150 protein-coding genes, 6 tRNA genes and 1 other annotated feature (1 of these 157 only partly in view) are annotated in these 174,317 nt (G+C 46.6%); of the genes, 59 read left to right on the forward strand and 97 right to left on the reverse strand.

Features of this window, described 5'->3' with window-relative positions; genetic code table 11:
• On the reverse strand, positions 1 to 50 hold the start of the coding sequence (locus HR45_RS06700; protein WP_037441060.1) for a S8 family serine peptidase. 1,507 nt of this gene lie to the left of the window's left edge; the window shows 50 of its 1,557 coding nt (coding positions 1-50); its start codon is at positions 48 to 50; its stop codon lies off the left edge, out of view.
• 240 nt (positions 51 to 290) lie between these two features.
• Here HR45_RS06700 and HR45_RS06705 point away from each other — a divergent pair, with 240 nt between their 5' ends.
• Positions 291 to 734: an OsmC family protein gene (locus HR45_RS06705; RefSeq protein WP_037441063.1), complete on the forward strand. Its 444-nt coding sequence runs from the start codon at positions 291 to 293 to the stop codon at positions 732 to 734.
• Positions 735 to 810: 76 nt separating this feature from the next.
• On the opposite strand, the gene HR45_RS06710 is transcribed toward HR45_RS06705, so the two are convergent.
• Positions 811 to 4,074 carry a S41 family peptidase gene (locus HR45_RS06710; RefSeq protein WP_037441065.1) on the reverse strand — a complete coding sequence of 1,088 codons (3,264 nt, stop codon included), beginning with the start codon at positions 4,072 to 4,074 and terminating at the stop codon, positions 811 to 813.
• A gap of 249 nt (positions 4,075 to 4,323) precedes the next feature.
• Between HR45_RS06710 and dauA the strand changes: the two genes are divergently transcribed.
• The 4 genes from dauA to HR45_RS06730 all read left to right on the forward strand — a co-directional run bounded on the left by dauA (position 4,324) and on the right by HR45_RS06730 (position 9,142).
• Positions 4,324 to 6,060: a C4-dicarboxylic acid transporter DauA gene (dauA, locus tag HR45_RS06715; RefSeq protein WP_037441068.1), complete on the forward strand. Its 1,737-nt coding sequence runs from the start codon at positions 4,324 to 4,326 to the stop codon at positions 6,058 to 6,060.
• A 274-nt stretch (positions 6,061 to 6,334) separates the two neighbouring features.
• A complete protein-coding gene (purE, locus tag HR45_RS06720) occupies positions 6,335 to 6,826 on the forward strand; it encodes a 5-(carboxyamino)imidazole ribonucleotide mutase (RefSeq protein ID WP_037441071.1) in 492 nt (163 codons plus the stop codon).
• Positions 6,826 to 7,905 (forward strand): 5-(carboxyamino)imidazole ribonucleotide synthase, encoded by a 1,080-nt coding sequence (purK, locus tag HR45_RS06725; RefSeq protein ID WP_052074569.1) that lies wholly within the window; start codon positions 6,826 to 6,828, stop codon positions 7,903 to 7,905. Before purE ends, purK begins: the two co-directional genes overlap by 1 nt.
• A 43-nt stretch (positions 7,906 to 7,948) precedes the next feature.
• Positions 7,949 to 9,142, forward strand: a complete 1,194-nt coding sequence (locus tag HR45_RS06730) for a sensor domain-containing diguanylate cyclase (RefSeq protein WP_052074570.1) — start codon at positions 7,949 to 7,951, stop codon at positions 9,140 to 9,142.
• Here the strand turns inward: HR45_RS06730 and HR45_RS06735 are convergent.
• The 4 genes from HR45_RS06735 to HR45_RS06750 form a co-directional block, all read right to left on the reverse strand.
• The gene (locus HR45_RS06735; RefSeq protein ID WP_037441075.1) at positions 9,128 to 9,730 is read right to left on the reverse strand and encodes a transglycosylase SLT domain-containing protein; all 603 of its coding nucleotides are present in this window, start codon (positions 9,728 to 9,730) and stop codon (positions 9,128 to 9,130) included. The two genes, HR45_RS06730 and HR45_RS06735, sit on opposite strands and share 15 nt — an antisense overlap.
• Positions 9,731 to 9,861: 131 nt before the next feature.
• Positions 9,862 to 10,284 (reverse strand): META domain-containing protein, encoded by a 423-nt coding sequence (locus HR45_RS06740; protein ID WP_037441077.1) that lies wholly within the window; start codon positions 10,282 to 10,284, stop codon positions 9,862 to 9,864.
• Positions 10,281 to 11,870 (reverse strand): glutamate--cysteine ligase, encoded by a 1,590-nt coding sequence (gene gshA / locus HR45_RS06745; protein ID WP_037441079.1) that lies wholly within the window; start codon positions 11,868 to 11,870, stop codon positions 10,281 to 10,283. The genes HR45_RS06740 and gshA overlap by 4 nt, the downstream gene beginning before the upstream one ends.
• 191 nt (positions 11,871 to 12,061) lie before the next feature.
• A complete protein-coding gene (locus HR45_RS06750; RefSeq protein ID WP_037441082.1) occupies positions 12,062 to 14,932 on the reverse strand; it encodes a M16 family metallopeptidase in 2,871 nt (956 codons plus the stop codon).
• A 428-nt stretch (positions 14,933 to 15,360) separates the two neighbouring features.
• Between HR45_RS06750 and HR45_RS06755 the strand changes: the two genes are divergently transcribed.
• Positions 15,361 to 16,617, forward strand: coding sequence for a dicarboxylate/amino acid:cation symporter (locus HR45_RS06755; RefSeq protein WP_037441085.1), 1,257 nt, complete (start codon positions 15,361 to 15,363; stop codon positions 16,615 to 16,617).
• Positions 16,618 to 16,724: 107 nt separating this feature from the next.
• Positions 16,725 to 16,892, forward strand: a complete 168-nt coding sequence (locus HR45_RS19530; protein WP_037441088.1) for a hypothetical protein — start codon at positions 16,725 to 16,727, stop codon at positions 16,890 to 16,892.
• A 205-nt stretch (positions 16,893 to 17,097) separates the two neighbouring features.
• Here HR45_RS19530 and HR45_RS06765 read toward each other — a convergent pair.
• The 10 genes from HR45_RS06765 to recA all read right to left on the reverse strand — a co-directional run bounded on the left by HR45_RS06765 (position 17,098) and on the right by recA (position 22,779).
• A tRNA-Ser gene (locus tag HR45_RS06765) sits at positions 17,098 to 17,189 on the reverse strand.
• A gap of 5 nt (positions 17,190 to 17,194) precedes the next feature.
• A tRNA-Arg gene (locus tag HR45_RS06770) sits at positions 17,195 to 17,271 on the reverse strand.
• Between the two features lie 25 nt (positions 17,272 to 17,296).
• Positions 17,297 to 17,373: transfer RNA gene (locus tag HR45_RS06775), tRNA-Arg, on the reverse strand.
• Positions 17,374 to 17,398: 25 nt separating this feature from the next.
• Positions 17,399 to 17,475 (reverse strand) — tRNA-Arg (locus HR45_RS06780).
• Between the two features lie 31 nt (positions 17,476 to 17,506).
• Positions 17,507 to 17,583: transfer RNA gene (locus HR45_RS06785), tRNA-Arg, on the reverse strand.
• A 24-nt stretch (positions 17,584 to 17,607) separates the two neighbouring features.
• Positions 17,608 to 17,699 (reverse strand) — tRNA-Ser (locus HR45_RS06790).
• 207 nt (positions 17,700 to 17,906) lie between these two features.
• On the reverse strand, positions 17,907 to 18,104 hold the full coding sequence (csrA, locus tag HR45_RS06795) for a carbon storage regulator CsrA (RefSeq protein ID WP_037441090.1): 198 nt from the start codon (positions 18,102 to 18,104) through the stop codon (positions 17,907 to 17,909).
• 357 nt (positions 18,105 to 18,461) lie between these two features.
• Positions 18,462 to 21,083: an alanine--tRNA ligase gene (alaS, locus tag HR45_RS06800; RefSeq protein ID WP_037441093.1), complete on the reverse strand. Its 2,622-nt coding sequence runs from the start codon at positions 21,081 to 21,083 to the stop codon at positions 18,462 to 18,464.
• 161 nt (positions 21,084 to 21,244) lie between these two features.
• The gene (locus HR45_RS06805; RefSeq protein WP_037441095.1) at positions 21,245 to 21,715 is read right to left on the reverse strand and encodes a regulatory protein RecX; all 471 of its coding nucleotides are present in this window, start codon (positions 21,713 to 21,715) and stop codon (positions 21,245 to 21,247) included.
• On the reverse strand, positions 21,712 to 22,779 hold the full coding sequence (gene recA / locus HR45_RS06810) for a recombinase RecA (protein WP_037441097.1): 1,068 nt from the start codon (positions 22,777 to 22,779) through the stop codon (positions 21,712 to 21,714). The genes HR45_RS06805 and recA overlap by 4 nt, the downstream gene beginning before the upstream one ends.
• A gap of 256 nt (positions 22,780 to 23,035) precedes the next feature.
• Here recA and mutS point away from each other — a divergent pair, with 256 nt between their 5' ends.
• On the forward strand, positions 23,036 to 25,636 hold the full coding sequence (gene mutS, locus HR45_RS06815; protein ID WP_037441099.1) for a DNA mismatch repair protein MutS: 2,601 nt from the start codon (positions 23,036 to 23,038) through the stop codon (positions 25,634 to 25,636).
• Between the two features lie 66 nt (positions 25,637 to 25,702).
• On the opposite strand, the gene rpoS is transcribed toward mutS, so the two are convergent.
• From rpoS to rlmD, 13 genes are all read right to left on the reverse strand, one after another.
• Entirely contained in the window at positions 25,703 to 26,653 is a 951-nt protein-coding gene (gene rpoS / locus HR45_RS06820) for an RNA polymerase sigma factor RpoS (protein ID WP_037441100.1), read from the reverse strand.
• 74 nt (positions 26,654 to 26,727) lie between these two features.
• Positions 26,728 to 27,606 carry a peptidoglycan DD-metalloendopeptidase family protein gene (locus tag HR45_RS06825; RefSeq protein WP_037441101.1) on the reverse strand — a complete coding sequence of 293 codons (879 nt, stop codon included), beginning with the start codon at positions 27,604 to 27,606 and terminating at the stop codon, positions 26,728 to 26,730.
• Positions 27,607 to 27,700: 94 nt separating this feature from the next.
• On the reverse strand, positions 27,701 to 28,339 hold the full coding sequence (locus tag HR45_RS06830) for a protein-L-isoaspartate(D-aspartate) O-methyltransferase (RefSeq protein WP_037441102.1): 639 nt from the start codon (positions 28,337 to 28,339) through the stop codon (positions 27,701 to 27,703).
• Entirely contained in the window at positions 28,336 to 29,082 is a 747-nt protein-coding gene (surE, locus tag HR45_RS06835) for a 5'/3'-nucleotidase SurE (RefSeq protein WP_037441104.1), read from the reverse strand. The genes HR45_RS06830 and surE overlap by 4 nt, the downstream gene beginning before the upstream one ends.
• 5 nt (positions 29,083 to 29,087) lie before the next feature.
• On the reverse strand, positions 29,088 to 30,152 hold the full coding sequence (gene truD, locus HR45_RS06840; protein ID WP_037441453.1) for a tRNA pseudouridine(13) synthase TruD: 1,065 nt from the start codon (positions 30,150 to 30,152) through the stop codon (positions 29,088 to 29,090).
• A gap of 10 nt (positions 30,153 to 30,162) precedes the next feature.
• Positions 30,163 to 30,642 carry a 2-C-methyl-D-erythritol 2,4-cyclodiphosphate synthase gene (gene ispF / locus HR45_RS06845; protein WP_037441106.1) on the reverse strand — a complete coding sequence of 160 codons (480 nt, stop codon included), beginning with the start codon at positions 30,640 to 30,642 and terminating at the stop codon, positions 30,163 to 30,165.
• 15 nt (positions 30,643 to 30,657) lie between these two features.
• Entirely contained in the window at positions 30,658 to 31,380 is a 723-nt protein-coding gene (ispD, locus tag HR45_RS06850; protein WP_037441108.1) for a 2-C-methyl-D-erythritol 4-phosphate cytidylyltransferase, read from the reverse strand.
• Positions 31,381 to 31,410: 30 nt separating this feature from the next.
• Entirely contained in the window at positions 31,411 to 31,710 is a 300-nt protein-coding gene (gene ftsB / locus HR45_RS06855) for a cell division protein FtsB (RefSeq protein WP_037441110.1), read from the reverse strand.
• A 93-nt stretch (positions 31,711 to 31,803) separates the two neighbouring features.
• Positions 31,804 to 33,099, reverse strand: coding sequence for a phosphopyruvate hydratase (eno, locus tag HR45_RS06860; RefSeq protein WP_037441111.1), 1,296 nt, complete (start codon positions 33,097 to 33,099; stop codon positions 31,804 to 31,806).
• Positions 33,100 to 33,286: 187 nt separating this feature from the next.
• Entirely contained in the window at positions 33,287 to 34,924 is a 1,638-nt protein-coding gene (pyrG, locus tag HR45_RS06865) for a CTP synthase (RefSeq protein ID WP_037441113.1), read from the reverse strand.
• Positions 34,925 to 35,061: 137 nt separating this feature from the next.
• The gene (mazG, locus tag HR45_RS06870; protein ID WP_037441115.1) at positions 35,062 to 35,868 is read right to left on the reverse strand and encodes a nucleoside triphosphate pyrophosphohydrolase; all 807 of its coding nucleotides are present in this window, start codon (positions 35,866 to 35,868) and stop codon (positions 35,062 to 35,064) included.
• A 13-nt stretch (positions 35,869 to 35,881) separates the two neighbouring features.
• The gene (gene relA / locus HR45_RS06875) at positions 35,882 to 38,095 is read right to left on the reverse strand and encodes a GTP diphosphokinase (RefSeq protein WP_037441118.1); all 2,214 of its coding nucleotides are present in this window, start codon (positions 38,093 to 38,095) and stop codon (positions 35,882 to 35,884) included.
• Positions 38,096 to 38,225: 130 nt separating this feature from the next.
• On the reverse strand, positions 38,226 to 39,578 hold the full coding sequence (gene rlmD / locus HR45_RS06880) for a 23S rRNA (uracil(1939)-C(5))-methyltransferase RlmD (RefSeq protein ID WP_037441120.1): 1,353 nt from the start codon (positions 39,576 to 39,578) through the stop codon (positions 38,226 to 38,228).
• A gap of 94 nt (positions 39,579 to 39,672) precedes the next feature.
• On the opposite strand from rlmD, the gene barA reads away from it, so the two are divergent.
• Positions 39,673 to 42,438, forward strand: a complete 2,766-nt coding sequence (barA, locus tag HR45_RS06885) for a two-component sensor histidine kinase BarA (protein WP_037441122.1) — start codon at positions 39,673 to 39,675, stop codon at positions 42,436 to 42,438.
• A 12-nt stretch (positions 42,439 to 42,450) separates the two neighbouring features.
• Positions 42,451 to 43,059, forward strand: a complete 609-nt coding sequence (locus HR45_RS06890) for a YjaG family protein (protein ID WP_037441124.1) — start codon at positions 42,451 to 42,453, stop codon at positions 43,057 to 43,059.
• 52 nt (positions 43,060 to 43,111) lie between these two features.
• Here HR45_RS06890 and HR45_RS06895 read toward each other — a convergent pair whose 3' ends face one another.
• A complete protein-coding gene (locus HR45_RS06895) occupies positions 43,112 to 45,910 on the reverse strand; it encodes a S9 family peptidase (RefSeq protein WP_052074572.1) in 2,799 nt (932 codons plus the stop codon).
• Positions 45,911 to 46,177: 267 nt separating this feature from the next.
• Here HR45_RS06895 and HR45_RS06900 point away from each other — a divergent pair, with 267 nt between their 5' ends.
• Together HR45_RS06900 and HR45_RS06905 are read left to right on the forward strand one after the other, a co-directional pair.
• Complete coding sequence (locus HR45_RS06900; protein ID WP_037441127.1) at positions 46,178 to 47,185, forward strand: isocitrate dehydrogenase; 1,008 nt, start codon at positions 46,178 to 46,180, stop codon at positions 47,183 to 47,185.
• A gap of 148 nt (positions 47,186 to 47,333) precedes the next feature.
• Positions 47,334 to 47,681 (forward strand): hypothetical protein, encoded by a 348-nt coding sequence (locus tag HR45_RS06905; protein WP_037441129.1) that lies wholly within the window; start codon positions 47,334 to 47,336, stop codon positions 47,679 to 47,681.
• A gap of 78 nt (positions 47,682 to 47,759) precedes the next feature.
• Here HR45_RS06905 and rlmM read toward each other — a convergent pair whose 3' ends face one another.
• The 5 genes from rlmM to thiI form a co-directional block, all read right to left on the reverse strand.
• Positions 47,760 to 48,824: a 23S rRNA (cytidine(2498)-2'-O)-methyltransferase RlmM gene (gene rlmM / locus HR45_RS06910; protein WP_037441131.1), complete on the reverse strand. Its 1,065-nt coding sequence runs from the start codon at positions 48,822 to 48,824 to the stop codon at positions 47,760 to 47,762.
• A gap of 42 nt (positions 48,825 to 48,866) precedes the next feature.
• A complete protein-coding gene (locus HR45_RS06915; protein WP_037441133.1) occupies positions 48,867 to 49,256 on the reverse strand; it encodes a DUF423 domain-containing protein in 390 nt (129 codons plus the stop codon).
• Positions 49,253 to 49,900 (reverse strand): alpha/beta fold hydrolase, encoded by a 648-nt coding sequence (locus HR45_RS06920; protein WP_052074573.1) that lies wholly within the window; start codon positions 49,898 to 49,900, stop codon positions 49,253 to 49,255. Before HR45_RS06920 ends, HR45_RS06915 begins: the two co-directional genes overlap by 4 nt.
• Positions 49,881 to 50,792 carry a transcriptional regulator GcvA gene (locus HR45_RS06925; RefSeq protein ID WP_037441134.1) on the reverse strand — a complete coding sequence of 304 codons (912 nt, stop codon included), beginning with the start codon at positions 50,790 to 50,792 and terminating at the stop codon, positions 49,881 to 49,883. The genes HR45_RS06920 and HR45_RS06925 overlap by 20 nt, the downstream gene beginning before the upstream one ends.
• Positions 50,793 to 50,968: 176 nt before the next feature.
• Entirely contained in the window at positions 50,969 to 52,423 is a 1,455-nt protein-coding gene (gene thiI / locus HR45_RS06930; RefSeq protein ID WP_037441136.1) for a tRNA uracil 4-sulfurtransferase ThiI, read from the reverse strand.
• Here thiI and HR45_RS19385 point away from each other — a divergent pair.
• Complete coding sequence (locus HR45_RS19385; RefSeq protein ID WP_156104025.1) at positions 52,422 to 52,571, forward strand: hypothetical protein; 150 nt, start codon at positions 52,422 to 52,424, stop codon at positions 52,569 to 52,571. The two genes, thiI and HR45_RS19385, sit on opposite strands and share 2 nt — an antisense overlap.
• A 25-nt stretch (positions 52,572 to 52,596) precedes the next feature.
• Here the strand turns inward: HR45_RS19385 and HR45_RS06935 are convergent, their stop codons facing one another.
• Both HR45_RS06935 and pomA read right to left on the reverse strand, forming a co-directional pair.
• Positions 52,597 to 53,541, reverse strand: coding sequence for a flagellar motor protein MotB (locus HR45_RS06935; protein ID WP_037441139.1), 945 nt, complete (start codon positions 53,539 to 53,541; stop codon positions 52,597 to 52,599).
• A 2-nt stretch (positions 53,542 to 53,543) separates the two neighbouring features.
• Positions 53,544 to 54,311: a flagellar motor protein PomA gene (gene pomA / locus HR45_RS06940; RefSeq protein ID WP_037441140.1), complete on the reverse strand. Its 768-nt coding sequence runs from the start codon at positions 54,309 to 54,311 to the stop codon at positions 53,544 to 53,546.
• 367 nt (positions 54,312 to 54,678) lie between these two features.
• Here pomA and xseB point away from each other — a divergent pair, with 367 nt between their 5' ends.
• Genes xseB through dxs form a run of 3 tightly spaced genes read left to right on the forward strand, consistent with a single transcriptional unit; the run spans position 54,679 to position 57,683 of the window.
• Entirely contained in the window at positions 54,679 to 54,918 is a 240-nt protein-coding gene (gene xseB / locus HR45_RS06945; protein ID WP_037441458.1) for an exodeoxyribonuclease VII small subunit, read from the forward strand.
• Positions 54,919 to 55,797: a (2E,6E)-farnesyl diphosphate synthase gene (ispA, locus tag HR45_RS06950; protein WP_037441141.1), complete on the forward strand. Its 879-nt coding sequence runs from the start codon at positions 54,919 to 54,921 to the stop codon at positions 55,795 to 55,797. It abuts the gene before it with no gap.
• Between the two features lie 20 nt (positions 55,798 to 55,817).
• Positions 55,818 to 57,683 (forward strand): 1-deoxy-D-xylulose-5-phosphate synthase, encoded by a 1,866-nt coding sequence (gene dxs, locus HR45_RS06955; RefSeq protein ID WP_037441142.1) that lies wholly within the window; start codon positions 55,818 to 55,820, stop codon positions 57,681 to 57,683.
• 64 nt (positions 57,684 to 57,747) lie between these two features.
• Here the strand turns inward: dxs and HR45_RS06960 are convergent, their stop codons facing one another.
• A complete protein-coding gene (locus tag HR45_RS06960; protein WP_037441143.1) occupies positions 57,748 to 59,118 on the reverse strand; it encodes a magnesium transporter in 1,371 nt (456 codons plus the stop codon).
• Between the two features lie 851 nt (positions 59,119 to 59,969).
• Here HR45_RS06960 and HR45_RS19390 point away from each other — a divergent pair.
• Positions 59,970 to 60,191, forward strand: coding sequence for a hypothetical protein (locus tag HR45_RS19390; protein ID WP_156104026.1), 222 nt, complete (start codon positions 59,970 to 59,972; stop codon positions 60,189 to 60,191).
• Between the two features lie 125 nt (positions 60,192 to 60,316).
• Here the strand turns inward: HR45_RS19390 and ubiT are convergent, their stop codons facing one another.
• Positions 60,317 to 60,844, reverse strand: a complete 528-nt coding sequence (gene ubiT, locus HR45_RS06965; RefSeq protein WP_052074574.1) for a ubiquinone anaerobic biosynthesis accessory factor UbiT — start codon at positions 60,842 to 60,844, stop codon at positions 60,317 to 60,319.
• Positions 60,845 to 60,977: 133 nt separating this feature from the next.
• On the opposite strand from ubiT, the gene ubiU reads away from it, so the two are divergent.
• Both ubiU and HR45_RS06975 read left to right on the forward strand, forming a co-directional pair.
• Positions 60,978 to 61,979, forward strand: coding sequence for a ubiquinone anaerobic biosynthesis protein UbiU (ubiU, locus tag HR45_RS06970; protein WP_037441145.1), 1,002 nt, complete (start codon positions 60,978 to 60,980; stop codon positions 61,977 to 61,979).
• Positions 61,980 to 61,991: 12 nt separating this feature from the next.
• Entirely contained in the window at positions 61,992 to 62,840 is an 849-nt protein-coding gene (locus HR45_RS06975) for a U32 family peptidase (protein WP_037441147.1), read from the forward strand.
• A 13-nt stretch (positions 62,841 to 62,853) separates the two neighbouring features.
• Here HR45_RS06975 and HR45_RS06980 read toward each other — a convergent pair whose 3' ends face one another.
• Entirely contained in the window at positions 62,854 to 63,540 is a 687-nt protein-coding gene (locus HR45_RS06980) for a DUF998 domain-containing protein (RefSeq protein WP_052074575.1), read from the reverse strand.
• 440 nt (positions 63,541 to 63,980) lie between these two features.
• Here HR45_RS06980 and HR45_RS06985 point away from each other — a divergent pair, with 440 nt between their 5' ends.
• Positions 63,981 to 65,345, forward strand: a complete 1,365-nt coding sequence (locus HR45_RS06985; protein WP_037441150.1) for a YjiH family protein — start codon at positions 63,981 to 63,983, stop codon at positions 65,343 to 65,345.
• A gap of 172 nt (positions 65,346 to 65,517) precedes the next feature.
• Complete coding sequence (olsF, locus tag HR45_RS06990; RefSeq protein ID WP_081933408.1) at positions 65,518 to 67,230, forward strand: bifunctional ornithine lipid synthase OlsF; 1,713 nt, start codon at positions 65,518 to 65,520, stop codon at positions 67,228 to 67,230.
• A 64-nt stretch (positions 67,231 to 67,294) separates the two neighbouring features.
• Here the strand turns inward: olsF and HR45_RS06995 are convergent, their stop codons facing one another.
• From HR45_RS06995 to HR45_RS07025, 7 genes are all read right to left on the reverse strand, one after another.
• The gene (locus HR45_RS06995) at positions 67,295 to 67,588 is read right to left on the reverse strand and encodes a TapY2 family type IVa secretion system protein (RefSeq protein WP_037441156.1); all 294 of its coding nucleotides are present in this window, start codon (positions 67,586 to 67,588) and stop codon (positions 67,295 to 67,297) included.
• Positions 67,585 to 67,992, reverse strand: a complete 408-nt coding sequence (locus HR45_RS07000) for a type IV pilin protein (RefSeq protein ID WP_037441158.1) — start codon at positions 67,990 to 67,992, stop codon at positions 67,585 to 67,587. Before HR45_RS07000 ends, HR45_RS06995 begins: the two co-directional genes overlap by 4 nt.
• Before the next feature lies 1 nt (position 67,993).
• Positions 67,994 to 71,641, reverse strand: a complete 3,648-nt coding sequence (locus HR45_RS07005) for a pilus assembly protein (RefSeq protein ID WP_037441161.1) — start codon at positions 71,639 to 71,641, stop codon at positions 67,994 to 67,996.
• A complete protein-coding gene (locus tag HR45_RS07010) occupies positions 71,638 to 72,084 on the reverse strand; it encodes a pilus assembly PilX family protein (protein ID WP_037441164.1) in 447 nt (148 codons plus the stop codon). The genes HR45_RS07005 and HR45_RS07010 overlap by 4 nt, the downstream gene beginning before the upstream one ends.
• 1 nt (position 72,085) lies before the next feature.
• Positions 72,086 to 73,039, reverse strand: a complete 954-nt coding sequence (locus HR45_RS07015) for a PilW family protein (RefSeq protein ID WP_037441464.1) — start codon at positions 73,037 to 73,039, stop codon at positions 72,086 to 72,088.
• 13 nt (positions 73,040 to 73,052) lie between these two features.
• Positions 73,053 to 73,676, reverse strand: coding sequence for a type IV pilus modification PilV family protein (locus tag HR45_RS07020; protein WP_052074576.1), 624 nt, complete (start codon positions 73,674 to 73,676; stop codon positions 73,053 to 73,055).
• A gap of 264 nt (positions 73,677 to 73,940) precedes the next feature.
• Positions 73,941 to 74,495, reverse strand: a complete 555-nt coding sequence (locus HR45_RS07025; RefSeq protein ID WP_037441166.1) for a hemerythrin domain-containing protein — start codon at positions 74,493 to 74,495, stop codon at positions 73,941 to 73,943.
• A 268-nt stretch (positions 74,496 to 74,763) separates the two neighbouring features.
• On the opposite strand from HR45_RS07025, the gene nfo reads away from it, so the two are divergent.
• From nfo to HR45_RS07065, 8 genes are all read left to right on the forward strand, one after another.
• Positions 74,764 to 75,615 (forward strand): deoxyribonuclease IV, encoded by an 852-nt coding sequence (nfo, locus tag HR45_RS07030; protein ID WP_037441169.1) that lies wholly within the window; start codon positions 74,764 to 74,766, stop codon positions 75,613 to 75,615.
• A gap of 147 nt (positions 75,616 to 75,762) precedes the next feature.
• A complete protein-coding gene (gmtY, locus tag HR45_RS07035) occupies positions 75,763 to 77,220 on the forward strand; it encodes a gamma-mobile-trio recombinase GmtY (protein WP_037441171.1) in 1,458 nt (485 codons plus the stop codon).
• Positions 77,220 to 79,892, forward strand: coding sequence for a gamma-mobile-trio integrase GmtZ (gene gmtZ / locus HR45_RS07040; RefSeq protein WP_037441173.1), 2,673 nt, complete (start codon positions 77,220 to 77,222; stop codon positions 79,890 to 79,892). The genes gmtY and gmtZ overlap by 1 nt, the downstream gene beginning before the upstream one ends.
• Positions 79,892 to 80,569, forward strand: coding sequence for a gamma-mobile-trio protein GmtX (gmtX, locus tag HR45_RS07045; protein ID WP_037441175.1), 678 nt, complete (start codon positions 79,892 to 79,894; stop codon positions 80,567 to 80,569). Before gmtZ ends, gmtX begins: the two co-directional genes overlap by 1 nt.
• Positions 80,569 to 81,006 (forward strand): VPA1267 family protein, encoded by a 438-nt coding sequence (locus HR45_RS07050; protein ID WP_037441177.1) that lies wholly within the window; start codon positions 80,569 to 80,571, stop codon positions 81,004 to 81,006. The genes gmtX and HR45_RS07050 overlap by 1 nt, the downstream gene beginning before the upstream one ends.
• Entirely contained in the window at positions 81,003 to 83,168 is a 2,166-nt protein-coding gene (locus HR45_RS07055; RefSeq protein ID WP_037441179.1) for an AAA family ATPase, read from the forward strand. Before HR45_RS07050 ends, HR45_RS07055 begins: the two co-directional genes overlap by 4 nt.
• A 245-nt stretch (positions 83,169 to 83,413) precedes the next feature.
• A complete protein-coding gene (locus HR45_RS07060) occupies positions 83,414 to 84,169 on the forward strand; it encodes a S1 family peptidase (RefSeq protein WP_162180646.1) in 756 nt (251 codons plus the stop codon).
• Positions 84,170 to 84,249: 80 nt separating this feature from the next.
• A complete protein-coding gene (locus HR45_RS07065; RefSeq protein WP_037441183.1) occupies positions 84,250 to 87,054 on the forward strand; it encodes an SIR2 family protein in 2,805 nt (934 codons plus the stop codon).
• A 300-nt stretch (positions 87,055 to 87,354) separates the two neighbouring features.
• Here HR45_RS07065 and HR45_RS07070 read toward each other — a convergent pair whose 3' ends face one another.
• A complete protein-coding gene (locus HR45_RS07070; RefSeq protein ID WP_037441186.1) occupies positions 87,355 to 88,770 on the reverse strand; it encodes a DEAD/DEAH box helicase in 1,416 nt (471 codons plus the stop codon).
• 5 nt (positions 88,771 to 88,775) lie between these two features.
• The gene (locus HR45_RS07075) at positions 88,776 to 89,315 is read right to left on the reverse strand and encodes a hypothetical protein (RefSeq protein ID WP_037441188.1); all 540 of its coding nucleotides are present in this window, start codon (positions 89,313 to 89,315) and stop codon (positions 88,776 to 88,778) included.
• Positions 89,316 to 89,450: 135 nt separating this feature from the next.
• Here HR45_RS07075 and HR45_RS07080 point away from each other — a divergent pair, with 135 nt between their 5' ends.
• Positions 89,451 to 89,657, forward strand: a complete 207-nt coding sequence (locus tag HR45_RS07080) for a helix-turn-helix domain-containing protein (RefSeq protein WP_037441191.1) — start codon at positions 89,451 to 89,453, stop codon at positions 89,655 to 89,657.
• A 182-nt stretch (positions 89,658 to 89,839) separates the two neighbouring features.
• Here HR45_RS07080 and HR45_RS07085 read toward each other — a convergent pair whose 3' ends face one another.
• The 4 genes from HR45_RS07085 to HR45_RS07100 form a co-directional block, all read right to left on the reverse strand.
• Positions 89,840 to 90,853: a LacI family DNA-binding transcriptional regulator gene (locus HR45_RS07085; protein ID WP_037441194.1), complete on the reverse strand. Its 1,014-nt coding sequence runs from the start codon at positions 90,851 to 90,853 to the stop codon at positions 89,840 to 89,842.
• Positions 90,854 to 90,913: 60 nt separating this feature from the next.
• The gene (lacZ, locus tag HR45_RS07090) at positions 90,914 to 95,032 is read right to left on the reverse strand and encodes a beta-galactosidase, LacZ type (protein ID WP_052074577.1); all 4,119 of its coding nucleotides are present in this window, start codon (positions 95,030 to 95,032) and stop codon (positions 90,914 to 90,916) included.
• Between the two features lie 139 nt (positions 95,033 to 95,171).
• Positions 95,172 to 96,386: a glycoside hydrolase family 5 protein gene (locus HR45_RS19020; RefSeq protein WP_052074578.1), complete on the reverse strand. Its 1,215-nt coding sequence runs from the start codon at positions 96,384 to 96,386 to the stop codon at positions 95,172 to 95,174.
• A gap of 27 nt (positions 96,387 to 96,413) precedes the next feature.
• The gene (locus tag HR45_RS07100; RefSeq protein WP_052074579.1) at positions 96,414 to 97,499 is read right to left on the reverse strand and encodes a family 43 glycosylhydrolase; all 1,086 of its coding nucleotides are present in this window, start codon (positions 97,497 to 97,499) and stop codon (positions 96,414 to 96,416) included.
• Positions 97,500 to 97,975: 476 nt separating this feature from the next.
• Here HR45_RS07100 and HR45_RS19800 point away from each other — a divergent pair, with 476 nt between their 5' ends.
• The 5 genes from HR45_RS19800 to HR45_RS07120 all read left to right on the forward strand — a co-directional run bounded on the left by HR45_RS19800 (position 97,976) and on the right by HR45_RS07120 (position 101,805).
• Positions 97,976 to 98,215 (forward strand): cyclic nucleotide-binding domain-containing protein, encoded by a 240-nt coding sequence (locus HR45_RS19800; RefSeq protein WP_052074580.1) that lies wholly within the window; start codon positions 97,976 to 97,978, stop codon positions 98,213 to 98,215.
• Entirely contained in the window at positions 98,188 to 98,382 is a 195-nt protein-coding gene (locus HR45_RS19230; RefSeq protein ID WP_206537889.1) for a hypothetical protein, read from the forward strand. Before HR45_RS19800 ends, HR45_RS19230 begins: the two co-directional genes overlap by 28 nt.
• 336 nt (positions 98,383 to 98,718) lie before the next feature.
• Positions 98,719 to 99,702: an MDR family oxidoreductase gene (locus tag HR45_RS07110; protein ID WP_037441197.1), complete on the forward strand. Its 984-nt coding sequence runs from the start codon at positions 98,719 to 98,721 to the stop codon at positions 99,700 to 99,702.
• A 193-nt stretch (positions 99,703 to 99,895) separates the two neighbouring features.
• Positions 99,896 to 101,422, forward strand: a complete 1,527-nt coding sequence (ardA, locus tag HR45_RS07115) for an acrylate reductase flavoprotein subunit ArdA (RefSeq protein ID WP_037441198.1) — start codon at positions 99,896 to 99,898, stop codon at positions 101,420 to 101,422.
• Positions 101,423 to 101,451: 29 nt separating this feature from the next.
• Positions 101,452 to 101,805, forward strand: a complete 354-nt coding sequence (locus HR45_RS07120; protein WP_037441199.1) for a cytochrome c3 family protein — start codon at positions 101,452 to 101,454, stop codon at positions 101,803 to 101,805.
• 48 nt (positions 101,806 to 101,853) lie between these two features.
• Here HR45_RS07120 and HR45_RS07125 read toward each other — a convergent pair whose 3' ends face one another.
• Positions 101,854 to 102,708, reverse strand: coding sequence for a LysR family transcriptional regulator (locus HR45_RS07125; protein ID WP_037441201.1), 855 nt, complete (start codon positions 102,706 to 102,708; stop codon positions 101,854 to 101,856).
• Positions 102,709 to 102,812: 104 nt separating this feature from the next.
• Between HR45_RS07125 and HR45_RS07130 the strand changes: the two genes are divergently transcribed.
• Positions 102,813 to 103,496: a TetR/AcrR family transcriptional regulator gene (locus HR45_RS07130; protein ID WP_052074581.1), complete on the forward strand. Its 684-nt coding sequence runs from the start codon at positions 102,813 to 102,815 to the stop codon at positions 103,494 to 103,496.
• Between the two features lie 206 nt (positions 103,497 to 103,702).
• Here the strand turns inward: HR45_RS07130 and HR45_RS07135 are convergent.
• The 4 genes from HR45_RS07135 to thrA all read right to left on the reverse strand — a co-directional run bounded on the left by HR45_RS07135 (position 103,703) and on the right by thrA (position 110,070).
• Positions 103,703 to 104,853 (reverse strand): IS3 family transposase gene (locus HR45_RS07135; protein WP_156104028.1). Its coding sequence is split into 2 segments (ribosomal slippage): positions 103,703 to 104,610 and positions 104,610 to 104,853, totalling 1,152 coding nucleotides; the frame shifts between segments, so codons are not numbered across the junction.
• Positions 104,854 to 105,340: 487 nt separating this feature from the next.
• Positions 105,341 to 106,621: a threonine synthase gene (gene thrC / locus HR45_RS07145; RefSeq protein WP_037441204.1), complete on the reverse strand. Its 1,281-nt coding sequence runs from the start codon at positions 106,619 to 106,621 to the stop codon at positions 105,341 to 105,343.
• Between the two features lie 33 nt (positions 106,622 to 106,654).
• Positions 106,655 to 107,605, reverse strand: a complete 951-nt coding sequence (gene thrB / locus HR45_RS07150; protein ID WP_037441206.1) for a homoserine kinase — start codon at positions 107,603 to 107,605, stop codon at positions 106,655 to 106,657.
• Complete coding sequence (gene thrA / locus HR45_RS07155; protein WP_037441207.1) at positions 107,602 to 110,070, reverse strand: bifunctional aspartate kinase/homoserine dehydrogenase I; 2,469 nt, start codon at positions 110,068 to 110,070, stop codon at positions 107,602 to 107,604. Before thrA ends, thrB begins: the two co-directional genes overlap by 4 nt.
• A gap of 502 nt (positions 110,071 to 110,572) precedes the next feature.
• Between thrA and slyD the strand changes: the two genes are divergently transcribed.
• Positions 110,573 to 111,172: a peptidylprolyl isomerase gene (gene slyD / locus HR45_RS07165; protein ID WP_037441475.1), complete on the forward strand. Its 600-nt coding sequence runs from the start codon at positions 110,573 to 110,575 to the stop codon at positions 111,170 to 111,172.
• Between the two features lie 61 nt (positions 111,173 to 111,233).
• Here slyD and trpR read toward each other — a convergent pair whose 3' ends face one another.
• A complete protein-coding gene (gene trpR, locus HR45_RS07170; RefSeq protein WP_037441213.1) occupies positions 111,234 to 111,509 on the reverse strand; it encodes a trp operon repressor in 276 nt (91 codons plus the stop codon).
• A 464-nt stretch (positions 111,510 to 111,973) separates the two neighbouring features.
• On the opposite strand from trpR, the gene hpf reads away from it, so the two are divergent.
• Both hpf and pheA read left to right on the forward strand, forming a co-directional pair.
• A complete protein-coding gene (gene hpf / locus HR45_RS07175) occupies positions 111,974 to 112,312 on the forward strand; it encodes a ribosome hibernation-promoting factor, HPF/YfiA family (protein ID WP_037441215.1) in 339 nt (112 codons plus the stop codon).
• Between the two features lie 93 nt (positions 112,313 to 112,405).
• Positions 112,406 to 112,525: a sequence feature (Phe leader region), on the forward strand.
• 34 nt (positions 112,526 to 112,559) lie between these two features.
• Positions 112,560 to 114,503 carry a prephenate dehydratase gene (gene pheA / locus HR45_RS07180; RefSeq protein WP_037441217.1) on the forward strand — a complete coding sequence of 648 codons (1,944 nt, stop codon included), beginning with the start codon at positions 112,560 to 112,562 and terminating at the stop codon, positions 114,501 to 114,503.
• A 76-nt stretch (positions 114,504 to 114,579) separates the two neighbouring features.
• Here the strand turns inward: pheA and HR45_RS19490 are convergent, their stop codons facing one another.
• The 10 genes from HR45_RS19490 to ffh form a co-directional block, all read right to left on the reverse strand.
• Positions 114,580 to 114,915, reverse strand: coding sequence for a hypothetical protein (locus tag HR45_RS19490; RefSeq protein WP_037441218.1), 336 nt, complete (start codon positions 114,913 to 114,915; stop codon positions 114,580 to 114,582).
• 229 nt (positions 114,916 to 115,144) lie between these two features.
• Positions 115,145 to 116,224 (reverse strand): FAD-binding oxidoreductase, encoded by a 1,080-nt coding sequence (locus tag HR45_RS07190; RefSeq protein WP_037441221.1) that lies wholly within the window; start codon positions 116,222 to 116,224, stop codon positions 115,145 to 115,147.
• A gap of 73 nt (positions 116,225 to 116,297) precedes the next feature.
• The gene (gene hcp, locus HR45_RS07195; protein ID WP_037441224.1) at positions 116,298 to 117,959 is read right to left on the reverse strand and encodes a hydroxylamine reductase; all 1,662 of its coding nucleotides are present in this window, start codon (positions 117,957 to 117,959) and stop codon (positions 116,298 to 116,300) included.
• 192 nt (positions 117,960 to 118,151) lie between these two features.
• A complete protein-coding gene (gene tyrA / locus HR45_RS07200) occupies positions 118,152 to 119,291 on the reverse strand; it encodes a bifunctional chorismate mutase/prephenate dehydrogenase (RefSeq protein ID WP_037441227.1) in 1,140 nt (379 codons plus the stop codon).
• A gap of 14 nt (positions 119,292 to 119,305) precedes the next feature.
• Positions 119,306 to 120,394: a 3-deoxy-7-phosphoheptulonate synthase gene (locus HR45_RS07205; RefSeq protein ID WP_037441230.1), complete on the reverse strand. Its 1,089-nt coding sequence runs from the start codon at positions 120,392 to 120,394 to the stop codon at positions 119,306 to 119,308.
• Positions 120,395 to 120,585: 191 nt separating this feature from the next.
• The gene (gene rplS, locus HR45_RS07210) at positions 120,586 to 120,939 is read right to left on the reverse strand and encodes a 50S ribosomal protein L19 (protein WP_037441232.1); all 354 of its coding nucleotides are present in this window, start codon (positions 120,937 to 120,939) and stop codon (positions 120,586 to 120,588) included.
• A 32-nt stretch (positions 120,940 to 120,971) separates the two neighbouring features.
• The gene (gene trmD / locus HR45_RS07215; RefSeq protein ID WP_037441234.1) at positions 120,972 to 121,715 is read right to left on the reverse strand and encodes a tRNA (guanosine(37)-N1)-methyltransferase TrmD; all 744 of its coding nucleotides are present in this window, start codon (positions 121,713 to 121,715) and stop codon (positions 120,972 to 120,974) included.
• A 16-nt stretch (positions 121,716 to 121,731) separates the two neighbouring features.
• On the reverse strand, positions 121,732 to 122,262 hold the full coding sequence (gene rimM / locus HR45_RS07220) for a ribosome maturation factor RimM (RefSeq protein ID WP_037441236.1): 531 nt from the start codon (positions 122,260 to 122,262) through the stop codon (positions 121,732 to 121,734).
• A gap of 19 nt (positions 122,263 to 122,281) precedes the next feature.
• On the reverse strand, positions 122,282 to 122,530 hold the full coding sequence (gene rpsP, locus HR45_RS07225) for a 30S ribosomal protein S16 (protein WP_037441238.1): 249 nt from the start codon (positions 122,528 to 122,530) through the stop codon (positions 122,282 to 122,284).
• A 188-nt stretch (positions 122,531 to 122,718) separates the two neighbouring features.
• Positions 122,719 to 124,092, reverse strand: coding sequence for a signal recognition particle protein (gene ffh / locus HR45_RS07230; protein WP_037441240.1), 1,374 nt, complete (start codon positions 124,090 to 124,092; stop codon positions 122,719 to 122,721).
• Positions 124,093 to 124,346: 254 nt separating this feature from the next.
• Here ffh and HR45_RS07235 point away from each other — a divergent pair, with 254 nt between their 5' ends.
• Together HR45_RS07235 and HR45_RS07240 are read left to right on the forward strand one after the other, a co-directional pair.
• A complete protein-coding gene (locus HR45_RS07235; protein ID WP_037441242.1) occupies positions 124,347 to 125,135 on the forward strand; it encodes a cytochrome C assembly family protein in 789 nt (262 codons plus the stop codon).
• 95 nt (positions 125,136 to 125,230) lie between these two features.
• Positions 125,231 to 126,505: an HlyC/CorC family transporter gene (locus HR45_RS07240; protein WP_037441245.1), complete on the forward strand. Its 1,275-nt coding sequence runs from the start codon at positions 125,231 to 125,233 to the stop codon at positions 126,503 to 126,505.
• 67 nt (positions 126,506 to 126,572) lie between these two features.
• Here HR45_RS07240 and acpS read toward each other — a convergent pair whose 3' ends face one another.
• The 11 genes from acpS to rpoE all read right to left on the reverse strand — a co-directional run bounded on the left by acpS (position 126,573) and on the right by rpoE (position 135,719).
• Entirely contained in the window at positions 126,573 to 126,947 is a 375-nt protein-coding gene (gene acpS / locus HR45_RS07245; protein WP_037441248.1) for a holo-ACP synthase, read from the reverse strand.
• 2 nt (positions 126,948 to 126,949) lie between these two features.
• Positions 126,950 to 127,687, reverse strand: a complete 738-nt coding sequence (gene pdxJ, locus HR45_RS07250) for a pyridoxine 5'-phosphate synthase (protein WP_037441250.1) — start codon at positions 127,685 to 127,687, stop codon at positions 126,950 to 126,952.
• A 68-nt stretch (positions 127,688 to 127,755) separates the two neighbouring features.
• On the reverse strand, positions 127,756 to 128,421 hold the full coding sequence (gene recO / locus HR45_RS07255; protein ID WP_037441252.1) for a DNA repair protein RecO: 666 nt from the start codon (positions 128,419 to 128,421) through the stop codon (positions 127,756 to 127,758).
• A gap of 6 nt (positions 128,422 to 128,427) precedes the next feature.
• Complete coding sequence (gene era / locus HR45_RS07260; RefSeq protein WP_037441254.1) at positions 128,428 to 129,417, reverse strand: GTPase Era; 990 nt, start codon at positions 129,415 to 129,417, stop codon at positions 128,428 to 128,430.
• The gene (gene rnc / locus HR45_RS07265; RefSeq protein ID WP_037441256.1) at positions 129,414 to 130,094 is read right to left on the reverse strand and encodes a ribonuclease III; all 681 of its coding nucleotides are present in this window, start codon (positions 130,092 to 130,094) and stop codon (positions 129,414 to 129,416) included. The genes era and rnc overlap by 4 nt, the downstream gene beginning before the upstream one ends.
• Positions 130,094 to 131,011: a signal peptidase I gene (gene lepB, locus HR45_RS07270; protein WP_037441258.1), complete on the reverse strand. Its 918-nt coding sequence runs from the start codon at positions 131,009 to 131,011 to the stop codon at positions 130,094 to 130,096. The genes rnc and lepB overlap by 1 nt, the downstream gene beginning before the upstream one ends.
• A 144-nt stretch (positions 131,012 to 131,155) precedes the next feature.
• Positions 131,156 to 132,946: a translation elongation factor 4 gene (gene lepA, locus HR45_RS07275; RefSeq protein ID WP_037441261.1), complete on the reverse strand. Its 1,791-nt coding sequence runs from the start codon at positions 132,944 to 132,946 to the stop codon at positions 131,156 to 131,158.
• Between the two features lie 115 nt (positions 132,947 to 133,061).
• Entirely contained in the window at positions 133,062 to 133,541 is a 480-nt protein-coding gene (locus HR45_RS07280; RefSeq protein WP_037441263.1) for a SoxR reducing system RseC family protein, read from the reverse strand.
• Between the two features lie 10 nt (positions 133,542 to 133,551).
• Positions 133,552 to 134,487: a MucB/RseB C-terminal domain-containing protein gene (locus tag HR45_RS07285; RefSeq protein ID WP_037441266.1), complete on the reverse strand. Its 936-nt coding sequence runs from the start codon at positions 134,485 to 134,487 to the stop codon at positions 133,552 to 133,554.
• 10 nt (positions 134,488 to 134,497) lie between these two features.
• On the reverse strand, positions 134,498 to 135,112 hold the full coding sequence (locus tag HR45_RS07290) for a sigma-E factor negative regulatory protein (RefSeq protein WP_037441268.1): 615 nt from the start codon (positions 135,110 to 135,112) through the stop codon (positions 134,498 to 134,500).
• A gap of 28 nt (positions 135,113 to 135,140) precedes the next feature.
• Positions 135,141 to 135,719, reverse strand: a complete 579-nt coding sequence (rpoE, locus tag HR45_RS07295; RefSeq protein ID WP_037441270.1) for an RNA polymerase sigma factor RpoE — start codon at positions 135,717 to 135,719, stop codon at positions 135,141 to 135,143.
• Between the two features lie 200 nt (positions 135,720 to 135,919).
• On the opposite strand from rpoE, the gene nadB reads away from it, so the two are divergent.
• A complete protein-coding gene (nadB, locus tag HR45_RS07300) occupies positions 135,920 to 137,530 on the forward strand; it encodes an L-aspartate oxidase (RefSeq protein ID WP_037441273.1) in 1,611 nt (536 codons plus the stop codon).
• A 10-nt stretch (positions 137,531 to 137,540) separates the two neighbouring features.
• On the opposite strand, the gene HR45_RS07305 is transcribed toward nadB, so the two are convergent.
• The 10 genes from HR45_RS07305 to rppH all read right to left on the reverse strand — a co-directional run bounded on the left by HR45_RS07305 (position 137,541) and on the right by rppH (position 146,166).
• Positions 137,541 to 137,954 carry a protein YgfX gene (locus tag HR45_RS07305; protein WP_037441276.1) on the reverse strand — a complete coding sequence of 138 codons (414 nt, stop codon included), beginning with the start codon at positions 137,952 to 137,954 and terminating at the stop codon, positions 137,541 to 137,543.
• Positions 137,941 to 138,192: an FAD assembly factor SdhE gene (locus HR45_RS07310; RefSeq protein ID WP_037441279.1), complete on the reverse strand. Its 252-nt coding sequence runs from the start codon at positions 138,190 to 138,192 to the stop codon at positions 137,941 to 137,943. The genes HR45_RS07305 and HR45_RS07310 overlap by 14 nt, the downstream gene beginning before the upstream one ends.
• A gap of 74 nt (positions 138,193 to 138,266) precedes the next feature.
• The gene (gene nhaR / locus HR45_RS07315; protein ID WP_037441281.1) at positions 138,267 to 139,166 is read right to left on the reverse strand and encodes a transcriptional activator NhaR; all 900 of its coding nucleotides are present in this window, start codon (positions 139,164 to 139,166) and stop codon (positions 138,267 to 138,269) included.
• A 13-nt stretch (positions 139,167 to 139,179) separates the two neighbouring features.
• On the reverse strand, positions 139,180 to 139,563 hold the full coding sequence (locus HR45_RS07320) for a hypothetical protein (RefSeq protein WP_037441283.1): 384 nt from the start codon (positions 139,561 to 139,563) through the stop codon (positions 139,180 to 139,182).
• The gene (gene nhaA, locus HR45_RS07325) at positions 139,560 to 140,735 is read right to left on the reverse strand and encodes a Na+/H+ antiporter NhaA (protein ID WP_037441284.1); all 1,176 of its coding nucleotides are present in this window, start codon (positions 140,733 to 140,735) and stop codon (positions 139,560 to 139,562) included. Before nhaA ends, HR45_RS07320 begins: the two co-directional genes overlap by 4 nt.
• A gap of 121 nt (positions 140,736 to 140,856) precedes the next feature.
• Positions 140,857 to 141,651 carry a thymidylate synthase gene (gene thyA / locus HR45_RS07330; RefSeq protein WP_037441287.1) on the reverse strand — a complete coding sequence of 265 codons (795 nt, stop codon included), beginning with the start codon at positions 141,649 to 141,651 and terminating at the stop codon, positions 140,857 to 140,859.
• Complete coding sequence (gene lgt, locus HR45_RS07335; RefSeq protein ID WP_037441289.1) at positions 141,652 to 142,488, reverse strand: prolipoprotein diacylglyceryl transferase; 837 nt, start codon at positions 142,486 to 142,488, stop codon at positions 141,652 to 141,654. It abuts the gene before it with no gap.
• A gap of 37 nt (positions 142,489 to 142,525) precedes the next feature.
• Complete coding sequence (locus HR45_RS07340) at positions 142,526 to 143,326, reverse strand: sulfite exporter TauE/SafE family protein (protein WP_037441292.1); 801 nt, start codon at positions 143,324 to 143,326, stop codon at positions 142,526 to 142,528.
• A gap of 57 nt (positions 143,327 to 143,383) precedes the next feature.
• Positions 143,384 to 145,618 (reverse strand): phosphoenolpyruvate--protein phosphotransferase, encoded by a 2,235-nt coding sequence (gene ptsP, locus HR45_RS07345; protein ID WP_037441293.1) that lies wholly within the window; start codon positions 145,616 to 145,618, stop codon positions 143,384 to 143,386.
• 26 nt (positions 145,619 to 145,644) lie between these two features.
• The gene (gene rppH, locus HR45_RS07350; RefSeq protein ID WP_037441296.1) at positions 145,645 to 146,166 is read right to left on the reverse strand and encodes an RNA pyrophosphohydrolase; all 522 of its coding nucleotides are present in this window, start codon (positions 146,164 to 146,166) and stop codon (positions 145,645 to 145,647) included.
• Between the two features lie 711 nt (positions 146,167 to 146,877).
• On the opposite strand from rppH, the gene mutH reads away from it, so the two are divergent.
• The 3 genes from mutH (at position 146,878) to HR45_RS07365 (ending at position 150,043) form a co-directional block, all read left to right on the forward strand.
• Complete coding sequence (gene mutH / locus HR45_RS07355; RefSeq protein WP_037441298.1) at positions 146,878 to 147,549, forward strand: DNA mismatch repair endonuclease MutH; 672 nt, start codon at positions 146,878 to 146,880, stop codon at positions 147,547 to 147,549.
• A gap of 119 nt (positions 147,550 to 147,668) precedes the next feature.
• Positions 147,669 to 148,742, forward strand: a complete 1,074-nt coding sequence (locus HR45_RS07360; protein ID WP_037441300.1) for an adenylate/guanylate cyclase domain-containing protein — start codon at positions 147,669 to 147,671, stop codon at positions 148,740 to 148,742.
• Between the two features lie 206 nt (positions 148,743 to 148,948).
• On the forward strand, positions 148,949 to 150,043 hold the full coding sequence (locus HR45_RS07365) for a type I restriction endonuclease (RefSeq protein ID WP_037441303.1): 1,095 nt from the start codon (positions 148,949 to 148,951) through the stop codon (positions 150,041 to 150,043).
• Between the two features lie 52 nt (positions 150,044 to 150,095).
• On the opposite strand, the gene oxyR is transcribed toward HR45_RS07365, so the two are convergent.
• From oxyR to mnmL, 3 genes are all read right to left on the reverse strand, one after another.
• Positions 150,096 to 151,004, reverse strand: coding sequence for a hydrogen peroxide-inducible genes transcriptional activator OxyR (gene oxyR, locus HR45_RS07370; protein ID WP_037441478.1), 909 nt, complete (start codon positions 151,002 to 151,004; stop codon positions 150,096 to 150,098).
• Positions 151,005 to 151,244: 240 nt separating this feature from the next.
• Positions 151,245 to 151,610: an Hpt domain-containing protein gene (locus tag HR45_RS07375; protein WP_037441305.1), complete on the reverse strand. Its 366-nt coding sequence runs from the start codon at positions 151,608 to 151,610 to the stop codon at positions 151,245 to 151,247.
• 115 nt (positions 151,611 to 151,725) lie between these two features.
• Positions 151,726 to 152,637, reverse strand: a complete 912-nt coding sequence (gene mnmL, locus HR45_RS07380; protein ID WP_037441306.1) for a tRNA modification radical SAM protein MnmL/YtqA — start codon at positions 152,635 to 152,637, stop codon at positions 151,726 to 151,728.
• A 476-nt stretch (positions 152,638 to 153,113) separates the two neighbouring features.
• On the opposite strand from mnmL, the gene gltB reads away from it, so the two are divergent.
• The 7 genes from gltB to HR45_RS07415 all read left to right on the forward strand — a co-directional run bounded on the left by gltB (position 153,114) and on the right by HR45_RS07415 (position 162,429).
• Entirely contained in the window at positions 153,114 to 157,562 is a 4,449-nt protein-coding gene (gltB, locus tag HR45_RS07385; RefSeq protein ID WP_037441308.1) for a glutamate synthase large subunit, read from the forward strand.
• 7 nt (positions 157,563 to 157,569) lie between these two features.
• Entirely contained in the window at positions 157,570 to 158,979 is a 1,410-nt protein-coding gene (locus HR45_RS07390) for an FAD-dependent oxidoreductase (protein ID WP_037441481.1), read from the forward strand.
• A 140-nt stretch (positions 158,980 to 159,119) separates the two neighbouring features.
• A complete protein-coding gene (locus HR45_RS07395; protein ID WP_037441310.1) occupies positions 159,120 to 159,812 on the forward strand; it encodes a 5'-methylthioadenosine/adenosylhomocysteine nucleosidase in 693 nt (230 codons plus the stop codon).
• 8 nt (positions 159,813 to 159,820) lie between these two features.
• The gene (locus HR45_RS07400) at positions 159,821 to 160,789 is read left to right on the forward strand and encodes a cobalamin biosynthesis protein CobD/CbiB (RefSeq protein WP_037441312.1); all 969 of its coding nucleotides are present in this window, start codon (positions 159,821 to 159,823) and stop codon (positions 160,787 to 160,789) included.
• Positions 160,790 to 160,861: 72 nt separating this feature from the next.
• On the forward strand, positions 160,862 to 161,242 hold the full coding sequence (locus tag HR45_RS07405; RefSeq protein WP_037441483.1) for a DUF2721 domain-containing protein: 381 nt from the start codon (positions 160,862 to 160,864) through the stop codon (positions 161,240 to 161,242).
• 180 nt (positions 161,243 to 161,422) lie between these two features.
• Positions 161,423 to 161,890 carry a nuclear transport factor 2 family protein gene (locus HR45_RS07410; protein WP_037441485.1) on the forward strand — a complete coding sequence of 156 codons (468 nt, stop codon included), beginning with the start codon at positions 161,423 to 161,425 and terminating at the stop codon, positions 161,888 to 161,890.
• A 95-nt stretch (positions 161,891 to 161,985) separates the two neighbouring features.
• Positions 161,986 to 162,429, forward strand: coding sequence for a hypothetical protein (locus tag HR45_RS07415; protein WP_156104031.1), 444 nt, complete (start codon positions 161,986 to 161,988; stop codon positions 162,427 to 162,429).
• A 67-nt stretch (positions 162,430 to 162,496) separates the two neighbouring features.
• On the opposite strand, the gene tyrS is transcribed toward HR45_RS07415, so the two are convergent.
• Positions 162,497 to 163,696: a tyrosine--tRNA ligase gene (tyrS, locus tag HR45_RS07420; RefSeq protein WP_037441318.1), complete on the reverse strand. Its 1,200-nt coding sequence runs from the start codon at positions 163,694 to 163,696 to the stop codon at positions 162,497 to 162,499.
• 125 nt (positions 163,697 to 163,821) lie between these two features.
• Between tyrS and HR45_RS07425 the strand changes: the two genes are divergently transcribed.
• The 4 genes from HR45_RS07425 to HR45_RS07440 all read left to right on the forward strand — a co-directional run bounded on the left by HR45_RS07425 (position 163,822) and on the right by HR45_RS07440 (position 167,229).
• Positions 163,822 to 165,228, forward strand: a complete 1,407-nt coding sequence (locus HR45_RS07425; RefSeq protein WP_037441321.1) for a peptidoglycan DD-metalloendopeptidase family protein — start codon at positions 163,822 to 163,824, stop codon at positions 165,226 to 165,228.
• Positions 165,229 to 165,235: 7 nt separating this feature from the next.
• The gene (locus HR45_RS07430) at positions 165,236 to 166,351 is read left to right on the forward strand and encodes an anhydro-N-acetylmuramic acid kinase (RefSeq protein ID WP_037441323.1); all 1,116 of its coding nucleotides are present in this window, start codon (positions 165,236 to 165,238) and stop codon (positions 166,349 to 166,351) included.
• Between the two features lie 74 nt (positions 166,352 to 166,425).
• Complete coding sequence (locus tag HR45_RS07435; protein ID WP_037441325.1) at positions 166,426 to 166,803, forward strand: DUF2750 domain-containing protein; 378 nt, start codon at positions 166,426 to 166,428, stop codon at positions 166,801 to 166,803.
• 24 nt (positions 166,804 to 166,827) lie between these two features.
• A complete protein-coding gene (locus HR45_RS07440) occupies positions 166,828 to 167,229 on the forward strand; it encodes a hypothetical protein (RefSeq protein ID WP_156104032.1) in 402 nt (133 codons plus the stop codon).
• A gap of 49 nt (positions 167,230 to 167,278) precedes the next feature.
• On the opposite strand, the gene erpA is transcribed toward HR45_RS07440, so the two are convergent.
• From erpA to clcA, 3 genes are all read right to left on the reverse strand, one after another.
• Positions 167,279 to 167,629 (reverse strand): iron-sulfur cluster insertion protein ErpA, encoded by a 351-nt coding sequence (gene erpA / locus HR45_RS07445; protein ID WP_037441330.1) that lies wholly within the window; start codon positions 167,627 to 167,629, stop codon positions 167,279 to 167,281.
• Between the two features lie 2 nt (positions 167,630 to 167,631).
• Positions 167,632 to 168,429, reverse strand: coding sequence for a DUF6776 family protein (locus tag HR45_RS07450; RefSeq protein ID WP_037441332.1), 798 nt, complete (start codon positions 168,427 to 168,429; stop codon positions 167,632 to 167,634).
• Positions 168,430 to 168,578: 149 nt separating this feature from the next.
• A complete protein-coding gene (gene clcA, locus HR45_RS07455; RefSeq protein ID WP_081933413.1) occupies positions 168,579 to 170,054 on the reverse strand; it encodes a H(+)/Cl(-) exchange transporter ClcA in 1,476 nt (491 codons plus the stop codon).
• Positions 170,055 to 170,426: 372 nt separating this feature from the next.
• Between clcA and HR45_RS07460 the strand changes: the two genes are divergently transcribed.
• The 3 genes from HR45_RS07460 (at position 170,427) to nhaD (ending at position 174,288) form a co-directional block, all read left to right on the forward strand.
• On the forward strand, positions 170,427 to 171,446 hold the full coding sequence (locus HR45_RS07460; RefSeq protein WP_037441335.1) for an aspartate carbamoyltransferase: 1,020 nt from the start codon (positions 170,427 to 170,429) through the stop codon (positions 171,444 to 171,446).
• Between the two features lie 27 nt (positions 171,447 to 171,473).
• Positions 171,474 to 172,760 carry a glutamate-1-semialdehyde 2,1-aminomutase gene (hemL, locus tag HR45_RS07465; RefSeq protein WP_037441338.1) on the forward strand — a complete coding sequence of 429 codons (1,287 nt, stop codon included), beginning with the start codon at positions 171,474 to 171,476 and terminating at the stop codon, positions 172,758 to 172,760.
• Positions 172,761 to 173,043: 283 nt separating this feature from the next.
• Positions 173,044 to 174,288, forward strand: coding sequence for a sodium:proton antiporter NhaD (gene nhaD / locus HR45_RS07470; protein ID WP_037441341.1), 1,245 nt, complete (start codon positions 173,044 to 173,046; stop codon positions 174,286 to 174,288).
• The last annotated feature ends 29 nt before the right edge of the window (positions 174,289 to 174,317 follow it).

A 174,317-nucleotide genomic window follows, 5' to 3' on the forward strand; every position in this document is an offset into this window, starting at 1 on the left:
CAACTTAACAACAACGCTAGAGCCGCGACAGGCTTAAGAGAAATTCTCATCGCCAGAACTCCTAAAGGTTAAGATGAATTGAATTTTTACAATTCATTTACACAAGTAAATTTAAGTCGCAACTAATACAAACGCAAACTTGAATTTGCCGTGGTTAGCGCACATATCTGGAGTAATCGAGCTGGATAAAAATTAAGCGACATTAAAAAGTAAATTAAAACAATGCGATTATTTGTATTGAATTGGTCTATAGTCGCTTTATTAGCAATTCCGAGAACCGGAGCAATACTATGAGTTTTCATGTCACAGTCTCGTGGCAAAGTTCCCCCGCCCCAGAAGGGGAGTTTAACCGCGATCATCAAATTCACTTTGGAAGCGGTCAACAAGTTGGTGCTTCCTCAGCACCGGAATACAAGGGAAACTCGACGTTAGTCAATCCTGAAGAAAGTTTGCTGGCGGCGATCTCCTCTTGCCATATGCTGACGTTCCTGACGATTGCCCATTTAAAGCGACTACCAGTTGCCAGCTACCAAGACGATCCAGTCGCTGAAATCGGTAAAAAGGAATCGGGCAAAGTGGCCATCACCCATATCAAACTCAAGCCTAAGGTGGTTTTTGCTGACGGCGCCGAAGTGGATGCAGAACTCATAGAAAAGATCCACGAAAAGGCCCATGCCAACTGCTTTATCGCCAACTCGTTAGCAGAAGATACCGTGGTCGAAATCGACTTTTAACGCCTAGTGAACCGTATTCAGCCAATAAAAAAGCTCCAACACAGTTGGAGCTTTTTTTGTTTTCACTCATTGAAAATTAAGGGCGAACGTCCTGCGCTTCACCACGCTTCGGCATCGGCTGCGCTTGTAGCGGTGCAACCGGGGCTTTAGCGAGTTGCTGTTGAAGATAGCTGATTGCTTTTTGCAACTGCGCATCCTTGCCTTCAAACGTCGCCACCGGCAGGTTATCCACCTCAATGTTCGGGCTAATGCCCTGCCCTTCAACAATCCAACGACCGTCCATCGCGTATTGCGGATATTCAGCTACACGCGACATACCGCCGTCGGTCAAGCGGTTACGCCCAGACAGCCATACGCCAGCACCGGCTGTACGCTTGCCAATCAAGGGCGCAATTCCCAACGCTTTAATACCAGCAGAGAAAGTTTCGCCATCCGAGTAGGTTAATTCATCGGTTAACACCACCAGATGTCCGCGAAATGCCTGCTGCATGTTTGGATACGGCGTGCCATGGGTTGGCTGCCAGAACATCCAGGCTTTGCGCAGTAACTTCTCGATAATCCAGCTGTCAATATTGCCGCCACGATTGCGGCGTACATCGATGATCAAGCCATCTTTGTCATAGTTGGCATAAAACTCACGGGCGAAGTTCGCGATATCTGACGCACCCATGGCGTACAGATGCAAGTAACCTATCTTACCGTCACTGGCTTTACTGACTTTATTGGCGTTGCTGTTCACCCAATCGAGATAACGCAATTGACCATCGGCCCACAGCGGCACTGGCACTACTACCGTTTTCAGCGTTTTATCGTTGCGTTGCAGTTGCAACAACACCTGTTTATCGGCTTGATTACGCAGCAAAGAGGTCACTTCGGCGATGCTGTTAACGCTGCGGCCATTCACGCCGATAATAATGTCGCCTTCTTTAGCATCAACGCCCGGCGTCGCCAGAGGTGAGGCACGTTGCGGCAGTTCAGGATCATTACGATAGATATGGCTGATCGCTACGCCATCTGCGGTTTGGGTTAACTTAGCCCCCAAAGCAGCAGGCGTAGGCATTGCCTCATCTTTCGCAAAATCACCACCACGCACTTGCGAATGCAAAGCGTCTAGTTCGCCCATCATCTGGGTAAAAATATCGGCAAGCTCATGGCGGTCGGTGACGCGAGCGAGCAATGGCAAATACTTCTGTTTGGTCGCCGCCCAGTCGACACCGCGCATATGCTTATCAAAGAAGGATTCGCGGTGCATCAGCCAAGCATCTTCAAACATCTGCTGCCACTCTTGCTGCGGTTGAATCGCAAGCTTCCAACCATCAAAGCGTACCTTGGCATCATCCAGATCTGATGGCAGTTTGTCGCCAGCATCGACAATTAACATCTGCCCTGGCTTCGTCCCTTTATAGATGAAGATTTTTTCGCCGTCATTCGATAGCTGATAACCGCGTACATCTTTAGCGAAGGTTTCCACTTTCGCTTTATCGTGGTCGTACTTAATAAACTTGACACTGCGGTCGGTGTCAGAGGCTACATATAAGCCCTTCGCATTGATTTGCAGACGATTAAAATTATCGGCAGTTACCGGCACTTGCCATAGACGCGCTGTTATGCCTTGCCAATCAACCTGCACTTTTACTGACGCATTCTCATCATCATCGTTACTGGTTGATTTTTGGAAATCGGTCAGTTCATTCGGGTGAGCGAACGGGAACTGCGCATGCTTGTCCAACGCCAGCGCATAAATATCGGTACGCTTATCGAATACCGGCCCTAAGTTACGGTCGCCCCATGGCGAACTTGGGGTACTGTTAAAGGTACGATTGGAGAGGAAATAGAGCCACTTACCATCGGTGCTAAAAGCAGGAGAAAACGACTCATATTTATCTGACGTGAGCACCGCCGTCTTCCCATCATCGAGCGACAGCAACACAATTTGTGGCCGCGGTGTACCAATTTCCGTTTTGGTTAATGCCAAATAACGACTATCAGGTGACCAGACAATATCTTGGTATGGAGCTAAGCCCTCATTGTTGCTGGCAATCTTACGCTGCGTGCCTTTTTTCAGATCCAAAAGCCACAGATTGCCTTCGTAGTCATCACTGGCCAAGTAACGCCCATTTGGCGACAACACGAGACTCATGCGCATGCTTTTGCCGTCTTTGGTGAGTTGCTTGGCTGTTTCACTGCCATCTGCGGCATATTGCCAGATCTCTTGCTCACCCGACTTATCGGAAATGGCGTAAACATGCTTACCATCTTGCGACATCACCGCATTACGCATGCGGAAACTGCCATCAGAAGGTAACTCGACTAAACGGGTTCGGTCAGTGCCAGCGATTGCCACATGACTACGCGCCGTGAGCACCACTTTGTTACCACTAGGTGAGAGGTTAAAATCGTTCGCATATTCTAAAGGGTTATTCACCCAACGCTCATGGCGTTCAGGAAAATCGGATTGCAGATCGATAGCTTCAACAACATCTTTGCCACTGGCGATATCCAGCAGATGAATATCTGCGCCGAGTTGGAACACAATACGACCGTTATCCAGTGATGGACTACGAACTTCGTAATCTTGGTAATGGGTTAACTGCTTGGCATCTTTACCGTCTAGGCTCATCGACCAGATGTTGGCATTGCCGCTCTCATCGGACACAAAGTAGATGCGGTTTTGCCACAACATTGGCGCGCGAATTGAGCCGTCATGGGCATTACTTAAACATTGTGCCTCTTGCTTGCTGCCCAGTTTATATCGCCACAACTCGCCTTTAGCACCGCCGCGATACACGCGAGCATTATCACCGGTCACTTGCAGGCCAAAGCGCACAAAGTAAACATATTCGCCAGCAGCATCCACTGCACCCTGAACCGCATCAGCCAGTGGAATATCTTGGGTTACCAGCGAGCTAGGATTCACCGTTCTTAACACCCAAAAATTGGAAGGACCATCGGCATTGTCGGTGGAATACAGAATCTCGCCCTTGGCAGTCCAGCCTTGCACGCGCACGCGGCTATTTTCAAAAGTGACCCGTTTTGCGCTGCCGCCAGCCAACGGAATGGTATAGACCTCATCTACACCATCGTAGTTAGCAACAAAGGCTAAGCTTTTGCCATCGGGTGAGATTTTGCCGTGCAGTTCCTCAGCGGGCAGACTCGTTAAGCGCGATGCGTGGGCTTGCCCCAGCTGCTGTGTCCATAAATCACCCTCAGCGGTAAACACTAGCGTATTGCCATGTAAATCAGGGGCTCGATAATAGCCTTGTGCGGCATTGGCCACGCCAGTGATGGCACTCACCCCCAAAGCTAACAAACAACAGGCAACAGAATGACGAAGTTTCATGAAGGATTCTTCCTGTTTATGCATTATGGTTAATCAAGATAGTGGCAACAAACTAGCAAAGTCAGCCGCAAGAATCAGCTGCATCGGGGTTGAATAAGTTTTAGCAAATGTGTCGTTGCATAGCATTGACGCCAGTGCGCGCTGCAAGCGCCATCACAGCAATCGAATTTTCGCGAGTTGCATCACAACGAGTACGGGGTGGCAGTCTTAAAATATGCGCCCTTTATGCAAGGTAGATAGGAGCCCAAGGTGCCCAACAGTTCTGGATTTCGTCAGCAGTTATTTTCGCTAAGACTAGGCTACGCCATGCGCGATGTATTATTTCGCCAAGGCTACCATGGTCGCCAACTGCTCAATGATGTTATCGCGGGGATTACTGTTGGTATCATCGCCATTCCCTTGGCGATGGCACTGGCTATCGCGAGCGGCGTAGCGCCGCAATACGGTTTGTATACCGCCATTATCGGCGGGTTTATTATTGCGTTGTGCGGCGGTTCGCGTTACTCCATTTCAGGGCCTACCGCGGCATTTGTGGTGTTGCTTTTTCCCATCGCGCAGCAATATGGTTTAGCGGGCTTATTAATGGCGTCGCTGATGTCTGGCATTATTCTGATCGCCATGGCGCTGCTGCGATTAGGGCGACTGATCCAATACATTCCGCAGTCAGTCACCCTCGGATTTACCGGCGGCATCGGCATTGTTATCGCGGTGCTGCAAGTAAAAGACTTCTTTGGGTTGACGATTGCGAGCATGCCAGAGCATTTTATCGACAAGCTGAGCTTACTGGCGCAGCAGCTACCCAATTTTGATCTGCCAAGCACTGTTGTGGCGGTTGCCACCTTGGTCACTATGCTGCTGTGGCCAAAATTAAAATTGCCGATTCCGGCACATCTGCCAGCCATCATTATCGGTACTCTGCTGGCCATTTTACTGGCAGATGCCGGACATCCAGTGGATACCATCGGCAGCCGCTTTCATTACCTTCTACCCGATGGCAGTACAGGCTTCGGCATTCCAGCAGTATTACCGGAATTTGCCTGGCCATGGTTACGCGAAGGGGCCGATGGAACGGCGCTGGGGTTAAGCTGGCAAACCATTCAGACATTAGCTCCAGCGGCATTTGCTATCGCAATGCTTGGCGCAATTGAGTCACTGCTATGTGCTGTGGTGTTAGACGGCATGACCAACACTCGCCACAGCGCCAACAGTGAACTGCTAGGGCAAGGCATCGGCAATATTATCGCGCCGTTATTTGGCGGAATTACCGCCACCGCGGCTATCGCCCGTAGTGCTGCTAATGTGCGTTCCGGCGCCCAAAGTCCAATATCGGCCATGGTACATGCGCTGGTTGTGTTACTGGCGTTGGTAGCGCTGGCTGGCATATTGTCGTATTTGCCCATGCCCGCCATGGCGGCCTTGTTGCTGGTAGTGGCGTGGAATATGAGCGAAGCGCCAAAAGCAGTTGAGCTCATCAAAAAAGCGCCTCGCAGCGATATCTGGGTCTTTGCCAGTTGCTTACTGCTCACGGTGGTGTTTGATATGGTGGTTGCCATCTCTTTTGGCATCATGTTGGCGGCGTTGCTGTTTGTCAAAGAGATCGCCGATATGACCCGGCTGTACGATATCAGCAACAACCGCCGCTATGTTGACCGCGAGATTCCTGCCAATTGGGCCATCTTGAAAATTAACGGTCCATTGTTTTTCGCCGCAGCTGAGCAAGTCTTTGCCGACATTGCCACCCTGACACAAAATAAACAGGTGATAGTGCTGGACCTTGATGGCGTGTCGATTCTCGACGCCGGCGGACTGTCAGCGCTGGATAAACTGGTCAAACGCTGCCAGCAAAATGCAACTCAACTTTATATTGCTGAGCTACAGTTTCAACCTATTCGGACACTGGCGAAGGCGGGCGTACAACCAATTGACGGCGTTTTAAAATTCTATCCGACATTGAAAGAGCTGTTTAATGAGCAACTGCCATCTTAGCAAACCACAGTACAATGCTTGAGGTTAATCACCAAGCAGACGTAAGTTAGCGTCGCTGTAGAATCCAGCTCAATAGCAGCGGCAAGTGTCGACTAATGAACAAGCAAAACACAGCGTTTGCTCAAGCGCTGTTGTTCGCGCCGCTAAAAGGCAGCACATCTTTAGGGTTCATGTTATGATCCGCGCAAATTTTTTGAGTGGCATAAAATAATGCTGCTCGAACACCGATAATTACCCTACATCATATTAAAAACACCCGTGTTAAGGAGTGATCATGCAAGCCCTCGTTGCTGTCGTTATGGGGTCAAAAAGTGATTGGCCAACTATGGAAGCAGCCGCTGAGATCATGGATAGCCTGAAGGTTCCATACCATGTAGAAGTGGTCAGTGCGCACCGTACTCCCGATAAACTCATCGATTTTGCCGCAACCGCTGCCGACAAAGGCTTTAAAGTTATCATTGGTGGCGCTGGCGGTGCGGCACATCTGCCCGGTATGTTAGCGTCTAAGACCCGTTTGCCGGTACTCGGTGTACCAGTACAAAGCAAAGCACTGAATGGCATGGACAGTCTGTTGTCGATAGTACAGATGCCTAAAGGTATTGCTGTCGGCACGCTGGCCATCGGCACTGCAGGTGCCTTCAATGCAGGCTTGTTGGCTTGCCAAATTTTGGCAACACAAGATGACGAGCTGGCAGCGCGTCTGGAAGCCTTCCGCGAGTCACAAACTCGTGCGGTGCTGGATAATCCAGATCCTCGGGAGGCATGATGTCAAACAAAGTTTGGGTACTAGGTAACGGCCAATTAGGCGCGATGCTGGCACATGCTGGCCAACCTTTGGCGTTAGATGTCAGGCCCATCGACATCATGGTACCGACCGCTGAACAGCTTGCGATGCAAAGCAACGACATTGTGACGGCCGAGCGTGAGCAATGGCCAGAGTCAGCACTGAGCCTGCAACTTTCTGAGCACCCAAAGTTTATTAACGGTCCAGTGTTTGGGCGTTTAGCCGACCGTTTTACACAAAAAAGCCTGCTGGATGAGCTCAATGTCGCCACTGCACCGTGGGAGTTAGTGGACGATAATAGTGACGCTGCCGAGCTATACCGCAAATATGGTGAGCGGGTGTTACTGAAACGCCGCACTGGTGGTTACGATGGCCGTGGTCAGTTTTGGCTCAAGCAAGCCGAACAAACTCAGTTGCCAGACGACTGGCGTAATGAAGCGATTGCCGAACAAGCGATTAACTTTGATGAAGAAGTATCGCTGGTTGGTGCCCGCACCCACGATGGCCGTTGTGTGTTTTACCCTTTGACACTTAACCTACATCAAGATGGCATTTTGATGGCGTCTATTTCGCCGCTACCGCGTTTGCAAGCGCTGCAAGCTGAAGCCGAAGCTATGTTGACCACCATTATGGATGGCCTTGACTACGTTGGCGTGATGGCAATGGAATGTTTCCGAGTCGGTGAACACCTGCTGGTGAACGAGTTAGCACCACGCGTGCATAATTCAGGTCACTGGACCCAAGCCGGCTGCCATATTGACCAGTTCCAGCTGCACCTGCGGGCGCTGTGCGATCTAGCCGTGATGACACCACAAGTGAACTTTCAATGTGTGATGGTCAACTTGATCGGTATCGATAAAGATGATCGCTGGTTATCACTCCCCAACGCTGAGCTTTATTGGTATAACAAAGAGGTTCGTCCTGGTCGTAAGGTTGGCCACTTAAACCTGTCGGTCAAGGATAACGAGACACTTGCCAGCAGTATTGCGCAACTACAGCAATGGATGCCGGCACAATATCAAGCACCACTCGCTTGGATTTTGCTGCACTACCAAGCCTGACGTTGTTGTCAGGCCGCTAAGCTTGCAAGGGAAAGGAGTAGCATTGGACTTTAACCACAGTAGCGACCTAAACGACGCTCGCGTATCCACCAGCCAACATATTCTGTTGTTGCTGGTGCCTATGCTGTTGTTTGGCCTACTGTGTTGGATGTTCAGCGGTCCGGGGCAATACCCTTGGTTATTGCTGAGCGGTGTCGGCATTATCTATTACCTCGCCTACAGCCTCGGCTTCTTTCTTTATTTCAGTGTGCTGAGTCACCAACGTGATAAGTTACAACGACTGACGCAAATCAATGACGCCGCTATGGAACTGATGCACCTGCATCAGTACTGCAGCAGTGAACATGATTTTCTCAGCGCATTGTTATCAAAAACCATGAATCTGATCGGTGGTGCCGAATTTGGTTCGGTGATCAAAGTTGACCCTTCCAGCAAGAAACTCAATTTTGAAGCGGCGGTCGGACTCGACATCAAGAAGTTGCAGCAGCTTAGTATGCAACTACACCAAACCTTTCAATACAAGATGACCGGTGGCCGCTGTGATCGGGCGGTATTACTAAATGACACCGATGGTGGCATTGCCGCCGATGCCCATGGCGCAGAGCAAATAGCGGATAATCGCATACGTTCAACACTCTCATGTCCTATCCATGTCGATGGCAAGCTATATGCGCTATTAAATCTCGATAGCGAACAACCAGGCTGTTTTAGTGACTATGATGTCTCAATTGCCACTATTTTGAGTAACGCCGCCGCCAACGCGCTGGCGCTCTACCATCAGGCACAGTTAATTGAACAGTTGCGTAATTATGATACGCTGACCGGGCTCGCCAATCGTAACTACTTCGAGGAACAAGCCATTCAATGGCCCATGCATAGCGAAGTAGAAAGTGAATTGATATTGATTGATGTCGACAACCTGAAACAAATCAACAAACAACACGGACTTGAAGCGGGCGACGAGGCATTACGCCAGTTGGGAATAACCCTAAAAGAATGTTGGCCAGCCAAAGCCTTATTAAGCCGGCTACGTGGTGATAAATTTGCAGTGTTAACCTATGGTGATCCCAGCCAAATTAATGCTTGGTTAGCCGATGTGAGCGTTGCGCTGGCAAGAAAAATGCCGGGGCTACGCTTTACCGTTGGCACGTCAGTATTCAACGGCAATCTGGCAGAAACCCTCGATATTGCCGAGAAAGCGATTGTTTCCCGGCAACAGTTATTAGCCAAAAAATAGCCGCCAAAGCCAAGAAGAATCGAGCTCTTCCTTACAAGAATGATACTGCGCTGCATACTTACGCGAACGCGCATCCACTTTTTTCGCCACTCGCACTAACCACTTTTTCTTCCAATAAGTTCCGCGTTTAAAGCCGCCCCACCCTTCGTGATAATTCAGATATTGGTTTTTGGCATCCCATTTTGAGACACCATTGATCTTATGAGTTTTCCAGATAAACCAGCCCATAAAATCCATCGCATCATCGAAGTCACTGCGACTCGCCCAGCCATTGCCAGTTTCACGCACATAGTCATCCCATGTCATGGTTTTCGCTTGTGCATAACCGTAGGCATCGCTGGCGCGGCCAATAGGAATAAAACCAAGGAAATACTCCATCGGTGGTGCGGCATCATGCTTGAATGAACTTTCCTGATACATCATGGCAATCGGCACATGCACTGGCACGCCCCATTTCTCCTGAGCATCTATTGCCGCATCATACCAATCACGGTTCTCACGAAAAATTTCACAGATGTTGTCGGGATTTTCAGGTGGAGGAGTCGCACACCCGGCTAAACTAACGGCGGCTAAGGCGCCAATAACCATAGGTTTTAGCCTTTGAGATGTAAAGCACTGAGCAGAGAATCGAAATTTAACCAAACCAGAATACCGCAGCCGGGACGTAAATTTGTCCCATTGAGCACGATAATCGTCAGAATTTCAACCCTTTACCGAGTTTATTCTTGAGTGAGTTGGCACTCATGATATTCGTCTGAGCGGATCACGGGTTGCCAGTAGCTTTGATCATTACCGCGATACTGTTTATCCACATTAAACTGCGCCATCAATTGATAACGGGTATTGGCGGCAACGTCGACGGTAATTACTTTGGGAACGCGCGCAGCTAAGCGCACTTGTAAAGTTTGATCATCGATAAGTTCGGAGACGGTAAAGGTATGCTGACCAACAGCTAAAGGATAGTTTGGCTTTGAAATGACGGGCTTGCCGTCAACATCGGTAACAACAAGCGGAAAATAGTGATTTTCTAGCTCAGCCGTCAGATAAGTACTAACGACGCCGCAAGCATTGCTATCTTCCGGCGCCGAAGCACATGATGACAGCAATGCTGCGCTAGCAATGAAGATTAAGACACGTTTCAATGGACTGGCTCATCAACCTTGGTATCTGCTCGGAAATATTCCGCCAGAAATTGCTCAAAGTCCAGTTTGTCGTCCTGCTCCATCTGATTTTGCTGCGCTATCGACGCCGCAGCTTCTGCTTCAAATGAAGCCACAGAGGCACTCGACAACGGATAATCCACCAACTGACGATGATATTTTTCGGCCAGTTGTCTTACCCAAGTACCATGATCGAGCCCGGAATTTTCCAGTGTCTGCCAGATACGTCCTGAAAGCGTCATCTCAGGATTTTCAACCGCCTGATACCAGTCATCTAACGTGTGCTGATACAACTTGTCTTCACCGTCAATCAAGGCTGCAATACGGCTTAGATCGGCAAACAGCTCTTTGAGCCATTGTTGCAGTGATATCGCCTTGTCTGAACGCGTCAACATTAAGCCCGGTTTACGCCCTTCTAAGACGACAGCCTTAAGATTGGCGGCAATCTCTTTCTCTCCCAAGGCATCAACTTTGGCAGATGGCTGCATCAGACAATACAGCAGGAACAAGTCCAAAAAGCGCACCTGCGCCGCATCAATCCCGACAGGACTAAATGGGTTTACGTCCAGTGCGCGCACCTCAATATACTGCACACCGGCACGGCTCAACGCTTCCGAAGGCTTTTCACCACGGCGCGTTACACGCTTGGCACGAATGGGCGCGTAGAATTCGTTTTCAATCTGCAGAATATTGGCATTCAACTGACGATATTCACCATCAACCTTCACCCCAATATCGGCAAACTTCTTCGATGGCATCTTGATAGCCGCTTTTATCCCTTCGAGATACTCTTGCAGCGAGTTATAGCTAATGGATAGCTTCTCTTGCTCTTTGTTGGTGTAGCCCAAATCACTCATGCGCAACGAGGTTGACCATGGCAGATACAGGGTTCCGCTGCTATGCGTCAAAAACTGCAGCTCAGTTTGCTGATCTTTGATAAATGAGCGACATATCGCGGGTGAAGCACCAAACAGATAAGGCAATACCCATACCAAACGACGATAATTGCGGATAAGGCCAAAATAGTGCTCAGAAATAAAGTCACACAGACTGGTTTGCTTATCGCTATGCTGATACAGAGTTTGCCACAATGAGTCCGACACGGAGAAATTGAAATGCACGCCAGCAATAATCTGCATCAAGGCACCGTAACGATAGGTTAAGCCCTTGCGGTACAGACGTTTCATGATGCCGTTATTCGACGTACCATACCAAGAAATCGGGATCTGCTGTTCATCACCTACATAGCACGGCATGCTCACTGGCCATAGTTTCTCACCGTCAAGATGTTGCACTGCATAGGCATGAGTTTCTGTCAGCCCAGTCAGCATCTGCTCCACATCGGTATAAACCGGCGTGATAAATTCCATCAGCGATTCGCTGTAATCGGTGGTGATACGAGAATGGGTCAACGCTGCGCCTAAAATGGCTGGATGTGGTGTTAATGCCAGCTCATTGTCGGCATTAATCCGTAACGCCTCTCTTTCAATCCCTCGCTGCATCGTGCGCAACGCCTCACGGCTTTCCTCGTCAGCGAAGATTGCCAGAGTCTCATCAAATGACTTCAAATTATTGATCTCTGTTGTAGGACTGACTGTCGCTACCTTAACTTATGTCTGAGTATTTTTGTCAACTACTGCGTTAAGTCAAGCGGTTTTGTCAGTGTGTGAAAACGACAAGGTGACAGCATAATAACTGTCACCTTTTACACATCAGATCCTATGGGTCCTTTTCCCCATTATGGGGACGATTTTGGCTATTACAAGTTCATGTCGACGACTTTATAACCAAGAACTTCCAGACCCGGTTTAATCTTAGCTTTATCCCCGACGATCAGTACATCCATAGAATGAGGATCTAAGTATTTGGCTGCAATAGCATTTAACTCTGTAGCAGACACATTGTTGACTAACTCATCCTGCTTCTCGATATAGTCGTACGGCAGACGGTATTTTTGGATTTCTCGAATAAAACCTGCTTTTTTATACGGGGTTTCATAATCCATCGCCTTGCCTTGGCTAATAGATGAACGCATAAAGGCAAGTTCGTCGGCGGTCATGCCCGACTTGTGGAACTGGGTAATTTCCTTCATAAATTCAGCCAAGGCTTTATCTGTCACATCGGCTCGGACATTGCCCATCGCCGCAAAATAGCCGTACTCAGTGCCGCCAACAAAGGCAGAACGGGCGCCATAGGTATAACCTTTATCTTCGCGCAGATTCAGATTAATACGGCTATTAAAGGCACCGCCTAAGGGATAATTCGCCAAGTTAGCTTTAAAATAGTCGCCAGTGGCATCAAATGGCATCGTGCGTTTACCAATCAAAATGACCGACTGCGCTGCGTCAGGTTTATCAATGAGGTAGACGGTGTCACCTTTAATGGTCGGCAGTTGATTCTGAGTTGGCAATGGCGTGGCCGCGCCAGTCAATCTAGCTAACGGCGCGAGCTTAGTTAACAACTGCTGCTGTGGCAAATCGGATACCGCGACCACCTGTGCATTACCCGCAGTGTATTGCTGCAGATAAAACTGCTTAACATCATCTAAGGTCAATTTAGATAAAGTATCTAAGGTGCCATCGCTACTAACGCCGATGCTTACCTTGTCACCAAACAGCAACTTAGCAAAGCCTTTACGCGACATGTATTCTGGATCTGAACTCAGATGCTGCAGCGTTTGTAACGATTGCTGTTTATTGCGATTGAAGTCAGCGGCGACAAAACCGGGCTCAAGTAATTTCTCTTGTACCAACGCCATGGTTTTATCTAGGTTTTCGGTCAGAGTAGAAATACGTAAGCTGCTCTGATATTTGTCAGCACTAAACTCTATCGTCGCCCCCAGCAGCTCTAAAGCTTGGGTTAGCGCTTCTGCTGAGTGGCGTTGTGTCGATTCATTCAGAACATCTGCGGTTAACTCTGCCAAGCCAGACTTGGCAATGGGTTCTATCCGGTGGCCGCCATTAAAGTACACCATAATATCAGTGGTCGGCGTTTCGGTACTTTGAGTTCCCATCACCTCAATATTGTTAGCCAGTTTGCTATTCCACAAGCTTGGCACATGCAGAGATACCGCCCCGGCTACTGGAGGCATCACAGTGCGGTCAAACTGACTCTTAGGCGCCGCGGTCGTGTTAGCCGTTAATCCTTCAACAGCGCGATCAGCCACTTTAGGCGATGTCGGCGCGTAATTATCAGGTGCCGCAATCAATGCATTACCGCCTTTAGGTACAACACTCATCACCACACTTGGCTTATTTTTGAGGTATTTTTCGTACACGCGCATCACATCGGCTTTGGTGACAGCGTTATAACGCGCCAAATCGGCAGAGATACCATTCGGATCGCCATTAAACGTCTCGTATGATGCCAAGCGACTCACTTTGCCAAACACGCTTTGCAGTGAAAAAATATTATCGGAACGAAATTGTGCCTTGGCTTTTTGCAGATCTTCATCAGTAACACCACGAGTTTCAAATTCCGCTATCGATTCGCGGATTTTCGCTTCAAGTGGCGCAAGCGCAGCACCTTTGGCGGGATTAGCGAGTGCGTACACCGTTAGCTTACAGGCCAGTTCAGAACATGGGTGGTTCATAGCTGCCTGCACGGCATAGCCATTTTTCACTAAGTTTTTATAAATAATCGAGGTTTTACCCCCACCTAAGATACTGGCCAGCAGATCGAGGGCGGGTTCATCAGCATGATTGGCATAAACCGTTGGGAAACCAATCTGCAGCAAGGGTAAGTGGACATTATCTTCCATTGAGATATAACGTGTTTTGTCCAAACTGACTAACGGCTTTGCCAACGGTTTTACTTCGGGGCCGCGCGGAATATCTGCAAAATATTTGCTCACCCATGCCAGTGTTTGGGCTTCATCGATGTCGCCACCAATCGTCAAAGTGGCGTTATTCGGTCCATACCAGCGGCGAAAGAAATCTTTTACATCTTGGGTGGTGGCACGATCTAAATCTGCTGGCCAACCAATCACCGGCCAAGAGTACGGATGACCTTCAGGATAAAATGCTTGGTTAAATAGCTCGTCTAAGCGGCCATAAGGGCGATTGTCTACGCGCTGAGCGCGTTCGTTTTTCACCGTTTCCCTTTGCACCTCAAACTTCTTGTCAGTTAATGCGGGCAACAAGAATCCCATACGATCAGACTCCAGCCACAACATTTTTTCGAGCTGGTTGCTGGGCACAGACTCATAGTAGTTAGTACGGTCGGTATTGGTCGTCCCGTTCATACTGCCACCAGCCTCAGTAACCACTTTAATATGTTGTTCATCGGCAACATGCTGCGAGCCTTGGAACATCATATGTTCAAACAGGTGGGCAAAGCCGGTGCGACCATAATGTTCGCGATCAGAACCAACATGGTAAGTCACGTTAACCGTCACCAAAGGATCGGAATGGTCCTGATGCAGTACTACGGTTAAGCCATTCGCCAATTGGTATTTCTTGAATGGAATACCGATTTCACCCGCTTTGGGCGCGTACGACTCAACTAAGCTCACCCCCGCAGGTAACTTAGTTGCGGCAACCTTAGTTGCTTGAGCCTGCACAGCAGTGGTGTCGGCGGAACATCCGGCCAGTGCTGATGCAACGGCTACCGCCAATAACCATTTTTTCATTCGTTACTCCTTCAACTATATCGATGAGGCAAATAGGAAAACTTTAAGAGTACCAGAATATCGCCGAAGGCATATGCTGCGTTCAGGTTAAACCTTGTTAATCATGAAAATAGCGATGTGTTAGCGCGACTTGTTGTTGCAACAGTCTGATGCTTACATTGGCAATTACATCACGAGGATCGCAATCGCAGCCTAAGTGTTTAGAAATAAAATACCTAACAAAGCTTCACAAACCGTTTTGTGGCGCAATTCACACCACATTGCGCTTTAAAAACATGAAAACGATCTCTAATATTGCAATAAGCTATAAGAAAACGATTTATCCGATTAAAACAGTCAGGATTAAAATTGTCCCCCTAGCATCACTCAACCCGTCATTCGGGTTATAACGATAACAATGCAGAGCTGTATTCTGCTTGGGAAAAAACATGATTTGGCAAACAATCAATAAAATCCCCTTTTGGCAAAAAGTTGTCACCGGCTTTGTGCTCGGTGTGTTGGTCGGCGTTATTTTTGGCCAGCAAGCCACTGTAGTAAAACCGCTTGGCGATCTGTTTATTTATGCAATCAAAATGTTGGTTGCGCCTTTGGTGTTTTGCGCCATTGTCACCAGCGTTACCGCAATGTCAGGTGACGGCGTCAATCTCAAACGTCTGAGCGTCAAAACCCTTGGCATGTTCATGCTCACCGGTTTTCTTGCGTCATTGATCGGCTTAGCAGTGGGTTCCGCCATCGATATGGGCGGCAATATGCAACTCGCTGCGACCGAAGTACGAGATCGTAATATCCCCGGCTTTGCACAAGTATTGCTAGATATGATCCCAGTAAATCCATTTGCCTCGCTGGCCAATGGTAACGTACTACAAATTATCGTATTTGCAGCGCTGGTTGGTATTGCAATCAACAGCGTAGGCGAAAAAGCCGAGCCGCTAAAAAAAGTTATTAACGCAGGTGCAGAGGTAATGTTTCAATTGACACGCATCGTGCTGAAACTCACCCCTATTGGAGTATTCGGCTTAATGGCATGTGTGGTCGGTGAATACGGTATTGAAAGCCTCAAACACCTCGCATGGTTTATTTTGGCCATCTATATTGGCGTGATCATTCATGTGCTGTTTGTATATGGCGGCATGCTCAAGTTTGTTGCTAAGGTCAATCTGGGACAATTTTTCCGTAAAGCAATGCCAGCGCAAATCGTGGCATTCACCACATCATCCTCTTATGGCACGCTGCCGGTTACTACTCGTTGTGCGCAGGATATGGGTGTTTCTGAACGTTACTCAGCCTTCGTGTTGCCGTTAGGCGCCACAATGAATATGGATGGCTGTGGCGGCATTTATCCAGCTATCGCATCTATTTTTATTGCTCAGATCTATGGCATTCCACTCGACTTAACCGATTATGTGATGATTGCACTTACCGCAACTGTCGCCTCTGTTGGTACTGCAGGCGTGCCGGGCAGTGCCATGGTGATGCTTACCGTCACCCTGAGCGCTATTGGCCTGCCGCTAGAAGGAATTGGCTTTATTGCGGCGATTGACCGAGTAATCGATATGGCACGGACCTGTACCAATATTACCGGTGACATGATGACGGCCGTTGTGGTGGGTAAATCAGAAGGTGAATTTGACGAACAGCAATTTTATGCTGACACCTCAGAAACACAGAGCAATGCGACCGCATAAGCCCTAGCCCCCCTGTTAAAGTAAAAAAGGCCGCTATAGCGGCCTTTTTTGTTGTTTAGCTAAATAATCACTATGATATCAAACAGGTTTATTTAACGACGACGATTATGGGCCGCCTACTATTTGTTCCCATCATTTTATCATTGCTGTGGATTGCCTTTTTGCGCTTTTACGGTATTCCACTTGAGAAAGGTAAACAGGGTTTTATCTGGATCATCGGCGTTAGCTGCTTACTCATCGCCATGCTGTCAATCGCCCTATGGTTAACCCAATAGTCTTAATCGCCCAAATCGCAGAAGTAATAACAAATGTTCTTTCAGCTCAATTAGGGGCAATAACACGCACTGGTTAACTATGGAATAGCGCTAACAACATCAAAATACGATACGCCAACATTAACTCTCGCGGAATTAATAAGGGTAATAGACGATGAAGTTTGCTGCTTCTTTGGAAAACACTAGGGGGAAACAAGAAAATAAATGGCGGAGAAGGAGGGATTCGAACCCTCGATGGGAGATAAAGCCCATACTCCCTTAGCAGGGGAGCGCCTTCGGCCACTCGGCCACCTCTCCACTAATGGCGCGCATGGAAGGAGTCGAACCTCCGACCGCCTGGTTCGTAGCCAGGTACTCTATCCAGCTGAGCTACATGCGCATATCATCAGAAAAGTAAAATACAGTGGCGCGCATGGAAGGAGTCGAACCTCCGACCGCCTGGTTCGTAGCCAGGTACTCTATCCAGCTGAGCTACATGCGCATCTCTGTACTTGAATATTTGAAAGTGGCGCGCATGGAAGGAGTCGAACCTCCGACCGCCTGGTTCGTAGCCAGGTACTCTATCCAGCTGAGCTACATGCGCGTAACTGTTCAAATTATAGTGTTATTTTATATGGCGCGCATGGAAGGAGTCGAACCTCCGACCGCCTGGTTCGTAGCCAGGTACTCTATCCAGCTGAGCTACATGCGCGTCGTATATAAAACACTAAGAAAATGGCGGAGAAGGAGGGATTCGAACCCTCGATGGGAGATAAAGCCCATACTCCCTTAGCAGGGGAGCGCCTTCGGCCACTCGGCCACCTCTCCGTCGTTTCTTGGCGCACATATTACTGTTTGAAGAAAATAAGTCAAACGCTTTTTAGGAAAGGTAAAACAGTTTGCCCTGTTTTTAATCACATGCCTTTCAAGTGGTTGCATAACTGCACAATTCGCTTGAAATAACAGCAAAAATTAAAGCGCCAGTCGAGTTGACTGGCGCTTTAATTAATAAATCAATACGGCTATTCAGTACGACTAGTAGTTGCCTTCATCTGAAGAGGAACCACTTTTCTCTGACTGAATTCGCTGATAAATCTCTTCGCGGTGTACAGACACTTCTTTTGGCGCATTAACCCCAATACGTACCTGATTTCCTTTTACTCCCAACACCGTCACTGTGACTTCGTCACCAATCATCAGTGTTTCGCCAACCCGACGAGTCAAAATCAGCATTAGATTGCTCCTCTATGTTTCCATATTCTGTATGCGGCGTTCTTTTCCGTCACCGCAGTTATTATAAAGTGAGCTTAGTACAAATTAATAGTAGTGAGTACTAAATCCCCAGTTTTTAGATCTTTTTTATAGTAAAACGATGAAATTTTTTAGCGAGAGACCGTCCTTTTCTCTCGATATTGACAGTTTTATTTCGCTGTTAAAGGCAAGCTAACATAAAAGCTAGGGTTACCCAAATTTATGGCGAATAGATCGGCGCTATATCTCGTAAAGTCCAACAGGCTTCTATACCAACAATATCTACAAAAAAGCCGACATATCATGTGTCGGCTTTTTGTTCTAACTCTTTATGAAGCGTTACAGTTTAGCTGCAAGCCAATCGGTTACCGATGCTAGCGCAGCCGCTAAGTTTTCAGGTTGAGAACCACCAGCCTGAGCCATATCTGGACGGCCACCGCCCTTACCACCAACTTGCGCCGCAACCATTGCCACCAACTCACCGGCCTTCACTTTGCCGATTAAGTCTTTGGTTACCCCGGCAATCAGGTTCACCTTCGCATCGCCCGCAATACCCAGTACCACAATACCGGAGCCTAATTTTTGCTTAATTTCATCTTGCAGACCACGCAGTGCACCAGCATCCACACCGTCAAGCTGTTTCACCAGCACTTTTACACCGGCAATGTCTTGAGCTTCAGACACCAAATCTGCACTCGCCGCTGCAGCTAACTTAGATTTTAGCTGAGCGATCTCTTTTTCCAGCAGCTTGCTGTGGTCCAATTGCGCTTTCAGTTTAGCAACCACTGTGTGGGCTTCACTCTTAAGCAATGCTGCAGCATCGTGCAGCTCTTGCTGTTGTTCAGCAATATAAGCCATTGCTGCTGCACCAGTAACCGCTTCAATGCGACGGATACCAGCAGCAATACCGCCTTCAGAGATAACTTTAAATACACCAATATCACCTGTGCGCGTTACGTGCGTACCGCCACACAGCTCAATTGAGAAGTCACCCATTGTCACTACTCGCACTGTGGTATCGTACTTTTCACCAAACAGTGCCATCGCGCCTTTCTCTTTGGCTTGTTCGATATCCATCTCTGCCACTTGCAGTTGATGATTGCGACGAATTTGAGTATTTACCAAGTCTTCAACTTGCTTCAATTCTTCAGGCTTAACCGCTTCAAAGTGAGAGAAGTCGAAACGTAAACGCTCAGGCTGAACTAAAGAACCTTTTTGCGCTACGTGTGAGCCTAACACTTGGCGCAAGGCAGCGTGTAGCAAGTGAGTCACTGAGTGGTTAAGTTCGGTACGATGACGTAACTTCTTATTCACTACTGCAGCAACAGATTGACCGACTTTCAAACTACCCGCTTTCAGAACACCTTTATGACCAATAGCGGCGGCATATTTTTGGGTATCGGCTACTTCAAACAGGCTATCCCCTGCTTTGAGCTCGCCCTTATCACCCACTTGGCCACCTGACTCAGCATAAAATGGAGTGTTATCAAGAATAACGACAGCTTCTTGATTAGGCATCAGCCCTTCCACTTCTGCACCGTCAACAAAAATCGCTACAACTTTACCTTCACCAGTCGTGTCTTGATAACCGCAGAAATGAGAGTCAGCGTCGGTCTTCAATCCGGCATTATAGTCGGCACCAAATTGTCCCGCAGCTTGTGCACGCTTGCGTTGCTCTTCCATCGCGGCATCAAAACCCACTTCGTCCACTGTGATATCGCGTTCGCGACACACATCAGCGGTCAAATCGACAGGGAAACCATAAGTGTCATAGAGTTTGAAAGCGGTTTCGCCATCAAGCACCTTGCCTTCGAGTTCAGCAAGTGCACCGTCGAGAATACCAAGGCCACGTTCTAGCGTGCGAGCAAACTGCTCTTCTTCAGCTTTTAAGGCTTTTTCAACCACATTTTGTAACGCCTTCAGTTCCTTGGCGGCATCCCCCATCACCTCAACAAGTGTCGGCACCAACTTGTAGAAGAAGGTATCGTTAGCACCTAACTTGTAGCCGTGACGCACAGCACGACGAATGATACGACGCAGTACGTAACCGCGACCTTCATTTGAAGGCATGACACCATCAGCCACCAAGAAAGCACACGAACGGATGTGGTCAGCAATCACGCGCAGCGATTTCGCTTCTAAGTCAGTCACACCGATGATTTCGGCCGTTTTTGCAATCAAGGTTTTGAAAACATCAATCTCATAGTTAGAGTGCACGCCCTGCATGATGGCAGAGATACGTTCAATCCCCATACCGGTATCAACTGAGGGTTTTGGCAGTGGCAACATTTCACCGTCTGCCTGACGGTTGAACTGCATAAATACGATGTTCCAGATCTCGATGAAACGGTCACCGTCTTCTTCCGGGGTGCCTGGGCGACCGCCCCAAATATGCTCACCGTGATCGTAGAAAATTTCAGAACATGGACCACACGGACCAGTATCACCCATTTGCCAGAAGTTATCTGACGCATATGGCGCACCTTTATTATCGCCGATGCGAATGATGTCTTCTGCTGGAATACCAATCTGCTTATTCCAGATATCAAATGCTTCATCATCGTTTTGGTAAACGGTCACACACAGTTTTTCTTTTGGCAGCTGCAGTACTTCTGTCAGAAAGCCCCAAGCAAACTTGATTGCATCTTCTTTAAAGTAGTCACCAAAACTGAAGTTACCCAGCATTTCAAAAAACGTGTGGTGACGGGCTGTGTAACCTACGTTATCCAAGTCGTTGTGCTTACCACCCGCACGCACACAACGTTGCGCGGTCGTCGCTCGGCTGTAACTGCGTTTATCCATTCCAAGGAATACGTCTTTAAACTGGTTCATACCGGCATTGGTGAACAACAGAGTTGGATCGTTACCCGGTACGAGTGAACTACTATCAACAATCTGATGACCATGCTTGCTGAAATACTCCAGGAAGGCGCTTCTAACGGCTGCGGTGGTTTTGTACATGAAATCGTCCTGAATTGCGTTGGCACTAAAAATAAAAGGCTGAAACCATGGTTTCAGCAATAAATGTGTAGATTGCCCAGCATTATAAGCGGGCAGCGAAAGAATACCAATCAGAATAAGGTGTCAATATTGAACAACAAAAAGAATAACGAATAAGCTCACTATTCATCGACCATGCAAGCTTCAAGCGCAAATCCGGCTTGTTCAAAGCTAAAGCCTTGACCTAATAGATGTCGAATAACCTTAGCTTTTTGTTTTTGCAGTAACGGATAATCATGCCGAGAAAAGGCAAGTGATGAGAATTTTTTTTGAGCTCGTTGCTCAGCGAGTGTAAACCAATCAACCTCTGCAGCGGCAATCACCTCTGTCGCCAATGATTTAGCGATCCCCTTTTGCTGCATCGTTTGCTCAATCTTTGCTGGTCCGTGTAGCCGATTGAGTTGCGAACGTAGGATAGCTTCGGCTAGACGCTTGTCATCCAAATAACCTAATGTTTGCGCCCACTCAATCGCCTCATCAACCTCAGCTTCGGCAAACTCTTTATCTAGCAGTTGTTGCCGAAGTGCACTACAACTTTTATCGCAGCGAGCCAAAAGGCTCACTACGACAGATTTTGCTGATGGTTCGCTCAGAAGATCTCTCCAGTTTCGAGATCAACATTGCCTTCATTATTGCTATTATCGTCGCTTGCAGCAGCACCACCTTTGTGGAGTAAGGCTTCACGCAAGGCAGTTTCGATTTCACTGGCGATTTCAGGATTGTCTTGCAAGAACTTGCCAGCATTGGCACGACCTTGGCCGATTTTATCGCCTTTGTAGCTATACCAAGCACCCGCCTTTTCAACCAATTTATGCGCCACGCCTAAGTCGACCAGCTCACCAACGCGGTTAATGCCTTTTCCATAAAGGATCTGGAATTCTGCTTGCTTAAATGGTGCTGCAACTTTGTTTTTCACCACTTTAACGCGGGTCTCGTTACCCACCACTTCATCGCCTTCTTTGATAGAGCCAGTACGACGAATATCCAAACGTACTGAGGCGTAGAATTTCAACGCATTACCACCAGTAGTGGTTTCTGGGTTACCAAACATCACCCCAATCTTCATACGAATTTGGTTAATGAAGATAAGCAGAGTGTTTGACTGTTTCAGGTTACCCGCCAGTTTACGCATAGCTTGGCTCATCATACGTGCAGCTAGGCCCATATGTGAGTCACCGATTTCGCCTTCAATTTCAGCTTTCGGCGTTAGCGCAGCGACAGAATCAACAATGATGACATCAACTGCACCACTGCGGGTCAGCGCATCACAGATCTCTAACGCTTGCTCGCCGGTATCCGGTTGAGAACACAGCAGATTATCGATATCAACGCCCAACTTACGCGCATAGATCGGATCCAATGCGTGCTCAGCATCGATAAAGGCACACACTTTGCCTTCACGTTGTGCTGCGGCAATCACTTCCAATGTCAGCGTTGTTTTACCAGAAGATTCTGGACCATAGATTTCAACGATACGGCCCAGTGGTAAACCGCCTGCGCCCAAAGCAACGTCAAGTGAAAGCGAACCGGTTGAGATAGTGGCCACATCCATACTGCGGTCTTCACCGAGTTTCATGATGGAACCTTTACCAAATTGCTTCTCAATCTGGCCTAATACGGCATTTAGTGCTTTCTCTTTATTTGCATCGATCTTCATATCTGTCCCTCTGTGCTCGAACCTTGATGGAGTACAACCGACTCCCGCTGGCGATGAACTTAATTGCAGCTAGTATACTGTACAATCATACAGTATCAAGTACTGGATCGGATTATTTCTTCTCCAGTTAAACAAAGTGCCTGATATTTCGCTGCAAAAAACTTTTCCTCAGCGATTCATGCCTCCGACAGACCTGTTAATATTGCAGGCTACCTTGTGATTAGCTCAATATGCGCAACGCTTAAATAAGGACGATATGAATAGCCATAGCCAAACGCCGGATTTAGAGGATTTGGAAAAACATACGCCGATGATGCGGCAGTATCTGCAGATGAAAACCGAACATAGCGATATGCTGCTGTTTTATCGTATGGGCGACTTCTATGAGCTGTTTTATAGCGATGCCAAACGCGCGTCAGAGTTACTCGGTATTTCGTTAACGGCTCGTGGCAAGAGTGGTGGCGATCCGATCCCGATGGCGGGTATTCCTTATCATGCAGTGGACAACTATCTGGCGAAATTAGTTCAGCAAGGTGAATCTGTCGCCATTTGCGAACAAATTGGTGATCCTGCTTTGGCCAAAGGACCAGTTGAACGCAAAGTGGTACGGATTGTAACGCCTGGTACGCTCACCGACGAAGCCTTACTCCAAGAGCGACGCGATAACCTTCTAGCCGCCATTTACGAAGGTAAAAAGGGTTTTGGTTTTGCAACGCTGGACGTTGCCTCTGGACGATTCGTCATATCAGAGCTTGATTCGCTCGAGGCCATCGAAGCAGAACTGCAGCGTACCCGTCCGGCTGAATTGCTTTACAGCGAAGATTTCAGCCATAAATATTTGGTCAATGATATTAAAGGCGCTCGTCGTCGCCCTGAGTGGGAATTTGATTTCGATACAGCAACCCGCTTGCTATTAGAACAATTTGGTACCAAAGATCTGCGTGGCTTTGGGGTCCAAGCTGCGCGGCTGTCACTGCAAGCAGCTGGTTGTTTGATTCAATATGTGAAAGATACGCAGCGCACTGCGCTGCCCCATATCAATAGCATTATGCAGTTCAGTCCAAGTGACAGCGTAGTGTTAGACGCCGCCACACGTCGAAATCTGGAACTGACCGTAAATCTTGGTGGTGGTTTAGAAAATACCCTAGCATCAGTACTTGATCGCACTGCAACCGCCATGGGCAGCCGTATGTTACAGCGCTGGATCCATCAACCACTGCGTAATCAAACACATGTGCGCCGACGTCATCAGGCCGTGACTGAACTCATTGCTGACGCTACCCATGAACCTCTACACGAACGGCTGAAATCTATCGGAGATGTAGAGCGAATTATTGCGCGTTTGGCAATTCGCAATGCGCGCCCTCGCGATCTTGCACGGCTACGTGATGCATTAGAGGTTCTGCCGCAGGTACGCGATAAGCTCTCAGGCAGCGCAAGCGAACATTTAGTGAGTCTGCATCAGGCATTGAATGAGTTTCCTGCAGAACTCGCTTTGTTGCAGCGCGCTATTGTCGACAACCCGCCAGTGCTTATTCGTGATGGCGGAGTGATTCGTGAGGGTTACCATAGCGAACTCGACGAATGGCGGAGTTTGAGCCAAGGAGCGACCGATTATTTACAACAACTCGAAGTTCGCGAGAAAGAACGCACTGGCATTGCCACGCTTAAAGTAGGCTTTAACAAAGTCCATGGCTATTTTATCGAAGTATCACGCGGGCAATCTGCCTTGGTACCGCTGAGCTATCAGCGTCGTCAGACGCTGAAAAATACCGAACGTTATATTATTCCTGAGCTAAAAGAGTACGAAGAAAAAGTCCTTTCCAGCCAAGGCAAAGCGCTGGCCTTGGAAAAGCAACTTTGGGAAGAACTTTTCGATCGGCTGCTGCCCAAGTTAGCCGAACTACAACAATTTGCTTTAGCCGCCGCCGAGTTAGATGTTTTGACTAACTTTGCTGAGCGAGCTGAAGCACTTAATTACCAATGTCCAACATTGGTGGATGCTGCCGGAATTGATATCAGTGAAGGGCGCCATCCGGTCGTTGAAACGGTAAGTCAATCGCCCTTTATTGCGAACCCGGTTTTGCTTAACGGCGAGCGAAGAATGCTGATCGTGACTGGCCCCAATATGGGCGGTAAATCGACCTATATGCGGCAAGTTGCCTTGATCACCTTAATGGCCTATATCGGCAGTTATGTGCCAGCAGAGTCTGCCGTAATAGGTCCTATTGATCGTATATTTACCCGTATTGGTGCTTCAGATGATCTCGCTTCAGGCCGCTCTACCTTTATGGTGGAGATGACGGAAACCGCCAATATCCTGCATAACGCGACGCAAAATAGCTTGGTGCTGATGGATGAAATTGGCCGTGGCACCTCGACCTATGATGGACTATCGCTCGCTTGGTCCGCTGCCGAATATCTGGCACAGCAGATTGGAGCATTAACCTTATTTGCCACTCACTACTTTGAACTAACGCAATTAGCAGAACAGTTACCTCAGGTCACTAACGTACATTTAGACGCCATTGAGCACGACGATGCCATTGTGTTTATGCATGCAGTACAGGAAGGTGCGGCCAGTAAAAGTTATGGTCTGCAAGTTGCGGCGTTGGCTGGAGTGCCACAAGTGGTGATCCGTGCCGCTAAAGACAAGTTACAACAACTTGAAAGCCGAGATGATGGTAAGGAGGTCAACGTGTTGTCAGTGACACCAGTACAAACCTCATTAGCATTAGAATCTGCTACTTCAGAGGTAGAAGAGCTTCTGCAGCACATAGATCCCAATGACTTAACGCCAAAGGCTGCACTCGATTTGGTATATCAACTCACAGCATTAGTCAAAGCAACACATTAAGTAGACTTATGACGAAAAAAGCGCACTTTATAGTGCGCTTTTTGTTTGTATCACCCCCCCGCAAGGCTAGATACGGAACAATGCCTCTACAGAAAGACCTTGAGAAGACAACATATCGCGTAAACGTTTCAATGCCTCAACTTGAATTTGGCGTACACGTTCACGGGTCAAGCCAATTTCTGCACCTACGTCCTCAAGTGTCGCAGGCTCATAACCTAACAAACCAAAACGGCGTGCCAGCACTTCACGTTGCTTAGAATTTAGCTCATTCAACCATTTGACGACTGATTTAGAAATATCTTCATCCTGAACCTGAGAGTCTGGTGTATTAAAGTCATCATCCGCTAACACATCTAACAATGCTTTATCGTTATCACCACCAATTGGCGTATCTACAGAGGTGATCTTCTCGTTCAGTTTCAACATGCGACTGACATCAGCACTTGGCAGATCTAGCTTTTCAGCAATCTCTTCCGCTGTTGGTTCATGATCCAATTTTTGCGCTAATTCACGTGCGGTACGCAGATAGACGTTGAGCTCTTTCACCACGTGAATTGGTAAACGGATAGTGCGAGTCTGATTCATTATGGCGCGCTCGATGGTTTGGCGAATCCACCAAGTCGCATAGGTAGAGAAGCGGAAGCCACGTTCTGGGTCGAACTTTTCCACGGCGCGTATAAGGCCTAAATTACCTTCTTCAATTAAATCGAGCAGTGCTAAGCCACGGTTATTGTAACGGCGGGCTATTTTGACCACTAAACGTAGGTTACTTTCAATCATGCGATTACGTGACTTGTCACAGCCCCGAAGCGCTTTGCGGGAGAAATAGACTTCCTCTTCTGCTGTTAGCAGTGGCGAAAAACCAATTTCGCTGAGGTATAACTGAGTTGCATCGAGGTTCTTTTGCAGATCGTCTTGAACAATTTCGGCCAACGCATCGCTTTGCACGGCCTCCACTTCATTGACAGACAAATCTTGTAATTCTTTATAAGAAGCATTGGTATTATTGCGGCTCATGATGTGCTCTCCCGAAATAGAAAAAGACAACCTACATTTTGTTTATCCTCCAATGCCAAAATGGCGCCAAACAATCATCGTTTGGGTAAATAAGAAAGTGGGTTTACAGACTTACCAAGATATCTGATTTCAAAATGTAGCATCACTTGGTTGGTGCCTGAGCTTCCCATTAGGGCAACTGTTTGCCCCGCGGACACTTGCTGTTTTTCTTTCACCAAAATCTTATCGGCGTGGGCATAAGCACTTAAGTAATCGTCGCTATGCTTGATAATGACGAGGTTCCCGTATCCTCGCAGAGCACTACCTGCATATACAACACGACCATCAGCTGCGGTTTTTATAATATCGCCACGATTGCCAGCGATTTTGATTCCTTTATTCCCTTGTTCACTATTGGAAAATGTTCCAATCAGCCGTCCGTTGGCTGGCCATATCCAGCGGCTTACTTTGCTGGGCAAAATTTGCTCGCTTTTGTGGATAACTGAGTTAACAACTTGTTTACCAGTCGTTACAGCGTACGAATTATTGTGACCGGAATCAAGCTTTTTTTGCTCACTATTCGGCGGTTTACGACTAATGGATACCTCTTTTTTATCCTCTTGTTTTTTAACAATTTTAGTCTTTTTTACTTTAGCATTATGACTGGAGTTTTTACTCGATTTTTGGGTAACTGTTCGCGTTTTAGGTTTAATAGCTACCAAACGTAATACTTGACCAGGATAAATCGTAAAGTCACTGTCGAGCTTATTGAGTCGAGCAATAACGCGGAAATCTTTGTCTGCTCCCCAGGCGATAGAATAAAGCGTGTCACCGGTTTTAACCTTATAAGTGGCACTATCAATAGAACCTTTTTCAAAGCGTGGAAAACGAGTTTGGTGCAGCGAATACACAGGGGCGGGTTTAGTGGCTTGGAAACTACAACCAATAATGCTGAACTGCGAAAGAAATAGCATGAACAGCAAGACAAGCTGGTGTCTGCTGCAAAAATGGTAAGGTAACGTCTTTATCCCTAAATTGATGAGCACTCCATTCCCCATTTAATGCCATTCAGGCTAAATCACCATTTATCAAAGGTACAAACTTTACTGCTTCAATTACTGTGGATGAATACTGTTCACCATGGCGTTGGACTTTTAGTAACTGTTGGCTGTCATCGCCGACCGGAATAATCAATACCCCGTTGTCATTTAACTGCTGTAATAAGGCGTTAGGGATCTCACTGGCCGCAGCCGTAACAATAATGGCATCAAAAGGAGCACGATTCGCCCAGCCCTTCCAACCATCGCCATATTTAAATGACACATTGTGAAGATCGAGCCTTTTTAGCCGTTGCCGAGCTTGGATCTGCAGACTTTTAATACGTTCGACGGTACATAACTGCGGCACTAACTGTGCCAAAATAGCCGCTTGATAGCCTGAACCAGTGCCGATTTCCAGTACCTGCGTTGGCCGGTGAGCCAACACTAACTCTGTCATGCGCGCAACAATATAGGGCTGAGAAATGGTTTGCCCTGAGCCGATTGGTAGCGCTGTATTTTCATAAGCCTTGTGGGTAAGCGCACCATCGAGAAACAGCTCTCGCGGTGTCTGCGCGATGACGCGCAACACATCTGGATCCGTAATACCTGATTGAGCTAAACGCTGCGATAGCTGTATCGCCGCCGAAGCAGACGCCATGCGACTCATAGAATATCAATCCATTCCTTTAGCTTAGACAACTGCTTGTAGGCAGTTAAATCAACCGTTAATGGGGTTATCGACACATAACCATTTGCAACAGCATGGAAATCTGTATCTTCACCTACATCGAGTTCGGGACCAACAGGCCCCAGCCAATATATGTCCCGTCCGTGCGGATCTTGAGTTTTGATCATATCTTCCGCTTTATGCCGCGTCCCAAGCCGGGTTACTTTTACCCCTTTGATATGATCAAGTGGCAAATCTGGCACATTGATATTCAATATCTGATCGGCATCTAAGGGGTGACGTAGCAATCCTTCCACCACTTTAACAACATATGCCGCTGCAGTTCCGTAATGAACGAGTTCACGTCCGGCCAACGACACTGCAATGGCGGGCAACCCCAAAAAGCGCCCTTCCATCGCGGCCGCAACCGTACCAGAATACAAAGTATCATCGCCAAGGTTAGCACCAGCATTGATGCCAGAGACCACTAAATCGGGCTCTTGGGTACATAACTGCCGAATAGCAAGATGTACGCAGTCAGTTGGCGTGCCGTTCACAGAGATATAACCGTTATCTAACTTATTAATCCTTAAAGGATTAGTCAAGGTTAACGAGTTACTAGCGCCGGAACAATTGCGATCAGGAGCGACGGTCAAGGTGTCGCCCATGCGGCTTAATGCTTCGGTCAACACTTTAATCCCCGGCGCATTAACTCCGTCATCATTACTGATCAAAATATTCATCGAACTTATTCCTGTTGTTCCTTGCTCGCGAGCCATTGCTGACGGCGCACTTCTGCCATATCTTGATATTGCACTAATTCACGTAAAACCGAGGTCGCAAATGCCCCAGCGGGTAAAATAAAATCGAGCACTAACGTCGTGTCATCGACTTGCTGCCAATGAAACTGCTCAGCTTGCAAGAGTAACGGTCGGCGTTCCTGCTTTAAACCAAACTTGGCCAAACCGACTAACTCACTCTCAAATGCCGCAGCGGCTCCAGTTTCAAACTGTGCTGCGGCTCCGTTAGCGCCCAGTTCGCCTTCACCCCATAGTGGCGCAGACAGTTGAATATCAGCGGTTTTTAAACGTTCGAGCAAGGTGTCATCCCAATGTTCGACTGTGAAAAAACTGCGCGAGCCTGAGAGCATCACACAATCACCGTCAAGTGGTGCCAACTGGTGCTTGTCGAGTCTTGCCGAGACCAGCTGATTAAAAACAAGCGACCGAGCCGCCGACAGGTACATCGACTTCTGGTTACTGTTTTTCACCTTTTTGCCAGCAAACATGTCGCGCGCTTTTTGTATATTGGCGCCATTATGACCAAAGCGCTGCTCGCCAAAATAGTTAGGGACCCCTACTTGTTGCACCTGTTCTAAACGCGCGAGTAATGCGTCTATTGCCGACACATTACGCAAGGTTAACTTGAAACGGTTACCAGATAACGCACCAATTCGTAACTTCTTATTATGGCGAGTCGCTTCAAGGACGGTCAGCAACTCACCATTAAGGTGTTGCCACTCGGGCGTTTCTTTCCCAGGAATACGCACACAAAACCACTGTTCGGTAATGGCGTTTTTATCTTTTTGTCCGGCGTAACTGACATCACGCGGATGCACCTTGGCAAATTTAGATAGGCGCTCCGCGACTTCAGTCGTGTTTAAACCATTTTTTTGGATATACAGTAGATGATGTTCACCTTCACCGGTCATGGTAAAAGGTAAAATTTCCTGCACGATAAAGTCAGCGTTATCACTGCGTATGTCCGCGGTAATTGTTGGCTGACCATGCAAATAAGTTAAAGACGTTAGCATATCCACAGCGTTATTTTCCTTGCATCAGCACCACAGCTTCTACTGCGATACCTTCTTTACGGCCAGTAAAGCCTAATTTTTCGGTAGTCGTGGCTTTGACATTAACAGCATCAATTTCCACTTGTAAATCTTGCGCCAGTACGGCGCGAATCGCTTCAATATGCGGCAACATTTTGGGGGCTTGTGCAATTACAGTGACATCCAGATTACCCACCTCAAAGCCTTTATTCTGTGCCAACGAAAGACAGTGGCGTAACAGCACCCGACTGTCAGCACCAGCAAACTCTTCATCGGTATCAGGGAAATGTTTACCAATATCACCGAGGGCAACGGCGCCTAAAATAGCATCAGAAATGGCATGTAACACTACATCACCGTCGGAGTGAGCGATCAAGCCACATTCATAAGGCACTTCAACACCACCTAACATCAGCGGCTTATTGCCACCAAACTTATGCACATCGAAGCCATGGCCAATACGTATTGTCATCGTATAAATTCCCGATTAGTTGATACTGCGGTGATGCGCGAGATAGAGCGCTGCCAACGGCAAATCGTCAGGATGGGTCACCTTGATATTATCTGCACGTCCGGAAACTAAGCCAGGTGCGACACCAGCCCATTCCATTGCTGATGCTTCATCAGTCACATTAACGCCCGCTTGCACCGCTTGTTCAAGCGCCGGCAATAATGTTGCAGTTGGAAAAAATTGTGGTGTGAGCGCATGCCATAACGCATCTCGCGGAACGGTAGTGTCGATACACCCATCTTTACGCGCACGCTTCATGGTATCGCGTACTGGCGCCGCTAAAATGGCGCCTTGTGGGTATTGCTCGCGACTTGCCAGCAATTTATCGATATCGGCGTGCGTCAAACACGGCCTAGCAGCATCATGTACTAACGCCCAGCTAACGGCGTCATCGATCTGCTTAAGCGCTGCGATAACAGAATCAACCCGCTCAGCGCCACCAATAACCTGATGTAACTTAGGATGCTGCGCTTGCGGTAACTGCGCAAAAAATTGATCATCGGCATTCAGCGCCACAAACACTTCGTCTATCGCGGGATGAGACAATAAGACATCCAAAGTGACAGCCAAAATACAACTGTCTGCCAAGGGTAAATATTGTTTCGGACATTCGGCTTTCATACGACTGCCGATACCTGCAGCGGGGACTACCGCTATGACCTTTGGCTGCAAAGGCTTAAATGAAGATTGATGACTCATGGTAATGAGGAGGTCGTCTCTATTATTGGCTTAATTGGTGTTGGTCATTGAGCGTTGTTCTCCACCCACAACGCGATAAAAGGTCTCGCCCTTTTTAATCAGTCCAAGTTCGTTACGGGCGCGCTCTTCAATCGCTTCGGTACCACTGCGTAGATCTGTAATTTCAGCTTTTAACGCGTTATTACGCTGCTGTAGCTCAGCATTACTATTCGTTTGAGCGGCGATCTGATGTTCGAGCTGGAAATACTCCGTTAGGCTGTTATCACCAATCCATAAGCGGTGTTGTAACACGGCTAATAAAACAATCCCCAGTAGTAGCAAACGTTTCATGATGTTAGATCCAACCGTCAGAGTGTTAGCGACCAGCGAATATTACAACAAAAAAGGCCGCCTGTTGGCGGCCTTTTTCTAAATCAGCGAAAATTACGCTTGGCCTTTAATGGCAGACAGACCACCAAAAGGCGCTTTTTCGCCCAATGCTTCTTCAATACGCAGCAGTTGGTTGTATTTTGCTACGCGGTCAGAGCGACACAGAGAACCGGTTTTGATTTGACCCGCTGCAGTGCCCACTGCCAAATCTGCGATAGTCGCATCTTCAGTCTCGCCACTGCGGTGAGAGATAACCGCTGTGTAGCCTGCTTCTTTCGCCATACGAATCGCAGCCAGCGTTTCTGTCAGAGAACCGATTTGGTTGAACTTGATCAGGATTGAGTTACCAATACCTTGTTCGATACCACGCGCCAAAATCTTTGTGTTAGTCACGAACAGATCGTCACCCACCAACTGGATTTTATCGCCCAAAATCTTAGTCAGATACGCCCAACCTTCCCAATCAGACTCATCCAAACCGTCTTCGATAGACACGATTGGGTATTGTTCAGTCAGTGATGCGAGGAAATCAGAGAAACCGTTTGAATCGAATTTTTTACCTTCGCCTGACAGGTCATACTGACCTTCTTTATAGAATTCTGATGCAGCGCAGTCCAATGCCAGCGTTACGTCTGAACCTAGTTTGTAGCCAGCAGCTTCAACCGCTTCTTTAATGACGGCCAGAGCTTCAGCGTTAGATGACAGGTTAGGCGCGAAACCACCTTCATCGCCCACAGCAGTGTTCAAGCCTTTGGCTTGCAGCACTTTCTTCAGGTTATGGAAGATTTCAGAACCCATGCGCAGTGCTTCACGGAACGTTTTAGCACCGACAGGTTGAACCATGAACTCTTGAATATCAACGTTGTTGTCAGCGTGCTCACCACCGTTGAGGATGTTCATCATTGGTACTGGCATGCTGTATTGACCAGCAGTGCCATTCAGTTCTGCGATATGTTGATACAGCGGCATACCTTTAGCGGTTGCGGCGGCTTTAGCTGCTGCCAGTGATACTGCCAGAATGGCGTTAGCGCCCAGCTTATCTTTGTTTTCAGTACCATCAAGGTCAATCATCGCAGCATCAAGTTCTGCTTGAGCAGTAGCATCTTTACCCAGCAATACGTCACGGATAGGACCGTTAACATTCGCTACAGCGGTCAAAACACCTTTACCCATGTAACGTGACTTGTCGCCATCACGCAGTTCCAGCGCTTCACGGCTACCAGTAGATGCACCTGATGGTGCTGCAGCCATACCAACGATACCACCTTCCAGATGAACTTCGGCTTCTACAGTTGGGTTACCGCGCGAATCCATAATTTCGCGACCAATGATGTTGATAATCTTAGCCATAATATCCTCGATATGAGATTAAAGTTTGAAAGAAAAACCCATACCCATGTACCGCTTTTACATGGGTATTGGCATTTCAGCCCGCCTCACTCTCAGGTGTTATTATATGATAATATCTTTCCTAGGCGGAATTACACCCCTTTTGATAAAAAAGCCGGAGCTGCTTCGCAGTCCGGCTTTCGTTATCTTAACCTAATTTCTGTTTTTGGTAACTGTTAGCAGCGCTCACAAAACCTTCAAACAGTGGGTGACCATCGCGCGGAGTCGAGGTGAACTCCGGATGGAACTGCCCAGCCACAAACCAAGGGTGGTTCGGGATTTCGATCATTTCCACCAGCTTGCGATCAGATGATAAACCACTGAACACCAGTCCGGCTTTCTCAAGGCGATCGACATAAGTGTTGTTCACTTCATAGCGGTGACGGTGACGCTCAATACAGGTTTCACTGCCGTAAGCGATCGCCGCTTTAGTACCCGCCTTCAAATGACACAGTTGTGCGCCAAGACGCATGGTGCCACCTAGGTCTGATTTTTCGGTGCGATGTTCAATTTGACCATCTTCGTCAATCCACTCAGTGATCAAACCTACCACTGGATGTGGAGTGTCCTTTTTGAATTCAGTTGAGTGCGCATCTTCAAGGCCAGCCACATGACGGGCAAATTCGATCAACGCCACTTGCATACCCAAACAGATACCGAAGTAAGGCAGGTTGTTTTCACGGGCATACTGTGCCGCCATGATTTTACCTTCCACACCGCGCTCACCGAAACCACCTGGCACCAGAATACCGTCAAGGCCTTCCAGTACTTCCACGCCTTTTGCTTCAACAGTTTGTGAATCGATATATTTGATATGCACAGAAACACGAGTCTTGATACCGGCATGTTTCAAAGCTTCGTTTACAGATTTATAGGCATCTGGCAACTCGGTGTATTTACCCACCATACCAATGGTCACTTCACCATTTGGATTAGCTTCTTGGTAAATCACGTTTTCCCATTCAGACAGATCGGCTTCATCGCATTCAATGCCGAAACGTTTTACCACTAACTCGTCCAAACCTTGTGAACGCAACAGTGCTGGGATTTTGTAGATTGAGTCAACGTCACGCAGCGAGATAACCGCTTTTTCTTCAACGTTACAGAACAGCGAAATTTTGGCACGTTCAGTCGCCGGAATCGCACGGTCACCACGACAGATCAACACATCAGGCGCAATACCGATAGAACGCAGTTCTTTCACAGAGTGCTGAGTAGGCTTAGTTTTCACTTCTTGCGCTGGGCCAATAAATGGCACCAGCGTCAGGTGCATAAACAGGCTACGATCACGGCCCAGTTCTACCGCCAACTGACGGATAGATTCTAGGAATGGCAGTGATTCGATGTCACCCACAGTACCGCCGATCTCAACAATCGCCACATCACGGCCTTCACCGCCTTCAAGCACTTTCTCTTTGATGGCGTTAGTGATGTGCGGAATAACCTGAATGGTCGCGCCTAAGTAATCACCACGACGTTCTTTACGCAGCACTTCTTCGTAGATACGACCGGTAGTGAAGTTATTACGACGGCTCATCTTGTTACGGATGAAACGTTCGTAGTGGCCGAGGTCAAGGTCTGTCTCTGCGCCGTCCTCAGTCACAAACACTTCACCATGTTGAATGGGGCTCATGGTACCTGGATCAACGTTGATGTACGGATCCAGCTTCATGATGGTCACGTTAAGACCACGAGCTTCGAGAATGGCAGCCAAGGATGCTGCTGCAATACCTTTACCAAGTGATGAAACCACACCACCTGTTACGAAAATATACCTAGTTGTCATGCTGAGCCTGAGAAAAACGAGTGAGATTTCAGCGCTGGAAAAGAGCGCCGGGACGGGGCGACAGTATAACAAAAGGAATTGGATTTACCAAACAGCAATCCGCACAAATAGCACAGATTCGACCTGTATTTATTCGGTTACTTTGACTCAGTTTGCTTAACTTGTTGCCAAAACGCTTCTAGGCTTTCGAGTGTGTGTTCTTCAAACGCTTTTCCCGAAGCCACAACACGCTGCTCAACCCCTTGAAAACGCCGTTCAAATTTACGATTTGCTGTTTGCAATGCATCTTCTGGATTAACGCCAAGATGCCGAGCGAGATTGGCTACAGCGAAGAGCAGATCACCTACTTCTTCTTTCAACGCTGCAGACGCAGGCGCATCAGGCGCAACTTCTGCCAGCACCTCCGCAATTTCTTCCTGCACTTTATCGACCACAGGAGCCAACTCATGCCAGTCAAATCCCACACGCGCTACGCGCTTTTGAATTTTGACCGCGCGCGAAAGTGACGGTAATGCTTTGGGGATATCGTCAAGGATGGAGGTTTGCGCCCTCGCTTGTCGCTCGGTCGCTTTTTGTCGTTCCCAGTTTTCTTTGAGTTGTTGCTCAGACAATTGCCGCTCGGACTGCTCACCAAACACATGAGGATGACGAGTAATCAGTTTATGGCAAATGCGATTGACCACATCATCAAAATCAAACTGATTTTGCTCACGACCAAGTTCGGCATAAAACACCACTTGAAACAGCAGGTCTCCGAGCTCTGAAGGTAACGCTTGCCAGTCTTCATTGGCGATGGCATCAGCGACTTCATACGCTTCCTCGAGCGTAAATGGCACGATTGAAGCAAAAGTCTGCTGTTGATCCCACGGACAGCCCTGCTCTGGGTGGCGTAGCTGCGTCATAATACGCAGCAGATCCACCATTTGGTATTGCTTATCAGTCATCAATACCCCGTGATTACAAGCGACGCGCTTCGACTACGCCATCCACCTGATTTAACTTGGAGATAACGCGTGACAAGCCTTCGACGTTGTACATTTCCATTTCCAGCTCTATGGTCGCCGTTTGGTTTTTCACATCAGAAGAGGTGTTCATCGCCAACACGTTAGATTTCTCCGCCGCCAGCACCGAGGTCAAATCACGTAGTAAACCGGTGCGGTCATTTGCCAGAACGCGCAAACGCACTTTATAGCCACCGGAGTAGTTTTCGCCCCAGACAACATCCACCACCCGCTCAGGGTGAGCCCGCATCAGCTCTTTGACTTGCTCGCAGTCGGCACGATGTACTGAGATACCGCGCCCTTTAGTAATAAAACCAAAGATTTCATCACCGGGAACTGGCTGGCAGCAATTGGCCAGATGACTCATCAGGTTACCGACACCATTCACTTCAATGCGATCTTTGTTGGCGTTACTTGGCTTTTGATTACCTTTTTTCACCAGCTCATCAATGGCGTCGTTTTCGTCAGGTTCAACGTGCCGTAATTTGCTTTGAACGAAGTTCACCACTTGGTTCAAACGCACGTCGCCACCGCCAATGGCGGCGAGTAGATCGTCCATTGAACCCACGTTGAATTTATCTACGGCGATGCTGGCATCTTTGATATTGAGGCCAATGCGAGACAGTTCGGCATCAAGCATCTCACGTCCGGCAATCAAGTTCTTATCGCGATCTTGCTGCTTAAGCCAGTGCTGGATCTTGCTACGAGCGCGTGAGGTTTTGATATAGCCCATATTAGGGTTGAGCCAATCGCGTTTTGGATTTGGGGTTTTGGAGGTGATGATCTCAATCCGCTCACCGGTTTGTACCTGATAAGTAAACGGCACAATGCGGCCATCCACTTTGGCACCGATACAACGGTGTCCCACTTGCGAATGAATGTAGTAGGCAAAATCCAAAACAGTGGACCCCATTGGCAAGTCGACCACTTCGCCGCTAGGGGTAAACACATAGACGCGGTCTTCAAATACCTGACTGCGGATTTCTTCCACCAAGTTGCCACTTTCGGCCACATCTTCCTGCCATTGCAGAATTTTACGCAGCCAATTGATCTTTTCTTCATAGCCCGTTTGTTTGCCGCTGGCATGTCCCTCTTTATATTTCCAGTGGGCAGCGACACCAAGCTCCGCATCTTCATGCATTTGTTGCGTACGGATCTGAATTTCAACCGTTTTCCCCTGCGGGCCAACAACGACCGTATGAATAGACTGATAGCCGTTAGGTTTAGGGTTGGCAATGTAGTCGTCAAATTCACGTGGAATATGGTGCCACATAGTGTGCACCACCCCGAGCGCGCCGTAGCAATCTTGCAAACGGTCGGTGACGATACGTACCGCACGAACATCAAACAGCTCATCAAACTTCAGCTGTTTGCCACGCATTTTGCGCCAAATTGAATAAATATGTTTGGGACGCCCGTACACCTTGGCGCGAATATGTTCATCATCCAATCGCTGTTGCAACTGGCCGACGAAATTATCGATGTAAGTTTCGCGATCAAGACGCTTGCCATCTAATTGATGGGCGATGTCTTTATAGGTGTCTGGGTGTAGATAACGGAAGGCAATATCTTCCAGTTCCCATTTTAATTGACCAATACCAAGCCGGTTAGCTAAAGGAGCGTAAACATCGGAGATTTCCCGCGCCAACAATACTCGGGTTTCTTCATCGGCATTTTTCACTGCACGCAACAAAAATACCCGTTCAGCCAGTTTGATCACCACTGCTCGTACGTCTTCCACCATCGCCAGCAACATCTTACGGATCTTGTCGATTTGCGGTTCAGCTTCGTCACGGCTTTCGTAATTGACCTTCAACGAGCCGATGGCTTCCATAGTTTTAGCGCTATGCACTAAGGTGGCCAATGACTTGCCATAATCTTCTTCAATGGAGGCTTCGTCGATAACGCCAGCATCAAGGTAGACGAAAATCAGCGCAGCTAACATGGTGTCGATATCCATATTGAGCGGCGACAGAATTTCAATCATTTCACGGGCTTTCGCTTGCAACTGAGCTTGGGTAAGTTTGCACTTACCTAAAGGGAGCGAATCCATGCGTTGAAATAGCGCCTTCAGTTTGCTTGCGTCTTCTTCCTGCGACATGTGGCGGCAAACCCACTCGTCCAGATTAAAATCAGCGTCCTGAAAGTGTGCTTCTCGAACAGATACCATGGTTTCATCCCTTAAATGAGCCAGTAATGTGGCACAGAAGACTCTATCTTCTGTATTGTGCCGAGGAAGTCAAATCCTCAAGCTGGTTTTTCTAATGACTTTTTTGTGGCGTTAACATTGCTTGTCAGCACTATTTTGCTCGAACGAACAATGCCATCGCTTCTATATGGTGCGTTTGCGGGAACATATCAAGCGCTGTCAGCCGCTGCAGTTGGTAGCCCTGTTTAAATAGCTGCTGACTGTCACGCGCCAAACTCACAGGGTTACAAGATACATAGACTACACGCTCGGGCGATAGTTTCGCTAAATGTGCTAACGCATCAAAGGCGCCAGCTCGTGATGGATCAAGCAACAACTTATCAACTTTGCCAAACCAAGGTTCGCGCTTAAGAGCGTTATTCAAGTCGCTACAGAAAAATTGCGCATTGTCGAATCCTGCCTTTGCCGCATTTGCGGTCGCTAATTCGACTAAATTGCTAACGCCCTCGACACCGGTAACCTGTGCGCCACTCTCTGCTAAGGCGAGACTAAAATTCCCCATGCCGCAGAATAAATCTAATACTTTCTCACCGGACTTAGGCGCAAGCCACTCAACAGCACGGCTTACCATCTGCTGATTCACGCCAGCATTAACCTGAATAAAGTTACCGGGATTAAAGCTTAAGGAGAGCGACTTAGTCGCGGTTAGTAATCGATATTTGGGTTGTTCACCACGCAGATACTGCCATTGCTCATCAGCATGCTCTAACACCATGGCGCAGTTTAGCCGCTCAGCCAACTCCAGTAAGCGCTCTTCATCTTTGGCTGCTAATGGCTGCGTTACGCGAATCACCACCATCGGCTGCGATTCGGTCGCAATTAACTCCACATGGCCCAATGTTGCCACCGCTTGTAAGCGTGCTAAAGCTGCCGCCACCGGCTTAATCAGCGCACTCAATTCTGGCTCAAGTACCGGGCAAGCATCAATGCCGACGACTTTGCTGCTCTCGCGCCCGCGAAATCCTAAAGTGAATTGCTTTTGCTGGCGATCATACCAACTGCTCAAGCGCGCCTTACGGCGGTATCCCCATGCAGCTGACAGCACTTCATCAATTTGTGGTAGCTGCGCTTGTTGCTGCTCAGATAAATTGGCCAATCGGCTATATAACTCACGCAAAGCACGGCGCTTGTGCTCGGCTTGCTGTTGGTGGCCGAGATGCTGCAAATTACAGCCGCCACAACGTTGGTAATGAGGACACGCTGGTGTAATGCGCTGTTCGCTTACGGTTTCGATATTTAGCAGCTTGCCCTTAGCATATTGTTTTTTGTTTTCGGTAAGTTGCAGCTGCACTTTTTCGCCCGGCAATGCGCCGGCGACAAACACCACTTTCCCTTGATGTTGTGCCACACCTTGCGCTAGATGATCCAGCGACTGGACCGTGACACTGATTTTTTGTGGTTTGGTCGCAGATCTCGTTGGTTTTTCTTTAAAAAACTGTGCCATTCAGGCCTCTATCTTGACAAATTACTGGCAATTAACCCGCCTATTCTGGCAGTCTATGCACAGATAGCTTTCACTCTCGGACCCCATAACTTCCATGACAACCAACAGCAATATGACCAAGTACAGTCTACGCTCGTGGGTGTTGATGCTGGCGCTGGCGCCGACAATCTTGGTCGGGGTGTTATTGGGGAGCTACTTTACCATAAATCGCTTTTATGAGCTTGAAGATACGCTGCGCGATCAAGGCAGTAATATTATCGAGCCGTTAGCGATTGCCAGTGCTAGCGATCTGGCCAGTAATAACCGTGAAGCGGCGAAACGTTTACTGGCGGCGGCGCAATTAAATAAATCAACACTGGTTAAATCTATTGCGATTTTCGATGACGAGAATCGACTATTTGTCACCTCGCACTATCACAAAGATTTCGAATTGATGCGCTACGCTGGTGACACAGTGAATCTGGTGCAAACCGAATACGAACCAGTCGGTGATAGCCTGGTGGTGCGAACGCCCATTTATTCGGTTACAAATCTGCTAGCGCTTGATGATGTTCCCGGTGTACACCAATCAGATAAACCTATCGGCTATGCGGCATTGCTGCTCAACAAAGAAAAAGCCTTGCTGGAGCAACACCGTGCCGCCATGGCCGCCGTCATCATTGTGCTTATCGGCGTACAACTCAACCTGCTGTTTACCTTCCGTTTGGTGAAGAACGTAACGCAACCCATCACCGATATGGTGCGGGCCGTCGCTAAAATTCGAGAAGGTAAGCTCGATACCCGCCTCAATGAAAATCTGATTGGTGAGTTGGATATCCTCAAGCGTGGTATTAATGCGATGGCCGGGTCGTTGTCGGAATACCATGATGAGATGCAGCAAAATATTGACCAAGCCACCTCAGATCTGCGCGAGACGTTAGAACAGATTGAGATCCAAAACGTCGAGTTGGACTTAGCCAAAAAACGCGCCTTAGAAGCCAGTCGCATCAAATCTGAATTTTTGGCCAACATGTCGCATGAATTGCGTACTCCACTTAACGGCGTGATTGGCTTTGCCCGCCAATTAATGAAAACTTCGCTGCAAAATAACCAGAAAGATTACATCCAAACTATTGAGAAAAGCGCCAGTAATCTGCTCAGCATCATTAATGACATTTTGGATTTTTCTAAGTTAGAAGCTGGCCGCATGACCTTTGAAAGCATGCCGTTTTCGCTCCGTGAAACCATTGACGACACGCTGAAAATACTCTCGCCTGCGGCACAAGAGAAACAGTTAGAGCTGGTAGTGGATATCGCCCCTGAAGTACCTGATAACATCAACGGCGATAGCCAACGTATTACCCAGATTTTGACCAACCTGATCGGCAACGCAATTAAGTTCACCGACCAAGGTAGCGTGATGTTACGCATGGCGGTGAATCAACTTCGCGAAGAGGAAGTCGAACTGCATTGTGAAGTGGAAGATACCGGTGTTGGCATCGAAGAATCACAGCAAGACGTACTATTCCAAGCCTTTGGTCAGGCCGACTCCAGTATTTCACGGCGTTTCGGTGGCACCGGACTCGGCTTAGTCATCACCAAACGTTTAGTTGATCAGTTAGGTGGGCAAATTGGTTTTACTTCAAGAACTGGTAAAGGCTCAACCTTCTGGTTCACCCTAACCTTGTCGCTAAGCCAATTCCACATGGATGAGCGTCAACCGGTGGAACAACTCAAGCATAAAACCGTTTTGCTCTATGAACCTCGGGTATTGTCCCGCGGCGTATTGGTCAAACGCTTACAACGTTGGCAAACGGAGTTAGTGTCAGTAATCAGCCTGCAGCAATTGCATGCAGCACTTAGCCAACAACACTATGACTATGTGTTGATTAGCTGCCAAGGTTTTGCTTCCCCTTCTCATATTGCAAGTGTGTTACATGAAGCGCGTGCTGCGACTGATGTGTTGTTTGCGCTATTTGACTGCCACAATCAGCAAGTGCTCAATACCACAATTCGCCCAGCGGTGGATCTCGTCTTGCCAACCCCGGTGAGCGAGGCATTGATGGCGAAGTATCTGTTGGAGATGCCCGTTGAGCCAACAAACGCATCCACGAGCGATAAGGAAGCTGGCCCACCGGAGAATATGAAGGTTTTGGCGGTAGATGATAACTATGCCAACCTCAAACTTATCGACACCTTATTACAAGAACAAGTGAGTGATGTGGTGAGCGCCAGTAGCGGCGAAGAAGCTATCGCCCTCTGTCAGCAGCAAAGCTTTGATCTGATTTTTATGGATATTCAGATGCCCGGCATCGATGGCATCAGCGCAACGGCTAAAATCCGTCAAAGCCAACTCAATGCCAACACACCGATTATTGCGGTGACCGCGCACACCATCCAAGAGGAACGTGAGCATATTCTCAATAGCGGTATGGACGGTTATCTTGCCAAACCGATTGATGAAAGCGCACTCAAAGGGGTCATTAGTCGTTGGAATCCGAACGCTGCCAGTGCCCAACCAATATTAGAATTGCAATCATCCAGTATCAATTGGGGCATGTGTTTGGTACAGGCCAATAACAATGAGTCATTAGCCTATGAAATGCTGCAGATGCTGCATGACTCAATTTCAGCGACGCTCGCCGATATTGCGCAAGCACAGCAGCAGGATGATGATGCACGCATGCTAAAAACCGTGCATAAATTACATGGTGCTTGCTGTTATTCTGGCGTCCCTGTACTGCAGAAACTGTGTCAGACGGTTGAAACTGCATTAAAGCAGCAGCAAAGCATCGCAGATGTCGAACCAGAAGTTCTTGAGTTGCTTGATGAGCTGGCTAAGGTAGAATCAGCCGCCAAGCAAATCCTCGCCGCCCACTAGACGGAACGTTTCATGACTAAAGTCGGTTTTTTTAAGCGCCTTAAAACTCTTAATTTTCAGCAAAAGAAGCTGTTTGCAATCGCATTGTGCCAACGCATGTTGCCCAACTATCAGTTATTTGCTGAAGTCAGCGAATTTGGCAATGCGGCGGTATTAGATACGCTGCTACAGCTATTGTGGCAGTCGTTGTACGACAACAAACTCAAAATCAATATCGAAGCGCAGCTCGTCAAGTTAGAAGAAAACACACCCGAGCCTAACGATTTCGATATGTATGGCGTTTATCCTGCATTAGATGCAGTAGTCGCACTGACGTCCTTTTTAGGTGCGTTACAAAGTAAGATTGAAGAAGACATTACCAACATTTCAAAGTTATCTTCATCTACTGTCGCAAACTATGTTGAAACGCTTATCGGCGACGAATTTGCCAGTGAAGAAGCGTTAGAAGATGCCATCTTCGCCCATCCGGTAATGCAGCAAGAACGCGAATTGCAAATGTCACTGCTGGAGATTGTGGAGGATAATCCAGAATTAGACGCTGACTTTGTTAAAGCATTGCGTAAAGAGATCGTAATGGACGGTGTATCAAATATTGGCGTTAGCATTATTGAGAACGACTAACGTGTGATGCTGCATAAAAAGCCGAAGCTCCTTGCTTCGGCTTTTTTGTTGGTTAATCCGCTTTAGAGGGCTCGCGGTAGGCTTCACCGTCAGTGATCCACTTAGCGGCAGGTTTTCCCTGCAAATAGTGATCAAAATACTGCTTCATTCTAATGGTGTAATCCAACTTGTTGGGATACTTTTTCAGATGATGCGGTTCATCTTCATATTGCAGCATAATCACATCCTTGCCCGCGCGACGCATTGCCAGATACAGCTCAATCCCTTGCTCGTAAGGCACAGCGTCATCGCGATCACCAAACATGATCAGCAGTGGCGTTTGCACGCGGTCCACATAAAACACCGGTGAGTTCTCAATATATTTTTGTGGTGCATCCATCAGGCTTTCGCCAATGCGGCTTTGACCCGTTTCATATTGGAACTGCCGAGCGAGTCCAGAACCTAAACGAATACCACTGTAAGCACTGGTCATATTGCTGACAGGCGCGCCCGCTACCGCAGCAGCAAACATATTCGTTTGGGTGACGGCAAAGGCCGTTTGATAACCACTCCATGAGTGCCCTTGCAAGCCAATACGTTTGGGATCTGCAATGCCAGAATCAATCAGTTTATTGACTGCACTGGTGAGAGCTTTGACTGAACTGATACCGGGATAGCCCACTTCAAACCGAATATCCGGCAAGAAAATCACGTAATCATCGGCGGCGTACCAGGCAAAGTTAGGCCGATGGTTAATTTTCATATCTGGAAAGGCGTGTAAACGCTGACTCATAAAGCGATAGTAATACACCATCACCGGATATTTTTTGCCCGGTTGATAGTTGGCGGGTTTAATCACCACCCCGTCCATATTACGCCCATCACCATCACGCCAATGCAGCAACTCAGCTTTACCCCAAGGTAATGCACGGCGCTGCTTATCGAGATCCGTTTGTTTTACTGCCTTTTGTGGTTGCGTCACGTTAGCGGTATAGAGGTCGGGGAACAGATCATAACGCTGCTGACTGAACAGCAGTTTGTCACTGTGACTGGCCCGCGCCAGAACGCTGAGTTTCTCATCTTTATTCAGCAGCGGTTTTACACCCGCAGTGCCGACTTTCGCTGCATAAAAGCCATCGGCTTTAGTGACTTCACTGTAGCCTTGCAGCAGCAACGGCTGTTTGTCGCTGAGCGTAGGTTCAAAGGCCTTATCCGGCTGCGCTAACGCTTCAACACGGAATCTAACTCGCTGCTTACGACCTGCTCCAGCAGTCAGCATAAAGCCTTGATGCGAACGCGTATCAAACTGCCAAATATCATATTTATCGTAAACCAGAATGCCATCATCATCCGCTAGCCATGGGCCAAAGCCATATCCTGGCGCTGGCGAAGGATAGTCATGGTCCTCATCTGCAAACGGCGTTTTTATCGTACTATTGAGCTGCGTTTTATGGTGATTGGCAATATCGTAAAGAAAGATATTGCCCTGCTGATAGTAGGCAACAAATTGCCCGTTCGGCGACAGCGTCGGCTTACTAGCTTCAGGCTGCTGTACTAACACCTGCTGGCGATTCCCAGTGTTAAGGTCAACCAAATACCAATCACGGAAAAAGCCCGCCCAAGTGATCATCTTTTGGTAAGGCACATCTGAGCTGGCTAACAGAAAACGATGTTGTTGGCTTAACGCTACATCTGGCACTTTGGTGTCAGCCAGTTGCACCACACTGCCCGATTTGACGTGTAAAACGGCTAAGTAAGTACGTTTAACTTCCTGCTTATAATGATTGATTTCGTTAGGTTTAATTAGCGGATCATCACCATGCCAAATGTGCAGTCCACGCTGCTCTGTGACCAAGGTTTCATTGTAGAGATCATCCTGCTGCTTTATTTTAGGAATGGTAAAACTATGGCTAAGTTGCGGCACGCGACCAAAGAACAAGCGTTCACCATCAGCTGAGAACGTCAGCGTTGCGTAACGGTTCAGCAACCAACCATCTTTATCAGCGCTGGCATCCTGAATACGTTGAAATTTCCCAGAAGCCAAATCGTATAGTGATAACTGGTAAGCACGCTCATTCAACTCAGTAGCGGCATTTCCGGCCGTATAGGCCAGATATTCGCCTTTGCGACTCAGGGCAAGATTACCAATTTGCTGGGTCTTAGAATTCACCAACTCAGCCTGATTAAAGCTATCAAGACGAATTAGCAACAGCTTGTGTAACGCGGCGTCGCTATTGTTTTGTGCCAATGCCAGATAGCGACTGTCATAGGACCAATGCCATGCCGTAATATCAGCAAAATTTTGCTGTTTATTATTGGCGAGGTTAACCACGGCTAATGAACTGCCTAAATCGGCTTTATCAGTTTTCTTAGCATCTATTTCTGCAGCTTCACCAGCCTCTTTTTCCTGTGGTTTTTCCGCCTTTTTAGCGTCCTCAGACTCATGCCATACCAATAGATATTGGCCACTTTCACTGAAAGCAAACTCTTTTACACGCGTAAACGTCTGTTGCTCACCAGTTTGGTTATTCACTAAGGTTAAGTTGTTCTTGAGCTTCTTACGCTCGGCTTTACTGGCTTTCTCTGTGTCGAGTAAGGAGGGCTTTACCCAAAATGCACTATAGGCACCATCGTTGGAGATAACCGGTTCGCTACCACCAGCAACCGCATATTCTTTACCACTCGAGAGAATTTTCACAACACCGCGGCTATCACCGCGATCTGGCTTGGCGCTATACGCAAGCACTTTGCCTTGGGGATCTAGACTCTGCGCAGTAATCTGCTCAAAGTGCATGATGTCTTGTAGGGTAAGGTCAGCCTTGCTGTTAGCGGCATAGCCAAAGCTCGGCAAGGTCAGCATCGCCGCCAGCATCGATGTTTTCAATAACGACGGAAGTGTGAGTGTTGTTTTGGCCTTCAATGTCTAAAATCCATACAAATGAGTGATAAGTAGTCGCCAAGGGCGCGGTTATACGACTTTTAGACTACATAAAAAGCCACGTCTTTGCCTTCGATTTCCTGTGAAAAGTGTTTAAAAGTGTTTAGAATAAAGGAGATCTATATCACATAATCTAACTCGCAATCTGTGCCCCCACACCTTGCGACTCCTGCTTAATGTTCAACCGTGGAAGGATTCTCCATGTCTAAAAGAACGATTACCGTAATCCCGGGTGATGGGATCGGTCCGAGCATTATTGATGCTGCCCTGAAAATTCTAGAAAAAGCTGGCTGTGACTTTGAATACGAATACGCCGATGCGGGTCTTGCCGCATTAGAAAAACACGGCGAGTTACTGCCACAACGTACTTTGGATCTGATTGAAAAAAATAAAATTACTCTGAAAGGTCCATTGACGACACCAGTAGGTGAAGGTTTTACCTCTATTAACGTATCGCTCCGTAAAAAATTTGGCCTGTACGCTAACGTTCGTCCAGTATTGTCGTTCAAAGGCACACAAGCACGCTACGAAGATATCGATATCATCACCATTCGTGAAAACACTGAAGGGATGTACTCAGGCCTAGGTCAGAAAGTGTCTGATGACGGTAACACTGCTGAAGCGATGAGCGTGATCACCAAGCAAGGCGCAGAGCAAATCACCACCTTTGCTTATGAGTTGGCACGTAAAGAAGGCCGTCAAAAGGTCACCATCGTTCACAAAGCCAATATCATGAAGTCTACTTCAGGTTTGTTTTTGAAAACCGCACGTGAAGTCAGCCAACGTTATCCCGATATCAAAACTGAAGAGATGATTGTTGATGCGACCTGCATGAAACTGGTGATGAACCCAGAGAACTTTGACGTGATTGTAACCACCAACCTGTTTGGTGACATTCTGTCAGACCTATGTGCTGGTTTAGTTGGTGGTTTGGGGATGGCGCCAGGCGCCAATATCGGTAAAGATGCCGCAATATTTGAAGCCGTGCACGGAAGCGCGCCGGACATTGCCGGTAAAAACTTAGCGAACCCTACCTCAGTGATTCTGGCTTCTGTGCAGATGTTGGAATACTTGGGCATGCAAGATAAAGCTGCGCAAATCCGTAAAGCAGTATCTGACGTGATTGCCGAAGGTGATCGCACCACTGCCGATTTGGGCGGTACTCACGTTACCACCGACTTTACTCAAGCAGTATTGGATCGCCTGTAAGACACCTGCAATGACTGATTGCCCAAACAATAAGTCATAACGTATTTAGTAAAAAGGACAGCAACCGCTGTCCTTTTTTATTGCACCATTGCAATTAACACGTCAGCATTGCAGGATAAAAAGCCTGACAACCCGCAGTATCCTAGTAATGAGTCATAATCCAGTCAGCCATATTCGCATTGGCAAACACAAATTGATTGAGTACGAAGTGGCTAAAGAGCAGTGTTCCGCACTGGGACGAGCTGGCCGAGAACTGCATAAACTGCTGCAGCTATTTGATGCTGACCGCCAACAAGGATTTCAACAGTTCCCCGAGCAACAACATCTGCAGCGTCTGACAGAAGCAGCAATGGCGTTAATGATGACGCGTGAGTATCTAGGCTTTCAACATGAGAATCTGGCGTGGATAGTACAAGAGTTTAATCTGCCAGAAGCCGTTGCAGCGGGTTTAGATATCGCCAAACCTGAAGGTTATCTTGGCCGAAGTGGTCGCTAGCCCTCTCACCTGTAGCCACCTTTATCTAGACAAAAAAGATGGCCTAGTGCCATCTTTTTTGAGTGAAAATGAATTGGGTTATAGCAGACTCAGATGCACCGTCACTTCATCGCGATCATGATAAAGGTGCTTGCAGCGCAGGGTAAAACGCTGGATTCCGTTTTCTTTAAGAATGGTGTCCATACGCCCGAGGATAGTACTGACCTCTTTATAACGGCTCTTCATCGGCAATTTCAGGTTAAATATGGCTTCTTTAAACCAACCTTTAATCGCCCACTGCTCCATCAGCTCCGCAACTCTTGAAGGCTTCTCCACCATGTCACAAACCAGCCAGTAGACATTTTTGCGTTTAGGCTCAAACCGAAAACCATCTTCACGTAAATGCGTCACCAACCCTGATGCCATCAACTCTTCTTGCATCGGACCATTATCAATTGCTGATACAAACATACCGCGACGAACCAGCTGATACGTCCAACCACCGGGACAAGCACCTAAGTCCACCGCATGCAAACCACCGGATAAACGCTGCTCTGCTTCATCTTCAGGAATAAAATGAATAAAGGCTTCATCTAACTTTAAAGTCGAGCGACTTGGGGCTGCTGTCGGAAACTTAAGCCGCGGGATCCCCATAAAATAGGGCGAGCTATTAAAGCTATAGGAGTAGCCAACAAACGCCTTATCTGAACCGAGAAAGCACACATGAATAATCGGACGATTGACATTCTCTTTGGCCAACAACATGCCTTTTTGCTTCAATGCTTGACGCAAAGGCACAGTAAACTTGCGACAAAAGGTCAGCAGTTCTTTAGCCTCATTGGTGTCAGGCGTTTCTACCCGCAGTTCGCCAGCTTTAGGCGCATTTTCTAGCTGCGCGACAATCGGCGAAATTCGATCTTCTACCGGTAAATCCGTCAACAAATCACTGCTGACAAACATCTGCCGCGCGAAGATCAGTCGCTCCAACGACAGCTCTTTACCCAACTTATCGGCATCTTCTGCGGTAAAACACTGGAACTGCACATAGGCATCCTTTGCCGCTTTAACAAAACCAGCGACCCCAAAAAAGTTGGCAGCATCTTGGATCTCTGCCGCACAATCTTTCTCATAGCCGGCACGGCAAAATAGAAACAGGTTATTCATGGATTCTTTCGTCTAGCCCAAAACGGCGGCAAGTATAGCAAATCAAAGCCCGGTTTCATCCATACGATGACGATAAACCGCAGCAGCTAACAGCATCCACGCAATCAGGAAGCAAACGCCTCCAAATGGCGTAATGATCCCGAGCATTTTGACGCCCAGCATGGCGTACAAATACAGCGAACCGGAAAATAGAAAAATTCCCGCAATAAAAAGCCCGGCGGCCCAGTTTAATAATCGCGAATTGATCCAATGTCCGGCCATAGCAACCGCAATCAACGCGAAGGTATGGTAAAACTGATATTCCACCCCAAGATTAAAGATTTCAATCAAATGCGGCGGCGCAACATTCTTTAACCCATGAGCACCGAAAGCGCCCAAAGCAACCGCAAAAAAGCCGCTAATGGCGGCCAACATAAATAATCCTTTTTTCATTGATGACTCCGAGTAAAAGCAAGGATATGGCTCACAGCCTGATGGTAATTCTGCATCAGTGTGACCCCAGAAAGTTTGCGCGGTTCAAAACTATGATTACCGTCCGGTACAAACTGTAACTCAACCAAGGCTGGTAATGGCCAACACGTAAGTTGCTCACGCGTACCAAAACTATCGCGTTCGCCTTGCACGATCAGCAAAGGTAATTTGCAATCATTGATAGCATCAAGTCGTGGCTCATTTTTACCTTTCGGCAAAAATGGATAACCCAAGCTGATAACACCTTTCACAACTGCGGGCAACGCTTGCCCAGCCAACATGGTGGCGATGCGACTGCCCATAGACTTGCCAAGTAAAAAGACGTTATCTGCGGGATATTGCTGCAAGACAAGCTCAAGTGTGTTGTGCCAACAGGCCAATAATGTAGCAGCGCGATCGGGCGGCCGACGCTTTCCGTCAAGTGCCGATTTTTGCATATAAGGAAAGTTAAACCGCAACACAGAGAAGCCAGCATCAACTAATAAGTCCGCCATGGTTTGCATAAAGTCATGGCTCATATCCGCTCCCGCACCATGAGCAAAAATCAGCAAAGTGTCGGCATTGGCAGCGGGTTGATAAATCCAATCATCCTGGGAGTAATTCACTACGCGACTCCTCAGCAAACATCTCTAACATCCACTCACGAAAAGCGACAATCTTGCCGAGCTCAGCATGCTTTTGCTGGCAGACCAGATAGTAAGCATCTTTGCTTACCAACACCTCTTGGAACGGGCAAACCAAGCGTCCAGCCTGAATATCTGGCTTCGCTAGCACGCTATAGCCCAAAGCGACCCCCTGACCGTGCGCTGCGGCCTGCAACACTAATGATGAGTGACTGAAGATAGGCCCTTGATTCACATTAACATCGGTTACCCCGCACTGACGAAACCACGCCTGCCAATCTTGGCGACTCATATCATGCAGCAAGGTATGAAACTTTAAATCTGATGGTTGGGTTAACGGTTTAGGCCCTTTCAGCAACATCGGCGAACAGACAGGAATGAGCACTTCATTACGCAATTTATCAGCGCGTAATCCAGTCCAACTGCCGAGGCCATAGTATATCGCCACGTCGACATCATCGGTGAGTGAGCCAGATTCACCATCAACCGCTTTAATACGCACATCAATATCGGGATTTTTCTCGCTGAATTTAGCCAACCGCGGCACCAGCCATTGAATTGCAAAGCTTGGCGACATACTGACCGTCAGCGAGCCCACCGCACTGCGAGCCAGCAAGCGGTCAGTCGCATCGGCTAATTGCGTAAAAATATCTTTAATTTCGAGAAAGTAGCTCTGCCCTTCCTCGGTCAGCAGCAGTGAGCGGTTGCGACGACGAAATAGCTTGAGCCCTAAAAAGTCTTCCAATGCTTTGATCTGATGACTCACAGCAGCTTGGGTAACAAACAACTCTTCAGCGGCACGGGTAAAGCTTAAGTGTCGGGCTGCCGCTTCAAATGCTTTGACGGCATTCAGCGGCGGAAGTCGCTTGCTCATAAATTTCCTTGAGTATTCTTATTAGATTTTCTAATCCGTATTTTGGCATTTAATCATAAATAGATGCCAGCCTTTTAAACAAGATTGCGATAAAAACCACGCGGTTGCCGAAGACCGCAGCAAGCAGATACAAAAAAGCCGCACTAAAAAGCGCGGCTTTGGAGAAGATACTCGGTTTACGGGCGATAAACCTTAACGTTTTGATGCCCCTGCTCCAGTAGGTATAGTGCCTGCAGTTTACTCATCACCCCGCGGTCACAGTAAAGCAGATAGGTTTTACTCTTATCTAAATCACCAAATGCGGTCGCTAACTTAAAGAACGGAATATGTTGCACTTCTGCATCGCTAACTTGCAACGGCTTACGTTCCTCTTCTTCCGGCGCACGAATATCGATGATGACTTGCTGTTCACCCACCGTGGTAACGGTTTCAGTTTCAGTGACTTTAGTATCCATACTGGTGGCGATCTCCCGAATATCAATCACTTCTGCCGCCGCAATCACACGATCCAACAGGTCTTCAGAAAACTTGGTTTCTTCCGCTTCAATTTTGGACAGCACTGCTTTAACGGTTGGGCGCTGTGAAATCACGCCACAGTATTCTGGCATAGATTTCGCGAAATCTTCGGTACCGATAATCCGGCTTTGGTCGATGATATCTTGCTTATCCATGGTGATAAGTGGCCGCAGGATCAATAAATCGGTACAGCGGTCAATCACATTCAGGTTCGTCAGCGTTTGGCTCGACACCTGACCGAGGCTTTCCCCCGTCACCAGTGCTTGAATACCTAAACGCTCGGCAACTCGGCTAGCAGCACGCATCATCATACGTTTAAGGACGACTCCCATCATGCCGTTATCGATGCGTTCTAGGATCTCTTCGACCACAGGCTCAAACGGTACACTGACAAATTTCACTTTGTGTGACTCGCCATAACGCTTCCACAGATGATGCGCGACCTGTTTCACACCAATTTCGTGCTGAGCGCCACCAAGATTGAAGAAACAATAATGGGTGCGGGCGCCCTTTTTGATGAACTGGAAGCTCGACACACCAGAGTCAAAACCACCGGAGATCAGCGACAATACATCTTCTTGAGTAGCGATAGGGAAACCACCAAGACCTTGAATCTTTTTCTCAACCAAATACAGCTTGTCTTGGTTAATTTCGATATTGACTGTGGTATCAGGATTTTTCAGTTTAACGCCAAGCGCTTCTGTATGTTGGTTCAAACCGCCGCCGACATATTTTTCAACATCGATAGAGTTAAACTCATGCTTGCCACTGCGCTTGACCCGTACACAAAACGTTTTTCCAGCAATCTGCTCGGCAAATGCACGCTGTGCATGTTCATAGATATCGTGCACGGTTTCAAAGCTGTATTCATTGACTTGGCTTATCACCGAAATCCCCGGAATACAGGCCAACCGTTCAGCAAAAACATCCACTAATTCAGGCTTGTCAGCCGGTACATGTACCATCAACCGATCCCACTGTCTTAGCACAGCGGCGCCTTCATCAACTTTCTTCAATACATTACGAATATTGGATTCGAGCATCTTGGTGAAACGCATTCTCACCGGCTTGCTCTTCATCATAATTTCGGGGTACAGCTTAACGATAAACTTCATGAAACGTCCGGAACAACAGCTTAAAAAACGGCAATCGGCGCAGTATAGCAAAAGCGCGGCATGTCGCCCATTAAAAGCGCTGATATTGCGCGGTGGTGTGCGGATAAATACCTTAGCGGTAAAACAGCATAAAAAATGCCGACATTAGGTCGGCATTTTTAAAGCTTGCAAGCTTACGGATTCCTCTTGGGCGTTACCTGAATTTCGTCATCAGATTCCATCGCCTTACCTTGTTCAATCGCAATTTCAACGCGACGATTTTGTGCACGATGCTCAGGCGTATCATTGGGCACCAAAGGATTGGTTGATGCTAATCCAACAACCTTCATACGATCTTGGTCAAAGCCCGGAACCGCAATTAATTCGTGAGCAACCGCCACCGCACGCTGCGCTGATAAATCCCAGTTAGACCGATAAAGTTCATTACTGATATTCGCCCCATCGGTATTGCCTGAAACAGTCACAATTCCCGGAACGTCCTTCAGTAATTCACCAATGGCGCGAATAACAGGTCTAAATTGTGGTTGCAGGAAACCAGACCCCGATGCAAAAGCGCCTTTTTCACGAATGCGGATAATAATCTGTTGCCCCAGAGACTCAATTTCGATGGCGCCATCAATAATTTCTTTATTGAGCTTCTCTGCCATGCGTTTGGCTTCATCGTTGATCTCTTTTTGCGTCGCTTCGTGCTCTTGGCTCTTTTTCGCTTCAGCTTGCTCCTGCGCTGTGGCTTGCGCTTCGCCACCACGCTGGGTGCCATTTTGCTTTTGCGTGCCACCCGCACTGTCATCTTCACCCGCCTGAAAATCCAAGGTCGGCTGCGTCATTTCGTTGGTTTGCTGGTTAATGATTTCTATCGGGGTAGGATCCGGGCGTCCCGGACGAAACTCTAACGCGATGACTGACGTTCCTTTGGGAATGTCCTTCACTTCAACTTTGTTCTGTACGCCGAAGGCATACTTCATTGAACCGGCGATCTGCTTAAATTTCAGCACATCCATCTCAGAGAATGCTAACAGCAATACAAAGAAGCACATCAGCAACGACATGAGGTCAGCAAAAGTTGCCAACCACATGGGCGCGCCGGGTGGTGGACAGTCGCACTTAGGCTTTGCCATGGCTACTCTCCGCCGGTGGTTTCAACCTTGCGCTGACTTTCCGCAAGATAGTTCTTCAAAAAGCCTTCAATCACACGCGGATTCTGACCATCCTGAATGGCTAAAACTGCATCCATAATTAAATTACGGTTAAGCATCTCTTCGCCCATACGTAACGACAACTTATCTGCAATCGGCAAACACAACATGTTGGCGATCATGGCGCCGTATAAGGTCGTTAACAAGGCCACGGCCATTGAAGGTCCGATAGATTTTGGATCGTCCATGTTAGACAACATCGCCACCAAGCCGACGAGCGTACCAATCATCCCCATCGCAGGCGCTACATCGCCCATCGCTTTAAAAATACTGATCCCCGCTTTATGGCGTTCTTCGGTGAGGGCAATATCTTTTTCAAGTGCTTCACGCACCACTTCACCATCGTGACCATCCACCAGCATATCGACTGCTTTTTGCATAAAGGAGTTGGAAATTTGCGCTTCTTCCAACGCTAAGAAACCACCTTTACGTGCAGCGTCAGCCATAGTGACAGACTGTTCGATAAGATCTTCTGGCTTATCCAACTTAAACATAAAGGCTTTGAGTGCGATTTTTACGGCGCCAAGGAACTGTTTGAGGTTAAACTTCATCATCACCACAAACATACTGCCCGCAACCACAATCAAAATTGACGCAGTATCAATAAAAATGCCAATGCCACCCGAGGTCGCCATCGCGCCAATAACAAAACCGAACCCGCCAAGAAGCCCAATTATCGTTGCTAAATCCACTATTGCTCCTCAATTACCTTATTCAGCACGCCGTCGAAATTGCCGCTGGCAGAAATAACGCTGACCTTTCCGTGTGAAGAGGTAAGTATATAATCAACTTACTCAATTTAAACGGGTTCTATATATTGTTTTATCGGTCAGAGCTTCCGCAAGTTTAGAGAGATTTTCGAATAATCGAAATAATTTTATGACACAAAGCGTGCGGCGTCCCAAATTCCAACGCTTCTGGTTTGACCGTTAGCCATCGCTGATATACCGTTTGAGCACTTTTAGTGAGAGCTGCCGCAACTGGGTTAAAAAGGATGGTCGCCGTCGGCCTATGATGGCTGGTATACTCTTGTTCCAGATTGAATTACAGGATTTTGATGTGGCGAAGAAACCCGAAAATCTCAGTTTCGAGCAGTCACTTGGTGAACTGGAACAGATAGTGACTGAACTGGAACAAGGCGATGTAGCCCTTGATGATGCCCTCAAGCAGTTTGAGCGTGGTGTGCATCTGGTTCGCGCCAGCCAAGACAAGTTAGAGCAAGCGCAACAGAAAGTTGCCATTCTTCTCAGCAATGATACTCAAGCTCCGCTATCTCCGTTTGAATCTGAGGAACAGTAATTGTTATCTGACGCTATTGCCCACTACCAACAACGTGTTAATCAACATCTCGCGTCCCTGTTAGAAAACCTCCCAGTCACCGACCCAGCGTTAAAAGCCGCAATGAGTCACGGAGTGTTATTGGGTGGTAAACGTGTAAGGCCATTTTTGGTTTATGCTGTGGGCGAAATGTTGGGCGTTGCGGCAGATAAATTGGATAACTGCGCCGCCGCCATTGAGTGTATTCATGCTTATTCGCTCATCCATGATGACTTACCTGCAATGGACGATGATGAGCTGCGCCGTGGCCAGCCTACTGTGCATATTGCCTTTGATGAGGCCACCGCAATTCTCGCTGGTGACGCACTGCAATCTTTGGCGTTTGAAATCCTCAGTAGCGATAGTCATTTCAGCGCTACCCAACAACTCGCCATGGTGAAGTCTCTGGCGCTGGCTTCGGGTTACCACGGTATGTGTGGTGGCCAAGCGCTCGATATGGCCGCGACGGATAAGCAGATTAATTTAGCGCAGTTAACCCAATTGCATCGTTTGAAAACCGGTGCGCTGATCCGTTGTGCGGTCGAACTGGCAGTGATTGCCGCTGAAAGTAATCCCCTCACCCATCAACGTCTTGGTGAATACGCTGAAGCGATTGGGTTGGCGTTTCAGGTTCAAGACGACATTCTGGATCTCACCAGCTCGACTGAAGAACTGGGTAAACCGCAAGGTTCTGATACTAAATCGAATAAGAGCACTTACCCGCGTTTGTTGGGTCTTGATGGGGCAAAATCGACGGCGCAACAACTGCTACAAGATGCACTATCAGCCTTGGATGATTTGCCCTACAATAACCGCATAATTGCAGAATTCGCCCGCTATATCATCGAGCGGCGAGTATAAATAACATAATGAATGATTTTATGAGTCTGGATATCACTCAGTTTCCAGTATTGGCACAAGCCAATACGCCGGAAGAACTCCGCGAGTTACCACAGGCTGTTTTGCCACAGCTGGCCGATGAGCTCAGAGCCTTTTTGCTGCAGTCAGTCGGACGTTCCAGTGGGCATTTCGCTTCAGGTTTAGGAACGGTTGAATTGACCGTCGCCCTACATTACGTGTTTAACACACCGTTTGATCGCCTCGTGTGGGACGTCGGCCATCAAGCGTATCCGCATAAAATTTTGACGGGGCGTCGCGAGCAAATGCACACCATTCGTCAAAAAGAAGGATTACATCCCTTCCCTTGGCGTGAAGAAAGCCCTTACGACACCTTTAGTGTTGGTCACTCTGGCACGTCAATTTCTGCCGCATTAGCGATGGCAGTCGCGGCTGACAAGGAACAAGCGGGGCGTAAAGTAGTTGCGGTTATCGGCGATGGCGCCATGACCGGTGGCATGGTGTTTGAAGCACTTAACCATGCTGGCGACTTAGATAAAGATATGCTGATTGTGCTAAACGACAACGAGATGTCGATCTCGGAGAACGTTGGCGCGCTCAACAAGCATCTTGCCCAACTGATGTCAGGTCGTTTCTACACCACCATCCGTGAAGGCGGTAAAAAGGTATTGAAAGGTATGCCGGTCATCAAAGAGATGGCGCGCCGCACCGAAGAACACCTGAAAGGCATGATGGTACCGGGCACGCTGTTTGAAGAACTCGGCTTCAACTATATCGGCCCAATCGATGGCCATGATGTTGATGCCATGGTGGAAACACTGAAAAACATGCGGGGGCTACAAGGTCCGCAACTGCTGCACATCATGACCAAGAAAGGTAAAGGTTATGAGCCAGCGGAGAAAGATCCTATTGGCTGGCATGCTGTGCCTAAATTTGATCCTAGCCAATTCCGCAAACCTGATACAAAACCAGGGTTACCCACCTTCTCTGAAGTCTTTGGCAAATGGCTATGTGACATTGCCAGCCAGGATGAAAAGGTACTGGGGATTACGCCTGCAATGCGTGAAGGTTCAGGTATGGTGGAATTTTCGCAGCGTTTTCCAGAGCAATATTTTGACGCTGCAATCGCTGAGCAACATGCGGTGACCTTAGGTGCAGGCTTTGCCTGTGAAGGTTATAAGCCAGTTGTAGCGATTTATTCGACCTTCTTGCAACGCGCCTATGATCAGGTCATCCATGATGTCGCATTGCAACGTTTACCTGTGGTGTTTGCGGTCGATAGGGGCGGTATTGTGGGCGCCGATGGTCCGACCCACCAAGGCGCATTTGATCTGACTTATCTGCGCTGTGTTCCTAACATGGTGATTATGGCGCCGTCTGATGAAAACGAATGTCGGCAGATGCTCTACACCGGCTATTGCTATCAAGATGGCCCGGTTGCCGTTCGTTACCCACGCGGCAGCGCCACTGGTGCAAAACAGGTTGAAGAGATGACGGCCTTGCCAATTGGCAAAGGGGTTATCAAACGCGAAGGTAAAAAAATTGCCATCATCAACTTTGGAACAACGCTGGCCGCAACACTCGAAGCAGCAGAAGAGCTGAATGCGACCGTGGCTGATATGCGTTTTGTTAAACCGTTAGACGAAGCGTTACTCAAACAGTTGGCAGAGAGCCACGATGTGTTGGTGACCGTGGAAGAGAACGTCGTTATGGGCGGAGCCGGTAGTGGTGTACTCGAATATCTAGCCAAACAGCAGATTTGCAAACCCGTACTGCAAATTGGTTTACCTGATGAATTTATCAAACATGGTAGCCCGGTCGAAATCATCGCAGAACTCGGCCTAGACGGCGCCGGCATTCTCAAACAAATCCAAGCATTTGTGAATTAATTTGCCGCCATAAAAAACGCTCTGCCTGTGCAGAGCGTTTTTATTTGAGCCTTAGTGAATCGCCTTAAAGATAGAACAAACTGGCAATGCCAAGAAACGCAAAAAAGCCCACCACATCAGTCACGGTTGTGAGAATAACTGAACCTGATAGTGCGGCATCTTGATTGAGTTTTTGCAGAAGCATCGGAATAAATACCCCTGCCATCGCCGCCATCAGCAAGTTGACTAATATGGCAATGCCGATAGTTATCCCCATGACACCATCAGCAAACCACCAACCGGCTATTGCACCGATCACAATTGACCATGCAACCCCATTAATGGCGCCAATAGCTAATTCATTTCGGAATAACGCAAACAGGTTACCAACCGAAATCTGCCCCATCGCCATACCGCGGATCATCAAGGTTAAGGTCTGAGAGCCTGCGATGCCGCCCATTGACGCCACAATTGGCATCAACACTGCCAAAGCGACGACTTTATCCAACACATTTTCAAATAAACCAATAGTTGCTGATGCTAAAAAAGCCGTCAGCAAATTAATGCCCAACCACAAACCACGACGCTTTGCGCCTGAAAAAACTGGGGCAAATAAGTCGGCAGTTTCATCCATACCGGCATGCGCCATCATCTGCGCTTCATAATGCTCACGCACCAGTGCCGTTGCGGTACGTAAGGTTAAACGCCCAATTAAGGTGCCATCGCTATCTGCGACAGGCAACTCGGTAACCTCGCTATGTTCAATCGCTTCAGCAGCTTCGAGCAGTGACATATCAGCCCGTAAAATACGAGCGTCTTCCTCGGCGATATCACACAATCTAGCACTCGGCTCAGCCCGAAAGACGTCATAACGCGTGACACTCGCGACAAATTTATCCTGCTCATCGACTAAAAACAGGCTGTTGCAGCAATCAAGATCGGTTCTACGGAAAAATCGCTGTGCCTGCGCCACACTGGCGGTCTCATCTAGTGCAAGCAACTGGTGCTCAATATAACGACCAATCTGATTCTCTGAATACTGGTCAAATACCTCAAATCGTTGCCGCTGACGATCGCCCATCTGCTGCAAGGCGCGATCGATATAACGATCAGGCAGAGAGTCACTCCAGTCGATCATCGCTTCGGGGGTTAACCCGGCTAAAATTTCATCGAGTTGTTCATCTGGGAGTTGTTTGAGAATACTAAAGCGAGGGTCGGCACGCATTTCACTGAGAACATCAACGCGCACATCTTCCTCAACCTGAAGCCAACGTTGATAACGTTGTTCAAGCGGCAGTGATTCGAGCAGTAATGCCACGGTACCAGCATCAAACTCTTCTAATACCTCTTCAAAGATCTCGGCTTGAGATTCACTGTCAGCCAGGGTCACACTATGAATGACTTGCCCGACATCCTGAACCACAGGATCGGTATTGGTCTCTATCGGTTGGGCCACATTTCTCTCCCAATGTCTTAAATACTACCGCGGAAGTTCCAAATGCCGACTAAAACTCATCCTATGGATGACAAAAACGAGCATAGGTCGTTCGCGTACATCATGCTATGACGCCAAAGATAACATGGTTCACCCACGAACCGGGGCACAATTCACCGCTATTTCAAACAAAAAATATGCATTTTGTTCATAAGCTTAGCGAGTCACCAAAAAATTTATTAAAAAAATCACGCCTTCATTGGAACTCAATACGGGTTTTTGTATCCAACATAGTGAACGGATTTTTTGTTCATCATTCTCCCTAGAGGGGCTTCTAGCGCAGCCCCATTGATCCCCAGATGGATCAGAAGGCAGCTTTTATTAAGCTGCCTTTTTTTATTGTCAAAATTGATATTTCGATGGAACTAACCTGTATAGAGCCTGTCTGAAAATATGAGCCGATGAGCGTCCGTAATGTTGTAGGACACCTTGTCTCACTCCTTGTAAATTCCCTAAAAGGCAACCAATATTGGTTGCCTTTTTACTTTTAAAATCATCATGATAAAAATTTTTATATTTTTTATCCCGTAGAAGGGAACCAATTCGAGTTTGCCAATGTCCTAATTACTGAGACTGCTTAATGTGTTTCATCATCTCCCTTGTGATATTTAGAGTTCTAGCGCACTCAAATATCAGCTCTGATCTACTTTATTTTATGGCAACTTTTTAAGTTGCCATTTTTTTTAAATTTTTTGCTTACATCTGAACTTTTTAATTCCGCTCCAGTCATAACATATGAAGCGAATTTGTGTTTCATCATTATCCTCCCTTGAAGATGCTGGACTAGCGCACAGGGTCTTCGAACTTCATTTATGGCAGTCATTGACTGCCATTTTTTTTGCGTTGGATATGGCGGTTATTCTTATCAGGCAAGCAGGGAGTTAGAGCGGCGGTATAGAGAACAAAGCGAAGCATTATTGAAGATTTCAGATAACTTTTTGATTTTAATCTTACTTAAATTGACAGCTGCAAATTATGCAACGGTACCCAGTAAAAAAGATCACCAACAAGAGAACTTTTTTAAAAAGCCTTAGTCTGAATATTTGAACAGTTTTTCTCGTTCATCATTAATCTCCCTTTTGTTGGTTTCTAGCGCAACCAAGATAAATTTCTCAGCGACCCTTTGGGTCGCTATTTTTTTATCAGAGATTGATGAATATCAATATGCCGAAGCAACTGGCGATGGCTGAGCCTGCTGTTGCAACCAGAGCAATAACTGCGAAGAATATTGCAGCGCATAACGAATTAACGGCGACAGTTTATCGGCATCGAGTGAAGTTAGCAGATTCTTAACCTGCAACCCCAATTCAGTATCGCCCTCTATCCAAAGCTGTCGTCTAAAAAATAGCGCATCAGGATCTTCTTTCCCGGCAGCAATCAGTAATAACTCATCGCTACGGGCACTAAAAGTCACATCAGCTTGCTGTGAGGGCCGGACAACTAAGCGAGGGTGGCGGTAACTGATCTCAAAATTGAGCTCTAGGTCAGTTATGCTAATTCCAACCCACTTGTTCTCCATAAAGGTAAGGCATTGTTGTTCAATTGCTTCCTGCAGTAAGGTCTGACTCAATTGACGTAACACTAACTGCTTAATGGGAAACGGCAAAATAGCCAAAGGCTTTGCCACTAACTGTGGCGCATTACTCAAAAAGTTCGCCACGAACTTATTTGCAAAATATCCCTGCATAACATGACCTTATCAACAACTAAAACACTTTAGTTTACCCCGTGGTTATGCAAACAAACCTGTTTCAAATCAATTCTGTGAGCAAGATTCCTCGTTAATATCGGCGGATTGATTAATTGGAAGGGAATCACTCATGGAACTCCTGTGTCCTGCCGGCAATATGGCATCTCTCAAAGCCGCAATTAATGCGGGGGCCGATGCTGTCTATCTTGGTGTGAAGGACAATACAAATGCCCGCTCTTTTGCTGGTCTTAACTTTACGCCTGACACATTGAAGCAAGCAGCAAAACTGCTGCAACATGCGGGAAAGAAAATGTACCTCGCCATCAACACCTTCGCGCAAACAGGCTTAGAACAGCGCTGGTACGATGCTATTGATGCGGCCGCAGACTACGGCGCCGATGCGTTAATCATGGCCGATATATCTCTACTCGATTATGCAACCAATAAGCATCCACAGATGCCGTTGCATCTATCGGTACAAGCGAGCGTCAGTAATGCCACGGCTTTAAATTTCTATCAGCAGCAATTCAACATTCGCCGCGCAGTATTGCCGCGCGTGCTATCTATGCGGCAAATACGTGACATTTCACAACAAACTAACGTTGAATTAGAAGTGTTTGCCTATGGTAGCTTGTGCATTATGGCAGAAGGACGCTGCCAGTTATCTTCTTATGTCACGGGAGAATCGCCCAACCGCGGCGGCTCCTGCTCTCCCGCCAAACATGTGCGCTGGCAAGAATGCCAAGGAAATCGTCAAACCCGCTTGAACAACATTTTAGTTGATAGCACAGGCGTAAATGAAACCATCGGTTATCCGGTGATCTGCAAAGGACGCTATCTTGCTGAAGACGACGAACAGCCAGAGTTTATTTTAGAGTCCCCTACCAGCTTAAGTACATTGGAGCTGCTACCTGAGTTGGCGCGTTCAGGTGTCAATTCGCTAAAAATTGAGGGACGACAACGTAGCCCCGCATATGTCACGCAAGTCACACGCGTGTGGCGCCAAGCGGTAGATCGTTATCAAGCATCGCCCGAAAAATTCCAGACCGAAGCACAGTGGCATGAAGTCCTCAGAAAGGTATCTGAGGGACAAGCGACCACTGCTGGCGCTTACGATAGAAGTTGGCAATAGGATTAAATCGTTATGAAGTTTTCACTAGGTCCGTTGCAGTATTGTTGGGATAAGGCAGCTGTTGAGGACTTTTATCGAGAAGTAGCAGTAAGCCCGATCCCCTTGGTTTACCTTGGCGAAACAGTTTGCAGCAAAAGACGGAAGTTACGTTGGCAAGACTATTTTGATCTCGCTGATATGCTACGTAGCGCAGGTAAAGAAGTCGTATTTTCAACACTCGCATTAATTCAGTCAGATGCTGAAATACAGGAATTGCGTAAGCAATTAACCAATAGCAGCGTGACCCTCGAAGTAAATGACATGGGTGCCCTTGCGCTTGCGGTTGAACAGCAATTGCCGTTTGTGTGTGGCCCCGGAATTAATAATTACAACCTGACCTCACTGCAGAAAATGGCAAATTGGGGGATGCAGCGCTTTGTCATGCCAGTCGACCTTTCCCAAAAATGGTTGGCGCCGATTATTACTAGCCAACCATCGTTTGAAATTGAAGTTTTAGGTTATGGCTATCTGCCTTTAGCGCATTCAGCTCGCTGCTTTACCGCTCGCCATCACGGCTTAAACAAAGACAACTGCGATACCATCTGCAGCCGTTACCCTAAAGGCTTACTGACTCAAACAATGGAACATCAGGAGTTGCTACGTATCAACGGTGTTCAAACGCAGTCAGCAGCCTGTTGTGACCTACGTTCGGAGATCCAGCAGATGCGAACAATGGGGGTAGATTGGTTTAGAGTGTCGCCAGATAGCATTAACAGCATAGGTTTGGTGACGGCGCTAATCAAAGGCGAAGAGTCTGATGACGTCCCTAGTATCCGTTGCAATGGCTATTGGCATGATGCTCCGGGGATGCGCTATTTGTGATATTTCGCCGCTATTACGGACGAGAGGCATTGCGCCGCAGGTAATACCACTTGTCGATAAGTAAGGTCACAATCCACAGCAGAAATACAGAAAAGCTAAACCACTCGATTACGGCAGGCCACCAGAACTCAGGTCTGCCGCCTTCCAATACCATCTCATGATAGAAGGGACGATCGCCGTCGGTGAGTCCCAATTTAAATAGTGGCAAGATTAGAAACGAAGCTTGACCTACTAGAGCTAATCCAGCAGGCAGCCATGACCAGGTTTTGAATAACGCCTGAAAACCAAGTGATAGATTTACCAGATAAAATAACGCGCTCATCGACCCCAGAATAAAGAACCACTTCACCATCATAGTATGTAAGTGATACACGTTGATCGGAAACAAGCCGATCCCCGCGAGCGTCAAGCAAGCAATCGCCATAGTGAGATAACACAAGGCTCCAGAAACGGTTTTCGTCAATGGCATCGAATACAAACAGAACAAGACTAAACAGAGACTGCCAAAGAACAGGCCGCCATTGAGCACCACGGCAAATGGAGAATGCCCATAATTGCCTAGCTCACTCAGGGTAAAGTTGAGTGGCGTAATATGTTCGGAGAGGACAGACGCAGCTCCCACAAGTGCGACAAGCACACCTATGGTAATACCGAATATCCCTAACCCGCCAAAGCCTACGGCAAGGCGGACAAGTCGCATCTGTTTTTCCATGTTCGCCGTTTCCCCAGTACAAACGCCCTAGGTTGAAGGTAGAGTACTGATCCAACACATCAAATAATTGACCAATGTCAATCATGCCAGTTGAATGAGTAAAAACTATCATACAATTGTTAACACTAGTACCTTAGCTGTATCACACTGTGCCATTTATTATGCTTTTTCAATATCATATCCTAGATAACGGCTCCCCATATCACGCTTTAGTCTTAGTAATAGCCCCATATGATGAACACCGCTTTGGATCATCATGCCGCAAACACTCGCATAGCATGAGAGATTGCATCGCCGCTCACCGCACGATTTAGTTATCCAAAATTTACAAGCTTTTATCGACAAGGTAACCTTAGTTCTTTGCCGCTAAAATGCGGCGCTTTGGCAGTAAGCCCTCCATTTTGCTTACACTCAGCATAAAACGGATAATGAATGTGACAACAATAAAAAAACATACAGTAAAACAACTTCTCACTTTTATCGTTCCTTCGCTTATCGGGGTCTTTTTATTTATGACGCCAATAAGTTACCAAGATGCAGTGACCATTCCGGTCGCGATCCTTGCCAAAGCCTTACAGGCCGCTATCGGTGATGCCATTACTGGGCTGATTACCGTCATCGTAATAGCGATGGCGCTAATATCGCTGCTTGTTGTGCTAATTAAACCTAAATTTGTCAGAACCAGCGGCTTTCTCAATAATCTCTTCAACGTCAATCCATTCTGGTTAGTCGTCAGATTATTCGGGGCTGTGTTTATTGCCATGACGTACTTTGGTTTTGGTCCTGATGCGGTAACCTCCGCCGACACTGGCGGCTTGGTGTTAGGTGATCTGCTACCAGTGTTGTTTTGTGTCTTTTTCTTTGCAGGTTTATTACTGCCGCTATTGCTTAACTTTGGCCTGCTAGAACTGTTTGGCACATTGCTCACTACCATTATGCGCCCAGTGTTTAATCTGCCTGGCCGCAGCGCCATTGATTGTGTTGCCTCTTGGCTTGGTGACGGAAGTGTAGGGATTCTACTCACCAGTAAACAATATGAAGATAAGTTTTACACACAACGAGAAGCCGCCATTATTGGTACAACCTTCTCGGCTGTATCTATCACCTTTAGCTTAGTGGTCATTGCTCAAGTTGGTTTAGAAGCTAAATTTGTGCCCTTTTATCTCACGGTATGTTTAGCGGGTTTTGTTGCGGCAATCGTCGTCCCAAGACTGCCACCGCTAAGATGGAAGAAAGATGAATACATCAACGGTACGCCGCGCCATGAAAACGATGAAGCGGTACCGGAACATCATCATGTACTGTCATGGGGCTTTCATCTAGCGATGGAGAAAGCCTGTAATGTCGGTGGCGTAAAACAGATTGTCTCTGAAGGCGGAAAGAACGTTATTGATATGATTTTTGGCATTATTCCGGTGGTGATGGCCATAGGAACAACCGCGCTGATTATCGCCGAACACACGCCAGTATTTGATTACTTAGGTATGCCATTTCGTCCGTTACTGGAGCTACTGCAGTTACCAGAAGCCACCGAAGCGTCGAAAACCATTGTGGTAGGCTTTGCCGACATGTTTATTCCGTCGATTTTGGCCAGTAACGGGATTCATGCGGAAATCACCCGTTTTGTTATCGCGGCATTATCCGTTACTCAGCTTATCTACATGAGTGAAGTCGGCGCGCTACTTATCGGCAGTAAAATTCCGGTGAATGCTGGCGAACTATTCATCATCTTTTTACTACGCACATTAGTGACCCTGCCAGTGATTGCGGGCATGGCCCATCTGTTTTTCTAACGCCATCTGAAGCCCGGCCAAGCATCTGACGCCGGGCTTGCCCCACCTTTCTGTCATAATTCTGCCATTCTGGCTTCATATCTCAGTCAAACATGCTGCTTACAGTGTACTCAACACTGCCATAAACCGTCCGTTATAGACGGCTGGCGCTTTTCAATCGTAAAGGCCAAGCATGATATTCACCGTCGATAAAGTGGTAGAAGAGAACCTCCCAACCCTCAACAACAAACCTTGGTTAGCAAAACCTACTAAAGCGATGCTGCGCTTCATGTTAAATGAGCAGCAATGCAACCAAATAGCCGAGCAGTTTAGCCATCTGCAAGGCAGTGATTTTGTCGAACAAGTGCTGCAGTATTTTAATATTTCCTACACAGTGCCAGATGTGGAATGGGAAAATCTCCCGCCGACGGGGCGTGTCGTGATATTTGCGAATCATCCAATTGGGTCACTCGATGCCTTAGTGCTGATAAAACTCATTAGTGAAGTGCGCGCTGACCTTAAGGTTGTTGCCAATGAGTTATTGATGCAGCTATCACCACTGCACAATCTACTGCTGCCAGTAAGGAATATGACGGGGGGAACACCGAAACCGCAGCTAGAAAAAATCCACCAACACCTCAACGATGAGGGCGCAGTGTTGATTTTTCCTGCCGGAGAGGTCTCTCGGTTACGTCCAAACGGAGTTCGTGATACTCACTGGCATGCCGGATTTTTGCGTATTGCTACCAGTTGTAACGCGCCACTACTGCCTATGTACGTGAGTGCCAAAAACTCTGCCGCCTTTTATGGTGCGTCGATGATTTATAAGCCGCTGGCCACGCTGATGTTGGTCAAAGAGATGTTCAAACAAAGCAATCGTACCTTTCCAGTACGGATCGGCGGACTTATCCCTGCTGATGCGGTTGCAGGCAATGATTTCACGCTCAAGACCAAAGTCAATCTACTGAAAAACCATCTGTATCGTATCGGAAAGAACCGCGCGGGAATATTTAAGACACAAAGCGCCATAGCTCATCCGGAAGACCGGCAAGCATTACAGCGAGCACTCTCGGAATGCGAACTGCTGGGTGAAACCCAAGATGAAAAACAGATTTATCTCTATCGTCATCAAGATAGCAGCCCTATCATGCGTGAGATTGGCCGCTTACGTGAAATTTCTTTCCGCGCAGTTGGCGAAGGTACGGGAAAGCGTCGCGATACCGATCAATACGATCCTCACTACTGGCATCTAGTGCTATGGGATCGTGATGAGCTGGAAATCGTTGGAGCCTATCGTTTTGCCAGTGCAAAACTACTGCATCAACAAGGTCTGCAGCTTTATAGTGAATCCTTATTTCAATACAACCCGCAATTTGAGCCATTTTTTGAACAAGGGTTAGAGCTGGGCAGAAGTTTTGTACAACCAAAATACTGGGGCAAACGCAGTCTTGATTATCTCTGGTTTGGCATTGGCGCCTTCCTAGCAAAACACTCAGAATATCGCTATCTATTTGGCCCTGTCACCATCAGTAATCAGTTGCCACCACTCGCTAAAGAGATGCTGGTACATTTTTACCAAACCCAATTCCAGGCAGCAGATACCTACGCTAACTCTTTCCACCCATTTGAAATCAGTACCGCCCGAAAGCTTGAATTGGATGCACTGTATCAAGGATTGGATTATGAGCAGTCATTCAAACTACTCAAACAAACGCTGGCAAGTATGGGGGCCGCAGTGCCAACGCTGTACAAGCAATATGGCGAGTTGTGCCAAGAACGAGGCGTCAGCTTTTTAGATTTTGGGGTAGATGCCGATTTTGGTGACTGTATTGATGGTGTGGTGTTGGTTGATATTGAAAAATTGAAGCCGAAAAAGCGTAAACGCTATATCGATGCCGAAATTTAGTACATGTTTAACGCAAAAAATAGGGAGAACGATACAGTTCTCCCTATTTTAGAGCTCAACTCTTTTAGCGTAACGTCTGCTTATCCAGCCTCTTCGCAGCTTTTGAAGCGAAATCCTCGCTTTGAGGAACACATTCTAGAGCTTCTTTAACGTAGTAGCTTTTGCCATCGGCACGATGAACTTTGGTTGCCACCAATGATGCAACTTTAGCATTCACATTAGTTGCATCCCATCGGTAAAACGCTATGGTTTTACCTTTTGAGGTGTCTAAATAGCATTTATAACTTACTCTTGCCGCGAAGGCATTTGTGGATAATATGGATGTAGTAATCAACAATGAACTAATCAATATTTTCATTTCCAACACTCCGCGCTTGGCCCCTTTTCACCAGTTTCGGTCAACGTGATAGTCCCGCATTTAGTATCTCTAGAAGCTTGAGAGCCTTGCGGGACTGCAGACAATTCAAAATTATCAACTCCAACCGAGCTTACTTTATAATAACCATGCTCTGTTTCATATGGAGAGCTAGAGAGCCCTAAATCAGTTAGTGTTTCTGCGTACTCTCTATTGTCCAGATAGTATTGCTCCTGCAAATTTGCAACCTTCATCAATGCTGCATGAGCCTCAGAACGATTACTACGAGTCACGTAATCAATATATGATGGATAGGCAATTGAGGCCAAAATACCAATAATTACCACCACAATCATGACTTCGATGAGGGTAAATCCACCAACGACATTTTTTTGATTACACAACATATCAATCCTCATTTACGTGGTAATAAATTTTATTAGTAGTCAATCCAGACTCTAATTTAACTGTTCCTGAACAATCATCTCCGACACATTCCCCGCTGCCAATAATCAAGACAGCATCGGGAGCGTCAGGATCATCTGGGTCATCTGGAGGCGTCACTATCTTAGGTGGTTGAGGTATACAATTGTCACAAATATCGCGATATTCATAACTAGTACGCCCCCCTTTATGTAGATCAAATGTGTACAAGCGTCCTTGAGACGTTATCTGGCACGTTTCCTCCGGATTTTCTAATGAAGGAGTAAATGAGGTGAAATAAACTTTACCTTTAATGATGGTCGACGGTGAAAGACTCTTTTCTCCTGTGCCAGGGAAACTATAGAACCATCCCAATTTAGTGCCAAAGGCAATATTCTCATCGTCAGAAGATGGAGCACTTGAGGTTACGTCGTATAAATTACTCAACGTGAGTGCATCAGGAATAATATCTGAGCTAAATGTTTTTGTAACAACGTGCCTATCTTGCAGCACAAAAAACATATCTTGTACTGAAGTATCTAACGGAGCAGCCCGATTTCCACTCCCCAATGTCACAGCGTCATAAGGAACATTTTGATACCCTGTAGTTGTCGTGGTATTTCCGCTAGCATCTGTATATGTCACAGTGGTGACGTTAGAAAATTCAGTTTGAGCGACGACTGGCTCGTAGAAAAAATGTCGGTTAGAAGTAAGAGCTCCGCCTAAAAAGGCAAATTTAAACGCTGACCAAGTGGATGTCGTCCCCGACGGCATATCCATTCGCCAAATATTTCCACCTAAATCTGCGGCGTAGAGGCGGTCAACAATTCCATCACCATTACTATCAAGTGTTGCGATAGAGCCAGGAATACTATCCTCAATCCCCGGAAGAGAGGTACTACCTCCTTCACCAAAGTTATAAATCAAAGTTCCATCGTCAGCGTCAACGATATAAACATTTCGCCCCACCGGTGAGCTAGGTGTACCGGTATCATATGCAGCGTCATAGCCACCGCCAAAAATAACAGCGAGTTTCTGACCTGTTTCAGTTGGTATTCTAGCTACAACCGGGGTCGACCAAGACTCCCCGAGCTCTGAAAACCCAGTATCAGAGGGAGTAAGGTGCCACTTCAATTTGGGGGAAGTTGGGGATGTAACATCTAACGCAAAATAATCATTTCCGCCTCGACGTAAACCTAAGAACAACCAAGCTGTCTTAATTGAACCATCAGAGTTTCTCTCTAAATAGGAGACAGGAGACCCATCGATTCCGTAAACACTATGTCCATTGGAGTAGCTGTTTTCTCGTAGTGTAGGGACATGTTGTAAAAATTGTTCAGGCATTAGTGCCCAACTTTCAGTTACTGAGCTTCCCTCGTCCTTGAAAGCATGAAACATCCCTTCATTGGTGCCCATAAATATATAAGTGCCAATGGAGCCGCCGTAATCTATAGCAAGCGGCTGAGAATGCATAGGGTCTCCCATAATATCGCCCCGCACACCATCAAAATCATCAGACATCAACGTAGTTCCATCAGTGTCTGTATCGACGTTATTCCCTTTGAGCCACGATAGAGCTTTAGCCAAGTCGTCTGCTGTAGTTACATTCAAATAGGTCATCACATCCGTCGCACTAGCACCGGAGAACAATGCATCCAACGTCTCAAACGAGCCCCCTGAACCAGAGTCTGTGTATATAGTCCTATCATCTGGCACCAAGGAACGTGCGGCACCACCTTGTTGCACATCGTTTCCGTCTGGTCCAGATGAGCAATCACTCCAATAACTGCAAGCGGTGTCTTTAATTCCACCGCTAGCACCAATAGCATTATCACCATTAGCGTCGACTAATGTGCCACTGGAATTCACTTTGAATTTTTTTAAGTTACCAGCCCAACGTGGTCCTGCTGATGGTTCAAACAATGCGTAATACGCGGAATCTAGGGTTCGGGTAGGATCGGCATTACTGTACGCAACACCCGGTGCTGAGAATCGTTGTCCCTCTTGGGTAATATTAGATAAAACGGCGCTAAATGCAGCGACTAAACTACTTGCACCATCGGATGCGGTACTACTCGCAGAATAATATTTTCCGCCACCACGGTTTGCTGTTTCTTGCAATAATGGTTCAGCAGCGGAACCTTCATCTAGTGAAAAGCCGATGGTGTAGGTTCTTACATGCTGAAAAGCATCCGAGCCCGGCACCTGATCATGCCAATACATATAACTTGCTAATGCTGGAAGCCAACTAGACTTAGTTGAGCCATCAATATCAGACGTAAAAGTATATGATTCATAGTTCCCACCATCCGTAGTAGAGCCCCCGTCTAAGGTGTCATTAGACCTTGAACTAATCAAAGCTTGTACATCTGCGTCTGCAGCAGAATCTTGGGTTGGTTCTCCATCAGTAATGTAGATGATATAGGCGACATCACTGCAAGAGCTAAAAGGTGTCTGATACTGTGTATTTGAGTTAATCTCAATCGAGGTGTCATAAGGGGGCTTATTCGCGGTGTACTTAATGTCCCCACTGTCATAGTTTTTATCTTGATGGCCAAATACGATACTTTGGCCACTAAAATAACGATAGGCCTCATACAAGGTTTCACATAACGGCGTATTGGTCTGAGCAGGAAGGCTATTAATTGTATTTAAAAGTGCCGTTTTTTCAGATTCCGTACGTTGTTTTATACCCGCAACTATCCTACCACCATTTCTAACCTCTTCAGTTTTATCAGTAGCATCTGGATAATTAAGGTTAAAAACTTCAAGGCCAAAATCTACCGTTTCTGTGGTATTAATGACACTTTCAATTGCGCTCTTTGCCGTAGCAAGACGTGACTGCTCTACCATTTTAGGTTGATTGGTGTAATACCATCTGAGGTAGTTAGCAGTATAAAGTGTGACCAACTCTCCCGACTTGAAGTCATCAGCCATCGCACTGTAATCGTTGTCGGTATTGCTATTCCAAATTGCTGAATCATTGACAGGAATACCTGGTTCATAACCTGTGCTAGCATCAACAGTCGTAGTTGTAGTATTCCCTGCTGAGTCCGTTGTAGTTAATGAATAAGATCGACTTTTGTTATTGTCCAAATATGTACTATCGCCACTATTTTCCCAAGCATCGACATCTTCCCAACAATCAATTGGATTATTTCGATCTTTCCCTTCATTTAATTTTATTGGTTGCCACGTCCCTTTGCCATTACCGTTAGAAACGTACTCACGGATATAGCCGGTAAAACGACCATATTGTTGCAGCTTTTCATAGGCAATAGTGCAGGCGTTGATTACAGTATTGAAACGGCGAGAGTCTGACGGGCTAAGAGGAGTAGCCAGTGCCGAATCATCAATTCCGACTCCAACAGTAAAATAGATGGAGCCATCATCATATGAATGAGCTGAATCTTCTGGAGCAACGTAATCAGGATCCCCTCCATCGTCATTATATCCAGACTTCGACTCTTCAACCGTAGACATCGATGCTGAATTATCAAAAATAATTAAGACCTTAGCTCGGCCATTATTTACAGGAGCAAGAAGATAAAGGTCGGTGTCATCTGCCCAACTTTCCCCAACTAAGCCAACGAAGGTGAACAATAAAGTACACAAAAGTTTTTTGAGTTTCATGATCCACTCCCATTAAGCACTTCCTGCTCAATACCTTGAGTAACTGTGATACTACCTAATCCTGAACGCCCATAAGTCACACTATTTGACACTTCTACTCGTCTACAGGAGATTAGATTGGTTCCGCTAGCCGCTTCTGTTCGCTGGCAAGAAACGTTTGCGGGCGTTTCCCCCTTTGGCAACGAAAAAGCACTAGAACCTAAAACAGTCTGTGCTCCTGAAGTCGTCATGGTTGCCCAAAATGAGGGGGCTGTTTCGTTGAAAACTGTCGCCAACCCGCCATCAGCAGTCGCTTTTGCTTCAATCCGTTCAGCCCCAGCTCCAGCCATCCTTAAGGATTGCCCAGCATTTACCGCCAATGCCACGCCGATGACCGTCATAACGATTAATAGTATTAGCGCAAAAAAGAGCACAACACCCGTTTGTCGATTTAAGCTCTTCATATCAATTCCTAATCAACACTGGATTTTCCAGCATTACGGTAGTGGACAGGACCTTACGACGATAATGCTCGCTGCCTTCGTAATCGGTTGGCGTTATCGTTTTATCAGCTAATTGATAAGTAACAGTGTCCGTATAGCTGCGATCTTCTTCAACAGCACGCACTAACAAAAAGATTTTTACGGCAACAATACGTTGAAAAGACTGGTTGTCCCACATCAAGTCTGTTACGTTTTCAACGGGTAAAAATCTATCAGCAGCGTCGTCGCCATCATTATCATAACCGTAGAGAATACGCATATTCTCAATCCCTTGAACTATTGCGCCCTCGGAATTATCCATAGAGCCACTATCACTTAAGCTATAACGTTTTAGACTTGGGATACCATTGTCATTGCCAATGTAATAAATGTTATGTTCATAGTTCCAAACGCGCTGATTCTTTACCGCGGTTCCAGTTGAATTACCCCTAAATATAATTTGACTCGAGGTTGTTGCGACTCGAAAACCAGTTGTTGCACCTGCTGGTCCCTTGAGACGTTTGATTTGAATAACATCCGTTCCAGCATTAGCATCGGTAACACAATCGATAGACGTTGCACTTACTCCGACCTCATACCCCCATATTCTTCGAAAATGAGAGGCAATATCTACTGGAAGTGTACGATTGTTCAACCCCCCACCAATACAATCATTTGTGATAGCCGCATCGACGGTAGTATTGGTTCCCACTATGAAGTCAGAACCTGTAACATCCCCAAAAAACGCAACCTGCTCAATATCTGGCGCCATAATCGCAAGGGCCATGCGTCCATTCTCTTGCAATTGATTATATTGTCCGGTGGTGGTGACATTGGTGGCCGACATACTAAACATAGTGAAAACGCCTAAGGTCAAAAACAAACTGATCACCATAGCCACCATTAGTTCGACTAACGAAAATCCTTTGTTTGTCATTAGCTTTACTGGATTACACACCATCAATGACACTCTCCAATACAAACAAACGTCTTCTAGCCCCCAATGAGCTCCCGCAAGTAGAATCACTAGCCGAAGTTCCCGCTGTTCCTTGAATACCTCGCCAAGCAATGGCAATACTTACATTTGCCTTGACCTTCCCTGTCTCATCAGATTTCTCATAGTCCACCGAAATGCATCCGATGCTGGAATCAAGCCCCCCAACATTCGTTCCGTCTTTTTCTTCAGCACCACCAGACATTAACCAATTCCATTGGTAAACATCCCATTCAGCCATATCTGCAGGTGAACAATTTACAGCTGCATCGCAACTATCTGCGGATGTAATATTTGGTGGCCCGATATAAGAGTCAATCACGGTTTTGTTCAACTTCATGCGATTAAGGATGTCATTTGCTAGATACGCAGCCGTTGTCTGCTGAAACGACTCGAAACTCGATCGCTTCGCCACAATATGTAAATTAAAAATACCGATCAGACCGATCACCAAAATGACCAGCGCTACCATGACCTCAATGAGAGAGAATCCAGCTCTCTTTACATTTACCAATGTCAAATCTCCGGCGACCGCCAAATCATCGGCAGAAAATATTGTTAATTTTCTGCCAGTTACCATATAAGCCAACTTTTATAATAGATAAACATCGGCACCTTGGCTAGTAACAAACGCAAGCAAAAACACACATCGGTTATGCACTTTAGCCATATCATACCTGCCGAACTTTAGGGATATTTAGCCGTTCAATTATATTAGTTACTTAAATTCAACAAGTTGAATATTTTTTAATCACAATAAAGACACTTTTGTAAAGGTGATTTCGCTATATTGGACCCGTAAAAAAACCGGATTTCTCCGGCTTTTTTATTAACTGATTGCACATTAGTTCAGTGAAGTAGGATCTACAGATTGGATATAGTGGCGTAATTCTTCAAAAACGACGTCATCGCCATCGGTAAACAGTGGGTCTTCGACTAATCGTTCAGAGCACATGTCGGCAACTTTTTGCCAATCTTCATCCGTCATTGTTTTTGCCAGCAATGGGAACACGTTTTCCTCTTCAAACTGAAGATGTTGCTCCTGCATAGTGACATAAGCTTTCAACTCTTCAACCAGCTTTTCTTTAGCCACCACAATATCGTTGAGGATCAAATTAAGCGTTGAGGCTAAAGCTGAAGACGCATCAACGAGCTTTTGATGTTCATGGCTCAAGCGCTGCGCCGAATCTTGTCTAGCAAATCGCTCCAAGTAGTACTCATAAACGATATCTTCCAGCGGATGATGACTATGCTCAGCATATCCCTGCATATACTCGACAACGTCGCGAACAAGAGCAAAATTAATTGCCTCTCCATCAGCGAGCTTTTTATATTTTCCTTTAAGCAGATTGAGCAGAACAGCAATGTGCTTATGATCGTTTTGCAATCTTGGCAGCATAGGGCTCTCCATTGTAAGGGGCCGTTAACTAGTTAAATTCTAGTTAACAAGCACAAAGTTCGCTCAATGTTAGCGACTGAAGAAAGATAAATACATGATGATGATCAAGGAAATTTATACAGCTTCTGTCAGATACAGCGAGTACAGTCACAGAAAACGCACAATTATTTCTAATTTAGCATAAATTTAATTACTCATTGTATGACATTTGCCTATTTTACAGCGACAGTGATAGCCTAAAAGCTAGCTCACTGATTTTGTATAATTTATGAATTCCAAACGATGGGTCGGCGCCCATGTTAGCGCACAAGGCGGCGTTGCCAATGCCCCAATTAATGCAGCCAAAATCGGTGCAACCGCTTTTGCTCTTTTTACCAAAAACCAACGACGTTGGCAGGCTGCGCCGCTCGATGATAAAGAGATCGAAACCTTTAAGCAGAACTGCCACCTAAACGGTTTCAGTGCCGCGCAGGTTTTACCGCATGATAGTTATCTGATTAATCTCGGGCATCCAGAGCCCGAACTCTTAGCAAAATCACGGGATGCATTTGTTGATGAAATGCGGCGCTGCCAGCAACTAGGACTGTCCTTGCTTAACTTCCATCCAGGCAGTCATCTACGAAAAATTTCGGAATCCCTTTGTTTACGTAACATCAGTGATTCCATCAACTTCGCGCTCGACAGTACCGAAGGCGTAACCGCGGTGATTGAGAATACAGCCGGCCAAGGTTCTAATCTCGGACATCAATTTGAGCATCTAGCACAGATTATTCATCATGTAGAAGACAAAAGCCGTGTCGGTATTTGCATTGATACTTGCCATATGTTCGCTGCTGGTTATGACATTCGAACCGCTGAAACGTGCGAGAGCAGCTTCAACTTATTTGATGAGATTGTCGGCTTTCAATATCTGAAAGGGATGCATCTTAACGACTGCAAGACAGCTTTTAGTAGTCGAGTTGATCGGCATGATTCACTCGGTTATGGCAGCATTGGCAAAGTAGCATTTGAGTTTATTATGCAACACCCTGCCACGACCAGTATTCCATTAATCCTCGAAACAATTCGCCCCGACATTTGGCCAGATGAAATCCGTTGGTTACAAAGTATTAGTCGTTGATGTGAAAAAGGACTCTTAAAGTTATATATAGTAACTAAAAGGGTGTATATTGTGTATTAAGGCAGAGAAATCTGCCTTTTTATTGCTCAATAAAAATATTAGGAATATAGTGCTTTATATGTTTATTGTGTATGCGGAAAACTTGATTTGTCATCAGTAAAAGTCAGAGCGACGATTGTAGAGGACAATACTGGCATCAAAAGCCAACTGCCTATCTTGCTAACTGAGCAAGGAGAGTTAAGTACGGTCACGGACTACCTACTCAAGCTGGAGTCGGACGGTGTGAGTAACTCCGTCATGAATGGATTTATTCAAGCGGTGTCCTTGTTGCTAGATTACATGGAAGCCAATAGAGGGTTGTTCGACGATCCGAAGTTGCTCTTTCAGACCTTTTCTAAGCGGTTGTATACAGGAACGATTGGTGAGGATGGACTTGACCCATCAGGTTTGTATTGGGTGCCAAGTTCAACCAGTAACGTGAATAAGCATATTCATCGACTGACGGCATTCACCGATTGGCTGGCAAATAAGCAAGGCACTGTATCAATGAACCCCTTGCGTGATGCCACCCCTCATGAGCAGCGATTGAACTACGCCGCATGGTATCGAAAAAACCAAAATGATTTCCTCGGTCATATTGAAGATAAAACCGTAAATAAAACCATCCGTAAGGCGCGAACCATTAAGGGGCGCACACCACTCACCAAAACCGAAGATGATGCTATCGCCTTTCCTGAAAAGCATTGGGAAGAGTTTTATATGAATGGCATCGGTGGCGCGAGTGACCCACGAGTGGCACTCAGGGACAAATTAATACTCCTACTCATGCACGGTGGCGGACTACGCGAAAGCGAGGCTTTAACCCTTTGGGTGACAGATGTGTTTGAAGATCCCTATAACCCTGATAGTGCTATCGTTCGAATTTACAATGAAGTCGATGGCAAAGCGCCAAGTGACCCTGAAGTTCGTTCTAAAAATCAGAATAGAGAAACGTACTTAAAAGAAAAGTATGCGCGTATCCCTCGACAGCGCATGAAAGGCACCGCGCATCTTGGTTGGAAGAACCGTGTGGTTGACCATAAAGATAACTACATACAGGTTCAATGGTTTCCAACCGACTATGGCAAAGTGTTTATGTCACTTTGGAAAAACTATCAAAAGTACCGTGCCAGCATCGACTGCCACCATCCTTATGCGTTTATTTCGTTTCATCACAGCGCGTTCGGCAATCCTTACACCATCAACGCTTTTCATGATAACTACGCCAACGGCTTGAAGCGCATAGGTTTAGAACCAAACAAGGCTGAAGGTCTAGACCCTCACGGGCATCGTCATAATTACGGCAGACGATTAGAACGTTCAGGATTGAACCCGTTGGTAATTCGACGCTGCATGCACCATAAGTCCCTAGACTCACAAACCCCCTACACAGGCAAAGGTCAGCAAGAAATCTCTGACGAACTCACCCAAGCTACGCTGCAACTTGCAAATCCTGAATCCAAAGTCAAAACACTCGACTGGAAAGCACTGGTTGAGCATGGCTTTGATGACATCGACCCACAGGGTTACTTCACAGGCAAGCACCCAAAATTGAGAGGTAAGTAATGGCGCAAAAAGGCAAAAGGCGAGATGGACGCACAACGGATTTAACCTTCTCTTGGATGCTCACCACGCTTGGTGCTGAGTGGCAGCAATGGCAGGAACTGGCGGCTGAGTGGATGGCAGAACAAACCAATGGTATTAACCATAAACAACAAGCTATGGCTCGCTTCTTCGAATCCTATCTTGCTGAATATGCACCCTATGCCATCGGCAATATTGACCTGTTTTTTAAGGGCTATAACGGTCATCGATGCTCTAGCGAAGAGCTTGAGAAAACGATAAGAAACAATATAGTCGCTTCTTCAAATATTCAAAAAGGCGTGAACTATCCTTGCGACTTCATCGACTTTGTTATCGAAAAAGTGTTCTCCGAAGAAGATGACAATGGCACACTTGTTCCCTTAGTTCAAAACCCGCTCAGTAAAATCAAAAGACAAGGCTACGCTAACGAAACCGTCCGCAACCCCTTACCATATCGCTACATTCAGGACTTGCGCCAAATCCTTTGCCCGTTGCCTGATAAAGTGGAACTGACCGTCATTGAGCAAAATCTTAAAGAGGGTGAAATCCTGCTGCCTGCCTATCACTATCGCCATTTCAAGCACTGGACTTGGGCGCAGCAGCAAACCGGGCAAGGTACCCAAAGTGGTGACTGGTTTGAAGTGGAACCTGAGCTGATTGATAAAACCGACCCTGATTGCGTGTGGCGCATCAAAGAAGTGACTCGCTATATTAAAGGTGAAGGGCACAAAAAAATCACCCTTCACCAAATATGGTCGCCTGTCAAAGCAATGGTGATTTTCATGAAGCTGCATCTGCCGCTGCGTACCTATCAGGTGCGGATGCTGGACAGTGGAGAAGCCGACACATGGCGCTATGAGCAAGGTCAATGGGGAGTGAACACTCGGCATGACTTCGCACTTGGCAGTAAACAACGTCCGTTCGGGAAAGGCATCTTCCGCCGCATTCACGACACCATGACAGGGCTATATTCCACAGGCTTGTATATCAACACCAACAAAACCGCCGACCAGAACAAAGATGAACTGGAGCGTGGTTACATCATCCCCTGGCAGAACGAAGAAGTGCTGTACTGGCTGGAAAAACTGCGCAACTGGCAAGAAAAATACAACCCGATTACAAAACCTACCGATTGCACTACACTGCTCAAAAAGCACACTGGTGATAAGAAATCGGACAAACAGCTAGAAAGCATGGGCGAGATTGCCTTTCTGTTTCGTTATGCATCAGCAAAGGGTGAGGATAAATCAAAGCCAATTATTGGTGAGTCAAATATAGCGTCTTTCTGGTATCAACTCCTATTGACGCTAGAAAACCAACTCGCAGAACGTGGTAATACCCTAGATAACGGCGAACGCTTGAAACTGGTTGTGGATTACCCTGAAGGTAATCAAGAAGGTGTTGCCACACTCTTTCCCTTACACAGCTTACGTGTCTCGCTTATTACAGCGTATACAATGGACACGCAACTGCCATTGCCTGTAATTTCTAAACTATTGGCGGGTCATACACGCCTGCTGATGACCATCTATTACAACAAAATTACCCCGTCCGTGATGGCAGAGAAAATGGATGAAGCGCATGGTGAGTTGGATGCCAAATCCAAACAATCGGTGCGCAATTTCCTCAAAGATGCCTCGATAGAGCAAATCCAATGCAAGATGGTGTATCACAGTGAGGGTAGCATTCAGGCGGCACTGGTTAATCGTAATCCGATTGGCTGGGAAGAACGCTCCTGTGGGTTGTGCTTGGTGGGTGGCAACACCGTGAAATCGGATGAAGTCAGCACCCTTGGAGGTTGCTGGAATGGTGGTGAGGCGATTAATGATGTAAAAGCGGCAGCAAAACGAATGTATGGCAGTGTGCCACACGGCCCTGAAAACTGTATCCGCTGCCGCTGGTTTATTACCGAAGCCCGTTATCTGCCTGCGCTTAATGCCCACTTCAACCAACTGAGCTACAAAGCGCATCAGGCGGCTAACCTATCGGTGGAAATCGAGGGTGAACTGGAAACGTTGAAAGACGAGCAGTTCTTTTGTGAAGAGCAAGGTAAGCCGTTCATCAAGCATGATGAACTGCAAGTCCTACAGCGCCGCTGGGAAAAACAGCAAGTCGAAGCGGATGAATACGCCAAAGACTGGGTAACGTGCTTTGAACTTATTAATAAAATCATACGTGTCGAAGAAGCCAGAAATGAGGATGACTCCAAAGATAAACTGATTGCGGTTGGCTCTGAGCAAGATGTCAGCCATGCCTTGAAGTTTATCGAAACCGACTCTGAGTTGCTGCACCTATCTCTGATTTGTGATGACGCGGAGTTTTACCCTGATTTACAGGACGAACTACGTAAAACGCCTGCGATTCAAAAGCGTTCGATGCAACTCAGCCGTGTGCTGATGAAAAAAGGCTTTGAGCCGATTTTCATGGAAATGGACGACAAACAACAGCTCATCGCCGCCAATGCCATGCTGCGTCATATGGCAAAAATCGCTGACCCTGACGACAAACTTGAAGGCTACCGCAAAGTGGCGAATTACATCGAAGCGGGTCAATACCTGGCCGATAACAAGCTGTTCTCTGAGGGTATTCATGCATTGACTGATAAAGCTGTTAACCTCAATAGCATCGCACTACCGAACTTATTGGAGGATTAATGGAACTCGATATTGATGTTATTCTGGCTGACTTAAAAGAAGGCAAAGTCCCTCGCACGCAGCAAAACCTCGATAAGCTCAACGACACGCTGAAAGCCTATGCGGGATCGGGTCAGCGTGACTTCTCCATCACGCAAATAGGGCGAGTTTCTGCCGAAAATGGCGGATTGGCATATGAGGCGTTGCGTGCGACCCGTAACACGCACTACCGAACACTCATTGAAGCTTGGGCTGCAAAATGCAATACCGGCACCAAAAAACCGCTATCCAATACCTCTCGGTCTAAATCTATCCCTGCGGATAACAAGCTGTTAGAGCGTATCCCTGACCCAGCGGTCCGCGCATTGTTTGGTCAAATTATTGCGGAGCGCAACCGCTACCGCAAAGAGGTCAATTTGCTCAAACAGCACGCCAATATCACCATCGACAAACGCCCTGTGCGTCAGTTTGATACCAGCGCAGAGCCAAGCGTCGAAGTGCTGCCATCCCTATCAGGTGTACTAATCGAATCAGAGAAGAAAGCCTTGGCGTATGCCATTTCTGATGAATGCATGGAGAAGAACTACTGGCAAACCACTCAGGCAGGTCAGGTGAAGAACATGGAAGACAACAGCGAAGTATTCCCTAGAGGCTTTGTTACAGGGCTTCGCAAACTGCTGGGTGAGGTAGATGACTAATGGCAAATGGGCAGCAGAAAGCTCAACAAAACCTTGAGGCATTTGAGGTCTGGAAAGCCACACAGACGGACGATGACTTTAAACAAATCGTGTTCAGAGGCCAGCTAAATCGAATCGAAGTGGCAAAGGGAACAGGTTGTGGCAAATCGGCGCTAAACCAAAACCCTGCCCTCAGAAAAGCACTCAAAGCACTAGAGGGGGAGTTGCGTGATAGAGGGGTGCTGCCACCTCTTACGGAAGCTGCCAGGAAGAATGAGGGCAAACCTCAAGCCTACGATAACACCGTCAATCGACAGCTTCTCGATTCAAAGCGTGTGCCTCCACTTGAGGCTGAGAACATTGAATTGAAAGCTAAGGTCAAAGAGCTAGAAAAGCGACTTGAGCGCTTCGGTGAACTGTCTGAAACCTTATCTGACATGGGGTTGATGCCACGATGAATGCCGCTTTGCATGAAGACCAAATGCGTGTCACCAGTATCCCTTATCGCACGGGTAAGCTCGTGATATTCAGCGGTGTACCGCTGGCGAAGAACTCTTATAAAACCAATAGTGGGAAGTATTACGTCACCATCAAAGCCGACCCCGATAGTATCCCCGTGCTTCCAGCGCTGGGTCAGCATTGGTCAATCAAAGGCGCTCGCCAGATAGAAAATATGGAGGTGGGTGAATATGTAATGCAGCAGCACACCTATGAATCACCTAAGCATGTTGAATGCACTTTGCCTGAAACAGGTGAGCAACTGATACGCTTTATCGCCAGAGAAAGTGACTTCAAAGGTATTGGCGAAAGCAAAGCTAGGGCGCTCTGGCAACTCTTGGGTAAAGACTTCCATGCAACACTGAGAAATGACACCCCAGAGTCCAGAAAGCGCCTGACATCGGTTCTGAGTGAAGATTCAGTGGAAGCACTCTTTAAGGGGTACGCCAAATATAAAAATCTGGCACACTGCAACTGGATGAGCGAGCACAACATCCCCGCCAGTGTGCAGCAACGGCTGCTCAAGCATCACGGTGAAGCCTCCATAGCGGTAATTAAGGATAATCCTTATGCTTTGATGGGCTTTGGTCTTTCGTTCAGTGCCATTGAAGATATTATCAAGGTAACGGATTTTAAGAGCGATGTTGTGCAGGATGACCCAAGAAGGCTCAGCGCTGCTCTGGAAATGGCGATTCGCAAGGAGATTGAAAAAGGTCACACCTATACCACTCATGCGAATGTGCGCCCTTACCTCAACAAGCTACTGAAAGACAAAACACTGGTCACTCAGGCGTTCCAATCAGGTCATGATAAAGCCCAGTACATTTTAAATCCCGACACAGGAGCCTACCATCCCACTGCGCAACTTCTGATGGAAAGTGTCGTTGCCAAGCGGTTAAATGGACTGATTAAGCGAAATGACTTGTATGATGAAAACGCCAATGCTGCGTATTGCTCTGCGGCTGCGGAGCTTCCCTACGAATTAACCCGTAAACAAATCGAAGCCGTAACAACGTGCCTGGATAATTCGGTAAGCTGTATTACGGGCGGTGCAGGAACCGGCAAGACAACGGTACTCAGAACAGCGCTCAGGGCTTACCATCAACTTGGATTTGAAATACACGCCGTTGCGCTCAGCGGTCGTGCTGCAATGAGACTTCATGAATCCATCGGTTTTGTTACTTCAACCATTGCTAAGTTGCTACGTGACGAACCTATTGAGCCTAGCGCAGAAAAGCCAAATCACTTACTGGTCATCGATGAAGCGAGCATGATTGACCTACCAACCATGTATCGCCTAGTTAATCACATTCATCCCTCGGTGCGATTGATATTCACTGGCGACCCCGACCAACTTCCACCAATCGGCTGCGGTAAGGTGTTGGCGGACATCGTTGAAGCAAAAACGGTCGCCAACACCATGCTGGATATCGTGAAGAGGCAGGAAGGGTCAACGGGTATCCCTGAATACTCAAAGCTCATTAATCAAGGTGTGGTGCCTGAACAATTAAGTACAGGTGCAATACACTTTCACGAAACCAATAAAACAGACATTGCCGAAGTCTGTTGTGAGCTTTACCAACAGTCCCCTGAAAACAGTCGCGTCATGGCTCCAACCAAGGCACTCGTATCAGAAATCAATAAACTCACCCAACAAGCCGTTAACCCAGATAGCACTAGCCTTGAGTTCGAAATCAATGGTGATAAGTTCTTTTTGCCACTTCGCATGAATGATGCGGTGTTATTTACGCAGAACCATTATGACAAAGGCATTCAGAACGGCTCACTAGGTATGCTAACCAACACCAAACCTTCTGGTGATAGTTACGGTGAAGTGACGCTAGATACAGGTGAAAAGGTCGAGATAACACAATCCATTCTCGACTGCATGGAGTTGGGTTATGCAATCACCTTGCACAAGGCTCAAGGGTCACAGTTTCCACGCATCATTATCGCGCTGCAAAACGGAAGAATGGTAGATAGAGCTTGGCTCTATACGGCAATTACGAGGGCAGAAAGTGAAATTCATATCGTTGGAAGTAGTAATGACATAAAGCAGATCACCGAAGCACCTAGTCACTCTCATAAGCGGAATAGCTATCTGAAAGAGCTGTTGGGCTAGCAGTTTTAAACTCATTTGTGCCCCATTGCGTGTTTCGAATGTACTAAGCTAACAAAGTCAACGCCCAGCCATTGACCAAATTTTAGTAATCCTACAGAGTGTCTACTTTGACGATGACGATTAAGAGTCGTATAGGCGGCTGTATTTGGAGAGTTTAGAAAGTGTCCAATTTTCTTAGGCCTTACCAGGTCTGGAAAATGCGCATATGCACGAATAAGCAGTTATATTTCATAGGGAATGGTGAATTGAATCAAAATACAGAAAAATCTGTCAAGGCACACAGCCATAATGGGGATGAAACGCACCCAAGAGAAACGATATTTCCGATTTTCAGGGTTGATGAACAGAACTGTTGCCATCTTGTTGGTACAGGCTTCTTTATTGGCGATGATGGTGTTTTTGTAACTGCAAAACACATAATTGAAGAGATTGAGTCTAAAGGCGGTCACGTTGCGATTGTCCATATCAAAGCTGGCAAATGGTTTCTTCGTAATGTCGCTTTTAGCACATTGCACCACAAGGCCGATATAGCCGTTGTACACTTAAATCGCTTATATAATCAGACCAAAGATGAGTACTTGTCCAACGACAAGCTAAAAATAGCTAAATCCCCAACTCGAAAGGGAGATAGTTTATTTACCTATGCTTATCCTAAAACAACCATTGCCTATGAAGAGTTACCAAGAATCAATATTGTCCCTAGCATTTATGATGGTGTAATTACTGAGGAGTATCCAGATGGTAGAGACCGAATGTTACCTTCAGCATGTTACCAGGTGGACATGCTGATTCATGGAGGAGCTAGTGGGGGGCCAGTGTTCAATTCAAATGGCGAGGTTGTTGCAATTAATAGCTCTAGCATGTCCTTTGATGAGCCTGATTCTGGCTGTACATTTGTTTCTTGTATTCAGGATGTTATGGATTTGGATATATATGAAAATGCACCTCAAAAAAGTAACTTTCTTCCGACGAAAGTTAGTGAGTACATCAATGATGTATAACAAACGCATCTTTCGACACCAAGCGAATACTAGGCTAACACTAAATTAACTCTACCATCATAAAGAAAATGGATTTTAAAATGCACCCACACAATATTCATATTAAAAATATAAAGCAAGCTAATGAAGACAATAGATTAGCTATATTTGTCGGTGCAGGTATATCAAAAAGCTCTGATACTGATTATATTAGCCTACCTTCGTGGAGTGATTTAATAACTGAACTAAAGGCAGATTTAGCGATAACTGAAGAACTGGATTATTTAAAACTAGCTCAACTATATTATCTGGAGTTTGGAGAGCAGACGTACAACCAAACATTGAAGAAATATTTTCCTGAAGACATCCCCCCATCTAGTCTACATCGTACAATTTTGAGGATAAGTCCTCGTGTAATAATAACTACGAACTGGGACTGCATCATTGAAAACGCAATAGAGCAGGAAGGCTATCTATACGATACGATATGCACAGACAAAGACTTAGTCAGTTCAACTAGTCCGAACAAATTTATTAAAATCCATGGTGATTTCAAAAATCACAATATAGTTTTCAAAGAAGATGACTACCTCAATTACTCAAGAAACTTCCCGCTAATAGAAAACTACATTAAGTCAATATTTTCAACACATACTGTTCTATTTTTAGGGTATTCCTATAATGACATTAACCTTAAACACATAATGAAATGGTTACAAAGTCATTCCAGTTCAGCTCCTCAAATGTATTTGGTAAATTTCAAAACAAACAAGCCTCAAGAAAGCTACTTGAGAAATTATGGGATCACCACATTAGTTATAGATAGCGAAAGCTATTCTATTGATGAAATTCAGCATTTAGAGGAACGGTCAGCGCTAACTCAATCTTTTTTAAAATCTATCATTCAAGATGATAGAGCTGTAGACCCGAACGATGACCAGGAAGTTATCAGTTTCATATACGAACGTATAAAACACTTAAAACAGCTAAGTTCAATAACTCATAATCAAATACGGCGAGCTATAACAAACTGTGGATTTCGTTACGATGACGATGGCTTAAATGTATTAGAATTATTCAAGCCTCAAGGAATTCTGACTACGGACTACAGCGAAACCACTAGATGTCTTCACGAAAAATTCTTGGAGCTTCTGTCTCGCATAGACTTGTTGAATGAAGATGAAAAAGAGAAGTTTTATCTAAGAAATTCAACGCTTACGGACATATTTTCTATCCTATCTCTAGCTTATATCAAAGGTGTCGTTTTACCTAACAATAATGATAGAGGCAAAACAATGTACTTTGTAAACGAGAAAATCGATTCCGCTCAAGACTTAGAAAAGAAAGATCGAGAACACATATCTTTTTCAGCATGTGAATGCAAAAGTAATGATCTTGTAAAATCCTTGTCTTCAGAATCTTATGAGAATTATAAAAATGGCAAGTGCGAATTAGCATTTAAGAAAAATTCTGAATTGATTCTAGTCTGTAAAATGCATCGAATATATTCGTTCCTATTGATAGCGCTATTTAACAAAAATACGATTTTACGGATGCTCAAGTATTCTTTTTCTACAGAGCAAAGAAACGAATTTGCAAAGGAAGCTGAAGTAGAACTTCAAGATGAATTTTTTAAATTTCCAAGGTCTGAGATAAAAAAGAATCAAGCCCTGTATGATTTTTTGTCCCTACACTCAGTTCATCAGAAAGCAAATGAGTGTACTAAAAAGGTACTTGATCTCACCAAAACCATTAAAAGTATAAAAGCTGGAGGAATAAGCCTTAACAACAATGCAGATGAGCCAACTTCTACACACATAAACCTATTAATGTTCGCATTGAAAAATCACATAATGATTGATCAATACGCTCCATACAAAGCTGTTATGAGAGACTTCATCAAGATCTCCATACTCCGTCAATCAGTAAAAGAAAGAGTAAAACTCAACCAATATGAGTTTTACTCTGCCATCCAATTCTACTCATCAAAAGACCTTAAATCGGAGCTTAGTATATTCTTTAAAAATGAAGATTCCACTCAGCTTCGTCTAGATGCTAGCGATGAGTGTTGCGAGTGGATTACTTCTACCATTTTGCCAAACTTAACAGATCGATTAATACAAGATAGAAGTTTATCCAACAGCTATGAAATTGAATTTATAAACAGTGTACAATTATTGTCATTTCTTAATTTAAATGTTTATCACTTCTCAAAAGTTATGAGTGAGTTTTCTCGGTTAATTATTAGTAGTTCAACAACTATCGGGACATATAAGGCAGTAAATGAATTTTTAGCACACCAGCACAATTTATTTGAACGAGAGATCAAAACTGACATTTTGATAAAGATATTAAACACGTTAATCGACAAAATCACTTCCAAAACAGCGCATGGTTACGATAACCATGCGATAACCAATGGATCTATAGATAATTTATACGATTATATCGGGTTAGAAAATGGCGAGTACACTGATAAGGAGCGAGTCAACCGACTAGTGTTTGAACTTGGGACTTACACTCTGGAAGAGCAGCGTAAGTTTTCGAGATCTCTGCTTTACAGCATTTTTAACATATCGAACGCTACTGTTCGAAATATTATTAGGAAATTCATTGAGAGCGTTATTTCTCAACCGAAAACAAAAGACATAGATGATTGGGAATTTGAACTTTGGTCAGTCGCAGTTGGTTTTAAAGATTTTGAGACAGAGGCTGCTACGAAGCTAGATGAATATTTAGAACAGTTTCGTGATGGAAAAACGTTTTCAACAAAGCTATATTCACTTAAAGGATTAACTCAATATTTAGTAGATAAAAATAAAATTAACACTCTAGAAGTTCTAAACAAAGAGTTAGGCGATCTTATAGAACAGTATGAAAACCGTCCAAATTTTTCAGTTATTTGAGTACACGAGTAGTTAAAAATTAGAGTCTCTCCGTAGTCTAGGTTAGGACAGAAGCAATTGGGTAAAATGCCATAAAACAAAGAGCTTTGTCCTGACAAATTCTCCGCTGCGATCCAAATTTTCCGTAGTTCGCGGCATTATCTCCATAGAAATTGTAATCCGAAACACATCAGGTACAGTTAAAAACGTAACTCATTTATGTCCATTAATGCCCTACAGAATTACAAAACTCTGTTTGTGAATGAGCTTTTAGCTTTGTATCGTTGAAAAAGTGGTGTCACCATACTTTATTGTGAGGGTTTAAAACGGAGAGCTAAAGGTTGAAACTACCTTTTCTCTGAAACCACCGAGAAGCTCAAATGACAGTGATGCCGCAGGGGCTGATGGTTCTAGTGACATCAACTCTGCCAAATGCGATGGCGTATGTTCATCAAGGCAGGCTTGTCCAAATTTGAGTGCGCCAATGGACGTTGGGGGAAGAGTTTTGGATAGCAAAGGAAGGGTATTGACTCGACCCTGTGAGACTTCAGGTTCTAGTGCTTCCCGGAATACTACTGGAATGTCGGGTATCTCTTCAGCTATGCGGTTTGCGAATTCAACAAGTTTTGGTGCAGCGAAGGTGTATAGCCAGGCTTCTTGGTTTTTGCTTTTATTTTTACGTAATACTCTACCTAGAACTTGCCTAAAATAGAGTTCAGTTTTGACTCTGCTTAGGTGACAACATACTTGGAGACGTGGGATGTCAGTCCCCTCACTAATCATCCCAACACTAACAATCCAGTTTGTTGTGCCGTTCCTGAATTCATCGATTTTTAATGACGGTTGTTGTTCTTTGTAAGTAACGATTTCAGCGGTTTGTGCAAACTCTTTTCTGAGAATATTCAGAATATGAGTAGCATGTTCTACTGATGAGGCAACGACTAATCCTGCTGCATTTGGATTGTGCAACCTAATGTTATTGAGCTTGTTTGTCGCCAGCTTTAACACATGTCGAACAGCTAGATCATTTTTGATGACTGATTGGTAAGAAACCGAAGAACCTTTGAATAGATCATCCAGACAATTAAACGTCTTAGTTTCATTATCTTCATCAGTAACAGAGATTTTTTCATTATCAATTAAGACGATCTTGGGATTTCTGCATACTCCGTCAGCTACAGCTTCCCTTAAACCGTATATGTAATCGCATTGAATCTGGTTGTTCGGATCTGTATAACGAGATAGAGCTATCGGTGCCTGATCTGAGCGCCATGGAGTGCCAGTTAATGCTAGGGTGTATTCTGCTTGGTTTTGAATATTCAGTAAGATCTCTTCTCCCCATGCATTCGCATCTTCTAGAGAACTGCCTGAGCAATGATGGATTTCGTCAAAAACAACGAGTACGCGATTTCGTTTTAGTAGTTGCCAAAAGTCTTCGTTGAATGACAGCATACTTTGGTAGGTATAAGAGCAACCAATAGCCCCTATTACGCCATCGAAACGACAATCCAATCGTTTTGAAAATGCGGACTTGATCCCCTGAGATATATTGATGGAAGGTGAAAAGCAAAGCACAAAGTCGATTAGGCCTTCTTCAAGTAGTTGAGCTGCCACTTCGGCCGCCATAATTGTCTTACCGGCTCCAGGCGTCGCTAAACAGAGAAAGTGTCTGTGTTGGGTATTAAAGTGCTTTAGAGTACGATTGACGCACTCTGATTGCCATTTTCTTAGCCGCATGAAGATTATTTACGCTGGTGAGAGAGGACAGATTTAATAGCCTTGATTTGCCCAAGTAGTTTTGAGCTTCTTTCCCGGGCTTGTAAGTACTGAGATTCGAGATGTGTCTTCATTTCGGGGAAGGATTGATACAATCGCATATACTCTTCTGATTCACCAATGCTAGTAAGTAGATCCACTTCAGATTCTTTCAAACGTTCTTCAAGTTGCTTAATAGCATCAATAGTGGTCGAGGGGGCTGATGTGATCTGGTTTGCCGTGGACGTCGTTGTATTTTGCTCGATGAATTTGGTCTCAAAAAACAGCTCAGACTTCTGGTACACAATCCTTTTAGAGTTTTTTGTTCCCTTCTTAAGCAGTAAGCCTTTCTTAACCAGTCTATGGATCTGTCTGTAAACATATTTGCGTGCCTCATTGGGCTCTTTGGTCACTGCACACATTGCCAAGTATGAGTCAAGTAGCTGTGTCACACTGAAGTTGTCAAAGTTCTCATCTTGGATAATGGAATTTAGTTGAGCGTTGATCTTGATGGATGGTTTTGACATTAACTTTCTCGCAAAGAAGCTCTGTATCCGCTAACTCACCGGGCTAGGAGAGCTTCATATTAATTAATGAGGATTATAATCCGTGGCTTTATAAGCCGCAACTTTGGATAGTCTTTCTCTTTAACGAGAATAAAAATGAAAGACTTAGCTATCCAGTTTGGTGCAAAATTACGCGATAAGCGCAAGGCTCTCGGGATCTCGCAAGATAAAATGGCGTTATTAGCAGAGATAGATCGTAGCTATGCAGGACGAATTGAGCGTGGTGAGGTCAACATTACGCTCGAAAAGGCCTATCAACTAGCTGAGATTTTGGAGTGTGACGTCAGAGAGTTATTACCCTAGCTTAAGAACAGCCGCCATTTCAACTCCAGAGGTGTCTCAATGTTACTTTGCAACATCAGAGTCAATACTATCTTAACTAGGAAATGCCCCATTACGATTCAGCAGTGTGATTCTGGGCTACGTCTAACACACAAAGATTGACCAAATTTTAGTAATGCTAAAAGTGACGGCTATGTTAGCGTTTATCTTTTTTGAATGGTTGAATTACGAGAGATAACGATAGGATTAAAGCAGTGATGAACAGCCGAAAAATTAGCTATTGTTGTTAATTCTGCGGATGCAAAATCCAAAGCAAGATTTGCAGCTAACTGCGCCATCTTCTGAATCGGATATTCCATACTCGTTAAAGCAGGGCGACTGTATCGCGCCATCATAGTGTTATCAAAACCAATAATGGATATATCATTCGGTACGTCGATTCCCACATCCTGTAGCTTTGCCATTGCACCACAGGCCACGGCATCGTTGTATGCCAAAATAGCGCTGAACTCAGTACCTTTACTTAATAGTTGTGTGATGGCTTGTTCACCACCATCAAAGTTTGGATTAATCGATGAAATGTGTGTTTCAGGCAATTCTACCCCAGCTTTATTAAGTGCCATCATAATCCCTTTTTGGCGATCCGTTGGATCTGAAATAGCCTGATTACTGTTTAGTAACAATATCTTATGATGATTTAATGCTAATAGATGCTCCGCCATTAACTGACCACCTAAGATGTTGTCTAACCAGACGCAGCGATCTGCAAGTACTGGAATATAGCGATTAATAAACACCATCGGCGCTTCACGACTTAATGCGACGAGTTCTTTATCAGACAGAAACTTACTATGCACTACTAATGCTTTGCATTGCTGCTCTAGTAACAACTCGATAGCTGCACGTTCAGTTTCCGCTTGCAACGCACCGGTACTCACCAACAATGATGCATTACGTTCACGCGCCACCTGTTCCACACCACAAGCAAGACTTGAAAAAAAAGGCCCATGCCAGTCAGCTATCACTAAGCCTAGTGATTGAGGCTGACGCTTGACCAAGGCTCGTGCATTTGCATTCGGCCGGTAGCCCAAATCACTAATCACTTTAAGCACACGATTGCGAGTAGTATCTGTTACTGCTCCATTGTTATTGACTACGCGAGAGACGGTAGCTATCGATACGTTAGCTGCTTTAGCGATATCTTTAATAGTGACCATTATTATTATCCAACCTAAGGACGCCGCGGGAGAATTCCGCCCTCGCATTAAGTCAATAGACTAATGTGGTGAGCATACTGGTAATGCTTCTCTTATCGGCACGCCAACTTGCGGCCAGCCATCGGCTCGCCAATGTAAGTGGTTTATTCCTAGCCGTGGTGTGCTATCTGGATAATAGTGGTAACTAAAATAATCACTTCCACACGCATCATAAATACCGATATGCCCAGGACCATGGCGTCCAGCCTTTGTTGCAAAGAACAGACGATCTCCTGTAAACGGTCCAGTAATATCCTTTGAACGTGCGACGTAAACCGTGTAATCACTGTCAGTACTAAAGCAGCAACCGCCTTCATTCCAAAACAGATAGTAATAGCCATCCCGATAATGTAGATAGGCGCCTTCTTTGATGCCTTGTTTCAGCGGATAACCTAGCTGTTTAGGCGGTTGATAACCAGCATCCGATGTCAATGGCAAGCCAGTTTGGTTCTCTAGCCGCGTAACGAAAATCTGATCACGACTTGGGTCTTTACCGTAGCCACTGCCCCACAACAACCACAGATTGCCATCGGCATCCACGATAGGTGCCGTGTCAATCGCCGAAAACTGAATAGTGGCCGAATTACGGGTATTGTTAGCCACCAGACCACGGTCTTGCCATTGATAATTATCCGCACTTGGGTCAAGCGTTTTGTTGGTGCTTAAGCCAATGGCGCAGGGGGCTCCAGCGCCTTTACCGCATAGCGAATAGTAATACAGGTACTGATCACCGTAATGGATAATATCGGGTGCCCACAAGCCCTGGTTTTCACCGTGAATCACGGTGTTGACCCACCTCGGAAATCCATCCTTTAGCGGTGCGGGCTCATTACGCCAATGAATACCATCTACGGATGATTTGGCATATTCGTAACGGGTGCTATACACATATAAACGTCCATCTGAGGCAATGAGTCGTGATGGGTCATGCGACACAGTATCGCCTTCAGTGATTGCCTGCCAATCCTCAGTTTCAGCCAAAAACATCGGGTCTACGTTGGTAATCGGCGCAGCTTGATTACGAGTCGCTGCTAGTTGTCGAGCGCTACGGTCAAATATTGGGCCAATACTAAAACTAAACTGATAATGTTTTGGTGGCAGCAAATATGGCGCATGAGCTTTAGCGCCCCAACTATCGTCACCACCAACACCACTTTGGCGATAATCGATATAGACCTCTGTTAACGGGCGTTTTTTGATATCAGTGTAATGACGCTGCGCTTTGTGTATCCCTGCATCAAAATCGGCAATGGTTTGGTGTCGTGCCGTAAAATCAAAGGTTTGATAGCCCGTAAATTTAAGCCCTTCGCCAAGTTGATCTGTTATGGCGCTCCAACGTACATCACTGCGGTTGCCATTTTCTTGTGGCCGAATATAGGCAAAACCTAAGTCATCCACCAAACCTTGGTATAAACCAACAAAGGCCGCGGACTTGCGATCCTGATAATTCTCAAATGGACCGCGTCCGTAATAACTGACTTGGTCAAACTGTGCAGGCATTTGCAAACTGGTACCGATACGCGGCAATTCACTGAGTTGCTGAGCCCGTTGGGTGAGCGGCAAATCAAGCTGCAACAACAATTCGCCTGCCGAATTAATATGGTAGGTAACGTTCACCGTGCTATTTACCGTTGCCAGTTTTATCTGCTGTGTCAGCACAATTTCATTGGCAGCTTGTTTGCTGAGTTTTATACCTAACCCTTGCTGCTCACGCGTTGCTTGTTGCCACATTTGAGCTCGTTGTTGGAAGCTGCTACCAAAGTCATTGTCAGTCGGTGCTCGCCAAAAATTTAATTTAAGCGGTTGCAGCAACATCTCTTTACCATGCACAGCGTAACGACTTAAAAAACCTTGCGCATTAAATTGTAACTCCGCTGGTCCCGCTTGAATGGTGATGCTATGACTCTCGTGTTGTTGCAACGACAGTTTGCCGTTGTTAGCGGTCAGCCACTGCGGATTCGAACCTTGCTGCAATAGAATTTGCTCTTTTGCCGATAAAGTTCCAGCCTCAAGTAATCCATCATCAGCCTTATTACTGGCGTAAAACTCGATGAAATATTCCCTTCCAGTTGTAAGTTCACCCATTTCTTTGGCTAGGCTAAACTGCACTCGCTGTTGCGGCTCGGCCTCTAGTGTTAACTCGCCTTTTTTGGTTGTCACACCATCAGCTACTAACCGCCACTGAAGTTGGTAACTACTTAAATCCCTGAAGAAATTTTCATTATAAAGTTCAAATGTCATGCCATTGATTTGACGAAAATGCAGATTTTGATACACCTTTTTGACTTCAGCTAACGCAGGATGCGGTGTTCTGTCGGGGTTCACCAAACCATTGAGGCAAAAGTTATCATCGTTATGCACACCTTGCGGCTCAAAGTCACCACCATAGGCCCAAAACGATTTTCCATCAGCATCTTGTTTCACCAATCCTTGATCGACCCAATCCCAAATAAAACCGCCTTGGAACTGCGGTTCTTTGCGTACCATTTGCCAATCTTCTACTAAGTTACCGGAGCTGTTACCCATTGCATGCGCATATTCAATCCAGATAAACGGGCGTTTGGGTTTACTGTCGAGATACTGTTGAATATCGGCCAGCGGTGCATACATCCAACTGTAAATGTCAGTATGTGGCTGATGAAAATCGGTTGGGTGACGTTCTGCGCGTTCATATTGCACTAAGCGCGAATCATCTCTTCTTTTAGTCCACTGATAACCTTTAATAAATGCAGGGCCATCACCAGCTTCATTACCCAGTGACCAGAAAATCACTGATGGATGGTTTTTATCTCGCTCGACCATACGCTCAATGCGATCGAGATGCATCGCTTCAAACTCTGGTTTGTTGGCTGGCGTTTTATCCGAATCATATCCGAAACCGTGAGTTTCGATATTGGCTTCGTCAATCACATATAAGCCGTACTTATCGGCTAACTGATATAAATACGGGTCATTAGGATAATGAGAAGTGCGTACGGCATTGATGTTGTTTTGTTTGAACAACAGAACGTCTTGCAGCATAGACGCTTTGCTGACGACATGAGCTTCATGTTGATCATGTTCGTGACGATTAACGCCCTTAAACAGTACAGGTTGGCCATTAACCAGTACTTGTCCATCTTTCAGTTCTACACGGCGAAATCCAATTTTACTGCCGACAAACTGTGGTGATGACTGCTGAGCAGATACGGTTTTGCTGGTGTCAATAATACTTAGCACCAACTGATACAGATTAGGCGTTTCAGCTGTCCATGGCTTAATATCATGCAGGGTTAACTTCTGCTGTAATTCCTTACGGCTATTGGCTTCAATAGAAAATGGCCATTGCCGTTGGTAAACCACTTGGCCGTTACTATCGAGTAACTTCGCCATGAGTGTATGATGCTGGCGGGCTTGGTTACTGTGGTTGCTCAATGTAACGGACAAATTTAAAACGCCTTGCTTATAGTCATCCGTTAAACTGGTTTTCGCAAAATAATCGGCAACATGCAGCGGTGTTTGTTGGTAAATATAGACATCTCGTTCAATCCCGCTGACACGCCAAAAATCTTGGTCCTCCAAGTAACTACCATCGCTGTAGCGCAATACTTTTACTGCCAACTGGTTATTCCCAGATGTTAACGCCTTGCTGATATCAAACTCTGCCGGTGTTTTGCTGCCTTCGCTGTAACCAAGGTAATGACCGTTGAGCCACACATAGAACGCCGAGTTCACCCCGCCGAAATGCAAAATTTGTTGCATATTCTGCTGTGGATTATCCACGTTGAAATTGGTGACATACGCACCGGTTGGATTCTGTTTTGCTGGTACATAAGGCGGGTTAATTGGAAATGGGTATTCCATATTGGTGTAAATTGGATAATCAGTACTGTGCATCTGCCAGTCGGCAGGCACTGGTATCGTTGTCCATTCACGACTGTGGCGCCAAAACTCAGCGGGCACACTTTGTGGGTTAGCAAATAACTTAAACAGCCACGGACCATTAAGTAGTTGATAATAAGGTGATTGTGTGGGCTGATTAGTGCTCAGTTGTGTCTCATTCGCATAGGGAATAAAGCTCGCCTTGGCGGGTAAGGTATTTACTCGAAACACGCTTAAATCTTGCCACTCTGGAGACGTTGACGACTGAGATAAAGCCATTGCGTGATGCTCCTTCCCACTGATCATCTCATTCTGACACCCCATAAAAAAAGCGGACGCTATAACGCTAAACACTAACGTGAGATGTTGCACTGTGCGTTTATTGATGACTGCTAACACTCGTTTTTCCCCATTAATGTTATGGAAATACTGGACCACATTGCTTGTCATTAAGCTGTTTCATTAACTTAGGTGACGCCCATGTTTGCCAATCCGGTTTGAGTAAACCGTAGGCTTCCACTTCACCTTCTGTACGTTTATAGCCGGCCATTTGAGTTCCATTGAGTGGCCAATAGGCCCAACTCACCGGTGCATCATTGCCAAGAGAACAGAGATAAGTCTTAAAGGCTTCAACAAACTGATAGCGGTCTTTTGGGCAAGGCTTACCTTCAGCCCCGAGTTGAGTACATCCGCCCCATTCACTTAAATACAGTGGTGCGGTGTATGGCTTATTTGGCTCTAAAACAAAGCCCCAACGTTTGTAAGCGGTAGCAGCAAATAATTGAGGATTAGAGAGGTTTTCTGGAGGATGATTCCAAACATAATCGTGTGCTACATAAACAAGCTTATGGGGAGTATCGAGCTTAACAGGCTTGGTTTTCACCTCTGTTAAATCAACTTGCCAACGTAATCCACCAATCATGATCAGCAAATTGGGATTCTGTTTCAGAATAAGGTTACCTGCTTTCGTTGCTGCCGCTTTCCAATCTGTTTTAGCATCGCCACTGCCCCAAGTAGGTTCAAGCCCCATGGTCGGATCGGGACGGATCTCGTTACGCAGTTCTGCTGCAACAACAAACGGGCGGTCTTGATAGCGTTTCACCATAAAAAGCCAGTGTTCGAAATAACTTTCTGGTGAATATTCCTGGGAGTACCACAAGCCATCCCCATGGTCAGCGTCGCAGCACCAATCGCCGCGGCTCCGGTGATTATCCAACACCACCATCAATCCCGCATTACCGAGCGCACCAATGATGTCATCAAATACTGCGAGTGCTTTTTTGCCCTGCAACTGCGGATTCGCTTTGAGTAATCTACGTTCAACAACAGGATTTTTGGCCACCATTTCATTCGCCCATGGTAAGCGCACCGAGTTAAAACCACTGTCTTTGATGAGTTTGATAATCTTGGCGAGCGGTTGTTTATCTAGCCCACCCGGTGTTAATGCAGCAGCCTCACCACCAAACCAGTTCACGCTTTTAAGCAAAACCTTACAGCCTGCCGCATCAACAATATATTGCTGCTGCGTGGACAGCGGATAACTCACTTGGCTGCAATCCTTGGCCCATACGGTTGAGCACGCCAATGTAACAACAGTTAGCAAGCTGCACTTCAATAAAGATTTAACAAACATAGTCATTCCCTACTTAATCGGTTCCATTTACTTGTTCAGGTGTACTGGGATTGCTGGCGCAATACCCGTGAGTGATGGTTTAACTTCTTGAAGACTGCCATCTGCGTTAAAGCGCAGCGCGTCGATACACACTTCTCGGTGATAACCCGCAGCTTTACCCATGGTGATACCGTGTGGACGACTGAAGCGGTGGTAAACTATGAACCAGTTATTGGTCCCCGGTTGTTGGATGACTGCGTTATGGCCTGTAGCAAAGATCCCCTGCGTAGCATCCTGCTCGATCACTAAGTTATTTTGTGGGACTGTTAATGGGCCAAGCGGCGATTTAGCGGTAGCGTATCGGACACGATAACTTGGATCGCGGGTGTCGTTTTCCGACCACATAAAGTAGTAAGTACCGTTGCGATAAAACACTTCGGTACCTTCGCGATATGTTGCGTCTGGGGTTAGCAATTTGGTGGTGCCAGGTTTGAGGCTAAGCATGTCGTCACTCAGCTCTGCGACAGCCATATAACCGTTACCCCAATACAAATAATGTTTACCGCTAACTGGGTCGGTGAAAACATCAGGATCAATTTGCTGACCGCCAGCGACACCTTGAGGTAGTTGGTCAATCAGCGGTTTGCCTGAGTCAACAAATGGACCTTGCGGATTATCACTGCTCGCCACCCCAATTTTTTGTCCTGCTGAGAAATAGTAATAATAGCGGTATCCTTGCGCTTGCTTTACTTCAACGGCCGTCGGTGCCCATGCGCGACTGTCCGCCCAACTGACATCTTTGCCTAACTGCAAAATTTTGCCTTCGTTATGCCAATGGACTAAGTCATTGCTGGAAAAGGTTTCAAAGTAACTACCTGACCACCCGGTGAAGCCGTCACTAGTCGGATAGAGAAAATACTTCTGCAATTTACGAGAATAGAGAATTTCGGGATCGGCATAATAACCACGAATAATAGGGTTGCGCTCTAAGACGACAGTTTCTGGATAATCTTGAGGCTCATCTTTTCCTTTACCAGCAAAATAACTGTAAGAATAACCAATATTGGCACAGCTGGTTAGCGAAAGACTTAGCAACGGTACTACAAACATAAAACACAGAGAAGTTTGTTTCATCGGTTAGCTCTTTTGAAAAATTAATGGGTGTTACAACCAATCTTCCGACTCAACGGCCTTTGACGGTGACAGAGCTGGAAAAATGACATGCTATTTGTATTACATATAATAATGTAAACGTTTACATGCAAATGTAATTCAGGTGGTTTATGAGGATATTGATTTTGGTGGTGATGAAATTTTGGCTTAAGCTTGAACCGTTTACATATGGGAAAAGGGCCATTTACAGTGATGATAGCTTAATATTGCGCCATGATGCTTAGTTATAGTGCTTGTTGTGGGGCCATTTTTATCAAAGGACACTGCATATCTATGTAAATCTCCTGCACACTGTCGCTAACACAATTCGGCAACCATTCGTTGTGCAATCCTTGTTGACAGAAGTAGATAGTATTTACCAGCTTCAACATTTACCAATTGAATGATGTGATGGTTGTATCAATGTCATACTAAGTTACCCTGAAATAGGCATATCTATGAGTTCTATCATTGCAAGATTTCCAAAATTTATACGCATTGGGCGTGTTGTTCATTTCAAAAGGCGTGAGACTTTGCTCAATGATGGAGACGTCTGCCAAAATGTTTTTATTATCGAAAAGGGCATCGTTAGGTCTTGGTTCAATGGAGATGGTGACGATGTAACGTTTCAGTTTTACTTTGCAGGCGATGTAGTAGAGATTTTGATACTGTGGGGTTTGACCTTACTGCGGGTTTGAAGGATGCATTAATTTTTGAAACCGCATTCACTTCTTGTGGCGTTAAGCCTTCTGCAATTGCAGGAGCTAAAGACAACTTAGTTGCAGCAAATGCTAATGGGCTAGGGCATAAAGACTGGAGCGCGTTAACCGAAATATCACTCGTTTTTGCTGGCTTAGCCGAATAGTTATCAGCTGAAGGTGACGGCGTTAGCTCCACTACTCTCATGTTGTCATTTCTAAAATATAATCAGTGCTTCTTGAACAAGAAGATGACCTCTATCGATTAATCTTTGCTTGCTCATAGACTTGACTGAGATATTCGAAATTTTATAGACGCTTATGAACGTTCAGTAACGCCGTTTTATCCTAAATTCGCAACGTCTGTCACAGCATCCAAGATTGGAATCAATTCCAAAATCTAATTCAGTTAACACTAATAAAACTTTCTGAGGGAGATGAAGTTTAATTCGATGCATGTCCACTGTATCGTGCCAATTCCATTCATGCAAAAGGATCTCTAAATGTTTAAAGCACTTCTATTACAGCAAACTGAAGGTAAAACGAGCGCAAGCGTCACCGATGTTGACTATGAACAATTGCCTGATGGGGAGGTAACCGTCAAAGTTGCTTATAGTTCCTTAAACTACAAAGATGGCTTGGCTATTACCGGTTGGGGCAAAATCATTCGTCAGTTTCCTATGGTGCCTGGAATCGATTTCGTGGGACAAGTGGTGAACTCCTCAGACGTTCGCTATCAAACAGGAGATTGGGTTATTTTAACGGGATGGGGTGTAGGAGAAAATCATTGGGGCGGAATGGCTGAATTTGCGAAAGTAAAAGCCGATTGGCTGGTACCCATGCCTAGGGATTGTGATGTAACTAAAGCAATGATGATCGGCACTGCCGGTTTGACCGCTATGTTATGTGTACAGGCAATCATGGAAGACGATGTAACTCCTGATTCAGGTGCGGTGTTGGTAACAGGTGCTAGCGGCGGTGTTGGTTCCGCAGCAGTCACATTATTATCAGCTTTAGGTTATCAGGTGACTGCAAGTACTGGTCGTATAGAAAGCAATGGCGAGTTATTGCGAAAGCTTGGTGCAAATGATGTCATTTCCCGTGATGAATTTACCTCACCAGGCAGACCTTTAGATAAACAACGTTGGGCTGCTGTAATCGATACCGTAGGTGAACAGACGCTGGCCACAGCTCTCGCGCAATTAAAATACGGTGGTGTAGCCGCAATTTGCGGTTTGGTTGGTGGTTATAAATTACCCACTACGGTAATGCCATTTATTTTGCGAGGAATTAGTTTAAGAGGAATCGATTCAGTATATTGCCCTACAGATAAAAGAATAAAAGCTTGGAATCAAGCCTTGGATATATTACCGGAAACTTTCTATAACCGAGCCTGCCAAATAATTTCACTTACAGAAGTTCCTAAATTTGCTTTTGATATTATAAACGGCAATGTAACAGGTCGAACAATTATTAAAATTAGTTAGATAAAATTTAGTGAATTTTTGGAAGTGGTTCCAATGTGCTCAGTTAAACAAAAATATCTGGTAAAAACCAAGATAATTCCCACTTTTTTATATTAGTAAACAATAAATATTTATCGCGATTTATAATTCGCATTTTGGAATCAATTCCGTTTTTATTATTTCGATATCAACCAAAACAAGAAGGTGATATCGAATGAGCAAAATTAGTCTGCTTGAACGTCGGCAATTCATAAAAACTTTTGGCGCGGCTGCTGGAGTGGCCGCTGGTGCAGCTGTTTCGGGACCTGTGATGGCAGTTTCTTCATCATCCGTAGGTGTAAAATGGGATGAAGAAGTTGAACTGCTAATTATTGGCTCAGGTTTCGCTGGGCTTGCTGCGTCAATTGAAGCAACAAAACGTGGATGCAAGGATGTCCATATCTTTGAAAAAATGCCATATTTTGGTGGAAACTCCGCAATCAATGGCGGTCTTTTTGCGGCACCTGGTACACCGTTGCAACAAAAAGAAGGGGTCAAGGATTCGGTTGATATTATGGTTGCAGACCAAATTAAATCAGGTCGTGGCATTGCTGACGTTGCCTTACTTCGTCATGTGGCGTCTCACGCGGCAGAAGCGCTCCAACTAACAATTGATGCCGGTGCAGAATTCCATCCTTACTTACAACAACTAGGTGGCCATTCGGTTGCTCGAACATATCAAACGGCCGTTAGCTGTGGAGCTGGCATTACCCAGCCACTGTATAACGAATGTAAGCGCATCGGTGTTAAGACTCGAAATAGATCCAAATTTGAAGGTTTTCTATTAGGGCAAGATGGCAGTGTAGAAGGCGTGAAAATGCGCGTGGGCTATTACTTTGGCAAAGATGACTCAGGAGCGGTCAAAAATATCAGAGCCAAGAAAGGCGTAATTGTGGCAACGGGGGGGTTTGCTCAAAACGTTACCCTTCGCATGGCACAAGATCCAACATTGACTTCGGAAGTAGGTTGTACAAATGCTCCTGGAGCAACTGGCGAAGGAATGTATGAAATGTTCCGCCTAGGTGCGATTCCAGTGCATTTGGCTCATATTCAGTCTGGTCCGTGGGCATCTCCTGACGAGGGTGGCTTCGGTTATGTATCCAATTATTCGATTTTTAACTTCCCTCACTCTGTAGCGATTAACTGTAAAACTGGTAAGCGATTTATGAATGAAATTGCTGACCGGAAAACTCGTGCTGACGCAGAGTTGGCATGTCGTGATAGTCAAGGGAATCCGATGCCACCAATTTTAATTAGCAGTTTCAAGGACTCAAAAAACCATCCCAATACTGCTAAGGTCATCAAGTATAACGTCGGCTGGAAATTTGAGTCGCTTGAAGACATTGCAAAACATTTCAATGTCCCTGTTGAACCATTAAAAGCACAGATTAACGAGTACAACACTTATGTGAAAAATGGGAAGGATGAACAGTTCGGTAAAGATATGACCAAAGCTACCGAAATGGCGGGGCCTTTCACTGTCGTGCGCCTATGGCCCAAAGTTCACTACTGTCAAGGTGGTGTGAAAGTTAACACCAAAGCAGAAGTTATTGATAGTTTCAGCGGCAAACCGATTACCGGCTTGTATGCTGCTGGCGAGGTATGTGGCGGTATTCATGGCGTTAGCAGATTGGGAAGTTGTTCGATTCCTGAATGTATCGTAATGGGTATGACTGCGGCTCGCAGCGCATTGTCAGCATAATCACAATTCAGTGATCGGGAGATTTACAGATGAATAAATTAAAATTATTTGTAGCATTGATGCTAACAATGCTGTTTTCAATGAACTCAAATGCCATTGAGCAAAGAGAAGCGCACAAACAAGCAATTGGGAAAGACTGTAAGGTATGCCACGACCAAGGTATGAAGCAACCGCCTTCGGATACCACATGCCTTAAATGCCACAACATTGATGACTTAGTGAAAAAATCAAAACGTAGCGACGAAGACAAATGGCAAAATCCACATAATAACTTACATTACGGCAAAGACTTACCTTGCATCGAATGCCATGGTGAACACGTCAAGAAGCAGCCATTATGTAAAAATTGCCACACCTTCAAATTTGATAAGTTCCCTGGTTAGTTGTTACAACACTTAAAATAGTGGAAAGGCCCTATTAAAGGGCCTTTTCTATTCGTAACTCGCTACATATGCTTGGATCAGCGTTATAAGTGGCTCTATGGATTCACTCTGACAGGCCGGATTAACATATAGAGACTCATTAAATACAGGCAATATAGGTAATCGGTGCACATATGGATCTAAGACTTGCATCTTATTGTTAATGCGAAACTCTGCAATAGGCGCGATAACTATATCACTCTCAACAGCCATACATAGAGCTTCGGGTGACGGAGTTGAAAGTAACAAATTGATTGGGCGCATATTTAGTTGGTGGTTTGCAAAAACTTGAGCTCTAATCGGACAATTTTCAGGATAGAGTGCAACAGGTAGGTTTTCTCCGAGGTGAGCTTTCCCGTCCTTTGCAGCAACCCAACGGAAATTTCTCTCAAATAGCAAAGTACCATCTTTAGGGGGTTGCCAATGAGTTGCGATGATGAGGTCAAACTCTCCTCGGTCCAAGCGCTTAAACAAGTTGCCACTTACGTCGGTATCAATGACTAACTCGATGAAAGTAAATTCTCTAATAAAATCCAATAGACAACTACTGATGTAGCGAGTGATATAATCGGTTGGGATACCTAATCGAATTACTTCATGTGTAGGCCCAGAACGCAATTCATTGAGTGCTTTGTAATTGAGCTGCAACATCTTATGTGCATAACTTAACAACGTCTTACCTGCTTCGGTAAGAGAAACACCTTTATTATCACGAACGAAAAGTGGTTGGCCTACGATCTCTTCCAGTTTCTTAATTTGCAGACTGAGTGCAGACTGAGTGCGACACATCTTTTCTGCTGCCTTCGACAAATTTCCAGTCTCAGCAATTGCAACAAGACTTTCTAAAAGCTCAGTTTTTAACATGTCTATTGACTCCGCTAATGATGCTATAAGTATTACTCAAAGAACAAAAAAATTAAAGTGGTAGTATAGATGTATGGGGAATTATTGAAGTAGGCAGAACTAAAATGGCTAGTTGGGATGAGAGAGAAAAATATTTAATTAAAATTGCGAAAAAATGTCTTGTAGGTCACAAAAGTTTCGACTTATGTAGGTCACACCTTGTTTCCGCCAGCCAAATATCCAAAGGGACAATTTATAATCATTTTGTGTCAGAGTTTGATTTGATGGTGGCTATTGCTGAGGATTTTTATAATGATTTTCTAGAACAAGCTTTATTAGATGATGATAAATATTTATCACCTATGGATAGGTTTATATTTCACCATTGTAAAAGGCTTTATGATTCGCTTCGTTATAAAAGATTTACGATTGAAAGGGTAATGCCAAATTCAGATATATGTGAACAAGCAAGTTTACGATTGCAGATGAAGTTTGAAGAAACATATGCTACATATCAAAAATGGAACGAAGAAACTATTCAATTGATTGGTGAGGTCCCTGGATTCGACAGGAAGGAACTGGTTAAAAATTTCATAAGAGGAACAATGATAGATAGCGGAGATAGTGAAAAAGATTTCAATGATGTAAGTATTTATCAAAAATTTAGTTTTGCTATCATTAACTTATCGGGGCATTCCGATCATAGAACACCGACCAAAACTATCTTTGAGGATTGGCTTCATATGGTAAATAGTTTAGATGCAACTGATTATATTGGCTTAAACATTGAGCATAAGTGTGCAAGTTAGTGTATATCTCAAATATTGTTAAGTTGTATGTTTTAATTAAATAGTGCTAAATAACTCCTTCCCCCCTCTGGCAGGATAGTTGTCACCCCCTAAAATTTAACCAGTTGGGGGTTAAGGCTTGAATGTGCCGAGTTACAGTGAAGAGCGTAAACAAGAGATATTAAGCAAGTTATTACTGATCTGATCCAGTAATAGTGGACACTTTGCTAAGCACTATTTTTTAATTCAAAGTTTTCTGGGCTCAAATACCCAAGAGCACTATGCCGTCTGGTCCGATTGTAATCAACCTCAATGTACTCAAATACAGCTTGTCTCATTTGATCTCGTGTCATGAGCGGCTCATCTTGCAGCGCTTCAACCTTTAATGTGTGGAAGAAGCTTTCCACGCAGGCAGTATCCCAGCAATTTCCTTTACGGCTCATGCTTTGTACTAACTGATGTTTCTGAAGCAAAGCACGGTAATCATTTGCGCAGTATTGGCTGCCTCGGTCACTATGGACAATCACGCCGATAGGAAAGCTTCGGCGGAATAATGCCATCCTCAAAGCGTCACAAACAAGCTCCGATGTCATTCTACTTGCCATCGACCAACCCACCACTGTGCGAGAGTAAAGGTCAATAATGACAGCCAGATAGAGCCATCCTTCGTTGGTGTACAGATACGTGATGTCGCCAGCCCACTTCAGGTTCGGCGCATTTGCAGTAAAGTTCTGCTCTAGCAAATTAGGTGCGACTGGATGCTTGTGGTTGCTGTCGGTAGTGACCTTAAATTTCTTTGCAGCTTTTGGCACTAAACGCTGGCGTGACATGCTGTCCATAATAGTTTTGATGTCCGCCTTACAGTCATTATCCGCTAAATCTTGCTGAATACGCCGTGCGCCATTGCGCTTCTTGGAATCGTCAAAAGACGCTTTAATCAGTACATCACGGGCCGCACGCTTAATCGCTCTTGGGCTCAGCGTCATGCCGTTCTGCCGCCAGGTGTAATACCCACTACGCGATACCTTGAGCACCTCCACCATTCGCTTGAGAGAAAAACGGTGCTGATGCTCGAGGATGAACTCAAATCTGGCTACTTTTGGTTCTTCGCGAAGTAGGTGGCCGCCTTTTTTAGTATGGCCAAATCTTCCGCTTGTTCAGCAAGTTGGCGTTTAAGCCTTGCGACCTCGGCAGCAAGTTCTGCCTCTCTAGACGTAGTATTGGATTTTTTCTCGGCACTAGAGCGCCAATTGTAGAGCTGGGATTCGTAAAGATTAAGCTCACGCGCTGCTGCGGCTACACCAATCTTCTGAGCGAGCTTCAGTGCTTCGGCTTTAAATTCTTGTGTATGGATTTTGCGGGGGGTCTTTGTTGACATACTTCACCTCAATAAGCGAGTTTACTCACTTAGCGAGATGTCCAAAAGTACCGGATCGGATCATTATCTGATATGCCATATATTTCGTAATCCGAAATGACGATAAATCGCTCGCCCTCCTAACTCAGAAATGTCCAGAAACGTGTTTCAGCGGATGGTCAAGAAATGACAGCGGATGGTCAAGAAAAATCATAAATGCCTAGCGAGTAGTGAGCTGTGCGAGCGTCAGGAGTGGCTTTATTATTTTACTTTACCATCATTCCCTTAAATACCCTTTTGGCAGGGTGATGGGTTTCACGCAGTGAGGCCATCGCCTTGCTAAGCCTTCATGGATAAAAAACGTACACACCATTATACATAGTATGTACGATTTAAATATTCACAAAAGGCATTACTAGTAAAGGGCTTTCACTCACTCACACGCAAATAGACATAGTTTTTACTGTATACTCCCAGTTGAGTCCTTTTTTTATCCATGTCAGAACGCTTAAAGTGTCGCTAACATATGAGCTTTTAACGCGGCAAAGTCTGCTGGAAGTTCCGCAGATAAGATCTCTTTATCTGCAACATCTGCCAGCGCTTTAGGCAATGGTAAGTCTGTTCCCAACTCTCGGTCGACAACATCCTTAAACTTAGCAGGATGCGCCGTGGCTAAGAAGATACCGCGCTCATCATCCTTCATCGTCATATTCAATGCTTCAGCCGCAATAGCAGCATGCGGTTCAGACTGATAACCCAAAGCTTGCAAAGACTGCAACGATTGGTGCGTTTGTGACTCAGACAAGGCCACGCCAGTCAGATCTGTCAGCGGCCATTTCATTTCAGCAAAAATCGCTTCTACACGAGGCCAGTTAGACGGTTCAGCAACATCCATCGCATTCGACATTGTTGCCACCGTATGGCGTGGCGCCCAGTCACCAAAACTTAAATAACGCGGTACCGTATCATTGCTGTTAGTGGCAGCAACAAAACGCTTCACTGGCAGTCCCATCGCTTTGGCAAACAGCCCAGCGGTGAGGTTACCGAAGTTACCGCTGGGTACACAGATAACCGGATCATCTTGATGTTGCTGACGATAGCGAGTCACCGCCTCAAAGTAATAGCAGATCTGTGCTAACAAGCGGCTGATATTGATTGAGTTGGCCGAATTCAGATGCAAACCGTCGCGTACTTCAGGATCTTCAAAAGCTTGTTTCACCAAGGTCTGGCAATCATCAAAATCTGACTGTACTGCCACTGTATGAATATTGTCGCCCAAAGTAGTAAACATCTTTTCTTGCAGCTCACTGATTTTGCCCTTTGGATACAGCACCATCACCTGCACTTTTTCCAAACCGAAAAACGCATCAGCGACGGCGGCACCAGTATCACCAGAGGTTGCTGTCAGGATGGTAATTTTGTCATCGCCACCAAGAGCATTCAGGCATTGGGCCATGAAACGTGCACCAAAATCTTTAAAGGCCAAGGTCGGCCCGTGAAACAGCTCTAAACTGCTACGCTTTTCATCAACCTCGACTAACGGCAACGCAAAGTTAAACGCATTATCGACCAGTTGATCGACTAACGGTTGACCCAGTTCATCTGCTAGCCATGCACCCAAAATCACTTTACAACGATCAACAAACGGTAGCGCAAGTAACGCTTCAACATTGTCTAAGCGCGGTATTTTTGTAGGGAAAAACAGGCCACGATCCATCCCTAGGCCAAGCTTTACCGCTTCAGCAAAGTTCACCCGTTGGGCAGGATGTTTTAAGTTATAGAGTTCCATAATGCTTCATTGCCTTCAAAAAGTTGTAATACATCAATCAACAGCCAAGACTCTTGCCCCTTGAGAGTCGAGTCGGCAAATATGTGAGAAGCCACCAGCTTCCGATAGATAATGTTGTTGTAGCCACTCATTGGCGGCAGTTGCGGTGGCTAAACTATCAGTGACACTAAACAGTGTCGGGCCACTGCCCGAAATTCCGGTGGTGAGCATTCCTAACTCAGCCAACGCTTGCTTGGCGTCATTAAATCCCGGAATCGCTGCTGCGCGATATGGCTCAGCCAGTACATCTTTTAATACGGCTAACGCCAACTGGGCATCCTGTTTGTAACTGGCGTGCACAAAAGCACTCAAATTTTTGCCAAATTCAATGGCAACCGCCTTGTCATATTGCGCAGGCATTAATGCTCGCATTTTGGCAGTCGAGAGTGAAATGCCAGGATAGGCCACCACCCAATACCACTCATCAAACGCGGGAATGCTTTCACAAATACGTTCCGGTAAATCGAGCATCAATTGCATTCCACCGAGATAACATGGTGCCACGTTATCGTAATGAACAGACCCACTGATGCGCCCTTCAAATTCCCCCATCAACGCCAGCAGTTGCTGTTGATTACATGGTCGTCCAAATTGCTCATTGAGCGCGAATAATGCTGCAACCACAGAGCTAGCACTAGAACCTAAACCTGAGCCAACTGGCAGATTTTTACTAAGACTGAGTTTAACACCACCAGCAATCGCAAATTTCTGCATAAAAAACTGCGCACATTGATAGACGATGTTTTCTTGCGGATCAGCAGGCAACTTATGTGCCCACTCCCCGACTTGCTCAAACACAATGCCAGATGCAAGCGGTTCGATAGTAACAGTATCACCTAGCAAACTGCCGTCAACCGGAGCTAATGCGGCACCCAGCAAGTCAAAACCAACACCTACGTTGCCCATCGATGCGGGTGCATAAACAGTTAACGCTCCGGAACTCATAGATCTACCTCTCTGGTCCAATTCAACGTACGTAGCAAGTCAGCAAACACCCCGGCTGCCGTCACAGCAGTGCCCGCACCATAGCCACGTAGAACAAATGGAATTGGTTGATAATACTGGCTATAAAATGCCAACGCATTTTCGCCATCTTTCACTTTAAACAGTGGGTCATCTTCGCCAACAGCGCGAATACCGACACTGCAACCAGCTTCAGATATTTCGCCAACATAGCGTAAGGTTTTCCCTTCGGCTTTCGCTTGTTTCACTTTATCAGCCATCCAGCTATCAGCTTCAGCTAAACGCGCCATAAAGTCGCTCACATCACCGCTACTATCAAACTCTGCTGGCAATACCGGCTCGACGTGAATATCGCTAAGTTCTAATGGCATGCCGGCTTCACGTGCCACAATCAACACTTTACGTGCCACATCCATGCCGCTGAGGTCATCGCGCGGATCAGGCTCAGTAAAGCATTTATCGCGTGCAATCGCAGTTGCTTCAGAAAGACTCATGCCCTCGTCCAACATACCAAAGATGTAGGACAGTGAACCCGATAAAATCCCTTTAAATGACTTGAGTTTGTCACCGGCGTACATCAGCTTTTTCAGGTTATCGATGACCGGCAGACCCGCACCAACGTTAGTTTCATAGAGGAATTGTCGGCGTTGCGATAACGCGGTCTTACGCAATTTACGATAAAACGCCAAATCGCTTGTGTTGGCCTTTTTATTCGGCGTAACCACATGGAAACCTGCATTCATAATATCAGGATAGGCTGCGGCAACGTGTTCAGACGAGGTGCAATCCACCAGCACCGGGTTCAGCAGTTGCTGTTCACGTCCCCACGCCAACATGCTCTCTAAATCGAACGCTTTCTCGCATTTAGACAAGGTCTCGCGCCAATTAGCTAGTTCAATACCCGCTGCATCAAGCAACATGGTGTTGGAGTTAGCGATACCACAAACACGAATGGTAATATTTTGCTTTTTCAGAAATTCTGTTTGCTTAGCGATCTGCTCCAGCAGGCCAGCACCGATGTTGCCTGAACCAACAAGAAACAGATCCAAATATTGCTGAACGTCGAAGAAACCTTGGTGGCAAGCGGCAATGGCATTATTGATTTTGCGCTGTTCAATAACGGCCGAGATCGAACGCTCTGATGAACCTTGGGCAATCGCCACAATATTTACGCTCGCCTGTGCCAACGCTTGGAAAAACTTAGCAGCGGCACCTTTATAGGTGCGCATACCGTCGCCGATCAGCGAAATGATTGACAGCTGGTGACGCATAACGATGGGCTCAAGCAATTCACTTTTCAGCTCCAGCTCAAACTCTTGTTCCATCGCCCACTTTGCTTTAGCCGCATCCATTGATGGCACGCAGAAGCTGATGCTGTACTCGCTGGAACTTTGGGTAATTAGCGTGACAGAAACGCCTGTGCGAGCAATAGCGCCCAATATGCGCGATGCCATGCCCACCATGCCTTTCATGCCAGGACCTGACACATCCACCATGGTTTGGTTATCTAAGTTGGAAATCGCCTTAACTTGTAATCCAGTTTGATCAGGGCTACTCGACACTAAGGTGCCCGGTGCTTGTGGGTTAAAACTGTTTTTGATGTAACAAGGAATCTGGAATTGCGCGATTGGGGCGATAGTTTTGGGATGCAACACTTTGGCGCCGAAGTAAGACAGCTCCATCGCCTCCTGGTAACTGAGTTGAGATAACAACTTAGCATCAGTCACGATGCGCGGGTCTGTGTTATAAACCCCGTCAACGTCAGTCCAGATTTCGCAACTTGAAGCATCCAGACAGGCAGCTAAGACAGCGGCTGAATAATCAGAGCCATTTCGCCCTAAAGTCACCACTTTGCCTTCGGCATTTGCTGCGGTAAAACCAGGCATCACCCACACACGTTTGTCATCTAAGTTAAGCAGTGAAAAACGCGGCTTGCTCACATTGATATCCACCACTGACTCAGCAGGGGTACCATGCGCTAAAAAGAGAGCGCGTGGGTCTAACAAACCGGAAGTCAGCCCTTTTGATTCCATCACCTTAATCATCAATGCCGATGATAAACGCTCGCCCGCTACCACGACTTCTGCTCTCACGCCATCAGGACATTCCCCTAACAGCACAATGCCATCAAGCTTAGACTTCCACTCTTTTAGCTGCGCCGCCAGTTTGCTCTCCAGCGATGCTTCAGCGGTACTGTCTTGCATATGGGTAAATGCGTCACCGTATAACTTACGAAACACCGTTTCGACTTTCCCCAAAGCCGCACCGATGTCGCCTTTTTCCAGCGCACATTCCACCATAGCTAGAAGGCCATTGGTCACCGTAGCAGGGGCAGACAGCACCACCGCAATGCTCTCTTCCTTTGCGGACTCAGCTACAATGTCGGCGGCCATTTCAAATCGCTGCCAATTGGCCAACGATGTACCACCAAACTTCATCACCTTCATCGTTTATCTCCTAAATTACCGCCGCCCAAAAACAAAAAAGCCCGCTTCTACTTGAGGCGGGCTTTCTATTATTCACTAAACTCAGGGTATATCAGCCCGCCCCCACACCGGTAATGGTTGTGGTGGTAATAATGTTGGTAATGACCACGGCTGAAATCATCATGAATAAAACCTATACAACCCTGAATTTGTTAACTATATGTGTGCATTTTTGCTGGCAACAAGAATTGCTTGTTTTGGGGTTAGTTGTCAAGGAGTTTTTTGAGGGATTTAATAACAAAAAACCACTTAATGTGAAAATGTATCAACCGACACCCAATATTATTCAATTATGTCTAAATTGAATAAATAAATGCCTATTCATCATTCCACGCTATCAGCTTCAGCTTTTTTTATGAAATCTGCATAAACACTGTGCAGTAGTTGGCATATGCAGGCGGCGATGGTCGCCACCATAATAAAAGCGCGCTATCATGCCGCGATATCTTCAACGGGAGGCGATATGCAAATCACCCAAAAAAGCGCGGTCACTATTCATTACCGTTTGACCGACACCCAAGGCAAATTAATTGAAAGCTCATTCGATAGCGAGCCTATGGTTTACCTGCATGGCATGGGCAACCTGATCCCAGGGTTGGAAAATGCGTTAGAAGGCAAAGCCCAAGGCGAAAAACTGGACGTTACTATCGATTGCGAACAAGCATACGGTCCTTACCATGATGGTTTGCGTCAAGAAGTGCCACTCGAAGCCTTTGGCGATATTCAAGATATCGTGCCAGGCATGCGCTTTATTGCAGAAACCGAAATGGGTCAACGCCCAGTGCAAGTGACCGAAGTATTAGATAATGCTGTTATCGTTGATGGTAACCACCCTCTGGCGGGTCAATCATTGGTGTTCAGTGTAGAAGTGGTGGACGTACGCGAAGCAACAGCAGAAGAATTGGCTCACGGCCACATTCACGCCCATGGACACGACCACGATCATGAAGGCGGTTGTTGTGGCGGCCATGACCACGGTGACGAAGGTTGCTGTGGTGGTCACGATCACGGTGAAAAGAAAGAAGGTTGCGATGGTAACGGCGGCTGTGGTTGCCACGGTTAATCCGCTTCAACGCAATGCAATAAAAAAGAGCCTTCTAGGCTCTTTTTTATTGCGTCAAACACTACAGCAACAATGCGCTGATCCGTTTCCTGAGTTCTGGCGACATGTTTTTTAAATAATTCGAGCAACGAGTAATCGTTGCGATACTTACTTCATACTCAGCCGCGATCTGTCGCTGACTTAACTCGCCATCCAGTAACAACTGAAACACTCTTAAGCGCCCGGCAACCGCCTGACGTTCATCTTCAGTAAGCAACAATTCAAACAGGCACACTAAGTTCTCAGCGTTATCCATCGCAACTATCTTATTGAGCACCTGCTGCCAATCTGGGCGCATAAAAACACCGTCTTCACGTAACAGTACACAAAGACAGTTTACCTTTTTTCAGAACGAAATGAAGTCTTTGGCGGATGACAAAGACAAATTGTGCAGCACCTTGATGATGTTTGCGTAAATAGATCTAAACACTCATCAACATCGAGCTGTTTAAATTCTCAGCAAATAGCATTTTCACCACGGCAAAATTGATAAAACTCATCAATACTTTAAACAAGGAAGTCGAGCAATTTGAGGAGGAAATAAGACCAAATTGAAGCAACACCTGACGAGTTATCCACTCAAATATGGCGTGTTATCTGGTAGCTTGCAAGCACTTTTACCTAGGTAAGACAAAAGGTGTTTAACAGCTCAAAATTTTGAACTAAACGTTCTTAGCAACACGCCAAAGGTGATTTACTTCACAAATATACTCAGCATAATTGGTAGTCTGGAACCGTGGAAACGAAAGAGGGTTGAACAATATGCTTAAAATTACCAGCAAAGAATTCAATGTTACCGATGCAATCCGCAGCCGTATTGAAAGCCGTTTGGAGAAGCTTAATCGCCACGATGTAGACCTCATTAATCCCCATATTATTATCATTACCGAAGGCCCGATGTTTAAGATTGAGTCGTCAATCAAACTCACCAATGGTCAGCTATTTGCGCAAGCTAAACATCAAAATTTGTATACTGCGATTAACGCATTAGGACAGAAGCTGGAAAAGCAACTCAACCGAGTGACACATAAATCAACAAAACGAGCTGTGGCTAACTTTGTTGAAGAAGAACCGGAGTATTCAGAAGAATACGCCGCTTAAGGACCACTCAGGGCGCATTTTAATGCGCCCTTTTGCTATTTGAATAAAATTTGATTGACACCTAGGGCACTTCACTTTAGTTTTATCCGCCATGAACAGCATAATTTTCTCGTTTTTTACTTTCTTTTTTACACCTCACACCCAGGGGCGGCGGTAACGTGTAAAAACGAAAGTGAAAATTACCAAGCCTCCCAACCGGGAGGCTTTTTCGTATATAGAACAGCATTCGCAGTACAAAGAGGTTGGCATGAAGAAAGCACCACAACTCAATCAGCTTAGAGAGCTCATCACCAGTCTGGACAATGAACTGTTAACGCTACTGGCGAAGCGTCGTTTATTAAGCATTGAAGTGGCGCGTAGTAAAGAGTCCGATATTCGCCCTATTCGAGATACCACTCGTGAGAAAGAGCTGCTGGCACGCTTAGTCCAACAAGGACGCGATCAAGGCCTAGATGCGCATTACGTGTTAAGCCTCTATCATACGATCATTGAAGACTCAGTGCTTAACCAACAAGCCTACCTGCAAAGCCAAGCTAATCCTGACAACCGTAAGCACCGCACTTCTGTTGCCTACCTGGGAGCCAGAGGTTCTTACTCCTACCTTGCCGCTTCGCGCTACTGCCAACGTCGCCAAGTTGAGATGCAAGATATCGGTTGTGCCAATTTTGATGAAATTGCCAACGCTGTCGAATCGGGTCACGCCGATTATGGTTTTCTGCCGATTGAAAACACTTCGTCAGGCTCCATCAATGAAGTCTTTGATTTATTGCAGCACACCAATCTGGCGATTGTGGGTGAAACCACTATCGACGTCGGCCACTGTCTACTGGCCAAGTCCGGTAGTAAGCTAGAAGACATTAAGACCTTATATGCTCACCCCCAGCCTATTAGCCAATGCAGCCGCTATTTAGCCCACAATGGTCACTATAAGCTGCAATATTGCTCATCAAGCGCTGAGGCCATGGAGAAGGTTCAACATGGTGATCATACGGTAGCCGCGATAGGTAGTGCAGAAGGTGGTGCCCTCTATGAACTGGAATCGATTGAAACTGGATTAGCCAACCAAAAAGTCAATCGTACTCGTTTTATCGTGGTTGCCCGCAAGGCCATCGACGTACCAGAACAAGTTCCTGCGAAAACCACATTGATAATGGCGACCGGACAAAAGCCTGGCGCCTTAGTCGATACGCTGTTGGTGCTCAAAGCGCATAATATCAATATGAGTAAATTGGAGTCACGTCCAATAACCGGGACACCATGGGAAGAGATGTTCTATCTCGACGTTGATGCCAATATCGCATCTGCCAACATGCAACGTGCCTTAAAAGAGCTGGAACGCATCGCTCGCTTTATTAAAGTGTTGGGTTGCTATGCCAGTGAAACGGTAAAACCTACACGTTTGGAACACGGCCAATTACTGATTGAACCGGACAGTTCTAAAGTAGCAAAACAGCAAGCGCGCAAACTTGATGCACGCCATACCCGCCAATTTAAACCAAGCGGCACTGAAGTCACCTTAGGCCAAACGGTGATTAGCGAACAACATTTTGCATCGTTGGCACAAATGCCAATTGAATGGTTTAACGATAGCTTTACTGCTCACGCTATGGCGCTGAAAGAAGCTGGTTTTCAGGGGGTTATCATCACCAACAATGACAGTAACGCAATTGACGAAGTTAAACTGAGTAAGCTATGTAAACAACTCGCCCAAGCGGGATTGGAAGCGATCCTCGCCATTGAACAGACTCAGGAACTCAGCATACTGCAAGAATACGCCAGCGCTTTGCTTATCCCTGGCAAACAGATGTTCAACAAATCCCTGCTTAGCACCTTAGGCTCTTCAAGCATTCCAGTGTTATTAGAGCGCAACACTATGGCGAGCGAAGATGAGTGGTTAGCGAGTGCAGAGCTGTTTTTACAAGCCGGCAATCAGCAACTGATTTTGTGTGAATCTGGTGTCCGCAACTTTAACCATCCAGAAGCGTTAGCGGTAGATTTGACATCTTTGGTCAATCTACGAGCGCAGAGTCATCTGCCAGTGATTGTGAACCTTAGCTATTCACGTGATAACCGCGAAGCATTAGCGCTCGCGGCCAGCAAGCTAGGCGCCAGCGGTATAGTGTTAGATGCTCTCGATGATATTGAGACCAGTCAAACCCTATTGCCTGAACTCTACAGACTGCAGCAATAACATCTCGCTATTCTGAACAAAAAGCCCCGAAGTTCGGGGCTTTTTGTTAGCGCTGTAAATCATAATCAAGACTTGGTTACACCTCGATGCCGTCAGCGAGGCTTAGCCAGCCTTTAAATACACGATAGCTGAACCAGATAACACCAAGTGCAAAAAACGTCAGACTCAACCACGCAATACTGCTCCAGTACCCTAACGCACACAACACTAATAAGCCGACAATACTACGCCGTTGCCACCGCAAATGTTTGCCCATCAGCGACATCGCAGAAAACTGCTTTTGATTTAAATTAATCGCTAGGCTTAGCAGCACAGGTACCAGAAAAAGTGGGAATGCGCACATTAGCGCATAAAGAAAATGTCCAATGGAGCGGTCTTCTGCATGAATGGCATGGGAAGGGTTTCCAGTCATATTCATTCTCCAATTAACTTCAGGACGCAAGAGAATCTTCTGCATACCTTAAACATACGTGGAGAATCACTGTTCTGCAATAATAAAACTGCAATAAAGATGCGTTTCAGTAGATATTCCTAATGGGATGAGTGCCAAATTATCGTTAGCACTGTCACCAGTAAACATCACAAAATAACACCCAACCAAAACGCAGCTGTTCTGAATGAACTGACGCCCTAGCTCAAATCTAGCTCGCTAAATCGATATCGACATCTGATTGTGCATGACTCGAACAAGCAAGCACATATCCCTGCTCGATTTCTGCCGCGGTTAAAGTTTCCGAACTGCTCGAGATAACCTCGCCTTTTACCACTTTACACTTGCAGGAACCGCATACACCGGAACGACAGGCGGCGATAATGGGCAACTGCATCTCCAGTAAGCCATCCAATAATGTTTGCTTTGCGCTCAACACCCTGCTGCTTGCGGCAACGGTGAGTTGAAAGTTACCACCACTAATAGGGTTTTCCAATGCCATCGCTTGGGCAAAATTTTCGCTGTGATAACGACTCATATCAAAGTCGCATGCTGCAAATAGCGCTTGTGCAGCATCCATGAATCGCTGCGGACCACAGACGAAAACGGTACGTTGTTGAAAGTCTGGCACCAGCAGCGTTAACAACTCAGCGTTAAGTTTGCTTGAGTGCATATTATTCGATAGTTCATCAGCGTCACTCACATGTTGAATAAGATAATTGATGTCAACGCCATCATTACGCTGCGACATCGCCTTGAGACTATCAGCAAAAATCAGGTCATTGACCGTGCTTGCGCTATGCAAAAATGCAATATCTGCCCGATGTCCGTGAGTATCGGTGAGAAAGCGGCTGATAGAATACATGGGCGTCACGCCACATCCAGCACTCAACAACAAATATCGCTCAGCAGCAATATCGACAACATTAAAATCCCCAAAGGGACCTGATGCGCGAATACTGTGTCCCGGCTGCAAATTATCAATTAGGTAGTTAGAAACACGTCCACCCTCTACCCGTTTAATGGTGACCATTAACGAGTGCGGCCGCGTGGGAGATGAAGATATCGTGTATGAGCGATGGTAAAGCTCATCGGCAATATCAACATGGAAAGTAATAAATTGCCCAGGTTTGAATAGGAATTTCAGTGGCTCAGTGGCATGAAAACGAAAACTCACCACATCATGTGTTTCTTGCCAACGCGCATCGCAGATAAGTCTCAGCTCACCTTGTTGCCATGTTGGTGCATGCAAGTGTTCACTGACCGCAGAAATATCAGGGGATAATGTCATAGAAGATGGCCTCTTCGTCAAAAACATCGAAGATTGCCACTACTCAGTATGCTGAGTAGTGGCATTTTGCACGCTAGGCTGCACCGAGAATGCTGGTTAAATCAGCTTCAACGCTGCTGACATTACGCAAGCCGAATTTGTCTTCAAGGATCTTCAGCAGATTCGGTGTTAAGAAGGCTGGAGGGGTTGGCCCCGTGCGAATGTTTTTCACGCCTAATGACAATAAGGTCAGCAAAATTACAATCGCTTTTTGCTCAAACCATGACAGCACCAGACTCAACGGCAGTTCATTGATGTCACATTCAAACACTTCAGATAAGGCAATGGCTAACTGAATGGCAGAATAGGCGTCGTTACACTGACCGATATCCAACAGACGTGGAATGCCATTAATATCGCCAAATTCCAATTTGTTGAATTTATACTTACCGCAGCCAAGCGTTAGGATCACACTGTCTTTCGGCGCAGACTTAGCAAAATCGGTGAAATAACTCCGTTCGTTCTTATCACCGTCACAACCGCCCACGAGGAAGAAATGGCGAATACTGCCATTTTTCACATTTTCAACGACTGCTGGAGCAGCATTCATCAATGCATTGCGGGCAAAGCCAATGGTGATCATGTGCGGAATTTCGTCGTATTTGAATCCCTCAAGTGATTGCGCCTTGTTAATCACGGCACTGAAATCATCTCCTTCAATATGCGTCACGCCAGGCCAGCCTACGATGCTGCGGGTAAATATACGGTCGCTATATTGGCCAACGTTAGGATCGATGATGCAGTTGGACGTCATCACTACCGCACCGGGAAAGTTAGCAAACTCTTTTTGCTGATTTTGCCAAGCACTGCCGTAGTTTCCGACCAAGTGCGGATACTTTTTGAAGGTTGGATATGCCAATGCTGGCAGCATTTCACCGTGGGTATAAACATTAATGCCCTTACCTTCAGTTTGCTGCAGAATGAGCTCAAGGTCTTTCATGTCATGACCTGACACTAAAATAGCCTTGCCGGTAACAGGCTTAGTGTTCACCTGTGTTGGCTCTGGATGACCAAACGCATCAGTTTCACCGGTATCCAGCATCGCCATCACCTGATAGTTCAGTTGGCCAATGTCCATCGCAGTAGCAAACAGTTTATCGGCGTCATTACTGTCGGTTGCCAAAAAGCCCATGATTTCGTGAAAGCGACCAGCAACTTCTTCGCTGACTTGGTTGAGCACACGCGCATGTTCCATATAAGCGGCGGCGCCTTTTAATCCATAAAGACAGAGCAACCGCAGCCCTAGAATATCTTCATTAAGGTTATCACCACGGTTCAGAGCCGCTTGCGTGGCCTGCTGCAATAACTCAGGCTTATCCGCAGCCAAGTTCAAAGTCGCTGCAGCAGGAAATGCGGCTGGCGTTTCGCCACGCTCAGCACACAAAGCTTCATATTGGCGCTGCAAGCTGTCGCGCATCTTTGCCGCTAGACGAGCATATTCAATGATCCGCTCGTCATCAAAGTTAACGTTGGTCAGGGTCGAGAAAAAGGCTTTAGGCACGAAGGTATCTACGGCGGCATCGATGACGCCAAACGCGCGCAGTTTGCTGGCATACAAGGACACGCCCTGCAGCATATAAATCAACAAGTCTTGCAAATCTGAGGTTGCGGCCAATTTGCCACACATACCCTGGGCGTAGCTACAGCCTGCACCGGCTGGTGTTCTGATTGTTTGCTCACACTGAATGCAATACACGGTAGTCTCCTTTTAATCATGCTTATTTTTTACATGTTTAAAAGGAGTGTAATCCTATTCGATGCTTTAGAAATATCTCAATTGGTAGAACGCGAGGGAGATCACTATAAAGATGCAATTTAAATAGTTGTTTACCACTAAAGAGATACAAAAAAGGAGCCATATCGGCTCCTCTTCGTCAGCAAACACTGATCAGTGTGATTTAAGATCGTTTACAGACTGCAGCATGGCGCGGCTTTCATTACGAAACTGTGGTGCCAACTCCCCAAACCATTGAGATACCTCATTAAATTGCTTAATAAATGTGTCTCGATCTTCAGCTTCAATCACTTTGAGTGCGTCAGCAAAGTTTCCGAGGTAGTTAGAGATAACATTAAAACTTTCGCGTTGGGAAAAGATGATATCAGCGTACAGCTCTGGATTTTGTGCAAACAAGCGCCCTACCATCGCCAACTCTAACCGATAAATTGGCGAGCTAAATTGCAATAAGTTCTCCATATCGACACCTTCGCGACACAAGTTGAGGCCATAGACAAAGGTACAGAAATGGCGCATTGCCTGTACGAGCTGCATGGCTTTGTCGTGACGTTCTGCTTCAGCCTCGACTATACGCGCGCCCCAGATCTTGATCTGCTCTAAAAGCCACTGATATTGGTCACTATCACGTCCGTGACATACCACCACCACTTGCTTTGCAAAGCTACCAACATCGGGACCGAACATAGGGTGCAAGCCAACTACCGGGCCGGAATGCACTTCCATCATCGCTTCAATTGGCGCTGACTTGATGGAGGTCAAATCAGCCAGAATGCAATCATTCGGCAAATTGCTTAATTTTTCGCGGATCAATTCACAGGTGATACCAATGGGAACGGTAACCAGCACTAAACCTGCACCATCAAACATTGCATCAGCTTGCTGCCAATCATCTTTATCCAGCGATACGACTTGATAGCCTGATAACGCTAGCATCTGGCCGAACAAACGCCCAAGTTGACCGTCACCACCAACGATGACCACTTTACCGAGATCTTCGCGAACTTGTTTGAAGCCAACATCTTTCTCATTGAGATAAGATTCACGCATCAAACGACGTAATACATCTTCAATTAATTGCGGCTGAATTCCGATGGCTTCCGCCTCTTCGCGACGCTTAGCTAACATCGCCGCTTCTCTTTCTGGTGCATAAATGGGCAGGCCTGCACCATGTTTGACCGCACCAACTTGGGCCACTAAGTCCAATCGTTTACGCAATAAGTGCAATAATTGTTGGTCCACACCATCAATAAGATCACGTAGCTGTTCCAGCTCTTCTGTGGTCTTCTCTGTCATCAGCCGTTCCTTCCTCATTCTGTTTTATTATTTTTTTCAAAGCGTTGGGGGATAACATCAGCTAATTTTCGGGCACCACTACGAAGCAAATCTTCAGTAGTTTCCCAATCAATACAAGCGTCCGTTACCGACACACCATAACGTAATCCGCTAACTGGCGCATTCACACTTTGATTACCTTCCAACAGATGACTTTCCAACATTATGCCAATTATTGAGGTATTCCCTAAAACAATCTGTTCGAACACATTATCGCAGACAATTGGTTGACGACGATGGTCCTTACTCGAGTTGCCATGACTGCAATCAATCACCAAGCGAGCAGTCAAACCCGCTTTGTGCAACTGCGCAGCACTTTGCGCCACACTGTCAGCATCGTAGTTAGGTTGGCTGCCGCCGCGAAGAATGACATGACCGTCTGGATTACCGCGGGTTTGCAACAACGCCACCTGTCCGGCTTGGTTAATTCCCATAAAACGATGCTGGCTCGCAGCAGATTTAAGCGCATTAATGGCAACATCGATGCTGCCATCAGTACCATTTTTAAACCCCACCGGCATAGAGAGGCCAGAAGCCATTTCGCGATGGGTTTGTGATTCAGTGGTACGTGCGCCAATAGCCGACCAACTGATCAACTCAGCAATGTATTGCGGACTGATGGGATCTAAGGCTTCGGTTGCTACAGGCAGCTCGATTTCCGCTAAGAACAACATCAGTTCACGCGCCATGCGCAAACCTTTTTCCAAATCGAACGACTCGTCCATATCGGGGTCATTGATCAGTCCTTTCCAACCAACCGTTGTGCGCGGTTTTTCAAAGTAGACCCGCATCACGATGTAGAACTGATCTTGCAATTCATCATGCAGCTTTTTCAGTTTGAGTGCGTATTCTTTGGCTGAGGCAATATCATGAATCGAACAAGGTCCGGCGATCACTAACAGCCGGTTATCACGCTTGTGCACAATATCGGAGATGGTATTACGAGCATTGAGAATAAATTGATGACCGCGCTCAGACAGCGGCAGTTGCTGCTTAAGCTCATCAGGCGTGACCAATACTTTTTCTGCATGGATACGAATATTCTCTAAATGACTTGTCTGCATAGTAGGCCCACCGATTGCCAGCAATAATATGAATTGGAACTCTGTATTGTTGTAATGCTACACCATTACATTGTCAGCAAGTTTGCACCTTGGCGGATTTAGGGTCAAGTAATAATTGACTGTTATTTAAAAAACAAAAACCCGCCATAAAGGCGGGCTTTGTGCGAACACTGCGTCTAATGGATAGTGGCTTACTTAGCAGCCAGCTTTTCACGGATACGTGCAGATTTACCTGAACGTTCGCGCAGATAGTACAGCTTAGCGCGACGAACACGACCACGACGTTTAACTTCGATGCTAGAAACCAGAGGACTATGAGTCTGGAATACACGCTCTACACCTTCGCCGTTAGAAATCTTACGAACGGTGAATGCAGAGTGCAGACCACGGTTACGTTTAGCGATAACTACGCCTTCGAAAGCCTGCAGACGTTCTTTTTCGCCTTCTTTAACACGTACTTGCACAACAACGGTGTCACCAGCGCCGAATGCAGGTACATCTTGTTTCATTTGCTCGTCGTTGAGCATTTTAATGATGTTGTTCATGAATTTCTCCAACTAGAAATAACTGAGCTTGACTACGCTTTGGTTTGTTTTGCAACAACCTGCGCTAATAACGTCTTTTGTTCGTCAGTCAGAGCTAGATTTTCAAATAATTCTGGTCGTCGCTGCAAAGTTCTCATCAAACTTTGTTGCATACGCCAGTGTTCAATGTCTTTGTGGTTGCCGCTTAGTAACACTGGTGGAACCGTTAATCCTTCAAGCGATTCAGGACGAGTATAGTGTGGACAATCAAGTAAACCATCTGAGAAAGAGTCTTGCTCAGCTGAGGCCTGTTTTCCCAGTACGCCGGGAACCAGTCTTGATACCGCATCTATCAAAGTCATCGCTGGTAACTCACCGCCCGACAGGACGTAATCACCAATAGACCATTCTTCGTCAATCTCCTTTTGAATGATGCGTTCATCAATACCCTCGTATCGACCACACACCATAATCAATTTGGAGTTTGTCGCCAGTTCAGTTACGCCTTGCTGTGTCAGCTTACGCCCCTGAGGTGACAAATAAATCACTTTTGCCCCTTCGCCTGCAGCAGCTTTCGCTGCATGAATCGCATCACAAAGTGGCTGAACCATCATCAACATACCAGGGCCACCACCGTAAGGTCGGTCATCCACTGTACTGTGTCGATCATGGGTGAAATCTCGAGGATTCCACGTATTCAGTTCCAACAGGCCATTTTTTACGGCCCGACCCGTTACCCCAAAGTCTGAAACTGCTCGAAACATCTCGGGAAACAGGGTAATTACCCCTAACCACATAAGTTGTTTCCTCGACTTAGAAGTCCGGATCCCAATCCACTAGGATCTGTTTTGCCGATACATCCACCGATTTGATGAATTGCTCGGTGACAAAGGGAATTAAACGTTCCGCTTTGCCAAAGCTATCTCTGGCATTGGCTTTCACTTGCAGAACGTCGTTAGATCCGGTTTCAAGCACCTGATCAACCACGCCCATGTGATAGCCTTTCAAATTAGTCACTTCGCAGCCAATGAGATCACGCCAATAGAATTCATTCTCTGGCAAATCTTTCATTTGCTCAGGCGCAATACCAATCTCGCAATGCGTGAGTATTTGTGCCTGTTCGCGATTTTCAACGCCATCAAGTAATGCAACAACTGCTTTACCGTGCCAGCGCCATTTAACTAACTTGATTTCTGCCCATTCTCCCTGACGGTTTAACAACCAAGGAGAATAATCAAAAATATCTTCAACAGATTCGGTATAGGAGGTGATTTTCACCCAACCGTTGACACCATAAGGAGCGCCAATTTTACCCAGCACTACGGGTTCGGGGTTACTGCTCATCGTCTATACCTATGACCAATTAAGCAGCTTTATTAGCTTCTTTGATCAAAGACGCAACGCGGTCACTGGTAGAAGCGCCAGTAGCGATCCAGTGTTGTACACGTTCCAGATCAACACGCAGTGTTTCTTCTTGACCACGAGCTTGTGGGTTGAAGAAACCTACACGTTCGATGAAACGACCGTTACGAGCGTTACGGCTGTCAGCAACAACGATGTTGTAAAATGGGCGCTTTTTAGAGCCGCCACGAGATAAACGAATGGTAACCATGCGTTCTAGTTCCTCTATTGATTTGCTTACTAGCAAAATAAAAACTGGAACTCCGTGTTCGCAAAGAGTCCCAGATAGAAAGCCGGGGAATTTTACCTAAGTTTTAGCTGAATGCAACCCGGGAACCTAGGAAATTCAATGTATTTTAAATAAGCAACAGCCCGCATCGCGGGCTGTTTTAATTTAGCTTAGCGACCGGGGAATTTCATTCCTGGCGGCATCATACCGCCAAGGCCCCGCATCATCTTGCTCATACCGCCTTTTGATGACATTTTTTTCATCATCTTTTGCATCTGCGTAAACTGCTTCAGCAAACGGTTAACATCTTGGATTTGTGTACCAGAACCTGCTGCAATACGGCGTTTGCGCGATCCCTTGATGATATCCGGATGGCGACGTTCGTTCGGGGTCATTGAGTTAATGATAGCCTCTAATTGGCCAGTCATCTTGCCACCTTGCAACTGCGCCATCGCATCTGGCGGCAATTTGCCAACACCGGGCATCTTCTCAATCATGCTCATCATGCCGCCCATGTTTTTCATCTGCTGCAGCTGATCACGAAAATCTTCTAAATCGAAGCTGCCACCAGATTTCACTTTTGAGGCTAGTTTGAGCGCTTTCTCTTGGTCAACGCCACGCTCAACTTGTTCAATCAGCGACAGCACATCACCCATGCCCAGAATACGCGATGCAATACGATCTGGATGGAAAGGCTCCAAGGCGTCAGTTTTCTCACCCACACCTAAGAATTTAATTGGCTTACCGGTAATGTGACGAATGGACAACGCAGCACCACCGCGTGCATCACCATCAACTTTGGTCAGAATCACACCCGTCAGCGGCAACGCATCGTTAAACGCTTTAGCAGTGTTTGCAGCGTCTTGCCCGGTCATGGCATCTACCACGAACAGGGTTTCAATGGGTTTAACCGCCGCGTGCAACGCTTTGATTTCGTCCATCATCGCTTCGTCGACATGCAAACGACCAGCGGTATCGACAATCACCACATCAATGAATTTGCGTTTGGCATGTGCAATAGCTGCATTGGCGATATCAACCGGCTTTTGGCTGACATCAGATGGGAAGAATTCGACTTCCACTTCCTCCGCCAATGTTTCCAACTGTTTGATGGCCGCTGGACGATAGACGTCAGCACTGACAACCAATACCGATTTTTTCTCGCGAGTGCGCAAGAACTTGGAGAGTTTGGCAACACTGGTGGTTTTACCCGCCCCTTGCAACCCCGCCATCATCAACACGGCAGGCGGCTGTGCAGCGAGATTCAAGCCTTCGTTGGCTTCACCCATCGCTTTTTCAAGTTCGCTTTGGACGATCTTGATAAAGACCTGACCTGGCGTCAGGCTCTTAGTCACTTCCTGACCGACCGCGCGCTCTTTGACACTATTAACAAACTCTCTCACCACAGGCAGAGCAACATCCGCTTCAAGCAGCGCCATGCGCACTTCCCGCAAGGTTTCTTTGACGTTGTCTTCGGTTAGACGGCCGCGACCACTGATATTTTTCAGTGTGCGCGATAAGCGGTCGGAGAGATTTTCAAACATACTGCGTTCTTCACATTGATTCAGAATTTGTTCTGGTCGCTATTATATAGAGGCGAGAGTAATATGCCACTGTCGCGGCCGTTCGATTGGTACCTGAGGAACTATTTAGTGCTTTTTACCACTAATTGAGCATGCGGCAGCCGAATTTGTTGCCTGTATCACTGCCCATATGCGGTAAGCTCATGTTATTCTAATTACTGCAACTTTTTATGCCCGCTACAGCTTTACTTACAATAAGGATAGGTTAACGTCTGATGGTCATATTTTCCGCCGTTGCTATGGTCTTCTACGGCATAGCGCTGATTTTGGTGACAAGCCGTCTATTTCACACCAATGGGCCCAATCGAAAAGCTGTGGCGATATTCGCTGCGGTGGGTGTGGTATTTCATGCGCTTGCGTTGTACAACGTCGTGTTTACTGGAAATGGACAAAACTTCAGTCTCACCAATGTCATTTCATTAGTGTGTTGGATTATCGCACTTACCTTCACCATTGTGATGCAACAGGTAAAAGTCATTATTCTGGTGCCTGTGGTATTGGCGTGTTCCATTATCTCAGTCGCCATGTTGTGGTTGGTGCCACCACAATATATTCGCCACTTTGAACATAACCCTGAAGTGCTGGTGCACGTGGTATTGGCATTAATGGCATACAGCACCCTAGTGATCGCCACTTTATATGCAATTCAATTGTGGTTTATCCAAAACAGATTAAAGACCAAACAACTCAAGGTGTCACCGGTGTTGCCACCGCTGATGACAGTAGAACGTCAGCTATATCACCTCGTGATTATCGGTATGATTTTATTGAGTTTGTCGTTGGCAACTGGCTTTATCTTTATGGACGGTTTATTTACCGGCCCGCAAGGACATAAAGCGGTACTTTCAACAATGGCGTGGTTTGTTTACATCGCTATGTTGTGGCAACAATATACTAAAGGTGTGCGCATTAGAACGGCGGTTATCTATACCATCAGCGGCACATTTTTACTGTCCCTCTCCTACTTCGGTGCGCGTATCGTTAAAGAATTGATTCTTAATTGATTGGCCACCTTCTGCAAGGCAGTCGCCCGGCTGCCTTGACAGAACTTCATAATCCCGGTAATTACTAAGCCTATTATTTTCTACGGAGCCCCTTTTTGGACGACATATCGACCAGCGCGCTATTTATTTTTTTGTTGCTGCTAATACTGCTATCAGCCTATTTTTCCGGTTCAGAAACCGCCATGATGACGCTGAATCGCTACCGTTTGCGCCATCTGGCGAGTAACGGTCACAAAGGGGCTGAGCGTGCACAGCAGTTACTTGAGCGCCCTGATAGACTGATTGGACTTATTCTGATCGGTAACAACTTGGTCAACATTCTGGCTTCTTCTATTGCTACCGTTATCGGCATGCGCTTGTTTGGTGATATAGGTATTGCTATCTCAACCGGCGTTCTGACTCTAGTGGTGCTGGTGTTTGCAGAAGTCACCCCAAAAACGCTGGCGGCTTTACACCCTGAACCAATCGCCTTTCCTTCAAGCTTGCTTCTGAAGTGGCTACTTACGATTTTGCTGCCGTTGGTCAAAATCATGAACTGGATTACCTCCACCATGCTGCGCATTCTGGGGATCAAATCGGTAAAAAGCAGTGATGCCCTGAGCCAAGAAGAGCTGCGCACTGTGGTACATGAAGCCGGCGCACTAATTCCACGGCGTCACCAAGAGATGCTGCTGTCGATTTTGGACTTAGGCAATGTCGCCGTAGAAGACATTATGGTGCCGCGTAATGAGCTCTATGCCATTAACATCAATGACGACTTCAAAAGCATCAACAAGCAGATCATCAATAGCCCTTACACGCGGGTTTTGCTTTATCGGGACACCGTTGATGATGCGGTGGGCTTCGTGCATATGCGCGATGCGTTGCGTTTGCAATCTAAAGAGCAATTCACTAAGTCATCACTGCTACGCGCGGTAAAAGAGCTGTACTTCATCCCGGAAGGTACACCGCTTAACGTCCAGCTCGCCAACTTCCAAAAGAATAAAGAACATCTTGGTTTGGTTGTTGACGAATACGGCGATATTCAAGGCTTGGTGACACTGGAAGATATTCTGGAAGAGATCGTGGGTGATTTCACCACCACCATGATTGATGCACCGAGTGACGATATCACACCGCAAACTGATGGTACGTTAGTGATTGATGCCACCATCAACATTCGCGATCTCAACAAAGAAATGGGCTGGGATTTTCCGACCGACGGTCCTAAAACGCTAAATGGCTTAATCTTGGAGTATTTAGAAGATATTCCATCGGCCAATACTTGCTTGCGGTTGGCGGGGTACCCAATCGAGATTATTGAAGTGTCTGACAACATGGTCAAAAACGTGCGGATAATGCCCGAGTTTTACGACGCTAGCCAAAGTTAATTGGTTTTAATAAATAACGACATTAAAAAAGAGGCTTGCAGATGCAAGCCTCTTTTTCTTTTGTCTATCATGCATCAATAATAACGGTTGCCACCGCATAATGCTTTTCATCGCTTATCGACACCCACACTTTAGCATCTTGCGGCAATCGCTGCTTTGCCTCGGCAGAAAACTGCAATTGCGGCGCCCCTAAGGCATTATTGGTACACTCAAAATGTTGAAACGAGATGCCGTGCCCAATACCGGTGCCGAGCGCCTTTGAAGCCGCTTCCTTTACAGCAAAGCGTTTAGCCAGATAACGCGCCGGACGGCTATGCTGAGCGAAAATAACCAATTCATTAGGTGTCAGCACTCGTTTTGCCAATCGCTGCTGGGCGACCTCGCTCATAGCCTCAAACCGCGCTAGCTCAACAATATCAGTGCCCAGCCCTACAATTGCCATGATTATTCGCCTCGACGCCCTTCCAGCATCAGTTGCTTCATGTCAGCAACGGCCTTAGCTAAACCATCGATCGCCGCGCGCGCAATAATGGCATGACCGATATTCAGTTCATGTAACTCAGGGATAGCGGCAATTGGTTTAACGTTGTGATAGTGCAACCCGTGGCCAGCGTTAACCACCAAACCCTGCTGATGGGCGTAGGCTGCCATTTCAGTAATACGTGCTAATTCCGCTGCTGCCTCTGCATCAGTCGTCGCATCGGCATAATGGCCGGTATGGATTTCAATTACAGGTGCACCGACTTTTACTGCAGCATCAATTTGTGCTTTATCAGCATCGATAAACAATGACACTTTAATGCCTGCATCTGATAAACGCTTAACGGCATTCGTCATCTTATCGAGTTGTCCAGCGACATCTAAGCCACCTTCAGTTGTGAGTTCTTCACGCTTTTCCGGCACTAAACAGCAGTAAACCGGCTTCACTTCACAGGCAATATTGAGCATCTCTTCGGTGACCGCCATTTCCAGATTCATGCGGCTTTTAATGGTTTTTGCCAATACGTAAACATCGCGATCGGTAATATGACGACGGTCTTCACGCAGATGCAGGGTAATCCCCTCGGCACCAGCATGTTCAGCCACCGCAGCAGCATGCACCGGATCTGGGTAGTTAGTGCCACGCGCTTGTCGCAGTGTCGCAATATGATCGATATTTACTCCAAGCAAAATCCTGCTCATTTTGTTGTTATCCTCATCTTGTTATTCGTTCGACACGGCGCGACGCCATATCAACCTATTTTATTATTCTAACGCTTTCTGCCAGCAAAGAGTTGCCGACTAACTAATGGTTTATCACCAAGTAATGGTGCTAACAATGTGCGGGTGAGATGTTTAGCAACAGGCAAATCTTCAACGAGCAAGGATTCATGTGCCAGACGTTGCAAGACGCTACCTGAGTAACGACCTTCGCCCACAATGAAGCCTTCTTCCGTTAAATAGCGGTAACTTAGCTCGGCTTCAATGGGCTGACCGTTAGCGTCATGGCTTAATGATGGCAAACATCCCAAGTCATGCATTAGCGTGACTTCAAAATAACGCAATGTATCTTCGGTAAAGCCGTGGGCTAATTGCAATAAGGTTCGATGATAGGGCAGAAATAAGCTTTCACCACTGTGATGTACGCTTAACGTACGCATCATCAGCTCATTAAGATACATGCCCGCATACAAAGCGTCCCCGGACAGTGGCACTGCCGGGGACGCGCTTTCAACCTGTTGCATACTGCGTAAATCACTGCGGCCAGACAGCTCAAATAGCAACGGCTGAAATGGCTGTAACACGCTCTTTAGTGAGCGCTTACCAGAGCCAATCCTAACAACGGCATCAACTCTGCCAAGATTATCGACCAACAAGCGTACAATTTGGCTGTTTTCGCGATAAGCACTGGTGTGAAGCAGATAGCCGCGTTGCATCAGAGTTTAGTCTTCACCATAACCTAGGCTGCGCAGTGCGCGTTCGTCGTCGGCCCAGCCCGATTTAACTTTGACCCAGACTTCCAAGAACACCTTGTTATCGAAAAGCTTTTCCATGTCCATACGTGCTTCAGTGGCGATGGTGCGAATACGTTCGCCCTTCTTACCAATCACCATCCGCTTTTGGCCATCGCGCTCTACCAAAATCAAGGCGTTGATTTGATAAACACCGTTTTCCATCATTTTGAACTGTTCAATTTCGACGGTGGCATCATATGGCAATTCGTCCCCCAGAAAACGCATCAACTTTTCGCGCACAATTTCTGACGCCATAAAGCGCTGCGAACGATCGGTAATGTAATCCTCAGGGAAAAAGTGCACACTTTCAGGCAGACAGGCTTTCGCCATATCAAGCAAGCGATCAACATTAGTACCGTTTTTGGCAGAAATCGGCACAATGTCATCAAAGGCAAACTTCTGCTGCAGCGTTTCCAGATGTGGGAATAGCGCTTCTTTATCTTTAATAAAGTCGACTTTATTCACCGCCAGAACAGTTTTACGTTCGCCAGCGCCACGACGTAACTTGTTCAGCACCATCTCGTCATCGGCAGTCCACGCCAAACCATCCACCACGAAAATCACCATACAGACGTCGGCAATCGAACTGGCCGCGGCACGGTTCATCAGGCGGTTAATGGCCCGCTTTTCTTCCATGTGTAAGCCTGGAGTATCAATAAACACAATCTGTGAATCACCCTCGGTATGGATCCCCATAATGCGGTGACGCGTAGTTTGCGGCTTACGTGAAGTGATGCTGACCTTTTGCCCTAACAGGCGATTCAACAAGGTGGATTTGCCGACGTTTGGACGCCCCACAATCGCGACCATGCCACAGTAGGTGACATCGTATTGTGAGTTTTCGTCGTTCTGGTTCAGACTGGCCAGCAAATCATCTAATGACGGTTCGTTTTCTGGCACTTCTGGGGTTTTGCTCATTTTTTCAGTAACTCCAGCGCTTGCGCGGCGGCTTGTTGTTCAGCTTTACGGCGAGAACTGCCCTCGCCGATAACCGCTTCATCCAGGTCAAGTACACGGCACTCCACCTTAAAGCGTTGATTGTGGGCTTCCCCTTCCACTAACACCACTTCATACTCTGGCAACGGCTTTTTATCGCCCTGCAAAAATTCCTGAAGTTGGGTTTTGGCGTCTTTTTGATTAACGCCCGGCTTAATCTCTTTCAGTCGCTGTTCGTACCACCCAAGCAATAGGCCGCGAACGTTCTCTAACTCACTATCAAGATAGATGGCACCAATAATCGCTTCCACCGCATCGGCTAAAATCGACTCTCGACGAAAACCACCACTTTTGAGCTCACCAGGGCCAAGCGTTAGGTAATCACCTAACTTAAACTCTTTCGCTATCTTTGCCAGTGTATCACCACGGACAAGACTGGCGCGCATACGACTTAAATCACCTTCAGTTGCCTTGGGAAACTGATGGTAGAGCGCATCAGAGATGATGATTGACAGAATCGAATCACCAAGAAACTCCAAACGCTCATTATGGGTGTTTGCGGCGCTACGATGCGTCAGCGCCTGCAACAGCAATGATTCATCGTTAAAACTATAACCTAACGTACGGCACAAACGACCGATGTTTTTAATCGGTTCCATTACTCCAAACCACCTATTCGGTTGAATCTCACACCACTTGGTACCCAATGCGGCAAGAAATCATCCGGTTTACGATTAAATTCAAAACTCATCCAAATACACACTGCGCGACCAACGAGATTATCTTCTGGAACAAAGCCCCAGAAACGACTATCCGTGCTGTTATCTCGGTTATCACCCATGGCGAAATACATACCTTCTGGTACCAGATATTCACCTTCGGCAGTACCCGGCTGTTGGTAATAGTAGGCTGTTGGCTCGGGACGCGCAGGGTTAATCAAGATATCGTGTGATACCTCGCCCAACTTTTCGTGATAACGCAACAACGGAATACCATCTTGCAGGAAGTCGCCACGACTGACTTCAGTATGACTAACCAATTGAGGTTGTGGACAAGGAGATTGACCTTCTTTACATGCTTGTTGAATATACAACTGCTTGTTGTGATAGATAATTTTGTCGCCCGGCAAGCCTACGACACGCTTGATATAGTCAATCGACGGATCTAGCGGATACTTAAAGACAAAGATGTCACCGCGCTTGGGTTCTCCCGTTGCCACTAACTTAGTGCGCCATACAGGATCTTTAATGCCGTATGCAAACTTCTCAACCAGAATAAAATCGCCCACCAGCAAGGTTGGCATCATTGAGCCTGAAGGAATTTGGAACGGCTCCCATAAAAATGAGCGCAGAATGGTCACAAACGCGATAACCGGGAACACCGATTTAGCGGTTTCCACAAATCCAGGCTCACGCAGAATTTGTGCTTTGTTTTCGTCAGACAGTCCGGTCGTCTGGGCTTCAGCCGCACTTAAACGTGCGCGGCGCTTAGGTGCCCATAACCACGCGTCAAATGCCCAGATAACGCCGGTGAGAAGGGTCACTATGACCAAAAAAATCGAAAAATAGGCTGCCATGGATTAAGTAGTCTCCTGCCTTAACTTAATTGCTTGGCTTTTCATCAACTTTGGTTAATCTACCCGCTTACCCACCACGAGATACACTAACCAAAGCGCCGCAATTTAGCGGCGCAATGAAAAGGCGAATTGATGAGTGAAGTGTTACTCGTTCAACTTGAGCACCGCAAGGAAGGCTTCCTGCGGAACTTCGACATTGCCGAGTTGCTTCATCCGTTTTTTACCTTCTTTCTGCTTCTGCAACAGTTTCTTCTTACGTGATACGTCACCACCATAACACTTAGCGGTTACGTCTTTACGTAAAGCTTTTACCGTTGAGCGTGCCACAACTTGGCTACCAATCGCGGCCTGAATGGCAATATCAAACATCTGTCGCGGGATCAGTTCTTTCATCTTATCGACGAGCGCTAAACCACGATGGCGTACGTTATCACGGTGCAAAATCATCGCCAGCGCATCAACGCGGTCGCCGTTAATCAACACGTCTAACCGCACCATGTCAGCAGCTTGGAAGTAAACAAAGTTGTACTCCAATGATGCATAGCCACGGCTGGTAGATTTGAGACGGTCAAAGAAGTCCATCACCACTTCAGCTGCAGGAATATGGTAAGTCAGCGCCACTTGGTTGCCGTGATACACCATATTCTTTTGTACGCCACGCTTTTCCACACACAAAGTGATCACGTTACCCAAGTAATCCTTAGGTACCAAAATGTTAGCTTCAACAATCGGCTCACGGATCTCTTCAACGTTACTCAGCGGCGGCAACTCAGAAGGGTTATCAACATAGACCACATCGCCATTGGTGAGTTCAACTTCGTACTCTACGGTTGGTGCAGTAGTGATCAAATCCAGATCATATTCGCGCTCTAAACGCTCTTGAATGATCTCCATGTGCAGCAAACCGAGGTAGCCGATACGGAAACCAAAGCCCAGTGCCGACGATGTTTCTGGCTCAAACTGCAATGATGCATCGTTCAGGCTCAGCTTGTTCAATGCGTCGCGGAAGCTTTCATAATCATCGGTGCTGATGGTAAATACACCTGCGTAAACCTGTGGTTTCACTTTCTTAAAACCGGGCAAAGGTTTATCAGCACCGTTTTTAGCGAGGGTTAAGGTATCGCCCACTGGCGCACCGTGGATCTCTTTAATACCTGCGATAACAAACCCTACTTCACCGGTTTTCAGCTCAGCTTTATCAGTTTGTTTTGGCGTAAAGATACCGACGCGGTCCGCGGTATGCGTTTGCCCGGTAGACATCACTTTAAACTTGTCGCCTTTGCGCAGCACACCGTTCTTAATCCGCACCAGCGACACAACGCCAAGGTAAGCATCAAACCAAGAATCAATGATCAGTGCTTGCAACGGTGCATCCGGGTCACCCTCTGGGGGCGGAATTTGTGCCACAATGGTTTCCAGCACCTGATCAACGCCTAGCCCAGTTTTCGCGGAACAACGCACCGCATCTTTGGCTTCAATGCCGACGATATCTTCGATTTCAGCAATAACGCGCTCAGGTTCAGCTTGTGGCAGGTCAATCTTGTTCAGTACCGGCACCACGTCCATATCCATATCAAGCGCGGTGTAGCAGTTTGCCAACGTTTGCGCTTCCACGCCTTGTCCAGCGTCGACCACCAACAGCGCACCTTCACACGCGGCCAACGAACGTGATACTTCGTAAGAGAAGTCAACGTGTCCCGGTGTATCAATAAAGTTCAGCTGATAAGTTTCACCATTATTCGCTTTATAATCCAAGGTGACGCTCTGCGCCTTAATGGTGATACCGCGTTCACGCTCTAGATCCATAGAGTCAAGCACTTGAGCGGCCATTTCACGGTCAGTCAATCCACCACAAACTTGGATGAGTCGATCTGACAAGGTCGACTTGCCATGGTCGATGTGGGCAATAATTGAGAAGTTTCTAATATTTTTCATTATGCTGCTGGACAAAACTCTAATCAGACAGAAATTCTAAAAGTGCGAAATTGTACCTGATCGGCGCATTAATACCAATCAGATTAGATGAGATGCGAGAAAACTGCGAAGTGTTCTAGGAGTGGCAATTTTGACCTTCGGCCGCTATAGCAGCACCAAGATTCGCCAAAATAACCGGCTGGGCAGAATGTTCCATTTTAGTGGCACGGAATTTACCATAACGCCAAGCGGCTAATGCTACCAATACCGCAAAAACAGCGCTGCTGGCATCAAGGTTAATATCCAGCGTGGTTCCTATGGCACTGCCTAGCACTCCGCCGACAAATAAGCCCATAAGCGGCAACAAATAAACTAAAGCAGCTGCTTTTAGAATGACGCTTTCAGGCAATCCCAAACGCAGCAGTGTTCCAGGCGCATATTGTTCAGCGGCGGGTAACGAGAACTGCTGCACTTTGGGATTAAAAGCTTTGGAAATCGCAGAAGTGCCACAAGATTCACTTTGCGAGCAGTGGCTACAGGCACTTTTCATCTGTACTTCAACCCTGACCCATCCGTCAGCATCAGTACTTATGACCTTCCCCACTTGCTCCATCATGCTCTTAACCTCACTGCAATCTTATGCTGTCGGCAATACGCACCAACGTTGCTTTAGGTACCTTACCAATCGCCACGACTTCGTATTGATTACCGACTTGCTTAGTTGCCATCGCGATACCGTCACGGGTAATCAGCTCTTCTGGCAACGAAGTATCACCAATACGTGCCACATATACCGAGATATTACTCACGCCATCAGTCAAGGCAACATATTCCACCGCTTCTTTGCTGTTAAATAACCGGTGCGAATCGCGCACAATAACCTTAAAGCCTGCGGGCAACCATTCAAATTGCCAGTTTTGACCATCTTCGCGTTCTGATGGGCTCATTGCGGCTGGCCAAGTCTGCTTGTAGGCGTCTTCCAGTAAAGAAGGCGTTTCATCAGCCTCAAACAGTTCAATCACCATCAGTTGTTCAAGTAACTTGTTGTCTTGGGTAATGATGTCGTAACGCAGTGGCAGATAAGTATCCATATCAATCCACAACACCACGGCAAATCGATACTCATCTTTTGGCATCAGTCGAACCATCTGGCCGACACGTCCCGCCATACGTGAACGTCCGCCGAGCACAAACTGATAACCGGCAGCTAATTCGGTGGTATCACCAGCGAACGCTTCGGGCAGAATGCCCGGAATACGCTCGGCATGAATACTATATACCTGCTGCTCGTGCTCAAGATAAGTTACGGTATCGCCAACACGCACCGCATTGCGCTTTAAGCCATTGAGATGCTCTAAAAACGCGACTTCAGTGTTATTAACAACACCGTGCATATAGATGATTGGGCGAATTTGGTCGGCTTCGAGTTCAATGATTGAGGCTTTGAACTGTTTTTGATGCAAAGCTTGGCTCATATGTTCAAGCCAAGCTTCAGCAGAAAGTTGCTCCTGCGCGAAGACAGGAGCAACGAAGGCTATAAGTAGCAGGATAACAGCGCGCAAAAATAATTCCTTAACGGTTTGCCGAAGCTGGAGTTTCCTCTTTATTGCTATCCACAACGGCAGCTGCATTCAATCTTTGCTGTAACAAATGATCTTGCAGATAGCTGTTAATACGCTGACTTTGTTCACGTAACTGTTCGTTAGTGTAACCTTGCTGTGGCGCTGCAGGCCCTTGATAGCTAACAGGCGAAGCACTGCCAATTAGAGGGCGAGTCACCAAAGTAGGTACACCATTATCTGGCGCGGCTTGATCTTGATTCATGCTTTGCACGCCAACGATTGCCATCATGGCCACAGTTGCTGCAATCGCATATTGACCAAACTGCTTGTAAAACGGTACAACCCTAACGGTATCTCCCGCTACTGTTGCCGCTGGTGCAATTTCAACTTCAGTTTCTGTCACAGGCGCGATGATTGTTGGCTCTTGTTCAATGGCGTCAGCAATTCGGGCTGCGAGATCCAAATTTAGGGTCTGCGGCAATTCGCCTCTCATTGCGTCACCAATCATGTGATAGCGGCGCCACTTTTCATGAGAAGTTTTGTCGCTAGCAAGCTCAGCAACGGCTTGTGAATCGGTTTCACCATCCACTGCTGCAGAGACCCACTCTTGACCAAATTTTTCCATTACTTAACTCACCTGTTTAGATTGATGGTTATCGCTCCAGCAACGGCTGAAGCTTTTTGTCGATGGCTTCACGTGCCCGGAAAATACGCGAACGTACGGTTCCCACAGGGCACTCCATCACATTGGCAATTTCTTCGTAGCTCATACCATCTAACTCTCGCAAAGAAATCGCCATTTTTAACTCTTCCGGCAGAGACTCTAAGGTATCGAACACCACTTGCTTAATTTCGTCCGACAACATTAGCCGCTCAGGAGATGCAAACTCCTTCAACGCATCACTACCATCGTAATACTCAGCTTCTTCTGCATCGACATCGTTACTTGGCGCTCGACGCCCTTGCGATACCAGATGATTTTTAGCTGTGTTTACTGCAATTCTGTACAACCAAGTATAAAACGCACTTTCACCGCGAAAGTTGGGCAATGCTCGGTAAGCTTTAATAAAGGCTTCCTGTGCCACATCTGCTACATCCGCTTGGTTACGAACATAGCGCGATATTAAATTGATTACCTTGCTTTGGTATTTCTGTACCAGCAGGTTAAATGCATTTTTATCGCCGCGTTGAACGCGTTCAACCAGTTGTTGATCACTTATCTGTCCACTCATTCGAGCCGACTTCTCCCAAATCTAAAATGCTGATTTCTCAGTCGCTCGAATTACATTCACGTATGTAGACCAGCGCCTTTCTAAAAAGTTCTTAATGATCTTTTAATTTTTTGAAATCTGTTTTCAAAAACAAAAGAGTTACCCATGAACTCTGTGTTGGTATAGGATTAACGCACCATCTAAACCAAGCATAATACCCCATGAAACAAGCAGTTGAACACCTCACAGACGTGCTGATTATTGGCAGTGGCGCCGCCGGTCTGACACTTGCGCTGCATCTCGCACAGCATTGTAAAGTCTCAGTATTATCAAAGGGTCCCCTTAATGAAGGTTCAACCTATTACGCCCAAGGCGGTATTGCTTCGGTATTTGACGCCGAGGATACCATAGAATCTCATGTTGCTGACACTTTGGTCGCCGGCGCTGGGTTATGTGATGAAGCTGCAGTGACCTTTACGGCTGAAAAGGCCAAGGCGGCTATGAAGTGGCTAATCGAATGTGGCGTGGCCTTTGATAAAGATGAATTACCCGATGGCAGCATTGATGAGTCACATTATCATCTCACTCGCGAAGGTGGTCACAGCCATCGCCGAATTCTGCATGCAGCAGATGCAACAGGTAAGGAAGTACAAACTACACTGCAACAATTGGCCAAAGAACATCCTAATATTACCGTCCTGGAACGCTATAATGCGGTGGATTTAATTACCACGCGGAAGTTGGGACATTCAGGAAACCGCGTATTAGGCGCCTATGTGTGGAACCGCGCCCAAGAATGCGTTGAAACCATTAAAGCGCGTTTCGTTGCGTTATCTACCGGCGGTTCATCTAAGGTTTATCAATATACGTCCAATCCCGATGTATCTTCAGGTGATGGTATTGCAATGGCTTGGCGCGCAGGCTGTCGTGTCGCCAATATGGAATTTAACCAGTTTCATCCCACCTGTTTATATCATGCAGAGGCGCGTAACTTTTTGCTGACAGAGGCTTTGCGTGGTGAAGGTGCCTATTTGCTGCGACCTGACGGCACACGGTTTATGCCTGAATATGATGAACGGGCAGAACTGGCGCCGCGGGATATCGTCGCTCGCGCGATTGACCATCAGATGAAAAAGCTCGGTGCCGACTGTGTGTATCTCGATATCTCTCATAAAGACAGCGAGTTCATTAAAAAGCACTTCCCTACTATCTACCGTCGTTGCTTAGATTTGGGGATTGATATTACCCGACAACCTATTCCGGTAGTTCCTGCCGCGCATTATACCTGCGGTGGCGTGATGACCGATTTGCATGGTCAAACGGACCTTAACGGCCTCTACGCCATTGGCGAAACCGCTTACACCGGACTGCATGGCGCTAATCGGTTAGCCAGTAATTCACTGCTTGAATGCCTAGTGTTTGCTCGCGCAGCCGCCGAAGATATCGAAAGCCAACTGTCGAAAAAAGCACAAGAAGCGACCATTCCTGCGTGGGATGAGAGCAAAGTATCTAACTCAGATGAAGAAGTCGTGATTGCCCACAACTGGCATGAACTGCGTCTGTTTATGTGGGACTACGTCGGCATTGTGCGTTCCAACAAACGCCTTGAGCGCGCGCTGCGTCGCGTAACAATGCTGCAGCAGGAAATTGATGAGTATTACAGTAATTTCCGCGTAAGTAACAACTTACTTGAACTGCGTAATCTGGTGCAGGTCTCAGAACTGATTATTCGCTGCGCGATGCAACGTAAAGAAAGTCGCGGCTTACACTACAACATCGATTATCCGAATAAACAGGACAACCCTAAACCCTCAATTCTGCAACCAGATTAAGCATGAGCACTTAAGGTTGTGGACGCCGATGGAGTAACAAGCGGCATAGGTGACGATAATCGTCGCCATGAAACATGTCGACAAACAACAGCACGGGTAATTGCCGCCCGTGCTGTTCCATGAAAAATATCACCAACCAAGGCGATACCCAGATTTTCTCGCCCACTTGAAATCGCTGTTCATCAGGTTGTAAACCACAACCATATTCGTCTAATGAAAACTCAAAATGCCAGTGCCGTAAACGCCAGTATTTCCAAGCTAGCGCCAATACTGTCACGGCAAATGAAGTGTATTTAATGGGATAAAAAAGCGGGGATTGAATTTCGGGCCAGCAGTTAAAAGTACTCAACAAGGCAAGCGCCAGCAGCAGAAAACTTAACTGCTGGCATAGAGAGCTACGTAGCTGAAAGCTATGGCGCTGCACGTCCGCGAACTCGCACGACCATTTCGGCTAGTTCTGCATCTGGACACTGTTGGTGTCCCATAAACCAAGCAAAAAGTTCAGGATCTTCACATTCAAGCAAACGTACAAATGTTGCTTGGTCAGCTTCCGATAAGGCTTGATAGTGATTTTCAACAAAAGGCTGGAATAACACATCCAGTTCCAACATACCGCGACGGCAAGCCCATCTCACGCGGGCAAAACTCATCTGTTCCGTCATTGAACAACTCCAGTGGTTTTAATGCTGGGCTAAGTTTACTCGCTGACGCAGGCACTGTCGATTAACCCAAAGTTTCAAATGGGTGAATCCATGCCGGAAAATAGCGGCTCAAAATCACTATTGAGCAACATCTTAACCGCTGGGTGCTGGATCATGCGCTCGGCAAAAATAAGGTGGTACTCTTCACGCACATCTTTTGTGGTACCGAGTAAGTGCATGCCACGGGCAATAATGTCTTGAATATAAATCGCCGGCGCAACAAAAATACCGCGCCCCACATAACCGAACTCACGCATCATCGCGGCATCATCGAATTCTCCCGCAATAGTAACGGACAGATCCAATTCGCCAAACCATTGATATAACTGCTGCCCCAACGAAGACATTTTGCTCGGTAATAATAAGGGCGCTTGCGTTAAGCAAGCAGGGAAAGGTGTCGATAGCGACTGGTGATAAAAAAATGCAACGCCACTTTCGCCCAGTTTTTTCGACAGGATTTCAGTATATTTCAGTGAGTCGCCAGCACAGTCGGAGAGGATCACGTCCAGTTTGTGCGCGCGTAAACGCTCCATTAAGCCCTCGTGCGTCGCCTCATAACAGGCAATCTGCATAGTGCCGTCAGCAGGCATCACTGACATCAACACCTTTCCGGCGAGTGCTTTTGACAATGCATCAGCCACCCCAACTTCAAACAAGACGCTGTTATCTTTGCGGTAGTTAAGAACATCGAGCATTTCATAGGAAAGGGCGAACATCTTGTCAGCATAGCGAAAGACCAGTTCGCCCAGTTCGGTAGGTTCAAGCTTACGGCCACTACGTTTAAACACCGCACCGTTTAAGCGCTCTTCAAATGCACGAATTTGTCCGGTAATGGTTTGTGGCGTTAAACAAAGTGTTTCGGCGGCTTTTGTCACTGAACCCTTTTTATTGACCATCCAAAAATAATACAGATGGTTATAGTTCAAATGCGACATGCCGCCTCCTTTGCTAATTCATACGCTGACAATCAAGCAGGCTAAATACCGCCTCCTCTAACGTCTCCTGAGAGACGATGGTACTCGATTCAAAACCTTCTACAAGCGCCAATACCAAATTATCCCGATCAGGTAATCGGTCTAAACAGTATTGGCGGTTAGCTTCTTGATAACGCTTACCGCCACGATACTTAAGCGCTCTCGAGGTATAGTCGTCACTATCTAAACGCGCGCCTACTGCACGAGGCTTGTACATCAGTGCGCCATCAACAATCCCCTCAAGATAACTCGTACAAACGGCTGCGGTTTGATTCACTTTACACGCCTCAATCTGTGAGCCATAGGCGGCAGGAAGTATGCCCACCATCAATGCAGATCCAACTAGCCATACTTTCATACTCGACCTCCGGTTTCAGGTAGTGTTTTGGACAACCACAGATAGCCGATAACAGCCGCTACCATTGATCCCATCAAAATGCCCAGACGCGCTAAATCACCATAAATCACCCCGCCATGCTCAAATGCCAGCGACGCAATAAACATCGACATGGTAAAGCCGATACCACACATCACAGCAACAGGCGCAATGTGTCGCCAGCCAATGCCCTCCGGCAATTCGGCCCAGCGCAGTTTTACTGCAACATAGCTAAAGAACATCACCCCTAAAGGCTTACCTAACAGCAATCCCAGCGCGATCCCCATTGGCACAGGTGACAACAAACTATCACTGGATACGCCACCTAAGGAAACTCCAGCATTCGCAAAGGCGAACAAAGGCAGGATGAGGAAGTTACTCCAAGGATGTAGTGAGTGTTCTAGCGATTCAGAAGGCGATTCCCCCTTCTTACCGCGCAGCGGAATAGCAAAGGCAATAATCACGCCCGCCAACGTTGCATGTACACCAGACTTCAGCACTGCAACCCAAAGAATGATGCCGACAAATGCATAGGCGCCAAGGGCGGTAACACCTTTACGATTTAAGCCAATTAAGACCAGTACTGCGGCAGCGGCAATGACCAAGCTAGTGACCGACAGGTCGGCGCTGTAGAACAATGCGATGATAACAATCACACCTAGGTCATCAATAATGGCAAGCGCTAGCAAAAACACCTTAAGCGCAACCGGCACACGGCTGCCCAGCAGCGCCATAATACCTAAAGCAAAGGCAATATCAGTCGCGGCCGGGATAGCCCAACCACCCAACGTAAACTCATCATGATAATTAAACGCAGCGTAGATCAACGCAGGAAACAACATGCCGCCAATTGCTGCAAATGTGGGTAACGATGCTTTGGCAACGCTTGATAGTGCCCCTTCCAACAGCTCGCGTTTTACTTCAAGACCAATCAACAGAAAGAACAACGCCATCAAACCATCGTTGATCCATAGCAACAACGGCTTATTAATATCTAAAGCACCAATGCGGATCTGCAATGGCGTATCTAACATTCCCTGATATAAAGCGACTAATGGGGTATTGGCGAACAGCATCGCGAGCGCAACTGCCACCAGTAGCAAGATTCCCCCAGCCGACTCTTGGCTGAGAAAGTTGCGAATAGCCTTTTCCATTACTTGACTCCTAAACTCAACAATTTAGTAAGTATAGCCAAGCATAATAGACAGTAATAATCGAAAGAATTTGCCAGTTAACTCGAAATTTCCGAGTTAACTGGCATTTTATAGCGGGAAATTAGATAGCAACCGGGGCTTTGATGTGAGGATGTGGGTCATAACCACTGAGCTCAAAATCTTCGAAGCGATAGTCAAAGATAGAGTCAGGCTTGCGCAAAATCGTCATCGTTGGCAATGCCCGCGGTTCACGGGTCAATTGCAAGGCGGTTTGCTCTAAGTGGTTGGAATACAGATGCGTGTCACCACCAGTCCACACAAACTCGCCTAATGCCAAATCGCATTGCTGCGCGACCATCATGGTAAGCAAAGCATAACTTGCAATATTAAATGGCAGACCAAGGAAAATATCACAACTGCGTTGGTATAGTTGACAAGAGAGCTTGCCGTCGGCGACATAGAACTGGAAAAACGCATGGCAAGGTGCCAAAGCCATTTTATCCAGTTCAGCAACGTTCCACGCCGACACAATTAAGCGACGCGAATCCGGCTGTTGTTTAATCTGCTCAATCACTTGGGTAATTTGGTCGATGTGCTGCCCATCAGGAGTGGGCCAGCTGCGCCATTGCGCGCCATACACTGGGCCTAAATCACCATTTTCATCCGCCCACTCGTCCCAAATAGAGACATTATGTTCTTTCAAGTAAGCAATATTGGTATCGCCCTGCAAAAACCATAACAGTTCATGGATGATTGAACGTAAGTGGCATTTCTTCGTGGTAACCAGCGGAAAACCTTTACTCAAATCAAAGCGCATTTGGTAACCAAATACCGAGCGAGTACCTGTGCCAGTCCGGTCAGATTTCACGGTACCGTTATCTAGCACATGCTGCATTAAATCAAGGTATTGACGCATTTATTGCTTTCCTTTCACCGGCTTAATCGCGGCAATATGTTTATCTTTTCTAAAAATCAGGTAGAGACCAAACAGGATCATCGGGATCGACAGAATCTGCCCCATGGTCAACCCTAGCCAGTAATAGCCCATCTGTGCATCTGGTTGGCGGACTAACTCTGCCACGCAGCGGAAAATACCATATCCAAGCAAAAACATCCCTGACACAGCGCCTGCTTTTGAAGTGCGCTTACTAAACCAATAAAGCAACAGAAATAGCACTACGCCTTCTAGCGCAAACTGGTACAGCTGTGATGGATGACGCGGCAATGGCCCGCCGTTGGGAAACACCATTCCCCAAGGCACATCAGTGGTTCGCCCCCACAATTCACCGTTGATGAAGTTACCAATACGCCCGGCACCAAGGCCAATAGGCACCACTGGTGCCACCATATCAGATACGGCCCAAAAACTACGTTTTTGCCGCACAGCGATAAATAGCATGGCGAGGATCACACCAACCAAACCACCGTGGAACGACATGCCACCTTCGGTAATTTTGAATAGATAAAGCGGATCTGCCAGAAAGTAGTCAAAGTGGTAAACCAGCACATAACCGATACGTCCACCAAGGATGACACCAAGGAAACTGTAAAACAGCAGATCTGATACCTGCTCTCGATTCCAAATGCCGTTACTGCGGTCAGCCTTACGATTGAGCAGCACCATTGCCGCAATAAAGCCAACCAAATACATAAAACCATACCAACGTAATGCTGGTTCAAACGAATGGCCGAAGATATCAAACGGACCAAACTTGACGATAATTGGGTCAATATCAGGAAACTGCAATGCCATAGTATTTTGTAATTCCTGGTGTATGTGTGATAAGTCGTTAACTTAAAATAAGTTTTAGCCCGACAACTAACAGCAATGCGGCAAATATCTTTTTCAGCACAGCTGTGGGCCAAGTACTCGCGGCTTTCGCTCCTAACGGGGCAATCAACATCGAGGTAGCGACAATTCCTGCCAACGCTGGCAGATAGATATAACCGAACGAACCGGACGGCATTCCCTGAATATCCCAGCCGGCGATAACATACCCTAAACTGCCCCACAGTGCGATGATCAGCCCGTTAGCTGAAGAAAAACCCACCGCTTTTTTCATTTCAAGTCCGCAGAAACAAAGAAATGGCACCATCAGCGTGCCACCGCCAATGCCCATCAATGCAGAAAGCACTGCTATTACTGCTGATGCGATAAACAGCACCGGGAACGGCGGTAACTTACGCCCTTCCGCTTTGGGCTTCACCGGATACGCCATATTGATAGACATCAGAATGACGAACACTGCGAACCCTTTTTTGAGGTCATCACCGGAAATAAGTTCAGCAATAAATCCTGAACACAGTGCGCCAACCGCAGTACCCGGCAACATAGGTAAAAACAAAGACCAATCAATATTGCCCCGCTGATGATGAGCTCTGGCGGACGAAAAGGAAGTGAGGATAATCGCTGAAAGAGAGGTCGCGATTGCAACATGAGGAATCGATTCGGCGGGTACGTTAGCCCAAGGTAAAATATAGAGTAATGCGGGAACCGCAATCAATCCGCCACCAATCCCCAGTAAGCCTGCTGAAAAGCCCACAACAGAGCCAAGCACCGCACAAACAGCAAATAACAGTAGAAGTTCCATGTGATGTGTGCCGTGATATCGGCATCCTAGTTAGGTTAATAACTCAGTTACAGCGCATTAGTTTAAAATGGCTGCTAAATCTTTTTGTGCTAGATACTCACGCAATAACTCACGTACATCCTGTCCACTACGTTTAGTCAGCGCTACGTCCAGCAGCGATTTAAGTTCTTCAAGGCTTACGCGGCGCAGTAGATAGTTAATCCGCGCCAAACTCCCCTGGTTCATACTCAGATGGCGATACCCCATTGCAGCTAACAGCAAAGCACCGGCAGGCTCACCCGCCATTTCGCCACAGACACTGCTTTCTAATCCGTATGCCACACATTGCTCGTGTGCACTTTTAAGTGAGCGCAACACGCCAGGATGGTAACTGTCAAACAATGAGGTAACCCGCGGGTTGTTGCGATCGACAGCCAGCAGATATTGAGTTAAGTCGTTACTACCGACCGAGATAAAATCGACCCGTTTAGCGACCTCTTCCAACTGAAACAGCAGGACTGGCACCTCTAACATGATGCCCACCCTAGGCCGGCTTAAATTAGGATCAACATCAGCTTTTAACTCTTGATAAGCTTGTTCAAAGTATTCCAAGGCGTGGTCAATCTCTTCGAGATTGCTCACCATAGGTAATAACACACTCAGTTGATCGCCAGCGCCGTTAGCTTGCAACATGGCGCGGATCTGCACCAAAAACAGCTCTGGATGATCTAACGATAAGCGAATACCGCGCCAGCCAAGGAAAGGGTTTTCCTCTTTGATAGGGAAATATGGCAATGGCTTATCGCCGCCGACGTCCAATGACCGCATAGTCACCGGACGGCCGCTAGCGGCGTTAAATACTTGCTTATAGACAGTGATCTGTTCCGACTCACTCGGAAAGCGCTGTTGCAACATAAACGGGATTTCAGTGCGGTACAGGCCAATTCCATCAGAGCCATCGGCAATTTCTGACTCAAGGCCGCTGAGTAGCCCAGCATTGAGGTAAAGCTTAACTCGCTGTCCATCCAAGGTTTCGGCGGGCAAATGCAGTTCATGCACATATTGCCGTTGCAGCGCCTTCTCAGCATTCATCAACAATCTGAATTCGCTGATCACCGCCGGAGATGGCGATACCATCAAGCTACCACGAGTAGCATTAAGCACCAGTAATTTACGATGCAGATTGGCAGACAATACCTGTTGTACGCCAGTCAACGCCGGGATCCCCATCGCGCGCGCCAAAATAGCCGCATGGGAATTGACGCCGCCTAATTCGGTCACAATCCCAACTAGCTTACCTTTAGGAAATTCAGCGAGCAGCGTGGTGTCAGCTTCTTTGGTCACCAGAATGACAGGTCGGTCCGAATCGAGTCCGAGCTGCCCCGGCTCAATAAGTTGCCGGAGGACTTTAGTGCCTAACTCACGAATATCACTAGCGCGCTCTTTTAAGTACGCATCTTCCATCATCTGGAACTGCTTAATGTAGCGCAGTGATACGCGGCTAACAGCCGCCTCAGCTTGCCAGCCATCTTCGACTTCGCGCAGATATTCCCCACCGAGACTGGAGTCTTCCAATAACAATTGCAATGCCGAGAAGATAGCGACAACTTCTTGATCTTGCTCGCGGTCAAACCGTTGGGCCAGATTTGCGAGATTGTTGCGACATCGTGCAATCGCCTGCACGATACGCTCCATTTCAAGAGCGACATCGGCACTTCTTTGCTCAGGTTGCTCAAGCGAAATATCGCCGCCTAAAACTAAAGCGTTAGCAATCGCGATACCATTGGAGGCAGGTGTTCCACTAAACAGCACTTGCTGACGACGGTGTTGCACCACTGACTTCTGTTTGAGTCCCCGTACCGCCATCGCCAACTGTGCCGCCAACGTCATTAAAAAAGCTTCTTCGCCTTCGTTAAATTGACGCGAACTCGCCTGCTGCACAACAATTACGCCGAGCAGTTGCTTTTGGTAAATGATGGGAACCGCGAGAAAAGCGCGATACTCTTCTTCTGCCGCTTCTGGGAAGAGTTTAAAGCGGGGATGCTGACGAGCATCGGGCAAATTTATTGCTTCTTCACGCTCAGCCACTAAGCCGACCAAGCCTTCAGAAAGCGGCATTCTAACTTGCCCGACAGATTCAGGTTTTAGACCGTCCGTTGCAGACAACACCAACTCATGCTCATCAAGAACATAGATAGAACAGCATTCAGTGGCCATTGCCAACTTGATTTGCTTCACCAGCAATTCCAACGCTGCGTCTAAATCTTTAGCCCCAGCAACTGCCTGTGTAATATCCCTGAGCGTGCTTAACAACGGGTCCCCCTGACTCTCGAATAAAACTAGCGATTATGGCGATTACGATTTCGCCGTCGTGGTTCACGATGCTGCATCGCCAAAGTAGTCGCAGCAAACTCCTTCATCACTTTGCGGTATACATCGCGTTTGAACGAGACAACTTGTCGCACCGGGTACCAATAACTTACCCAACGCCAGTCATCAAATTCTGGATGACCACATGCGTTAAGATTTACCGCATTGTCTTGTGACTTTAATTGCAGTAGAAACCACTTTTGTTTTTGGCCAATACAAACCGGCTTACTATCCTGTCGTACGAGGCGCTTCGGCAATTTATAGCGTAGCCAAGATCGGGTTGATGTCAGAATTTGAACATGCTCAGGCAGCAGCCCAACTTCTTCGAATAATTCTCGATACATCGCTTGTTCAGCGGTCTCGCCATCATCCACTCCCCCTTGGGGAAATTGCCAGGAATGCTGCCCATACCTTCTGGCCCACATCACCTGACCGATCTTATTACAAATAATTATGCCCACATTAGCGCGAAAACCATCGCTATCAATCACATGGACTCCAAAAATCGAGCAAGATTAATGGATTGATTGTTTCACAAACGCCGCCAAGCGGCAATTACCAACTGTGCCTGAATTTTCCTGCCATTAAGTGAATACTTTTCACTCATTTTTAAAGTTATTCACTTTTTAACGATAGTTTCGTCCATCTATCCACAAAAACTGTGGATATCTATGTTTGCAACTAGCGAATACTCTGGAAAAAGTCGGAAAAGCCATCAATTCGGCCAGATTTAATGCGAACACAAAATAATAATAAGTAACTGATTCTATTAAACTTACATGGGAGTAACAACTTTTCCGCCACTGTTTTACGCCGCACTGTCGATAAATTCAACAACTCGCAACTTAATCAAGTTATCAACATCCACGAGTGATAAGAATTAAAAACTTTTATCGATTTACTAAATAAAAATGCTACGTTTTGATTACAAGGCCGCGAGTATGATGTGGTATCAGTCACACCATTTGGTCTCAAGACGGTTATCCCATAAAACTGTTGATAACCTTGTTGGCAAAGAGGGGGAATCCAGAGAGTAAAAAGGTAAAACGTTTTATCTCAATATACATCGATAAAATTTATCTATAAAATTCATAGTAATAGTTAGCTATTGCGAGTTCTAATTACTGTGCAAAACTGCGCTGTCGTTTTTTTAACCGCAACTAATTCTATCCACATTTACCTCTATTTAATGGCAAAAGCAGATGAATCAGGTTTCACCTCCCACCAGCGTTGAACAACTGATGCAACGAGCAGAAGGCCTTGCAGGGTTAACTTTGGCTGAAATAGCTGCACAGCTATCAATCAAGGTGCCACAGGATTTACGCCGAGATAAAGGTTGGGTAGGTCAACTATTTGAAGCTGCACTTGGTGCTGAAGCTGGCTCGAAACCCGAGCAGGATTTCCTGCATTTGGGTGTTGAGCTAAAAAGTATTCCCTTGAATGCGGCCGGCTTACCATTAGAAACAACATATGTTTGCGTGGCCCCACTATCTGATGTAACCGGTATGCGTTGGGAGCAGAGCCTTGTTTATCATAAGTTACAGCGCGTGCTGTGGATCCCGGTAGAAGGTGAGCGCCATATTCCCATTGGAGAACGCCATGTGGGAATGCCCATTTTGTGGCAGCCAAATGCCAAGCAGCTATCGCAACTGCAACAAGACTGGGAAGAGATAATGGAGCTCATTAGCCTTGGCAAAGTTTCTCAGATAACAGCGCGCCATGGGGAAGTTCTGCAACTGCGCCCCAAAGCGGCTAACAGTAAAGCCATGACAACAAGCATTGCCGAAGATGGCAGTCTGCAAATGACCAACCCGCGCGGCTTCTATTTGAAGACCCAATTCACAGCCGAAATTTTGCGGAATTATTTCGGTTGAGCAGCCAAAGAGTTGACGCTGAGTTGATGTAGATCACACATATCACTGGAAACTATAGGGTTATATCTATAAACTAGCGCTCCTTGGGATGGGGTGTAAGCGCAGGCAAGATATTTTTCGTGAGAGCTCAAGTACAGGCTAAAAAACTATTGTTTGCCATTCTGGCCTGGACTGGGGCAATGTCGGCTTTTGTATTTTTCCGCTATTCCCAAACCCTCGAAGTCCCACAATGGGCAGTCAGCCCCGGCGACTTTGCCACACTCGCCATCTATCTTGGGGTGATCTTTGGCAGCCTCCACTGGATGTCGAATCTCATCGCCGATTTCAGTGCCATTAACCGCCTGCCCTATATCTTCTCGGTCATCTTTAAAGGCTTGTTTTTGCTATTAGGCGCCACCACCCTCGCCTACATGACCCAATATCTCAACATGTGGGCACTGGAAAACCATATTGCGACGCTTCGGCAAATGCTGACGGTGCATATTCTTTATAGTCCGTCATTTCAGGCGCTAATTGTTTACCTCGTTGTGGTGCGAGTGGGGTTAGCGTTTATTGAACAGATGGCATTGTTAGTAGGGCCACGTATTTTGCTCAATATCGGTATGGGCAAATACCATAAGCCACGTTATGAACAACGACTGTTCATGTACCTCGATATGGTGGCCTCGACCACCCATGCAGAATCGCTGGGCGACTATCGTTTCAGCCGTTTGATCCAAGACTGCTTTAGCCTGTTGACCGAAACCGTGAACAACAACGAAGCGGAAATCTACCGCTATATGGGCGATGCAGTGCTGATCCATTGGCCACTAGAGAAAGGCGTTAAGCATGATCGCTGTATGAACATCTATTTTGAGTTCAGCCAACAGCTCAACTGGCAGCGCCGCTATTTTGAAGAGCATTATGGATTTGTGCCTAAATTCAAAGCAGCGGCCCACTGTGGACAAGTTGTAGCGGCAGTCGTCGGCGTACAAAAGCAAGAGATTAGCTTCTTTAGCGATGTCATCAACACCTTGGCGCGACTACAAGACCAATGTAATCCACTTGGACAACGTATGTTGCTTTCGGGCGCGCTGGTGTCACGACTCGAAAATAACCACAGCGAATATCAACTCACTAATCTTGGGCCGGTAAAACTTAAAGGTAAACAACACTCTATTGAGGTGTATGGCGTAAAGCCTAAGCAAGGTTGATAAAGTTATAAGCTTATTGAATAAAACCTTAAAATCCCCTTATTTACCATTACATTATTCCTCCCCAAAAACACCAACAACAAGTCCTACGCACTCACAACTAACAATTCGGCAACATAGATTCAGGAAACTGTGAAGTATCTGGCTGTTTTTCCATCAAATAAGGTTAAATTGAATCAAACCATCCGCTTACAGGGACAGAACAAATGGATTTTGCCGAACATCTCCAGTCGCTTTCTAAAAAGGCAAAGCAGATAGGAATTTCACTGGAAACTGAAGAAGCTACCAAAAATGCCTTAGTCATGCCGTTTCTTCACAATGTCCTCGGCTATGACATTTTCGAGCCGACAGAAGTGGTACCGGAATTTACTGCAGATACTGCAACCAAGAAGGGCGAAAAAGTTGATTACGCAATTTTAAAAGATGGTGCGGTGCAGATCTTAATTGAATGTAAGCGATTCGGAGAAAAATTGAATCTTAAGCATGCTGCACAACTTTTCCGCTATTTTTCAGTAACTAATGCTCGAATAGCCATATTAACCAACGGCCACGAATATCAGCTTTTTACAGACTTAGACGCACCCAACAAAATGGATGAAAAACCATTCCTAGTTTTGGAACTATTAGATGTTGATGAACACATCGTTCCAGAGGTGAAAAAGCTCACAAAGCAAGCCTTTGATGTTGAATCCGTTGTCGGAGCTGCTGGAGAATTGAAGTACCTTTCAGCTATAAAGAGACTGCTTGAGAAGCAGTTTCAAGAACCCGAAGAGGAGTTAGTAAAATTCCTTGCATCACACGTTTATGATGGTGTTTTGTCGCCTAAAGTTAAGCAGCAATTTACGGTAATTGTTAAGAAGGCTTTGAAGCAATTTCTCAGCGACAGCGTCAATGATCGTCTAAAAAACGCACTCTCGTCTCAGGAAGGAGATGAACAATCTCAGCTGTCTGCGTCAGAAAACTCACCATCAGAAGCAGAAGCTTCATCGAGAGAATCAAAAATTGAAACCACGCAGGAAGAAGTCGATGCCTTCAACGTGGTTAAAGCTATCTTAAGAGCTCAATTCGATGTGAATAGAATTGTCCCACGTGATACTCAAAGTTACTTCGGTGTTTTACTTGATGACAACAATCGAAAGCCTCTTTGTAGACTCCACTTCAATGGTAAGTCCACTAAGTACGTCGGCATCTTTGACCCTTCAAAAAATGAAACAAGATTACAGATTGACTCGATTGATGATATATATCGAATCGCAGATGATTTGCTAGACAGTACCAAACACTATGTCGAAGTTAATTAACGTATCGGTGATTAAGCGTTAAAAAAGCCGCTGTTAGCGGCTTTTTTCTTTACTAATCTTCTTGTTTCAACAGCTTTTGGATTTCTAATCCCAACGTGCGGAAGGTCATAATGCGGCTGGTCGTTTGACGCCAGACAATGCCGATTTCACGATAAGGTGCGTCGCCCGGCGGGGTCATCACCGACAAATCGGTATCTTTTAAGATGCCAGCATCAATCGCCATTTGCGGTAGGAAGGTGGTACCCAATTTACTGTTTACCATCTGCACTAAGGTATGCAGGCTGGTTGCTGCAAATGGGTTTACCTTAGCACTATCACTTAACTGACAGGCGCTAATTGCGTGACCAGTAATACAGTGTTCACTTTGCAGCAAAAAGATACTTTCATCTGGCAGCGCATGATAGTCAATCGGCTGATGTACATCAGCAGCCAAGTCTTTGTGGATCACCATTTTGAATGGATCGACGCCGACTTTCATACTGTGGAAACCAGAGACATCAGCAGGCAATGCCAGCAGCAACAAATCGAGCTCACCTTTACCTAAGGATGCCAGCAATCGCTCGGTAGTGTCTTCTTTGAGTAGCAGACTAAGCTTGGGATAGCTTTTTTGGCATTGCTTGACAACTCGGCTGAGCAAGAATGGCGCAATAGTCGGAATACATCCTAAACGGATTTCACCGGTCATTGGTTCGCCCTGGTTTTTGACGAGCTCCACTAAGTCGTCAACATCCGTCAAAATTTTCAACGCTCGCTGCACGACTTCTTCACCGGTCGCCGTGAACATAAATGACTTATGGTCGCGTTCAATCAGTTGATACCCCAACTGCTCTTCCAGATTCTGAATGCCGCTCGACAGCGTTGACTGACTCACATGACAGAGTTTGGCTGCTCGGTTGAAATTCTGTTCCTGATGCAAGTTCACCAGGTAATAAAGATTTTTAAGGCTGGGCAAATGTTTCATTGTTTTAGACACCAATTGTCTACCCTCAAATTGTAATACAATACCACAATACAAAAATCGAGCAGATAACGCCAGAACCATTATCAAATTTATCTTTCAGAAATTTCACTTTAAACGATGATGACGATAAAAGAACAGAGTTTTAATGAAAAAACAGATAAGAACCGGACATTAGAAGCGGAGAAACAAAAAGTGACGCATCTAGCGTCACTTTTCGGAAGGGAGTTTATCGCGCGAAATTTACGCTTTAGCTTCGAGGAAACTTTTTAATGTTGCCAAGTCACCTTCTATCAAAGCGAGTATCTGCTGTAGCCACTCAGCATGGTGTTCAGCCCACGATGGGTCTTCGCCATGTTGCAGAGACTGCGCTAAATGATGCACTCGTTTCAGCCCAACAGATCCAGCAGCGCCTTTAAACTTGTGCGCTTCGGAACACAATACCTCGTTATCACCCGCGTCATAAGCTGATTTGAGATTGGCCAAATACTCTGGCAGCAATTTCTCAAACAACACAACACTACGCAACAATGTGCCTGCTCCAATTGCACTGCAATATTGTTCCAGAGTATTAAGATCGAGGACTGAATCCAAATCGCCGTTTGCCATTGAGGCACTCCTTGCATTAAAAAACTAACCACATAATACCTGCTTAACGCCTAGGCGCAACCGCTGTTCAGCTTACAGGATCACTTTTTGTCTGCACGTTACATGGATTTAACAATCAAATGCTTAGCAGAGAACCTTGCCCACCAAACTCGGCCAGATTATCTACAATGCCGACCAGTCCGGTCCAACGACTGGCACACCATTGTGGCGCTAACAACATCGGGGGTTTGGTATATGCTGTAACGCGATGAAATACCACATCATTTGGTGTGCGGCGAATAATATCTGTCGCACTGGTGACATACTCATCTAAGGTAGGCGGCACTAAGCGACCAGCGCGCCATGCTTTGGCCATGGTGCTGCCGTCAACGATGTGCAAAGGATGCAGTTTCAGCCCATCAACCCCACTATCGAGTACTCTGGCTAAGGTTTGCTGATGATCATTGAGGGTTTCGCCGGGCAAGCCAAATATAAGATGGGTACAGACCTTTAAGCCCAATTTCCGTGCCCGCATTACCGCATCATGGTAAGCGGCGTAGTCATGACCACGATTAATCCGTTTGAGTGAGTCATTATTGGCCGTTTGTAATCCGAGCTCTAGCCAAACCTCATAGCCTTGCTGCTGATAATCCGCAAGCAGCGCCAACACGGAATCAGGAACACAGTCCGGCCGCGTACCAACACATAAACCCACTAAGTCCGCCACTTGCAATGCTTCATCATAGCGTTGCTTGAGTAGCGCGTACTCTTCATAAGTGCTGGTGTAGGCTTGGAAGTAAGCTAAGAATTTATCGGCTTTGGCGCGTAAACGCTGTTTACCACCTGTCAGTTGATCCGCTATGCTGAGCTGCGTACTTGGCTCGTGGCTAAATGATGCCACATTGCAGAAAGTACAGCCGCCGCGACCAAGCGTGCCGTCCCGGTTAGGACAGGTGAATTTAGCGTCTAGTGTTAACTTCTGTACGCGTTGACCGAAATGTTGCTGGCAATAGCGACCTAAAGTAAACACAAAATCATCCAGACCCATGACACCACTCTGACGGCTTAGCAGAAAACGCGCATGGTATAAGCTCTGGCCGCATATTTGTATGTGCTAAATCAATGTTTATGCCATTGTCAGACAACATCTCCATACCTGCCACCCGCTACCCACAACTGAATAGTTAGTCACATTTTTCGATTATTTACACAAAAATAAGCAGCTCAAAAAAACAGCACTCAGTTCAATAAATTTTTGCGTCAAAAATGTTACGCTTTAGTATTAAATCTTTTAATGATTTTATAAATTTCTTTTTATTCATAATGTTATACGTCACTTTTTTCAGTTTACGTTAACGGAATATAATTAAAAAATATTTATAAAATCACCTTATTTGAATTGAATATATGCAATCTTTTGGTTTGACCTTTGAAGACTCTCAGGATAATTTGATTGGTTCGGGTGCATATCTATAGACAGCAATCTATTCAGATTCATGTTGTCGACGTTTTTGGGGGGTTTGTATGAGTTTGTATCATCCCAGTTTTGAGCGGGAAAACTGTGGATTTGGCTTGATTGCACAGATGGACGGTGAAGCGAGTCACCGTATTGTGCGAACAGCGATTCACGGTTTAGATCGCATGAAACATCGCGGTGGGATTGCTTCAGACGGACGCACAGGTGATGGCTGTGGCTTGCTTATGCAAATGCCACGCAGTTTTTTTGAAGCCATCGCTGAAGAAGAAGGCTGGCATCTTAGTCGGCAGTTTGCCGTGGGCATGTTGTTCCTCAGCCAAAATCAAGAGCTGGCTCAAGCCGCCAAAACGCTGATAGAACAAGAACTAGAAAAAGAGATGCTCAGCATCGCAGGCTGGCGCCAAGTGCCGGTCAATCCAGATGTATTGGGGGAAATCGGTAAATCCAGTTTACCGGACATCTGGCAAGTATTAGTAAATGCACCGGTCGGTTGGCGTGAGCGTGACGTTGAACGACGTCTTTATATGGCGCGTCGCCGTATTGAGCAGCAGCTTGCTAAAGATAAAGATTTCTATGTGGCGAGTTTGTCCGGCCAGGTCATCGTTTATAAAGGATTGATGATGCCGGCGGATTTGCCGGCATTTTACTCAGACCTAGCGGATCTGCGTTTACAGAGTGCTATCTGTCTGTTTCACCAACGTTTTTCAACTAACACCTCACCTAAATGGCCATTAGCGCAACCATTCCGCTTTTTGGCGCACAATGGTGAAATCAATACCATTACCGGTAACCGTCAATGGGCGCGTGCTCGTGCCTACAAATTTAGCTCGCCGCTGCTGCCTGACTTGCAGCAAGCTGCGCCATTTGTGAATGAAACCGGTTCTGACTCATCTTCGCTTGATAACATGCTGGAAATGCTGCTCGCGGGTGGCATGGACTTATACCGAGCGATGCGTTTGCTTATTCCACCCGCTTGGCAAAGTAATCCAGAGATGGATGAAGAGCTAAAAGCCTTCTATGACTTTAACTCCATGCATATGGAGCCTTGGGATGGCCCAGCCGGTATCGTAATGACCAATGGTCGCTACGCCGCCTGTGCGGTAGACCGTAACGGTCTGCGTCCTTCGCGTTACGTCGTGACCAAAGACCGTATCATTACGCTAGCGTCAGAAGTGGGAATTTGGGATTACCAACCGGATGAGGTGGTAGAAAAGGGCCGCGTAGGGCCAGGTGAGCTGTTAGTCCTCGATACCTTAAGTGGTCGTTTGTTCCAGTCATTTGAAATCGATAATGACCTGAAACGTCGCCATCCTTACAAAGAATGGATGTCGAAAAACAGCCGTATGCTGACGCCTGCTGAGCAACTACCAGTGGAACAACTGGGCGTAAGTGAATTCCCGTCAGACAAATTGCTTCAATACCAAAAGTATTTTGGTTATACCCGTGAAGAGCTTGAACAAGTGATCTGGGTAATGGCGAGCCGCGGTGAAGAAGCGATTGGCTCTATGGGTGATGACACGCCAATGGCTGTGCTCTCCGGTAAACAGCGCTCGATTTTCGACTATTTCCGTCAAAAATTTGCGCAGGTAACCAACCCTCCAATTGATCCGCTGCGTGAAAAACACGTAATGTCGCTGGCAACCTGTATCGGTAAAGAACAGAACATGTTCAATGAAACCACAGGTCATGCCTATCGCGTTATGTTCAACTCACCCGTGTTGTTGTACAGCGATTTTAACCAGCTATTACAGTTGGACAGCGACAACTACAAAGCCAGCATCATCGACTTAAGCTACAGTGCTGAAGAAGGACTGCAAGCGGCGACTGTACGTATCACTGAAGAAGCTGAACGTTATGCCAGCACTGGCACCACGCTTATCGTGCTGTCTGACCGCAATATTGGTAAAGACAAGTTAGTCGTGCCGATGGCAATGGCGGTAGGTTCTGTGCAGCAGATGCTGGTGAACAAGCAACTTCGCTGCGATACCAATATCATTGTAGAAACCGGCGCCGTGCGCGATCCGCACCACTTCGCGGTATTGCTGGGCTTTGGTGCGACCGCTATCTACCCATACTTGGTATACGAAACAATCTCTGGCATGGCGCCAAGCTACGGCCAAGACGATATGGTTGGGCTAATGCTTAACTACCGTCAAGGTATCGAGAAAGGCCTGCGTAAGATTATGTCCAAAATGGGCATTTCGACCGTGGCGTCTTACCGTTGCAGTCAGCTGTTTGAAGCGATTGGTTTGGCAGATGAAGTGGTTGACCAATGCTTTAAAGGCGTTGTCAGCCGCGTGCAAGGCGTGGGCTTCAAAGGTATTGAAGCCGATCAGCAAAAGCTGGCAAAGACAGCCTTCCGTGCACATCTGCCATTACCGCAAGGTGGCCTGCTGAAATATGTTGAAGGCGGAGAATATCACGCCTTTAACCCTGATGTGGTCAACACCCTGCAGTCATCGCTGGCAACAGAGAATTACGCCGATTATCAAAAGTTCGCCAAGTTAGTGGACCAACGTCCAGTGGCGACGTTCCGTGATTTGATGGCCATTAAGAGTGACCTGCCAGCTATCGATGTCGATAAAGTAGAAGCGGATAACACCCTCTACCCACGCTTTGATACTGCAGCAATGAGTATTGGTGCGCTAAGCCCAGAGGCTCACGAGGCATTAGCCATCGCGATGAACCGTTTAGGTGGTCGCTCTAACTCTGGTGAAGGTGGCGAAGATGCGCGTCGCTTCAATACCGAACGTAACTCTCGTATCAAACAGATTGCCTCTGGCCGCTTTGGCGTAACGGCGCACTATCTGGTTAATGCCGATGTGTTACAGATTAAGGTCGCTCAAGGTGCCAAGCCAGGTGAAGGCGGTCAATTGCCAGGCCATAAGGTCAGCGTTGAAATTGCGTCACTACGTTATGCGCGTCCCGGCGTCACCTTGATTTCGCCACCGCCACATCACGATATCTACTCGATTGAAGATCTAGCACAGTTGATTTTCGATCTGAAACAGATCAACCCGAAAGCCATGGTATCAGTCAAGCTGGTATCTGAGCCGGGTATCGGCACGATTGCGACTGGTGTCGCGAAAGCTTATGCCGACATGATCACTGTTGCCGGTAACGACGGTGGTACCGGTGCGAGTCCGCTGACCTCAGTGAAATATGCGGGTAGCCCTTGGGAACTAGGTTTAGCCGAAGTACATCAAGCCTTGGTGGAAAATGGTCTACGCCATAAGATCCGTTTACAAGTGGACGGTGGCTTAAAAACGGGGACTGACGTCATTAAGGCGGCACTGCTCGGTGCTGAAAGCTTTGGCTTTGGTACCGTACCTATGATCGCCTTAGGTTGCCGTTACCTGCGTATTTGTCACCTGAACAACTGTGCCACCGGTGTTGCAACGCAAGACAGCAATCTGCGTGAAAAGCACTACCACGGTTTACCAGAACGTGTGATGACCTACTTCCAGTTTGTGGCACGTGATGTACGCGAATGGATGGCGAAACTCGGTGTCAGCCGCTTTGAAGACTTGGTTGGTCGTAGCGAATGGCTGCAACTGCTTGAAGGTGAAACCGACAAGCAACGTGGCTTGGATTTGACGCCGATCCTTCATCGTCCGATCGTGAAATCCACTACCGCGCTCACTTGGAAAGAAGCCAACATTACCGCCGATAAAGGCGAACTGAACCAAGAGTTAGTGGCGAAATGCGGCGAACTCGTTGATAAAGGCGAAGGCTTTGATGCCTGCTTTAACATCAGCAATACCGACCGTTCAGTGGGCGCAGCCTTGTCTGGCTACATTGCCAGCAAATGGGGCGTGAAAGGCTGTCCGCAGCCAATCAACATTCGCTTCAACGGCAGTGCCGGACAAAGCTTTGGTGTCTGGAACAACGAAGGGCTGGACATGACGCTCTGCGGCGATGCCAACGACTATGTCGGCAAAGGTATGTCTGGCGGTAAATTGACCATCCACCCACCACATGGCAGTGCCTTTAAAACAGAACGCAGTTCGATTATCGGCAACACCTGCCTGTACGGCGCAACTGGCGGCAAGCTGTTTGCAGCAGGTCGTGCGGGTGAACGTTTCGGCGTGCGTAACTCGGGTGCACTGGCGGTGGTTGAAGGTCTCGGTGACAACGGTTGCGAATATATGACTGGCGGTATCGTCGTGGTATTGGGCACAACTGGGGTGAACTTTGGTGCAGGTATGACCGGTGGTTTCGCCTACGTCTTTGACCAATTTGGTAAGTTTGCCCGTCGCGTTAACCAGGAAATGGTGGAAATCATGAAGGTCGAAGCCCCTATCCACCAACAACACTTACGCGGTCTGATCGAACAACATGTCGCCGAAACTGGCAGCGAACACGCCAAAGCCATTTTGCATGACTTTGAAAACTGGCTGGATTGTTTCGTACTGGTGAAGCCGAAAAACATAGCGGCTGCGGATCTGCTCAAAGTGCAGAATCCAACTCCAGAGCTGTCGGTAAAAGCGGGGTAAGATGGTAATGAGTAACAATTTTCAATTTATTGAGGTCGGCCGTGTCGACCCAGATAAGCAGGCAATTGAAAAGCGCAAAAGCCAGTTTATCGAAATTTATCAACCGTTTTCACAGCAGCAGGTTAACGAACAATCTGATCGCTGCCTTGATTGCGGCAACCCATATTGTGAATGGCGCTGTCCGTTACATAACTACATTCCGAACTGGCTGAGTCTGGCCAAGCAAGGACGTATTATGGAAGCGGCCGACCTTGTTCACGAAACCAATACCCTGCCAGAAGTGTGTGGTCGTGTATGTCCGCAAGACCGTCTGTGTGAAGGTTCATGCACGCTTAACGCTGAGTTTGGCGCGGTAACGATTGGTAATGTTGAGAAATATATTACTGACACGGCGATTGCTCAGGGCTGGCGCCCAGATTTGTCCAATGTGACGCCGCGCCCTGAAAGAGTAGCGATTATCGGTGCAGGTCCTGCCGGACTCGGCTGTGCGGATATTTTGGCACGTAATGGCGTAACCCCTGTTGTGTTTGACAAAAACCAGCAGATTGGCGGCCTGTTAACTTACGGTATTCCATCGTTCAAGCTCGATAAAGCCGTGATGCAAACTCGCCGTACGGTAATGGAAGGCATGGGCGTTGAGTTCCGCCTTGGCATTGAAATAGGTAAAGACATCGACTTTAAGCAGTTGGTTGAAGACTACGATGCAGTGTTCCTGGGTATGGGTACCTACACCGCGATGAAGGCCAACCTCGAAGGCGAAGATGCTGACGGCGTTATTCAAGCCTTGCCTTACCTGATCGGCAACACGCAATCACTACTCGGTGAGACAGATAGCACCACGCCTTACATCAACTTGAAGGACAAACGTGTCGTCGTGTTGGGTGGCGGTGATACCGCGATGGACTGTGTGAGAACCGCAGTTCGCCAAGGTGCGACCTCCGTTACCTGTGCTTACCGTCGTGACGAAGAAAACATGCCGGGTTCACGCCGTGAAGTGAAAAACGCGCGCGAAGAAGGCGTTGAGTTTCTGTTCAACCGCCAGCCAACAGCCATTAAAACTGAGGCTGGAAAGGTTGTCGGCATCGAATGCGTAGAAACTCAAATGGGTGAAGCGGATGAGAGTGGCCGCCGCCGCGCCGAAGCCATTGTCGGCAGCGAGCAAGTCCTTGAAGCTGATGCCATTATTATCGCCTTTGGTTTCCAACCAAGCCCCGCGAGCTGGTTTGCTGATTTTGATATTAAGCTTGATCAGTGGAACCGTGTTATCGCCCCTAAGGCGAGTGAGAATCCATTCCAAACCAGCAACCCTAAAGTGTTTGCTGGCGGGGATATGGTCAGAGGTTCAGACTTAGTAGTTACCGCTATCGCTGAAGGGCGTGATGCAGCACTGGGGATCCTGAATTACCTCGACGACTAATTTTTATTTCTTCTCTCGAATTAGTCGAACCTTTTATGCGCACCCTGAGTTTCAGGTGTGCGCTTTTTTATAAGTGCAATCAGCCAACTGTGCTATAGTTGGCGCCCATTAGCAGCATCGTTTTTTGGAAAGGTTTTTTGATGAAAATTGGCATTATTGGCGCAATGGAACCCGAAGTTGTGCAACTGATTAACGCAACTACGGCAGCCAAGACTAGCACCATTGCGGGTATTGAATTTGTTGAAGGTGAATTGGCTGGTAAGCAAGTGGTTATCACCCGCTCAGGTATCGGCAAAGTTGCTGCCGCGATGGCAACCACTATGGTGATTGAACACTTTAATGTTGATGCTGTGATTAATACCGGTTCAGCTGGCGGCTTTGTTGATTCTCTAGCTATTGGCGATATCGTCATCTCTAATGAAGTGCGCTACCACGATGTAGATGTCACCGCCTTTGGTTATGAAATTGGGCAAATGGCACAGCAACCTGCCGCATTCAAGGCAGATGAAGCGCTCAAACAAGCCGCGCGAAATGCCATTTCCAGCTTAGGTGACGTCAAAACGATAGAAGGGCTTATCTGTACCGGTGACAGTTTTATTTGCGATCCAGCCCGTACCGCCGTCATGCGTCAACACTTTCCAACGATAGCCGCCTGTGAAATGGAAGGTGCTGCAATTGCACAGGTGTGCCACCAATTTGCAACGCCGTTCGTGGTCATTCGTTCATTGTCAGATAACGCCAACAATGACTCTCCGGTCGATTTTGACACTTACATCATCAAAGCTGGTGCACAGTCAGCGCAAATGGTGATGGGCATGTTAGCTCACCTGTAATCACGACAATGTGGCAGCAAATTGTCAGTCACGATGGGCCATTGTTGATCAGATTTACGCTGATCGCAGTGGCATTGTTGGCAGCGTTAGTCATACCGCTGCCACAACGCTTTAATCCGTTATATTGGTTGTCTGAGTTAGCCGCGCGCATGGCAAGCAAGGTGTGCCGCAGTGACCGGCAGGCCGGACAGCAACAAATCGCCGGGTTGTTGGCGACGACCTTACTCACCCTGCCCTTTTGGCTGATTTTACTGTTTCTGTTTGAACTGGCCGCATATCCGGTGTTCTTTGAGTTGGCCGTGCTCTATTGCTGCATGCGTGACTTACACGCTAGAACCGATTTTCAACAGGTAACCAGAGCGCTGCTCGTCGGCGATAAAACGCGAGCGCGTACTTTACTCAGTCGCTGGACCAGCCGTGATACCGAGATACTTTCTGAAACTGGCATAGCCAAAACGACCATCGAGTTAGCAGTCACTTCGTCAGCCTACGGTAGCATTGCCGCCATTTTGTTTTACTGGATTGGTGGCGTGCCGTTGGTGTTGTTAGCCGTAATGCTCAAAACACTGGAGCAAAGCTGGTCACCGGTTAATCCACAGTATCGCCATTTTAGTGCTGCCCTTAGCCATATTAATCATGGACTGTTTTGGTTGCCGGTGCAGGCATGTCGTCTGTCTTTAGCCATTCAAGGCGGCCCAGCAGCCATCAAACAGTTTGTGCAACTGCTAAGTTACCCGATAACCCAGCGTGGCTACCTGCAGATTTGCCAACTGGCCGCCGGCATATTAGCTGTAGAGCTGGGTGGAGCACGTAAATATCAGGGAGAGCGTGTCGCACTTGCCAAAGTAGGACCTGCCCGCCTGCCCAATGGCCGAGATATTGCCCGCGCTTTGTTGCTAGCGAACACTAGCCGCTGGTGCTGGTTAGGCTTCAGTCTTGTGATCCCAGCCTTGTGGATTCTGTTGCGAATGCGCTAACCGATGTTAGACTAGCTAACTGTTTTTCATCGTAAATCTATCAATCAACGAAGGTGCTCTGTGTTAGAAAACATGCATATTTCACTCACAACGCCAGCGCTGCTGTTTCCTGCAATTTCTTTGCTACTCCTGGCCTATACCAATCGCTTCTTTTCGCTCGCAGCGTTGATCCGCAGTCTGAGTGAAGGTGAAAAACGCGTATCCCATTTGCAACTTAAAAACCTACGCCGCCGCATTGTGATTATTCGCCGCATGCAGGAAGCTGGAGTTTCCAGCTTTGCCTTGTGTGTTTTTTGCATGATTTTGATTTATTTGGGCTTTAATCAAACCGGTTCGCTGGTGTTCGGCGCCAGTCTATTGTTGTTGCTTTATTCGCTGATTTTGTCCGTTATCGAAATCCGTATTTCGGTGGATGCTTTAAATATTCATCTCAAAGATATGGACAATTTGTAAACGCTTATCGCCGTCCGCTGTAAAACTATGCAACAGTCGCACTTCGATGCCACTTTTGGGGTTGATCCGAACCACTACCAAGGGCATTATGCGGCTTATAAAAGCTGCGGCGTCATAGACTACAGCCAGCTTGATAGCTCATCACCAAACTTCTAACAAGAGACAATCACATTGCGCTTTCTGAGGCTAATTCTGATTCTGCTGTGCTCCTTTCCTGTATTCGCTGATGACAGCGAAATGCCGCAAGAACAGCAGCTGGCGATTAGTTACATCAAAGCGCTTACCAGCCATGATTATGATGAGCTGGCCACCTTCTACGGCCGTGACTCTGTGTTTAATGATGCCACGGCAGGTCGCAGCTACACGGGCGGACGCCATATCATCGACTTTTTTGAACGGGCGCACCGCGGCGTATTGGAGTATGACTTCAATATCGAGCACATGTTTAATACCGGCTCACTGGTGGTGATGATAGGTAACTACCACTTTAAAGGGCCCGGCGAACAGTTTGGTAAACCCGGCAAAATCATCGATGTGGCCATTCCCGGAGTGACGACACTCAACCTAGACGTCAACCGCCATCGGGTCAACAAGCATATCGATTACATCGACTATCAAACCATGTCCGATCAACTCGCGGCACAATAATCACCCATTGCTGAACTTCGCTTAGCTTCTCAGGTCGAAAAGGACAATAGGCAAAATTTGTCCTGATGGTGCTTATGAGCAAGCGAGAGTTTTCGATGAAACACAGTGTTTTCTGGTGGCTAGCCGGAATTAGTACAATCCTCAGCATCAATGTTTACGCCGCACTTGCGCCCAGTAGCGATGATTCAGACACACCAATGGTGCTGTCTTATGCCGTACAACCAGTCAATCAATTCAATAAAGCACTGCAAAAAGCCACACAGGAGAATGACAGCTGGGCGGAAAACCCAACCGCAATTAGCAAACGTTATAGTGGCGCCGAATTTGAATTAATCAAATCCAGCCAGCAAGATGGTAAGGTCATCACCTACAATATGCGGCCATCTAAAAATGGTCATCCACAACTGTTGCTGATATTGTCATTGGATAAACATGCTCATGGCTGGACAGTGTCTAAAGCGGGCTTGAGCTGGCGTTGTGAGGATGATGCATTCTACGGCACCAATAATTGCCAGATGCAGCATAAGAACGCCCAGTAGCGATATTTAACGCCATAAACACAAAAGGGAAGCCATCAGGCTTCCCTTTCTGTATCACCCAGCGTTATTAGCTGATAGTGACTTTCGCAAATTTACGCTTACCAACTTGGAAGATAGCCGTCGTGCCAGCAGCAAATACTTGTTTGCTATCTTCAATTTTCTCACCATCAAGCTTCACCGCGCCCTGCTTCACCATACGCATAGCTTCTGACGTCGAGCCAACCAAACCCGCCTCTTTGAGCAAGTTTGCGAGTGGCAAGCCTTCATCGCCAGCGGCTAAGGTCAATTCGGGAATATCATCCGGCATTGCACCTTTCTGGAAACGGTTGATGAAATTTTGCTCAGCGCCAGCCGCTGCAGCTTCATCGTGGAAGCGAGCAATGATCTCTTTCGCCAACAGGATTTTGATATCGCGTGGATTTGCGTCGTTTTTGACTTGTTGCTTCAAGTCAGCAATTTCATTTAATGGGCGGAATGACAGCAATTCAAAATAGCGCCACATCAACTCATCAGAAATCGACATCAGCTTACCAAACATCTCATCTGGCGCTTCACTAATGCCAATGTAATTGGCCGCCGATTTCGACATTTTCTTCACGCCGTCCAAGCCTTCTAACAGCGGCATCATAATCACCGTTTGTGGCTTCTGTCCTTCGGCTTTCTGCAGTTCACGGCCCATCAACAGGTTGAATTTCTGATCAGTGCCGCCCAGCTCAACATCCGCATGTAAAGCCACAGAGTCCCAGCCTTGCAGCAGTGGGTACATGAATTCATGAATTGCGATTGATTGACCCGCTGCGTAACGTTTCTTGAAGTCATCACGTTCCATCATACGCGCTACGGTTTGATGTGATGCCAAGCGGATCATGCCTGCAGCACCTAACGCTTCTAACCAAGAAGAGTTGAACTCAATTCGCGTCTTGGCTGGGTCGAGAATTTTATACACTTGTTGTTTGTAGGTTTCCGCGTTGGCAATCACTTGTTCACGAGTTAATGGTGGACGGGTAGTATTTTTACCACTTGGGTCCCCCACCATGCCGGTGAAATCGCCAATCAAAAAGATCACTTCGTGTCCCAACTCTTGGAACAGGCGCAGTTTGTTCAGGATAACGGTATGGCCTAAATGAATATCTGGCGCAGTTGGATCGGCGCCGAGCTTGATCTTCAACGGACGACCTTCTTTCAGCTTCTCCAACAAATCGGATTCCAGCAGAATTTCTTCTGTACCACGTTTAATTTCTGCCATTACTTGCGCTAAATCAGCCATCAGCCTAGAACTCCCCCGAGGCGCTAAAATAAAGAGGCTTATGTTACTTGTTAGCCAGCCTAATTGAAAGTGTGTAAACTAGGGCAAGGCATTCAGGCAACGTCATTTTTTGGTACCCGGAGTCAATGGCAAAACTCATCACCTTATTCAAGCTGCTGCCAAAGAAGCACCAGCTACTGTTATCCCTGCTCACCCTTGCCATCTTTGTCATTATTTTCATTCCCACCGATAACGCAGTGGCCTCTAAACAGACGCCAGAATCGGGTGTTGCGGTACGTTATGATGTGCCTTTGGCATTCCGTACGCCGGATGCACCGAGTGCACAAAATGTTGCCGACAGTGGCGAGCCGCAAGAGTCTGAAAAAGCGGCTGAAGCCATTACCGATAGCATTGTTGAACAAACCAGTGACGCCCTCGAAACTCAGGTAGATAAGCAAGCTGATGGTATGGCAGAGCTTGAGCACTTTGAGGTTAAACGAGGCGATACACTTGCGGCGTTATTTCAACGCGCATCGTTGTCGGCCCGCGAAGTCTACGACATCACGCAACTGCCACTTGCGAAGAAACACTTGATAAAAATTATGCCGGGTGAGGAGATCACTATCGGCAAAAGCGCTGACGGTGGTCTTAAGCTGCTGCAATACCGTATTGATGCGATTTCTACCTTAATCATCAATCACGACAACAAAGGCTATCGTGAAGAAGTGCAAACCAAAGACGTGGAAAATAGGCAGCAGTTTGTCAGTGCTGAAATTCACAGCAACTTCTGGAACGCGGGTGTTGATGCCGGACTTAATCCAGCACAAATTATGCAGCTTGCGACCATCTTTGGCTGGGATGTCGACTTTGCTCTCGATATTCGTAATGGCGACAGCTTCTCATTAATCTATGAGCAAGAGTTCGCTGACGGCGAGTTTCTGCGTAACGGCAACATTCTTGCTGCTGAATTTATTAACCAGGGTGAACGTTATACGGCGGTAAGGTATACCGATGGTAACTATTATTCGGCCGATGGTCGCAGCATGCGTAAGGCCTTCTTACGTTCACCGGTTGATTTTAAATATGTCAGTTCTAACTTTAATCCACGACGCTTACATCCAGTAACGGGCTTAGTCCGGCCGCACCGCGGCGTTGACTATGTCGCCGCCATAGGCACACCCATCAAGTCGGCAGGCGCCGGGAAAGTGATTAAAGCAAGCTACAACCAGTACAACGGTAATTACGTGTTTATTCGCCATAACGCTACCTACACCACCAAATATTTGCATCTAAACAAACGCAAAGTGAAAGAGGGTGAATACGTTAAGCAAGGGCAAATCATTGGTACTTTAGGAAAAACTGGCCGAGTGACTGGCGCCCACCTGCACTATGAGTTTATTGTAAATGGCGTGCATCGAAATCCTCGCACCGTTGACTTACCCAAGGCTGAGCCCATTGCCAAACAAGAACGCTCGGCATTCGATGCATTGAGTAAGTCGCTGATGGCGGCGTTGAATCATCAAAAGCAAGTGCGTATCGCAATGCAGAAGTGAACAAAATATGAAGACAACGACAGGGTTATATATCGGGCTTATGTCCGGCACCAGCATGGATGGCGTGGATGCTGCACTGGTGCAATTTAGCGAAGGACAGCCGACCTTGTTGGCCTGTCATACCGAGAACTATCCAGAACACCTTTATAAAGGCTTACAGCGTTTATGCCAGCCAGGCAGCGATGAAATCAATCGCTTAGGACGTCTCGACCGTGTGGTCGGTAAGATTTTTGCCAAAGCGGTGAATGCCTTGTTAGCCAAAGCCGATGTCGACGCTAAGGATATTGTCGCCATTGGTAGCCATGGTCAGACCGTACGGCATATGCCCAATTTAGAGGTGGGATTCACGCTGCAGATTGGCGATCCCAATACTATCGCGATTGAAACCGGTATTGATGTTATCGCCGATTTTCGCCGCAAGGATATCGCCCTTGGTGGCCAAGGTGCGCCATTGGTGCCAGCCTTCCACCAGCAGATTTTTGCCAAGCCTGGCGTCAACCGCATGATTATGAATATCGGTGGCATTGGCAACGTCACTTGGCTGCCCGCCACCGGTAATGAAGTGCTGGGTTATGACACTGGCCCCGGCAACACTCTCGTTGATGCTTGGATCCAACAAGTGAAGCAAGAGCCATTTGATCTTAACGGCGAGTGGGCTGCGAGTGGCATAGCCTCTGTACCCTTGCTAACTCAATTGCTGTCTCATCCCTACTTTTTGCAACCAGCGCCCAAAAGCACTGGCCGCGAATTGTTTAACCAAGCTTGGTTGGAACAGCAATTGTCTGAGTTTTCTCAGCTTAACGAAGAAGATATTCAATCTACCCTGCTCGATTTAACCTGCCACAGCATTGCCACTGAGCTTACTAAGCTAAGCAATAATGGGGAAGTTTATGTTTGTGGTGGTGGCGCGCTGAATGGCGAACTGATGAAACGCTTGCAGGCTCTTTTACCTCATCACCATATCGATACCACCTCGGCATTGGGCATCGATCCTAAGTGGGTGGAAGGGATTGCCTTTGCCTGGCTGGCGATGCGTCATGTTGCAGGTCTCCCCGCCAATCTACCGGCGGTCACAGGGGCATCACGCGAGGCGGTATTAGGGGCTCGGTTTCCAGCCCAATAACATCGCTTTATTGGCGGCGTAACTGGTGATAGTATGCGCCGCCGTAACCTTCGCTGGACATTCGCAGGACAGATATGAAAGACACTAGCAAAACGCCTGACTTTACTCACTATACGCCGGAACAGCGCTATCAATATTTGGTAGAACAGACTAAGGCCAACAAAGAGCTGTGGATTATTCAGGATGACGATGGCTGCGTAATGCTCACCACCGATGATGAAGATTGTATTCCAGTGTGGCCTACCGAAGCTGCGGCACTGCAATGGATTAAAGATGAGTGGCAAGACTGTCGCCCACTTTCGATCAGTCTTGGCGATTGGCTTGAGCGTTGGGTTCCAGGCATGGAAGATGATGAGCTGTTTGTTGCTGTGTTCCCGCTTGAAGATGATCTCGGTGTTGTGGTGCCACCTTATGAATTGGAAAATCAATTCAAACCGAAAACTAAGCACTAAATCTAAACCCAAGGATTACCGCCTGTGAGCTTTTCAATGCCCAAACGCCTACTTCTGCTCAGCATCATCTATACAGTGCTGGCAGTCGTCGCATTGATTTATGGCGTGGCGGTAATACCGGCGTTGTTGCTATTAATGCTGGTGTTATCCATATTCGCTCGTCATCAGGCAACTGGCTGGATATTACGTGGGGTAGCCGTTTTTATGCTGTTGGGTGTGTCAACGATGCCCTATCTGCTCGAGCAAAACCCTCAGTTAGCGAGTCAATGGCAGCAACTCGTCGGCGCTGCTGCTGTTGCATCAATGCCTTCATGGTTACTGTTTACACTCGCACTGGTGCTGACGATGCTGCAGCTTTGGCTGGTACTGACGCCGAAAGTCAGTCGCTGGTTTCAACGTCGCAATAACTTCAACATTATGAGTTGATACAAAAAAGCCGCTGATATCAGCGGCTTTTTTAATACTGTCGTGACACTTAAACTGAGAAGCTGGCGCCACAGCCACAGGTGGTTTTTGCGTTGGGGTTCTTAACAAAAAAGCGTGAACCTTCCAATCCTGAAGTGTAATCCACTTCACCGCCTACCAGATATTGCAGGCTCATGGGATCTACCACCAACTGCACACCCTGTTTCTCGATGGTGAAATCGCCTTCATTGACTTTTTCATCAAATGTGAAGCCATATTGAAAGCCTGAACATCCGCCGCCTGTGACATAAACACGCAGTTTAAGTTGGTTGTTTTGCTCTTCATCGAGCAAGGTCTTTACTTTGGCTGCAGCCGCATCAGTAAAGGTGATTGGCATTGCTGCATCTGCTTGTTCAGTCATTATTACCCCTTGACGTCTGTTTGCTGCGGCTGATTATCTATTACCTGAGTGTTTTGTTCAAGTATTACGCTGGTGTCTTTCTCGCCGTTTAACAATTCGGGGACGCTGAAGCTTTGTTCGGTCTCACCGCCTTTACTCCAACGACTGGCGGGCACTACAACTTTTACCGCAATCTGTTGTAACTTAAATCCTTCAGGGAGGGACATTTCAGTTTCCAGCACTTGGAAATAGCGGAAACTGAAATCGAGTTTAGCGCCATTGTTAACGGATTCCAATGGGATTTCGACATCCTCCCCCGCTTTACTCCCTTTAAGCTGAATGATGGCCTTGCCCTTCAATTGTTGCTTACGCTTTTTAAGCTGAGTCAGCACCAACTTCAACTTGTAATCGCCTGCGGCCGCTTTGGGCAACAGTTCCAAACTGTTAATGGCGACTCCATCAATACTGTATTCAGGGGCCATAATACTGCGATAGAAACTGAGTTCTCGTTCCAAATCCTGCTGACGCTGATGCTGCTTAGCAAACATCTCCTGCATCTGCTTATTGGTTTCCTGCGCGAGTGACAGATCCATATTACGGCTTGCCAGCACGGTAGCTTGCGTCTCCAACTGCTGCTGATATTGCTGCGCTAGCTTACGATACTTGCCGCCGCCCACAGGGGACGCATCCGAATAGATGTAATGACTAACCGCCCCACAACAAAAAGCCACTAGCACGAGTGCAAACAGATAGAGCGAAGATGTGCGGAGATGCCGTTCACGTAGCTGCATGTGATGCCACCAGCGTCTGAAATTCGCCATTAAGAGATTGTCCTCTGCTGTTAACGCCGAGTTAGCGTGAAATAAGATGGGGCATAATACCTTATTGCTAAGACTGACAAAAAGTGCAGTCTGAACTTTGACTCGCTTAGCACAGCACTTTTGCAGAGGTATTACATCACCATAACGGGCTATTCACCTTTGGCTGCGGCACTCGCAACAGGTGTCGCCGCGCCTTCGGCTGGGGTGACCGCTTCAGCCGCTTTAGGCTGCTCAGCTTCTTTGGCTTCCGGTGCTTTGGTTTCGGCATTTGTCGACAGTGATTGTTGCAGCAACGCCGAATATAACGGGCTACCGCCAAATGCCTGCGCGATAAAGGTCGCACCAAGAATCGTCATCAGCAACGGCATGATAAGTTGGTAGTTGTCGGTCATTTCCACCACCAGAATGATCCCGGTCACCGGCGCACGCACAGTTGCCGCAAACAGCGCGCCCATTCCTGCCACCGCGTATACGCCCGGCTCCGCCACTAATGATGGAAACAAGCCAGCGGCGACCGTACCATAGGCCAACCCCAGCAAAGTTCCCAACGCCAACATAGGGGCGAATACGCCACCAGGGGCTCCAGAGGAAAAGCACCCCAGCGTTGCCACAATACGCACCAGAAATACCAGCACCATAAGCCCCCAAGCCATGGGTTCGCGGACAAAGTCGGTGATAAGCGCGATACCACCGCCAGAGATCGACGGTAAATAGAGTTGAAACAGTGCGAATAAACCACCTAGTAACGCGCCAGTCGACGCTACTCGCAGCAGATTATTACGGTGATAACGTTTGAAAAATGCAGTGCATTTCAATACCCAGCGGTTAAAACTAATGCCGACGACGCCAAATATTGCACCTAGCAGCAAAAATAACCACAACGACTCTAACGGTGGCACCTTAAAGGTCGGGATGTCCATCACCGCATCTTGACCATGGAAATAACGCAACACAATCGTCGCCATCAAGGATGCCAAGGTTACGCATTTAAACGAGGTGAAGTTATAGCGAAATTGCGGCCGCATCTCTTCGATAATAAATAGAATGCCCGCCAACGGAGCGTTAAATGCTGCCGCTAAACCAGCCGCGGCGCCAGATGCTGTCAGCACATGCGGCGCATAAGGATATTTACTCGCTAATCCGGCAAACATCCGCCCCACCGCCCCACCGATTTGCACCGACGGGCCTTCGCGACCAAGCACCATGCCAGAGCTCAACGTCAGGGTCCCGGCGAAAAACTTCACCGGTAATACTCGCCACCAGCGAATATCATGTAATCCGTCGAGCGCGCCTTCTACATGCGGGATACCACTACCCGATGTTTCAGGGGCCAACTTGGCGGTTGCTAGAAAGCCCACAGCGGCGAACAGTGCGCCCGCCAGAATGACCAGCAAAGCGGTCACACCTGGAGGTAAGCCCCAACTGTCGAAATAGTGTAAGCGTTCATTGGTGAACAGGTGAATTGCGGCTTCAAATAACGACACAATCAAACCAGCAACAGCGCCGACAAGAGCGGAAAGTGATAACAGGACTAAATAGTCAGGTTGAGAGGTAAAAAAGCCAGGCGTCAATCGATGTCTGAGCAGTCCCTTCGACGGGAAGTGCAGGTTGGCAAATCTAGGCATACTTCCTAATACTTAAGTGTTGGCGGCCAATAGGAAAAACACGTGCTGCATAGCTTATGGATTTAGCGCTTCTATGCTATGACAAACATCAACAATTCACCAATTTTTTATTTAAGCAAACGCCGAACAGCCTTGTTATCACGTCATTTTTTTAGCTAAATTGGGTAACAATTGGCATTCCCAATCGAAAAAACGACTCACAAAGCCGCTACAGCATCATTAAGTCTTCATTACATTAGCGTCTGGCTCACAAATTTAAAAAGCCGGGCGTTTTAAAGGCCCGCCTCATCTGCTATAGTCTTCACTCAGCCAAATATCATAAAAACCCTGTGCTGCTTTGGCAGGCCAGCACCCTACATGGAAACTAGGCTGATGAACCAATTCCAGGGATCCCACATCCTCTCTGTGAACCAGTTAGATCTGGATTCAATCCAAACCATCTTTAATGTAGCTCAGAAAATGACCCCCTATGCACTGCGTGAAAAACGTACTCGTGTACTGGATGGTGCAATTCTGGGAAACTTGTTTTTCGAGCCTAGCACTCGTACGCGTGTCAGCTTTAGTTGTGCCTTTGACCTGCTGGGTGGTCGCGTAGCCGAAACCGTCGGCATGGCCAACTCTTCGCTGTCAAAAGGGGAATCCTTGTATGACACCGCGCGCGTGTTATCGAGCTATTCTGATGTGATCGCCATGCGCCATCCACAATCTTTCTCCGTCAAAGAGTTTGCTGAAGGCTCTCGCGTCCCCGTGATTAACGGTGGCGATGGTGCTAACGAACATCCCACGCAAGCATTGCTGGACTTGTTCACCATCAAGAAAGAACTCAACAGCAACGGCATGACCATCGATGGTATGCACATTGCTATGGTCGGTGATTTGAAATATGGCCGTACAGTGCACTCGTTATCACGTCTGCTGTGCATGTATAAAAACATCACCTTCACACTGATCTCACCCAAAGAGCTGGCGATGCCAGACTATGTGATCGACGACATTGAAAATGCCGGCCACCGCGTCACAATTACCGACCAATTGGAAGGTAATCTGCATCAGGCTGACATTCTCTATCTGACACGCATTCAGGAAGAGCGCTTCCCTTCACAGGAAGAGGCAGATAAATATCGCGGTAAGTTCCGCCTGAACAGCGCGATCTATACCAAAAACTGTAAATCCAACACAGTGATCATGCATCCGCTGCCACGTGACTCACGCTCACAGGCAAACGAATTAGACAACGATCTGAACAACAACCCTAGTCTGGCAATTTTCCGTCAGGCGGATAACGGCTTGTTGATCCGTATGGCACTGTTTGCGCTTACGCTCGGCGTTGCTGACCAACTGGAACAATATGAATGTCCAGTTAACTGGTACTCACGTAAAGCCGACCGTTAATTGAACGATTAAATAAAAGGATGAAATATGACCCGTTCTGAAGACCTGTTTGCACAGGCCAAAAAGACCATTCCCGGTGGTGTTAACTCGCCAGTTCGCGCGTTTAACGGAGTGGGTGGTACACCCAAATTTATCGATAAAGCCGATGGCGCCTATATCTATGATGCTGACGGTAAAGCCTATGTCGATTATGTAGGTTCTTGGGGACCGATGATTCTGGGTCATAATAATCCAGTGATCCGCGAGGCGGTATTAGCGGCTGTAGCCAACGGCTTATCCTTTGGTGCACCAACCGAATTAGAAGTCATCATGGCGGAAAAAGTCCGCGATATGGTGCCGTCAATCGAACAAGTGCGTATGGTGAGTTCAGGTACTGAAGCCACCATGAGCGCTATCCGTTTGGCACGTGGTTACACCAACCGCGATAAGATCATGAAGTTTGAAGGTTGCTACCACGGCCATGCTGACTGCTTGTTAGTTAAAGCGGGCTCTGGTGCACTGACCATGGGTCAACCTAGCTCTCCAGGCATTCCGGCGGATTTCGCTAAACATACCCTGACGGCAACCTACAATGACCTCGAATCTGCACGTGCGCTGTTTGAACAATACCCAACTGAGATTGCCTGTATCATCGTTGAGCCAGTCGCAGGCAACATGAACTGTATTCCTCCCGTTGAAGGCTTCTTACGGGGTTTACGCGCCCTGTGTGACGAGTTCGGTGCACTGTTGATCATCGACGAAGTCATGACTGGTTTCCGTGTCGCCAAAGGTGGTGCTCAAGGTCATTACGGAGTTAAACCTGATTTGACCGCACTGGGTAAGGTGATTGGTGGTGGCATGCCGGTGGGCGCATTTGGTGGCCGTAAAGAGGTGATGGAATATATCGCACCAACTGGCCCTGTTTACCAAGCAGGTACACTGTCGGGTAACCCAATTGCGATGAGCGCAGGTTTAGCGCAGTTGAATGAACTGTGCAAAGACGGTGTTTATGAAGCACTGGCAGACAAAACCCAACAAGTCGCTGAAGGCTTAAAAGCCGTGGCTGCGAAGCATGGTATCAAGATGGCCGTGAACTATGTTGGCGGCATGTTTGGTATCTTCTTCACGGATGCAGAAAAAGTCACTCACTTTGAGCAAGTGACTCAATGTGATTTAGAGCTGTTCAAAGCTTTCTATCATGGCATGTTAGAAGAAGGTGTTTACTTAGCACCTAGCGCATTTGAAGCTGGCTTCCTGTCACTTTCTCATGGTGATAAAGAGATTAAAGCGACATTGGATGCTGCTGACCGAGTATTTAGTCGCATCAAGCTCTAAGCCATTACACTATGTTAAAAAGGCCCTGTCAGGGCCTTTTTTATTACTCGTAAAAATTAATTCCCTTTATATCTCAACCTATTAAGTTGGAAAAAACACACTTTTAAGTTTCGATTAAGACTTTGGTAATATTGCACATCCTACCGTCACCGTGCTCCAATCTGTGCGCTTCGTCACATCACCACTCACTTTTACCACTATCCAGCGCGATAATCATTGAAGCGAATGGTGACTCGGCATCCTGCCTTTAGGCGCTTGGTAACCTACGGATGGATCCATCACTATGCTAAATACCTTTCTGCTGTTGCTTGCTGCATTAGCTTTGCTCAGCATTATTTTTGAAGAACTGACTCACATTAATAAGGCGAAAACCACACTATTTCTGGGTTGTTTATCGTGGATAACGCTGTTTGTCGCCGCGCCGAATAACCAAGAGGCCGCAGCGGTTAATCATGAACTACAAGACAACCTGCTAGAAATTGCAACCTTATGGTTGTTCTTGATGTCCACCATGACCTTTGTGGCCTACCTTAACGCCAAAGGCATGATCCAAATTGTGGTCGGGAAGTTATTTCCTAAGAGCATCAGCGTACGTATGTTGATGATCCAGGTGGCCATATTCTCACTTTTACTTTCCGCAATTTGCGATAACGTCACCGCCACGTTAGTGTCGCTAGGCTTACTCACAACCTTCAAGCTGGATAGCAATATAAAGCGGCGGATGTCGGTGCTGATTATCTTTGCGGTGAACTCGGGCGGTGTATCACTTATCACAGGTGATGTAACCACACTGATGATTTTCCTCGACGGTCACGTAAAAATGGCGGATTTATTGATGCTGGTTGTTCCGGCAAGCGTCAGTGTTGTGCTATTGGCCACGCTGTTTTCGCTCAAAGCCAACGGCCGAGTATATGCCAATAGCGTGACGCAGAGCGTTGAACGCGTCGATATCATTATTGCGCTGATTTTTGTCAGCACCATTATTTTGACCATGGTGCTTAACATTCTGTTTGCCATTCCGCCAGTGCTGACCTTCCTGAGCGGCTTATCGGTCATGTTCCTCGTCGGTAAGACTGTACATACTGATACCGAAGAGATCCGCATCCTCGAATATATTCGCCAGGTGGAATTTGACACCCTGTTGTTCTTCTTAGGGATCTTGCTACTGGTCGGCATGCTGAAACAGATTGGCACGCTGGATCAATTAGCCCAACTCTACGCGGCGCACGACCCTAACATTGCCAACTATGTTACCGGGATGGGTTCAGCATTGTTAGATAACGTGCCTCTTACTGCGGCATTACTTAAGGCAGATCCTCATTTGTCATTAGCTGGCTGGTTAGGACTAACCTACGCTGTCGGCGTTGGTGGTTCACTCCTCGTCATTGGTTCGGCAGCGGGCATTATCGCGATGAGCAAAGTCGATGAGTTGACCTTCGTTTCCTATCTCAAATATGTGCCAGCATTACTGTTGTCATACAGCGTTGGCTATTCGCTAACGCTATTTGTTGGCCGTCTGCTGGCTTAGTCAACGCCTTAAAAAAAGCGCTCAATTGA

Origin of the sequence: Shewanella mangrovi, from assembly GCF_000753795.1 — a bacterium.
Taxonomy (GTDB): Bacteria; Pseudomonadota; Gammaproteobacteria; order Enterobacterales; family Shewanellaceae; genus Shewanella; species Shewanella mangrovi.

What these genes read in the sequence shown, in the direction of transcription:
- thrB (WP_037441206.1), bottom strand. Translation starts at nt 107,605, where the DNA reads ATGAGTTCCGGAGCGTTAACTGTTTATGCACCCGCATCGATGGGCAAC.
- oxyR (WP_037441478.1), bottom strand. Translation starts at nt 151,004, where the DNA reads ATGAAACATTTGCCCAGCCTTAAAAATCTTTATTACCTGGTGAACTTG.
- slyD (WP_037441475.1), top strand. Translation starts at nt 110,573, where the DNA reads ATGCAAATCACCCAAAAAAGCGCGGTCACTATTCATTACCGTTTGACC.
- HR45_RS06975 (WP_037441147.1), top strand. Translation starts at nt 61,992, where the DNA reads ATGAAGTTTTCACTAGGTCCGTTGCAGTATTGTTGGGATAAGGCAGCT.
- truD (WP_037441453.1), bottom strand. Translation starts at nt 30,152, where the DNA reads ATGCTAACGTCTTTAACTTATTTGCATGGTCAGCCAACAATTACCGCG.
- HR45_RS07080 (WP_037441191.1), top strand. Translation starts at nt 89,451, where the DNA reads ATGAAAGACTTAGCTATCCAGTTTGGTGCAAAATTACGCGATAAGCGC.
- thrC (WP_037441204.1), bottom strand. Translation starts at nt 106,621, where the DNA reads ATGGAACTCTATAACTTAAAACATCCTGCCCAACGGGTGAACTTTGCT.
- ubiU (WP_037441145.1), top strand. Translation starts at nt 60,978, where the DNA reads ATGGAACTCCTGTGTCCTGCCGGCAATATGGCATCTCTCAAAGCCGCA.
- HR45_RS07100 (WP_052074579.1), bottom strand. Translation starts at nt 97,499, where the DNA reads ATGAAACAAACTTCTCTGTGTTTTATGTTTGTAGTACCGTTGCTAAGT.
- gltB (WP_037441308.1), top strand. Translation starts at nt 153,114, where the DNA reads ATGAGTTTGTATCATCCCAGTTTTGAGCGGGAAAACTGTGGATTTGGC.
- recA (WP_037441097.1), bottom strand. Translation starts at nt 22,779, where the DNA reads ATGAAGATCGATGCAAATAAAGAGAAAGCACTAAATGCCGTATTAGGC.
- trmD (WP_037441234.1), bottom strand. Translation starts at nt 121,715, where the DNA reads ATGTGGTTAGGGGTAATTACCCTGTTTCCCGAGATGTTTCGAGCAGTT.
- HR45_RS06895 (WP_052074572.1), bottom strand. Translation starts at nt 45,910, where the DNA reads ATGCTGGCGGCGATGCTGACCTTGCCGAGCTTTGGCTATGCCGCTAAC.
- HR45_RS06925 (WP_037441134.1), bottom strand. Translation starts at nt 50,792, where the DNA reads ATGAGCAAGCGACTTCCGCCGCTGAATGCCGTCAAAGCATTTGAAGCG.
- HR45_RS06825 (WP_037441101.1), bottom strand. Translation starts at nt 27,606, where the DNA reads ATGCTATTTCTTTCGCAGTTCAGCATTATTGGTTGTAGTTTCCAAGCC.
- olsF (WP_081933408.1), top strand. Translation starts at nt 65,518, where the DNA reads ATGATATTCACCGTCGATAAAGTGGTAGAAGAGAACCTCCCAACCCTC.
- purE (WP_037441071.1), top strand. Translation starts at nt 6,335, where the DNA reads ATGCAAGCCCTCGTTGCTGTCGTTATGGGGTCAAAAAGTGATTGGCCA.
- csrA (WP_037441090.1), bottom strand. Translation starts at nt 18,104, where the DNA reads ATGCTGATTTTGACTCGTCGGGTTGGCGAAACACTGATGATTGGTGAC.
- HR45_RS07460 (WP_037441335.1), top strand. Translation starts at nt 170,427, where the DNA reads ATGAACCAATTCCAGGGATCCCACATCCTCTCTGTGAACCAGTTAGAT.
- HR45_RS19530 (WP_037441088.1), top strand. Translation starts at nt 16,725, where the DNA reads ATGGGCCGCCTACTATTTGTTCCCATCATTTTATCATTGCTGTGGATT.
- mazG (WP_037441115.1), bottom strand. Translation starts at nt 35,868, where the DNA reads ATGACTGATAAGCAATACCAAATGGTGGATCTGCTGCGTATTATGACG.
- HR45_RS19385 (WP_156104025.1), top strand. Translation starts at nt 52,422, where the DNA reads ATGAAACGTCCGGAACAACAGCTTAAAAAACGGCAATCGGCGCAGTAT.
- HR45_RS19800 (WP_052074580.1), top strand. Translation starts at nt 97,976, where the DNA reads ATGAGTTCTATCATTGCAAGATTTCCAAAATTTATACGCATTGGGCGT.
- ffh (WP_037441240.1), bottom strand. Translation starts at nt 124,092, where the DNA reads ATGTTTGAAAATCTCTCCGACCGCTTATCGCGCACACTGAAAAATATC.
- HR45_RS07000 (WP_037441158.1), bottom strand. Translation starts at nt 67,992, where the DNA reads ATGTTGTGTAATCAAAAAAATGTCGTTGGTGGATTTACCCTCATCGAA.
- surE (WP_037441104.1), bottom strand. Translation starts at nt 29,082, where the DNA reads ATGAATATTTTGATCAGTAATGATGACGGAGTTAATGCGCCGGGGATT.
- ubiT (WP_052074574.1), bottom strand. Translation starts at nt 60,844, where the DNA reads ATGCAGGGATATTTTGCAAATAAGTTCGTGGCGAACTTTTTGAGTAAT.
- HR45_RS07395 (WP_037441310.1), top strand. Translation starts at nt 159,120, where the DNA reads ATGAAAATTGGCATTATTGGCGCAATGGAACCCGAAGTTGTGCAACTG.
- rpoE (WP_037441270.1), bottom strand. Translation starts at nt 135,719, where the DNA reads ATGAGTGGACAGATAAGTGATCAACAACTGGTTGAACGCGTTCAACGC.
- pdxJ (WP_037441250.1), bottom strand. Translation starts at nt 127,687, where the DNA reads ATGAGCAGGATTTTGCTTGGAGTAAATATCGATCATATTGCGACACTG.
- HR45_RS06890 (WP_037441124.1), top strand. Translation starts at nt 42,451, where the DNA reads ATGACTAAAGTCGGTTTTTTTAAGCGCCTTAAAACTCTTAATTTTCAG.
- HR45_RS06985 (WP_037441150.1), top strand. Translation starts at nt 63,981, where the DNA reads ATGAATGTGACAACAATAAAAAAACATACAGTAAAACAACTTCTCACT.
- thrA (WP_037441207.1), bottom strand. Translation starts at nt 110,070, where the DNA reads ATGAAGGTGATGAAGTTTGGTGGTACATCGTTGGCCAATTGGCAGCGA.
- HR45_RS07120 (WP_037441199.1), top strand. Translation starts at nt 101,452, where the DNA reads ATGAATAAATTAAAATTATTTGTAGCATTGATGCTAACAATGCTGTTT.
- HR45_RS07070 (WP_037441186.1), bottom strand. Translation starts at nt 88,770, where the DNA reads ATGCGGCTAAGAAAATGGCAATCAGAGTGCGTCAATCGTACTCTAAAG.
- HR45_RS07075 (WP_037441188.1), bottom strand. Translation starts at nt 89,315, where the DNA reads ATGTCAAAACCATCCATCAAGATCAACGCTCAACTAAATTCCATTATC.
- rlmM (WP_037441131.1), bottom strand. Translation starts at nt 48,824, where the DNA reads ATGAATAACCTGTTTCTATTTTGCCGTGCCGGCTATGAGAAAGATTGT.
- HR45_RS06900 (WP_037441127.1), top strand. Translation starts at nt 46,178, where the DNA reads ATGTCTAAAAGAACGATTACCGTAATCCCGGGTGATGGGATCGGTCCG.
- HR45_RS06705 (WP_037441063.1), top strand. Translation starts at nt 291, where the DNA reads ATGAGTTTTCATGTCACAGTCTCGTGGCAAAGTTCCCCCGCCCCAGAA.
- HR45_RS07190 (WP_037441221.1), bottom strand. Translation starts at nt 116,224, where the DNA reads ATGACATTATCCCCTGATATTTCTGCGGTCAGTGAACACTTGCATGCA.
- HR45_RS07415 (WP_156104031.1), top strand. Translation starts at nt 161,986, where the DNA reads ATGAAACACAGTGTTTTCTGGTGGCTAGCCGGAATTAGTACAATCCTC.
- rnc (WP_037441256.1), bottom strand. Translation starts at nt 130,094, where the DNA reads ATGGAACCGATTAAAAACATCGGTCGTTTGTGCCGTACGTTAGGTTAT.
- purK (WP_052074569.1), top strand. Translation starts at nt 6,826, where the DNA reads ATGTCAAACAAAGTTTGGGTACTAGGTAACGGCCAATTAGGCGCGATG.
- HR45_RS07340 (WP_037441292.1), bottom strand. Translation starts at nt 143,326, where the DNA reads ATGGAACTTCTACTGTTATTTGCTGTTTGTGCGGTGCTTGGCTCTGTT.
- mutS (WP_037441099.1), top strand. Translation starts at nt 23,036, where the DNA reads ATGAATAGCCATAGCCAAACGCCGGATTTAGAGGATTTGGAAAAACAT.
- lepA (WP_037441261.1), bottom strand. Translation starts at nt 132,946, where the DNA reads ATGAAAAATATTAGAAACTTCTCAATTATTGCCCACATCGACCATGGC.
- HR45_RS07055 (WP_037441179.1), top strand. Translation starts at nt 81,003, where the DNA reads ATGAATGCCGCTTTGCATGAAGACCAAATGCGTGTCACCAGTATCCCT.
- rplS (WP_037441232.1), bottom strand. Translation starts at nt 120,939, where the DNA reads ATGAACAACATCATTAAAATGCTCAACGACGAGCAAATGAAACAAGAT.
- mnmL (WP_037441306.1), bottom strand. Translation starts at nt 152,637, where the DNA reads ATGGGTCTGGATGATTTTGTGTTTACTTTAGGTCGCTATTGCCAGCAA.
- HR45_RS06980 (WP_052074575.1), bottom strand. Translation starts at nt 63,540, where the DNA reads ATGCGACTTGTCCGCCTTGCCGTAGGCTTTGGCGGGTTAGGGATATTC.
- HR45_RS06995 (WP_037441156.1), bottom strand. Translation starts at nt 67,588, where the DNA reads ATGAAAATATTGATTAGTTCATTGTTGATTACTACATCCATATTATCC.
- HR45_RS07435 (WP_037441325.1), top strand. Translation starts at nt 166,426, where the DNA reads ATGAAAGACACTAGCAAAACGCCTGACTTTACTCACTATACGCCGGAA.
- HR45_RS19490 (WP_037441218.1), bottom strand. Translation starts at nt 114,915, where the DNA reads ATGACTGGAAACCCTTCCCATGCCATTCATGCAGAAGACCGCTCCATT.
- nfo (WP_037441169.1), top strand. Translation starts at nt 74,764, where the DNA reads ATGAATTCCAAACGATGGGTCGGCGCCCATGTTAGCGCACAAGGCGGC.
- ardA (WP_037441198.1), top strand. Translation starts at nt 99,896, where the DNA reads ATGAGCAAAATTAGTCTGCTTGAACGTCGGCAATTCATAAAAACTTTT.
- tyrA (WP_037441227.1), bottom strand. Translation starts at nt 119,291, where the DNA reads ATGACAGAGAAGACCACAGAAGAGCTGGAACAGCTACGTGATCTTATT.
- HR45_RS07390 (WP_037441481.1), top strand. Translation starts at nt 157,570, where the DNA reads ATGAGTAACAATTTTCAATTTATTGAGGTCGGCCGTGTCGACCCAGAT.
- HR45_RS06830 (WP_037441102.1), bottom strand. Translation starts at nt 28,339, where the DNA reads ATGAGTCGCATGGCGTCTGCTTCGGCGGCGATACAGCTATCGCAGCGT.
- HR45_RS07015 (WP_037441464.1), bottom strand. Translation starts at nt 73,039, where the DNA reads ATGACAAACAAAGGATTTTCGTTAGTCGAACTAATGGTGGCTATGGTG.
- tyrS (WP_037441318.1), bottom strand. Translation starts at nt 163,696, where the DNA reads ATGGCTGATTTAGCGCAAGTAATGGCAGAAATTAAACGTGGTACAGAA.
- erpA (WP_037441330.1), bottom strand. Translation starts at nt 167,629, where the DNA reads ATGACTGAACAAGCAGATGCAGCAATGCCAATCACCTTTACTGATGCG.
- nhaD (WP_037441341.1), top strand. Translation starts at nt 173,044, where the DNA reads ATGCTAAATACCTTTCTGCTGTTGCTTGCTGCATTAGCTTTGCTCAGC.
- pheA (WP_037441217.1), top strand. Translation starts at nt 112,560, where the DNA reads ATGAAGAAAGCACCACAACTCAATCAGCTTAGAGAGCTCATCACCAGT.
- gmtX (WP_037441175.1), top strand. Translation starts at nt 79,892, where the DNA reads ATGGAACTCGATATTGATGTTATTCTGGCTGACTTAAAAGAAGGCAAA.
- gmtZ (WP_037441173.1), top strand. Translation starts at nt 77,220, where the DNA reads ATGGCGCAAAAAGGCAAAAGGCGAGATGGACGCACAACGGATTTAACC.
- trpR (WP_037441213.1), bottom strand. Translation starts at nt 111,509, where the DNA reads ATGCGCCCAGATTGGCAGCAGGTGCTCAATAAGATAGTTGCGATGGAT.
- HR45_RS07400 (WP_037441312.1), top strand. Translation starts at nt 159,821, where the DNA reads ATGTGGCAGCAAATTGTCAGTCACGATGGGCCATTGTTGATCAGATTT.
- pyrG (WP_037441113.1), bottom strand. Translation starts at nt 34,924, where the DNA reads ATGACAACTAGGTATATTTTCGTAACAGGTGGTGTGGTTTCATCACTT.
- relA (WP_037441118.1), bottom strand. Translation starts at nt 38,095, where the DNA reads ATGGTATCTGTTCGAGAAGCACACTTTCAGGACGCTGATTTTAATCTG.
- HR45_RS07430 (WP_037441323.1), top strand. Translation starts at nt 165,236, where the DNA reads ATGAAGACAACGACAGGGTTATATATCGGGCTTATGTCCGGCACCAGC.
- lacZ (WP_052074577.1), bottom strand. Translation starts at nt 95,032, where the DNA reads ATGGCTTTATCTCAGTCGTCAACGTCTCCAGAGTGGCAAGATTTAAGC.
- HR45_RS07020 (WP_052074576.1), bottom strand. Translation starts at nt 73,676, where the DNA reads ATGGTAACTGGCAGAAAATTAACAATATTTTCTGCCGATGATTTGGCG.
- nadB (WP_037441273.1), top strand. Translation starts at nt 135,920, where the DNA reads ATGAAACAAGCAGTTGAACACCTCACAGACGTGCTGATTATTGGCAGT.
- HR45_RS07425 (WP_037441321.1), top strand. Translation starts at nt 163,822, where the DNA reads ATGGCAAAACTCATCACCTTATTCAAGCTGCTGCCAAAGAAGCACCAG.
- alaS (WP_037441093.1), bottom strand. Translation starts at nt 21,083, where the DNA reads ATGTACAAAACCACCGCAGCCGTTAGAAGCGCCTTCCTGGAGTATTTC.
- rpoS (WP_037441100.1), bottom strand. Translation starts at nt 26,653, where the DNA reads ATGAGCCGCAATAATACCAATGCTTCTTATAAAGAATTACAAGATTTG.
- ispD (WP_037441108.1), bottom strand. Translation starts at nt 31,380, where the DNA reads ATGAGTCATCAATCTTCATTTAAGCCTTTGCAGCCAAAGGTCATAGCG.
- clcA (WP_081933413.1), bottom strand. Translation starts at nt 170,054, where the DNA reads ATGCCTAGATTTGCCAACCTGCACTTCCCGTCGAAGGGACTGCTCAGA.
- barA (WP_037441122.1), top strand. Translation starts at nt 39,673, where the DNA reads ATGACAACCAACAGCAATATGACCAAGTACAGTCTACGCTCGTGGGTG.
- HR45_RS07280 (WP_037441263.1), bottom strand. Translation starts at nt 133,541, where the DNA reads ATGATGGAGCAAGTGGGGAAGGTCATAAGTACTGATGCTGACGGATGG.
- HR45_RS07235 (WP_037441242.1), top strand. Translation starts at nt 124,347, where the DNA reads ATGGTCATATTTTCCGCCGTTGCTATGGTCTTCTACGGCATAGCGCTG.
- HR45_RS19020 (WP_052074578.1), bottom strand. Translation starts at nt 96,386, where the DNA reads ATGTTTGTTAAATCTTTATTGAAGTGCAGCTTGCTAACTGTTGTTACA.
- ftsB (WP_037441110.1), bottom strand. Translation starts at nt 31,710, where the DNA reads ATGAAACGTTTGCTACTACTGGGGATTGTTTTATTAGCCGTGTTACAA.
- HR45_RS07110 (WP_037441197.1), top strand. Translation starts at nt 98,719, where the DNA reads ATGTTTAAAGCACTTCTATTACAGCAAACTGAAGGTAAAACGAGCGCA.
- HR45_RS07130 (WP_052074581.1), top strand. Translation starts at nt 102,813, where the DNA reads ATGGCTAGTTGGGATGAGAGAGAAAAATATTTAATTAAAATTGCGAAA.
- HR45_RS07025 (WP_037441166.1), bottom strand. Translation starts at nt 74,495, where the DNA reads ATGCTGCCAAGATTGCAAAACGATCATAAGCACATTGCTGTTCTGCTC.
- hemL (WP_037441338.1), top strand. Translation starts at nt 171,474, where the DNA reads ATGACCCGTTCTGAAGACCTGTTTGCACAGGCCAAAAAGACCATTCCC.
- HR45_RS07065 (WP_037441183.1), top strand. Translation starts at nt 84,250, where the DNA reads ATGCACCCACACAATATTCATATTAAAAATATAAAGCAAGCTAATGAA.
- recO (WP_037441252.1), bottom strand. Translation starts at nt 128,421, where the DNA reads ATGCAACGCGGCTATCTGCTTCACACCAGTGCTTATCGCGAAAACAGC.
- rlmD (WP_037441120.1), bottom strand. Translation starts at nt 39,578, where the DNA reads ATGGCACAGTTTTTTAAAGAAAAACCAACGAGATCTGCGACCAAACCA.
- nhaR (WP_037441281.1), bottom strand. Translation starts at nt 139,166, where the DNA reads ATGTCGCATTTGAACTATAACCATCTGTATTATTTTTGGATGGTCAAT.
- HR45_RS07365 (WP_037441303.1), top strand. Translation starts at nt 148,949, where the DNA reads ATGGATTTTGCCGAACATCTCCAGTCGCTTTCTAAAAAGGCAAAGCAG.
- HR45_RS06735 (WP_037441075.1), bottom strand. Translation starts at nt 9,730, where the DNA reads ATGGTTATTGGCGCCTTAGCCGCCGTTAGTTTAGCCGGGTGTGCGACT.
- HR45_RS07450 (WP_037441332.1), bottom strand. Translation starts at nt 168,429, where the DNA reads ATGGCGAATTTCAGACGCTGGTGGCATCACATGCAGCTACGTGAACGG.
- rimM (WP_037441236.1), bottom strand. Translation starts at nt 122,262, where the DNA reads ATGAGCAGTAACCCCGAACCCGTAGTGCTGGGTAAAATTGGCGCTCCT.
- eno (WP_037441111.1), bottom strand. Translation starts at nt 33,099, where the DNA reads ATGGCTAAGATTATCAACATCATTGGTCGCGAAATTATGGATTCGCGC.
- HR45_RS06915 (WP_037441133.1), bottom strand. Translation starts at nt 49,256, where the DNA reads ATGAAAAAAGGATTATTTATGTTGGCCGCCATTAGCGGCTTTTTTGCG.
- HR45_RS06905 (WP_037441129.1), top strand. Translation starts at nt 47,334, where the DNA reads ATGAGTCATAATCCAGTCAGCCATATTCGCATTGGCAAACACAAATTG.
- HR45_RS07010 (WP_037441164.1), bottom strand. Translation starts at nt 72,084, where the DNA reads ATGAAGAGCTTAAATCGACAAACGGGTGTTGTGCTCTTTTTTGCGCTA.
- thiI (WP_037441136.1), bottom strand. Translation starts at nt 52,423, where the DNA reads ATGAAGTTTATCGTTAAGCTGTACCCCGAAATTATGATGAAGAGCAAG.
- lgt (WP_037441289.1), bottom strand. Translation starts at nt 142,488, where the DNA reads ATGGCATTGCAGTTTCCTGATATTGACCCAATTATCGTCAAGTTTGGT.
- acpS (WP_037441248.1), bottom strand. Translation starts at nt 126,947, where the DNA reads ATGGCAATTGTAGGGCTGGGCACTGATATTGTTGAGCTAGCGCGGTTT.
- HR45_RS07125 (WP_037441201.1), bottom strand. Translation starts at nt 102,708, where the DNA reads ATGTTAAAAACTGAGCTTTTAGAAAGTCTTGTTGCAATTGCTGAGACT.
- HR45_RS06935 (WP_037441139.1), bottom strand. Translation starts at nt 53,541, where the DNA reads ATGGCAAAGCCTAAGTGCGACTGTCCACCACCCGGCGCGCCCATGTGG.
- HR45_RS19390 (WP_156104026.1), top strand. Translation starts at nt 59,970, where the DNA reads ATGGCAGTCATTGACTGCCATTTTTTTTGCGTTGGATATGGCGGTTAT.
- HR45_RS07205 (WP_037441230.1), bottom strand. Translation starts at nt 120,394, where the DNA reads ATGCAGACAAGTCATTTAGAGAATATTCGTATCCATGCAGAAAAAGTA.
- HR45_RS07375 (WP_037441305.1), bottom strand. Translation starts at nt 151,610, where the DNA reads ATGGCAAACGGCGATTTGGATTCAGTCCTCGATCTTAATACTCTGGAA.
- thyA (WP_037441287.1), bottom strand. Translation starts at nt 141,651, where the DNA reads ATGCGTCAATACCTTGATTTAATGCAGCATGTGCTAGATAACGGTACC.
- HR45_RS07310 (WP_037441279.1), bottom strand. Translation starts at nt 138,192, where the DNA reads ATGACGGAACAGATGAGTTTTGCCCGCGTGAGATGGGCTTGCCGTCGC.
- HR45_RS07290 (WP_037441268.1), bottom strand. Translation starts at nt 135,112, where the DNA reads ATGGAAAAATTTGGTCAAGAGTGGGTCTCTGCAGCAGTGGATGGTGAA.
- HR45_RS06710 (WP_037441065.1), bottom strand. Translation starts at nt 4,074, where the DNA reads ATGAAACTTCGTCATTCTGTTGCCTGTTGTTTGTTAGCTTTGGGGGTG.
- HR45_RS06750 (WP_037441082.1), bottom strand. Translation starts at nt 14,932, where the DNA reads ATGAAAAAATGGTTATTGGCGGTAGCCGTTGCATCAGCACTGGCCGGA.
- era (WP_037441254.1), bottom strand. Translation starts at nt 129,417, where the DNA reads ATGAGCAAAACCCCAGAAGTGCCAGAAAACGAACCGTCATTAGATGAT.
- rpsP (WP_037441238.1), bottom strand. Translation starts at nt 122,530, where the DNA reads ATGGTTACCATTCGTTTATCTCGTGGCGGCTCTAAAAAGCGCCCATTT.
- nhaA (WP_037441284.1), bottom strand. Translation starts at nt 140,735, where the DNA reads ATGGAAAAGGCTATTCGCAACTTTCTCAGCCAAGAGTCGGCTGGGGGA.
- dxs (WP_037441142.1), top strand. Translation starts at nt 55,818, where the DNA reads ATGAGTCTGGATATCACTCAGTTTCCAGTATTGGCACAAGCCAATACG.
- mutH (WP_037441298.1), top strand. Translation starts at nt 146,878, where the DNA reads ATGAATCAGGTTTCACCTCCCACCAGCGTTGAACAACTGATGCAACGA.
- HR45_RS07050 (WP_037441177.1), top strand. Translation starts at nt 80,569, where the DNA reads ATGGCAAATGGGCAGCAGAAAGCTCAACAAAACCTTGAGGCATTTGAG.
- HR45_RS06755 (WP_037441085.1), top strand. Translation starts at nt 15,361, where the DNA reads ATGATTTGGCAAACAATCAATAAAATCCCCTTTTGGCAAAAAGTTGTC.
- HR45_RS07320 (WP_037441283.1), bottom strand. Translation starts at nt 139,563, where the DNA reads ATGAAAGTATGGCTAGTTGGATCTGCATTGATGGTGGGCATACTTCCT.
- HR45_RS07085 (WP_037441194.1), bottom strand. Translation starts at nt 90,853, where the DNA reads ATGGTCACTATTAAAGATATCGCTAAAGCAGCTAACGTATCGATAGCT.
- HR45_RS07005 (WP_037441161.1), bottom strand. Translation starts at nt 71,641, where the DNA reads ATGAAACTCAAAAAACTTTTGTGTACTTTATTGTTCACCTTCGTTGGC.
- ispF (WP_037441106.1), bottom strand. Translation starts at nt 30,642, where the DNA reads ATGACAATACGTATTGGCCATGGCTTCGATGTGCATAAGTTTGGTGGC.
- lepB (WP_037441258.1), bottom strand. Translation starts at nt 131,011, where the DNA reads ATGGCAGCCTATTTTTCGATTTTTTTGGTCATAGTGACCCTTCTCACC.
- HR45_RS07405 (WP_037441483.1), top strand. Translation starts at nt 160,862, where the DNA reads ATGCATATTTCACTCACAACGCCAGCGCTGCTGTTTCCTGCAATTTCT.
- hpf (WP_037441215.1), top strand. Translation starts at nt 111,974, where the DNA reads ATGCTTAAAATTACCAGCAAAGAATTCAATGTTACCGATGCAATCCGC.